190 protein-coding genes and 3 pseudogenes (2 of these 193 running past the window's edge) are annotated in these 230,686 nt (G+C 73.5%); 95 read left to right on the top strand and 98 right to left on the bottom strand.

All coding sequences use genetic code 11. The annotated features are described in order from the left end of the window. Positions 1 to 1,163, top strand: partial view of an nSTAND1 domain-containing NTPase gene (locus FHX81_RS05540; protein WP_141975682.1) — the 3' portion only. It extends 1,525 nt beyond the left edge of the window; 1,163 of the gene's 2,688 nt are visible here — the last part of the coding sequence; the start codon falls outside the window, past its left edge; it ends in the stop codon at positions 1,161 to 1,163. Between the two features lie 45 nt (positions 1,164 to 1,208). Here the strand turns inward: FHX81_RS05540 and FHX81_RS05535 are convergent, their stop codons facing one another. Continuing rightward, complete coding sequence (locus FHX81_RS05535) at positions 1,209 to 1,910, bottom strand: hypothetical protein (protein WP_141975680.1); 702 nt, start codon at positions 1,908 to 1,910, stop codon at positions 1,209 to 1,211. Positions 1,911 to 2,511: 601 nt separating this feature from the next. Next, entirely contained in the window at positions 2,512 to 4,140 is a 1,629-nt protein-coding gene (locus FHX81_RS05525) for an ABC-F family ATP-binding cassette domain-containing protein (RefSeq protein ID WP_141975667.1), read from the bottom strand. Between the two features lie 279 nt (positions 4,141 to 4,419). Between FHX81_RS05525 and FHX81_RS05520 the strand changes: the two genes are divergently transcribed. Next, on the top strand, positions 4,420 to 5,103 hold the full coding sequence (locus FHX81_RS05520) for an alpha/beta fold hydrolase (RefSeq protein WP_141975665.1): 684 nt from the start codon (positions 4,420 to 4,422) through the stop codon (positions 5,101 to 5,103). Positions 5,104 to 5,176: 73 nt separating this feature from the next. Here the strand turns inward: FHX81_RS05520 and FHX81_RS05515 are convergent, their stop codons facing one another. Next, positions 5,177 to 6,088, bottom strand: a complete 912-nt coding sequence (locus FHX81_RS05515; RefSeq protein WP_141975663.1) for a LysR family transcriptional regulator — start codon at positions 6,086 to 6,088, stop codon at positions 5,177 to 5,179. A 73-nt stretch (positions 6,089 to 6,161) separates the two neighbouring features. Here FHX81_RS05515 and FHX81_RS05510 point away from each other — a divergent pair, with 73 nt between their 5' ends. Then, a complete protein-coding gene (locus FHX81_RS05510) occupies positions 6,162 to 7,067 on the top strand; it encodes a DMT family transporter (RefSeq protein WP_246107645.1) in 906 nt (301 codons plus the stop codon). Between the two features lie 60 nt (positions 7,068 to 7,127). After that, a complete protein-coding gene (locus FHX81_RS05505) occupies positions 7,128 to 7,469 on the top strand; it encodes a helix-turn-helix domain-containing protein (RefSeq protein WP_141975659.1) in 342 nt (113 codons plus the stop codon). A gap of 4 nt (positions 7,470 to 7,473) precedes the next feature. Here the strand turns inward: FHX81_RS05505 and FHX81_RS05500 are convergent, their stop codons facing one another. The 5 genes from FHX81_RS05500 to FHX81_RS05480 all read right to left on the bottom strand — a co-directional run bounded on the left by FHX81_RS05500 (position 7,474) and on the right by FHX81_RS05480 (position 12,605). Then, positions 7,474 to 8,064 (bottom strand): ClpP family protease, encoded by a 591-nt coding sequence (locus FHX81_RS05500; RefSeq protein WP_141975657.1) that lies wholly within the window; start codon positions 8,062 to 8,064, stop codon positions 7,474 to 7,476. Beyond that, positions 8,061 to 8,687, bottom strand: coding sequence for a ClpP family protease (locus FHX81_RS05495; RefSeq protein WP_141975655.1), 627 nt, complete (start codon positions 8,685 to 8,687; stop codon positions 8,061 to 8,063). Before FHX81_RS05495 ends, FHX81_RS05500 begins: the two co-directional genes overlap by 4 nt. Positions 8,688 to 9,098: 411 nt before the next feature. Next, positions 9,099 to 9,770 carry an AIM24 family protein gene (locus FHX81_RS05490; protein WP_141975654.1) on the bottom strand — a complete coding sequence of 224 codons (672 nt, stop codon included), beginning with the start codon at positions 9,768 to 9,770 and terminating at the stop codon, positions 9,099 to 9,101. 108 nt (positions 9,771 to 9,878) lie between these two features. Continuing rightward, positions 9,879 to 12,155, bottom strand: coding sequence for a catalase/peroxidase HPI (gene katG, locus FHX81_RS05485; RefSeq protein WP_141975652.1), 2,277 nt, complete (start codon positions 12,153 to 12,155; stop codon positions 9,879 to 9,881). Further along, on the bottom strand, positions 12,156 to 12,605 hold the full coding sequence (locus FHX81_RS05480; RefSeq protein WP_141975650.1) for a Fur family transcriptional regulator: 450 nt from the start codon (positions 12,603 to 12,605) through the stop codon (positions 12,156 to 12,158). 336 nt (positions 12,606 to 12,941) lie between these two features. Between FHX81_RS05480 and FHX81_RS05475 the strand changes: the two genes are divergently transcribed. Beyond that, positions 12,942 to 13,142 carry a type 2 periplasmic-binding domain-containing protein gene (locus FHX81_RS05475; RefSeq protein WP_211363382.1) on the top strand — a complete coding sequence of 67 codons (201 nt, stop codon included), beginning with the start codon at positions 12,942 to 12,944 and terminating at the stop codon, positions 13,140 to 13,142. Here FHX81_RS05475 and FHX81_RS05470 read toward each other — a convergent pair. Both FHX81_RS05470 and FHX81_RS05465 read right to left on the bottom strand, forming a co-directional pair. Next, positions 13,132 to 14,355: an MFS transporter gene (locus tag FHX81_RS05470; RefSeq protein WP_141975648.1), complete on the bottom strand. Its 1,224-nt coding sequence runs from the start codon at positions 14,353 to 14,355 to the stop codon at positions 13,132 to 13,134. The two genes, FHX81_RS05475 and FHX81_RS05470, sit on opposite strands and share 11 nt — an antisense overlap. Before the next feature lie 5 nt (positions 14,356 to 14,360). Continuing rightward, on the bottom strand, positions 14,361 to 15,653 hold the full coding sequence (locus FHX81_RS05465) for a GGDEF domain-containing protein (RefSeq protein WP_141975646.1): 1,293 nt from the start codon (positions 15,651 to 15,653) through the stop codon (positions 14,361 to 14,363). Positions 15,654 to 15,940: 287 nt separating this feature from the next. Here FHX81_RS05465 and sigK point away from each other — a divergent pair, with 287 nt between their 5' ends. The 4 genes from sigK (at position 15,941) to FHX81_RS05445 (ending at position 19,673) form a co-directional block, all read left to right on the top strand. Further along, complete coding sequence (sigK, locus tag FHX81_RS05460; protein ID WP_141975644.1) at positions 15,941 to 16,537, top strand: ECF RNA polymerase sigma factor SigK; 597 nt, start codon at positions 15,941 to 15,943, stop codon at positions 16,535 to 16,537. Next, positions 16,534 to 17,283: an anti-sigma factor gene (locus tag FHX81_RS05455; protein WP_170231945.1), complete on the top strand. Its 750-nt coding sequence runs from the start codon at positions 16,534 to 16,536 to the stop codon at positions 17,281 to 17,283. The genes sigK and FHX81_RS05455 overlap by 4 nt, the downstream gene beginning before the upstream one ends. Positions 17,284 to 17,323: 40 nt before the next feature. Beyond that, a complete protein-coding gene (locus tag FHX81_RS05450; protein ID WP_141975640.1) occupies positions 17,324 to 18,904 on the top strand; it encodes a molybdopterin-dependent oxidoreductase in 1,581 nt (526 codons plus the stop codon). A gap of 118 nt (positions 18,905 to 19,022) precedes the next feature. Beyond that, positions 19,023 to 19,673 carry a fasciclin domain-containing protein gene (locus tag FHX81_RS05445; protein WP_141975638.1) on the top strand — a complete coding sequence of 217 codons (651 nt, stop codon included), beginning with the start codon at positions 19,023 to 19,025 and terminating at the stop codon, positions 19,671 to 19,673. A 51-nt stretch (positions 19,674 to 19,724) separates the two neighbouring features. On the opposite strand, the gene FHX81_RS05440 is transcribed toward FHX81_RS05445, so the two are convergent. After that, positions 19,725 to 20,396 (bottom strand): DNA alkylation repair protein, encoded by a 672-nt coding sequence (locus tag FHX81_RS05440; RefSeq protein WP_246107644.1) that lies wholly within the window; start codon positions 20,394 to 20,396, stop codon positions 19,725 to 19,727. Between the two features lie 134 nt (positions 20,397 to 20,530). Here FHX81_RS05440 and FHX81_RS05435 point away from each other — a divergent pair, with 134 nt between their 5' ends. From FHX81_RS05435 to FHX81_RS05415, 5 genes are read left to right on the top strand one after another with little or no spacing between them, the layout of a single operon-like run. Continuing rightward, the gene (locus tag FHX81_RS05435) at positions 20,531 to 21,442 is read left to right on the top strand and encodes an SDR family oxidoreductase (protein ID WP_141975636.1); all 912 of its coding nucleotides are present in this window, start codon (positions 20,531 to 20,533) and stop codon (positions 21,440 to 21,442) included. Between the two features lies 1 nt (position 21,443). Further along, positions 21,444 to 22,337, top strand: a complete 894-nt coding sequence (locus FHX81_RS05430; protein WP_141975634.1) for an amidohydrolase family protein — start codon at positions 21,444 to 21,446, stop codon at positions 22,335 to 22,337. Continuing rightward, positions 22,334 to 22,789: a MaoC family dehydratase gene (locus FHX81_RS05425; RefSeq protein WP_141975632.1), complete on the top strand. Its 456-nt coding sequence runs from the start codon at positions 22,334 to 22,336 to the stop codon at positions 22,787 to 22,789. The genes FHX81_RS05430 and FHX81_RS05425 overlap by 4 nt, the downstream gene beginning before the upstream one ends. A gap of 10 nt (positions 22,790 to 22,799) precedes the next feature. Beyond that, positions 22,800 to 24,083 carry an MFS transporter gene (locus FHX81_RS05420; protein WP_141975630.1) on the top strand — a complete coding sequence of 428 codons (1,284 nt, stop codon included), beginning with the start codon at positions 22,800 to 22,802 and terminating at the stop codon, positions 24,081 to 24,083. Positions 24,084 to 24,097: 14 nt separating this feature from the next. Then, the gene (locus tag FHX81_RS05415; protein ID WP_141975628.1) at positions 24,098 to 25,549 is read left to right on the top strand and encodes an acyl-CoA synthetase; all 1,452 of its coding nucleotides are present in this window, start codon (positions 24,098 to 24,100) and stop codon (positions 25,547 to 25,549) included. 97 nt (positions 25,550 to 25,646) lie between these two features. Here the strand turns inward: FHX81_RS05415 and FHX81_RS05410 are convergent, their stop codons facing one another. Further along, positions 25,647 to 26,426, bottom strand: a complete 780-nt coding sequence (locus FHX81_RS05410) for an IclR family transcriptional regulator (protein WP_141975626.1) — start codon at positions 26,424 to 26,426, stop codon at positions 25,647 to 25,649. A gap of 156 nt (positions 26,427 to 26,582) precedes the next feature. Here FHX81_RS05410 and FHX81_RS05405 point away from each other — a divergent pair, with 156 nt between their 5' ends. Together FHX81_RS05405 and FHX81_RS05400 are read left to right on the top strand one after the other, a co-directional pair. Next, the gene (locus FHX81_RS05405) at positions 26,583 to 27,755 is read left to right on the top strand and encodes a 4-hydroxybenzoate 3-monooxygenase (RefSeq protein ID WP_141975624.1); all 1,173 of its coding nucleotides are present in this window, start codon (positions 26,583 to 26,585) and stop codon (positions 27,753 to 27,755) included. Between the two features lie 513 nt (positions 27,756 to 28,268). Next, a complete protein-coding gene (locus FHX81_RS05400; protein WP_141975622.1) occupies positions 28,269 to 29,654 on the top strand; it encodes an endo-1,4-beta-xylanase in 1,386 nt (461 codons plus the stop codon). A 65-nt stretch (positions 29,655 to 29,719) separates the two neighbouring features. Here the strand turns inward: FHX81_RS05400 and FHX81_RS05395 are convergent, their stop codons facing one another. Both FHX81_RS05395 and FHX81_RS05390 read right to left on the bottom strand, forming a co-directional pair. Continuing rightward, complete coding sequence (locus FHX81_RS05395; RefSeq protein WP_141975620.1) at positions 29,720 to 30,400, bottom strand: HD domain-containing protein; 681 nt, start codon at positions 30,398 to 30,400, stop codon at positions 29,720 to 29,722. Between the two features lie 33 nt (positions 30,401 to 30,433). Further along, the gene (locus FHX81_RS05390) at positions 30,434 to 30,853 is read right to left on the bottom strand and encodes a hypothetical protein (RefSeq protein WP_141975618.1); all 420 of its coding nucleotides are present in this window, start codon (positions 30,851 to 30,853) and stop codon (positions 30,434 to 30,436) included. An 88-nt stretch (positions 30,854 to 30,941) separates the two neighbouring features. Here FHX81_RS05390 and FHX81_RS05385 point away from each other — a divergent pair, with 88 nt between their 5' ends. From FHX81_RS05385 to FHX81_RS05365, 6 genes are all read left to right on the top strand, one after another. After that, positions 30,942 to 31,280: a PadR family transcriptional regulator gene (locus FHX81_RS05385; RefSeq protein ID WP_141975616.1), complete on the top strand. Its 339-nt coding sequence runs from the start codon at positions 30,942 to 30,944 to the stop codon at positions 31,278 to 31,280. Continuing rightward, complete coding sequence (locus FHX81_RS05380; RefSeq protein ID WP_141975614.1) at positions 31,277 to 31,921, top strand: permease prefix domain 1-containing protein; 645 nt, start codon at positions 31,277 to 31,279, stop codon at positions 31,919 to 31,921. The genes FHX81_RS05385 and FHX81_RS05380 overlap by 4 nt, the downstream gene beginning before the upstream one ends. After that, on the top strand, positions 31,918 to 32,526 hold the full coding sequence (locus FHX81_RS05375) for a DJ-1/PfpI family protein (protein ID WP_141975612.1): 609 nt from the start codon (positions 31,918 to 31,920) through the stop codon (positions 32,524 to 32,526). The genes FHX81_RS05380 and FHX81_RS05375 overlap by 4 nt, the downstream gene beginning before the upstream one ends. Before the next feature lie 638 nt (positions 32,527 to 33,164). Further along, entirely contained in the window at positions 33,165 to 33,323 is a 159-nt protein-coding gene (locus tag FHX81_RS40325; RefSeq protein ID WP_170231944.1) for a hypothetical protein, read from the top strand. 141 nt (positions 33,324 to 33,464) lie between these two features. Next, positions 33,465 to 34,862, top strand: a complete 1,398-nt coding sequence (locus FHX81_RS05370) for a cellulase family glycosylhydrolase (protein ID WP_211363381.1) — start codon at positions 33,465 to 33,467, stop codon at positions 34,860 to 34,862. Between the two features lie 163 nt (positions 34,863 to 35,025). Further along, complete coding sequence (locus FHX81_RS05365) at positions 35,026 to 35,697, top strand: hypothetical protein (RefSeq protein WP_246107643.1); 672 nt, start codon at positions 35,026 to 35,028, stop codon at positions 35,695 to 35,697. Positions 35,698 to 35,704: 7 nt separating this feature from the next. On the opposite strand, the gene FHX81_RS05360 is transcribed toward FHX81_RS05365, so the two are convergent. The 3 genes from FHX81_RS05360 to FHX81_RS05350 form a co-directional block, all read right to left on the bottom strand. Further along, entirely contained in the window at positions 35,705 to 36,007 is a 303-nt protein-coding gene (locus FHX81_RS05360; RefSeq protein WP_141975608.1) for an Rdx family protein, read from the bottom strand. A 255-nt stretch (positions 36,008 to 36,262) separates the two neighbouring features. Then, entirely contained in the window at positions 36,263 to 36,580 is a 318-nt protein-coding gene (locus FHX81_RS05355) for a hypothetical protein (RefSeq protein WP_141975606.1), read from the bottom strand. 54 nt (positions 36,581 to 36,634) lie between these two features. Further along, on the bottom strand, positions 36,635 to 39,412 hold the full coding sequence (locus FHX81_RS05350) for an AAA family ATPase (RefSeq protein ID WP_141975603.1): 2,778 nt from the start codon (positions 39,410 to 39,412) through the stop codon (positions 36,635 to 36,637). Between the two features lie 95 nt (positions 39,413 to 39,507). Here FHX81_RS05350 and FHX81_RS05345 point away from each other — a divergent pair, with 95 nt between their 5' ends. Together FHX81_RS05345 and mmuM are read left to right on the top strand one after the other, a co-directional pair. After that, on the top strand, positions 39,508 to 40,107 hold the full coding sequence (locus FHX81_RS05345) for a phosphoribosylanthranilate isomerase (RefSeq protein WP_141975600.1): 600 nt from the start codon (positions 39,508 to 39,510) through the stop codon (positions 40,105 to 40,107). Between the two features lie 20 nt (positions 40,108 to 40,127). After that, the gene (mmuM, locus tag FHX81_RS05340; protein ID WP_246107642.1) at positions 40,128 to 41,033 is read left to right on the top strand and encodes a homocysteine S-methyltransferase; all 906 of its coding nucleotides are present in this window, start codon (positions 40,128 to 40,130) and stop codon (positions 41,031 to 41,033) included. Between the two features lie 22 nt (positions 41,034 to 41,055). On the opposite strand, the pseudogene FHX81_RS05335 reads toward mmuM, so the two are convergent. From FHX81_RS05335 to FHX81_RS05295, 8 genes and pseudogenes are all read right to left on the bottom strand, one after another. Then, positions 41,056 to 41,820 (bottom strand): annotated as a pseudogene (locus FHX81_RS05335) (SDR family oxidoreductase); the annotation flags it as partial. Between the two features lie 42 nt (positions 41,821 to 41,862). Then, positions 41,863 to 43,320: a PP2C family protein-serine/threonine phosphatase gene (locus tag FHX81_RS05330; RefSeq protein ID WP_141975597.1), complete on the bottom strand. Its 1,458-nt coding sequence runs from the start codon at positions 43,318 to 43,320 to the stop codon at positions 41,863 to 41,865. Continuing rightward, positions 43,317 to 44,114, bottom strand: coding sequence for a GAF and ANTAR domain-containing protein (locus FHX81_RS05325; protein WP_246107641.1), 798 nt, complete (start codon positions 44,112 to 44,114; stop codon positions 43,317 to 43,319). Before FHX81_RS05325 ends, FHX81_RS05330 begins: the two co-directional genes overlap by 4 nt. A gap of 645 nt (positions 44,115 to 44,759) precedes the next feature. Further along, complete coding sequence (locus tag FHX81_RS05315) at positions 44,760 to 45,332, bottom strand: hypothetical protein (RefSeq protein WP_141975594.1); 573 nt, start codon at positions 45,330 to 45,332, stop codon at positions 44,760 to 44,762. A 469-nt stretch (positions 45,333 to 45,801) separates the two neighbouring features. Beyond that, complete coding sequence (locus FHX81_RS05310; protein ID WP_141975592.1) at positions 45,802 to 46,461, bottom strand: hypothetical protein; 660 nt, start codon at positions 46,459 to 46,461, stop codon at positions 45,802 to 45,804. A gap of 254 nt (positions 46,462 to 46,715) precedes the next feature. After that, complete coding sequence (locus tag FHX81_RS05305; RefSeq protein ID WP_141975589.1) at positions 46,716 to 47,786, bottom strand: zinc-dependent alcohol dehydrogenase; 1,071 nt, start codon at positions 47,784 to 47,786, stop codon at positions 46,716 to 46,718. After that, a complete protein-coding gene (locus tag FHX81_RS05300; RefSeq protein WP_211363380.1) occupies positions 47,774 to 49,105 on the bottom strand; it encodes an MGH1-like glycoside hydrolase domain-containing protein in 1,332 nt (443 codons plus the stop codon). Before FHX81_RS05300 ends, FHX81_RS05305 begins: the two co-directional genes overlap by 13 nt. A gap of 5 nt (positions 49,106 to 49,110) precedes the next feature. After that, complete coding sequence (locus tag FHX81_RS05295; protein ID WP_211363379.1) at positions 49,111 to 49,878, bottom strand: sugar phosphate isomerase/epimerase family protein; 768 nt, start codon at positions 49,876 to 49,878, stop codon at positions 49,111 to 49,113. A 206-nt stretch (positions 49,879 to 50,084) separates the two neighbouring features. Here FHX81_RS05295 and FHX81_RS05290 point away from each other — a divergent pair, with 206 nt between their 5' ends. Genes FHX81_RS05290 through FHX81_RS05265 form a run of 6 tightly spaced genes read left to right on the top strand, consistent with a single transcriptional unit; the run spans position 50,085 to position 57,619 of the window. Beyond that, positions 50,085 to 51,476 (top strand): ABC transporter substrate-binding protein, encoded by a 1,392-nt coding sequence (locus tag FHX81_RS05290; protein WP_141975585.1) that lies wholly within the window; start codon positions 50,085 to 50,087, stop codon positions 51,474 to 51,476. Beyond that, on the top strand, positions 51,477 to 52,415 hold the full coding sequence (locus tag FHX81_RS05285) for a carbohydrate ABC transporter permease (protein ID WP_141975583.1): 939 nt from the start codon (positions 51,477 to 51,479) through the stop codon (positions 52,413 to 52,415). Then, entirely contained in the window at positions 52,412 to 53,278 is an 867-nt protein-coding gene (locus tag FHX81_RS05280) for a carbohydrate ABC transporter permease (protein ID WP_170231943.1), read from the top strand. Before FHX81_RS05285 ends, FHX81_RS05280 begins: the two co-directional genes overlap by 4 nt. A gap of 50 nt (positions 53,279 to 53,328) precedes the next feature. Beyond that, on the top strand, positions 53,329 to 54,519 hold the full coding sequence (locus FHX81_RS05275) for an ROK family transcriptional regulator (protein WP_141975581.1): 1,191 nt from the start codon (positions 53,329 to 53,331) through the stop codon (positions 54,517 to 54,519). A gap of 17 nt (positions 54,520 to 54,536) precedes the next feature. Beyond that, positions 54,537 to 56,693 (top strand): alpha-galactosidase, encoded by a 2,157-nt coding sequence (locus tag FHX81_RS05270; RefSeq protein WP_141975579.1) that lies wholly within the window; start codon positions 54,537 to 54,539, stop codon positions 56,691 to 56,693. Beyond that, positions 56,690 to 57,619 (top strand): Gfo/Idh/MocA family protein, encoded by a 930-nt coding sequence (locus FHX81_RS05265; RefSeq protein ID WP_141975577.1) that lies wholly within the window; start codon positions 56,690 to 56,692, stop codon positions 57,617 to 57,619. The genes FHX81_RS05270 and FHX81_RS05265 overlap by 4 nt, the downstream gene beginning before the upstream one ends. Here the strand turns inward: FHX81_RS05265 and FHX81_RS05260 are convergent, their stop codons facing one another. The 3 genes from FHX81_RS05260 to FHX81_RS05250 all read right to left on the bottom strand — a co-directional run bounded on the left by FHX81_RS05260 (position 57,620) and on the right by FHX81_RS05250 (position 61,166). Further along, positions 57,620 to 58,147, bottom strand: a complete 528-nt coding sequence (locus FHX81_RS05260) for a DUF6630 family protein (protein ID WP_141975575.1) — start codon at positions 58,145 to 58,147, stop codon at positions 57,620 to 57,622. It abuts the gene before it with no gap. A 462-nt stretch (positions 58,148 to 58,609) separates the two neighbouring features. Continuing rightward, positions 58,610 to 60,040, bottom strand: coding sequence for an ankyrin repeat domain-containing protein (locus tag FHX81_RS05255; protein WP_141975573.1), 1,431 nt, complete (start codon positions 60,038 to 60,040; stop codon positions 58,610 to 58,612). Between the two features lie 235 nt (positions 60,041 to 60,275). Continuing rightward, complete coding sequence (locus FHX81_RS05250; protein WP_141975571.1) at positions 60,276 to 61,166, bottom strand: NAD(P)-dependent oxidoreductase; 891 nt, start codon at positions 61,164 to 61,166, stop codon at positions 60,276 to 60,278. A 58-nt stretch (positions 61,167 to 61,224) separates the two neighbouring features. On the opposite strand from FHX81_RS05250, the gene FHX81_RS05245 reads away from it, so the two are divergent. Next, positions 61,225 to 61,659, top strand: a complete 435-nt coding sequence (locus FHX81_RS05245; RefSeq protein WP_425473805.1) for a MerR family transcriptional regulator — start codon at positions 61,225 to 61,227, stop codon at positions 61,657 to 61,659. On the opposite strand, the gene FHX81_RS05240 is transcribed toward FHX81_RS05245, so the two are convergent. Continuing rightward, a complete protein-coding gene (locus FHX81_RS05240) occupies positions 61,644 to 62,591 on the bottom strand; it encodes a helix-turn-helix transcriptional regulator (RefSeq protein WP_141975569.1) in 948 nt (315 codons plus the stop codon). The two genes, FHX81_RS05245 and FHX81_RS05240, sit on opposite strands and share 16 nt — an antisense overlap. Before the next feature lie 59 nt (positions 62,592 to 62,650). On the opposite strand from FHX81_RS05240, the gene FHX81_RS05235 reads away from it, so the two are divergent. Further along, on the top strand, positions 62,651 to 63,784 hold the full coding sequence (locus FHX81_RS05235; RefSeq protein WP_141975566.1) for an epoxide hydrolase family protein: 1,134 nt from the start codon (positions 62,651 to 62,653) through the stop codon (positions 63,782 to 63,784). A 322-nt stretch (positions 63,785 to 64,106) separates the two neighbouring features. Here the strand turns inward: FHX81_RS05235 and FHX81_RS05230 are convergent, their stop codons facing one another. Then, entirely contained in the window at positions 64,107 to 64,508 is a 402-nt protein-coding gene (locus FHX81_RS05230) for an anti-sigma factor antagonist (protein ID WP_170231942.1), read from the bottom strand. Between the two features lie 235 nt (positions 64,509 to 64,743). Here FHX81_RS05230 and FHX81_RS05225 point away from each other — a divergent pair, with 235 nt between their 5' ends. Continuing rightward, the gene (locus tag FHX81_RS05225; RefSeq protein WP_141975562.1) at positions 64,744 to 65,880 is read left to right on the top strand and encodes a serine hydrolase domain-containing protein; all 1,137 of its coding nucleotides are present in this window, start codon (positions 64,744 to 64,746) and stop codon (positions 65,878 to 65,880) included. Between the two features lie 12 nt (positions 65,881 to 65,892). On the opposite strand, the gene FHX81_RS05220 is transcribed toward FHX81_RS05225, so the two are convergent. Beyond that, positions 65,893 to 66,645, bottom strand: a complete 753-nt coding sequence (locus FHX81_RS05220) for a GAF and ANTAR domain-containing protein (RefSeq protein WP_141975560.1) — start codon at positions 66,643 to 66,645, stop codon at positions 65,893 to 65,895. Between the two features lie 605 nt (positions 66,646 to 67,250). Here FHX81_RS05220 and FHX81_RS05215 point away from each other — a divergent pair. Further along, the gene (locus FHX81_RS05215; RefSeq protein ID WP_141975558.1) at positions 67,251 to 67,757 is read left to right on the top strand and encodes an AMP-binding protein; all 507 of its coding nucleotides are present in this window, start codon (positions 67,251 to 67,253) and stop codon (positions 67,755 to 67,757) included. Between the two features lie 22 nt (positions 67,758 to 67,779). Further along, positions 67,780 to 68,448, top strand: a complete 669-nt coding sequence (locus FHX81_RS05210; RefSeq protein ID WP_170231941.1) for a hypothetical protein — start codon at positions 67,780 to 67,782, stop codon at positions 68,446 to 68,448. A 38-nt stretch (positions 68,449 to 68,486) separates the two neighbouring features. Here the strand turns inward: FHX81_RS05210 and FHX81_RS05205 are convergent, their stop codons facing one another. Then, positions 68,487 to 69,344: an alpha/beta fold hydrolase gene (locus FHX81_RS05205; protein WP_141975554.1), complete on the bottom strand. Its 858-nt coding sequence runs from the start codon at positions 69,342 to 69,344 to the stop codon at positions 68,487 to 68,489. A gap of 710 nt (positions 69,345 to 70,054) precedes the next feature. Here FHX81_RS05205 and FHX81_RS05200 point away from each other — a divergent pair. Continuing rightward, positions 70,055 to 70,924, top strand: a complete 870-nt coding sequence (locus FHX81_RS05200) for a hypothetical protein (RefSeq protein WP_141975551.1) — start codon at positions 70,055 to 70,057, stop codon at positions 70,922 to 70,924. A gap of 88 nt (positions 70,925 to 71,012) precedes the next feature. After that, entirely contained in the window at positions 71,013 to 72,011 is a 999-nt protein-coding gene (locus tag FHX81_RS05195) for an L-threonylcarbamoyladenylate synthase (protein ID WP_281291715.1), read from the top strand. A gap of 28 nt (positions 72,012 to 72,039) precedes the next feature. On the opposite strand, the gene FHX81_RS05190 is transcribed toward FHX81_RS05195, so the two are convergent. Beyond that, on the bottom strand, positions 72,040 to 72,678 hold the full coding sequence (locus FHX81_RS05190; RefSeq protein ID WP_141975549.1) for a carbonic anhydrase: 639 nt from the start codon (positions 72,676 to 72,678) through the stop codon (positions 72,040 to 72,042). A gap of 295 nt (positions 72,679 to 72,973) precedes the next feature. Between FHX81_RS05190 and FHX81_RS05185 the strand changes: the two genes are divergently transcribed. From FHX81_RS05185 to FHX81_RS05175, 3 genes are all read left to right on the top strand, one after another. Next, entirely contained in the window at positions 72,974 to 73,174 is a 201-nt protein-coding gene (locus FHX81_RS05185) for a hypothetical protein (protein ID WP_141975547.1), read from the top strand. A 918-nt stretch (positions 73,175 to 74,092) separates the two neighbouring features. Further along, positions 74,093 to 75,433, top strand: a complete 1,341-nt coding sequence (locus tag FHX81_RS05180; RefSeq protein ID WP_141975545.1) for an extracellular catalytic domain type 1 short-chain-length polyhydroxyalkanoate depolymerase — start codon at positions 74,093 to 74,095, stop codon at positions 75,431 to 75,433. A gap of 48 nt (positions 75,434 to 75,481) precedes the next feature. Continuing rightward, positions 75,482 to 77,239 carry a family 43 glycosylhydrolase gene (locus FHX81_RS05175; protein ID WP_141975543.1) on the top strand — a complete coding sequence of 586 codons (1,758 nt, stop codon included), beginning with the start codon at positions 75,482 to 75,484 and terminating at the stop codon, positions 77,237 to 77,239. A gap of 264 nt (positions 77,240 to 77,503) precedes the next feature. Here the strand turns inward: FHX81_RS05175 and FHX81_RS05170 are convergent, their stop codons facing one another. Further along, a complete protein-coding gene (locus FHX81_RS05170; RefSeq protein WP_141975541.1) occupies positions 77,504 to 78,307 on the bottom strand; it encodes an FG-GAP repeat domain-containing protein in 804 nt (267 codons plus the stop codon). A gap of 790 nt (positions 78,308 to 79,097) precedes the next feature. Between FHX81_RS05170 and FHX81_RS05165 the strand changes: the two genes are divergently transcribed. Further along, positions 79,098 to 79,370, top strand: a complete 273-nt coding sequence (locus tag FHX81_RS05165) for a hypothetical protein (protein ID WP_141975539.1) — start codon at positions 79,098 to 79,100, stop codon at positions 79,368 to 79,370. A 76-nt stretch (positions 79,371 to 79,446) separates the two neighbouring features. On the opposite strand, the gene FHX81_RS05160 is transcribed toward FHX81_RS05165, so the two are convergent. Both FHX81_RS05160 and FHX81_RS05155 read right to left on the bottom strand, forming a co-directional pair. Further along, positions 79,447 to 79,998 carry an HD domain-containing protein gene (locus FHX81_RS05160; protein WP_246107639.1) on the bottom strand — a complete coding sequence of 184 codons (552 nt, stop codon included), beginning with the start codon at positions 79,996 to 79,998 and terminating at the stop codon, positions 79,447 to 79,449. A 647-nt stretch (positions 79,999 to 80,645) separates the two neighbouring features. After that, positions 80,646 to 81,332 carry a glycoside hydrolase family protein gene (locus FHX81_RS05155; RefSeq protein ID WP_246107638.1) on the bottom strand — a complete coding sequence of 229 codons (687 nt, stop codon included), beginning with the start codon at positions 81,330 to 81,332 and terminating at the stop codon, positions 80,646 to 80,648. Between the two features lie 336 nt (positions 81,333 to 81,668). On the opposite strand from FHX81_RS05155, the gene FHX81_RS05150 reads away from it, so the two are divergent. Together FHX81_RS05150 and FHX81_RS05145 are read left to right on the top strand one after the other, a co-directional pair. Next, positions 81,669 to 82,211, top strand: coding sequence for a hypothetical protein (locus FHX81_RS05150; protein ID WP_141975537.1), 543 nt, complete (start codon positions 81,669 to 81,671; stop codon positions 82,209 to 82,211). Between the two features lie 800 nt (positions 82,212 to 83,011). Further along, positions 83,012 to 84,019: a S1 family peptidase gene (locus FHX81_RS05145; RefSeq protein WP_342787169.1), complete on the top strand. Its 1,008-nt coding sequence runs from the start codon at positions 83,012 to 83,014 to the stop codon at positions 84,017 to 84,019. A gap of 66 nt (positions 84,020 to 84,085) precedes the next feature. Here FHX81_RS05145 and FHX81_RS05140 read toward each other — a convergent pair whose 3' ends face one another. Both FHX81_RS05140 and FHX81_RS05135 read right to left on the bottom strand, forming a co-directional pair. Next, complete coding sequence (locus FHX81_RS05140) at positions 84,086 to 86,371, bottom strand: effector-associated constant component EACC1 (protein ID WP_141975533.1); 2,286 nt, start codon at positions 86,369 to 86,371, stop codon at positions 84,086 to 84,088. 182 nt (positions 86,372 to 86,553) lie between these two features. Beyond that, the gene (locus FHX81_RS05135; protein ID WP_342787168.1) at positions 86,554 to 87,456 is read right to left on the bottom strand and encodes an NADP-dependent oxidoreductase; all 903 of its coding nucleotides are present in this window, start codon (positions 87,454 to 87,456) and stop codon (positions 86,554 to 86,556) included. A 177-nt stretch (positions 87,457 to 87,633) separates the two neighbouring features. Between FHX81_RS05135 and FHX81_RS05130 the strand changes: the two genes are divergently transcribed. Beyond that, positions 87,634 to 88,023 carry a winged helix-turn-helix transcriptional regulator gene (locus FHX81_RS05130; protein WP_141975531.1) on the top strand — a complete coding sequence of 130 codons (390 nt, stop codon included), beginning with the start codon at positions 87,634 to 87,636 and terminating at the stop codon, positions 88,021 to 88,023. Positions 88,024 to 88,065: 42 nt separating this feature from the next. Here FHX81_RS05130 and FHX81_RS05125 read toward each other — a convergent pair whose 3' ends face one another. Genes FHX81_RS05125 through FHX81_RS05115 form a run of 3 tightly spaced genes read right to left on the bottom strand, consistent with a single transcriptional unit; the run spans position 88,066 to position 90,371 of the window. Next, a complete protein-coding gene (locus tag FHX81_RS05125; RefSeq protein WP_141975529.1) occupies positions 88,066 to 88,662 on the bottom strand; it encodes a hypothetical protein in 597 nt (198 codons plus the stop codon). Positions 88,663 to 88,681: 19 nt separating this feature from the next. Then, positions 88,682 to 89,164, bottom strand: coding sequence for a hypothetical protein (locus tag FHX81_RS05120; protein WP_141975527.1), 483 nt, complete (start codon positions 89,162 to 89,164; stop codon positions 88,682 to 88,684). 28 nt (positions 89,165 to 89,192) lie between these two features. Then, a complete protein-coding gene (locus FHX81_RS05115) occupies positions 89,193 to 90,371 on the bottom strand; it encodes a GDSL-type esterase/lipase family protein (protein WP_141975525.1) in 1,179 nt (392 codons plus the stop codon). A 288-nt stretch (positions 90,372 to 90,659) separates the two neighbouring features. Between FHX81_RS05115 and FHX81_RS05110 the strand changes: the two genes are divergently transcribed. From FHX81_RS05110 to FHX81_RS05100, 3 genes are all read left to right on the top strand, one after another. Then, positions 90,660 to 91,043: a cupin domain-containing protein gene (locus FHX81_RS05110; RefSeq protein ID WP_170231940.1), complete on the top strand. Its 384-nt coding sequence runs from the start codon at positions 90,660 to 90,662 to the stop codon at positions 91,041 to 91,043. A gap of 24 nt (positions 91,044 to 91,067) precedes the next feature. Next, entirely contained in the window at positions 91,068 to 91,901 is an 834-nt protein-coding gene (locus FHX81_RS05105) for an NAD(P)/FAD-dependent oxidoreductase (RefSeq protein WP_141975521.1), read from the top strand. A 100-nt stretch (positions 91,902 to 92,001) separates the two neighbouring features. Beyond that, complete coding sequence (locus FHX81_RS05100) at positions 92,002 to 92,829, top strand: peptidoglycan DD-metalloendopeptidase family protein (RefSeq protein WP_141975519.1); 828 nt, start codon at positions 92,002 to 92,004, stop codon at positions 92,827 to 92,829. A gap of 308 nt (positions 92,830 to 93,137) precedes the next feature. Here the strand turns inward: FHX81_RS05100 and FHX81_RS05095 are convergent, their stop codons facing one another. The 7 genes and pseudogenes from FHX81_RS05095 to FHX81_RS05070 all read right to left on the bottom strand — a co-directional run bounded on the left by FHX81_RS05095 (position 93,138) and on the right by FHX81_RS05070 (position 101,503). Next, positions 93,138 to 93,923 carry an NPP1 family protein gene (locus tag FHX81_RS05095; protein WP_425473804.1) on the bottom strand — a complete coding sequence of 262 codons (786 nt, stop codon included), beginning with the start codon at positions 93,921 to 93,923 and terminating at the stop codon, positions 93,138 to 93,140. A 186-nt stretch (positions 93,924 to 94,109) separates the two neighbouring features. Then, complete coding sequence (locus FHX81_RS05090) at positions 94,110 to 94,574, bottom strand: hypothetical protein (protein WP_141975515.1); 465 nt, start codon at positions 94,572 to 94,574, stop codon at positions 94,110 to 94,112. Positions 94,575 to 94,862: 288 nt separating this feature from the next. Then, complete coding sequence (locus tag FHX81_RS05085) at positions 94,863 to 95,786, bottom strand: alpha/beta hydrolase family protein (RefSeq protein WP_170231939.1); 924 nt, start codon at positions 95,784 to 95,786, stop codon at positions 94,863 to 94,865. Between the two features lie 88 nt (positions 95,787 to 95,874). After that, positions 95,875 to 97,380, bottom strand: a complete 1,506-nt coding sequence (locus tag FHX81_RS40320) for a histidine kinase (RefSeq protein ID WP_170231847.1) — start codon at positions 97,378 to 97,380, stop codon at positions 95,875 to 95,877. A gap of 38 nt (positions 97,381 to 97,418) precedes the next feature. Then, positions 97,419 to 97,895 (bottom strand): annotated as a pseudogene (locus tag FHX81_RS05080) (ATP-binding cassette domain-containing protein); the annotation flags it as partial. A gap of 132 nt (positions 97,896 to 98,027) precedes the next feature. Continuing rightward, the gene (asnB, locus tag FHX81_RS05075; RefSeq protein WP_141975511.1) at positions 98,028 to 99,863 is read right to left on the bottom strand and encodes an asparagine synthase (glutamine-hydrolyzing); all 1,836 of its coding nucleotides are present in this window, start codon (positions 99,861 to 99,863) and stop codon (positions 98,028 to 98,030) included. Positions 99,864 to 100,240: 377 nt separating this feature from the next. Beyond that, on the bottom strand, positions 100,241 to 101,503 hold the full coding sequence (locus tag FHX81_RS05070; RefSeq protein WP_141975509.1) for a LacI family DNA-binding transcriptional regulator: 1,263 nt from the start codon (positions 101,501 to 101,503) through the stop codon (positions 100,241 to 100,243). Positions 101,504 to 101,611: 108 nt separating this feature from the next. Here FHX81_RS05070 and FHX81_RS05065 point away from each other — a divergent pair, with 108 nt between their 5' ends. From FHX81_RS05065 to FHX81_RS04995, 15 genes are all read left to right on the top strand, one after another. Next, positions 101,612 to 102,583, top strand: coding sequence for a magnesium transporter CorA family protein (locus FHX81_RS05065; RefSeq protein WP_246107637.1), 972 nt, complete (start codon positions 101,612 to 101,614; stop codon positions 102,581 to 102,583). Between the two features lie 41 nt (positions 102,584 to 102,624). After that, a complete protein-coding gene (locus FHX81_RS05060) occupies positions 102,625 to 103,017 on the top strand; it encodes a DUF4342 domain-containing protein (protein ID WP_141975507.1) in 393 nt (130 codons plus the stop codon). Between the two features lie 1,285 nt (positions 103,018 to 104,302). After that, a complete protein-coding gene (locus tag FHX81_RS05055; protein ID WP_141975505.1) occupies positions 104,303 to 106,993 on the top strand; it encodes an aldehyde dehydrogenase family protein in 2,691 nt (896 codons plus the stop codon). A 20-nt stretch (positions 106,994 to 107,013) separates the two neighbouring features. Next, entirely contained in the window at positions 107,014 to 108,750 is a 1,737-nt protein-coding gene (locus tag FHX81_RS05050) for a thiamine pyrophosphate-binding protein (protein ID WP_246107636.1), read from the top strand. Between the two features lie 26 nt (positions 108,751 to 108,776). Continuing rightward, complete coding sequence (gene fabF / locus FHX81_RS05045; protein ID WP_141975501.1) at positions 108,777 to 110,027, top strand: beta-ketoacyl-ACP synthase II; 1,251 nt, start codon at positions 108,777 to 108,779, stop codon at positions 110,025 to 110,027. A 27-nt stretch (positions 110,028 to 110,054) separates the two neighbouring features. Next, positions 110,055 to 121,007: a non-ribosomal peptide synthetase gene (locus FHX81_RS05040; protein WP_141975499.1), complete on the top strand. Its 10,953-nt coding sequence runs from the start codon at positions 110,055 to 110,057 to the stop codon at positions 121,005 to 121,007. Then, positions 121,004 to 131,920, top strand: coding sequence for a non-ribosomal peptide synthetase (locus FHX81_RS05035; RefSeq protein WP_141975496.1), 10,917 nt, complete (start codon positions 121,004 to 121,006; stop codon positions 131,918 to 131,920). The genes FHX81_RS05040 and FHX81_RS05035 overlap by 4 nt, the downstream gene beginning before the upstream one ends. Continuing rightward, the gene (locus tag FHX81_RS05030) at positions 131,917 to 135,819 is read left to right on the top strand and encodes a non-ribosomal peptide synthetase (RefSeq protein WP_141975494.1); all 3,903 of its coding nucleotides are present in this window, start codon (positions 131,917 to 131,919) and stop codon (positions 135,817 to 135,819) included. Before FHX81_RS05035 ends, FHX81_RS05030 begins: the two co-directional genes overlap by 4 nt. Beyond that, positions 135,816 to 136,028 (top strand): MbtH family protein, encoded by a 213-nt coding sequence (locus FHX81_RS05025; RefSeq protein WP_141975492.1) that lies wholly within the window; start codon positions 135,816 to 135,818, stop codon positions 136,026 to 136,028. Before FHX81_RS05030 ends, FHX81_RS05025 begins: the two co-directional genes overlap by 4 nt. Before the next feature lie 29 nt (positions 136,029 to 136,057). Then, positions 136,058 to 136,834, top strand: coding sequence for a thioesterase II family protein (locus tag FHX81_RS05020; RefSeq protein WP_141975490.1), 777 nt, complete (start codon positions 136,058 to 136,060; stop codon positions 136,832 to 136,834). Between the two features lie 11 nt (positions 136,835 to 136,845). Next, complete coding sequence (locus FHX81_RS05015; protein WP_141975488.1) at positions 136,846 to 137,826, top strand: TauD/TfdA family dioxygenase; 981 nt, start codon at positions 136,846 to 136,848, stop codon at positions 137,824 to 137,826. A gap of 3 nt (positions 137,827 to 137,829) precedes the next feature. Beyond that, entirely contained in the window at positions 137,830 to 138,648 is an 819-nt protein-coding gene (fabI, locus tag FHX81_RS05010; protein ID WP_141975486.1) for an enoyl-ACP reductase FabI, read from the top strand. Between the two features lie 36 nt (positions 138,649 to 138,684). After that, complete coding sequence (locus tag FHX81_RS05005) at positions 138,685 to 139,098, top strand: hypothetical protein (RefSeq protein WP_141975484.1); 414 nt, start codon at positions 138,685 to 138,687, stop codon at positions 139,096 to 139,098. Then, on the top strand, positions 139,098 to 140,048 hold the full coding sequence (locus FHX81_RS05000) for an ATP-binding cassette domain-containing protein (RefSeq protein WP_141983743.1): 951 nt from the start codon (positions 139,098 to 139,100) through the stop codon (positions 140,046 to 140,048). Before FHX81_RS05005 ends, FHX81_RS05000 begins: the two co-directional genes overlap by 1 nt. Beyond that, positions 140,045 to 140,845: an ABC transporter permease gene (locus FHX81_RS04995; protein WP_141975482.1), complete on the top strand. Its 801-nt coding sequence runs from the start codon at positions 140,045 to 140,047 to the stop codon at positions 140,843 to 140,845. The genes FHX81_RS05000 and FHX81_RS04995 overlap by 4 nt, the downstream gene beginning before the upstream one ends. Before the next feature lie 76 nt (positions 140,846 to 140,921). Here FHX81_RS04995 and FHX81_RS04990 read toward each other — a convergent pair whose 3' ends face one another. Together FHX81_RS04990 and FHX81_RS04985 are read right to left on the bottom strand one after the other, a co-directional pair. Next, positions 140,922 to 141,131 carry a hypothetical protein gene (locus FHX81_RS04990; RefSeq protein ID WP_141975480.1) on the bottom strand — a complete coding sequence of 70 codons (210 nt, stop codon included), beginning with the start codon at positions 141,129 to 141,131 and terminating at the stop codon, positions 140,922 to 140,924. Between the two features lie 30 nt (positions 141,132 to 141,161). Beyond that, a complete protein-coding gene (locus FHX81_RS04985) occupies positions 141,162 to 141,476 on the bottom strand; it encodes a hypothetical protein (RefSeq protein WP_141975478.1) in 315 nt (104 codons plus the stop codon). Between the two features lie 166 nt (positions 141,477 to 141,642). On the opposite strand from FHX81_RS04985, the gene FHX81_RS04980 reads away from it, so the two are divergent. Next, positions 141,643 to 142,842, top strand: coding sequence for a sensor histidine kinase (locus FHX81_RS04980; RefSeq protein WP_246107635.1), 1,200 nt, complete (start codon positions 141,643 to 141,645; stop codon positions 142,840 to 142,842). Continuing rightward, positions 142,839 to 143,486: a response regulator gene (locus FHX81_RS04975; protein ID WP_141975476.1), complete on the top strand. Its 648-nt coding sequence runs from the start codon at positions 142,839 to 142,841 to the stop codon at positions 143,484 to 143,486. The genes FHX81_RS04980 and FHX81_RS04975 overlap by 4 nt, the downstream gene beginning before the upstream one ends. Before the next feature lie 10 nt (positions 143,487 to 143,496). Here FHX81_RS04975 and FHX81_RS41835 read toward each other — a convergent pair whose 3' ends face one another. The 15 genes from FHX81_RS41835 to FHX81_RS04900 form a co-directional block, all read right to left on the bottom strand. Then, positions 143,497 to 143,634, bottom strand: coding sequence for a hypothetical protein (locus FHX81_RS41835; protein WP_246107634.1), 138 nt, complete (start codon positions 143,632 to 143,634; stop codon positions 143,497 to 143,499). 192 nt (positions 143,635 to 143,826) lie between these two features. Further along, entirely contained in the window at positions 143,827 to 144,528 is a 702-nt protein-coding gene (locus FHX81_RS04965; RefSeq protein ID WP_141975474.1) for an SDR family oxidoreductase, read from the bottom strand. Further along, the gene (locus FHX81_RS04960) at positions 144,525 to 144,926 is read right to left on the bottom strand and encodes a MaoC family dehydratase (protein WP_141975471.1); all 402 of its coding nucleotides are present in this window, start codon (positions 144,924 to 144,926) and stop codon (positions 144,525 to 144,527) included. The genes FHX81_RS04965 and FHX81_RS04960 overlap by 4 nt, the downstream gene beginning before the upstream one ends. Further along, complete coding sequence (locus FHX81_RS04955) at positions 144,923 to 145,369, bottom strand: FAS1-like dehydratase domain-containing protein (protein WP_141975469.1); 447 nt, start codon at positions 145,367 to 145,369, stop codon at positions 144,923 to 144,925. Before FHX81_RS04955 ends, FHX81_RS04960 begins: the two co-directional genes overlap by 4 nt. A 98-nt stretch (positions 145,370 to 145,467) precedes the next feature. Then, positions 145,468 to 146,310, bottom strand: coding sequence for a hypothetical protein (locus FHX81_RS04950; RefSeq protein WP_141975467.1), 843 nt, complete (start codon positions 146,308 to 146,310; stop codon positions 145,468 to 145,470). Positions 146,311 to 146,475: 165 nt separating this feature from the next. Beyond that, entirely contained in the window at positions 146,476 to 147,240 is a 765-nt protein-coding gene (locus FHX81_RS04945) for a DUF899 domain-containing protein (RefSeq protein WP_141975465.1), read from the bottom strand. A 53-nt stretch (positions 147,241 to 147,293) separates the two neighbouring features. Further along, the gene (locus FHX81_RS04940) at positions 147,294 to 147,656 is read right to left on the bottom strand and encodes an ArsR/SmtB family transcription factor (RefSeq protein WP_141975463.1); all 363 of its coding nucleotides are present in this window, start codon (positions 147,654 to 147,656) and stop codon (positions 147,294 to 147,296) included. A 70-nt stretch (positions 147,657 to 147,726) separates the two neighbouring features. Next, positions 147,727 to 148,245 (bottom strand): hypothetical protein, encoded by a 519-nt coding sequence (locus FHX81_RS04935; protein ID WP_141975461.1) that lies wholly within the window; start codon positions 148,243 to 148,245, stop codon positions 147,727 to 147,729. 757 nt (positions 148,246 to 149,002) lie between these two features. Beyond that, positions 149,003 to 150,535, bottom strand: coding sequence for a thiopeptide-type bacteriocin biosynthesis protein (locus FHX81_RS04925; protein ID WP_141975456.1), 1,533 nt, complete (start codon positions 150,533 to 150,535; stop codon positions 149,003 to 149,005). Beyond that, the gene (locus tag FHX81_RS04920) at positions 150,535 to 151,659 is read right to left on the bottom strand and encodes a hypothetical protein (RefSeq protein WP_141975454.1); all 1,125 of its coding nucleotides are present in this window, start codon (positions 151,657 to 151,659) and stop codon (positions 150,535 to 150,537) included. Before FHX81_RS04920 ends, FHX81_RS04925 begins: the two co-directional genes overlap by 1 nt. After that, a complete protein-coding gene (locus FHX81_RS04915) occupies positions 151,656 to 153,326 on the bottom strand; it encodes a TOMM precursor leader peptide-binding protein (protein ID WP_141975452.1) in 1,671 nt (556 codons plus the stop codon). The genes FHX81_RS04920 and FHX81_RS04915 overlap by 4 nt, the downstream gene beginning before the upstream one ends. Then, positions 153,323 to 154,879 (bottom strand): hypothetical protein, encoded by a 1,557-nt coding sequence (locus tag FHX81_RS04910; protein WP_141975450.1) that lies wholly within the window; start codon positions 154,877 to 154,879, stop codon positions 153,323 to 153,325. Before FHX81_RS04910 ends, FHX81_RS04915 begins: the two co-directional genes overlap by 4 nt. After that, positions 154,876 to 155,952: a lantibiotic dehydratase C-terminal domain-containing protein gene (locus FHX81_RS04905; RefSeq protein WP_170231938.1), complete on the bottom strand. Its 1,077-nt coding sequence runs from the start codon at positions 155,950 to 155,952 to the stop codon at positions 154,876 to 154,878. Before FHX81_RS04905 ends, FHX81_RS04910 begins: the two co-directional genes overlap by 4 nt. After that, positions 155,949 to 158,348: a lantibiotic dehydratase gene (locus FHX81_RS40315; protein ID WP_170231937.1), complete on the bottom strand. Its 2,400-nt coding sequence runs from the start codon at positions 158,346 to 158,348 to the stop codon at positions 155,949 to 155,951. The genes FHX81_RS04905 and FHX81_RS40315 overlap by 4 nt, the downstream gene beginning before the upstream one ends. 63 nt (positions 158,349 to 158,411) lie before the next feature. Next, a complete protein-coding gene (locus FHX81_RS04900) occupies positions 158,412 to 158,579 on the bottom strand; it encodes a thiazolylpeptide-type bacteriocin (RefSeq protein ID WP_141975446.1) in 168 nt (55 codons plus the stop codon). A gap of 313 nt (positions 158,580 to 158,892) precedes the next feature. Here FHX81_RS04900 and FHX81_RS04895 point away from each other — a divergent pair, with 313 nt between their 5' ends. After that, positions 158,893 to 159,678 (top strand): AfsR/SARP family transcriptional regulator, encoded by a 786-nt coding sequence (locus tag FHX81_RS04895; RefSeq protein ID WP_170231936.1) that lies wholly within the window; start codon positions 158,893 to 158,895, stop codon positions 159,676 to 159,678. Here the strand turns inward: FHX81_RS04895 and FHX81_RS04890 are convergent. Then, positions 159,582 to 160,835, bottom strand: a complete 1,254-nt coding sequence (locus tag FHX81_RS04890) for an ROK family transcriptional regulator (protein WP_246107633.1) — start codon at positions 160,833 to 160,835, stop codon at positions 159,582 to 159,584. The two genes, FHX81_RS04895 and FHX81_RS04890, sit on opposite strands and share 97 nt — an antisense overlap. A gap of 226 nt (positions 160,836 to 161,061) precedes the next feature. Here FHX81_RS04890 and FHX81_RS04885 point away from each other — a divergent pair, with 226 nt between their 5' ends. Then, positions 161,062 to 161,424 (top strand): cellulose binding domain-containing protein, encoded by a 363-nt coding sequence (locus tag FHX81_RS04885; protein WP_141975441.1) that lies wholly within the window; start codon positions 161,062 to 161,064, stop codon positions 161,422 to 161,424. Here FHX81_RS04885 and FHX81_RS04880 read toward each other — a convergent pair. Further along, positions 161,357 to 162,187, bottom strand: coding sequence for an NYN domain-containing protein (locus FHX81_RS04880; RefSeq protein WP_246107632.1), 831 nt, complete (start codon positions 162,185 to 162,187; stop codon positions 161,357 to 161,359). The two genes, FHX81_RS04885 and FHX81_RS04880, sit on opposite strands and share 68 nt — an antisense overlap. A gap of 48 nt (positions 162,188 to 162,235) precedes the next feature. On the opposite strand from FHX81_RS04880, the gene FHX81_RS40310 reads away from it, so the two are divergent. Further along, a complete protein-coding gene (locus tag FHX81_RS40310) occupies positions 162,236 to 162,412 on the top strand; it encodes a hypothetical protein (protein WP_170231935.1) in 177 nt (58 codons plus the stop codon). Positions 162,413 to 162,447: 35 nt separating this feature from the next. On the opposite strand, the gene FHX81_RS04875 is transcribed toward FHX81_RS40310, so the two are convergent. Then, positions 162,448 to 163,284, bottom strand: a complete 837-nt coding sequence (locus FHX81_RS04875; RefSeq protein ID WP_141975437.1) for a DMT family transporter — start codon at positions 163,282 to 163,284, stop codon at positions 162,448 to 162,450. A gap of 107 nt (positions 163,285 to 163,391) precedes the next feature. Here FHX81_RS04875 and FHX81_RS04870 point away from each other — a divergent pair, with 107 nt between their 5' ends. From FHX81_RS04870 to FHX81_RS04860, 3 genes are all read left to right on the top strand, one after another. Further along, complete coding sequence (locus FHX81_RS04870) at positions 163,392 to 164,261, top strand: S1 family peptidase (protein WP_141975435.1); 870 nt, start codon at positions 163,392 to 163,394, stop codon at positions 164,259 to 164,261. Between the two features lie 117 nt (positions 164,262 to 164,378). After that, positions 164,379 to 166,613 carry a WD40/YVTN/BNR-like repeat-containing protein gene (locus FHX81_RS04865; RefSeq protein ID WP_141975433.1) on the top strand — a complete coding sequence of 745 codons (2,235 nt, stop codon included), beginning with the start codon at positions 164,379 to 164,381 and terminating at the stop codon, positions 166,611 to 166,613. Positions 166,614 to 166,681: 68 nt separating this feature from the next. Next, a complete protein-coding gene (locus tag FHX81_RS04860) occupies positions 166,682 to 167,140 on the top strand; it encodes a hypothetical protein (protein ID WP_141975431.1) in 459 nt (152 codons plus the stop codon). A 61-nt stretch (positions 167,141 to 167,201) separates the two neighbouring features. On the opposite strand, the gene FHX81_RS04855 is transcribed toward FHX81_RS04860, so the two are convergent. The 4 genes from FHX81_RS04855 to FHX81_RS04840 form a co-directional block, all read right to left on the bottom strand. Then, positions 167,202 to 168,251: a cellulose binding domain-containing protein gene (locus FHX81_RS04855; protein WP_141975429.1), complete on the bottom strand. Its 1,050-nt coding sequence runs from the start codon at positions 168,249 to 168,251 to the stop codon at positions 167,202 to 167,204. A 409-nt stretch (positions 168,252 to 168,660) separates the two neighbouring features. Continuing rightward, positions 168,661 to 169,308 (bottom strand): SDR family NAD(P)-dependent oxidoreductase, encoded by a 648-nt coding sequence (locus tag FHX81_RS04850; RefSeq protein WP_141975428.1) that lies wholly within the window; start codon positions 169,306 to 169,308, stop codon positions 168,661 to 168,663. A gap of 285 nt (positions 169,309 to 169,593) precedes the next feature. Continuing rightward, a complete protein-coding gene (locus FHX81_RS04845; RefSeq protein ID WP_141975426.1) occupies positions 169,594 to 170,061 on the bottom strand; it encodes a beta-ketoacyl synthase N-terminal-like domain-containing protein in 468 nt (155 codons plus the stop codon). 94 nt (positions 170,062 to 170,155) lie between these two features. Continuing rightward, complete coding sequence (locus FHX81_RS04840; protein WP_211363377.1) at positions 170,156 to 170,695, bottom strand: flavin reductase family protein; 540 nt, start codon at positions 170,693 to 170,695, stop codon at positions 170,156 to 170,158. A 561-nt stretch (positions 170,696 to 171,256) separates the two neighbouring features. Between FHX81_RS04840 and FHX81_RS40305 the strand changes: the two genes are divergently transcribed. From FHX81_RS40305 to FHX81_RS04825, 4 genes are all read left to right on the top strand, one after another. Further along, positions 171,257 to 171,442: a hypothetical protein gene (locus tag FHX81_RS40305; protein ID WP_170231934.1), complete on the top strand. Its 186-nt coding sequence runs from the start codon at positions 171,257 to 171,259 to the stop codon at positions 171,440 to 171,442. Positions 171,443 to 171,540: 98 nt separating this feature from the next. After that, the gene (locus tag FHX81_RS04835) at positions 171,541 to 172,506 is read left to right on the top strand and encodes a thiopeptide-type bacteriocin biosynthesis protein (protein ID WP_170231933.1); all 966 of its coding nucleotides are present in this window, start codon (positions 171,541 to 171,543) and stop codon (positions 172,504 to 172,506) included. Then, positions 172,503 to 173,612 (top strand): thiopeptide maturation pyridine synthase, encoded by a 1,110-nt coding sequence (locus FHX81_RS04830; protein WP_170231932.1) that lies wholly within the window; start codon positions 172,503 to 172,505, stop codon positions 173,610 to 173,612. The genes FHX81_RS04835 and FHX81_RS04830 overlap by 4 nt, the downstream gene beginning before the upstream one ends. Before the next feature lie 51 nt (positions 173,613 to 173,663). Beyond that, positions 173,664 to 173,846 (top strand): hypothetical protein, encoded by a 183-nt coding sequence (locus FHX81_RS04825; protein WP_141975420.1) that lies wholly within the window; start codon positions 173,664 to 173,666, stop codon positions 173,844 to 173,846. Between the two features lie 134 nt (positions 173,847 to 173,980). Here FHX81_RS04825 and FHX81_RS04820 read toward each other — a convergent pair whose 3' ends face one another. Continuing rightward, positions 173,981 to 174,430 (bottom strand): helix-turn-helix domain-containing protein, encoded by a 450-nt coding sequence (locus FHX81_RS04820; RefSeq protein WP_170231931.1) that lies wholly within the window; start codon positions 174,428 to 174,430, stop codon positions 173,981 to 173,983. A gap of 467 nt (positions 174,431 to 174,897) precedes the next feature. On the opposite strand from FHX81_RS04820, the gene FHX81_RS04815 reads away from it, so the two are divergent. Both FHX81_RS04815 and FHX81_RS04810 read left to right on the top strand, forming a co-directional pair. Further along, positions 174,898 to 176,091: a hypothetical protein gene (locus FHX81_RS04815; protein ID WP_141975416.1), complete on the top strand. Its 1,194-nt coding sequence runs from the start codon at positions 174,898 to 174,900 to the stop codon at positions 176,089 to 176,091. Next, the gene (locus FHX81_RS04810; protein WP_141975414.1) at positions 176,088 to 178,157 is read left to right on the top strand and encodes a tetratricopeptide repeat protein; all 2,070 of its coding nucleotides are present in this window, start codon (positions 176,088 to 176,090) and stop codon (positions 178,155 to 178,157) included. Before FHX81_RS04815 ends, FHX81_RS04810 begins: the two co-directional genes overlap by 4 nt. A 125-nt stretch (positions 178,158 to 178,282) precedes the next feature. Here the strand turns inward: FHX81_RS04810 and FHX81_RS04805 are convergent, their stop codons facing one another. Then, complete coding sequence (locus FHX81_RS04805) at positions 178,283 to 178,759, bottom strand: carbohydrate-binding protein (RefSeq protein ID WP_141975412.1); 477 nt, start codon at positions 178,757 to 178,759, stop codon at positions 178,283 to 178,285. A gap of 318 nt (positions 178,760 to 179,077) precedes the next feature. On the opposite strand from FHX81_RS04805, the gene FHX81_RS04800 reads away from it, so the two are divergent. After that, the gene (locus FHX81_RS04800) at positions 179,078 to 180,421 is read left to right on the top strand and encodes an alpha/beta hydrolase (RefSeq protein ID WP_141975410.1); all 1,344 of its coding nucleotides are present in this window, start codon (positions 179,078 to 179,080) and stop codon (positions 180,419 to 180,421) included. A 7-nt stretch (positions 180,422 to 180,428) separates the two neighbouring features. Here the strand turns inward: FHX81_RS04800 and FHX81_RS04795 are convergent, their stop codons facing one another. The 7 genes from FHX81_RS04795 to FHX81_RS04765 form a co-directional block, all read right to left on the bottom strand. Further along, positions 180,429 to 180,902 (bottom strand): GNAT family N-acetyltransferase, encoded by a 474-nt coding sequence (locus FHX81_RS04795; protein ID WP_141975408.1) that lies wholly within the window; start codon positions 180,900 to 180,902, stop codon positions 180,429 to 180,431. 67 nt (positions 180,903 to 180,969) lie between these two features. Next, positions 180,970 to 182,133 (bottom strand): serine hydrolase domain-containing protein, encoded by a 1,164-nt coding sequence (locus FHX81_RS04790; protein ID WP_141975406.1) that lies wholly within the window; start codon positions 182,131 to 182,133, stop codon positions 180,970 to 180,972. Between the two features lie 124 nt (positions 182,134 to 182,257). After that, positions 182,258 to 182,536, bottom strand: a complete 279-nt coding sequence (locus FHX81_RS04785; RefSeq protein ID WP_141975404.1) for a hypothetical protein — start codon at positions 182,534 to 182,536, stop codon at positions 182,258 to 182,260. After that, positions 182,526 to 187,721, bottom strand: coding sequence for an NACHT domain-containing protein (locus FHX81_RS04780; RefSeq protein WP_141975402.1), 5,196 nt, complete (start codon positions 187,719 to 187,721; stop codon positions 182,526 to 182,528). The genes FHX81_RS04785 and FHX81_RS04780 overlap by 11 nt, the downstream gene beginning before the upstream one ends. Before the next feature lie 43 nt (positions 187,722 to 187,764). After that, positions 187,765 to 188,823: a DUF2332 domain-containing protein gene (locus tag FHX81_RS04775; protein WP_141975400.1), complete on the bottom strand. Its 1,059-nt coding sequence runs from the start codon at positions 188,821 to 188,823 to the stop codon at positions 187,765 to 187,767. A 151-nt stretch (positions 188,824 to 188,974) separates the two neighbouring features. Continuing rightward, positions 188,975 to 189,466: a hypothetical protein gene (locus FHX81_RS04770; protein WP_141975398.1), complete on the bottom strand. Its 492-nt coding sequence runs from the start codon at positions 189,464 to 189,466 to the stop codon at positions 188,975 to 188,977. Between the two features lie 152 nt (positions 189,467 to 189,618). Next, on the bottom strand, positions 189,619 to 190,011 hold the full coding sequence (locus FHX81_RS04765) for an OsmC family protein (protein ID WP_141975396.1): 393 nt from the start codon (positions 190,009 to 190,011) through the stop codon (positions 189,619 to 189,621). 173 nt (positions 190,012 to 190,184) lie between these two features. On the opposite strand from FHX81_RS04765, the gene FHX81_RS04760 reads away from it, so the two are divergent. Then, on the top strand, positions 190,185 to 190,853 hold the full coding sequence (locus FHX81_RS04760) for a DUF1990 family protein (protein WP_170231930.1): 669 nt from the start codon (positions 190,185 to 190,187) through the stop codon (positions 190,851 to 190,853). 68 nt (positions 190,854 to 190,921) lie between these two features. After that, the gene (locus FHX81_RS04755) at positions 190,922 to 191,971 is read left to right on the top strand and encodes an NAD-dependent epimerase/dehydratase family protein (protein ID WP_170231929.1); all 1,050 of its coding nucleotides are present in this window, start codon (positions 190,922 to 190,924) and stop codon (positions 191,969 to 191,971) included. Between the two features lie 272 nt (positions 191,972 to 192,243). On the opposite strand, the gene FHX81_RS04750 is transcribed toward FHX81_RS04755, so the two are convergent. After that, positions 192,244 to 192,660 carry a hypothetical protein gene (locus FHX81_RS04750; protein WP_141975390.1) on the bottom strand — a complete coding sequence of 139 codons (417 nt, stop codon included), beginning with the start codon at positions 192,658 to 192,660 and terminating at the stop codon, positions 192,244 to 192,246. 163 nt (positions 192,661 to 192,823) lie between these two features. Next, positions 192,824 to 193,768, bottom strand: a complete 945-nt coding sequence (locus tag FHX81_RS04745) for an acyltransferase domain-containing protein (protein ID WP_141975388.1) — start codon at positions 193,766 to 193,768, stop codon at positions 192,824 to 192,826. A gap of 353 nt (positions 193,769 to 194,121) precedes the next feature. Between FHX81_RS04745 and FHX81_RS04740 the strand changes: the two genes are divergently transcribed. After that, the gene (locus tag FHX81_RS04740; RefSeq protein ID WP_141975386.1) at positions 194,122 to 194,565 is read left to right on the top strand and encodes a hypothetical protein; all 444 of its coding nucleotides are present in this window, start codon (positions 194,122 to 194,124) and stop codon (positions 194,563 to 194,565) included. Between the two features lie 488 nt (positions 194,566 to 195,053). Further along, the gene (locus FHX81_RS04735; RefSeq protein WP_246107631.1) at positions 195,054 to 196,163 is read left to right on the top strand and encodes a carboxylate-amine ligase; all 1,110 of its coding nucleotides are present in this window, start codon (positions 195,054 to 195,056) and stop codon (positions 196,161 to 196,163) included. A 100-nt stretch (positions 196,164 to 196,263) separates the two neighbouring features. Here FHX81_RS04735 and FHX81_RS04730 read toward each other — a convergent pair whose 3' ends face one another. After that, entirely contained in the window at positions 196,264 to 197,811 is a 1,548-nt protein-coding gene (locus FHX81_RS04730; protein ID WP_141975382.1) for a carboxylesterase/lipase family protein, read from the bottom strand. Positions 197,812 to 198,836: 1,025 nt separating this feature from the next. On the opposite strand from FHX81_RS04730, the gene FHX81_RS04725 reads away from it, so the two are divergent. Continuing rightward, positions 198,837 to 199,733: a hypothetical protein gene (locus FHX81_RS04725; protein WP_141975380.1), complete on the top strand. Its 897-nt coding sequence runs from the start codon at positions 198,837 to 198,839 to the stop codon at positions 199,731 to 199,733. 302 nt (positions 199,734 to 200,035) lie between these two features. Here FHX81_RS04725 and FHX81_RS04720 read toward each other — a convergent pair whose 3' ends face one another. Beyond that, positions 200,036 to 200,956: a hypothetical protein gene (locus tag FHX81_RS04720; protein ID WP_141975378.1), complete on the bottom strand. Its 921-nt coding sequence runs from the start codon at positions 200,954 to 200,956 to the stop codon at positions 200,036 to 200,038. Next, positions 200,953 to 201,291, bottom strand: a complete 339-nt coding sequence (locus tag FHX81_RS04715; RefSeq protein ID WP_246107630.1) for a PadR family transcriptional regulator — start codon at positions 201,289 to 201,291, stop codon at positions 200,953 to 200,955. The genes FHX81_RS04720 and FHX81_RS04715 overlap by 4 nt, the downstream gene beginning before the upstream one ends. Before the next feature lie 131 nt (positions 201,292 to 201,422). Between FHX81_RS04715 and FHX81_RS04710 the strand changes: the two genes are divergently transcribed. From FHX81_RS04710 to FHX81_RS04695, 4 genes are read left to right on the top strand one after another with little or no spacing between them, the layout of a single operon-like run. After that, entirely contained in the window at positions 201,423 to 202,835 is a 1,413-nt protein-coding gene (locus FHX81_RS04710) for an extracellular solute-binding protein (protein WP_211363375.1), read from the top strand. Further along, complete coding sequence (locus tag FHX81_RS04705) at positions 202,816 to 203,703, top strand: carbohydrate ABC transporter permease (RefSeq protein WP_141975376.1); 888 nt, start codon at positions 202,816 to 202,818, stop codon at positions 203,701 to 203,703. The genes FHX81_RS04710 and FHX81_RS04705 overlap by 20 nt, the downstream gene beginning before the upstream one ends. Next, complete coding sequence (locus FHX81_RS04700; protein ID WP_141975374.1) at positions 203,700 to 204,521, top strand: carbohydrate ABC transporter permease; 822 nt, start codon at positions 203,700 to 203,702, stop codon at positions 204,519 to 204,521. Before FHX81_RS04705 ends, FHX81_RS04700 begins: the two co-directional genes overlap by 4 nt. Then, positions 204,521 to 205,576, top strand: a complete 1,056-nt coding sequence (locus FHX81_RS04695) for an ABC transporter ATP-binding protein (protein ID WP_141975373.1) — start codon at positions 204,521 to 204,523, stop codon at positions 205,574 to 205,576. The genes FHX81_RS04700 and FHX81_RS04695 overlap by 1 nt, the downstream gene beginning before the upstream one ends. An 87-nt stretch (positions 205,577 to 205,663) precedes the next feature. On the opposite strand, the gene FHX81_RS04690 is transcribed toward FHX81_RS04695, so the two are convergent. Beyond that, positions 205,664 to 206,803: a Vgb family protein gene (locus FHX81_RS04690; RefSeq protein ID WP_141975372.1), complete on the bottom strand. Its 1,140-nt coding sequence runs from the start codon at positions 206,801 to 206,803 to the stop codon at positions 205,664 to 205,666. An 850-nt stretch (positions 206,804 to 207,653) separates the two neighbouring features. Here FHX81_RS04690 and FHX81_RS04685 point away from each other — a divergent pair. Then, positions 207,654 to 209,255, top strand: a complete 1,602-nt coding sequence (locus tag FHX81_RS04685; RefSeq protein WP_141975371.1) for a glycoside hydrolase family 27 protein — start codon at positions 207,654 to 207,656, stop codon at positions 209,253 to 209,255. A 406-nt stretch (positions 209,256 to 209,661) separates the two neighbouring features. Here the strand turns inward: FHX81_RS04685 and FHX81_RS04680 are convergent, their stop codons facing one another. After that, complete coding sequence (locus tag FHX81_RS04680; protein WP_141975370.1) at positions 209,662 to 211,437, bottom strand: eCIS core domain-containing protein; 1,776 nt, start codon at positions 211,435 to 211,437, stop codon at positions 209,662 to 209,664. A gap of 109 nt (positions 211,438 to 211,546) precedes the next feature. Next, entirely contained in the window at positions 211,547 to 212,449 is a 903-nt protein-coding gene (locus FHX81_RS04675) for an SDR family oxidoreductase (RefSeq protein ID WP_141975369.1), read from the bottom strand. Between the two features lie 97 nt (positions 212,450 to 212,546). Between FHX81_RS04675 and FHX81_RS04670 the strand changes: the two genes are divergently transcribed. Further along, positions 212,547 to 213,206 (top strand): TetR/AcrR family transcriptional regulator, encoded by a 660-nt coding sequence (locus tag FHX81_RS04670; RefSeq protein ID WP_141975368.1) that lies wholly within the window; start codon positions 212,547 to 212,549, stop codon positions 213,204 to 213,206. A gap of 517 nt (positions 213,207 to 213,723) precedes the next feature. After that, on the top strand, positions 213,724 to 214,962 hold the full coding sequence (locus FHX81_RS04665; RefSeq protein WP_141975367.1) for a hypothetical protein: 1,239 nt from the start codon (positions 213,724 to 213,726) through the stop codon (positions 214,960 to 214,962). Between the two features lie 108 nt (positions 214,963 to 215,070). Here the strand turns inward: FHX81_RS04665 and FHX81_RS04660 are convergent, their stop codons facing one another. After that, on the bottom strand, positions 215,071 to 215,520 hold the full coding sequence (locus FHX81_RS04660; RefSeq protein ID WP_141975366.1) for a hypothetical protein: 450 nt from the start codon (positions 215,518 to 215,520) through the stop codon (positions 215,071 to 215,073). Between the two features lie 268 nt (positions 215,521 to 215,788). Here FHX81_RS04660 and FHX81_RS04655 point away from each other — a divergent pair, with 268 nt between their 5' ends. Beyond that, positions 215,789 to 216,613, top strand: coding sequence for a DUF4082 domain-containing protein (locus FHX81_RS04655; protein ID WP_170231928.1), 825 nt, complete (start codon positions 215,789 to 215,791; stop codon positions 216,611 to 216,613). Between the two features lie 33 nt (positions 216,614 to 216,646). On the opposite strand, the pseudogene FHX81_RS04650 reads toward FHX81_RS04655, so the two are convergent. Then, positions 216,647 to 216,844 (bottom strand): annotated as a pseudogene (locus FHX81_RS04650) (ArsR/SmtB family transcription factor); the annotation flags it as partial. Between the two features lie 113 nt (positions 216,845 to 216,957). Here FHX81_RS04650 and FHX81_RS04645 point away from each other — a divergent pair. Further along, a complete protein-coding gene (locus tag FHX81_RS04645) occupies positions 216,958 to 217,734 on the top strand; it encodes a hypothetical protein (RefSeq protein ID WP_141975364.1) in 777 nt (258 codons plus the stop codon). 7 nt (positions 217,735 to 217,741) lie between these two features. Here FHX81_RS04645 and FHX81_RS04640 read toward each other — a convergent pair whose 3' ends face one another. The 4 genes from FHX81_RS04640 to FHX81_RS04625 all read right to left on the bottom strand — a co-directional run bounded on the left by FHX81_RS04640 (position 217,742) and on the right by FHX81_RS04625 (position 221,506). Next, a complete protein-coding gene (locus FHX81_RS04640) occupies positions 217,742 to 218,323 on the bottom strand; it encodes a M15 family metallopeptidase (RefSeq protein ID WP_141975363.1) in 582 nt (193 codons plus the stop codon). 97 nt (positions 218,324 to 218,420) lie between these two features. Beyond that, a complete protein-coding gene (locus FHX81_RS04635; protein ID WP_170231927.1) occupies positions 218,421 to 219,833 on the bottom strand; it encodes a sensor histidine kinase in 1,413 nt (470 codons plus the stop codon). Continuing rightward, positions 219,830 to 220,519, bottom strand: a complete 690-nt coding sequence (locus tag FHX81_RS04630; protein ID WP_141975362.1) for a response regulator transcription factor — start codon at positions 220,517 to 220,519, stop codon at positions 219,830 to 219,832. Before FHX81_RS04630 ends, FHX81_RS04635 begins: the two co-directional genes overlap by 4 nt. Positions 220,520 to 220,681: 162 nt before the next feature. Further along, positions 220,682 to 221,506 (bottom strand): SDR family NAD(P)-dependent oxidoreductase, encoded by an 825-nt coding sequence (locus FHX81_RS04625; protein ID WP_141975361.1) that lies wholly within the window; start codon positions 221,504 to 221,506, stop codon positions 220,682 to 220,684. A 107-nt stretch (positions 221,507 to 221,613) separates the two neighbouring features. Here FHX81_RS04625 and FHX81_RS04620 point away from each other — a divergent pair, with 107 nt between their 5' ends. The 4 genes from FHX81_RS04620 to FHX81_RS04605 all read left to right on the top strand — a co-directional run bounded on the left by FHX81_RS04620 (position 221,614) and on the right by FHX81_RS04605 (position 228,745). After that, a complete protein-coding gene (locus FHX81_RS04620; RefSeq protein WP_141975360.1) occupies positions 221,614 to 222,210 on the top strand; it encodes a TetR/AcrR family transcriptional regulator in 597 nt (198 codons plus the stop codon). Positions 222,211 to 222,398: 188 nt separating this feature from the next. Beyond that, entirely contained in the window at positions 222,399 to 224,000 is a 1,602-nt protein-coding gene (locus FHX81_RS04615) for an ABC-F family ATP-binding cassette domain-containing protein (RefSeq protein WP_141975359.1), read from the top strand. A 119-nt stretch (positions 224,001 to 224,119) separates the two neighbouring features. Continuing rightward, a complete protein-coding gene (locus FHX81_RS04610; protein WP_246107629.1) occupies positions 224,120 to 225,460 on the top strand; it encodes a cytochrome P450 in 1,341 nt (446 codons plus the stop codon). Positions 225,461 to 225,484: 24 nt separating this feature from the next. After that, positions 225,485 to 228,745: an ATP-binding protein gene (locus tag FHX81_RS04605; RefSeq protein WP_141975358.1), complete on the top strand. Its 3,261-nt coding sequence runs from the start codon at positions 225,485 to 225,487 to the stop codon at positions 228,743 to 228,745. 70 nt (positions 228,746 to 228,815) lie between these two features. Here the strand turns inward: FHX81_RS04605 and FHX81_RS04600 are convergent, their stop codons facing one another. The 3 genes from FHX81_RS04600 to FHX81_RS04590 all read right to left on the bottom strand — a co-directional run. Then, positions 228,816 to 229,607 (bottom strand): ABC transporter permease, encoded by a 792-nt coding sequence (locus FHX81_RS04600; protein ID WP_141975357.1) that lies wholly within the window; start codon positions 229,605 to 229,607, stop codon positions 228,816 to 228,818. Continuing rightward, the gene (locus FHX81_RS04595) at positions 229,604 to 230,569 is read right to left on the bottom strand and encodes an ATP-binding cassette domain-containing protein (protein ID WP_141975356.1); all 966 of its coding nucleotides are present in this window, start codon (positions 230,567 to 230,569) and stop codon (positions 229,604 to 229,606) included. Before FHX81_RS04595 ends, FHX81_RS04600 begins: the two co-directional genes overlap by 4 nt. A gap of 61 nt (positions 230,570 to 230,630) precedes the next feature. Then, positions 230,631 to 230,686, bottom strand: the 3' end of a protein-coding gene (locus FHX81_RS04590) for a hypothetical protein (protein WP_141975355.1). It continues 646 nt past the right edge of the window; only the last 56 of its 702 coding nucleotides appear in the window; its start codon lies off the right edge, out of view — the gene reads right to left on this strand; its stop codon occupies positions 230,631 to 230,633.

Here is a 230,686-nt window from a genome sequence, read left to right as displayed (position 1 = left end):
CCTGCCTCGCCGCGCTCGCCCTGCTGCTCGCCTCCACCGCCGTCTACGCGGTCACGGCCCAGCGCGCCGCGACCCGCGAGCGCAACCAGGCGCTGTCGCTGCGCGCCGCCGACGCCGCGCTCGACCTGCTGACCCGTCCGCGCGAGGCGGCGGCGCTGGCCCTGGCCGCGTACCGCGTCGCACCGACGGCACAAGCCCGGGACGCGCTGCTGCTCACCCGTGCCGCGGGCACCGCCAGCACCCTGGGCCAGGGTTACACGCGCGTCCCGGGCCACGTCGCCGTGACCCACGAGATCAACTCGGACCCGGCGCTCTCGGGGCTCGACTACCGCCTCTGGGTCGGCCCGGATCGGCGGCGGGCAGGGGTGGTGACGGTGCCGCCCAACGGTTTCCTGAACCTGATCAGCGCCGACGGGAGCACCGCGGTCGCGGTCCTGCGGCCCGACGAGTTCGCCGTGTGGGACCTGCGCGACCCCGACGCGCCGCGCCGCGCCACCACCCTGACCGGCTGGCCGTTCCCCCAGGGCATCGACGCGGCGGGCACCCTGCTCACCGCGGTCGAGGACGGCGTCGCGGTCCACTGGCACCCCGGCGGGACGACCCGGACCCGACTGCCGGTCGCCGGCGTCGAGATCGCCATGCCGCTGGACGACGGCACCGGCGTGGCGCTGACGCGCCGTGACGGCGACCGGCGGCACGTGGAGGTGTGGTCGCTGGACGGACGTGCCACCCCGGTGCTCAGCCGCACCGGCCGGGTGGGGCTGACGACCGGCCCCGGAGGCCTGCTCGCGGTCTCCGACCTGGACGCCGGGCACCTCACCGTGCTGCGCGGGACCGACGTGCTGCTGGACGCGGACGCGATCCCGGAACGGGCCGTCGTCGAGTTCGCCCGCGACGGCACGGCGGTCACCGCGACGTACCGGGACTCGGTGTGGCTGTGGGACCTGCGGAGCGGGGAGGCGTTGTCGTTGCGCGCGCCGGGGGTGGAGTTCAGCTCGGTCCGCTACGAGCGGGGCGAGCTGCTGATGGTGGAGACGCGGGGATCGCTGTGGCGGCTCGCGGTCGACCTCGACCGCGTGATCCGCGACGTGTGCGCCGACCTGGTCGCGGTGGACTGGGCCGCGCACTTCCCCGGGATGCCGCAACGACCCCTGTGCTCGTGACGGCGCGGTGCCCGTGCAGGTGTCGGGGTGCCTCCCGCCGACCCGTCAGGCGAGCCGGTAGGCGCGGATCACGGTCTGGCGCAGCTCCCGGTCGCGGCCGTCGTCGGCCCGCACCCGCAGCGACACGAACGTGCCCGTCCCGGCCCGGTTGCCCACCAGCGCCGCCCGGCCGAACACCGGCAGGCTCGCCCAGCTTGCACCGTCGTCGTAGGACACGTCCACGCGGAAGTGGCGCAGCGGCGGGTTGTCCACGCCGCGCTGCCGGTCCACCACCAGCGGCACGGTCAGCGGCCGGTACGCGGGCGTGCTGCCCGTGTGGTCCAGTCCCGGGGTGAACCGCACCACCGACATCGGCAGCCGACGTTCGCGCGTGGTCGTGTCCGAGCGGAACGCCCAGTCCACCTCGATGCGCGTGCTGAAGTCCGAGACCTCCGGCGCGCGCGTCACCTCGGCCCGCGCCCGGAACAGCGCCGGACCCGGCGGCACCGCGAACACCCCGTGCCCGGTGCTGTCGTTCTCGCCCACCAGCTCGCCGTCGCGGTACAGCGCCGTGCGCGCCGACGTGGTCCTGGAGTAGCCCACGTTGCCGTCCCGGTCGCCGAACAGCGACAGCGACACCGCCACCTGGTCGCCGGTGCGGGCCAGGTTCGGGTAGGCGCCGGTGTACATCACCGGACCGATGACGGGCGCGCCGAACGACCGGTCGTACGTCCGGCCCGCGCCGTACCGCTCCTCGTTCCCGCTCATCGAAGCCCCTCCCCGCCGTCGGGAAGAGCCCGTGCCGCGGGCGGTGTGCGCGGCACGGGCTCATCGGTGCCGAGTCAAGCGGGCGAGCGGGTGTTCAGGTTCGTTCGCGGCGCACTGAACAACGAGTTGTGAACACGCGGGTCGGGTCGCCGCCCAGACGTGAGCTCGTCCGGGTTGCGCACGGCCCGGATGCGCGTGATCCGGTCGCCCACGACCTCGACCGCCTGGACCGACACGGTGACACCGTCCCGTTGGGCGATCAACCCCGGCCGGCCGTTGACCGTGCGTTCCAGGATCGTCCGGCGCGGACCCGGTCACCGCCGCACCGGGGGCCGTCCGCTGCGCATGAGCGGTCAGATCGCGACGCCGCCGGGCGCGCACGCCACCGACACCGTGCCGGGCCGCATCCTCGGCGTCGGACCGGCGGTGCTCGACGTGGCCTTCGCCGGCTCGTGCGTGGCCTCGATCGGCACGCCGGGCCGCGGCAGTTCGCCCGCGAGGACGACACCGCGGTCGAGGTCCGCTCGCCGGCCGCGCCGGAGCCGTCCACGATCCGCCGTGGAGCCCGCGGGCCCGGTTCGACGACCTGGCTCGACGGCGGTCAGCTCGTGGCCGCCTCCAGCAGCCGGCCGTGCTCCAGCCGCAGCCTGCGGTCGATGCCGATCTCGGCCAGGAAGCATTCGTCGTGGCTGACCACGACGAACGCGCCCTGGTAGGCGTTGAGCGCGCGTTCCAGCCGGGCGGTGCTGAGCAGGTCGAGGTTGTTCGTGGGCTCGTCGAGCAGCAGCAGTTGCGGTGCCGGGTCGGCGAACAGCACGCACGCCAGCGTGGCGCGCAGCCGTTCACCGCCGGACAGGACGCCGACGGGGAGGTGGGCCCGCGCGCCCCGGAACAGGAAGCGCGCGAGCAGGTTCATCCGCTCGGCGGGCGGCATCGCCGGTGCGAACTCCGCCAGGTTCCCGGCGACGGTGAGGTCGCCGTCGAGCAGGTCGAGGCGCTGCGACAGGTAGGCGATCCGGCCATCGGCCCGCTTGACCTCGCCGCTGTCGGGTTCGAGATCGCCGTGGACGATCCGCAGCAGGGTGGACTTGCCGGCGCCGTTGGGCCCCGTGAGCGCGATCCGCTCGGGGCCGCGGATCGCCAGGTCGGCGCCCTCACCCGCGAACAGCTCCCGGCCGCCGAGGGCCGCGCGCAGGCGTTCGCCCAGGAACAGCGTCCGCCCGGCGGGCACGGCGGTCTGCGGCAGCTCCAGGGCGATCTGCTGCTCGTCCCGCAACGCCCGCTCGGCCTCGTCCAGCCTGGCCTTGGCCGCGCCGACCCGTGCCGCGTGCGTGCCGCTCGCCTTGCCCGCCGACTCCTGCGCGTTGCGCTTCATGGTCCCGGCGAAGATCCTGGGCAGCCCCGCGCTGCCGAGGTTGCGCGCCGCGTTGCCCGCCCGGCGGGCGGCGCGTTCGCGGGCCTGCTGCATCTCCCGCTTCTCCCGCTTGAGCTCCTGCTCGACGGTGCGGATGTTCTTCTCGGCGACCTCGCGCGCCGCCTCGACCGCGCGTTCGTACTCGGTGAAGTTCCCGCCGTAGAAGCGGACCTCGCCGCCCTCGATCTCGGCGATGCGGTCCACGCGGTCGAGCAGCGCGCGGTCGTGGCTGACCACGAGGAGGCAGCCGTGCCAGTCGTCCAGCACGGCGTAGAGCTGGTGCCGCGCGTCGAGGTCGAGGTTGTTGGTCGGCTCGTCGAGCAGCAGCACGTCCGGCCGCTTGAGCAGTTGCGCGGCCAGGCCGAGGGAGACGACCTGGCCGCCGCTGAGCGTGTGCAGGCGGCGGTCCAGGGCGAGGTCGCCCAACCCCAGCCGGTCGAGCTGGGCGCGGGTGCGCTCCTCGACGTCCCAGTCGTTGCCGATGGTGGTGAAGTGCTCTTCGGCGACGTCGCCGGACTCGACCGCGGCCAGGGCGCGCAGGACGGGCGCCACGCCGAGGACCTCGGCGACGGTCGGCTCGCCGGTCAGCGGCAGGTCCTGGGGCAGGTAGCCGAGCACGCCGTCCACGGTGACGCTGCCCGCGGCCGGCCGCAGCACGCCCGCGATCAGCTTGAGCAGGGTCGACTTGCCGGCGCCGTTGGGCGCGACGAGCCCGGTGCGGCCGCTCGGGACGGTGAAGGACAGGCCGTCGAACACGGGGGTGTCGTCCGGCCAGGAGAAGGACAGGCCGGAAGCGACGACGCAGGTTTCGGACATGGGTGAGAGACCTCGGGTGTGGTGCGGGCGGAGTGCTGCCCGGCAGGAAGAGGTGGACGACTGGGACGGCCGCTGCGGCTGCGCCGCGGGCCGGTCACATCCGGGGCTCACCCGGAGATGTCGTCTTCACCTGCCACGTCGAGTCTCCCTCGAGACGGATTCCTGCGCTGATCTTACCAGGCCCCGTCCGTCGGGCGACATCGGCGGGGTCACCGGAAGCGGATCGTCCGGATTCGGGCATAGCGTGCCCCGACACCGACCAGACCGACCGGAGGAATCGTGGACATCCTGCTCATCGGCGGCCTGTGGCTGGACGGCTCCGCGTGGGACCACGTCGTCCCCGCGCTGGCGGCGCTCGGCCACCGCCCCGTGCCGCTGACCCTGCCCGGCCAGGGCGACGGTGACGCGTCCGCCACGCTGGACGACCAGGTGGCCGCGGTGCTCGCCGCGGTGGACGCGGCGCCGGGCGAGGTGCTGGTCGTCGGGCACTCCGCGGCGTGCACCCTGGCCTGGCTGGCCGCCGACGCCCGACCGGACCGGGTCGCCGGTGCCGTCCTCGTCGGCGGCTTCCCGGCGGGTGACGGCAAGCCGTACGCCGACTTCTTCGAGGTGCGCGACGGCGTCATGCCGTTCCCGGGCTGGGAGCCGTTCGACGGGCCGGACTCCGTCGACTTGGACGACGACGCCAAGCGGGCTTTCGCGGCGGCCGCGATCCCCGTGCCGGCGGGGGTCGCCACGGGCGTCGTGCGCCTGACCGACGAACGCCGCTTCGCGGTGCCCGTGCTGGTCGTGTGCCCGGAGTACACCGCGGACCAGGCCAAGGGGTGGATCGAGGGCGGGGACGTGCCCGAACTGGCCGGGGTGGAGCACCTCGACTACGCCGACCTGGACTCCGGCCACTGGCCGATGCTGACCCGACCGGTCGAGTTGGCCCGGGTCATCGCGGGTGCGGCCCGGGGCTGACGCGCCGTTCGTCGCGTGAGGGCGTCAGCGTGCCTCCGGTGTGCGGCGCCGGACGCCCGGGGCGTCGAGCGCGTCAGGCGAGGTTCCGGAAGCGGGTCGCGGCGGCGGCCAAGGCGTCGACGCAGGCCCTGATGGCGCCGCGGTCGTCGTCCTCGGTGCGGTTGACGGCGTAGATGGTGCGGTTCAGGGCTGGGCGCGTGGTGACGAACCGGACGCCGTCGGGTACCGAGTCGCGGCCGAGGCGGGGGATGGCGGCGGCGCCCACGTTGCCCGCGACCAGGGCCAGTTGGGTCGGGTAGCTGCCCACGGTGCAGCTGATCCTCGTGGTGACGCCTTCCTGCCGCAGCACGTGGGTCAGCCAGTCGTGGCAGCTCGAGCCCGCGCTCCAGGCGATCCACGGCAGGTCGTCCACCTCGGCCAGGTCGACGACCTTGCGGTGCGCCAGGCGGTGGCCCGCGGGCACGGCGAGGTCGGCGACGTCGGACAGCAGCGTGGTCCGCGAGGTCGACGGTGGCACGGTGGTCGGCCGGTGCTCCCAGCTCTCCAGCACCGCCACGTCCAGCCTGCCCTCGACCACCAGTGGCATGGTCTCCTCGGCCTCGCCCTCGTGCAGGGTCACCTCCAGGCCGGGGTGCTGGGCGCGCAGCGCCGCGAGCACGGGCGGCAGCAGGGCGTGCACCGTGGTCGGGATCGCACCGATGCGCAGGGGGCCGGTGACGTCCTCGCGCAGCAGCTCCAGGTCCGTGCGCGCCTTCTCCACCCGAGCCAGGATGGCCGCCGCGTGACCCGCCAGCACGTGCCCCGCGGTCGTGAGGCGGACCGTGCGGCCGTGCGGCTCCAGCAGGCGCTGACCGGCCTCCCGCTCCAGCTTGGCCAACTGCTGCGACACGCCGGACGGCGTCACGTGCAGCGCCGTCGCCGCCGCCGCGACCGTCCCGTGCGTCGCCACGGCGTGCAGGGCACGCATCCGCTCCAGACCGAACACGGTAGCGATGCTACCGGGTTCCGCTCACGACAATTCGCTTGTTCTTGATGGTCACAGGGCCGAGGGTGAACCCGTGACCGCGACCGACCTCCGTCCCACCACCGCGCCGCCGACGGGCACGAGGGTGAACCCGGCGCTGCTCGCGCTGGCGGGCAGCTTCTGCATCGCGCTGTCCTCGGTGTTCATCAAGGTGTCCGGGACCACCGGCAGCACCAGCGCGTTCTGGCGGTGCCTGTGCTCGCTGCCGGTGCTGGCCGCGCTGGTGTGGTGGGAACGGCGGCGCGGCGCGCCGCGGCGGCGCGTGCTGCTGCCGCTGCTCGCGGGCGTGGGACTCGGCGTCGACTTCGTGCTGTGGGGTGACGCCATCGCGCTGGTCGGCGCGGGCATCGCGACCGTGCTGCTGTCCGTGCAGGTGGTGATCGTGCCCGCGGTGGCGTACCTGCTGTTCCGGGAACGGCCCTCGAACCGCTTCCTGTACGCCGCTCCTGTCCTGCTCGGCGGGATCGTGCTGGCGGGCGGTCTGGCGGGCACCCCCGCGTTCGGCCCGGACCCGGTCCTCGGCGCGGTGCTCGCGCTGGGCGCGGGCGTGGGGTTCGCCGCCTACCTGGTGCTGATGCGGCGCAGCACGGGCCCCGGAGTCCGCGACCACACGTTGTTCCTGGCCACCGCGTCGGCCGGGGTGGTCGCGGTGGCCATCGGCGTGCCGACGGACCGGCTGGACCTGTCGCCGGGGTGGCCCGCGCTCGGCTGGCTGGTCGCGCTGGCGCTGATCGGGCAGATCGTGGGTTGGCTGCTGATCTCGACGGCTCTGCCCCGGTTGTCCAGCGCCACGGGCGCGACGATGATGCTGCTGCAACCGGTCGGCGCGATCCTGATGGGCATCGTGCTGCTGCACGAGCGGCCGAGCGCGCCGCAGCTCATCGGCTGCCTGGTGGTGCTCGCCGCCGTCGCCTTCGTCACCGTCGGGTCGCGCCGGTGACGGTTCCGCCCGGAGCGGAACCGCTGCCCCCGGCCGGCCTGCCTGCGTCAGGATGACGGCATGGCCGACGTCCTCGCCTTCGACCGCGCCCGCACCCCCGACCCCGAGCCGGAGCCGCTGTGGCGCGAGCTGCTGGGCCGGAGCCTGCGCGCGGCCCGCGAGGAGCGGGGCAGCCGGCTGGTCGACGTCGCCGAGCGGGCCGGCATCTCGCCCCAGTACCTGTCGGAGATCGAACGCGGGCGCAAGGAGCCGTCCAGCGAGATGATCGCCGCGGTGACCGGCGCGCTCGGCGTCGGGCTGGGCGACCTGCTCGCCGACATCGCGGGCGACGTGCGGCGACGGCGCGGCACGGGTCCCGCGGCCGGCCGTCGTCCGGCGGGACCCGTGCTCCTGGCCGCGTGAAGCCTCAGGCGCGGTGTTCCAGGACGTGGTCGGCGAGCCCGTAGGCGACCGCGCCCGCCGCGTCGAACACCCGGTCGCGGTCGGTGTCGTGCCGCAGTTGCGCGACGTCGCGACCCGTGTGCAGGGACAGGATCTCCTCGAACTGCGTGCGCACCCGGACCACCTCGTCGGCCTGGAGGATGAGGTCGGGGATGGTGCCGCGGCCCTGCGCCGCGGGCTGGTGCAGCACCACCCTCGTGTGGGGCAGCACGAAGCGGTGGCCGGCCCGTCCCGCCGCCAACAGCACCGCGCCCGCCGCGACCGCCTGCCCGACGCACGTGGTCGCCACCGGCGCCTTGATGTAGCGCATGGTGTCGTACAGGGCGAGCATCGCGGACGGGTCGCCGCCCTCGCTGTTGACGTAGAGGTTGATCTCGCGGTCCGGGTTGTCCGCCTCCAGGTGCAGCAGTTGCGCGATCAGCGCGTTGGCCACGCCGGAGTCGATGGCGGTGCCGAGGTAGACGATCCGCTCGGACAGCAGGTGCGAGTACACGTCCATGACGCGCTCGCCGTTGACGCCGCGGGTGATGACGTGGGGGATGGTGTAGGTGCTCACGCGCGCGCTCCCGTCCGCAGGCCGAGGCCGAGCTCGTGCGTCCGCACCGGCACGACCTGGTCCAGGCTCTCCACGACGTGGTCGATGAAGCCGTAGTCGAGCGCCTGCGCGGTGGTGAACCAGCGGTCGTGCAGGGAATCGGCGAAGATCCGGTCGACCGGCTGGCCGGTGTCCCGCGCGATGAGCCCGAGCACGGTGTCCCGGGTGTGCCGCAGGTCGTCGGCCTGCACCTGCACCTCGACCGCCGACCCGCCGATCCCCGCCGAGCCCTGGTGCATCAGGATGCGGGCGTGGGGGAGCGCGAAGCGCTTGCCGGGCGTGCCCGCGGACAGCAGGAACTGACCCGCGCTGCACGCGAGCCCCAGCGCGAGCGTGGCCACGTCGCACGGCACGAGCCGCATCACGTCGCGGATCGCCAGCATCGCCGGCACCGAGCCGCCCGGCGAGTGGATCCACAGCGCCACGTCCTTGCCGGGGTCCTCGGCGGCGAGGGACAGCAGTTGGGTCGCCAGCACGGTGCCGTTGTCGTCGTCCAGCGGTCCGTCGAGGACGAGCACCCGTCGGGCGAAGAACCTCTCCCGGAGCCGGTGGTCGAACAAGGGCAGCTTCTCGTTGTTGCTCATGCCTTCGACGATGCCGACCCACCGCGCCGACCCGGGTGTCGTGCTGCTGTGGGCAGATCAGCCCTCAGCAGGAGGGGCGTTCCCGGTCGGGCGGTCCGCTCCGACGCCACCCTCGCGGTAGCCAGGTTCGAGGTCGACGGCGGGGTTCATCGCCGACGCCGCACCGGACCCGCGTGCGCGGAGCCGGTTCTCCCTCGCGATGCACCAGGGTTGCCGGTTCCCGTCCTCCGACCGGGATCACCCGGGTCCGCGCCGGGGCGATGAGGAACCGGTCGTGGTGGGCGCGGCGCTCGTCGAGCACCTGTGGCGCGCGTCCGAGCTGTCGGGTTCGCGGCTGCACGGCGACCGGTACCCGTCCTGGCCGGCGCGGCGTGCCCCGGTGTGGTGCACGCCGCGCCGGCCGGGACGCGGTCACTGCGTCTGGGGCACGGGGTGGCCTTCGGAGGCCTGCACGACCACGATGCCCTGGCCCGACAGCGCGAGCTGGTAGGCCTCGCCCGAGCCGCGGCCGATGACGGCGCCCAGTTTGGCGGTCTTGCGGATGGAGGACTGCAGTGAGGTGGACCACAGGACGGCGGACTGCATGTCGACGTAGGTGGGGACGTCGACGTTCAGCACGACCGGGGTGCCGTAGGCGGTGACGGCGAGGGCGCCCGTGCCGGTGAACGTGGTGTTGAACAGGCCGCCGGTCAGCATGGAGGCGCCTTCGACGCGGTTGATGTCCCACTTCAAGGTGGATTCGAAGGCGAGGACGTTCTTGCCGTTGACGGTCACGCCCTCGTTCTCCAGGTAGAGCACGAAGATCTCGTCGGCGTCCTGGGCGAGGAACACGTCGCCGCTGCCCGACACCTTCATCAGCGACATGCCCTCGCCGGTGAACGCCTTCTTGAACAGCTTGCCGAGCCCGCCCGCCCCCTCGTACGCGAAGTCGACGTCACCCTGGTAGGCGACCATCGACCCCTGCTTGGCGAAGAAGAACCCGCCGCTGCCGGTGAGGTCCACCTTCAGCATCCGGTCGTTCTGCAACTGGAAGCTGCCGGGCTCGACGGACCGTTCGGTGTGGTTGAACAGTGAGCTGCGCATGCCCTGATAGTGCAGGTGATCACCCGGACGCGCACCACCGGGGTCACGTCCGGTGAACGGAAGGGGCGGGCCCGGCGCTCGGCCGGACCCGCCCCTGACCACCTCGGATCAGACGAGGTCGAACCGGTCCAGTTCCATGACCTTGGTCCACGCGGCCACGAAGTCGACCACGAACTTCTCGCGGGCGTCGTCGCTCGCGTAGACCTCGGACAGGGCCCGCAGCTGGGAGTTCGAGCCGAACACGAGGTCGACCGCGGTGGCGGTCCACTTCAGCTCGTCGGTGGCCGCGTCCCGGATCTCGTAGACGTGCTCCTCGGACTGCGACGCCTGCCACCGGGTGCCCGGCGAGAGCAGGTTGGTGAAGAAGTCGTTGGTCAGCACGCCCGGCCGGTCGGTGAGCACGCCGTGCCGCGCGCCGGCGTAGTTGGCGCCGAGCGAGCGCAGACCGCCGACCAGCACGGTCATCTCGGGCGCGGTCAGGTCCAGCATGTACGCGCGGTCCACCAGCAGCACCTCGGGCTGCAGCTTCTCGCCGGGGCGCACGTAGTTGCGGAACCCGTCCGCCCGCGGCTCCAGGACCTTGAACGACTCGACGTCGGTCTGCTCCTGCGCGGCGTCGGTGCGTCCCGGCCGGAACGGCACGGTCACCTCGACGCCCGCCTCGCGCGCCGCCTGCTCGACCGCGGCGGAGCCGGCCAGCACGATCAGGTCGGCCAGCGAGATCTTCGCGCCGCCCGCGTCGTTGAACTCGCGCTGGACGCCTTCCAGGATCTCCAGCACCTTCGCGAGCTGCTCGGGCTGGTTGACCTCCCAGTTGCGCTGGGGCTCCAGGCGGATGCGCGCGCCGTTGGCGCCACCGCGCTTGTCGGTGGACCGGAAGCTCGCGGCCGACGCCCACGCGGTGCCGACCAGCTCGGCGGTCGTGAGGCCGGAGTCGAGGACCTTCGCCTTGAGCGCGGCGATGTCGGCCTCACCCACCAGCTCGTGGTCGACGGCGGGCACCGGGTCCTGCCACAGCTGCGCCTCGGGCACCCACGGGCCCAGGAAGCGGTTGACCGGGCCCATGTCCCGGTGCAGCAGCTTGTACCAGGCCTTGGCGAACGCCAGGGCGAACTCCTCGGGGTGCTCGAGGAACCGGCGGGAGATCTTCTCGTACGCCGGGTCGACGCGCAGCGACAGGTCCGTCGTCAGCATGGTCGGCAGGTGCTTCTTGGCCGGGTCGTGCGCGTCCGGGATGATCGCCTCGGCGTCCTTGGCGACCCACTGCTTCGCGCCACCGGGGCTGGTGGTGAGCTCCCACTCGTAGCCGAACAGGATCTCGAAGAAGCGGTTGCTCCACTGCGTCGGCTTGTCGGTCCACGTCACCTCGAGCCCGCTGGTGATCGTGTCACCGCCCTTGCCGCTGCCGTGGGTGCTCAGCCAGCCCAGGCCCTGCGCCTCCAGCGGCGCGCCCTCGGGCTCCGCGCCCACGTGCGCGTCGGCGGGGCCGGCGCCGTGCGTCTTGCCGAAGGTGTGCCCGCCGGCGATGAGGGCGACGGTCTCCTCGTCGTTCATCGCCATCCGGCCGAAGGTCTCCCGGATGAAGTGCGCCGCCGCCAACGGGTCCGCGTTGCCGCGCGGGCCCTCGGGGTTGACGTAGATGAGACCCATCTCGGTCGCACCGACCTCGGGGGCCATCTCCGACTCGCTGACGTAGCGCTCGTCACCCAGCCAGGCGTCCTCGGGGCCCCAGAAGATCTCCTCCGGCTCCCAGACGTCCACGCGGCCGAAGCCGAAGCCGAAGGTCTTGAAGCCCATCGACTCCAGGGCCACGTTGCCGGCGAGCACGAGCAGGTCGGCCCACGAGACCTTCTGGCCGTACTTCTGCTTGACCGGCCACAGCAGCCGGCGCGCCTTGTCCAGGTTGGCGTTGTCGGGCCAGCTGTTCAGCGGCGCGAACCGCTGACCGCCGTCACCCGCGCCACCGCGGCCGTCGTGGATGCGGTAGGTGCCCGCGGCGTGCCAGCTCAGCCGGATCATCAGGCCGCCGTAGTGGCCGAAGTCGGCGGGCCACCAGCTCTGCGAGGTGGTGAGCACCTCGACGATGTCGCGCTTGAGCGCCTCGACGTCGAGCTTGGCGAACTCGCGGGCGTAGTCGAAGTTCTCCCCCAGCGGGTTGCCCTTCGACGAGTGGGCGTGCAGCACCGACAGGTCGAGCTGGTTGGGCCACCAGTCGCGGTTGGTGCGCGGACGGCCGCCCGTCTTGGGGGTCGGCGAGTCGATCGCCGGGTTCTCGCTCTCGCTGCCGTGCGCGGTCACGGAATCGTGCGCGACCGGGCAGCCGACCGCGGCCTTCTGGTCCACGCCCTGCGCGCTCGACTCGGGCGTTGCCTTGGGGTCGGTCATCTACTTCCTTCCAACTGGCGGTTCATTGGCGGTGTGGTCGGCCGCGCAGTCGGGGCACGTGCCCCAAAAGACGACCTCCGCCTCGTCCACCGCGAAGCCGCGGTCGTCGGAGGCGGTGAGACAAGGGCTGTGACCGACGACGCAGTCGACGTCCGCGATGACGCCGCAGGAGCGGCACACGACGTGGTGGTGGTTGTCCCCGACCCGGGACTCGTAGCGGGCGGTGACGCCGGCGGGCTCGATGCGCCGCACCAGGCCGGCGTTGGTCAACGCCCGCAGCACGTCGTAAACCGCCTGGTGGGACACGGTGGGGTGGTCCCGGCGCACCAAGGAGATCACGGTCTCGGTGTCGACGTGCGGGTGGTCGCGCAGCGCGGCGAGCACCGCCAACCGGGGTCGGGTCACGCGCAACGAGACGGCACGCAGCTGCGTCTCGAAGTCGGATGTCACGCCCTGAACCCTAGTGGACTTATCTGGAACAAATCAAAATTACCTCGGTCACAGCCACACCACAGGGGACACTCGCCCGTCGGTCCGGTTGGGAGCGGAGCGTTCGTCAGTGGACGATCGAGACGGCGAACGGACGGAACCCGGCGGACCGGATCACGTGCGGCGCGAACAGGATCGCGGCCTCGGTCCGGTGCCGCCGAGGTCGGTGACCCACTCCGCGCGCCGGCCCAGCTCCGTGCGCAACCCGCGCGTGACCTGCTCGGCCTCCGCGACCTCGCCGGACAGGAACGCGGTGGGCGCCCGGCCGCGCCCACGGAAGCCGCCGCCTTCGCGTTCGTGCGCCGCACGGACCTCGTCGTCACGGTCCCGGAGTCCACCGCCCGCCCGGCCGCCGCCGACCTCGGCCTGGCGCTGCTCCCGCTGCCGGTCGAGCTGCCGCCCGCCCCGGTCCACCTGTCGTGGCACCAGCGCTACGACACCGACCGCGCGCACGTCCGGTTGCGCGATCCCACCCGGGCCGCGCTGGTCAGCCCCTGACCAGGCGGTGGTCGCCGCTGCGCCGCCACAGCACGCAGACGCCCAGGCCGGCGAGCACCCCGAGCACGCCGCCCGCCGCGACGACCTGGTGCGGCGGCACCTGTTCGGCGGCCAGCCCGGCGGCGGCGACACCGAGCCCCTGGGCGATCTTGAGCACGGTCACGGCCAGGCCGTAGACCTGACCCCTGGCCTCGTCGGGCGTCCACAGCGCGAACGTCGGCGAGGCGATGGCGTGGTAGCTCGACGCCGCCCCGGACGCCACGAACAGCAGCACCAGCACCGGCAGGCCGGGGTCCAGGGCGCAGGCGAGCAGCGGAGCGCTGGTGGCGACCGCCAGCACGGGCAGCGCGCGCAGCTGGACGGCCTCCGGACGGGTGGCCACGACCAGGCTCGCCACCGCGCACCCGGCCGGGTAGGCGGCGAACAGCAGCCCGGCCGCGACCGGCCCGCCGCCGAGCCCGTCGGCCAGCGGCACGGCCAGCGCCTCCCCGCTGATGTGGAACGCCGACAGCGCCGCGAAGCCGACCAGCGCGAGGAGCCGCCGGTCCCGCCACACCAGCACCGCGCCCGCCGTCACCGCACGCCACCACGCCGGCCGCGCCACCCCGTCGCCACCCGGCCTGGGCCGCGGCTTCACCCGCCACGCCACGAGGGCGGCCGACACGGCGAACGACGCGGCGTCCAGCAGCAGCACACCGCCGGTGCCGACCGCGATGACCAGCACGCCGCCGGCGGCGAACCCGACGACCTGCGCGGCCTGGCTCACGGTGGACAGCGCGGCGGCGCCGGCGCGGAACGCGGGACCGGGCAGCACCTGCGGCAGCAGCGCCGTCCGGGCCGGGACGGCCGGCGCGCCCGCCAGTTGCAGCAGCACGAGCAGCCCGCACACCACCGGCCACGGCAGTGCGGGCACGGCCATCACCGCGACCAGCGCGGTCCGCGCCACGTCCGAGCACACCATCACCGCGCGCCGGGGGTAGCGGTCGGCCAGGCCCGCCAGCAGGGGACCGCCGACCAGGTCCGGCAGGAACGTCAACGCGTAGGTGATCGCCGCCCACGCCGGGGAGCCGGTGTCGCGGAACACCAGCACGGTGAGCGCGACCCGGGCGAACTGGTCGCCCACCGTGGACGCGGTGTGCGCCACGAACAGCGCCCGGAACTCGGCCGACGCGAACACCTCGCGGTACCGCGCCCGCCCGGTCGGCGCCGCCATCGCGGTCAGCCGACCGGTGCGGTCTCGACCCGGTCCCGACCGTTGTTCTTCGCCCGGTACAGGGCGGTGTCGGCGGCGAGCAGCAGCTCGTCGACCGTGGCGCCGTGCACGGGGTACGCGGCCACGCCCAGCGACGCGGTGACCCGCATGGCGTCGCCGACCCCGCCGGTCGCGGGCACGTCGGTCAGCGGCGCGCGGACGGCGGCGCGGATGCGCTCGGCGACCTGCCGGGCGGCGTCGGGGTCCGCGCCCGGCAGCAGCACGACGAACTCCTCGCCGCCCCACCGGCCCACCAGGTCGTGGTCGCGGACCTGGCGGCGCAGCTCGGCGGCCACCGCCCGCAGCGCGTGGTCACCGGCCAGGTGCCCGCGCGTGTTGTTGATGGCGCTGAAGTGGTCCAGGTCGAGCAGCAGCACGGCCAGCGGCGCGCCGGTCGCGGCGGCGCGGGTCAGCTCGGCGGCGGCGCGCTCGCTCCAGGCCACCGAGGTCAGCGTGCCGGTCTTGCCGTCCACCCGGGCGGCCGTGCGGTAGACCGGCAGCAGCAGGCCGAGGTGCATCCCCAGCATGGTCACCACCAGCACCGGCACCACCCACGGCGCCGTCACCAGCACCACGGCCAGGCCCGTGCCCAGGCCGATGGACGCCGCGATGACCAACTGCTGGCTCAGCGGCCCCAGCACGTCGCGGCCCGGCCGGGCGGGCGTGGACAGCAGGATCGCGCCCACCACCAGGGCCAGGTTGACCAGCCAGTACGCCACCCCGGCCGCCACCAGCGCACCCAGGTCGACCGGCCCGGTGAGCTGCGCGGCGTGCGGCAGGGCCCGGTCCGGGTGGGCGACGAGCAGGATCGCGCCCGCCGACCAGCAGCCCAGCACCACGGTGGCGGCGGAGAAGACCTTGCGGTGCAGCGGGCTGCGCCGGTAGATCCGCAGCCACCCGTAGCCGTAGCTCACCGCGACCAGCGCGGCCACCAGCGGCGGGGGCAGCACCAGCACCCCGGCGAACAGCCAGATCGACTGCGGGTGCGCGTACGGGCTGCCCTCGGCCGCCACCTCGCGGACCCGTTCCAGCCCGCGCGCGGCCTCGAAGTGCACCACGGCCGCGCCCGCCAGCACGGCGAACCACCCCCAGTGGCGGCCCGTCACCGGCGTCGACCCCGCCACGGCCGCCACCGCGACCACCGCGACGACCTCCACTCCGAGCACGTACGCCAGCACGGCGCGCGGCAGCCGCCACAGCGACCAACCGCGGCACCACGCCAAAGGGGACGCGCGCCCTCGTCGTTCCCCCGCGACCATGGGGTGTCACCGCCTCCCGACAGGTGATGACACCGTAACCAAGCCCTCACACACAGTCGAGCACCCCAGGAGAGCAGCATGAGCACCATCACGGTCACCACCGGCACCACCCGTCCCAACGACTGGCGCCTCGGCCGCCCGAACGACTGGCGGCGCTGACCACCCGCCGGCCCGGCCGCCACCCCCGCTCGTGCGGCCGGGCCGGTCAACCCCCGGATCCCGTCCGGGACCGAACCGCGGGGCCCCCGGCACCGAACACCTGCCGAGGGCGAGTGGAAAGGGACACGATGGCAGGTCGTGAGCGCGAGCTCCGGGCGGTACCCGCGGGTCACGCGGACGACGCCTCGGCGGAGGAGCTGCTGCGCCTGGTGGCGCGCGGCGACGAACGGGCGTTCGAGCGGCTGTACGACGTGGTGGCGGGCAGGGTGCTGAGCCTGGTCCGCCGCGTCCTGCGCGACCACGCGCAGTCCGAGGAGGTCACGCAGGAGGTGCTGGTGGAGGTGTGGCGCACCGCCGCCCGCTTCGACCCGGGCCGGGGCAGCGCGCTGGCCTGGGTGATGACGATGGCGCACCGCCGCGCCGTCGACCGGGTCCGCTCCGCCCAGGCCGCGACCCGGCGTGAGGACATCGCCGCCCGGCGCGACGTCGAGACGCCGTTCGACGCGGTCAGCGAGCAGGTGGCCGCGCGCATCGAGCAGCGGCAGGTGCGGCGGTGCCTGTCGACGCTGACCGAGCTCCAGCGGGAGTCGATCCTGCTCGGCTACTTCAAGGGCTACACCTACCCGGAGACCGCTTCCGTGCTCGGCATCCCGCTGGGCACGGTGAAGACCCGGATGCGGGACGGGCTGATCCGGCTCCGCGACTGCCTGGGGGTGACCCGGTGACCGGTGACACGACGCGCCACGACGCGCACACGTTGATCGGCGCCTACGTGCTCGACGCCGTCTCCGACGCCGAGCGGCGGCTGTTCGAGGAGCACCTCGCGGGCTGCCCGACCTGTGCGCAGGAGACCGCCGAACTGCTGGAGACCACCGCGGTGCTGGCCGGTGAGACCGCGGTCGAGCCACCCGCCCACCTGCGCGACAAGGTGCTGGCCTCGGTCGCCGCGACGCCCCAGCTCCCGCCGGCGACCACGCCGACGGGTCGGACGCCGTGGGTGCGGCGCACGGCGGCGCTGGCCGCCGCGGCGGGCATCGTGGTCGCCGTGGTGCTCGGTGTGCAGGCCGTGGACGACAACCGCAGGCTGGAACGCGACCTGCGGGCGCTGGCCCAGGTCGAGGACCGCAACCGGCAGGTCGCCGAGCTGCTGGCCGCGCCGGACGCCGAGCTCGTCCGCGGCGACGTGACCGGCGGCGGCACGGGCACCGTCGTGGCGTCCGCGGCCCGGGGCCAGGTGCTGTTCCTCGGCCACGGCCTCGCTCGGCTGCCCGAGGACCGCGACTACCAGCTGTGGCTGATCGGGCCCGACGGACCGCGCCCGGCCGGGCTGCTCAGGCCGTCCGGCGAGGCGGAAACCCCGGTCCTGGCCAGTGGTTTCACCGGCCGGGAAGCCGTGGGGCTGACCGTGGAGCCGCGCGGCGGGTCACCCCGGCCCACGAGTCCGACCGTGGTGGTCCTCCCGCTGGTGTGAGCGGGGCAATCCGCGGGGCTCGCGGCCACGAACACCGGGTGTGAACGCAACCGCGCACCACCAGGAACCGGGTACCGGGGAGTCGTGGCCGCCGCTGTGGGCGGCGGCCGCGACGGGACTCGTCGCAGTGGCGGCGGCGTTGGCCTCCGGGCACCTCGTCGCCGCGCTCGTCGACCCGTTCGCCTCGCCGTTCCTGGCCGTCGGCAACACCGCCATCGACCTGACACCGCACCCGGTGAAGGACTTCGCGATCCGCACGTTCGGCGAGGACGACAAGACCGCCCTGCTGGCGGGCATGGCGTTCGTCATCACCGCCACCGCGGCCGTCGCCGGGCTGCTGTCCCGTCGCAGCCCGCTGCCCGGCACGGTCCTGGCGGCCGGGCTCGGCGCGGTCGGCGTCGCCGCCGTGCTGGCCCGCCCCACGCTGGGCGTGACCGCCGTGCCGGCGCCGGTGACGAGCCTCGTCGTCGGCGTCGTGGTTTTCCGGTGGCTGCACCGGCTCTCCTCGGTGGACAGCCGGCGCGGCCGTCCGGTGGACTGGCGGGTGCCCGGGTTGGGCCGCCGCCGCTTCCTGATCACCTCCACGGCCGTGGCCGCCGCGGCGGGGGCGGGTGCGGTGGTCGGGCAGCTCGTCGGCGGCCGGGTGGACGTGGAGGCCTCCCGCCGGGCGATCCGGTTGACCCCGGACGTGGCCGCGCCGCCCATCCCGGCGGGCGCGGACTTCACCGGCGACGGCACGCCCCCGTTCATCACGCCCAACGCCGACTTCTACCGGGTGGACACCGCGTTGTCGGTGCCCAGGCTGCGCGCGCAGGACTGGCGCCTGCGCGTGCACGGCATGGTGGACCGCGAACTCGTGCTCACCTATGACGACCTGCTGAGCCGGCCGTTGGTGGAGCGGACGATCAGCCTCTGCTGCGTGTCCAACGAGGTCGGCGGCCCCTACATCTCCACCGCCGACTTCATCGGTGTCTCCCTGAGCGACGTCCTCGCCGAGGCGGGCGTCCGACCCGGCGCGGACCAGCTCGCGACCCGCAGCGCGGACGGCTGGACCTGCGGCACACCGGTCGAGGACATCATGGCGCCCGGCAGCAACGCGTTGTTGGCGCTCGGCATGAACGGCGAACCGCTGCCCGCCGAGCACGGCTTCCCCGTGCGGATGGTCGTGCCCGGCCTCTACGGGTTCGTCTCGGCGACGAAGTGGCTGGTGGACGCCGAGCTGACCACCTTCGCCGACTTCGACGCCTACTGGGTCGAGCGGGACTGGGCGCAGCGCGCGCCGATCAAGACGATGTCCCGCGTGGACCGGCCCAAGCCCTTCGAGCAGGTGCCCGCCGGCCGGTTCGTCGCCGCTGGCGTCGCCTGGGCGCAGCACCGGGGTGTGGACCGGGTGGAGGTCCGCGTCGACGGCGGGCCGTGGCAGGTCGCGACCCTCGGCACGGAGGTCAACGCCGACACCTGGCGGATGTGGCGCGTCGAACTCGACCTGCCCGCCGGCTCGCACACCCTGGAGGCGCGGGCCACCGACCGGACCGGGCGGGCCCAGACCCCCGACCGCGCCGAGCCGATCCCCGACGGCGCCAGCGGGTGGCACACGATCGTGTTCACCGCGCGGCCGTGACCAGCGGCGGAGAAATTTCTTCCGCACCAACCAATCCGAACCGACCGCGGCGTCGAACCACTCGTGACAAGCCCGGAGCGACCACCTCCGCGGGACAGTCCACAAAGGAGCACCTCTCATGCGCACCACCCGGCTCGCGTCCACGATCGGCGTCCTCGCCGCGGCCCTGATCTCCGTCACCGCCTGTGGCAGCGGCCAGCAGGCCGCCTCCGACGCCACCACGTCGGCACCGGCCACCACCACGACCACGTCCACCACCAAGGCGATGAGCGACGGCGTCACCAAGACCGGTGACGTGTTCGGCCCGGGTTGTACCGCCCTGCCCAAGGACACCGAGGGCTCGCTCGACGGCATGGTCGACGACCCGGTCGCCACCGCCGCGAGCAACAACCCGCTGCTCAAGACCCTGGTGGCCGCCGTCAAGGAAGCCGGCCTCGTGGACACGCTCAACAAGGCGGACGCCGAGTACACCGTCTTCGCGCCCTACGACCCCGCGTTCGAGGCCCTCGGCCAGGACGCGCTCAACGCCGTGCTCGCCGACAAGGCCAAGCTGACGAGCATCCTGACCTACCACGTCGTGCCGCAGCGCATGGACAAGGACGGCATCCTGTCGTCGGCGAACCTGCCGACCGTCCAGGGTGGCACGCTGAAGGTCGAGGGCTCGGGCGACAACGTGACCGTCAACGGCGCGAAGGTGTTGTGCGGCAACATCCCCACCGCGAACGCCACCGTGTTCGTCATCGACAAGGTCATGACGCCGGCTGCCTGACCCGACGCGACCCGAGGGATCGCGGCCACCTCCCGGGGCCGCGATCCCTCGTCACGCGTCCTGCTGCCGGCGCACCACCTCGTCGATCCAGACCGGCGCGTACGGCGACGTGCAGTTCGGGGAAGTCGGGTAGTCCTTCAGCACCTCCAAGCGCTCACCGATGTCCAGCGCTCGGGCGCGTCGGCCGGGGTGGTCGATCCCGATCTGGGCCAGGCAGTGGTTCATCGCCCACTGCAAGCGGTCCGGGGCGTCCTTCATCTCCGCCTCGATGACGTCGAGCAGCCCGTCGAGGTCGAGGCCTTCGGGCTTCCTGGCCACCCGTTCGGTGGTCAACGCCCAGCCCGCGCTCGCGACCACCGGATCGGGGTCGTCCGACCACGCCAGGCGCAGCTCCTCGGCGTGCGGGCTCTTCTTCACCACGTAGTTCACCAGCCAGTCGTGCACCTTGGGCTTGCGCGCACCGCGCAGCATGGCATCCAGCTCGTCGCGCCCGAACGCCTTCGGGCGGCAGACCAGGAGCGCCAGCAGCCGCGCCGCCGTGTCACCCGTCGCCCACAGCTCGCGCGCGAGGTCCTGCTGGGTCTTCAGCCGCTTGGCCAGCGCGCGCAGCTTGCCCAGGTTCACGCCGTGGTCGTCGCCGTGCCGCTCGTTCACCTCGCGCGCGCGTGGGTCCTCCAGCGCGGCCAGCTCGGCCATCACCTCGGCCACCGTCGTCTCCACCACCGGGCCCTCCCGTCCGTCGCCGGCGCGATCCGGCGCCGAGGAAACCACAGTGGACCAGGGGTCCGACAACCGCGCCCCGTCGATATTGGGCAGACTATGGACTGCCGTCACGAAACTGCCGTATGTTCGCCGTCATGGACTTGCGAGGGAAGGTCGCGGTGGTCACCGGCAGTGGCCGGGGGTTGGGCCGGGCGTACGCGGAAGCCCTGGCCCGGGCGGGTGCCGCGGTCGTGGTCAACGACGTGGACGCCGAGGCGGCGAGCGCGGTGGTGAAGTCGGTCGTGGCCGAGGGTGGACGGGCGGTCGCGGTGGTCGCGCCCGTCGGGCCCGCCGACACCGCCGACCGGCTCGTCACGGCCGCCGTCGAGGAGTTCGGCGGGCTCGACGTGCTGGTCACCAACGCGGGCATCCTGCGCGACAAGGTGCTCTGGAAGATGTCCGACGACGACTTCGACGCGGTGGTCGACGTGCACCTGAGGGGCACGTTCACCTGCGCCCGCGCGGCGGCGGTCCGGATGCGGGAGCAGGGCCGGGGCGGCAGCCTGGTGCTGATCTCGTCGCCGGCGGGTCAGCGCGGCAACTTCGGGCAGACCAACTACGCGGCGGCGAAGGCGGGCATCGTGGCCATGGCCCGCACGTGGGCGCTGGAACTGGCCCGCGCGGACATCGCGGTCAACGCGGTGGTGCCGGTCGCGGCGACGGAGATGACCCGCACCATCCCGGCGTTCGCGCCCGTCATCGAGGAGGCCGAGCGCACCGGCGCGCCGTTGCCCGACTGGCTGCGCAAGGACGAGGGCCTGGGCACGGTCGAGGACGTCGCGTCGCTGATCGTGTTCCTGGCCTCCGACGCGGCGCGGCACGTCACCGGCCAGGCCATCGGCATCGGCGGCGACCGGCTGGCCCTGTGGGCGCACCCCCGCGAGAAGGCGGTGGCGCTCGCCGACGGCGGGTGGACCGCCGAGGCCATCGCGCGGTCGTGGGCGAGTGGCGTCGGCGCCGAGCCGGAGACCTTCGGCATCCCCGCGCCCAACCCGCCGGTGGCGTGACGTGGTGCTCCCGCTGGACGACCTGGTGGCCATCGACGTCCACACCCACGCCGAGGTGTCCCGGGACGGTCACCCGTCGCTGAGCCCCGAGCTGCTGGCCGCCTCCGAGAAGTACTTCGGCGCGCACGGCCACCGCCAACCGACCGTCGACGAACTGGCCGCGCACTACCGGGAGCGGCGGATGGCGGCGGTCGTCTTCACCGTCGACGCCGAGCACGCCACCGGCCACCCGCCCATCCGCAACGAGGAGGTCGCGGCGAACTGCGCCGAGCACGCCGACGTGCTGATCCCGTTCGCGAGCGTGGACCCGTGGAAGGGGCGTGCGGCCGCACGGGAGGCGCGCCTGCTCGTCGAGCGGCACGGCGTGCGCGGTTTCAAGTTCCACCCGAGCCTGCAGGGCTTCGCGCCGAACGACCCGATGGCCTACCCGCTGTACGAGGTGATCGAGGAGCTCGGCGTGCCCGCGCTGTTCCACACCGGGCAGACCGGGATCGGCGCGGGCGTGCCCGGTGGCGGCGGCATCCGGCTCAAGTACTCGAACCCCATGCTGGTGGACGACGTCGCGGTCGACTTCCCGGAGCTGCGGATCGTGCTCGCCCACCCGTCGTTCCCCTGGCAGGACGAGGCGTTGGCGGTGGCCACGCACAAACCGCACGTGCACATCGACCTGTCGGGGTGGTCGCCCAAGTACTTCCCGCCGCAGCTCGTCCGCTACGCGAACACGCTGTTGCAGGACAAGGTGCTGTTCGGGTCCGACTACCCGGTGATCACCCCGGACCGCTGGCTGGCCGACTTCGCCGCGCTGGAGATCAAGCCCGCCGTCCGACCCAAGATCCTCAAGCACAACGCGGCCAGGCTGCTCGGCCTCGGCCCCGCGGAGACGGAGCGCGCATGACCACCGTGAACGGCAAGGCGGAACTCCTCGCGCTGGCCGGGCAGGACCTCGGCCACACCGCGTGGCGCGAGATCACCCAGGACCGCGTCGACACGTTCGCCGACGCCACCGACGACCACCAGTGGATCCACGTGGACCCCGCGCGGGCGGCCTCCGGGCCGTTCGGCGGCACCATCGCGCACGGCTACCTCACGCTGGCGCTGATCATCCCGCTGTTCGGGGAGCTGCTGGCGATCGGCGGCGTGCGGATGAGCGTCAACTACGGCCTGGACAAGGTGCGCTTCCCGAGTCCCGTGCGCGTCGGCGACAAGATCAGGCTCGCGGGCCGCGTCGTCTCGGTGGACGAGGTCGAGGGCGACGGCGTGCAGATGGCGCTGGACTTCACCGTCGAGATCGACGGCTCGGACAAGCCGGCGTGCGTCGCGCGCGCCGTGTACCGGCACTACAGCTGAGGGACCCGCCATGCCGAACGTCCGACTCCGCCGCGCCGTCGCGTCGAGCTTCCTCGGCAGCGTGATCGAGTACTACGACTTCCTGCTCTACGCCACCGCGTCCGCCGTGGTGTTCAACAAGGTCTTCTTCTCCTCCCTCGACCCGCTCGTGGCCACCGTCGCGAGCTTCGGCACGTTCGCCACCGGCTACCTGGCCCGGCCGCTCGGTGGCGTCCTGTTCGGCCACTTCGGCGACCTGCTCGGCCGCAAGCGGATGCTCGTGCTGACGATGGTGCTGATGGGCGTGGCGAGTTCCCTGATCGGCCTGCTCCCGACCTACGCGCAGGTGGGGTGGATCGCGCCGGTCGGCTTGGTGGTGCTGCGCGTGGTGCAGGGCATCGCGGTCGGCGGCGAGTGGGGCGGTGCGGTGCTGATGTCCGCCGAGCACGCCACGCGCAGGCGCGGGTTGTGGGCCGGGTTCACCAACGCCGGCGCGCCGTGCGGGCTGGTGCTGTCGACGGTGGCGCTGACGGCGACCGCCGCGGCGGTGGGGGAGCGGGCGTTCCTGGACTGGGGCTGGCGCATCCCGTTCCTGGTCAGCGTGGTGCTGCTCGGGGTCGGGCTGTTCGTGCGGCACCGGGTCGAGGAGACGCCCGCGTTCCAGGCGGCGGCGCGGGAGACGGGCGGCAGGCGGCGCGTGCCGGTGGTGGAGGTGCTGCGCGATCACCGGCGCGTGCTGCTGCTGGGCATCGGGGTGGGGCTGGCCGCGTTCGTCGCGCAGTCGACGCTGACCACGTTCGTCGTGGCGCACGGTGTCGCGGCCGGGCACGCGCGGCAGACCGTGCTGAACGCGCTCACGGTGTCGTCCGCCTGCGCGGTGGTGGGCATCCTCGGCTGGTCGGCGGCCTCGGACCGGTTCGGCCGGCGCCCGGTCGTGGTGGCCGGCGCGGTGGCGATGGCGGTCTTCGCGTTCGTGCTGTTCCCGATGGTGGACAGCGGTGACACGGCGTTGCTGACCCTCGCGCTGGTGCTGGGCCAGGGCGTGATCCACCCGATGATGTACGGGCCGCTGGCGGCCCTCTACAGCGAGCTGTTCAGCACGGAGAACCGGTACACCGGCGCGTCGCTGGGCTACCAGGTCGCCGGGTTGGGCGCGGGCCTCGCGCCGCTGCTGTTCGCCGAGCTCCAACGGGTGAGCGGAGGCCGGGGCACGACCCTGATCTCGGTCGCCGTCGCGGGGTTCTGCCTGCTCACCGTCGTGTGCGTGCTGGCGTTGAAGGAGACCGGCACGCGTGATCTCCACCCGGTTCCCTGACAGGAGGGCCGAAAGTGCGCAACTCGGGGCTCGGGAGCTGGCCGTGCCGGCGCGCGCGGATGTCGCCCGACCGCGTCGCGATCGTCCACTCCGGACAGGAGCTGACCTACGCGGAACTGGCCGAGCGCGTGACGCGCCTGGCCCACCGCCTGCGGGCGGACGGCGTGCGGCGGGGTGACCGGGTCGCCTACCGGGGGCCCAACCACCCCTCGTTCGTGGAGACGATGTTCGCCGCGCACGTGCTCGGCGCGATCTTCGTGCCGGTGAACTTCCGCCTCGCCCCACCGGAGGTCGACCACGTGCTGGCGGACTCGTCGCCGTCGGTGGTGGTCGACGTGGGGACACCGGAGGCGGCGCGGGAGTACGAACGCGGGCTGGCCGACAGCCCCGCCGACCCGATCGACGAACCGGTGGACCCCGACGACGTCGCCCTGATCCTCTACACGTCGGGCACGACCGGTCGCCCGAAGGGCGCGATGCTCACCCACGCCAACCTGATCTGGAACACCTACAACCTCCTGGTGTCGATGGACATCACCGGTTCGGAGCGCACGTTGGTGTCCGCGCCGCTGTTCCACGTCGCCGCGCTCGCGCAGACGTTGCTGCCCACCTTCCTCAAGGGCGGCACGGCGGTGATCACCTCGTCGTGGGACGTCGACCGGGTGTACGACCTCATCGAGCGGGAGCGGATCACGTACGCGTTCGGCGTCGCCACGATGTACGCGGACCTGGTCGCCTCACCCCGCTGGGCGACGGCCGACCTGTCGTCGTTGCGGCACCTGCTGTGCGGCGGCGCGGCCGTGCCCGACTCGCTGATCCGCGCCTACCAGGAGCGCGGGCTGACGTTCTGCCAGGGTTACGGGCTCACCGAGACCGCGCCGGGTGCGACGGCGCTGGAAGCGGCGGAGAGCGTGCGCAAGGTCGGGTCGGCGGGCGTGCCGGTGTTCTTCGGCGAGGTCCGGGTCGTGCGGGCGGACGGGGTCGACGCGCGGGTCGACGAGCCGGGCGAGGTGCTGGTCCGGGGCCCGAACGTGACGCCCGGCTACTGGCGGGACCCCGCCGCTTCCGCGGCCGCGTTCCTGCCGGACGGGTGGTTCCGCACGGGTGACGTCGGCCGGTTCGACGCCGACGGCCACCTGCACGTGGTGGACCGGCTCAAGGACATGTTCATCTCCGGCGGGGAGAACGTCTACCCGGCCGAGGTGGAGAACGCCCTGGTCGAGCACCCGGACGTGGTCGAGGCCGCGGTGGTCGGCGTGCCCGATCCGAGGTGGGGCGAGGTCGGCCGGGCGTTCGTGCGCCCCGCCTCGGGCCGCGGTCCCACCCGGGACGAACTGCGCGCCTTCCTGCTGCCCCGGCTCGCCAAGTACAAGGTGCCCGTCCACTTCGACCTCGTGGACCACCTGCCCCGCACCGCTTCGGGCAAGGTCCGCAAAGCGGCCCTCCGCCACCACCCCCTCCCGTGAGTCGAACACCCAGGTCCCGAGAGTCGAACACTCGGGCCCCGAGAGTCGAACACCCAGGTCCCGAGAGTCCTACGTTCAGGTACCCCGAGTTCAACGCTCACGTCACGTGGACGGCTCGGTGCGCCGCTTCCAGCCGTCGGGCGATCCCCTCGGCGGCCGCACGCAGGTCGGGCACGAGGCGGTGCAGGTCCGTGCGCACCGAGTGCACCACGATGCCCAGCGCCCCGGCCGGCTCGTACCCGTCGGCCGGGATCGCGACGGCGACCGAGCACGAGCCGAGCGTCATCTCCTCGTTCGTCAGCGCGTACCCGCGTTCGGCCGTCGCACGCAGCTCACGGGCCAACCGCGCCCGCTCGGTGATCGTGTACCGGGTGACCCGGGGCAGGGGACGGGCCAGGTAGCGGCGCACGAACTCCGGGTCGGCGCGGGCGAGCAGCGCCTTGCCGACCCCCGTCGCGTGCATCGGCAACCGCGCCCCGATCCGCGAGATGACCGGCACCGACCGGTGCCCGGACAGCTTCTCCACGTACAACGCGTCGAAACCGTCGTGCACGGCCAGGTGGATGTTCTCGCGCGTCGTCTCGTACAGGTCCTGCATGAACGGCAGGGCGATCTCCCGCAGCCGACCGGCCACCGGCGCCAGCGTCGCCGCCTCCCACAGCCGCAGCCCGATGCTGAAGTACCCGTCCGCGTCACGTTCCAGCGCACCCCACGACACCAGCTCGCCGGCCAGCCGGTGCACGGTGGCCAGCGGCAGGTCCGCGCGCCGCGCCAGCTCGGTCAGCTTGAGCCGGGGGTGGGCGGTGTCGAACACGCCGAGCAACGCCAGCGCCCGTCCCGCCATCGACCGCCGGGGCGCGTCGCGGTTGACCACCATGCCGCCTCCTTCGCACGCCGAACGCCAACCGCCCACGGCCCGCCACCGACAGCCGGGCACCGAACGTAACCACGCGGCCGTCCCGAAGTCGCGGCCTCTTCCACCCAGTGGAAGTCGATCCTGGCGAACGGCCGCACGTCACCCTTGGCTTGACCCATGCGAACGAGAGTCGGAATCGTCGGCGCCGGCCCGGCCGGCCTGGTGCTGTCCCACTTGCTGGCCGAACGCGGCATCGACTCCGTGGTGGTCGAGACGCGCAGCCGCGAGGCGATCGAGCGGACCATCCGCGCCGGCGTCCTGGAGCAGGGCACGGTGGAGCTGCTGACCGCGATGGGCGTCGGCGCGCGGGCGGTGGCCGAAGGCGCGCGGCACGAGGGCATCGAGCTGCGGTTCGGTGGTCGGGGCCACCGGATCGACTTCACCGGGCTCACCGGCCGGGCGGTCTGGCTCTACCCGCAGCACGAGGTGCTCAAGGACCTCATCGCGGCACGGCTGGCGAGCGGCGCGGACCTCCGCTTCGGTGCGACCGACGTGGAGCTGCGCGGCATCACCTCGGACGAACCGGTCCTCTCGTTCACCGACGCCGACGGCACGCCCGTCCACCTGCGCTGCGACGTGATCGCCGGCTGTGACGGCTCGTCGGGCATCAGCAGGCGCGCCATCCCCGACGCCGTGCGCACCGACTACTTCCGCGCCTACCCGTTCGGGTGGTTCGGCATCCTGGCCGAGGCGCCGCCGTCGGCGAAGGAGCTCGTCTACGCGCACTCCGAACGCGGGTTCGCGCTGATCAGCACCCGCACGCCCCAGGTGCAGCGGATGTACTTCCAGTGCGACCCCCACGAGCGCGCGGAGGACTGGAGCGACGACCGGATCTGGGCCGAGCTGAACGCCCGGGTCGCGGGCGACGGCTTCAGCCTGGCCGAGGGCCGCATCTTCGACCGGGGCGTGATCCCCATGCGCAGCTACGTGTGCGAGCCGATGCGGCACGGCCGCCTGTTCCTGGCCGGCGACGCCGCCCACGTCGTGCCGCCGACCGGTGCGAAGGGCCTGAACCTCGCGGTGGCCGACGTGGTGGTGCTGGCCCGCGCGCTGGAGGAGCACTTCGCGACCGGGGCCACCGAACCGCTGGACGCCTACGGCCCGACCGCGTCCCGCCGGGTGTGGCGGGCGCAGCACTTCTCGTGGTGGATGACGTCGATGCTGCACACCGACCCGGCCGGCACGCCGTTCGACCTCAAGCGGCAGCTCGGCGAGCTCGAACTGGTCACGTCCGGCACGGCCGCCGCCACCCACCTCGCCGAGGCCTACACGGGCTGGCCGCTCGGCTGAGCGCGACCCCGTTCGACAGGTGCGTTCGGCCTAATCCACTGCCGGTAACCGGAGCACGTGCCGCTTAAAAGTTGCGAATCTTCTTTCGAATACTTTCGAAGCCCCTCGAATATGGCGCAAGTGGACACAAGGGCGCGCTTCAGAGTTCTGACCGGTTGTTTCGGGTACGACTGCCTTGCCGCAGGCCAGGTGGGCAGTCGTACCCGAGTGCGGACAAGCCCGCAAGGCCGGACTGTTTCGGTGCTTGCCAGACCTATCTGTTTCGGTTAATACTTCTAAAAGTTTCAGGCTGGACGTGGTCGGGTGCCGCCCCCGACGGTGTCCGCCTGCGCTGCGCACGCTCTGGAGGACCTACTCGAAGGACTTGTCGCGTTGGCGAGGAGGAATTCCGCGGCACCGGGTCCTCCTCGGCCAAGTGTTCGGATCCGGACCACGCCGCCCCGCGGGTTCGGGTCGCCCGAGCAACCAACCCACCACCTGCCGAACCCGCAGGTGCTCCCAGAAGGTGCAAACATGAAGCTGACATCGAGGTCAGTGGTGCGAGCGGCACTCGTGTCGACGTTGGTGACCGCCACCACGGGCGCCGCGGTGCTCCTGGCCACGTCGGCCAGCGCCGGCACCACGCTCGGCGCCTCGGCGGCCGAGTCGGGCCGCTACTTCGGCACGGCCGTGGCCGGGAACAGGCTCAGCGACTCCACGTACGTCGGGATCCTGAACCGCGAGTTCAACATGGTCACGGCCGAGAACGAGATGAAGATCGACGCGACGGAGCCGAACCAGAACCAGTTCAGCTACGCCAGCGCGGACCGGATCGTCAACCACGCCCGGGCGCAGGGCATGCGGGTGCGCGGGCACACGTTGGCGTGGCACTCGCAGCAGCCGGGTTGGATGCAGAACATGTCCGGCACCGCGCTGCGCAACGCGATGCTGAACCACGTGACGCAGGTGGCCACGTACTACCGGGGCAAGATCTACGCGTGGGACGTGGTGAACGAGGCGTTCCAGGACGGCAGTTCGGGCGCGCGTCGTGACTCCAACCTCCAGCGGACCGGCAACGACTGGATCGAGGCCGCGTTCCGCGCCGCGCGGGCGGCGGACCCGGGTGCGAAGCTCTGCTACAACGACTACAACACCGACGACTGGACCCACGCCAAGACCCAGGCCGTCTACCGGTTGGTGCAGGACTTCAAGCAGCGGGGCGTGCCGATCGACTGCGTCGGTCTCCAGTCGCACTTCAACCCCCAGAGCCCGGTGCCGTCGAACTACCAGACGACGCTGCAGAACTTCGCCAACCTCGGCGTGGACGTGCAGATCACCGAGCTCGACATCGAGGGTTCCGGCTCGGCGCAGGCGGCCAACTACGAGCGCGTCGTGAAGGCGTGCATGGCGGTCACGCGCTGCACCGGCATCACCGTGTGGGGCATCCGCGACACCGACTCGTGGCGTGCCTCGGGCACCCCGCTGCTGTTCGACGGCTCGGGCAACAAGAAGGCCGCCTACACCTCGACCCTCAACGCCCTCAACAGCGGCGGCTCCAGCGTGACCACGACGACCACCACGGGCACGACGACCACCACCACGACCACGACGACCACGACCAACGGCCCGGGCGGCTGCACCGCCACGGTGTCGCTGAACTCGTGGACCGGCGGCTTCGTCGCCACGGTCAAGGTCACCGCGGGGTCGGCGGCGATCAACGGGTGGACGGTGACCACGAACCTGCCGTCCGGCGTGTCGGTCACCAACGCGTGGAGCGCCGATCGCTCCGGCAACAGCGGCACCGTGCAGTGGCGCAACGTCAGCTACAACGGCCGCCTGGCGGCGGGGATGTCGACCGAGTTCGGCTTCCAGGGCACCGGTTCGGCGTCGGGCATCACGCCGACCTGCGCCGCGAGCTGAATCAGTCGTGCGGCCCGGTGCGGGAACGCGTTCCCGCACCGGGCCGCACTGTGTCGTGTGGACGGTCAGCCGGCCGGTGGCCCGTAGTCGCCCCAGCTCGGCTCCGCGTCGACCAACTCCCGCCAGGTCGGCCACACCTGACCGGTCCGCTGCCGGACCAGTTCACCGGGCAGGGTGAACACCGGCGCTTTGTGCGGCTTGGCGAGGGCTTGGCGGACGATGGCGTCGTGCAACGCGGCCGCACCGCCCAGCCGGGGCAGCGCCGCGTGGACGCGGTCGGCGTACCCGGCGGGCAGTGCGGGCCCGTGCGGCCGGATGTCGTACCCCGTGCCCGCCGCCATCAACGCGACCTCCGGCCGCTTGCGCAACGCGATGGCACCGGTCAGGTGCAGCGCGACCGCGTCCCACACCACCTCGACGCGGTCGGCCGGCACGCCTTGCGCGGTCAGGTGGCGTGCGGCCAGGTCGGCGCCGTCGAGGTCGAAGGTCTGGTCCCCGTCGCCCTCCTCGGTCAACCCGACGTCGTGCAGGACGCAGCCCAGGAACAGCAGCTCGTCGTCGTAGTCCTCATCGGGTCGCAGACCCTTCTGCCCGCCCAGGAAACGCCCGAAGAAGTAGGCGCGCACGGCGTGGTTGAAGATGGCGGGCGCGGAGATGCCCCGCACGTACCGAACGGTGTTCAGCGCGACCTCGGTCCGCGGGAACGGCAGATCCGGTAGATCCGGTAGATCCGGCAACGGTGTCATGGTCCTTCCAGGTGGTCGGGGGGACTGCCCACGTCACGCTCCCGTGGTGGAGCCGGGTCGCACGATCATCAGCACCACGACGACGGCCCACAGCAGGTTGAACACGCCGGTCGTCATGGCCAGCCGCTTCGCCACGCCGGTCGCGCCGTCGAGCGCCCGCCGCTGCGCGGGCAGGATCGACAGCGCCAGCAGACCCGCGGCGACCGCCGTCAGCACCACCGACGCGAGCAGCCACGTGTCGCCGAGGACGCCCAGGCTCGCGCCCGTGGCGACGCCGAAGACGGGCACGGCCACGCCGATCGCGGTGTACGTCCGGCACGTCCGGTGCAGGAACGCGGCGACCGGGGACGTGGGCTCGCGCGCGAAGCGGGGGAACAGCGACGCGGCCACGGCGATCGGCCCGACGGCCAGGATCGCGGCGATCACGTGGACCGACAGCAGCAGCTTGGTCACCAGGGCTCCCTTTTTGCGTAGACAGCCAACATATATCGGCTGCCAATAGGTACCACATCTACCTAAGGGTTGTGTAGGCTGCCAACCCATGAGGGCGGACGCGGTGCGCGGGCACCTGGACGCGATGTTGCTGTCGGTGCTCGAACCGGGCCCGCGGCACGGTTATGCGATCATCACGGCGGTGCAGCGGCGCAGCGGCGGCGCGCTCGAACTGCGCACCGGCACCGTCTACCCGGCGTTGAACCGGTTGGAGCGGCTGGGTCTGCTGCGCAGCCGCTGGCAACCCGTGGCCGACCGGCCGCGCCGGTGCTACGAGCTCACCGAGGCGGGTCGGCGCAGCCTGGCCGACGCGCGCTCGACGTGGCAGGAGTTCACCGCCACCGTCGGCGCGGTGCTCGACCTGGCCCCGAAGGGGCACGCCACGTGAACGCCGATCCGGTCGAGGACTACCTGGCGGAGCTGACCTCGTCCCTGCACGGCCCGGCGCGGGCGAAGGCGGCCATGCTGCGCGAAGTGCGGGACGGCCTGGTCGACGCGGTCGAGGCGCAGACCCGCTTCGGCGTGCCGCCCGACCAGGCCGCCCGCCGCGCGGTGCGCGACTTCGGGACGGCGGACGAGATCGCGCCGTCGTTCCAGCGGGAGCTGACCATCGCCCAGACCCGGCGCACGGCCCGTGCCGCCGCGGTCACTGTGCCCGTCCTCGTGGTGTGCCAACTCCTGGTGCACGTCGCCGCCGGCGACCCGGACTGGCGGCTGGGCGCGCTCGCCGCGCACCTGGCCGCCGTGGCGACCGCGTCCGGCCTGCTGGCGGTGACGGCGTTGCTGGCCACCGGTCCGCTGACCCGCCTGCTGCCCACGCCGCACCGCCTGCCGTCGGTCGTGGCGTGGACGGCGTCCGCCGCCGCGGTGGGCATGGCGCTCGCCGCCGTCGTCCTGGGTGTCACCTCGGCGTTGTCCACCGACTGGCCGCTGACCGGGTTCGCGGGCGTGTTGGCCATCGCGGCGCACGGGGTGGTCGCCGCGTCGGCCCGCGACTGCCGCGAGTGCGCGCGGGCAGGGGAGCGATGACCGGGCGCGTCGGGTTGCTGCTGTTCGACGAGGTCGAGGTGCTGGACGCGGGTGGACCGTTCGAGGTGTTCTCGGTGGCCAACCGGGTCGCGGTCCGCCGCGGTGCGGCCGTGCCGTTCGAGGTCGTGACGATCGGTGTCACCGGGACGGCACCGATCCGCGCCCGGGGCGGCCTGCGAGTGGTCCCCGACGTCGGGCTCGGTGACGCGCCCGCGTGTGACGTGGTACTCGTGCCCGGCGGCGACGTGGACGAGGTCGAGGCGATGCCGGACGTGCTGTCGTGGCTGCGGCGGGCCCGCGGTCACGCGAAAGTGGTCGCGTCCGTCTGCACGGGTGTGTTCGTGCTGGCCGCCGCCGGACTGCTGGACCACCGCCCGGTCACCACGCACTGGGAGGACGTCGCCGACCTGCGCCGCCGGTGGCCGGACCTGGACGTGCGCGACGACGTCCGCTTCCTCGACCACGGCGACCTGGCCACGAGCGCCGGGATCAGCGCCGGCTTGGACCTGTCCCTGCACCTGGTCGGCCGGCTCGCCTCGCCGGACCTCGCCGTCGCCACGGCACGCCAGATGGACTACCGCTGGGAGCCGCCCGGCCGACCATGATCCCGATCACCCCTGCCACTCCCGGGGACGGTCGGTGAGGTGCCATACCCGGCCGGCCGGGTGAGCGTGCCGATGGAGCGCGTGATGCGGAAGCGGCGGGCAAGGTCCGATGCACCGTCTCGCGTGGCCGGTGCGCCGAGCAGTTCCGGGTCGGCGACTCGTCGGGGCGCATCGCCGATCCGCGTGACGTCGCCGAAGCCGCCCTGTTCCCGGTCTTGGACCGAGCGGCACATCACCATGCAGGCCCTGTTCGTGAACGGCGGCGCCACGCTCCGCGCGTGAGTCGAAAACGCTCCACCGTGGACTGGACACGGCGCCTCCGGTGCGGTTCGGTCGTCGCTGCCGCGGGGTCTTCCGGCGGTCGACGCGATCCGCGCCGCGGGCCTGCCGCACGCGTTCCCCGCGTGGCGCCGGACGGACGGCTGACCACGTTCCCCGCAGCACCGGGAACGGTGACGCGCACCTGGTCCTTCGGGGCGGTCCGAAGCCGAACCACACCGCCGCCGACGTCGCCGAGGCGCTCGGGCCCTGAACGCGGTGGGCCTGTCCCTGCGCGTCGTCGTGGACGCCTCGCACGGCAACAGCGGCAAGGACCGCGCGCGCCAACCCGCGGGGGCAGTCGGGCGCTGGTCGGCGTGGTGATCGAGTCCCACCTCGCCGACGGCAGGCAGGACCCGGCTTCGTCGCCGTGGAGGCCGGACGTGAGCCTGACCGGCGCCTGCCTGGGCCGGGACCGCGCGGTGCCGCTGCCGGAGGTCCTCGCGCGAGCCTCGCGGAGGCGTGCCGCGGCACCGTGACCGGGCTCCGGGTGGACACGGAACGTCACCGCGATGTGTCACTGTGCGAGACGGGCCCTGTACTTGCCCGCACTTTGCGGTGTACGTTCCCGACGGGTCTGGGAGCGCTCCCAGACATAAGTCGAGATGAGGAGGGGCTCAGTGAAGCGCTCCACCGCAGTTCTTGCGGCTTGCGCGGTGGCCCTCGGTTCCGCGGCGACGATGTTGCCGAACGCCGTGGCCGCCGCCCAAGGTTGCAAGGTTGACTACACCGTCACCAGCCAGTGGTCGGGCGGGTTCCAGGCCGGCGTCAAGGTCACCAACCTCGGTGACGCGATCACCGGGTGGACGCTCGGCGTCACCTTCCCGACCACCTCGCAGCGGGTGACCCAGGGTTGGAACGCCACGTGGACCCAGTCGGGCTCCACCGCCACGGCGACCAACGTCGACTGGAACCGGACGCTGGGCACCGGTGGGTCCACGGACCTCGGGTTCGTCGGCTCGTACTCGGGCAGCAACCCGACGCCCACGTCTTTCACGCTCAACGGCGTGCTCTGCACGGGTTCCACGACGTCGACCAGCACGACGACCACGACGACCACCACGAACCCGCCGGTCGGCCGCAACCCGGTCGAGATCAACGGCCAGCTCCGGGTGTGCGGTGTCAACCTGTGCAACCAGTACAACCGCCCGATCCAGCTGCGCGGCATGAGCACGCACGGCATCCAGTGGTTCGACAAGTGCTACAACAACAACTCGTTGGACGCGCTGGCGAACGACTGGAAGTCCGACCTGTTCCGCATCGCGATGTACGTGCAGGAGCAGGGCTACGAGACCAACCCGTCCGGGTTCACCAACCGCGTCAACAGCCTGGTCGACATGGCCGAGGCGCGCGGCATGTACGCGATGATCGACTTCCACATCCTCACGCCGGGCGACCCGAACTACAACATCGACCGGGCGAAGACGTTCTTCGCGGCCGTGGCGCAGCGCAACGCGAACAAGAAGAACGTGATCTACGAGATCGCCAACGAGCCGAACGGCGTGAGCTGGGCGTCGATCAAGAGCTACGCCGAGCAGGTCATCCCGGTGATCCGCGCGGCCGACCCGGACGCCGTGGTCATCGTCGGCACGCGGGCGTGGTCGTCGCTGGGCGTGTCGGAGGGTTCGAGCGAGACCGAGGTCATCAACAACCCGGTCAACGCCACGAACATCATGTACGCGTTCCACTTCTACGCCGCGTCCCACAAGGACAACTACCGCGCCGCGGTCAGCCGGGCGGCCTCGCGGCTGCCGCTGTTCGTGACCGAGTTCGGCACGGTGCTGGCCACGGGCGGCGGCACGTTCGACCGGTCGAGCACGATCGCCTGGCTGGACCTGCTGGACCAGCTCAAGATCGGCTACGCGAACTGGACGTACTCGGACGCGAACGAGAGCAGTGCCGCGTTGCGGCCGGGCACGTGCAACGGCGGCGACTACTCGAGCAGCGGTGTGCTGACCGAGTCGGGTGCGCTGCTCAAGAGCCGGATCAGCACCGCGGACAACTTCCCGACCAGCTGATCTCCGCTCCACTCTCGAACGGGGTCCCGCGCCGACGCGCGCGGGACCCCGTTCCTCGTTGGTCGCTCGATCGGGTGACCAGGGGGAAGAAGGGTCCGACATCGTCGGTGCCCGTCACTAGCTTGCGATCGGGGACGAGGAACACCGATCAAGGGGGCGAGTCGTGGCGACGGAGTTCATCACGAAGGACGGGCGGGTCGTACCGATCAACGGCCGCAAGCGGAGTGGGGGAGCCGTGCTGGCGGCCGGGGCGCTGGTGCTGGGCCTGGTCGGTGCCGGGGGTGCGGCCGGCGGGGGAGGGGTGCTCGGGTCGAGCGCGGGCGGTTCGGCGGGGTCGTCGAGCGTGACGGCGCGCAAGCTGGACGGGCAGAAGGCGGCGAGGCGGGGTGATCGCGACGGCGCGTGGCAGCGGATGGGTGTGCGGAGGCTGGACGACGCGCTGCGGCGGCAGGTGGAGTGCCTGTCGGCGTCGCACGGCGAGGTCCGGGCGTTCTTCGCGCACACACCCTGCACGTCGCTGGACCGGATGGTGATCGCGGTCGGGGACGGTTCGGGCAACAACGCCGTGGTGTCCGTGGCGTGGGTGGGTTTCCGCACCAGCCGGGACCTGCGCGCGTTCAAGCGGATCGAGGACCGCCACGGCAGCGGCGACATCCACCCGCTCGGCGCGCCGCTGCTGGGGCTCGCCGACATCGCGTTCACCGGCCACCACTACGGCACCGACGTGGACGGCACCACCATCACGATCGCCGAGACCGAGACCGCCGCCGGCCACGTCGACCCCGAGACGCTGGACGCCCTGGCCGAGGTCGCCGCCGCCCTGCCCCGCCCCTGACCGGCGTTCAGCCGTCCGAGGGCTTGCGGTGCCGGTCGGAGTGCCCGAGGTCGCGGTCCGGTGCGATCCGGTCGCGCACGAGCTGCTTCAAGGCCGCCAGCTCGGGGAACCCGCCCTGCTCCTGGCGCGACCACAGCGTTTCGCCGCCGAGCCGGACGTCGAACACCCCACCCGTCCCGGGCACGAGCGCCACCTCGCCCAACTCCGCGGTGAACGTGGTCAACAGCTCCTGCGCCGTCCACCCGGCACGCAGCAGCCACCGGCACTGCGTGCAGTACTCGATCTCCAGGCGGGGCTGTTTCGCGGTCACGCGACCAGTATCGCGACCGGGACGGCGTTCCGGCGACCGCGGTGGCAGCCGTCACGGCGGGCACCACGCCCCCGGTCGGAGAACCCGCGCCGCGCGACCCCGTCGCCCTGGAGCGGTGTCGGGGGTGGAGCACGGGGCCGGTGCCAGCCCCCAGGTGTGACACCGGCCCCTTCCGGCGGCGGCGTGTGGGATGCGCTGCGCCGGGCATGGTGGCGGTGAGCACCGGGCACGCGGCCCGGTCACCGCCGGTTCGGTTCAGGCGAGCCCGGCGGATTCGAGCTCGGTCACGCGGTCCAGCGGCACGGTGGCGGCTTCGACGATCCGCTCGAAGATCACGCCTGCCCGGTCGAAGACCCCTTCCAGCGCGGAGACGTCGGCCGCGGTGAAGACGCCGAAGTAGCTGTCGTCGCCCGGCACGGCGAGGCAGCACCTCATCGTGACGGGTGGCGCGCACAGGTCGGCTGCGGCGCGGACGGCGGTCATCGCGGCGGCGACCTCACGCGGGGTCGCCGCGTGCAGGTAGCACTCGACCAGGAACAGCCTGGGCGGCCGCCGGCCTCCGGGTGCGGTCATGCCGACACCCTGCCCCCCGCGGCCGGGTCGACGAATCGGGGAGCGACCCCACAGTTACCCGCGCAGGAAGTCCAGGCGGGCCAGCTCGCGGCGCGTGCGCACCCCGGTCTTGCGGTAGATGCGGGTCAGGTGCGCCTCGACGGTCTTCTCCGACACGTACGCCGCCCCCGCCACCTCGCGGTTGCTCAGCCCGGCCGCCACCAGCCGCGCGATCCGCAGTTCCGTGGCGGTCAGCTCGTGCTCGTCACCGCGCCGCAGCCCCAGCCGGGCCAGCTCCGCGTCGACCTGCGCCACCCACGACGGCGCGCCCACCCGGTCGAACGCCCGCCGTGCCGCCAGCAACGCCTCCCGCGCCGCGAGCTTCGTCCGGCGACGGCGCGCCACCCGCCCGCGCACCAGGTCGGTGCGGGCCCGCTCGAACGGCATCGGCAGCCGGTCCAACGCCTCGGTCGCCGCCGCCAACGCTTCCTCCGCTCCCTCCGAGTCGCCCCACGCCATCCGCACCAGCGCCCGGGACCTGGCCGCGACGACCGCGATCCACGGCCTGGGCGCGCGGTCGCGCCGGTCCTCCAGCTCCGCCAGCAGCCGGGCGGCCTCGGCGTGCTCACCCAGCTCGACCACCGCCTCGACCAGGTCGCCGTACAGCGTGGGGATGGGGAAGTCGGCCATGCCCACCTCCGCGCACCGCGCCACCGCCGCCGCCAGGTGCACGCGCGCCGCACCCGGATCGTGCCGCGACAGCTCCACGAACCCGAGCACGGCCCGCTGGTGCACCGCGACCCACGGGTCACCCAGCTCCGTGGCGACCGCGAGCCCTTGGGACGCCGCGGCGTGCGCTTCCTCCCACCGGCCGCGGTGCGCGTCCACGAGCGCGCGGGTGTAGAGCGCGTAGGCGAACCACGGCCGCTGCCCGGTCTGTTCCGCCACCTCCACGGCCTCGTCCGCCCGCGACCCGGCCCGCGCCCAGTCGCCGAGCCACACGTCCAACTCGGCCAGGTGGACCAGCTCGTGCACGGCCACCGCCTCGTCCTCGCGCGCGGCCTCGTCCCGGTGCGCCGCCTCGATCAACGCCCGCGCCCGCACCGGGTCCAGGTACTTCGACAGCACGCGCAGGGTGCTGCGCGCCATCCGCGCCTCGCGCGTCTGGTTGGTCGGCGACACCAGAGCCGCGCCGCGCTCGACGTCCTCGGCGGCCGGCCCGACGCCGGCCAGCAGCCCGTAGTACGCGCCGCAGATCAGGATGCACGCCACCAGGTCGGCGGGCACCTCGTCCTCGTGACCCGCGATCGCCGCACGCGCCTGCTCGATGTCGCGGCACCTGAGCCGGGTGTCGTGCTGGCAGAACAACGACCGCCGCAGGAACGCGGTGGCCCGCAGCACCGGGTCGGCGCCGACCTGCGCCAGCGCCCGGTCGGTCAACGCCGTCGCCTCGACCGGGCCGTCCTCGAAGAACACCACGATGGCCAGGTCCAGCAGCACGGCCGCCCGCTCCGGCCCCGCCGGGACGTCGTCGACGTCGACCGCGTCCACGAGCCTGCGCGCGCCCGAGGCGTCCCCGGCGAAGTACCGGCACACCACGGACGACGCCAGCGCCACCGCCCGACCCCGCCGGTCCGGCGCGTGCGCGGAGGCCAGCTCCCACAGCCGGGCGGCGGCGTCGGGCGCGCCGCGGGACTGGGCGCTGCGGGCGGCCTCGCCCAGCGCGTCGGCGACCGAGGGGTCCGGGCCGTCGGTGCCCGACGCCAGGTGCAGCGCGCGGGTCTCCGGGTCGTCCGCGACCTCGGCCAGCCTGCGGTGCACGCGGCGTCGCCTGCTGCCGGACGCGGCGGACAGCACGGTGGAGCTGAGCAGCGGGTGGGTGAACCGGATCGCGCCCGACACGATCTCGATCACGCCGCGGTCCTCGGCGTCGACCAGCGCGTCCTCGACGCGCCCGGGGTCGGGCGACGCCCGGCGCACCAGGTCCACGGTCGGGTGCGACAACGCCGCCGCGCACAGCAGGGCGTCCCGGCCGTGGTCGGGCAGCGCGGCCAGCCGGTCGGCGAGCAGCTCCTCGACCGCCCGGGTGGTGGGCAGCGGCACGCCGAACGCGCCCAACGCGCCCGGCTCGGGCAGCGCGCGGGCGATCTCCAAGGCGTAGAACGGGTTGCCGCCGCTGGCCCGCTGGAGGCGGATCAACGTCGGCCGCGGCAACGGCGTGCCGAGGTGGGCGCGGACCAACCGGTGCAGCGCGCCGATGCTCAACCCCGCCGGGCGCAGGTGCGCCAGGTCGGCCCGCCCGGCCAGGCCGAGGGGGACGTCGCCGCCGGCCGACCGGACCGTGACGACCACGGCCACGCGTTCGTCGGTCAGCCGGCGCGCCACGTACTCCAGGACACCGGCAGTCGGCTCGTCCAGCCACTGGGCGTCGTCCACGGCCAGCACCACCGGAGAGGCCGCGGCCATCGCCCGCACCACGGTGAGCACGGCCACCCGCACCGCTCGCGGGTCGCCCGGCCCGTCCTCGGCGTCACGGCGCAGCAGCGCGACGTCCAGCGCGGTGCGCTGCGGGCCCGGCAGCCGGGCGATCAGGTCGTCGTCCACCCGTTCGGCCAGGTCGATCAGCCCGCCGTAGGACAGCCGCGCCTCCGGCTGCGCGGGACGGCACGACAGCACGGCGTACCCGCGCCGTTCCGCGTCCCGCAGCACGTGCTCCCACAACGAGGTCTTGCCGATGCCCGCTTCACCGGACACGACCAGGCACGCGGTGCCCGTCCGCGCCCGGTCGAGCACCCCGGCCGCCACCGCGACCTCGGGCTCCCGCCCGACCAGCTCCCGACCCGCCTGCCGCACGCGCGCGCCACCTCCCCGCCGCGGAGGGCGCAGCGCCGCACCCCACTATCACGGCACGGTCCGGGCACGGGAAGGCCGGCGCTAGGGTCTGGGACATGTACGTGAAGTTGTGCGGGCTGCGGACCCCGGCCGACGTCGCCGCAGCAGTGGACGCGGGCGCCGACGCGGTGGGTTTCGTGCTGAGCGCGAGCGTGCGCCAGGTGGACGTGGACACCGCGCGGCGGCTGGTCGGCGACGTGCCGCCGCACGTGCTGTCCATCGGTGTGGTCAGCGGGGTGGCGGCGGCGGACGTGCGGCGGCTGGCCGAGGAGTCCGGTATCGGCGCGGTCCAGCTGCACGGCGACTACCCGCGGGCCGCGTTCGACGAGGTCGCGGCGGCGGGCCTGCCGCTGGTGCGCGCGGTCTCCCTGACGGCCGACACCGACGTGCGGGTCGGCGCGTACGGCGAGCGGATGCTCCTGCTCGACTCGCCGCAGGCCGGCTCGGGGCACCGGTGGGACCTCGCCGCCCTCGACGGGGCACGGCCCGAGGGCCGGTGGCTGCTCGCGGGCGGCCTGGGCGTGGACAACGTGGCCGAGGCGGTCACGCGCGCCCGGCCGTGGGGCGTGGACGTGTCGAGCGGCATCGAGTCCAGTCGCGGGGTCAAGGACCACGGCCTGATGCGGGCGTTCGTCGCCGCCGCGCGGGCCGCCTGACCGCCGGTAGAGTCGCGGGCGTGTCCGGGGAACCGCTGTCCGACGTGCCGGCCCGGCGCGTGGTGGTGCTGGACGGCGGCCTGTCGACGGCCCTTGCGGCCGCCGGGCACGACCTGTCCGACTCGCTGTGGTCGGCCCGCCTGCTGCTGACGGAACCGGACGCGATCCGGACCGCCCACCTGGCCTACTACCGGGCGGGCGCGGAGGTCGCGATCACGTCCAGCTACCAGGCCACGTTCGAGGGCTTCGCCCGGCGCGGGCTCGGGGCGGCCGAGACAGCCGGGCTGCTGCGCGACAGCGTGGCCCTGGCCCGCAGTGCGGCGGCCGAGGTGGACGGGCCGCGGTGGGTGGCGGCGTCGGTCGGCCCGTACGGCGCGATGCTCGCCGACGGCTCGGAGTACCGCGGGCGGTACGGGTTGTCGCCGCACGCGCTGGAGTCGTTCCACCGGCCCCGGATCGAGGTGCTGGCGGAAGCGGGGGCGGACGTGCTCGCGGTCGAGACGATCCCCGACGTGCAGGAGGCGGAGGCCGTGCTCCGGGTGGTCGCCGGATCGGGCGTGCCGATGTGGTTGTCCTACAGCGCGCGGGGCACGCGCACGTGCGCCGGCCAGCCGTTGAGCGAGGCGTTCGAGGCCGTGCGCGGCGTGGCCGAGGTGGTCGCGGTGGGCGTCAACTGCTGCGACCCGGTCGACGTGGACGAGGCCGTGTCGATCGCGCGGAGCGTGACCGGCAAACCCGTCGTGGTGTACCCGAACAGCGGCGAGCACTGGGACGCGGACGCTCGGAGCTGGACCGGCGCACCGGCGTTCGAGCCCGCGCGCGTGGCCGGGTGGGTCGCGGGTGGGGCGCGGTTGGTCGGCGGCTGCTGCCAGGTCGGTCCGGCGACGATCGCGGAGCTGGCCGCGGCCGTCGGGAGCGGTCGGTGAGCGGCCCGGTCGGGTGGGGCCAGCCCCGGCCGATGAACGGCATGGTGGTCGCCATGACGGTCATGAACTGCACGTGCGCGCTCAGGGGCAGCGCGGCCAGGTAGCGGACCGCGTCGGCGACGTGCGCGACGTCCATGGTCGGCTCGGGGGCGGTGGTGCCGTCGGCCTGCCGGACGCCCTCGCCCATGCGCTCGGTCAACGGCGTCGCGGCGTTGCCGATGTCGATCTGGCCGCAGGCGATGCCGTGGCGGCGGCCCTCCAGCGAGATCGACTTCGTCAGCCCGGTGATGGCGTGCTTGCTCGCGTTGTAGGCGACGGCGTCCGGTCGCGGCACGTGCGCGGAGATCGAGCCGTTGTCGATGATCCGCCCGCCCCGCGGGTCCTGCTCGCGCATCACCCGGAACGCGGCGCGGGCGCACAGGAACGCGCCGGTCAGGTTGGTGTCGACGACCTTCGACCACTGGGCGAGGGTGAAGTCCTCCAGCGGGGTCGCGGCGACGTTCGTGCCCGCGTTGTCGAACAGCACGTCGACCCGTCCCCAGCGCTCCCGCACGGTGTCGAACAACGCGTCGACCGACTCCTCGGAGGTGACGTCGGTCGGCACGACCAGGACCTTCCCGGCGGGGGCCCGGTCGGCGGCCTCGACCAGCCGGTCCGCGCGTCGCCCGGCGAACGCGACCCGGTGGCCCGCGTCGAGCAGCGCGCGGGCGACCGCCCGCCCGATGCCCGAACCCGCGCCCGTCACGACGGAAACCGGGGCCGCGTCGGGGGAGTGGTCCGGCTGCACGACGACCGGGCTGACCGGCCGCGCCGCGCCGGGACGGGATCGTCACGGGATGATCGTGCGCGGGGTGGTCCAGCGGGCCAGCACGACGCCGGCGTCGTCGCGCAGGACACCGCCCTGGTGGGCGAGGACGGCTCGGACGAGCCGCCGGACGGTTTCCGGCGGCGGGCTGTCCTCGGCCGCTTCCCGGCGCAGGAAGTCCGCCAGCACCGTGTCGCCGAAGGACTCGCCGCGGTCGTTGCGCGCCCCGGTGATGCCGTCGGTGTGCAGGACGAGCCAGTCGTCGGGTCGCAGCACGGCTTCGGCGACGGTGCGGCGGGCGACACCCGTGCCCAGTGGTGGCGAGAGGCCCGCGTCGAGCGCCGTGACGACCCGGCCCTCGCGCAGGACCAGCGGCGCGGGGTGTCCCGCGTTGAGGTAGCGCAGCCGACCGCCGGCCAGGTCCACCTCCGCCAGGACCGCCGTCGCGGACGCGCCCGGGCCGAACTGGCCGGTGATCGTCTCGTCGATGGCGCGCGCCTGCCCGAGCAGGTCCCGGCCGGCCCGGCGGGCGTGGCGGTGCGCGGCCAGGGCGGTGGCGGCGATCAGGCCGCTGCGCAGGTCGTGCCCGGCCGCGTCGAGCACGATCAGGGTGGCGGTGGTCTCGGAGAGCGCGTAGTCGAAGGCGTCACCGCCGGCACCGTGGCGCGGCTCGACCACGCCGGTCACCACGAAGTCGTCCACGCCCGCGGTGAGCGGCGGCAGCATGGACCGGATCAGCTCGCCGGTGACCGTGCTCGGCTCCGGCAGCCGCACGAGGTCCACCGCGTCCCCGTACCGGGTCAGCAGCGTGACCAGGTGCCCGAGCAGCATCGACAGCCACCGGCACTGCGTGCGCAGGCCGGGGTCGTGCAGGTCGGTGACGTCCGCCACCCGCACCTCCAGCACGCCCAACCGCTCCGCGCCGTCCAGCAGCGGCACCCACAGGACGGGGCGGTCGTCGACGGTCGTCGGGAGGATCCGCACCTCCCGGAACGCCTGCCCGGCCCGCGTGCCGTCCACGCCCAGCGGCGGGCCGTCGGGTGTGCCGTCGGCCGACCACGGGCACAGGTGGCGTTCCCCGTAGTCGACCAGGTACATCGCCAGGCTCACGTCCAGCGCCCGGCCGGCGGCCTCGACCAGCACGCGCAGGCGGTCGGGTGGGGCCAGCTCGGCGCCTTCGAGGAGTTCCACCAGGGCGGTCAGCGAGCGGCCGCGCGGCCTGATCTCCCGGGTCGGCCGGCTGTAGTCGGCGCGGCGGGGCGGGGTCAGCTCGTCCAGCCGCTCGTTGATCGCGTGGGCGAGGATGTCGCGTTGCAGCGGCGGCAGGCCGCCCAGCCCGTGCACGTACGCGTCGATCTCGATCATCCCGGCGTCGCCGCCGAGGGCGAAGTAGCGGATCCAGAGTTCGTCGGTGCTGAGCCCGGCGTGTCCCAGCGCTGCCGCGATGCTGTGCTGCTGCTGTTCGGCGCGGTGATCGGTCATGGCGTTCGGGTGGGTCGGTCGACGGTTGATCGCACGAGGTCCTCCGCGGCTTCCCGCAGTGTGGTGCCGCGGCGTTGCGCCAGGTCGGTCAACGCCAGGAACGCGGCGCGCTCGTCGGCGCCGTCACGCGCGATGACGATGCCCTTGGCCAGCGCGATCACCTCCCGTCCCCGCAAGGCGTCCTTGAGGCGGTCGCTGATGTGGCGGGCGTCGTCGGCGGTGCGCGTGTTGGCCAGCAGCACGGCCGCCTGCGTGGCGAAGTTCTCCAGCAGCCGCTCCTCCCGCTCACCGTAGACGCCGGGCTCGGCCGCGTAGACCTTCATCGCGCCCAACGTCTCCGCGCCGGCCACGACGGGCGCGCTGAGCACCGCGCGCGGTCCCGTCCCGCGCACCGCCTCGACCCACCGGGGCCAGCGGTCCTCTCGGTCCACGTCGTCGATCCGCACCACGACGCGCTGCTCGTACGCGGTCAGGCACGGTCCCTCGCCCAGCTCGTACTGGAGCGCGTCGGCGCGCGCCACCACGTCGTCGGTCGCCGCCGCGGTCACCCGGCGTCCGTCCCGGTCGACCAGCGTGAGGCCCGCGCCGACCGCGCCGGGGAACACCTCCTCGGCCGTCGAGGTGATCAGCAGCAACGCGGTGCTCACCGCCTCGGCGGACAGCAGCAGCCCGGACGCCCGGACGAACACGCCGGCCAGTTCGTCGCCCGTCGGCGAGTCCGACGTCATGTCCACCACCTCCACCCGCCACGGGTCGGTCGAGCGCGAGTCCGTCCGGTGCGAGTCGGCCCCCACCGTCGCGGCATACCCGTGGCCGGCGGGATCTAACCGGCCGCCCGGCCGGCGTCGGGTGGGTACGGTGTGGACCGCGGTGGCGGACGTCGGCAGGACTCCCGGGGCCGAGCGGGTCGGGGCGACGAGCAGCAGATCCTGATCACGGCGGAGCGGTCGTCCGCCGAGCGGGGTCTGCACGCGGTGTCCAACCGGCGGATCGGCGCCGCCGCCGGGCAGGGCGACAACGCGGCGGTCGGCTGCCACTTCGGCGCGGCAGGACGCGGTCGACGGGTCACCCGACGTGCGGGACCGGGTGTCGTGCCTGGTGCACCCGGTGACCACGCACCTGGCGTCGCTGGGCGACCCGACCTGGTTCGCGCGGGTCAGCGCGCAGGTGGTGACCGACCCGGCGTTGCGCGTGATCATGGCGGAGGAGGCGCTGGCAAAGGCCTCGTCGCGGCACGTGGTGGAGACCCTCCTGCGGCTCCTGCCCGACATGCCCGCCGACGTGCGCCAGGACCGCGCGGCGATGGTCCGCCACCTGATCGTGCACGTTTGCGCCGAGCGGGAGCGGGCGGTGGCCGAGGGCACGGCGACGCCGCCGGCCACCCGGGACGAGGCGGCGACGGGCCTGATCGACGCGATCACCGGCCTGTGGACGGCTCCTCACACGGCGTGGGCCGCGACCGACCGCCGCCCGTCGAGCAGGCCGGCCACGACCGTCGCCCACAGCACGGCCGCGCCGCCGAAGCCGGGCACCAGCCGCCACGCCCACTCCGATCCGGCCGCGCCGGGGACCGCGGCGAGCACGGCCGTGCCGCAGAGCGCGGCGGCCGGCACCAGGTAGCGGGCGGAGCCGAAGAGCTTGGCGAAGGGCGCGAAGTGCGCGCCGACGGCGACCAGCACCCACGCCGGGGTCGCTTCGGCCAGGTCGAGGGTCGCCGGCAGGCGTGAGCCGGCGACGATCGCGACCAGCATGACCAGCACCGCGATGCCGTAACCCGGGCCGAACGGGCTGTCGGACCGGCGGCCGCCGGGTGGCAGGGCTCGGCCGGAGCGGCCGAAGCGGACCACCCAGCCGGTCAGGACCAGGGCGATGACGATGCCCGGCGCGGCCAAGGCGGTGGACCCCGCCACCACGGCCGCCACGCCGGAGAACCACCAGCCGACGCCGATGCCGATCAGCGATGTGATCGTCGACGTGATCACGTGACCTCTGGTGAACCGCTCGTCGCTCAAGCCCACCCCCGCGTCGTGGTGGTCGCCCTGACGCTTCCACGGCCGTGAGCAGCCGATTCCACGCGGGGTGGACTGGCTCGCAGTCGATTGCCCGACCCGAGCTCCGGGGCGGTCGCGGTGGTGCTCGGTGACACCGACGAGGTGCCGGCCCACCTGCCACCGCCACGTCCGGCTGCCCCGCGGTGACCCGGCGACGTTGCCGACCCGGTACGACGACATCGCCGTGACCAGGGCGAACCCGGGCGAGGACCTGGTCGGCGAGCTGATCACCGCGGCGGCGGGCGCCGGGTCCCCGTCCCGGACCGACGATGACCAACGCCACCGAACCGGTCGGGTTCCCCCCGCCCCCAGGCGGGGGGAACCCGACCGGCCAGGCGGCGTGACGTCCACCGGGACCTGGCCGGAGCACCCGCGCCGGGCAACGCGGGCCCGGGCGTCCACGAGCTGCCCGTGACCCGGCGACCGCGCGTCACGAGGTCCAGGTGACCGGCGACTTCTCGTATCCGTCGGCCTTGTCGAAGGTCGCGCCCGCGACCTTCGCGCCTTCGCGGGCGCCCTGGAGCACGCACGTCTCGTACTTCGCGCCCGCCGTGGTGAAGTCCTTCTTCGCCGACTCCGACTCGCACTGCGCGGTGTCGCCGCTGATGATCACGCCGGTGCCCTTGCCGTCGGGGCCGACCGCGCGCAGGCTCACCGAGCTGTACGACAGGTCGGTGCCGCCGACGTTCTCCACGGTCACCCGGATGTAGAACGGCGTGATGCCCTTGGCCTTCTCGCCGAAGGCGGCCAGGTCGGCGTTGCTGCCCTGCTCGATCGCGGTGACGGTGATGGCGATCGTGCCGTTCTTGTCGGTGCCGTACTTGAACGGCACCACCGCGCGTTCACCGACCTTGAGCTTCGCGCCGGGCGCGGTGACGTCGCCTACCGGTGCGTCCTTCGCGGTGGACTTGGTCGAGCTCTTCGGCGCGGCGCTGGAGGTGGTCTCCGCCGGCGCCTCGGACGTCGCCTCGGTGGTGGCGGCGGGCGCCGCGGTGCCCGTGGTCGCGTCACCGCAGGCGGACAGCAGGAGCGCGAGCGCGCCCACGGATGCGGCGACCAGCGTGCGGTTGACGTGCGTGAACGACAGCATGGCCGGCACCGTAGCCGCGAACGGGCCGGCGCACTGTGGTCCGTTCGCACCACAGCCTGCTGTGCCGCTCGCCACGGTGGGCGGCACAGCAGGCCGCAGTTCGGGCCGATGGGCGGCTTGACGCCGGCCGGCAGGGTGGTGCGACGTGGTCCGGGATCCGGCGCACCACACCGGCCCGCGGCCGGCGACGGGGCCGGGGGACCGGCGGAACCGCCGATGTCCCCGCCGCCGACACCCGCGAGGGGCCGCGACCGCTACTCGTCGCCGTGCCGGTGGTCGTGCCCATCCGTGCCGCTGAACCCGAGCACGACCTGCAACGCCTGGTCCGGGCGGGTGTCGAGCAGCTCGTAGGCCCAGGCGGCGTCGGTGAACGGCACGACGTGCGAGACCAGCGGCCGGAGCCGGAGGTGCCCGGCCACGGCGAGGTCGATGACGGTGGCGTTGAGCCGCGCGCGGTCCCAGCGGTGCGCGTGCCGCGGCGCGACACCCGAGATCTGCGAGCACACCAGGTCGACCCGGTTGTGGTGGAACTCCTCGCCGAGGAACAGCCCGCGCGCCTCGCCCTGGTAGAAGCCGCCCGTGACGACACGCGCGTTGTAGGCGACGGTGCGCACGGCCTCGTGCAGCGCCTTGGGATTGCCGCTGACCTCCAGGGCGACATCGGCGCCCCGGCCGCCGGTCAACCGCCGGACCCGCTCGGCGACGCCGCCCTCACCGGCGTGCAGCGCCACGTCCGCGCCGAGCCGCCCGGCCAGCTCCAGGCGGTCCGCGAGGGCGTCGACGGCGACGACCCGCGCGCCGTTGCGCCGCGCGAGCTGGGCGACGATCTGCCCGAGCACACCCAGGCCGAACACCACGGCGGTCTCGCCGACGTGCAGGTCGGCGTCCAGCACGACGTTGAGCGCGACCGCGCCGATGTGGCTGAAGATGCCGAGCACGGGGTCCGCCGCCGGGTCGAGCACCCGCGCCGCCGCGTAGTCCTGCTCGACCACGGTCGTCGCGCGGTGGCCCCACACACCCCACACGACCTGGCCGGGGCGCACCGCGGTGACGTCGTCGCCGACCTCGACCACCTCACCGACCTCCTCGTACCCGACCACCGCCGGGTAGGCGAACTCCGGCCGGCCGGCGGTGAACAGGCGCGTGCCGGGGTCCCAGGTCTTGACGACGTGCGCGTTGGTGCCGCGGTACTGGGTCAGCTCGGTGCCCGCCGAGATGCCGGAGAACAGGGTGCGCAGCCGCACACCGGTCGCGTGCAGCGGCGGGTCGGGCTCCTCGGTGATCGTGACGCACCCCGGCGCGTCCAGCCGCACTACCGCTGCCATCGCTGGTCCTCCGGTTCCCGCGCGAGGACGTCGAGCAGCAGCGCCGCCGTCCAGCTGAAGTGGTCGGAGCCGAGCCCTTCACCGGTCACCGGGTGGAAGTACTCCCGGAACCCGGCGTCCGCGACCAGGCACACCACGTCGGCGGCGAGCCGTTCGGCGTGCTCGGTCTCGCCGTGCGCCAGCAACGCCCGCCACAGCAGCCAGGTGGTGTTCACCCACGTCGGCCCGCGCCAGTACCGGCGCAGGTCGGCGTCGGCCGCGGTCAGGTCGTAGCTGGGCACGCCCCGCACACCGGGAGCCGCGAACGACGGCCCGGCGAGGGTGTCCAGCAGCACCGGCCGGTGCCCGCCGGGCAGCAGCAGCGGCGCGAGACCCGCGACCGTGCGCTTGGCGACGGCCCGGCCGGTGCGCACGTCCAGCGCCACGTAACAACCCAGCGCCGGGTCGAACAGGCGGGTGTGCACCTGGTGGGTCAACTCGCGCGCCCGCTCGACGTGCCGCCCGGGGTCCGCGCCGACGCGGCGGGCGAGCGCCGCCAGCGCCTGCTCCGACCAGGCCAGCACGGCGCAGAACAGCGGGTCCACGACGCAGAACGGCAGGCTCGGCAGGTCGTCGTCGGCGTAGCCCCGGTCGCGGTAGGCGGCGACGACGGCCATGTACCGCGCGTAATCGGCGTCGGTGGGCCGGTGACCGGCGTCGGCGTGGCGCAGGTCCCGCCGCAGTCCCGTGATGCCGTGGGCCGGGCCGGGGTCGACCGCGTCGAGCGGTCCGTCCCACGCCGGGCTGTTGTCCAGGCCCGACTCCCACGGGTGCACGATGCCGACCAGCCCGGACGCGACCCGTCGCCGGTCGAACAGGTAGTCGTGGAAGCGGGCCAGCTCGGGGTACAGGCGGCGGACGGCCGCGTCGGTCGCCTCACCGGGGTGGCGTTCGGCGATGGTCAGCACGGCGGCGGCGTGCACCGGGGGCTGGACGAGGCCGGTGGTCGACACCCCCGGTGGTGGCCCGCCGCGGCGCGGCAGCGGCCGCCAGAACGCCGGACCGGGGAAGTAGGCGTCCTCGGGCACGGCCGGGTTGAAGACGATCTGCGGCACGCGACCGTCGCCCCACTGCGCGTCGAGCAACGCGGTCAGCTCCGCGAACGCCCGCCGCGGGTGCAGGTGCGCCTGGCCGATGGCGATGAACGCCGAGTCCCAGCTCCACTGGTGCGGGTAGAGCGCGGCCGTGGGCACGGTGGCCTTCCCGCGCCAGTTCCGCCGCAGCGTCGCGGCGGCCCGGCGCCGCAGGTCGGCGAGGTCCGGCCCGGTGTCGGAGCGCACCGGCGTCACCCGGCCCGCCGCAGCACGCCGACCGCCGCCGGCAGGCACGACCCGGCCGGCCCGGACAGCCGGCAGGCGACGCTCGCCCACCCGTCGTACCCGACGGTCGCGAGCGCCGCGAACACCGCCGGCCAGTCGAGGTGGCCCGCGCCGGGTTCGAACCCGGTGGAGTCGGCCAGCTCGACGTGACCCAGCCACGGCCCGGCGGCCCGCAGCGCGCCGGCGGGATCGGCCTCCTCGATGTTCATGTGGAACGTCGCCGCGGCCACCCGCGCGGACGGCGACCCGACCGCGCGGCACAGTCGCGCCGCTTGGTCGAGCGTGTTCACGGGCCGGCCCTCGTACCGGTTGACCGGCTGCACGCACAGCGCCACGCCTTCCCGCGCGGCCCGCCCGGCCAGGTGGCGCAGGCCGTCGACGGTCGTGCCGCGGTCCGGTGTGGACGATCGTTGCCGCGGCACCCGGCGCGGGTCGGACATCGGCACCACGACGGTTCTCGCGCCCAGCGCCGCGACCGCCGCCACCTGCCGCACACCCGGCTCGGGATCGCCCACCAGCGGCACCGCGTCCAGGCACACGGAGGGCAGCACGACACCGCGTCCGGCCGCGCGCTCGAGCACGCCGAGCCTCGCCTCGAACGCCTCGCCGCCGCCGGCACGCAGTTCGATGCCGTCGAACCCGGCCGACTGCGCGAACTCCCACTTCTGCTCGATCGAGGCGCCCGGGAGCAACTGCTCCCGACAGGCGATCTTCCACTGCGGCATGGTCGACATTAATCCCGTGATCGGTCAAAACGACAATGCGGCATCCCGATCTCGCGGTGCTCCCACCGGCGAACTCCTTGCCACGGGCCGATGCGGGCCCGAAGTGACGTCCGGATTGGCGGTTGTCACGGGACAAAACGGGGGTGTTCAGTGACGCCACCGAACACCCGGCCCCGGCCCGCGCGCACCGCGCGGACCACCGGAAGGGAGCAACCATGACCCGACGAGGACTGCGTTCGCTCGCCGCCGCCGTGCCGGTCGCGCTCGCCCTGTCGGCCTGTGGCGGCGGTGATCCCGGTGGTGGCGCGGACGGGCCGCTCGTCTTCTGGACCATCGAGGACACAGCCGACCGCGTGCGTGCCCAGGAGCGCCTGCTGGCCGCGTTCACCGAGCGGACCGGCATCGGGACGGAGCTCGTCGCGGTCGCCGAGAACCAGCTCACGACCGTGCTCACGTCGGCCGCCGCGTCCGGCGAGCTGCCCGACGTGATCGGGTCCATCTCGTTGCCGATCATGAGCCAGTTGCGCACCGACGACCTGCTCGACACCGACGCGGCCCGGCAGGTCGTGGACGCCCTCGGCGTGGACACGTTCGCGCCCCAGTCGCTGGAGCTGACCCGCGAGGGTGGAGCGCAGCTCGTCGTACCCAGCGACGGCTGGGCCCAGCTCCTGTTCTACCGCAAGGACCTGTTCGCGCAGGCCGGGTTGCGGCCCCCGACCACGTACGACGCGATCCGGCAGGCCGCGGAACGGCTCGACGGGGGCGACGTGGCCGGCATCGCCGCGAGCACCACCCCCGCCGACGTGTTCACCCACCAGACGTTCGAGCACCTGGCGCTGGCCAACGGCTGCCGCCTCGTCGGCGACGACGGGCAGGTGGCGTTGCACAGCCCGGAGTGCGTCGGCGCGTTCCGGTTCTACACCGACCTCGTCGCCCGGCACTCCCCGGCGGGCAACCAGGACGTCGACACCACCCGGGCCACCTACTTCGCGGGCCGGTCGGCGATGGTGGTCTGGTCGTCCTACCTGCTCGACGAGCTGGCCGGCCTGCGCGCCGACGCGCTGCCGACGTGCCCGCAGTGCCAGGGCGACCCGGCGTTCCTGGCGAAGAACACCGGCGTCGTCGCCGCGCTGAGCGGGCCCGACGGCGGCGAACCGACCACGTTCGGCGAGACGGCGTCGTTCGCCGTGCTCAAGGACTCCGCCACGGACGACGCGAAGAAGCTGGTCGAGTACCTGATGACCGACGGGTACCGGGACTGGCTCGCCATCGCGCCGGAGGGCAAGGTTCCGGTGCGCTCCGGCACCAAGGACAACCCGCAGGAGTACGCCGACGCGTGGCGCGCGCTCGACGTCGGCGTGGACACCAAGGCACCGCTGTCGGAGTTCTACGACGCCGAGACTCTGAAGGTCGTGCAGGACAGCCCGCGCAGCTTCAGCCGGTGGGGCTTCGCCCAGGGCAAGGGGGAGCTCGCGGGCGCGGTCGCCGGGCAGCTCGTCGTGCCCAAGGCGCTGGCCGAGGCGGTCAACGGCGGCGGTGATCCCGAGGCCGCGGCGCGCGGGGCGAGCGAGCAGGCCGCCACCATCGCGCGGGAACTCGGTGAGTAGGTGGCGCGAACGCTGAGGCAGCACGACGCCCGCACCGGGTTGCTGCTGCTCACCCCGACGCTGGTGATCGTGCTCGCGGTCGTGCTGGTTCCGCTGGCGTGGTCGGTGCTCATCGCGTTCCAGCGCGTGCGGCTGATCGACGTCGGCCGCGCGGGTCTGTTCGACGAGCTGACGTCGGACAACTTCGCCCGCGTGCTCGGCTCCGACGTGCTGTGGCGGAGCCTGCGCACGACGGTCGCGTACACGGCCGGGTCGACGGTCCTCGCCATCGCGCTCGGCCTGGTCGCCGCGCTCGCCCTGCGGCGGCCGTTCCCGGGCCGGTCGTTCGTGCGCGCCGCGATGCTCATCCCGTACGTGGCGCCGGTGGTCGCGGTCACGTTCGTGTGGCGGGTGCTGCTCAACCCGGAGTTCGGCATCGTCAACGACTGGGGGAGACGGCTGTTCGGGTGGGACGACCCCATCGCGTTCCTGTCCCAGGCACGCGGCGAGGTCACGCTGTTCGGCCTCGACGTCCCGGTGCCCACCGCGCTGCTGACCGTGATCGCGTTCGAGGGCTGGCGGTACTTCCCGTTCGCCTTCCTGTTCCTGCTCGCCCGCCTGTCGGCCCTGCCGGGCGACGTGGAGGAGGCCGCGACCGTGGACGGCGCGACGCCCGCGCAGCGGTTCCGGCACATCGTGCTGCCGCAGCTCATGCCGGTGATCGCGGTGCTCGTGGTGCTGCGCACGATCTGGACGTTCAACGAGTTCGACGACGTCTTCCTGCTCACCGGCGGCGCGGCGGGCACGGAGGTGGTGAGCGTGCGGGTGTACGAGCTGCTGACCGTGCAGCGCAACGTCGGCGCGGCGGCCGCCCAGTCCGTGCTGCTCGCCGCGGTGCTGGTCGTGCTGCTGGGCGCCTACCTGTGGTTGCTGCGGCGGCGCGAGGGGGTGAGGTCGTGAGCCGGGACCGGGTGGAACGCGCGGTGTTCGCGGTGCTCAGGCCGGTGGTGATCGTCGGCTTCCTGATCGCCACGCTGCTGCCGTTCTACGCCATGCTGGTGCTGTCGCTGCGGCCGATCGAAGACCTGTTGCGGCGGCCGGGCTCGTTGGCCGTGGACCTCAGCCGGCTCACCCTGGACACGTACGTCGACGTGCTGCGGCCGGTCGCCGAGGGCGGCCAGGGATTCCTGGGCCTGGTGGGCAACAGCGCCGTCGTGGCGACCGCGTCCGTGGTGGTGGCGTTGCTGATCGCCGTTCCCGGCGCGTACGCGGTGAGCAGGCTGGACTTCTTCGGCAGGCGGCACGTCAGCTCGCTGTTCCTGGTCGTGTACCTGTTCCCGGCCATCGTGCTCGCCATCCCGCTGTTCGTCCTGCTCACCCAGATGCAGCTGCGCGGCTCGCTGGTCGGGCTGGTGCTGGTCTACATCGCGCAGACCGTGCCGGTGGCGATCTACATGCTGAAGAACTACTTCGCGACGATCCCGGCGAGCGTCGAGGAAGCCGGTCTGGTGGACGGGTTGGGCCGGGTCGGCGTCATCCGGCGGATCAGCCTCCCGCTCGCCCTGCCCTCCGTCGTCGCGACCGGCACCTTCGTGTTCATGATCGCCTGGAACGAGTTCCTGTTCGCCCTGCTCTTCCTGGTCGAACGCCGCGACCGCTGGACCGTCTCGCTCGGGCTCGCCCAGCTGTCCGGCAGCATCGAGGTGCCCACGACCGTGCTCATGGCCGGCTCGGTCGTGATCACCCTGCCCGTGGTGCTGCTGTTCTTCCTGACCGAACGACTACTCTCCCAAGGGCTGACCAGCGGCGCGGAGAAGGGCTGAGCGCGGTGGTGGCAGCGGGTCCGACGCCGGTGGCGAGAAGGGAAACCTCGGTGGCGCGCAACGGGTTCACGGCGTCACCGGGCGAGATCCTCGCGCTGGTGCGGTCCGGCCGCGTGAAGACCCGGCGGGACCTGCAGGAACTCACCGGGCTGTCCCGCTCGACCGTGGCCCTGCGGCTCAGCCGGCTCATCTCCGCCGGGTACGTCCGCGCGGTCGAGCAGCGGCGCGGCACGGCCGGGCGACCGGCCGAGGTGCTGTCGTTCGAGGAGACCGACAAGCTGGTGCTCGCCGCCGACCTCGGCGCCACGCACGCCCGGTTCGCGCTGACCGACGCCGGCGGGCGGATGCTCGGCGAGCGCACCGAGGACCTGCCCATCGACCAGGACCCCGACGTGGTGCTCAAACTCGTGCTGCGGCGGTTCCGGGAACTGCTCAAGGCCGCCGGCCGGGACCGGACCCGGCTCGCCGGGGTGGGCGTGGGGCTGCCCGCGCCGGTCGACTTCCGCACCGGGCGACCCGTGCAGCCCCCGGTCATGCCAGGCTGGCACGGCACCGCGGTCGCCGAGACGCTGTCGGACGCGCTGGGGTGCCCGGCGTTCGTGGACAACGACGCCAACCTGCTCGGCCTCGGCGAGGTGCGCGAGCGGTACCCCGGCGTGGACAACCTGCTGTTCGTGAAGGTCGGCACCGGCATCGGCGCGGGCGTCATCCTCGGTGGCCGGCCCGAACGCGGTGCCACCGGCCAGGGCGGGGACATCGGCCACATCCGCATCGCCCGACCGGTCGACGGCGCGCGGTGCCGGTGCGGCGCCACCGGCTGCCTGGCCGCGCACGCGAGCGGCGCGGCGCTGGCCCGCCGGCTCACCGAACGCGGGATCGAGGCTCGGACCAGCCGCGACGTCGTGCGGCTGGTCGCCGGGGGCAACGCCGACGCGATCGCGCTGGTCCGGGACGCGGGCCGGCTGCTCGGCGAGGTGCTGGCGACCGCGGTGGCGCTGCTCAACCCCACCGTCGTGGTGATCGGCGGCGACCTCGCGCTCACCCGCGAGCACCTGCTCGTCGGGGTGCGCGAGCGGCTGTACGAGCGGACCGTGTCGGCGTTGACCAGCAGCCTGGCCGTGGTGGAGAGCCGGCTCGGCGACCGGGCGGGCGTCCACGGCGCCCGGCACATGGTGATCGACCAGGTGTTCTCGGCCGAGGCGGTCGACGCCCGCCTCGCACCCGAACCGCTCGCGAGGTAGCACCCCGGAGGAGGGCGATGTCGTTGGACGGCCCGGTCATCACCCGGACCACGTGTGCCGGACGACCGGCGTGGCTGCTGCGGTCCGCGGGTCACGCGATGCTGCTGTCCGCGGCGGACGGTGGCGCGGTGGTGCTCGACCACTGGGGCGGCGACGGCGGCCCGCTCGGCGGCGACTCGTACCTGCCGCACACGCCGTGGAACCGGCCCTCGCAGGCGCACTTCCTCGACGGCGTGCCGCTCGCGCACTCGGTGCACGGCGACCGGTCGTTCAAGGAACCGGGGCTGGTGGTGGTCCGCGAGGACGGCTCGTCGATCACCCGGTTGTCGTTGCGCGAAGACCACGTCGAGGACGACGTGCTGCGGCTCGTGTTCGAGGACGCCGCTTCCGGTCTCGTGGTCGAGCACCGGTTCGCGGTGTCGGTCGGGCACGGCATCGTGGTGCGTGACGTCCAGGTGGAGAACCGGGGCGTCCTGCCGTTGCGGGTGGAGCGCGTCGCCAGCGCCGTGCTCGGCCTGCCACCGGCGCGGTACGAGTCGTGGACCCTGCACGGCCGGTGGGGCGACGAGTACCGGCTGACCCGGCGCGACCTGCCGCCCGGCAAGGTGGTGCTGGACAGCAGGCGCGGGTTCACCAGCCACGAGGCCAACCCCTGGTTCGCCGTCGGCCGGGTGGGCGAGCACGGACCCGTCTGGTTCGGCGCGCTGGCGTGGAGCGGCAACTGGTCCATCGTGCTGGAGACCGAGCGCAACGAGGCACTGCACGTGGTGGCGGGCGTCAACCCGTTCGACTCCGCCTGGCACCTGGAGCCGGGGGAGGACTTCCGCACGCCGCCCCTGGTCTGCGGGTACGCCGAGGACGGGCTGGACGGCGCGGCCCGCCTGCTGCACCGCTACCAACGCGACCGCGTGCTGCCCGCGCGGCACCGCGACACGCCGCCGCCGGTGCACTACAACACCTGGCTGGCCACCTCGTTCGACGTGGAGGTGGGTCACCAGGTCGAGCTCGCCGCGCGTGCCGCCGAACTGGGCGTGGAGCTGTTCGTCGTGGACGACGGGTGGTTCGCCGCGCGGACCGACGACCACGCCGGGCTCGGCGACTGGGTGGTCGACCCGGCCAAGTTCCCCCGCGGCCTCGGCGAACTCGTCGACGAGGTGCACCGGCTCGGGATGGGGTTCGGGATCTGGCTGGAACCCGAGATGGTCAACCCCGACAGCGACCTGCACCGGGCACACCCCGACTGGGTCCTGCACCTGCCGGACCGCGAGACCACGTTGTCCCGCAACCAGCTCGTGCTCAACTTCGCCCGCGAGGACGTGCGCGAAGGCGTGTTCACGCGATTGCGCGCGCTGCTGGCCGAACACCGGATCGACTTCGTCAAGTGGGACCACAACCGCCCCTACACCGAGGTCGGCTGGCCGCAGGCGCCCCGGGAACGACGACGTGAGGTGTGGGTGCGGCACGTCCGGGGCGTCTACGAGGTGATCGGGAGGCTGCGCGCCGAGTTCCCCGACCTGATGATCGAGACCTGCGCGGGCGGCGGCGGTCGCGCGGACCTCGGCATCCTCGGCCTGGCCGACCTGGCGCAGGTCAGCGACAACACCGACCCGTCGGACCGGCTGCGCATCCAGCACGGGTTCAGCCGCGCCTACGCGCCGCGGGCGATGGTCGGCTGGGTCGCCGACGCGCCGGAGCCGACCACCGGCCGCACCAGCCCGCTGGAGTTCCGCTTCCACGTCGCCATGCAGGGCGTGCTGGGGATCTCCGGTGACATCCTGTCCTGGAGCGAGGACGAGCGGGCGCGGGCGTCGGCGTTGATCGCGGAGTACAAGCGCGTGCGGCCGACCGTCCAGGACGGCGACCAGCACTGGCTCGTGCCGCCGACCGCCGACGAGCCGTGCGCGGTGCAGTACGTGTCCCGTGACCGGCGGGAGGTCGTGGTGTTCGTCTACCAGGTGCGCGGGGTGCCGGGCGAGGGGCCGCGCCGGATCCGGTTGCGCGGGCTGGTTCCCGAGCGGCGCTACCGGCGTTCGGGCGACGGTCTCGTCACCACCGGGGCCGCGTTGATGGCCGCGGGCGTGCCGTCGGCGTTCCCACCTCCGGTCGCTCCGGGGCACACCGAGGACTGGCGGAGCCGGATCGAGGTCTGGCAGGCGGTGGAGGTGACGGGGTGAAGGTGGCGTTGATCGGCACCGGGTACATCGCCGGGCGGCACGCGGCGGCGTTGACCGGGCTCGGCGCGGAGGTCGTGGGTCACGTCGGCCGGTCCGGCGTGGAGGGAGCCGCCGCGCGGTGGGGCGGTCGGGCGTACCGGGACACGGCCGAGCTCGTGGCGAACGAGGACGTGGACGCGGCTTGGGTGTGCGTACCGCCCGGTGCTCACGGCGGGATCGAGCTGGCGCTGATCGAGGGCGGCATCCCGTTCTACGCGGAGAAGCCGATCGGCGTGGACGTGGACGTGCCGCGCCGCATCGCCGCCGCGCTGCGGGAACGGGGGGTGATGGCCGGCGCGGGTTACTACTGGCGTGGCGTGGAGGTGATCGGGGAGCTGCGCCGGATGCTCGCCGAGACGCCGCCGGTGCTGGTGCGCGCCGCCTGGCACGGCCTCGTCCCGCCCGTGCCGTGGTGGCGGGTCGAGGCGGAGAGCGGGGGACAGGTCGTGGAGCAGGCCACCCACCTGGTCGACCTGGCCCGGTTCCTGCTCGGCGAGGCGGAAGTCGTCCACGCCGCCGCGCGGCACGTGCCGCTCGCCGACCACCCGGACCTGGACGTGGCCGTCGTCAGCGCCGCCACGCTCGCGTTCGACTCGGGCCCGCTGGGGGTGTTCACCGCGACGTGCGTCCTGCACGCCACCGTGGACGCCGAGGTGGAGTTCCACTGCGAGGGGCGGAAGGTGACGCTGACGAACAAGGTCCTTCGGCGCGAGGACGCCGACGGCACCCACGAGACCCCGATCGGCCGCGACCCGCTGGTGATCGCCGACGAACGCTTCCTGGCCGCCGTGCGGGAGCAGGACCCCCGCCTCCTGGTGTGCGACTACGCCGACGCGTTGCGCACGCAGGAACTCTGCTGCCGGGTGCGGGACGCGGCGACCGGGTGATCAGGAGCCGGTCGCGGGCGCGCCGAGGACGCTCGCGGTGAAGGGCGTCGCCCCGGCGAGGTCGACCAGCGCGTCCACGCGGCCGGCGGGGAGCAGGACGAGCGGGTAGCAGTCCGACTCGATGTCGAGCACCGCGAGCGCGGTGCCGGTCGCCCGCAGCTCGGCGCCCGCGCGGTCGAGGAAGTCGTAGGCGGGCACATCGCCGTCGGCCCGGTCGAACCACGCCCACGCATCGGCCCGGGGTGGGCTGGAGCGCAACGCGCGCAGCCGGCCGACGATCTCGTCGGCCGCTTCCTTCCAGTCGACCTCGGCGAGCAGGTCGTGGTCGGTCAGCGCGTCGACCAGCGCGATCCACGCCAGCTCCGGGATCGGGTCGTCGATGCCGCGCTCGTCCAGCCGGTCGGCGTGGGTGCGCAGGTAGCCGTCCGGGTCGTCGTGGGCCTCGGTGACGCGGACGGCGACGTCCGGCACGTCCGGGGCCAGCAGGGCGGCCAGCCCGACCAGGGCGTTCCGGACCGTTGACGACACGTGCGCCTCCTCGTTCGAGCGGGCCGTGATCCTAGCAACGGCGATGCGGACCATGGTGCTTAACCGATTCATTACCTGATTCGACGGTGGTGTCCTCTTGATCGGCATCCGGTGAGACTTGCTCATCAATCAACCGGTTAACTGAATGCGTTCGCGTTCGGACCGGTGTACGTGCCGTAGACGTTGCCCGGAAGACCCGGGAAGAGGTTCGTCCAAGGGTGCCCGCCGCCACGACGTGCCGTCCGGGGCGAAACGGAACCGCACCGTCGACCCCCGGACCGCGAGGAAAACGGCGTGCATCGCCCACCCGCCGGCCCTTCCGCTGTGCTTCCTCCTGTTCGACGGCGAGTGCTCTCGCCTTGTTGCCGCGATTCCGCCGATGCCCCATGCGCGACAGGACAACGATGTCGTCCCACCCGAACCGCTGATCCGCGCAACTGCGACCGGGGACGGGTAGAGCGGTCAGGCGGTCAGGGGTTCGAGCAGGTCCACGGTGGCCGCCCGGTCGAAGTGCCGGGCCCAGTCGAGCGGGGTCGCGTCGAAGCGCCGGTCGCGCAGGTCGGGGTCGGCACCCAGGTCCAGCAGCCGGCGCGTGAGCTCGACGTCGCCCGCCATCGCGCTGTGGTGCAACGCCGTCTCCCACGCCTCTTCGACCGGGGCGTCACCGCGACCGTAGGCGTTCACGTCGAAGCCGAGTTCCACCAGCAGCGCCACCGCCTCGCCGCCTGCCCGAGCCGCCGCCCACACGACGAGGCCGGGCCGACCGCGGCGGGCCCGCGCCACGACATCGGGGTGGTCGGAGCGGAGTCGGTCGACCGCGGACCGGTCGGCTCGGAACGCGGCGGCGATCAGCTCGCGCACCGGATCGGGGCCGGGCGGCGTGGCACCTCGGGCGAGGAGGTGGTCGGCGATCTCCCGGTCACCGCCGAGCTGGGCCAGCTCGACCGGCGTCCTGCCGTCGCCGGGGCTCCACGCGGGCCCGTCCCCCTCGAACGGGGAGTGGAAGTCGACGCCGTGCTCCACCAGCAGCCGCACGCGGGCGGCCTGGTGGTGCTCGACCGCCCAGCGGAGCTGGACGCGCAGCAACCGCGCCGGCGAGTCCAGCTCCGCGATGCGCGTCCGCCACGGGCCGCCGTCCCCGGTGCCGAGCCCGTGGTCGAACAGCAACTCCAAGTGCGAGTCGTCCGGCTCGAACATCCTGTTGTACAGGGCCTGCGCGTCATTCGGATCCGCGCCCGCCTCCAGCAGCAACCGGCCCAACGCCCGCCACCGCGGGTGCGGCGGCTGACGGCGACTGCCCAGCTCCCCGTGCCCGAACACCCCGGTCAGCACCGTGAAGGGCGACGGCAGGCCGTCGAAGAGGTAGCCGTCGTTCGGGTCCGCACCGGCGTCGAGCAGCCGCCGCGCGACCGCGAGGACCCGCTCCACCGGCACGGCCGGGTCGAACCGCGAGTAGGCGAGGTAGAACAGCGGCCGCCACCGGAACGGGCCACCTCGTTCGGCCGCCAACCCCGGCTGCCCGTCCAGCAGCCGCCCGACGTCCTCCGGCCGGGCAGCCGCCGCGGCCGCCCAGATGTCCGACGAGGTCAGCTCGGGACGCTCGGCCAGCAACCGCCGTGCTCGCGCCCACCGCTCCGGTCCGTCCTCGCGGCTGTAGGTCAGGCAGGCGAGCCGGCTGAACTCGTCCGCCGGGTCGGCCGACGGCACCGTGCCGACCCTGGTGTCGCTGGAGTGCTCGGCCGCGGTCTCGAGGTACCGCCCGAGCCGGGGCCAACTTGGCGAACCCGTGCTCGCGCGCGACGACGAACTGCGCCGTGCCGAGCGGGAACGCGCCGACCCGGTCGAGCGCACGGGGAAGGTGGCGGGCCACTCGCCCGACCGCGTCGGGGTCACCGGCCCGGACGGCGCGCTGCAAGGCGCGGGCCTGCCGGCGGAAGCGGTCGAGGTGCGGACGTTCGGGCATGCCCAGGGGCACGACGATCTCCTCTCGTCTGCCTGCTGCCCGCTCGGTCAGGCCGAAAGGAGAACGGTGGTGACACGTGGCGCACCGACCAGGTGGGCTGAGCCCATTCCCGCGGACCGGTGGCTCCCTGGCAGCCGACGCCATCGTAACCCGGCCACCGGCCCGTCACCCCGTGGCTCGCCCGGGCGGTCCTGAGGGCGTGCGGAACAGTTCGATCATCGCGGCGTACCCGTCACCGCCCCGGCCGCCGGCGACGGCGCGCTCGGCCAGTCCCGCGATGAACCTCGGCAACTCGGCGTTGACCCCGCTCGCCTCGCTCTCCCGGACCAGGTACTCCATCGCGGTCAGGTGGGAGGCGATGGTCGCGTCCACCCCGGGGTAAGCGCCCTCGTCGACCTGGTCCGCGTACCCGGCCAACCAGCCGGCCGCCGTCGCGATGCTGCGCCGCGCGAACGGGACGAAGGCCGAAGCCCCCGCGCCCGCCGCTCCCAGCAGGGCCGCGCCGTGCAGGAAGCCGTTGAGCACGCTCCACATGAGGCTGACCCCGGCCCCCGCGTACAACGACGACAGCCCGTGGTCGGCTCCCAGGTGCACCGGCTCGCCGAGGACGCGCAGGACCTCCTCGTGCGCCTCGAACGCCGAACGCGGCCCGCTGTACAGGACCGACGACCCGGCCGTGCCGATGTCCTGCGGCATCCCCATGATCGCGCCCGCCAGGTAGCCGTCCACTCCCGCCACCCCGGCGACCTCCCGCATCTCCACCGACGTGGCCGAGGTGAGGTTCACCAGCAGCTTGCCGTCGAGCCCACCGCCCACCGGCCGCAGCAGCCCTCGCACCACGTCGTGATCGGCGACGCAGACGACCACCACCGACCCGGCCGCCACGGCTTCCTCGACCGAATCGACGCGCACCGCCCCCTCGGCGACCAACCGCGCGGCCTTCCCGGGCGTCCGGTTCCACACCGTCGTAGGAAACCCGGCCCGCACGAACGCTCCCGCCAACGCCCGCCCCATCGAGCCGAGCCCGACCACCGCCACAGACTTCTCCACACCCATCGTCGTCTCCCTCGACCCACGCGGAACCCGTACCGGCATCCTGAACGTTCACACCGGTATGAAGGTCAAGGGCAAGCCGGGGATGCTGATCGGGGAACTCAGCCGCCGCACCGGCGTCCGCACCCACCAACTCCGCTACTACGAGGCACAGGGCCTGCTCGAACCCGACCGCGGCGCGGGCGGCTACCGCGAGTACACCGACGACGCGGTCCTGACCGTCAACCAGATCACGAAACTGCTGGGCGCCGGCCTCTCGACCGAGGAGATCGCCCACGTGCTCCCGTGCACCACCGGCCCGACCCCGACCCTGGCGCCCTGCCCGGAACTCCTCGAAGGCCTCCGCGCCCGCCTCCAGGCGCTGGACGACCGCCTCGCCACCCTCACCCGGTCCCGCGAGGCCCTCGCCGACTACATCGCCGTCACGGAACGCACTGCTGCCCGTCGGTCGCCCGGACCGCCGACGACGCCCCGGGGTGGTCAGGCGCGGGCGTAGCGTTCGGCGAGGGCGTGCAGCAGTGGCCTCAGCTCGTCGGGTGACTCGACGGTGAAGTCCATGTTCAGCATGCCGATGTAGGCGGCGATCGTGTCCAGTGAGTCGGCGCCGGTGACGAGGATCGAGGTGGTGTCGGTGACCGTCTCGACCACGCCGACGGCCGGGTGGATCCGGTCGAGGACGGCTTGGGCCGGTGCGTCGACCCGCAGGCGCGCGTGGACCTGCCAGCCGGTGGCCGCGACGCGGCGCATGGTGAAGCTGGTGTAGTCCTCGTCGGGGAGGTCGGTGGGGGCGAACCGGCGGTGGGTGCGCATGCGTGGCGTGACCCAGTCCGCCCGGTAGACGTCCCACTCGCCGCTGGACGGGTCGCGGGCCACGAGGTACCAGCGTCGTTTCCAGGCGAGCAGGCGGTAGGGCTCGACGAGCAGCGGGGTGTCGCGGTAGTCGAAGCGGAACCACTCGACGTCGTGGATCGCGGTCGCGATGGCGCGCAGCACGGCCGGGTCGACCTCGGGGTCCGGGGCGTCGGTGTCGGTGTTCTCCGGCGCGTGGTCGACGACCGAGGCCAGCGCCTCCACCGTCGGTCGCAGGCGGGGCGGCAGGACCTGTTCGAGCTTGGCCAGCGCGCGGGCGCTGGAGGTCTCGAGCCCGGCGATGCCCCGGCCGGCGCGCAGCCCGATCGCCACGGCCACCGCCTCCTCGTCGTCCAGCAGCAGCGGGGGGAGCTTGCCGCCCGCTCCGAGCCGGTAGCCGCCCGTCGCGCCGCGGGTGGCTTCGACGGGGTAGTCGAGCGTGCGGAGGCGCTCCACGTCGTTGCGGATGGTGCGGGTCGTGACGCCCAGCCGGTCGGCGAGCTCGGCGCCGCTCCACGACGGGCGCGACTGGAACAGGCCCAGGAGCGCGAGGAGTCGTGCCGATGTGTCCGCGGTCATGGCCACGACCTCCGTCTTTAGGAACGAGGCTTTCCTATAGGCACTCTAGCGTCTGTGCCATGACGAACACGGAGATCCGCCCCTTCCGCATCCAGGTCACGCAGGCCGAGCTGGACGACCTCACCGGTCGCCTCGACCGCACCCGCCTGCCACAACCGGCGCCGGGCGACACCTGGGAACACGGCACCCCCAACCACTACCTGCGGGAAGCCGTGACGGCATGGCGCGCGTTCGACTGGCGCGCCGCCGAGCGGCGCATCAACGCCCACCCGCACCACGTCACCCGGATCCAGGACCAACCGATCCACTTCATCCACGCCCGGTCACCGCACGAGGACGCGACACCGCTGCTGCTCGCGCACACCTACCCCGGCTCGTCGGTCGACTACCTCGACATGATCGGCACGCTCACCGACCCCGTCGCCCACGGCGGGCGCGCCGAGGACGCCTTCCACGTCGTCGTGCCGGACGCACCCGGCTTCGGCTTCTCCACCCCGGTCACCGAACCGGGCTGGACCACCGCCCGCGTGGCCCGCGCCTACGACACCCTCATGCGCCGCCTCGGCTACCAGCGCTACGGCGTCCACGGCTCCGACCACGGCGCGATGGTCGCCCGCGAACTCGGCGTCCTGGCCCCGCGGGGCTTCCTCGGCCTGCACGTGCTGCAACTGTTCTCCTTCCCCTCCGGCGACCCCGCCGAGTTCGAACGACTCCAACCCCACGACCACGCCGGCCTGGAGCACATGCGGTGGTTCCAGAAGGTCGGCGGCTACACCACCATGAACGCCGGCAGGCCCCAGACGATCGCGGCCGGGCTCAGCGACTCGCCGATCGGGCTGCTGGCCTACAGCGAGCTGTTCAACTCCTTCGGCAACGGCACGTCCCTGGTGCCCCTGGACACCATCCTCACCGAGGTGTCGGTCAACTGGTTCGCGAACGCCGCCGCCGGCATGGCCCGCTCCTACCACGACAACGCCGCCGCCCCCACCGGGCAGCCCGCCCCGATCAACGCCGCCCCGACCGGCGTGGCCGTGTTCGCCGACGACTTCCAGACCATCAAGACCTTCGCGGAACGCGACAACCCGACCATCGTGCACTGGAGCCGCTTCGACAAAGGCGGCCACTTCGCCGCACTCGAAGTCCCCGAAATCCTGGCCGACGACATCCGGGCGTTCTTCACCGCCCTGCGATGACCTCCCGGGAACGACCTCCCGACCCCCGGTCCGCGACAGGCGGAGCGGGGGCGGGTTTTCAGCGGGCGCGCCTCCACGAAGCGGTTCGTCCGCCGGGCAGCGAAGGGTGTGCTGGTGCTGCGATGCGGAACCGGCCGGCGGTCGGCACCGGGTCCGGCGAGTCGATCCGCGCCCGGCTCGGTCCCTCCGGCCACCGAACCGATGGCCGGGCAAGCGCCATCCCCGTTCTGATCATCGACGCGACCCTCCCCGTCGACGTCGACGACTCCAGAGCGCCCCCGCGGGCACGCGCCGTTCGACACCGAGCACCGCAGGACCGGCGTCAAGCGTCTTGCGGGTCGGCCTCCGACGGGTGCGCCCCGAACCGGGTGGCGGCGACGGCCCGGTCCACGTCCGGGTACAGGTCGAACACCTGACCCAGGTTGGTGGCCTCGAAGGGGCGCAGCACGGCGCGGTGATCGGCCACCAGGACGAACCGCACGCCACCCCGGTCGGCGTGCCCGGCGGCCTCGACCAGCAGCGCCAAGCCGCTGGAGCCGATGAACGTCACCCCGGTCAGGTCGACCACCACCTGTTCGGGGGCGCGGTCCAGCCAGGCCAGGAGCTCGGGCCGCACCGCGTCCACGGCGTTCACGTCGATCTCGCCCGCGATGCGCAGCACCGGCACGCCGTCCACCGTGACGGCCCGCACCGCTGCCGCGGCCGCGTTGTCGTCGTCCGCCACCGCAATTCCCCCCAGCTCTCGTCGTCAGGTGCCCGGGCTGCGCCTCAATCCTGATCGAGCCGGTCCGAGCACCGCAACAGCAGGCACTGACACCGGCCACGTCCGCCGGCGCGGTCGGTGTCAGGGCCGTGTCAGCCCCGTGTCCGGCTCATCGCGAACGGTGGTGTCGACAACCGAACGACCAGGTCGGTGATCCACGCCGATCACCCCCTCCCGACCCGAGGAGTGCACGACCATGTCCACCACCGCAGCAGACCGGAACGAGCCGACGCCCCGCCCGAGTCACGACCGACCGGAACTGCACCGGGCCCTTGAGCACATCGTCGCCTCCGGCATCACCGGGATCACGATGCGCGTGCACGACGAGCGGGGTGAATGGGTCGGTGCCGCCGGTGTGGGAGAGCTGGGCGGCACCTCGAAGCCCCCGGTCGACGGGCACGTCCGCATCGGCAGCAACACCAAGACGTTCATCGCGACCCTGGTCCTGCTACTGGTGGCGGAAGGCCGGGTGGGACTGGACGCACCGGTGGCCGACCACCTGCGCGGGTTCGGGATCGACGAGCGGGTCACCGCGCGGATGCTGTTGCAGCACACCAGCGGGATCTTCAACTTCACGGGCGAGTACTACGCCGACGGGACGGTCGCGCCCGGCATCGCCGCCACCACCGCGGGCAGGGAGTGGGTGGACAACCGGTTCAGGACCTACCGGCCGGAAGAACTCGTGCGACTGGCGCTGGCCAAGCCGGCGCGGTTCGAGCCGGGGACGGACTGGAGCTACTCGAACACCAACTACGTCCTGGCCCGGCTGCTGGTCGAGGAGGTCACCGGCAGGTCGGTGGCCGACGAGGCGCAGCGGCTGATCGTGGGGCCCCTCGGCCTGACGGGTACCGCGGTGCCGACCACACCGGAGATCCCCGAGCCGCACGCCCACGCCTACTACCGGTACGAGGACGACGGCCGGGAGACGACGGTCGACGTCACCCGCCAGAACCCCTCCTGGATCTCCAGCGGCGGCGACATGATCTCCACCAGCGCGGACCTGCACACGTTCATCTCCGCGTTGACGGGTGGCGGGCTCCTGCCCGCCGAACTGCTCGCCGAGATGTGCGAGCCGCACCCGACGCCCATCCCGAACATGGGTTACGGCCTGGGCGTGTTCGTGCAGGACACCGGACCGGGCGGCACCGTCGTCACGCACAACGGCGGCGCGGCCGGCCACGCGGCGCTGATGTACAGCACGCCCGACGGCCGCAAGACCCTCACCGCCACGCTGAACTACGTGGACGACGCCGCGCTGTCACTGGCCGTGCCGTTCCAGCAGGCGACGCGGAGGCTCGTCGACGAGGTGTTCGGCGGCGGTCGGGCGCGGTAGGTCTCCGCCGGGTCAGGGCAGGGCGACAGCGGTGATGCGGTGCCGGGTCAGCGCTTGGGCGAAGTCTCCGCGCTCGTGCGCGGCCACGAGGTCGTGGGCGATGTCGCGCAGCTTGCGGTTGGTGTGCTGGGACGCCTGCCGCAGCAGCGTGAAGCTCTGGTCGGTGTCGTGGGAGAAGTGGCGCATCAGCAGGCCCTGGGCCACGCCGATGGTGTGGCGGGTGTCGAGCGCCGTGGTCAGGTGCCGCACCATCTGCTTGCTGTGGTGCACCAGGTCGATGTTGTCCATGGCGATGCCGGCGTGCAGGGCGATCAGCATGATGATGTCGTAGGAGTGGTCGTTGAACCGGTGGGACTCCCTCGACAGCAGCACCGCCGCGGCGGTGGGGGAGTGCTCGGTGGGCAGGGGCAGCACGAGGCAGCTGCGGTGGCCGTGCTCGGCCAGGCGTGCGGCGAACAGCGGCCAGCGGTGGTCCTGCGTGGTGTCGCCCAGGCGGCGCGGTTCGCGGTAGCGCAGCACCTCGCGGACCGGATCGGCCCCGTCCGCGGCGAGGTCGGGCGGCGCGTGACCGGTGGACGCGGCGATGTCGATCCCACCCCGGCGGTCGACCGCGAGGAACGCCGTGTCGCAGCCCGGGACGGTGCGGACCAGGTGCTCGGTGAACCGGCGTCCGACGGCCTCGTGCTCCTCGTCCTCGACCAACCGGCCCATCCGGGCCAGCTCGGCGGCCAGAACGCGGACGGAGACATCCTGGTCACGTGTCATCGATGCACCCCTCGATCAGCCGCGCTCCGCGTGACGGCCGCGAGACCGGGCGGAGCTGGGAACCCGGGATGCTGCTTTGCTGAACACCCTCCGGTCGGACAACCTAGTGCATCCGGGCCGGGCCTCCTCCAGGCAGACCGCGGCGGGGCAGCCGTGCCCGGTACCGCGGCGCGGGGCCGCACCGGTCGGATCTTTCAGTCCACCCGTCAGCGCAGCGGCGTCGGAGCGCGTTCCGGTGTCACCGGTGGAATCGCCGCATGACAGGCGGTCGCGGGATCGACGGGAATCGCTTTCCGCATTTGTCGACCCCTGGTCGTGTTATTGCTTCGGTCGGCGGCGTCCTCCGCTCAGGGGGGCGATGTGTTCGCGGGGTTGACGGGTTTGGACGACCTGATCACCTTCCCTCAGGGCCAGGACGGGGTTGCGCCGAATCCCGACTCGACCAGTGGCCTCGTTTCACGGAACGTCGCCGTGTGATCCGGCTCGGCGCCCTGTTCCGGCGTTCCCGGACACGCCATCCGCTCACGACGAATGCGTGAACCGGTGGTCTCGCACGAAAGAATGAAAGAACGGGATGAACGGCATCGAACGTGGGGCCCTGACCCGTGCCGCGCGGACACGGCCGGACGCCGGGGTGGTCGTGGTCGACGCGGCCGGCCGGGCCGATTCACCCGCGGCTCCTGGACCGGGCACGGCGCATCCTCGGCGGACTCCGGGCCCGTGGTGCGAGGCCGGGTGACGCCGTCCTGCTCTGCGGGCTGCCGCTCGACGACCTCTTCCCGTCGTTCTGGGCATGCGCGCTCGGCGGCCTCCGACCCGCCATGATCGCCGACCACGTCGAAGAGGGCTCGCCCACCGCGGAGCGGTTCTCGCACACCTGGAGCGCGGTGCAGGAGCCGGTGGTGCTCGCCGGCCCCTCGACGGCGCGGTCGCTGGCGGGGTTCGCCCAGGACGTCCGGGCTCTCACGGCGGACGAGTGCACGCGGCACGAACCCGCCCGTGCCCACGAGGGCGAGCGGCAGGACGACATCGTGCTGTCCTCCGGCAGCACGGGCGCGCCGAAGGCGATCCCCCTCACCGAACGGGCGCTGGTGCTGTTCGCGGCCAGTTAGAGGCGGGTCCTGGACGTGTGCCGTGCGCTTCCACGTAGGAGAGCGATCCACCCGACACCCCGGCACGGCGCAGTGCGCGCCGCACCACGTCGACCCGGCCCGCCACACCGGGCTGTGGCAGCGGCACCACGAGCGGGCGGACCCCTCGGTCTACAACGTCGTCCAGCGGGTCGACATCGACGGGGACCTGGATCCCGCCGCGCCGGCGCGGGCGTTCCGGGACCTGGTGCGCCGGCACGCCGCGCTGCGCACCAGGGCGGTGCGACGCGACGGCGACCTCCTGGTCGAAGTGCTCGACACCGTGCGGGTCGACCTGCCGGTCACCGACCTCGCGGGTACGCCGCGGGAGGTCGACCGGTGGTGCCGGGCGCACGAAGTCGTCGGCCTGCACGACCGGGCCGCGGCGGACTCGCTCTTCCCGACCACCCTGTTCACCGTCGTCACCACCCCACCACCGACCTTCTCCCTGGCCGACGCGACCGCGGTGGTGATGACGCCGACGCGACCGGGGTCGGCGCGCAACGAGCCGTACGTCGTGCTGGTGCCCTCGGCCGACGGGATCCACGTGGTGATGGAGTACTCGACCGACCTGTTCGACAACGCGACCGTCGTGTCGATGGGTGCCGAGTTCAGCCGAACACCGGCATCACTCGTCGACGCCCCCCGCCAACCGCTGAGGTCGGGCCTGTGACGCAGCCACCGGCCCGACCCCTGTTCGTCGCCGGATGGTCAGGACCGGGCGCGGCGGGCGTTCTCGACGATCGCGTCGATGATGGTCGGCCACGCTCCGGGCGGGAGGTCGTGCCCCAGGTCGGGGACGAGCACGAGCCGCGCACCGCCGATCGCGGCCGCGGTCGCCTCGCCGCCGGAGTGGTGGCACATGCGGTCCGCGGTTCCGTGGATGACGACCGTCGGAGTCGTGACCAGTGCGAGCTGGTCGGTTCGATCGCCCGCCGCGCGCACGGCCCGGTACTGCCTGCGTCGACCTGCGCGGTGGTCGGGGTCGCGGCGGAACGAGAGCGCGGTCGCCCGCCTGATCTCGTCGAGGTCCTGCTCGAAGCCGGGGGAGCCGATGGTCTCGAACAGCCGCACGCGCCGCTCGACGGCCTGCTGTTCGGTGCGGGCAGACCGGGAGAACAGGTGGCGGAGCAGCCGCACCGAGGTGCGTCCCTTGCCTCGGCGGCCGGTGGTGGACATGAGCGACGCCAGGCTGAGCACCCGTGACGGGTGGCGCGCGGCCACGACCTGGGCGATCATCCCACCCATCGACGCGCCCACCAGGTGGGCGCGCTCGACGCCGAGCGCGTCGAGGAGCCCGACGGTGTCGGCGGCCATGTCGGCCAGCGCGTACTCGGCTCCGGGCAGGTGCGTCGAGCGGCCGGCGTCGCGGTTGTCGAAGCGGACGACGTGGAAGCCGCACTCGGCGAGCCGTCGGCAGAACCCGTCGGGCCAGTGCACGAGCTGGAACCCCAGGCCCATGATCAGCAGCAGCACGGGCTGCCGCTCGTCGCCGAAGGTCTCGTAGCAGAGCTCGACGTCGTTGGCGGTGGCGACTCGTTCCGCCGCGCCGGCCGTGTGGTCGTGCATGACTGTTCCGCCGTTCAGGATGAGGTCGACTGCGGCGCTCGACGCCCCGGGTCGCGCCGCACCGCGCGGGGGACGGGGTCTCGAACCCGGTTCGTGCCGGCTCACGGTGTACCACTCGGTGCCGGCGGAGGTCGACCGAGTTGTCCGAGGCGACCACACCCGCGCCGCCCTGACGGGCTTGGCCCGCGCGATCGTTGACGGCCGTCGCCGGGGCCGCCGGCACCGGTCGCTGCTCGACAACCGCGGGTGGGGGTCGTGGCGGCCGACGTCCGGCCCGGTGTCGGTCGACCGCGAGACCTTCGCCCGAGCGGTCGAGCCGAGCGCGCGTTGGTACGGCGAGGTCGCGCGCACCGGAGTGCGCTGACGCCGGTGGAAGTGGAGAACTGACGGGATGCGCATTCCGCACGGCACCGACGGCGTGCGATCCGGTCGCACCGGGGGTGGGACACCGAGCCGGTGATCGGGTGCCCGGCCGGGCAACGGGGTGTCCGGCCCGGCACACCGCCCGGCCGAACCCGCTGCCATCCCGAATTCACTCATCCGATCGGGATGACAACCGACCCGGGTCACCGGTGCGGCCCTGACGACGTCGGCACGATATTCGCATTACCCGGATTGTCCCAACCACGACCGTGCCACCTCATCGAGTGATTATTCGGCTCATTCACTGCGTTACGCTCGATCGAGGGGAGTCGAGGCCGTTCCACCGGATGGCTACGTCGCACTGGGCGATGGAATTCGGCGACAAGCTCCTGTCGACAGGCGCGTCCTACGCGGCGTTCCTGGTCGTCAAGCCGCCGCTGTACCCGGTCGACGACACCGATGAGCACCTCGACCTGCCCACTGGGGCGTTCACCTACGCCCGCCTCGACGGAGGCTCCGATCCCGGCCCGACCCCGGTCACCTACGTGCTGGACCTGCCGGCGGTGCCGACCAAGAGCCCAGGGCCCGACAAGCCGGAGTCGACCTCCTACCAGGAGCCCGCCGACCAGCCCGTGGTGACCGACCGCGCCTTCACCGTGCCCTACGTCATGGTCGAGGACGACGACCGGTCGGAGAAGTGGAAGGTCGACAAGTCGCCCTTCCGCACCCTCACCCGTCAGCGCACCTACCACCGGATCTTCCGGCACGACAACCGGCAGGGCTCCGTAGCACAGCACGACGGCCGGCAGGTCACCACCGGCGTCACGAAGGACAGCAGCCGGACCTTCGGCACCAGGACCGGGGTGACTGTCGGTCAGCGCCTCCCTCGAACTCGGCTACGAACGCCGCTACGGGGTGTCGGTCATGGAGGAGGTCACCAAGACCGTGACCTGTACACCGCGCCGCACAGTTGCGGCGCGCTGTGGCTGGAGCAGCACAAGCTCTTCCCCGCCCGCGGCGACGGCAGCCTCGTCGGCGGCGACGCCGTCCTCGACTTCGACGTCGACAACGCCGTGACCGGCGAATACCCGCCCGAAGCGGGCGTGCGCCACACCGAACGGCTGGTCACCACCGACGCGGCCGACGTGGAGGTGCCGGTCAGTCGGCCGTCTCCGACCGACTCCCCGGCCGGAGCGGCCCCGCGTCCACCGTCCTGATCGGGCTTCCGGCAGCGAACGCCGTACTCGTCGGCCTCCGAGCCACCTGGCCGGTCGCCTCTGCGCCACTCGCAGTACGTTGTCGCGGGTGGCGGAGAGGATTGCGAGTCCAGTGGCAACGAGCGGTGATCTGGAGAAGGCGGCCGGTGTGCTCCGAGCCGGAGGGCTGGTGGCCTTCCCGACGGAGACCGTCTACGGCCTGGGCGCCAACGCCGAGGATCCCGCCGCGGTCGCGCGTGTCTTCCAGGCCAAGGGCCGCCCGTCGGACCACCCGTTGATCGTGCACATCGGCGGGCCGGAGCAGTTGGGTGACTGGGTGGAGGACGTGCCCGCGACGGCGCGCCTGTTGGCCGGGAGGTTCTGGCCCGGGGCGTTGACGTTGGTCCTGCGGCGCGGTACGCGGGTGCCCCGGGAAGCGACCGGTGGGCTGGAGACGGTGGCGGTGCGGGTGCCCGACCACCCCGTCGCGCTCGCGCTGCTGTCGGCGTTCGGCGGTGGCGTCGCGGCTCCGTCGGCTAACCGCTTCGGTTCGGTCAGCCCCACGACGGCGGACCACGTGCGCGCCGAGCTGGGTGACGCCGTCGACTTCGTGCTGGACGGCGGCCCCTGCGAGGTGGGGGTCGAGTCGACCATCGTCGACGTCACCGGCGACGTCCCGAGCGTCCTGCGGCCCGGTGGGGTGACGCGCGAAGACCTCGAAGCGGTGCTGGGTCGCCCGCTCGCGGTGCACTCGACGAGCCGGGTCCGGGTGCCGGGCCAGCACCCGTCGCACTACGCGCCACGAGCGCGGGTCGTCCTGGTCGAGCCGGAGCAGGTCGTCGCCGAAGCGCGGCTCGCGCAGGAATCGGGACACCGGGTGGGCGTTCTCCTGCCGTCCGCTTTCGCCGGTGTTCCGGTGCGGGCGCACGCCGTGGTGGAGGTCCCCAGGTCGATGGACGCCTACGCCCGGGAGCTCTACGGGTCCCTCCGCGAGCTCGACCGGCGGGGATGCGACCTCGTCGTCGCGTCCCTGCCGGAGGAGGAAGGGCTGGGACTGGCGATCGCCAACCGGCTCCGCCGCGCCGCCGGGCCCCGACGCTCCGGATGACCGGCGTCGAGCCCCGCCGCCCGCACGCTCAGGTCGTGGGAACGGGGACGTCCAAGCCGCGGGCCGCGACCAACTGGGTGTTGCCGTCGGCCAGGCGGTAGGTCAGGCCGACGACGGCGACCTGACCGGCGTCCACCCGTTCGGCGAGCAGCCGGGAGCGGTCGAGCATCAGGTCGACGGTGCGGCTGACGTGCTCGGCGAGGATCTCGTCGGCCTGCGCGCGTCCGGCGGCCCGGGACGCGATGACGCTGGGGGTGACGCGCTCGACGACGTCCCCGATGTACCCGGACGGCACCGTGCCCTCGTCGAGCGCCGCGCACGCCGCGGCGACCGCGCCGCAGGCGTCGTGGCCCAGGACCACCACCAGTGGGCTGTCCAGCACGCCCACCCCGTACTCGACGCTGCCCAGCACCTCCGAGCCCACGACGTGGCCCGCGGTGCGCACCACGAACAAGTCGCCCAGCCCGCGGTCGAAGATGATCTCGGCGGCCAGGCGTGAGTCCGAACACCCGAACAGCACGGCGAACGGGCGCTGGGCCGGTGCCACCTCGGTGCGGCGGGCCGCGTCCTGGTTGGGGTGCTCCGGCGTCCCGGCGACGAAGCGCTGGTTGCCGGACAGCAGCAGGTCGAAGGCTTCGCGCGGAGTCGAGTACTTGATCTCGGCCATAACCGCAGCTTAGGCGAAGTCCGGGCCGGTGCGCTGCCCCGCCGGATGGCGACGCCGGCCACTCCGGGGACGTGCTCCCGCCGGCTGGGATGGCGGACACGGCTGGTCGCGCCGCGGAGTGGTGGCGGGGGTGCTGAACCGGGAGGTCGCCGGCGTCGACAGCCGGTGTCCGCGGAATAGCACCCATACCGGGTTGCGCGTCGTTTCCGCGATGGCATCGATTCGCGGTCCGGGAATAGTGGCGGCGCCGTTTTTCGGCTTGGTGCCGTCATGACAGGTCCGCACGATCACCGGCGTGTCGTTCGCGGTGGCGCTCTCCGGGGCGGGAACGCTCGCCGAGGTGGCGCCCGCGGTCGGGAGGTGGTCGTCGGTGGAGCCGCCTGTTCAGCACGGCCACCGCCAGGTCCCCGCCGGCCAACCGCGCGGCGAGCACGCGCCGGGATTCGTGGAACGTGCCATGCGCCGATCGCGCGGGTTCGGAGCGCTGACCAAGTGACCGAGCGTGTTAGCGCTAACAAATTGCCGTTTTGCGCAGGAGTTCTCCGGCCGGGTGCCCGGCTGTCGATGACGCGTCGGGTCGCCGTCTCGGCAGGTGGCCGCCGGAGACCGCTCGGCGCCGTTTGAAGTCCACTGAGGACAGTCTTTTTCAGGTCAGCAAACACGCGCTGGCATGGTGTGTGCGTGGGTGACCTGCTGTCTCAAATGGGGGTCCAACTGGGGTAAACCCGCGACTTACCCCGTTTGGGTCATTGGCTTCGAATGGATTCGAGAGCCATGATGTGAACGCGAACATCGGGGGTAAGACCTCCCCAGTGCCCAGGGTGAACCCGCACGGCGACCCCGCGCGAGCCGCCGAACCGAAACCCCCGGCGATGCCGAAACCGGCGGCGCCGGCACCGGTTCGCCGATCGACCCGCCCGCCGGGGCGCCACCTTCCGCGGCTCCGCGGAACGCGGGCCGTCGGTCGAGCCACCGAACCGCGGCAGCGTCGCCATGGAGGTCGCAGTGAGAACAGCTCCGGATACCGGCCGATCACGCCGGGGTCGTGCGGGTGGCGAACGACTGGTGCGACGACGAGCGGCGGTCCCGCCTCCACCCCATCAGCGGGGACCGCGGTGCTGATCGGCACGCTGGGACGCGGCTCGCCGATCGACGGGCCGGCGGCCGCGGGGAAGCTCGACGCGCAGCTGATCCGGGGCAACCGGGAGGCCTCGCTCCAGCAGGTGCTGGAGAACCCACTACCGGAGGTGGCCGGCGACGCACGCTGTGCCCCTCGCACCTGTTCACCACCGGCTAGCACCGCGAGTCACCCAACGCGTCGAACCGATGAGCAGGGCCGCGCCGTCCGCGCCCTGCCCTTCTCATCCGGAGCGGTCGACTGCGCAGCCGGCCACGGTCCACCGAGGAGCGACACATGAGACGAATGTCCACCACCTTGTTGACGATGGCGTCACTGCTGTCGCTCGTCCTGGGCGCCGCGCTGATGTCCGCGGGACCCGCGGCGGCCGCCACGCTGACCCGCGTCACCGACTTCGGCGCCAACCCCTCGAACCTGGGCATGTACGTCTACGTGCCCGACAACGTCGCACCTCGTCCCGCCCTGCTGGTCCTCGTGCACTACTGCGGCGGGTCGGCCGGGGGGATCTTCAACGGCAACGGGCGGGACTTCGCGACCGCCGCGGACCGGTACGGGTACGTCGTCGTGGTGCCCGAGGCGACCCGGGAGGGGCGCTGCTTCGACGTGTCCACCCGCGCCGGGCTGACCCGCGACGGCGGCAGCGACTCCACGGGCATCATGTCCATGGTCGGCTGGGTCCGCCAGCGCTACGACGTGGACCCGGCCCGCATCGTCGTCAGCGGCTTCTCGTCCGGGGCCATGATGACCACCGTGCTGGCGGCCCAGTACCCGGACGTCTTCGCCGCGGCCTCCGCGTTCTCCGGGGTGCCGGCCGGGTGCTTCGCCACGACCAACGGCTCGCTGTGGAACAGCCAGTGCTCCAGCGGGAACGTCGTCAAGACCCCGCAGGAGTGGGGCGACCTGGCCCGGTCGATGTACCCCGGCTACACCGGTTCCTACCCGCGCATGCAGCTGTGGCACGGCGACCAGGACACCACCCTGGCCTACCGCAACTTCGGCGAGGAGGTCAAGCAGTGGACCAACCTCCGCGGCTTGAGCCAGACCCCCTCCTCGACCGACCGCCCGCAGTCGAGCTGGACGCGGACCCGCTACGGCGGCACCGGCACCAGGGCCGCGGTGGAAGGCATCAGCATCACCGGCACCGGCCACACCCTGCCGCAAGCGGGCATGCTCGCCTACGCCATCGCCTTCCTCGGCCTCGACGGCGGCAGCAGTGGCGGCACCACCGGTCCACTGCGCTCGGTGGGCGCGGGGAAGTGCCTGGACGTGCCCAACCAGTCCACCACCGCCGGCACCCGGCTCCAGGTGTGGGACTGCTGGAACGGCCCCCACCAGCAGTGGACGTCCACCACGACGCAGGAGCTGTCCGTCTACAGCGGTGACTCGCGGCGTTGCCTCGACGCCGAGAACGCCGGCACGACCGCAGGCACCCTGGTGATCATCTGGACCTGCCACGGCGGCGCCAACCAGAAGTGGCGGCTCAACGCCGACGGCTCGATCGCCGGCGTGCAGTCGGGGTTGTGCCTGGAAGTCGCCGGCGGTGCGACCGCCAACGGCACGCCCGCGCGGCTGTGGACCTGCAACGGGCAGGCCAACCAGCGGTGGTCCCGCACGTGACGCGGTGACGAGCCGGAGGCCGCCGAACCCCTAGTGAAGGAGACAACCGTGCAACGTCGAAGGCGCCTGCTAGCCTGGGCCGTCGGTGTCATCTCGGCCCTGGCCCTGCTCCCGGCCACGGCCAGGGCCGACAACCCGATCGTCCAGCACATCTACACCGCCGACCCGGCCCCGATGGTCCACAACGGACGCATGTACGTCTACAGCGGACGTGACGAGGACGGCTCGACCACGTTCACCATGCGCGAGTGGCGGGTGTTCTCCTCCGCCGACATGGTGAACTGGACCGACCACGGCGTGCCGATGAACCTCGGCACGTTCGCGTGGGCGGACGCCAACGCCTGGGCGGGGCACGTCATCGCCCGCAACAGCAAGTTCTACTGGTACGTCCCGGTCCGCCGCCGCGGTGGTGGCATGGCCATCGGCGTGGGTGTCTCGGACAGCCCCACCGGCCCGTTCCGCGACGCCCTCGGGCGGCCGCTGGTGGAGAACGGCGAGATCGACCCGCACGCCTTCATCGACGACAACGGCGACGCCTACCTCTACTGGGGCAACCCCAACCTGTGGTACGTGCGGCTCAACGCCGACATGATCTCCTTCTCCGGCAGCGCGACGAATATCCCGCTCACCACCGCCGGGTTCGGCACCCGCACCGGTCACGCGACCAGGACCACGCTGTACGAGGAAGCGCCCTGGGTCTACAAGCGCAACGGCCTCTACTACATGATCTTCGCGGCGCAGTGCTGCTCGGAGTTCATCGCCTACTCCACCGCGCCCGGTCCCACCGGGCCGTGGACCTACCGCGGCACGGTCATGCCGACCCAGGGCTCCAGCTTCACCAACCACCCGGGCATCGTGGACTACAAGGGAGGCTCCTACTTCGTCTACCACAACGGCGCGCTGCCCGGCGGGAGCGGCTACACCCGCTCGGTGGCGATCGAGAAGTTCACCTACAACAGCGACGGCACCATTCCCCGGATGACCATGACCGCCGGGCCCGGTCCGGCGGACACGCTCAACCCCTACGTCCGCCAGGAGGCCGAGACCATCGCCTGGGGCTCGGGCATCGAAACCGAACCCTCCGCCGAGGGCGGCATGAACATCGGCTCCCTCCACAACGGCGACTACACCAAGGTCCGCAACGTCGCCTTCGGCACGGGTGCGTCGTCGTTCACCGCCCGGGTCGCCTCCGCCACCAGCGGCGGCACGATCGAGGTGCGCCTGGGCAGCGCCACCGGCACGGTCGTGGGCCGCTGCACCGTCCCCGCCACCGGCGGCTGGCAGACGTGGCGATCGGTGACGTGCCCCGTCAGCGGCGCCTCCGGCAACCAGGACGTGTTCCTGCGCTACACCGGTGGGAGCGGTTTCCTGTTCAACGTGGACTGGTGGCAGTTCGCCACCGGTGGTGCGCCCGGTGACGTCACGTCGAGGCTGCGCGGTGTGGGGTCCAACCGGTGCGTGGACGTCGAGAACGCCTCCACGGCGCCGGGCACGACCGTGCTGCTGTGGGATTGCGGTACCGCCGCCAACCAGCAGTGGACGAGCACCGCGAGCGGCGAGTTCCGGGTGTTCGGCGACAGGTGCCTGGACGCCTACAACAGCGGCACCGCCAACGGCACCAGGGTGGTGATCTGGTCGTGCAACGGTCAGGACAACCAGAAGTGGACCTCGGGCCCGGACGGGTCGATCCGCAACGTGCGCGCCGGGCTGTGCCTGGACGCCGACGGAGCGGCCACGGCCAACGGCACGCGGTTGATCCTGTGGACCTGCAACGGCCAGGACAACCAGAAGTGGAACCGCGCGTGACGACGCCGGGCCGACGATGACGCGGTGCCGCGCGCCCGTCCTCACCGACGACGCGCGGCACTCGCGGTCAGGCGCCCGCTCGCCGACCGCGCTGGGAGACGTGCCGCGCGTTCGCCGCGTTGCCGTTGAGCTGCTGCCCCGGAAGGTCGACGATCACGGCTACGTCGTCACCCGCGACGAACCGCCGGACCCCAAGTGGGCGCTCCCGCACGACCGCGGTGGTCCGCCGTGCCCCGGCGGGCTCCCGGGTCGGTGCGGCGTGCGTCAGCCGGAGTGGGGGTGAGGCCGGTCGTCGCCCGTGAGGTCGGCGAACTGGATGCTCACCGGGTCGCCGACCCAGCCCTTGCCGATCATCACCGAGGAGTGCCACGGGTCGTCGGGGTAGGTGCGGCTGTTCCACCACGCCGAGGTCGTGCCGTCCTCGTTGATCGAGATCAGCTCGTCGAAGCCGTCGCCGTCGAGGTCCGCGAAGCGGAGGCGCTCGGGGTCGGCGTGGCTCGGGCCGAGGTCCACGGCCGTGCTCCACGGCCGAGCGGGGAAGGCACCGGTGTTGCGCCCGGCCCGGATCGGGTCGCCGGCGGCGGCACCCAGGTCGATCAGCTCAGCCTTCCCGTCGGCGTCGAGGTCGGCGAACCGCGTGTGCCCGGAAGGCGCCTCGCCCAGCTCCACCGGCTCGCGCCACGGCCACTCCGGGAAGGCACCGGTGTTGGGCCAGGCGCGGACCACGCCCTCCTCGATGGTGATCAGCTCGTCCCTTCCGTCGCCGTCCAGGTCGGCGAAGTGGATGCCGGCCGGCTCCGCCATCGCCCCCTTGGCGACGATCACCGAGGAGTGCCACGGCCGGTCGGGGAAGCCCTGGTCGTTCCACCACGCCGTGGTCGTCCCGTCGGCGGCGATCCGGACCAGTTCGTCGAACCCGTCGCCGTCCAGGTCGGCGAAGCGGGTCAGAGCCGGGTCGACCTGGCCCAGCACCATGCCGACGGGGTCGCTCCACGGCCATCCCGGGAAGCCGCCCGTGTTCGTCCAGGCCCGGACCGTGCCGTCGGCGGCGGTGTGGATGTCGACCATTTCCGCTTTTCCGGCCGGAGTCCTCCGACTTCGCGGTGTTTCGGTTCCCGCGGTGAGCACGACCGCCGCCGTCGTGCCCGCCAGCAGAAGCAACGCGGTGAGCACCACGACCGCTCGGCCGGGACGAATTCGGAAACGGCCGGCATTTGTCGCCCCCGCCCGTGCCACCGGCTCTTCCGGTGGCACGGGCGGACGCTGATCCGGTTCTGCGCGCGTCTCCGGTGCCACGGCCGCGGCGACTTCACGCCATCGGCTTTCCCATTGCTCTTCGTCGCCCTCGCAGGCCCTCACGTACGCCAAGGTCACCGCGAGACTCGGCAACTCCCGACCTCCCGCCGCCCGCGCCAACGTCGCCGGTGCGTAATGGGCCCGCAGCGCCAACGCCCGGTACGGCGGGGAGCCCGCCTTCTCCCGCAGCAGGCGCAGGTCGTGGGCGAAGAGCTGCACAACCCCCGCGTGCGGGTCCAACCGGCTCTCAGGCCGCGGCATGTCCGTCCCCTCCGTCCGACCGGGCCGGTCGGGTTGTCTCCTGCTTTCCGCGTTGTCTCACGTTGATTGTCTCGACACTTCAGCGCGCGGAAACAATTCCCCGATGCGGTAGAACTGGATCGCGGGGACGGGCACGGTCTGTCGCCCGCTCCGCACGATCAGGTGAACGACTGCTCAAGCAAGGGAATCGGTCATGTTCAGTGCGCGTTTGCTTTTGGTCGCTCTCGGCGCGTCCGCCACCCTCGCCACCGGCACCGCTTCGGCGGCCGGCGGGGAAAGGGTGCTGAATACGACGGAGTGCGTGAAGTACCTCTGCATCAACATCGTCCACAACGACCGGTTCGTGAACAAGGTGGAGGTCTACCAGAACGGTCGCGGGCCGAACTGGTACGGCCACGTGGGGTTCACGTCGAACACCCTGCCGCACCAGGTCGGCCAGGACGGCAACCCCGTTCCCTGGGTGATCGTCGAGCCGCTCCAAACGGTCCGCGAGGGCACGGACCTGTGCGGTGAGGCGTGGGAGAGGTACGGCGCCGGCTACCGGGACGTCGGCCACGTCTGCGTGCGCCTCTGACCGTCACGCCCGCGGTGGCGCCCCGCTGGGGGTGGGGCGCCACCGCGACCGGACGACCGCCCTGGTCCGGGTCGTCTCAAGGACCGGCGAGTCGCGCTTCGACCCTGGCGGCGACGGCGAGCAGGTGCGGTGCGCGCAGGTGGTGCACGCGGGCGTTGGGGGAGCGGGGACCGTGGCGGTGCAGCATGTCGGCCCACCGGTCCCGGAGTGGGACGCGGTCACCTCGGTGGTCGACGGTCTGGTCGGCGAGGGCCAGCGCGTCGGCGACCGGTCCCTCTTCGCGCGGGTAGGCGTCGAGCTGCTCGCCGACGTCGAGGACCTCGGCGACGAAGCGGGCTCCCGAGTGGTGCGCGACGAGGGCCGCGATCCGCCGCGGCCAGCCGAGCCGGTCGAGGTGGCGGGCGCCGTCGAGCGGGTGGAACCCGGTGTCCGCCACCGGCGGCGCGTAGCCGATGTCGTGCAGCCACGCGGCGGCCACGAGCAGGTCCCGGTCGGTCTCGGCGACCGTCGTGGCGAGTTCGGCGGCCCGGGCCGCGACGCCGGCCGTGTGCCGCCACCGGTCCGCCATCGAACCGAGCAGGTCGGCGGCCAGCTCACGCGCGTGCTCGGCATCGTGCTCGTTGATCACCGCGGCGGGATTCCCCGGGTTGTTCAACGCGCGGTGAACGTGGGATTAACGTGCGGGGTGGCAGCGGCCCGCGGGACACCACCCCCCGACGTCACGGCCCGTAGCCGGTGGACTCGTCGAGAGGTGACCGGGTTCGGGCGACCGGGTGGAAGGTGACCGTGCAGCCGGGGCCTTCGGGCAGCGGGACGACGAGGCGTCGCTGTAGGCGGTCCGGGCGTCGCGGTTCGGGTTGGTGCAACAGCATCGGCCTGCCGTCGGCCCACCGGGTCGGGTTCTCCGCCGGGCAGTGCGGCAGCAGGTTCTCCGGGCAGCCGACCGCGGCGCACTCGGCGGAGCCCGGCGGCGGAACGTGCTGCCGGGCGTGCCGGTGCGGTCCTGGCGGGCGAGGAACTTGCCGCGCCGGTGGCAGGGCGTGCTCGACTCCGGGATGGTGGGGGTCGCCGACCGGCCGTTCCGCACCACCGGCAGGCCGGTCGGCGCGCGCGAGCCGTCGGCGTTGACCGCGCTGCCGATCCACACCGGACGGTCGGACCGGTCGACGAAGGTGACCGTGTGGTCGGCGGCGGTGGAAACCGGTGTGAGGACGGTGAACGCGGCGATCAGCGCGAACGCGACGGCCAGGACCCCGCGCATCGCTCCGCCGAGGATCAGGGGACGGCTCGGTAAGTTACGCCGGTGGCGTTGGGCGTGGTCCCGTCGTAGAGGCCGGTCGGGGTGGTGCGGGTCGACAGCGAGAACCACGCGAACCGCTCCACGAACGACAGGCCGTTCAGCATCGCGCCGGAACGCCGGGCGAAGTCGGACTGCTGCGCCTGGCTCGGGTACCTCGGCTGGGCGCCGGTGAAGTCGATCAGGCCGTACTCGGTGACCCAGATCGGCTTGCGGTACCGGTTGTGGACCGCCTGCACGTAGCTCTGCAGGTGCCCGGTGGCGGCGGTCGAGAAGTCGCTGCCGTACCAGTGCAGCGGGATGAAGTCGACCCGGTACCCGCGGGCGGCGGCGCCGCTCAGGAACCGGTCCAGCCAGCCGCCCGCCCGGTCACCGCCGAACGCGACGGCCGGCGCGCCGAGCCGCATCCCGGTGGCCTGCAACCGCGGCCACAGCGACAACGCCTGCTCGACCGTCAGGTCGGCCTGCCCGGCCATGTCCGGCTCGTTGAACCCGAGCAGGGTCGAGCCGAGCGACCTTGCCCGGGCCAACTCGGTGTCGTTCACCGCGCCCGCACCCCAGATCATCGGCACGAACTCCACACCGGCCGGGGTGGCGACGCCCTGCGTGTCGGACGCCCAGGTGTAGTACCAGCCCGCTCGCACGTCGGTGAGCGCGGCCGTCACCCGGGTGGTCGTTGACGCTGACGCCCTTCTTCGTCGCGACCGCCGCGGCCGGTGCGGTGAGCAGTCCCAGGGCGGTGAGCACCGCCAAGGCGAGGGCGAACGGTCGTCTCATGCGCCTGCTTCCTCCGCGGTCAACCGGAACAGCAACGTGAGAGCGCTCCCACTGAGCCTGGCGGTGGTCAGGGCCGCCGTCAATCGGCCGGCCGGGCTACCGGGGTCGGAGGCGTCGCCTCGGTGCGGAGGCGGGTAACGAAGCCTTCCGGTACGCGATAGGAGAATGCCGACACCGCCGAATCCGCATTTGTGCGGAAACCGTGTCGGGAAAGGGGAACCGTCATGTCCCGTATCGTCTCCGCCCTCGTCGCGGTCCTGGCCACGGTCGCGTCCGCCCTGCTGTCCACGCCCGGCACGGCCGCCGCCGCGGGTGCCGACATCACGTGCACACCGCCGAGCAGCGCGAGCCTGCTGTTCGACCCGCCCGCGACCAACTACCCGCAGGACATGACGCTCACGGTGTCCCGGCAGTACGGCCCGTGCGTCTCGGCCACCCGCCCGGACATCACGTCCGGCCACTCGACCGCCACCGGCACCGCCTCGGGCAAGACCTGCCTGAGCCTGCTCGGCGCGAACGCGCTCACCATCCCCATCACCTGGAACACCGGTGAGACGTCCGTCCTGTCCGGCAACAACGTGTCGAGCCTGGCCGGTGCCGGCCTGACCGTCGTCACGACCGGCACGGTCACGTCGGGCGTGTTCGCGGGAGCGACGTTCGTGCACACCATCGTCTACCCCAGCACGAACGTCCTGTTGTGCAACGTGGGCTTGGGCACCTTGTCCGGTCTGTACGGCCAGGTCGTTCTGGAGATCATCACCCCGTGAGCCGGCCGGAGGGGCGGAGCTCTCCTCCGCCGATCAGCCACCTCCGATCACGCCGCGGTGCTCTGTCGGACCGGGTCGGATCGACCGGCGGAGCGAGGCGGTGGCGGTTGGGCGATTCGTCGACTGGTCCCTCGGCGGGATGGCACGTGTCCTTCCTCCGGGTGGCAAACGGTGCCGGGGCGTTGGTCCACCGGCCGGCCGGCGTGGCCGCGTAGGTGCCCACCACCGCCTGCACCGCACCGCACGGCCCGTTCCCCCGCGCGCCGGCCGACCCTGCCCGTGTCGCGGGCGGACCGGGTCGTGCCGGTCGGGTCCCGGATGACCGCGCCCGCCGGCACCGCCGAGCCTGGCGGCGCGAGAACGCCTCCACGTCGAGCACGCCGGATCATGCCCGCGACGGTGCGAGCGGCCGGAGGACGCCACCGTCGACCGGGAAGCGCAACACCTGTCTTCCGATTGCCGTGAATTGGTCGAATGACGAGGGGAAGAGCCACCGTCTCGGCGGTATGGGCGCATCGATCGGGAAAGTATCGTTTCGAATCCGTCGGTTCTCACCGGCGAACATCAGCGGTTCCGGGGTCTCCGCGTGCACATCCCCGAAACCGACTGGTGCACTTCCCTGCCCATTTGTGCGAAAGGCTGCCCAAGTGACTCGTACTCGTGCTGCCCGATTAACCGGCGCGGTCGTCCTGGCGATCGGTCTCGCCATTCCTTCCCTGCCCGCAGCCGCCGCGCCCGTTGGCGTGGCGACCGTTTCGCCCACCGCCGCGCCGCGTGTGTCACTCGGCATGGCGGAGGCGATGAAGCGCGACTTCGGCCTGAGCGCCGAAGGCGTCGAGACCCGTTTGGCCCAGGAGGAACGGGCTCGCGGGGCCGAGGTCGTCGCCCGCAAGCTGTACGGCTCCGCGTACGCCGGGAGCTGGTTCGACCCGGCGACCGGCAAGCTCGCCGTCGCGGTCGCCGGCGCGGCCGCGGCCGACCGGACCGGCCTCGACGTCACCGTCGTGCCCGTCGCGCACAGCTACGCGCAGCTCGACGCCGCCAAGACCGCCATCGACCGGCAGGCCGGCCGGGCCGCGCCCGAGGGCGTGAACGGCTGGTACGTCGACGTGCGGACCAACGCGGTGGTCGTGACCGTCAACCGGAACAAGGTCGACACCGCGGTGAAGGCGTTCCTCGAGCAGGCCGAGGCCGTGCACGAGGCCGTCCGCGTGGTCGAGGAAGACCACTCGCCGGTGCCGTACGCCGATGTCGTCGGCGGCTGGCCGTACTGGATCAACAACGCGGGTCGGTGTTCCATCGGGTTCGCCGTGTACGGCGGGTTCGTGACCGCCGGCCACTGCGGCACCACCGGCTCCCAGGCCACCGACCAGAACGGCGCGCTCTACGGCTACTTCGCCGGCTCCACGTTCCCCTACTACGACTACGCGTGGGTGCGGACCGTCGCGGGCGTGAACCTGTGGGGCTACATGGAGGGCTACGACGGCTACTGGTACTACGTCCGCGGTTCCGCGCAGGTCCCGGTCGGCTCCGGCGTGTGCCGCTCGGGCTCGACCACCGGCATGTGGTGCAACTACATCCAGGCCCGGGGCCAGACCGTGAACTACCCGCAGGGTGTCGTCTACAACCTGACCCGCACCAACGTCTGTGCCCAACCCGGCGACTCCGGCGGCTCGTGGCTCAGCTCCAACCAGGCCCAGGGCGTCACGTCGGGAGGCTCGGGCAACTGCTCGACCGGTGGAACCACGTACTACCAGGAGGTCAACCCGATCCTGTCGGCCTACGGCCTGTCGCTGATCCTGAGCTAGCGACCCGCGGCTGACGACCTGACCGGCCGTACCCGCGGCCGGTCAGGTCCGCTGCGACGCCGGGGCTCAGTCGGGGAGCGTGATGCGGAAGGCGTACAGGCGCGTGGTCTGCACGCTGTTCGAGTTGTCGTCGCTGACCAGGTACAGCAGGCGCGTTCCCCGGTGCGGGCCCGAGGTCTCCTCCGGACCGACGGCCATGCCCTCGACGTTGCCCAGCAGGGGGTTGGACTGGGGTTCCTCGGCGGTGACCTTGCCGCGGCCGCCCGCCGGGCAGGCGGCGAGGTCGAACAGCAGGGTGCTGGGCACGAACACGTCGGCGGTGGCGTTGGCCAGGCTCGCCTGGCCGGTCACGTCCTCGGCGTCGGCGAGGTCGACGTCGTAGACCCGGATGGCGTTGCCGAGCCCTTCGACGTACTGCCGTTCGAGGGCGAGCAGCCGATCCGGCTCGACCACCGCGAGCTCGGTCAGGTAGAGCCCGGCGTCGGTCTCGTAGGCGTACTGGCGATCCGGCTCGTAGTCCCCGCCCGGTTCGCCGTGGTAGCGCTGGATCCTCAGCCGGTGTCGCCCCCGCTGGTCGCCGTCCCCGCTGAGCGGCGCCTCCCAGCCCGCGTAGAGGTAGTCGCCCTCGGGTGTCGCGGTCAGGGATTCGATGGTGCGCCCGGTGTGCGCGGAGCCGTCCGGTGGGTCCCGCAGCGCGGCCGGCACGGGCAGCTCGCCGATCTCACGGCTGTCGCTGATCCGGAAGCGGCGGATGGACGGGCCGTGCTCGGAGCTCACGAGCATCGTCCCGGTGCCGTTCTCGATCACCAGCCCTTCTCCGTCGATGCCCTGCCTGTACGGCTCGTTGTCCTGGTCGCGCAGGGTTTGACCGGTGCGGGCGGTGACGGTCAGGTGCTCGGGGTCGCCCATCGCCAGGGGGAAGACCCGGCCGGGTTCGTTGTCGGCGAGGGCGAGCAGCTTCGATCCGCCGTCGAGCGCGATGGCCGAGAGCCCGGTCACCTGCTCGCCGTTGACGTCGAGCTTGTCGAGCTCGTCGGTGTAGCTGAGCAGGGTGGCGTGCGGCGAGCACCGGCCGCCGGGCTCGCGCCACCAGTCGATCCCCGGCCGGACGGCGGCACCGGCGGCCGCGGCGGCGATGATCGCCGCGGTGACCGTCAGCCCGCGCCGGACGCGATGGCGACGCGTCTCCCGCGCCGGGACCGCCGCGTCCGGTGTCTGCTTGGTCCGGAGTGCGACGTTGTGCGCGAAGCGCAGGTCGCCGACCTGGTTCTGGTCCTGTTCCTGTGGTTGCGGCCGGTTGTCCCTGCGCAGCCGTCTTCGCACCTCGCGGAAGACCGCACCGAGGCTGAGCGTGAGCCCGGAACTCTCGGGGATGCCGTGGCGCAGGACGTCCACCAGCTCCCCGGTGAACACCGTGCACACGTCGGCGCTCGGTGCGAGTGCCTTGCGGTTGGGTGCCGCGGAGCACATGAGGTAGGAGCCGCGGACGTCGTCGACGCCGGCGTCGGCGCGGATGTCGTCGGTGGCGGTCGACATCGCGCCGTCCATCGCGACACCGCTGTAGCAGCAGTCCAGGATCACGACCACGCGTTGCGCCTGCCGGCTCTGCGTGATGGCCTGCTTGACGGCTTTGTAGCGGACCGCGCTCTCCGGCTGCCCCGGGACGGAGGTCGGCAGGGACAGGTAGAGCTCGTCCTCCAGGAGATCCTTCAGGCCGTGCCCCGCGTAGTAGACGATCAGGGTGTCGGTGGCCAGGTCGGACATCTCCCGGATCGGCTGGACCAGGTCCGTCGCGGTCCGCGGGTTGTGCACCTTCCGGATGCGGCCGGGTTTGACCCCCCAGACGTCCTCGTCGGTCAGCACGTCGTAGAGCTGCTCGACGTTGTTGTAGACCGCGCGCAGCGAGGGGAGTTCCTGGTCGTAGTAGCGGTCCACGCCGATCAGCACGCAGGCGGAGTTGTCCGGGTCGATCCGCCCGATGACGCCGACCGCCTTCTCTTCTCCGGTTTCGCGGCGCGGGTCCCCGGACCCGCGCAACGCGTCGTCGACCGGTCGGGTGACGTCCCGGTGTTCCGCCGGGACGACGAGCCGGACGTTCGTCGGCCGCTTCACCGCGTCCCGCCAAGACCGGACGGCCACCGCCAACTGCCCCACGCCCGCGGCCGTCGCCACCACGGCCAGCACCACCTCCGCGGTGCCCAGCTCACCCGGCCGCACCGGCTCCCGCCGGATCAGGACGCGGGCACCTTCGGGGAGCTCGGGGTGGTCGGCCAGGTGCCGGTAGAGCGTCCGCAGGTCGTCGGGGGAGCCACCGGTGCCCTCGTCGACCTCGAACCGCAACTCGATGTCCATCTTCTCCCCAGGCAATGCCGAACAAGGACAGACGCAACGAGACCTCGGGTCGACGCCCACTATGGCACAGGCCGCCGAACCGATTGCTCGTGGTGGGCCGCACGGCCCTTTCCTGTTCTTCGTCCGCACTATTGCGGTTGGGAATTCTTATGGGACTCCGTGTTACCGGACCCGCATCGGCCTCAAGGGGTGACGCGCAGGACGAGCTTGCCGCGGGTGCGGTGGGACTCGCCGTGCCGGTGGGCTGCGCCGGCCTGGTCGAGGGGGAAGGTCTTCTCGACCTCCACCACCACCGCGCCGGAGTCGATGAGTGCGCCGATGGTGGCGAGCGCGTGACCGTCCGGCTCGACCAGGAACGACGTCGCCCGCCTGCCCTTCGCCTCGGCCGCGGCGGCCAGGTCGGGGGACGCGCCGGACGGGACGGCGATGAGCAGTCCGCCGGGGCGCAGCACGTCCAGTGACCGCGTGCTGGTGTTGTCGCGGTCGCCGACCAGGTCGATCACGACGTCGACGTCGGACGCGGCCTCCTCGAAGCGGACCGCGGTGTAGTCGATGAGCTCGTCCGCGCCCAGCTCGGTGAGCCAGTCGTGGTTGTTCGCCCGCGCGGTGCCCAGCACGTGGGCACCGAGGTGCTTGGCGAACTGGACGGCGAAGTGGCCGACGCCGCCCGCCGCCGCGTGGACCAGCACGCGGTGGCCCGGTTCGACGTGCGCGGTGTCCACCAAGGCCTGCCAGGCGGTCAGGGCGGCCAGGGGTACGGCCGCCGCCTGCTCGTGGCTGGTGGTCGAGGGCTTGCGGGCGAACTGCCGGGCCGGGGCGGTGACGTACTCGGCGTAGCCGCCCGCGGCGCGCGGGAACCACGGCATGCCGTAGACCTCGTCGCCTTCCCGCAGGGTCGTGACGCCGAAGCCCACCTGCTCGACCACGCCGGAGACGTCCCAGCCCAGGATGAACGGCGGGTCGCCGAGCACACCGGCCATGCCGTTCCCGGCCCGCGTCTTCCAGTCCACCGGGTTGACGCCGGCCGCGTGCACCTTCACCCGGACCTCGGTCGGCAGCGGTTCGGGTCGGGGCACCTGCCGCACGGCGAGCACCTCCGGACCGCCGAAGGTGCTGGGTGACGGCGCGCATGGATGTGTCGGACACGGTTCCCTCTCCAGGGGGTGATCTTCCTGTGGACGTGGCGAACGTATCCGCGGGGATATGGTTACCCGCAAGGGACAGAACTTCCCAAAGGGAAGTGTCGAGGTGAGAGGCTTGCCATGGCCACTGTGTGCCTGACCGGACAGCACGCCGACCACGACGTCTACGCCGCGCAGTGCCCGTGTCGGGCGATGCTGGACCTGCTGGCGAACAAGTGGTCGGCGTTGGCCATCGGCGCGCTCGAGGACGGGCCGCGGCGGTTCGGCGAACTCCAGCGGCACCTGCAGGGCGTCAGCCCGAAGGTGCTGACCCAGACCCTGCGGCGGCTGGAGGAGTTCGGCCTCGTCGACCGGACCGTCTTCCCCGAGGTGCCGCTGCGCGTCGAGTACTCGCTCACCGAACTCGGGCGCGGCGCGGCCGTGCCGCTGCGGATGCTGCGCGTCTGGGTCGAGGACAACCTCGACACGGCCGCGCGCGCCGGAGCGCCGTCGGCGTCCTGCGCGACCTGAAGCGCGGCGAACCGCCGACACCGCCACGGGCACGCCGACCGTCTACTGTGGACTTGGCGAGTCGGGTGACCGGCTGCCCGCCTCCGCGAGACCGCCCAACGTGTAGCTGTCGAACGCGTCGTACGGGTCCTCGTCGTCGGGGAGCGCGCCGGTGACGGAGGCCGGTGCGGCGGTGGCGAGCAGCGCGGTGAGCCGGGCCAGCGCGGGGTGGTGCGCCTCGGCGTCGACGTGCACGGCTTCGGCGTCGACCAGCAGGGGCGCGGTCGGGTCGGGCACGGGGTGGCCGGTCAGGTGGACGGTGTGCGGTCGGTGCGCCACGGCGGCGAGGGAGCTGTTGGTCGCGAGGTCCGCGAGGCAGGCGCGCAGGCACACCCACGCACCGGCCCGCGGCCGGTCGTGCTCGACGTGGTCGACGGCGACGTGCGGCACCTCCCGGACCCGGTCGACCACCTGGCGGCGGACGGCGGGCTCGACGTCCGGCCAGGCCACGCCCGGCGGCAGCACGGCGAGCGCCGAGGCGGCCCGCTGCTCGGCCTCGCCGAGGCGGCCGGACGGGATGGTCAGCGACGTCAGGGAAAACGTCGGCATCCGCTGCGCGGTCCGGTCGGTGACCGCCAGGAAGACGGCGTAGTCGCTCACTCGACCTCCCGGGGACGAGTCACCGGCGCGTCGCCGCCAGGCGGCCCGAGTCCGGGTCGGGCTGGGGCGGGCAGTTGTCGCCGATGCAGACCTGCCTCGTCCGGCTCTCCAGCCTCAGCACGAAGATCTCGCTGCCTTCCGAGATGGAGAACTCGGCCGCCGCCTGGTAGGCGAACCACACGTTCTCCTGAGGCGCCATGTTGGCGACTACGCGGGCCTTGCGCTTGTTCAGGCCGGAGACTTCGTCCCTCGCCACCTCCACGCCGTCCTGGTACAGCCAGAGATCGATCTGGAACTCGGGCATCGATCTGGTGCAGCTCTTGAAGTCCGCGTGCACGTTCACGCGTTGGGCGTTCGTGTGCGACTGGTGCGGGTCGTCCACCGACGCGACGCAGTTCCAGAGAGCTTTCGCAACCCGTGGTTCCGCCGCGGCGGCGGTGGACGCGGAGGCGGCCACCAGCGTGATCACGGCGGCGATCGTGGTCAGGACACGTGATCTCATGGGTGGGCCTTCCGGTCGGGCGGACGGGTCAGTGGTCGAGCGAGCCGCCGAGCGCGGACAACGTCATCCGGCCGGGGCCGGCGCCGGGCGTGTTGTGGCACGCGAAGTCACCGGTGGTCTTCTCGTGCATCAGGCGCAGGCACGCGCCCAGCGCGCGTTGCCCGTAGTGGTTGGGGTGCATGCTCTCCTGGCGGTCGCCCTGCGACGAGTAGCCGGTGACGACCCAGCGCACCCACTCCGCGACCGTGCCCGGCAGCGGGTTGGCGGCGCTGTTGGCCGCCGTCGCCTGGCTCGAGTCGGTCGCGCACACCTCGCGGCCGTCGAAGGCGTCACGCAGGTCGAGGAACCGCACGTGGCGGTCGGCGGCGACCTGCTCGAGCTGCGCCGCGATCGTGGGCACCAGCTCGTTGCGCGCCCAGTTCGCGTCGCTGTCCCACACCGGGCACCCGCCCTCCGACCACCGCGGCCCGCTCTCGGGGATGCGGAAGCCGGCGGCGGCGGGCATCGGCGACGGGTACGACTGGAGGACGAACTGGTAGCTGCCGGGGCCCTGGGCCGCGTTGAGCACCTCCTTGATCGCCCTGACGGTCGCGCCGACGTCCGCCCGGACCTGGTCGAGCTGACCCGAGATGGCCGAGTCCCACTTCGGGCCGCACCGGTAGTGCGTGAGGTAGCCCTGCACGCAGTCGGCGATGATGTCGCCGAACCGGAGGTCGTTGCCGCCGATCGACAGGACCACCAGCTTCACGTGGTAGTCGGCCGTCTTCGCGCGCAGCCGCTCGACCTGGTTGGGCTGGTTGCGCGCCGGGTCGCCGTTGCGCACGTCGGACGTGGTCGCGCCGGAGCACGCCAGGTTGATCGCCGTGGCGTCGGGGATGGCGGCGCTGACGATCTCCGCGGACGTCGAGCGGTGGCACATGTTCGTGCTGGTGTGGGTGTTGCCGTAGACCAGCTGCGGATCCGTGGCGCAGCCGCTCGCGTCGCACTCGGTCGCGAGGTCGGTGCCCCACTTGTCACCGGAGTTCTCCAGCGCGTTGCCGCGCCACCGGCCCGCCTCACCGGAGATGTAGCTGTCGCCCAGCGACACGACCGCGGCGGGCTTGGCGAGCGCGGGTGCGGCGGCGGCGTGGGCGGTCGTCAGGGCCGTTGTCAGGGCCAAGGCGGCGGTGACGGCGACGGCAGGGCGGCGGCGGAAGGCACCGGACATCGGCCTCAACTCCTTGGTGCGATCAGGCCACGGTAGGAGCGGAGGCCCGTGCGGGAGAACGGCGCGGGGACGGGAGCACTCGATAGTGCGGTGAGGTAGCCCTGGCCAGGTGACCCGCCTCGCGGACGGTGACGGGTGCGGCGGGCGTCCACCCCTGCGGCGGGTCGGGGTGCCGCCTTGTCGTCCGTGAGTGGACCCGCGGCCGTTCCCCGGGCTGAAGACGGCGGCCGGCCGCGTCCTTGGGGTCGGTTCCCGACTGGCCTCGGACGCGGATGTGGAGGGCTACCGGTGGACGTTCTTTCCTGGGGCGAGGGCGACCTGGTCTTCGAGCCCGACCACAACGTGCACGGCAAGCGGCTGTTCCCGTGGGCCGGGGTGGACCGGCCGGGCTGGGAGGCGGCGTGGGTCGTGCTCTCGCCGCACGCGGTGTCGACGCCGCACGCCCACCACGAGAACGAGGTGTTCTTCATCGTCGAGGGCAAGGGCACGATGCGGATCGACGACGAGGTGCGCCCGGTCGGCTTCGGCGACACGATCTTCGTCACCCGCGGCTCCGAGCACGAGCTGACCAACGACGCCGACACCCGGCTGGTGTACCTGTCGGTGTGGTGGGACCCGGCGGCGGACGGTGGGCGAGCGGAGGCCGCCGAGCGCGGCGTGGCCGGTCGATGACGCGGACCACGGCGGTCGTCGGCGGTGGCGGTCGTCGGCGGTGGCGTGATCGGCGCGGCCGTCGCCTGGCACCTCGCGCGCCGCGGCCACGACGTGGTGGTGTTCGACCAGCGGCGGGGCGGCGTGGCCGCGACGGCGCAATCCGGTGGCCTGCTGCGCCTGCACCACACGGCCGACTGCGACATCGCGCTGGCCGCCCGCGCGCTGCCGACCTTCCAGCGGTTCGGCGAGCTGGTCGGCGGCGACTGCGGTCACCGGCCCACCGGCTTCGCCCTGCTGGTCGGCGCGGAGCACGGGGAAGCGCTGCGGCACAACGTGGACAAGGTCCGCGCCGCGGGAGGCAAGGCCGAGGTCGCCGAACCGGACGCGCTGGCCGCGCGGTACCCGGGGCTGCGGCTGGACGGCGTGGCCGCGGCGGCGCACGAACCGGACGGTGGCTACGCCGACCCGGCCGCGACGGCACGGCCGCTCTTCGACGCCGCACGGGCGCGGGGCGCGCGGGTGCTGGACGACGTGCCCGCGGAGCACCTGTTGGTGCGCGATGACCGGGTCGTCGGCGTGCGGTGCGCCATCGGTGAGGTCGACGTCGACGCGGTCGTGCTGGCCGCCGGGGTGTGGAGCGCCGGTCTGGCCGAGGAAGTCGGCGTGGACCTGCGCATCGGCCCGCGGTGGATCGCGATCGCCCTGGCCCACGCGGAAGCCGACGTGCCCGCGTGCATCGACGACACCACCGGCAACCACTTCCGGCCCAACGGCGGCCAGGGCGTGTACTTCGGTGTCGACCTCGACCCCGGGGACGAGCCGGTCGGCACCTACTTCCCGGTGCGCCCGGAACTGGTCACCGCGGCCCGCGCTTGATTGGAAGGCGACCGGCCGTGGCCGGGTCAACGATGTACCGCCAATGGCCGTCGGTCGAACGCACCCTGTCGCCGTGGCGCGCCGCCCCTAAGTTCGAACCATGACCGACGACCGGATCAGCAGGCGGACGCTCGTGCGCGGGACGGTGGCGGCCGGTGTGGTCACCGCGTTCGGCGCGGGCCGGGCGGGGGCCGCCGTCCCGGGCTTCCACCACCCCTTCACCGCCTACCCGATCACCGGCACGTGGCAGGACCACCTGAACCGGGGCTCGCTCGGCGGCATCGACTTCGGCATGGCCGTCGGCACCCGGCTGCCCGCGGCGGGCGGCGGCGTGGTGACCAACACCCCGTACAACGGCACGGGCGGGCACACCGTCACCATCCAGCACGACAACGGTTACCGCACCCAGTACATGCACCTGTCCCGGTTCCTGACGGCGAACGGCACGCGGGTCGGCATGGGCGGCGTGGTGGGCCTGTCGGGTGGCGCGGCCGGGGCGCCGGGCTCGGGCTCGTCCACCGGGCCGCACCTGCACTGGCACATGATCACCCCGAGCGGCACGCGCATCAACCCGCTGACCTACCTGGGCAGCGGCACGGGTCTGCCGAAGACCTCGACCGAGCAGGACGGCGTCCCCGGCCCGATCCTGTGGCAGCGGGCGCAGAACTGGCTGCGACTCGAGCACGGGTACACCGGCCCGGTCGACGGCGCGCCGGGGACGAACACCTACGCGGCGCTGCAACGGGCCATGCGCGCGTACGGCTACACGGGACCGGTCGACGGCGTGCCCGGCGCGAACACGTGGGCGGCGGTGCAACGGCTGGCCGCGCGGTGGGGCTACACCGGGCCGATCGACGGCGTGATGGGGCCGAACTCGTGGCGCGGCTTCGCCCGTTTCCTCAACCAGGACAGGTACGACCAGCTCTGAGATCGACAGAGGCTGGTGACAGTGCGGGCTCCTGATCACTGGTCAGGCGTGCGAACCGGCGCGGAACGCCACTGCCACGCGCGGTCCGGCGAGGTGTTCCACGTGCTCGACGGCGTGCCGGAAATCCGGCACGAACGCACGACCACAGTGGACCGCGGCGGCCCGGTCGGCGTGCCGTCCGGCGTTCCGCACGCGTTCGGCGCGGCCTCGGGACACCGCGGACGCCCTGCGGCCCCGGCAGGACCGCTGCGACGTCCACTCCACCGGGTGAGGGTGCGGGAACCCCGCGCCGGGGTTCCCGCACCACGTCAGGCGTTCGGGTCGAACGGGATGCCGCTCGGCTTGGCCTGGGCAAGGTTGTAGGCGAAGGCGCTGTCCTTGATCGCCAGGCTCGCGCTGCCGAAGTTCGCGTTCACCAGGATGTCCCGGATGCCCGCGGGGAACCGGTTCCAGCTCACCAGGTCCGGGTACTGCCAGGCGCCGTGGTGGTTCTCCGGCTGCTCGCTCGCGCTCGCGAGGCGGAAGCAGTGCGTGCTCAGGCCGTCCTTGTGGTAGACGATCTTGGGGTGAGTGCCCTCCCAGGCGACCTGGGACCGCGGGTAGGTCGAGTACTTGCCGTGCGCGGACGTGGAGACGTACTGCGCCTGGTCGCCGCTGACCCACACGATGACGTGCTCGATGTCGTGCCGGTGGCCGCAGCAGTCGATGCCCGGCACGGCCTGGTCCTTCTCGAAGTACAGGTCGTACAGGTAGGCGCACCAGTTGTTGTTGCACTTGGAGCGCGAGTAGGAGTTGGTGTTGTCCAGGTCGGACTGGTCGCGGCACTGGCCGTTGAGCGCGCCGGAGTTCTTCAGGCCGGTGGCGACGGCCCCGGTCGGCGAGATCGCCGGGGTCGGGTAGCAGCCGTCGGTGTCGTAGTCGAACGCGGGCTGCCACTTGCCGTCGGCGGCCTCGTGATTCGCGGGCAGGGCCTGCGGCGGCTCGGCCCACGCGGCTCCGGGCACGAGCACGGCGAGCACGATCGCGCCCACCAGCGCGCTGAGCAGTCGCACGGTGCGGGTCGGGTAGGTCTTCTGGGCGGTCACGACGACCACGCCCTCCATCCGGTGTCGAGTGGCACGGCGGCGGGATCGGCCGGTGACGCGGAGATCATCGGCCGGCACCGAGGTTCCCGGCCGGGGCACGACGTCGTCAACCCGCCGATGGTCGCGCCGGGGCGAACAGGCGGCGAACACCGGAGGACCGGGCGGCGGAGGTCCCGCCACCCGGTCGGTGCGCCGTCAGTTGAACGGGTTGTCGTAGAACGCGCTGCGGGAGACCGGCGTGGCGGTCGAACCCGAGAAGTGCAGTCCTTCGTAGACCAGCCCGACGTTCTGCACGACACCGGCGTAGGGCACGTCCACGTTGACCACGCCGGACAGGCCGTGCCCGCCGCCGCAGGCCGCCGGCCGGTAGCCGTCCTCGCGGGAGTACCACTGGTGGGCGGCGCCGTTGACGGTGACCGTGAGCTTGGTGCTCGTGTAGCTGGACTGGCGGCACAGCGTCAGGTCGAGCCGGTAGAGCGAGTTGCCGTCGTCGAACCGGACCGAGCCGACCAGGCGGCCCACGAGCGTCGTGTAGCCGCCGGAGTAGCCGCGGAGCTGGATGTCGACCGGTTGCGCCGGCCCGTAGGCCGCCTGCGCGGGTGCGGCCGCCAGCGACGCGCCGAGGAGCACGGCGAGCGTGGCGGCGGAGAGGGCGGTCAAGCGTCTGCGTAAGCCGTTGAGGGGCATGGGACTCCTCGTGTGAACGGGATCGGCGCGTCCACGCCTCGGCGAACGCGGCGGATCGTGGTGCGAGCAGGGTGGACGCCGGTTGCGCCCGCCCACCAGCCGCTGTCCAGGCGCAACCGGGAGTTCAGCCTGTTCGCCGCCCGCGGTGTTCACCCGCCGGGAGCCGGTGGCGTTCGCACGACCGGACCGGGTTGCGCAACGCTGCGCAGGGTCCGGGCCGTCCCAGGCGGGGTGACCGTCCCCGGGGTGTGCGCGGAAGGGTCAGGCGTGGTCACCGGTCCGGCCGAGGATCCACCGGGTCAGGGCGTCGAGGTAGCCGGGCGCCGGGCGGGTGCCGCCGTCGGTGCGGACGCGGTGGTCGGCGCCGGGGAAGACCTCGACGGTCAGCGTCGCCCGGTGGTGGCGCTCGCGGTGGCAGGCGGCCTCGGTGAACAGGCGGACGCTCTCGGCGACCGGGACCAGCTCGTCGTCGGCGCCGAACACCGCCAGGTGCGGGCAGCGCAGGCGCACCGCGTCCGGCACCGGGTCGTGGTCCTGCTTGCGCTTGAGGAACTCCCAGTAGTGCTCGTCCACCTCGGCCGCGTGCGCGGTGAACGCGGTCGGCGGGTGCTGGGCGAGGCGGGACGCTTCGGCGAGGTCGGCGTCGCGCCGGCCGGCCTCGACGACCCGGTCGTAGGCGGCCAGCGCGGCGTCGACCTCCTCGTCGGTGATCCCCCCGGTCCGCCGCAGGAGGGTGGACAGCGCATAGCGGTCCTGCACGGCCGGGGTCGTGCCGGGGCCGCCGTTGGTGACGACCCACGGCACGTCGTCGCGCAGCGCGGTGGCCCGCAGGACGACCCAGCCGCCCTCGCTGTGGCCGAACAGCCCGGCGGCCTCGCCGCGCACCTCCGGCCGGGCGCGCAGGAGGTCCAGCGCCGCGGCCGCGTCGGACGCCAGGTCGTCCAGCGTCGCGTCGAGCCAGTCGCCGGAGGACCCGCCGACGCCGCGCTTGTCGTAGGACAGCACGGCGATCCCGGCGTCCACCAGGTGCCTCCGGATCGGCGGGAAGTGCGTGTCGTTGTCCCGGTCCGACGGCCCCGACCCGCCGACCATGACCACGCCCGGGACCGGTGTGCCGCGGTCGGGCAGGGTCAGCGAACCGGCCAGCACCACGTCGGCGTTGGTGATGGTGACGTTCTCCGACAAGACTCCCCCTGGATCTCCGACGGCCACGGCGCGGCGCCACGCCCAGTCTCTCCCGCCGGTCAACCGGAATCGGGGAGCCGTCCGCCGGCTACCCGGCGCGCTCGCCGAGGATCGGCGCGGCCACCGCGTCGAGCACGTGCCAGGCGTTGCGCCACGCGGTGCGCACGTCGGCGGGCGTGGTGTGGTCGGCCAGGACCGCCGCCACGTAGGGGTGCAGGTCGCCCATCGCGTACTGCATGAACACCTCGGCGCAGAACTCGCCGAAGTTGCCCGCCTGGTACCCGCGGCGCTGGTCGGGGGAGAGTCGGTTGCCGGCCGGGTCCTGCCACAGGTCCAGCCCGAGCAGGTGCCGCCCCCGGTCGGCGCGCAACGTCAGCCAGGCCCGGTAGAAGGTCCTGGCCGGGTCGGACATGGCGTCCCAGTAGCCCCGGACCTGCCGCGCGAGGCGGCCGGTGCCGGGGTCGGTCCTGCCGACCAGCCGCCGGACCTGGTCGGTGTCCAGCTCGTAGGGCATCCGGTGGCCATCCAGGAGGATGGCCTCGAACGTCGCGTGCCCGGTCTCGTGGACCAGCAGGCGGACGTAGGCGCCGGGCGGGGTGGCGCGCAGCTTGGACAGGTAGATCACGCGGTCGTCCTGGAGGTTGAACAGCCCGCCGCCGCGGCCGTCCGCGGTGCGGGACTCGAACCTGATCGCCGTGATCCTCGGGACCAGGGCCGCCCAGAACCGCGGGTAGGCGTCGAGGAACCGGATCACCGCGCCCGCCTGCGGCAACGGGACGTCCAGGTCCGGATCGCCGACCAGGTGACGCAGGCGGGTCAGCGCGGGTCTGTCCGCGAGCAGGTCCCGCACCACCTGGTGGTGCGGGTCGGCGGGATCGACCGGGTGGCCCGCGTCGGCCTCGACGTACCGGGCCCGGATCGCGCCGACCGGTTCGGCCAGGCGGCCGGCGTCGAGGCCGAGGCCGCCGCGTCGCAGGACGTCCTGGACGATGGCGGCGTCGAGGCTGTCGTCGATCACGGCTCGCACCCGGCCCGGGTCGAACGCGTCGAAGAACGCGCCGTCGGCGTCGATGCCGTGCGCGACCACGGGTAACGGTGCCGGGCCCCGCGGTGCGCTACCCCGGTCCACGTCCGCTCCGGCGGTGATGGCGTCGACCAGCGCCCGGACGCGGTCGTCGACGACCTGCGGCGACTCGACCTGGCCGGCGCCGAGTTCGGCCAGCAGGTCGTCCAGTTCGGCCATCGTCCCGGCGTTCGCCGCGGAGCCGTCGCCGTCGGGTGTGGTGGGGTGCATCGAAGTCTCCCTTGCGCCGTGTGCGGGCCGTTCAGGGGACGGTAGACCCCGTCGCGGTTCCTGCCTCCGCACCTCGCGTGGTGCCACGGGTGCGCGGTGCTCTTCGGCGAGGGGCAGGGTGAGGCGGAACCGCGCGCCCCGGCCGAGGGCCGGGCCCGGACCCGCGTTGGCGCTGCCCGTGCGGTTGCGGGAGTGGTCGGTGCGGTAGGAGCGGTCGACGACGCGGGTCGCCTGCTCGGCCGTCAGCCCGGGGCCCTCGTCGGCCACGTCCAGCACGGCGCGGCCGTTCCCCGTGCCCACCCCGATGCGCACCCCGCTGCCGGGCGGGGTGTAGGTGGCGGCGTTGCCGACCAGGTCGGCTCGTCGAAGATCAGCGCGCGGGTCGCCGAGCAGCGCCGCCGCGACGCCAGCCGTTGCCGCGTGCCGAGCGAGAACCCGCCCGCCCGCTTGCCCGCCACGCCGTCGAGCCCGGTCCGGGCCGGCACCTCGTCCACCCGCCGCCGGGGCAGGCCGTTGCCCACCGCGAGCGCCGGCAGGTGGCCACGGGCCTTCCGGCCGCCGTGCACCGCGCCGGCGTCCGGCAGCGCGCCCACCTCGGTCAGCGGCACGGGCAGGTCGCGGTAGCGGCGCCCGCCGACGGCGACCGAGCCGCCGGTGAGCGAGGCCGGCCCGAGATCACCCGCGTGGTGGTGGACTTGCCCGCGCCGTTCGGTCCCGGGGAACCCGGTCACCCGACCGGCCTCGACGGTGGACGACAGGTCGTCCACCACGGTGTCGGGGCCGTACCGCTTGGTCAGCCCGCGCACGGCGATCATCGTCATGGGGCCGAGCCTGACCGCCCGGCCCGGCCGATCCCCGGGAGTTCCCGGGAGAACCCCGGGAACCAGGCGGTCCCGCGGGTGCGCCGCCCGGGGGACCGGCGGCGCACCCACAGGGAACACCCGCGGCTACGCCAGCGTCAGGTCCGGGCGGTAGAGGTCCAGCCACACGCCGAAGTCGAGCGCCCGTTCCAGGCCGAGCCGGGTCACCCGGTCCACCGCCGCCGGTTCCAGGTCGCTCGTGGCCCGCAACCAGCCCCGGTCGACCAGCTCGAACACGCCGTGGCCCGGGTCGGCCAGCAGCTCCTTGGCCTGCACCTGCAACTGCCGCACGTAGTACGGGTCCTGAGTGGACGGATAAGGGCTCTTCACCCGCCACGCCACGGACTCCGGCAGCACGTCCTTCACCGCGCCGCGCAGCAGGCTCTTCTCCCGGCCGTCGTAGTGCTTGAACGACCACGGCGCGTTGTAGACGTACTCGACCAGCCGGTGGTCGCAGAACGGCACCCGCACCTCCAGCCCGACCGCCATGCTCAACCGGTCCTTGCGGTCGAGCAGGAACCGCAGGAACCGGGTGAGGTGCAGGTTGATCATGATCCGCATCCGGTGCTCGTGGTCGTCCTCGGCGTCACCCCGCTTGATGTCGGCGACCGCGCTCCCGTACTCCTCGCGCCGGAACTCCTCCAGCGCCAGCCGGTCCAGCAACGACCGGTCCAGCCCGTGCCCGTCCTTGTCCAGCGGGCCGACGTTGAAGGCGATCCACGGGAACGCGCGGGCCTGCTGCACCTCGGGCGTGTGGATGTGGCGGTAGCCGCCGAACAGCTCGTCGGCGGACTCGCCGGACAGCGCCACGGTCGACCGCTTCCGGATCTCCTTGAACAGCAGGTACAGCGACAGGTCCATGTCGCCGAGGGTCGTCGGCACGTCCCGGGCGGTCAGCACGGCCCGGCGGACCTCCGGGTCGGCCAGGGTCTTCGGGTCCAGCACGATGTCGACGTGCTCGGAGCCGACGTGGTCCACGACGTCGCGCACGAACGGGGTGTCCGGGGTGTCGCGCAGGTCGTCGGGCCGGAAGTTCTCCGCCTGTCCCATGAAGTCCACCGCGAACGTCCGCACGCGCTCGTCACCCAGGTGGGCCGCGGCCAGCGCGGTGAGCGTGCCCGAGTCCAGGCCGCCCGACAGCAGCAGGCAGCGCGGCACGTCCGCGACGAGCTGCCGCCGCACGGTGTCGTCCAGCAGTTCGCGGACCCGGCCGACGGTGGTCTCCAGGTCGTCCTCGTGCGCCCGGGTCTCCAACCGCCAGTAGGTGCGCTCGCGCACGCCGTCGACGTCGACCGTGACCACCGTGCCGGGCTCGACCTGCCGCATGCCCGCCCAGATCGCGTGGCCGGGCGTGAAGGTGAACGCCAGCGACTCGCGCAACCCGTCCAGGTCGACCGCCCGTTCGGCCAGCGGGTTGGCCAGGATCGCCTTCGGCTCCGAGCCGAACAGGATCCCGTCGCGCGTGCGGTAGTAGTAGAGCGGCTTGATGCCGAGCCGGTCGCGGACCATGACCAGCTTGCGGTCCCGCTCGTCCCAGATCGCGAACGCGTACATGCCGTTGAGCCGGTCGGCCAGCGCCGCGCCCCACCGCAGGTAACCCCGCAGCACCACCTCGGTGTCGCTGACCGTCGTGAACCGCTCGCCGGCCGCGATCAGCTCGTCGCGCAGTTCCGCGAAGTTGTACGCCTCACCGCTGTAGACCAGCGCCACCTCGCCGTTCGGCGTGCGGACCGACATCGGCTGGGCCCCGCCGGGCAGGTCGATCACGGCCAACCGGCGGTGGCCCAGCGCGGCGTGCCGCTCGAACCACGTGTCGTGGGCGTCCGGGCCGCGGCAGGCCATCGTCCGCGTCATCGCTTCGAGCGCTTCCCTCTCCCGGGTGAGATCGCGGTCGAACGAGACCCAGCCGGTGATTCCGCACATCGTCGTGCCTCCTGTGGCGTTCGGAAGAGAGAGTCGGCCTCCCCTCCGGCCACCCCGACCGGCCACGGCTCCCGGACCACCGCGGCACCGCGGACTCCGCGCCGGGGCATCCGTCGGTCGACCTGCTCGTCAGCGGTCCGGCACTGCTCCCGACCCCGGGCGAGCCAGTGCCCGACACTACTCAGCCCGGCGCACCGAGGCCGTCGTCCGCGGTGGGACCCATCGGGTTCGCCGGAACGGCACTTCGGTCGTTCGCCCGGCGGATCACCCGTGATGTCCGGCTTCGTGGTCGGCGTGCGGACCGAAAGGTTTCGATAAAAGTCGGAAACAATTCGCACTTCACATGATCGGCGCAGCCGGTGTTCCGCCGCGTGGACTCACCGCGGCGGCGCGGTGCTGTCCCGGACGAGGAGCGTGGTCGGCAGCTCCACCCTGGTCTGGTCGGGCGTCCGGCCCGCGGCCAGGGCCAGCACCAGCTCGGCCGCGGCGGCGCCCATCTCGACCATCGGCTGCCGCACCGTGGTCAGCGGCGGGCCGCACCAGCGCACGGCCGGGATGTCGTCGAAGCCGACGACGCTGAGGTCGTCCGGGACGCGCACCCCCGCCTGCCGTGCGGCCTCGTAGACGCCCAGCGCCTGGAGGTCGTTGCCGCACAGCACGGCGGTGGGCGGGTCGGGCAGCCGCAGCAGCTCGCGGGCGTGGTCGTGCCCGTCCTCGAACGAGAAGCGCCCGATGCGCACCAGGCGGTCGTCCAGGGGCACGCCGAGCTCGTCCATCGCCGCCCGGATGCCGCCGAGCCTGGCCCTGGCGCACATCCGCTCGGCCGGACCGGCGATCACCGCGACCCGCTGGTGGCCCAGCGACAGCACGTGCCGGGCGGCGGCGATGCCCCCGCTCCAGTTGGTCGCGCCGACCGACGGCACCGAGTGGTCCGGCTCGCCCGTCGGGTCCAGCGCCACGAGCGGGATGCCGCTGGAGGCCAGCAGGCCGAGCTGCTCGGTCGCGAAGCCCAGGTGCACGGCCACCACGCCGTACGGTTGGCGGGACAGCAGGTCGCGCGCCCAGGACCCGCCGGTCGCCTGCCGGCGCTCCGCGTCGGTGAACCCGACGGCCAGCCGGTGCGCGCCCGCGACCCGTTCCACGCCGTGCATGACCTCGACCGCCAGGTAGCTCTGCATGCCGAAGAACACGACCTCCACGTTCGGCGCCCGCACCACCGCCTCCGGTCGCCGGTAGCCGTGCTCGCGCAGCGTCGCCTCGACCCGCCGCCGGGTCGTCGCCGCCACGCCGGGCCGCCCGTTGAGCACCTTCGACACCGTCGGCGCGGACACGCCGGCCAGCCGCGCGACCGCCGCCACGGTCACCTCGCCCCTCTTGCGCCCGCGTCGGCGCACCTCGGCCGGCGGGGCGGACCGCTGCTCGGCCCCGGGGTCGCGCAGCGCCTCCACCTCGCCCAGCAGGCGCACCCGGACGGTCTCCGCCTCGCGTCGCGCCGCGGGCCCGGCCGGCACCGTCTCGGTGAGGTACCGCCGCTTGCCGGTGCCGGGGTCGACGCCCGCGTACACCCTGACCCGCAACGACCCGCTCGGCAGCTGTTCGACCTCGCCACGCGCCTGCCGTCGTGCACCGGGGTTCGCCATGGAGCAACCGTACCGGAAAAATAGCTCCACATCGAGTGATCGGATAGCTCCACGGATGACCGGGTGTCGCGCCCGCGACCGAGGCGGTCCGTCGCTACTGTTGGCCAGGTGCCACGAAACCGCCTGTACCGCGACGGCGCGCTCGCGGAGGAGGACGTCCCGGACGCCGACGTGCCCCGGTGGCTCCGGGACGACCGTGCGATCGTCTGGCTCGACCTGTGCGGCCCGTCCGAGTCCGACCTGGCGGTCCTGGTGGAGGAGCTGGGCCTGCACGAGACGTCCGTCGAGGACGCCCTGGAGAACCACGAGCGGCCCAAGCTGCACCAGTACGACACGCACCTGCTGCTCAACGCGTACGCGGTGAGCCTGGACGAGGCGTCGGGCCGGTTGACGACCGCGGAGCTGTCGGCGTTCGTGACACCGCGGGCGTTGATCACGGTCCGCAACGACGACCGGTTCGACATGGCCGCCGTGACGCGGCGGTGGGACGAGTCGTCGAGCCTGGCCGCGAGCGGGGTCGGGTTCCTGCTGCACGGGCTGCTGGACGTGGTGGTGGACAGCCACTTCGACGCCGTGCAGGCGTTGGACGACCACATCGAGGGCTTGGAGGAGCTGGTGTTCACCGAGCGCCCCGACGACCCCGACGTGCAGCGGCGGTCGTTGGCGATGCGCAAGTCCCTGGTGACCCTGCGGCGGGTCGTGCTGCCGATGCGCGACGTGCTCAGCGGCCTGATGCGCCGCGACCACGCCGTGGTGGACAGCCGGATGACGCCTTACTACCAGGACGTCCACGACCACGTGCTGCGCGCCTCGGAGTGGACGGAGTCGTTGCGGGACATGGTGGCGACGATCCGCGACATCCAGCTCAACCTCCAGGGCAACCGGTTGAACCTCATCATGAAGAAGGTGACCGGCTGGGCGGCGATCATCGCCGTGCCGACCGCCGTGACCGGCTTCTACGGCCAGAACGTGCCGTACCCGGGTTCCGACCAGGTGTGGGGGTTCTGGACGTCCACGGTCGCGATGCTGCTGCTGTCGGCCGGCCTGTACGGGCTGTTCAAGCGGCGTGACTGGATCTGACCGACCGGCTCCGGGCAGGATGGTCGGCGAAGGGGGTCGACATGGCGGAGCAGGGTGGTCGTCAGGCGCCGGGGGTCGAGGCGTTGGCGGACAAGGTCAAGCAGCTCGTGCACGAGGGCAACACGCGCCGGGTCGTGGTGCGCAACGCCGAGGGCGAGCCGGTGCTGGACATCCCGGTGACGGCGGGCGTGGTGGCCGCGGTCGCCGCGCCGGTGGTGACCGCCGTGGCGGCTCTCGCGGCGCTCGCGGGCCCGTGGTCGCTGGGTGTCGAGCGCTCCCCGGAGGCCGGGACGGCGGAGGCCGGGACAGCGGAGGCTGACTCGTCGGACGTCGAGCCGACCGCCGCCGAGCCGACCGACGGCGGTGCGTCAGCGGCGGAGGCCGGTGGGACCACGCCTCCCCCCGAGGGCCGAGGTGCCGCCCCGCGTTCGTGACGACGTGACCGGGCGGCCCTCGACCTCGGGTGGCTGCCCGGCGAAGGTTTGAGCCCGCCGCCGTAGAACGCCCACGACCGCCGATGAGCCGTGCCACGGCGGTCGTCGCCGCGCGTTCGTCCGATGTGGAGGTCCACGACGGACGGTGCCGCGGTCGTCGCGCCGATGTCGCCTCGTGACGGCGACGGTCGATCTTACCGTGCAAACCGGACAAGTCTGGCGGGCTTCGCCACGCTGCGTCAACCGGCGTGATGTGCGGGCCGATGTTCGTCACCCATTTCTAGGGGTTGTGCTTCGGATACGCGCAGGTGGGTTCCGGGCCGATCGGCGAGTGCGTCTCGATCGGTGCGCCGGGTGGTGCGCGACCCCCGGTGCGGAACCTGTCGACCGAGTTAACGTGAAGATCGTCTTGTCCGGCTTCGGCAGGCCCCTCTATACGCGTCCTATATCGCCATGTTACGGCGGCACTGGGGTGTCTCGGAACTCCGAAGGTCGTCCGAAGGCCTGTTTCGCTCGATTTGACACTTCTTCCGGTGATCGCTAGTTTGCCGCGTCCAACAATGCGAACGGCGCTCTGGTTCGCCGTTTTGGCGCGATTTTTCCGGCCTGCTGCGCCAATCGGCTGATTGTGATCCCCCGTCCCCGTTGCCAAGGTTGGCGGTGCCGATGAACGGGAACTGCTCGCTACCTGTTAGAAGTTGACGAGCCCGTTCGTCGATCGGCCACCCCCCAGTCTGCGCAGATCAGAGGGGTGCAGCACGCCTACCGGTACTCCGGAGGCGTGCGCAGTACCCGTGACGCGTGGTCCGCCGGCCGCGCGCGAACTTCCATCAAGGACTACGGCAGTGAATACGATCTCCTGTCCCAGGGGCCCGTACACCGCTGTTCCGGATTTATTCGGGAACGCGGTGTGCGGTGCGGACAAACGTGAGGCGAGCACTTCCGGTGGTCACTCGGGTGACGTGGTCGCGACCGCGCCGCCGGGTGTTCCACCGACTCGTGGGCAGTGGTCGCGCCCGTGGCACCCACCGCGTCCGACGCGTGCGCCACGTGCGGCGCGGCCCTCCTCCTAGCGCTCACGCGCCCATTCCGGCACCCCGCGTGCGGTCGCGGGTGAATTGTGTCCGAAAGCCTCGGCTCACGTTCGGTTCGTGAGCCGCCCACGCCTGTCCGGGCGGTCCCGGTCACCGCGGCCCACCTCGGGTTCTCGCGTGCCGCCGGACCGGGTCCACACCGCCTCCACGCCCCGGTGGGTGTCCGAAGAACGAGGAACGAGGGCAGAGCCATGCTTGTCAACGAACACGGCGGGGAAACACCCCTGGCGCACGTCGCCGAACGCAGCCACGCGCTCGTCGGTGTCCTGCGCGAACGCGGCGTCGGCGACACCGACCGGGTCGTGCTGTCCGCGCGCAACTCCGACGACTTCGTCGTGGTCCTGTTCGCGCTGATGGAACTGGGCGTCTCCGTCGGCGTGGTGGACCCCGGCCTGCCACCCGCGCAGGCCGCCGAGCACGTCGTCGACTCCGGCGCCCGCTGGTTCGTCACCGACGCCGACCAGGCCGACCCGGCGTTCGACCGCATCGCGGCGGGCCTGCTCGACCTGCACGCCCTGGTGAAGACCGCGCTCGACGTGCCCGTGACCGGGACGCCCGGGCTGACCTTCGACCGGTGGGCGCAGCGGCGCGACGCGCTGGTGGTGTGGAGCTCCGGCAGTTCCGGCAAGCCCAAGGGCATCGTGCGCTCCGGCGCGTCCGTGCTGCGCAACGTCGAGCGCACCCAGCGGCGCATGGGGTACGTCGAGTCCGACGTGCTGCTGCCCCTGCTCCCGTTCACCCACCAGTACGGCCTGTCGATGCTGCTGCTGTGGTGGAACGCCCGTGCCACCCTCGTCATCGCCCCCAGCCGGCGCGTCGACCAGGCGCTGGACGTGATCGCGCGGCAGCGCGTGACGGTCGTGGACGCCGTGCCCGCCACCTACGACACGATGCTGCGCGTCGTCACCCGCCGCGACACCCGCGACCTGGGTTCGGTGCGCATGTGGTGCGTGGGCGGCGAACCGCTGCGCGACGAGCTGCGCGCCCGTTTCGAGACCCGCTTCGCCACCACGCTGCTCGACGGCTACGGCAGCAGCGAAGCGGGCAACATCGCCCTGTCCTCGACGCAGGACCCGACGTACTGCGGCACGCCGCTGGACGGCGTCACCGTGGAGGTGCGCGACCCGGTCGGCAACGCGGTGCCGCCCGGCGAGGTCGGCGAGGTCGTGGTCCGCACGCCGGACATCATGGTGGGCCTGCTCGAACCGGGCGGTCGCGTGCGCGAGGTCGAGCGCCGCGAGTTCCACACCCGCGACATCGGCTACCTCACGCCCGACGGGCAGCTCCGCGTGCTCGGCCGCAAGTCGGCCGTGCACCGCTTCGGCCACACGCTCTACCCCGACGCCATCGCGGAGAAGGCGGGCGCGTGTGGCGCGCCGGTGCGGGTGATCCCGGTCGAGGACGAGCAGCGCGGAACCCAGCTCGTCTTCGTCATCACCGACCCGGCCGAGCAGCCCGTGGCGCACTGGAAGCGCACCGTGTCCCGCTTCGTCGCCGCGCACGAGCAGCCCAACCGCGTGGTCGTGCTCAAGGAACTGCCCCTCAACGGCAACGGCAAGGTCGACCTGCGGGCATTGCACGACATCGCCGCCTCGACCGTGGCCCTCGAAGGCGTCAAGGGCGTGTTCCCCCGTGCCCACGGCGACGCGGACCCGTCGGCCATCCCGTTCCCGGACCGCCTGGCCCGGCTCACCGACCTCGCCCGGCTGCTGCGCGAGCGCCGGCCCGAGGTGATGTCCCTGCTCACGCAGGTGATGAGCTACAAGACCGCGTACGGCGAGATCGACGCCTCGATCGCCGCCCTGGAGGGCGCCGCGGCCGAGATGGCCCGGTACCGGCCGCCCGCGATCGGCCAGATCGGCGTGCTGATGCCGTCGAACATCCCGCTCTACAGCTACGTGCTGTACCTGGCGATCCCCAGCCTCTACAGCGAACGCGTCGTGTTCCGGCCGTCGCGGCGCATCTCCGACCAGTTGCTCAAGCTGCACGAGCTGCTGTCCGGGGTGCACCACCTGCCGATCGTCATGGACGACAGCGACCAGCGCGAGTTCATGGAAGGCGAGGGCGCGCGCTCGGACGTGCTGGTGTTCACCGGCACGTTCAAGAACGCCGAGAAGATCCGCGCCGGCCTGCGCCGCGACCAGCTCTTCCTGTACTTCGGCCAGGGCGTGAACCCGTTCGTGGTCGGTGCGGACGCCGACATCCCCAAGGCCGTGGACGGCCTGCTGCGGGTGCGGATGCTCAACTCCGGGCAGGACTGCTTCGGCCCGGACGTGGTGTTCGTGCACACGTCGATCAGCGCCCAGTTCTGCAACCTGCTGTGCCGCCGCGTGGACAACCTGCGCTACGGCCGGTTCGACGACCCGAACGCCGACTACAGCCACATGTTCTACCTCGACGCGTTCGACGCCTCGCTGGACTACCTGCGGTCGGGCCGCGAGCACCTGGCGGCGGGCGGCGAGGTCAACTTCGTGGACGACCACCTCAGCCCGACCGTGCTGATCCGGCCCGCCGACACGAAGATCACGCCGCCGGAGCTGTTCGCGCCGATCTTCAACGTGGTGCCGTTCACCTCGACCGACTGGCTGCACCCGATGCTCGACCACCAGTACTTCCAGGAGCGGGCCATGGCCGCCACGGTCTACGGCGACCTGCCCGGCACCGTCGAGCTGCTGCGCCGGCGGCACACCGTCAGCGTGAACGAGACCGTGATCGACATCGAGGACGGCAACGCGCCGTTCGGCGGCACGGGCATCCGCGCCAACTACGCCGCGCTGGGTCGCAAGCGCCACGCCGAGCCGCTGCTGATCTCGAAGGCCGTCGCCGACCACCTCGGCGCGGACCGCCTGGCCGCGTCCGACACCACCGGCCGCACGGCCTGACGGGCGGGGAGGAGATGGGGGTGATCGACGTGGAACCGCTGTCCGTGCCGCTTTCCCCGGGCAACCACGTCCGGGGCGCCTGGCACGCGGTGGCCCGGTTGCTGGCCGAGGCGGGCGTGCAGGTCGTGTTCGGCCTGCCCGACGACGACCTGCACGCACTCGACGCGCTGCACGCCGCCGGTGTGCGGCTGGTCGTGTGCCGGGACCAGCGCAACGCCGTGTTCATGGCCACGGGGTACGCGCTGCGGTCCGGCGCGCTGGGCGTCGCGCTCGTCGGCAAGGGCCCGGCGGTGACGAACACCGTCACCGGCCTGCTGGAGGCGTCGTCGTCCGGCGCGCCCGTGCTGCTGCTGTCCGGCGGCACGGCGGCCGAGCGGCGCGGGAGCGGCGCGTTCCAGGAGCTCGACCAGCAGGCCGTGGTCGCACCCCTGGTGAAATCCGCGACCCGGGTCGAGCACCCCGACCGGGTGGCGCCCGCCGTGCGGCGGGCCGTGCTCGTGGCCACGTCCGGCGCTACCGGCCCGGTGTACGTGGAGGTGCCCGACCACCTGCTGGCGGTGGACGTGCCCGTGCCGCCGCCCGCGCCGCCCGTCGAACGGCCCACCTCCGCCTCGGTGGCGGCCGACTCGGCGGCGCTGCACGTGCTGCGCAACGCCCAGCGCCCGATCGTGCTGGTGGGCGGCGGCATGCGGCACCGCAACGCGGACGGCGTGGTCGAGCGGTTCGCCGAACGCGTCGGCGCGGCCCTGTCCTGCACGGCCAGCGGGCGCGGTGTGGTGGACGAGTCGTCGGTGCGGTTCATCGGGCTCGCGGGCCTGTACGCCCCGGACCGCGCCAAGGCGTTGTGGGCCGACGCGGACTGCGTGGTGGTGCTCGGCAGCAGGCTGGAGGAGACCGCGACCTACGGCTGGGCGGACGAGCTCGGCACGACCGTGCCCGTGGTGCAGGTGAACGTGGACGCGGCGGGCGTGGCCACCCGGTACGCCGGGCCGGTCGTGCTCGGCGACGGCGCGGACGTGTGCGCGGCCTGGCTGGAGCAGGTCGTGGACAGCGCGCCGGTGGAGTGGTCCAAGCGGGTGAACGAGGTGCACCACGGGCTGCGCACCGACCACCGTCGCGAGCTGGCCGCCCTCGCCGCGAAGCCCGAGCTGCACGTGGTGGAGGTGCTGGCCGCGCTGGACGCCGAACTGCCCGCGGACCGCGTCCTGGTGCAGGAGAACGGCTTGCAGGACATGTGGTCCTACAGCTTCCCCCGGTTCGAGTGCGCGCACGGCGCGGGCTCGGTCGTGCCGTCCGAGCAGACCAGCCTCGGGTTCGGCGCGGCGGCGGCGATCGGCGTGCGGGCCGCGGCGGGCGACCGGCCGGTGGTGGCGTTCGTCGGCGACGGCGCGTTCGCCCTGTTCGACGCCGACCTGCCGACGGCCGTCGCGCTCGGTTCCGGGTCGCCCGGCCCCGGGCTGCTGTACGTGGTGCTGCGCAACGGCGGCTACGGCTGGTTGCACTCCCAGCTCGGCCCGCACAACCGCGACCTCGCGGGCACGGCGCTCGTCGACCCGGACGCCGTCACCGCGCAAGCCCCGGCGTTGCGCGGCGTGCACCAGGTGGCCGTCACCAAGGGGTCGTTGCGCGCCGACGTCGCCGACGCCTGGCGGCGCGCGCAGGACGGCGGAGTCGTCGTCCTCAACGTCCCCACGCGCCTGGAGGACGCGCTGTTCGCCGACCACCAGCTCGGCGGCGCGTTCCCGACCGCCGACTGACCCCCGACTGGAGCGAGGAGCAGCACATGGCTGAACGACACGGCAGGCGGGTCGTCATCACCGGCTGGGGCGTGGTGTCCCCGGTCGGCCTCACCGCCGACGAGACGTGGGACGCGCTGGTCGCCGGGCGCAGCGGCATCGGCAACGTCACCGTCATCGACGCCTCCGACCTGCCCACCGACCTGGCGGGCGAGGTCAAGGGCTTCGAGCCGAAGAAGTACCTCAACCACAAGCAGGTCCGGCGGATGGACCCGTACGCGCAGTACGCGTTCGCCGCCGCGTCCGAGGCGGTCGGCACGGCGAAGCTGGAGATCACCGACGACAACGCGCACCGCGTGGGCGCGCTCATCGGCAGCGGTTACGGGCCCATGCAGTCCCTCGGGGAGCACGTGGTGGTGCTGGGCGCGAAGGGCCCGCGCGCGGTCAGCCCGTTCGCGCCCGTCACCGGGGCCATCGACAGCGCGGCGGGCGAGATCAGCCTGGCGTTCGGCGTCACCGGGCCGACCCGGGCGCTGAGCAGCGCGTGCGCGTCCGGCACCGACGCGATCGGCGAGGCGGCCCGCTGGGTGCGCTACGGCGTGGTGGACGCGGTGATCGCGGGCGGCGCGGAGAACATCCTCACCCGCGTGGACATGGCGGGCAGCGGCAACGCCAAGGCGCTGTCCACCCGCACCGACGCGCCGACCGAGGCGTGCCGGCCGTTCGACGAGGACCGCGACGGGTTCGTGATGGCCTCCGGGTCCGGCATCGTGGTGATGGAGTCCGCCGAGCACGCGCTGGCCCGCGGTGCGACGATCCTGGCCGAGGTCGCCGGGTACGCCGCCACGTCCGACGCGCACCACTGGACCGCGCCGCACCCCGAGGGCCGGGGAGCGCGGGCCGCGATGCGCGGCGCGCTGGAGGACGCGTGCCTCACACCCGAGGACGTCGGCTACATCAACGCGCACGGCACCAGCACCGTGTTCAACGACCAGTCCGAACTGGACTCGATCCGCGCCGTGTTCGGCGAGCACGCCGAGCGCGTGCCGATCAGCTCCACGAAGTCCATGACCGGTCACATGATCGGCGCGGCCGGCGCGGTGGAGGCGATCGTCGGCGCGATGGCGATCAACCGCGGCCTCGTGCCGCCGACGGTCAACTGCCACAAGCCGATCGACCGCGCCGTCAACTTCGTCGCCCACGAGGCGCAGGCGCACGACGTGGACGTGGTGATGAGCAATTCCTTCGGCTTCGGCGGCCACAACGCCGTGGTCGTGCTGCGCCGGTGGCAGGGCTAGGTCGCGCGGGTTAGGGAGAACAGGGACATGAGCGAGGACAGGCGGCGGTGGCCGCTCTCCCCGGGACAGCTGGGGATCTGGTACGGCCAGCGGTTGAACCCCGACAACGTGTTCGTCATGTCGGAGTACCTGGAGATCCACGGCCCGGTGGACGTGGCGCTGTTCGAGGAGGCGCTGCGCCGCACCGTGCTGGAGGCCGAGACCGTCCAGGTCCGGTTCACCGAGGACGCCGACGGCGTGTGGCAGTTCCTCGCTCCCGACCCGCACCTGCACTTCTTCGACCACACCGACCGCGCCGACCCGGTCGGTGACGCGGTGGCGTGGATGGACGCCGACGTGTACCGGCCGATGGACCTGGAGAACGGGCCGCTGTCGGTGGACGCGCTGTTCAAGGTCGCGCCGGACCGGTTCCTGTACTACCAGCGCAACCACCACGTGATCGCCGACGGCGTGAGCGGGCGCATCTTCACCGACCGCCTGGCCACGGTGTACTCGGCCCTGGTGGCGGGTGAGGAGCCGCCGCCCGGCGCGTTCGCCACGCTCCAGCAGTACCTGGACGACGACGCCGCCTACCGCGCGTCCGCGGCCTACCTGCGCGACCAGGAGCACTGGCGCGCCCGCCTGGCCGACCGGCCCGCGCCCGTCGGCCTCACCTCCGGCACCGCGCCCGCCAGCGCCCGCCCGGCCCGCGCCACCGCGCACGTCGAGCCCGCGCTGATGGACCGGATGAAGGAGCTGACCCGGGCCCACGCGTCCACCTGGCCGATGGCGCTGACCGCCGCGACCGCCGTCTACCTGCACCTGGTCACGGGCGCGCGCACGACGCCGGTCGGGTTCCCGGTGATGGCGCGCAAGAGCAAGCTGCTGCGCGAGACGCCCGGCATGGTGAGCAACATCCTCGCGCTGTTCGTGGACGTCGACCCGTCGGTCACGTTCGTCGACGTGCTGCGGCGGACGACCGCGGAAGCGCGCAACACGCTCAAGCACCAGCGGTACCGGCAGGAGGACGTGCTGCGGGACCTGGGGCTGGTGCGCGGCGCGGGCCAGTTGGCGAACGTCGTGGTCAACATCATGCCGTTCGACTACAACGTCACCTTCGGCGGGCACGGTGTCACCGCGCACAACCTGTCCAACGGCGTGATCGACGACGTGGAGATCACCGCGTACGACCGGTCGGACGGCAAGCCCGTGCGGATCGACCTGGACGGCAACGAGTTCCTGTACCGCGAGCCGGAGGTGGCCGCGCACCTGGACCGGTTGCTGCGGCTGCTCGACCGGCTCGTGGCGGACCCGGACGCGCCGCTGGCGTCGTTCGACCTGCTGGCGGACGCGGAACGCGAGCTGGCGCTGGACGGGTGGAACCGGACCGACGCGCCGTTGAGCGACGAGGACGGCGTGGTGCGGCGGGTGCGGGAGCACGCCCGGAGCACGCCCGACGCGGTCGCCGTGGTGGACGACGAAGGGTCGACGAGCTACGCCGAGCTGGCCGGTCGTGCCGCCGCGCTGACCCGACGGCTGGGGGAGGCGGGCGTCGGGCGCGGTGACGTGGTCGCGCTGCCCACCGCGCCGGGCCGCGACTTCGTGGTGTCCGTGCTGGCGGTGTTCGGGGCGGGCGCGGCGTACGTGCCGGTGGACTCGGACTCGCCGATCGCCCGCGGTCGCGCGCTGCTGGCCGACAGCGGGGCACGCCTGGTGCTCGCGTCACCGGCCGTGGCGTCCTTCGCCGCCGACCTGGCCGGGGACGTGGACCTGCTGCTGGTCTCCGACGAGGTGGCCGGATCCTGGCCCGAGCCCGTCGGCGCGGGTGACGACCTGGCGTACGTGCTGTTCACGTCCGGGTCGACCGGCAAGCCCAAGGGCGCCATGGTCACGCACCGGGGCATGGTGAACCACCTGCTGACCAAGGTCGAGGACTGTCGGCTGTCCGATGTGGACACGGTGGTGCAGAACGCGCCGCTGACGTTCGACATCAGCATCTGGCAGATGCTGGCCCCGCTGATGGTGGGCGGCACCACGCGCGTCGTCACCCGTGAGCTCGCGGCCGACCCGCGCGCCCTGTTCGACCGGACCGACGCCGAGCGCGTCGCCGTCCTCGAAGTGGTGCCGTCACTGCTGCGCGCGGCCCTGGAGTCGTGGGAAGCCGACGGCGACCGGCCGGGGTTGGCGTCGCTGCGCCTGCTCGTCGCCACCGGTGAGGCGCTGCCCGCCGACCTGTGCGTCCGCTGGCTCGAAGCGTTCCCCGCCATCCCGCTCATGAACGCCTACGGTCCCACCGAGTGCGCCGACGACGTCACGCACGCGTTCATCACCTCGCCCGACGACGTCGCCGACGGCGTCCCCATCGGCAGCGCCCTGCGCAACACCCGGCTCTACGTGCTGGACGACCGGTTGCGGCCGGTGCCCGTCGGCACGCCCGGTGAGCTGTACGTCGGCGGTGAGGGCGTGGGCCGGGGCTACCTCGGCGACCCGGGCCGCACCGGCGCGGTGTTCGTGCCCGACCCGTTCACGCCGCGCGCCGGCCGCCGCATGTACCGCACCGGCGACTACGTGGTGCGCCGCCCCGACGGGTCGCTGGTGTTCCTGGAACGCCGGGACCACCAGGTGAAGGTCCGCGGTCACCGCATCGAGCTGGGCGAGGTCGAGGCCGCGCTCGCCGGGCACGCCGACGTCGGCGCGCTCGCGGTCGTGGTGCGGGAGGACCGGCCCGGCGACAAGCGGCTCGTCGCGTACGTGACGCCCGCCGACGTCGACACCGCCGCGCTGCGGGCGTCGGCCGAGGCCGGGTTGCCGGGGTACATGGTGCCGTCGGCGTTCGTCGCCCTGGACGCGCTGCCGTTGACGCCCAACGGGAAGCTCGACCGGCACGCGCTGCCCGCGCCCGACTCCGGTGCGGCCGGCCGTGCGCCGCGCACGCCGCTGGAAGAGTTGCTGGTCGCGGTGTTCGCCGACGTGCTCGGTGTCGAACGGGTCGGCGTGGACGAGGGGTTCTTCGACCTCGGCGGCCACTCGCTGCTCGCCACCCGGCTGATCAGCAAGGTGCGGGCCGCGCTGGGCGTGGAGCTGTCGCTGCGGTCGGTGTTCGACCACCCGACGCCCGCCGGGCTGGCGCTCGTCGTGGACGGTGCGTCCGCCGCCCGCTCGCGCCCCACCGCACGGCCGCGCCCGGACGTGCTGCCCCTGTCGTCCGCCCAACGCCGCCTGTGGTTCCTGCACGGCCTGGACGAGGCGGGCGGCACCTACAACGTGCCGCTGCCGTTGCGCCTCACGGGTCCGCTCGACCGCGATGCGCTGCTGGCCGCGCTCGGTGACGTCGTCACCCGCCACGAGCCGCTGCGCACCCGTTACCCGGAGGTCGACGGCGAGCCCGTCCAGCAGGTCCTCGACGCCGCCGAGGCGCTGCGCGCGCTGCCCGACCACGTGGAGACGGCGGCCGTCGCGGACCCGGCGGAGCGGATGACCGCCGCCACCGGACACCGCTTCGACCTCACCCACGGCCTGCCGTGGCGGCTGTGGCTGTTCGAGACCGGGCCGGACGAGCACGTCCTGCTGCTGGTCGTGCACCACATCGCCGCGGACGGCTGGTCGCTGGCACCCCTGCTGCGCGACCTCGGCACGGCTTACCGCGCCCGCCACGCGGCCACCACCCCCGAGTTCACGCCGCTGCCGTTGCAGTACGCGGACTACGCGCTGTGGCAACGCGAAGCGCTCGGCGACGAGGACGACCCGGACGGCGCGCTCAGCCGCCAGGTCCGGTTCTGGCGCGACCGGCTCGCCGGGCTGCCCGAGGTGCTGGAGCTGCCCACCGACCGGCCCCGCCCGGACGTGCCGTCGCACCGGGGCGCACGCGTGCCGCTGACCGTGGACGGCGAGCTGTACGCGCGGCTGACCGACATCGCTCGGGAGACGCGCACCAGCGTTTTCATGGTCCTGCACGCCGCCGTGGCCGCCTTGCTGACGCGGTTGGGCGCGGGTACGGACATCCCGTTGGGCACGGCGGTGGCCGGTCGGTCCGACGAGGTGCTGGACGACCTGGTCGGGTTCTTCGTGAACACGGTGGTGCTGCGCACCGACACCTCCGGTGACCCGTCGTTCGAGGAACTGTTGGAGCGGGTGCGGCAGACCGACCTGGCGGCGTTGGCGCACCAGGACGTGCCGTTCGAACGGCTGGTGGAGGAGCTGAACCCGCGCCGGTCGCTGGCGCGGCACCCGCTGTTCCAGGTGATGCTCGTGCTGCAGAACACCCCGGACCCGGACGTCGACCTGCCCGGCCTGAACGTCGCGGTGGCCGACCTGCGCACCGCCGTGGCCAAGTTCAACCTGTGGTTCGACCTGTACGAGACCCGCGACGACAGCGGCGCGGTGACCGGTGTCGCCGGTGCCCTGGAGTACGCGCTCGACCTGTTCGACGACGCGGGTGCGCGGCACCTGGTGACGCGCCTGGGCACGCTGCTCGCCGCCGTCGCCGCCGATCCCGCGACGCCGCTCGCGCGCCTGGGCCTGCTCACCCCCGAAGAGCGGCACGCCGAGCTGGTCACCTGGAACGACACCGCCCGCCGCGTCGGGTCCACGTCCCTGGCCGCGCGGTTCGAGGCGCAGGCCGCCGCCACGCCCGACGCGCCCGCCGTGGCGTCGGACGCGGGCACCCTCACGTACGGGCAGCTCGACGCCGAGGCCGACCGGTGGGCGCACCGGCTCGCCGCCGCCGGCGTCGGCACCGAGACGCCCGTCGCGCTTCTCGTGGACCGGTCGCCCGCGCTGGTGGTGATGATCCTCGCGGTGCTCAAGGCCGGCGGGTACTACGTGCCGCTGCACGAGTCGTACCCGGTGGAGCGCCTGGACTTCGTGCTCGCCGACCTCGGCGCGCCCGTCCTGGTCACCGACCGGGCCGCGCTGCCCGAGGGGCTCACCGCGCCCGCGCACGTCCTGCGCACCGACGAGCGGCCGCCCGCCGCCGGCCCGCTGAACCGGCGTTCGCACCCCGACCAGCTGGCGTACGTCATGCACACGTCCGGCTCGACGGGCGTGCCCAAGGGCGTCGCGGTCACCCACGCCAACGTCGTGGAGCTGGCCACCGACCGCCTGTTCACCACACCCGCGCACGCCCGCGTGCTGCTGCACTCGTCGCACGCCTTCGACGCCTCCACCTACGAGCTGTGGGCGCCGCTGCTGTCCGGCGGCACGGTCGTGGTGGCACCGCCCGGCGTGCTGGACATCGCCACCCTCGGCCGGGTCGTCACCGAGCACCGCGTCACGGCCCTGTGGCTCACCGCCGGCCTGTTCCGGCTGGTCGCCGAGGAAGCGCCGACGTGCCTGGCCGGTGTGCGGGAGGTGTGGACCGGCGGTGACGTCGTGCCCGCCGGCGCGGTGGCCCGGGTGCGCGCGCACTGCCCGGAGCTGACCGTGGTCGACGGCTACGGCCCCACCGAGACCACCACGTTCGCCACCCGGTTCGCGCTGCGGCCCGGCGAGCCGGACCCCGAGGCGATGCCGATCGGCCTGCCGATGGACAACACGCGCGTGCACGTGCTCGACGCCGACCTGGGGCTCACGCCGCCGGGCGCGGTGGGTGAGCTGTACGTGGCGGGCACCGGCCTCGCGCGCGGCTATTTGGGGCGCGCCGGTCTGACCGCGGAGCGGTTCGTGCCCAACCCGTACGGGCCGCCCGGCGACCGCATGTACCGCACCGGCGACCTCGTGCGCCGCCGGCCCGACGGGCGGTTGGCGTTCCACGGGCGCGCGGACGACCAGGTCAAGCTGCGGGGTTTCCGGATCGAGCCGGGCGAGGTCGAGGCCGTGCTGGCCCGGCACCCGGACGTGGCGCACGCGGTGATCGCCGTCCGCGCCGACCACCGCGGCGAACGCCGCCTCGTGGCCTACGTGGTGCCCGCCGAGGGCGCGGCCCCGGACCAGGCGGCGTTGCGCGAGCACGTCGGCGACGCGCTGCCCGCGTACATGGTGCCGTCGGTGTTCGTGGAGCTGGAGGCGTTGCCCCTCAACGGCAACGGCAAGGTCGACCGGCACGCCCTGCCCGCGCCGACGACCACCGCCGCGTCCGCGTCCCGTGCGGCGCACGGCGTGGAGCAGACGTTGTGCGCGCTGTTCGCCGACGTGCTCGGCGTGCCCGAGGTGGGGGTGGACGACGGGTTCTTCGACCTCGGCGGCCACTCGCTGCTGGCGATGCGGCTGATCAGCCGGGTCCGGGCGGTGCTGGGCGTGGAAGCGCCGATCCGCGCGGTGTTCGAGCACCCGACGCCCGCCGGGCTGGCCCGCGCCCTGCACGACGCCGCGCCCGCCCGTGCCCGCGTCACGGCCCGGCCGCGGCCCGACGTGGTGCCGCTGTCGGCCGCGCAGCAGCGCCTGTGGTTCCTCGACCGGCTGGACGAGGCGGGCGGCCTGTACTCCGTGCCGCTGGCCGTGCGGCTGACCGGCGCGCTGGACGACGCCGCGCTGCTCGCGGCCGTGGCCGACGTCGTGGTCCGGCACGAGGTGCTGCGCACGGTGTTCCCCGAGGTCGACGGCGCGCCGCGGCAGGCGGTGCTGGACCCGGCGGCGGCGACCGCCCTGCTCAGCGCCGCCACCCGGCGGGTCGGCACCACCGAGGACGCGCTGCCCGCCGACCTGGCCGACGCCGTGCGGCACAAGTTCGACCTCGCCGACGACCTGCCCGTGGCCGTGCGGCTGTACCGGCTCGCCGCCGACCACCACGTGCTGCTCCTGCTGCTGCACCACGTGGCCGCGGACGGGTGGTCCCTCGCGCCGCTGCTGCGGGACCTCGGCGTCGCCTACCGCGCCCGGCACGAAGGCGTCGCGCCGGAGTTCACGCCGCTGCCCGTGCAGTACGCGGACTACACGTTGTGGCAGCACGACGTGCTCGGCTCCGACGAGGACGAGCGCAGTGCGTTGCGCGCCCAGCTCGACCACTGGCGCGCCCGGCTGGCCGACCTGCCCGACACGCTCGACCTGCCGACGGACCGGCCACGCCCGAGCCGGCCGGAGCACGACGGCGGCTCGGTGCCGTTGCGCCTGGACGCCGACGTGCACGCCCGCGTGGCACGCCTGGCCGCCGCTCACGGTGCGAGCACGTTCATGGTGCTGCACGCGGCGCTGTCGGCGTTGCTGACGCGGCTCGGCGCGGGCACGGACATCCCGGTGGGCACGCCGGTCGCCGGTCGCCGCGACGAGGCGCTGGACGACCTGGTCGGCTTCTTCGTCAACACGCTCGTGCTGCGGGTCGACACGTCGGGCGAACCCGCGTTCGGCGAGCTGCTGGACCGGGTCCGCGACACCGACCTGGCCGCGTTCGCGCACCAGGACGTGCCGTTCGACCGGCTGGTGGAGGAGCTGGCGCCGCCGCGGTCGCTGGCCAGGCACCCGCTGTTCCAGGTGCTGCTGGCGCTGCAGAACAACGCCGACCCCGACCTGGACCTGCCGGGCGTCACGCCCGAGGTGGTGGACCTGCCCGCCGGGCCGGCCAAGTTCGACCTGTCGTTCACCCTGGCCGAGCGGCACGAGGACGGCGAGCCCGCGGGCCTGCACGGCGAACTGGAGTTCAGCCGGGACCTGTTCGACACCGACACCGCGCACCGGGTGGCGACCTGGTTCGCCCGGCTGCTCGATCGGGCCACGGCCGAGCCGGCGCGCCGCATCGGCGAGCTGGACCTGCTCGCGCCCGGCGAGGCCGACCACCTGGCCCGCGGTGCGGCCGGACCGGTCGGGCCCGTCCCCGACGCGACGGTCCTCGCCGCGTTCGAGCGGTTCGCGGCGGCCGGCGGCGACCGGACGGCGGTGGTGGCCGACGACGTGCGGCTCACCGCGGCCGAGGTGGAGCGGCGCGCCAACCGGCTCGCGCACTCGTTGCTGCGCCGCGGCACGGCGGTCGGCGACGTGGTCGCGGTGGTGCTGCCCCGCTCGGTCGACACCGTCGTGGCGCTGCTGGCCGTGCTGAAGGCGGGCGCGGTCTACCTGCCGCTGGACCCGGACCACCCGGCGGAACGGCGGCGCGCCACGCTCGCCGACGCCCGCCCGGCCCTGGTCGTCGAGGGCTCGGTCGCCGACCACGCGCTGCCCGACGTGCCGGACACGGCTCCCACCGACGCCGACCGCACCCGGCCGCTGACCGCGCGCGACGCCGCGTACGTGATCTACACCTCAGGGTCGACCGGCCGGCCCAAGGGCGTCGTCGTGGAGCACGGTTCCCTGGCGAACCTGCTGCGCCACCACGAAGAGCACGTGTTCACGCCCGTCGCCCGCCGCCTCGGCCGGGACCGGCTCCGGTCCGCGCTCACCGCGCCCGTGGCGTTCGACGCGTCGTGGGACCCGGTGCTGTGGCTGTTCGCCGGCCACGAGCTGCACGTCATCGGCGACGACGCCCGCCGCGACCCGGCCGCCCTGGTCGCCCACCTGCGCCGCGAGCGGATCGACGTCATCGAGACCACGCCGTCCTACGTGGACCACCTGGTGGCGCACGGACTGCTGGACGGCCCCGAGCGGTTCCCGTCCGTCGTGCTGCTGGGCGGCGAGGCGGTGCCCGCGCACCTGTGGGAAACCCTGCGCGGCACGCCCGGGCTGGTGGCGCTCAACTTCTACGGGCCCACCGAGTCCACGGTGGACTCGATGATCGCCGACCTGGCCGACCACGCCGCGCCGGTCATCGGCACGCCCGTGCTCAACAGCCGGGCCCACGTCCTCGACGCGTGGCTGCGGCCCGTGCCGGTGGGCGTGCCCGGCGAGCTGTACCTGTCCGGCCCGAACGTCGCCCGCGGCTACCTCGACCGGCCCGCCCTGACGTCGCACCGGTTCGTCGCGGACCCGTTCGCGGCAGGCGGTGCGCGCATGTACCGCACGGGCGACCTCGCGCGCCGCCTGCCCGACGGTGCCGTGGAGTTCCTCGGCCGCGTCGACAGCCAGGTCAAGGTGCGGGGCTTCCGGGTCGAGCCGGGCGAGGTGGAGGCCGCGCTGCGCCGCCACGGCGGCGTGGACGCGTGCGCCGTGCTGTTGCGCCCCGACCACGGCGGCACGCCGCGGCTCGTCGCCTACGTCACCGCGGCACCCGGCCGGGAGCTGGACACCGCGGCGCTGAGGTCGGCGGTGCGCGCCGAACTGCCGGACTACATGGTGCCGGCGGCGGTGGTGGTGCTGGACGAGTTGCCGTTGAGCCGCAACGGCAAGCTCGACCACGCCGTGCTGCCCGCGCCCGCCGCCCCCGAGCCGGCGCCGCGGACCGACGGCACGCGCACCGCGCGGGAGGAGGCGCTGTGCGCGGTGTTCGCCGACGTGCTCGGCCTGCCCGACGTGGGCGTGGACGACAGCTTCTTCGACCTCGGCGGCGACAGCATCGGCTCCATCCAGCTCGTCAGCCGCGCGCGGCGCGCGGGCCTGGTGTTCACCCCGCGGGACGTGTTCGAGCGCAAGACCGTCGCCGAACTGGCCCTGGTCGCCGTCGAGCCCGCCGACGCGCGGCTCGTGCCCGACACCACCGGCAGCGGACCCGCCGTGCTCACGCCGGTCGTGCGCTGGTTCCTCGACAGCGGCGGCACGCTCGACGGCTTCAACCAGGCCCAGCTCGTCGCGGTGCCGGCCGGACTGGGCCGGGAGCGGCTGCTGGGCGCGCTGGACGCGCTGCTGGACCACCACGACGCGCTGCGGTCCCGCCTGGCCCGCGACGACGAGGGGGAGTGGGTCTACGGGATCGCCGACCCGGGCGCGGTCCGCGCGGCCGACGTCACCCGCCGGGTGGACGTGACGGGGCTGGACGACACCGCCCGCGCCGCCGCGGTCCGGGCCGAGGCGGACACCGCGTGGCGACGCCTGGACCCGGCACGCGGCCGGCTCGTGCAGGCGGTGTGGTTCGACGCGGGCCCCGCGCACCCCGGCGACCTGCTGCTGGTCGTGCACCACCTCGCGGTGGACGGCGTGTCGTGGCGCATCCTGCTGCCCGACCTCGCCCGGGCGTGGCACGCCCTGGCGGCCGGCCGCGAGCCGGAGCTGGAACCGGTGTGGACGTCGTGGCGGCGCTGGTCGCACCTGCTGCACGACGCCGCGCACGACCCGGCGCGCGCCGACCAGCTCCCGTACTGGACCGCCGTCCTCGACGGCCCGGACCCGCTGCTCGGCGCCCGCCCGCTCGACCCGGCCCGCGACACCGTCGGCACGGCCCGCACCAGCGAGGTCCGGCTGACCGTCGAGGAGACCGCGCCGCTGCTCACGGAGGTGCCCGCCGCGTTCCACGCGGGCGTGGACGACGTGCTGCTGACCGCGCTCGCGCTGGCCGTCGGCCGGTGGCGGGAACGGCGTGGCCGCGGCGCGGGGACCTCCGTGCTGCTCCAGGTCGAGGGCCACGGCCGGGAGGACGTGGTGCCGGACGTGGAGCTGTCCCGCACGGTCGGCTGGTTCACCAGCGTGCACCCGGTGCGGCTGGACCCCGGCCGGGTCGGCTGGCCCGAGCTGCTGGCCGGCGGACCGGCCGCGGGCACGGCCCTCAAGCGGGTCAAGGAACAACTGCGCGAGCTGCCGGAGAAGGGCGTCGGCTACGGCCTGCTGCGCCACCTCAACGCCGACACGGCGGGCAAGCTCGCCGGCCTGGGCGCGCCGCAGGTCGCGTTCAACTACCTGGGCCGCGTCGACACCGCCGCGCCGGGCGGCGACCGACTGTGGCTGCCCGCGCCGGGTTTCACCGCCCCCGTCGGGCACGACGACCTGCCGTTCGTGCACGCGATCGAGGTCACGGCCGTCACCGAGGACACCCCCGTCGGCCCGCGCCTGGCCGCCACCCTCGCCTGGCCCGCCGACCTGCTCGCCGACACCGAGGCCGCCGACCTCGCCGCGGCGTGGCGGCAGGCGCTGGGCGGGCTGGTCGAGCACGTCCGGGGCACCGCGGCGGGCGGCCTCACGCCGTCGGACCTGGACCTGGTGCCGCTCAGCCAGGACGAGCTGGACCTGCTGGAAGACGACGAAGACGAGAGCGAGGACTTGGACCGATGAGCAAGAAGTCCGCAGTCGAGGACGTCCTGCCGCTGTCGTCGTTGCAGGAGGGGTTCCTCTTCCACGCCCTGTACGACCGCGACGGCCTGGACGTCTACACCGTGCAGATGGCCACCGAGCTGACCGGCCCGGTGGACGTGCCCGCGCTGCGCGCCGCCGCCGACGCGCTGCTGCGCCGGCACGCCAACCTGCGCGTCGGGTTCCGGCACAAGGGGCTCGACCGGCCCGTGCAGGTGGTGCGCCGCGAGGTGCGCGCGCCGTGGCGGGAGGTCGACCTGACCGGCGGTGCCGACCCCGAGGCCGGGTACGCCGAGCTGGTCGACGAGGAGCGCGCCCGCCGCTTCGACATGGCCCGCGCGCCGCTGCTGAGGTTCGTGCTGGTCGTGCTGCCCGGCGGGGTGCACCGGCTGCTGCTGACCATGCACCACATCCTGATGGACGGCTGGTCCACGCCGGTGTTCCTGGACGAGCTGTTCACCCTCTACGAGCACGCGGGCGACGACTCGTCCATGCCCCGCGTCACGCCCTACCGCGACTACCTCGGCTGGCTCAAGCGCCAGGACGTCGACGGCGCGCTGGCCGCCTACGACGACGTGCTGGCCGGGCTCGACGGGCCGACGCTGGTCGGCTCGGCCGCGACCAACGCCCCCGTGGTGCCCGACGGGGTGCTGGTCGAGCTGGACGACGAGCTGACCGACGCGCTCACCCGCACCACCAGGGCCCGCGGCTGGACGATGAACACGCTCGCCCAGGGCGCCTGGGGCGTGGTGCTGGGCCGTTACCTCGGCCGCCGCGACGTGGTGTTCGGCGGCACGGTGTCCGGCCGGCCCGCCGAGCTGCCGGGCGTGGAGACGATGCTCGGCCTGTTCATCAACACGTTGCCCGTGCGCGTCACCTGGACCGCCGGGCAGTCCCTGGGCGAGCTGCTGACCGCCGTGCAGGACCGGCAGGCCGGGCTGATCGCGCACCAGCACGTCGGGCTGGCGGACGTGCAGCGGCGCACCGGCCACGGCGAGCTGTTCGACACCACGATGGTGTTCGAGAACTACCCGGTCGACGTGGACACCGCGCCCGTGCTGGGCGGCGGCGTGCGGATCACCGACTTCCAGGCCCGCGACGCCACGCACTACCCGATCAGCCTGGTCGGCCTGCCCGGAGAGCGGCTGGCGTTCCGCCTCGACCACCGGCCCGACGTGCTGGGCCGGGCGACCGTGGCGCGGATGGGGGAGTGGCTGCGGCTGGTGCTGCGCGCCATCGCCGCCGACCCGGACCGGCCGGTCGACGCGGTGGACCTGCTCGACGCGGCCGACCGCGACCGCATCCTGGTCGACTGGAACGCCACCGACCACGCCGTCGAGCCGCTGCACCTGACCGCGCTGCTGGACCGACAGGCGGCGGCCACCCCCGACGCGACCGCCGTCGTCCACGGCTCCGACGTCCGCACCTACGCCGGGCTGCACGCCGACGCCAACCGCCTCGCCCGCCTGCTGGTCGAGCACGGCGCCGGGCCGGAAAGCCTGGTGGCGGTGGCGCTTCCGCGCGGCGCGAGGCTGGTCACGACGCTGCTGGCGGTGCTCAAGACCGGTGCGGGCTACCTGCCGCTCGACCCCGACCAGCCGACCGAGCGGCTGGCCGACATGCTGGGCGAGACCCGGCCCGTGCGGCTGGTCACCGACGCCGCCCTCGCGCCTCGGCTGGCAGCGTTGGACGTGCCGGCGCTGATCGTGGACGAACTCGACTGCGCGTCCCGGTCCGCCGAGCCGCTGTCCGACGCGGACCGGCGTTCGCCGCTGCGGCTGGAGCACGCCGCCTACGTCATCTACACCTCCGGCTCCACGGGCCGGCCCAAGGGCACGCTGGTCGAGCACCGGGCGGCGGTGAACTACCTCCAGTGGTCGGTCGACGCCTACCCGTCCGTGCGGTCGGGCGTGTTCCTGCACTCGCCGGTCACGTTCGACCTCACGGTCACCGGCCTGTACGCGCCGCTGATCTCCGGCGGCGCGGTGCACCTGGGTGACCTGGCCGACGACGGCATCGACCCGGCGAGCCCCACGGCGGCCGGTTTCGCGTTCCTCAAGGGCACGCCGAGCCACCTGTCCGTGCTGGACGTGCTGCCGGACACCTACTCGCCGACCGCCGAACTCGTCCTCGGCGGCGAGCCCCTGCCCGGCGCGCAGCTCGACGTGTGGCGCAAGCGCCACCCCGGCGCCCGCGTGGTCAACGAGTACGGCCCCACGGAGACCACGGTCGGCTGCACGTCGCTGGTGGTCGAGCCGGACGACGAGATCCCCGCCGAGGTGCTGTCGCTGGGCCGTCCACTGTGGAACACGCAGGCGTACGTGCTGGACGACGCGCTGCGCCCGGTGCCGCCCGGTGTCGTGGGCGAGCTCTACATCGCGGGCGGGAACCTGGCCCGCGGCTACGTCGCCCGGCCCGGCCTCACCTCCGGCCGGTTCGTGGCCAACCCCTACGGCCCGGCCGGCTCCCGCATGTACCGCACCGGCGACCTGGCGCGGTGGGGCGAGCACGGCGACCTGCTGTTCGCGGGCCGCGCCGACGACCAGGTGAAGATCCGCGGCTACCGGGTCGAGCTGGGCGAGATCGAGTCCGTGCTGTCGCGGCACCCGGCGGTCGGCCCGGTCGGTGTGGTCGTGCGCGAGGACCAGCCCGGCGACCAGCGGCTCGTCGCCTACGTCGTGCCCGCCGAGGGCCGCGACTTCGACCCGACCGCCCTGCACGCGCACGTCACCGCCGCCGTGCCGGACTACATGGTGCCATCGGCGTTCGTGCGGCTGGACGCGTTGCCGTTGACGACCAACGGCAAGCTGGACCGCCGCGCCCTGCCCGCGCCGGACGTGGTCGGCGGCACCGCCGCGACCGGCCGCGCGCCGCGCAACTTCACCGAGGAAGTGCTGGTCGGCGTGTTCGCCACGGTCCTCAACCTGCCTTCGGTGGGCGTCGAGGACAGCTTCTTCGACCTCGGCGGCCACTCCCTGCTGGCCACCCGGCTCGTCAGCCGGGTCCGGTCCGTGCTGGACGTGGAGCTGTCCATCCGGTCGGTGTTCGAGGCGCCCACGCCCGCCGCGCTGGCGGCGCTGGCCGAACGCGCCCGCGGCACCCGCCAGGACGTGGAGGTGCTGCCGCGCCCGGACGTGCTGCCCCTGTCGCACGCCCAGCGCCGGCTGTGGTTCCTGGACCGGCTGGAGGAGGCGGCCGGCATGTACAACGTGCCGCTGCCGCTGCGCCTGACCGGGCGGCTGGACCGGGACGCGCTCGTGGCGGCGTTCGGCGACGTGGTGGCGCGGCACGAGTCGCTGCGCACCACGTTCCCGGAGGTCGACGGCGAACCGCGCCAGCACGTGCTCACCGCGCCCAGCCTGCCGGTCGTGCACGTCGAGGTGGACGAGGACGACCTGCCCGACGCCGTCGCCGCCGCGCTGGGCCACCGGTTCGACCTGGCCGCCGATCTGCCGTGCCGGGTGTGGTTGTTCGAGCTCGCGCCCGACGAGCACGTGGTGCTGTTCCTGGTGCACCACATCGCGGGCGACGGCTGGTCGTTGACGCCGATGCTGCGCGACCTGGGCACGGCCTACCGCGCCCGGCTCGCCGGCGAGGCACCGGACCTGCCGCCGCTGCCGTTGCAGTACGCGGACTACACGTTGTGGCAGCGGCGGGTGCTCGGGTCGGACGAGGAGGAGGGCAGCGCGCTCGCGGCGCAGGTCGAGTTCTGGCGCTCCCGGCTGGCCGGGCTGCCCGAGGTGCTGGAACTGCCCGCGGACCGGCCGCGCCCGGCCGTGGCGTCGTACCGGGGCGGGCGGGTGCCGTTCCGGCTGGACGCCGACACGCACACCCGGCTCGTCGCCCTGGCCCGGCAGACCCGCACGACGGTGTTCATGGTGCTCCAGGCCGCGGTGGCGGCGTTGTTGACGCGGTTGGGCGCGGGTACCGACATCCCGCTGGGGACGGCGGTGGCCGGTCGTTCCGACGAGGCGTTGGACGACCTGGTCGGGTTCTTCGTGAACACGTTGGTCCTGCGGACCGACACGTCCGGCGACCCGACGTTCAAGGAGCTGCTGGAGCGGGTCCGGCAGACGGACCTGGCGGCGTTGGCGCACCAGGACGTGCCGTTCGAGCGGCTGGTGGAGGTGCTCAACCCGCGCCGGTCGCTGGCCAGGCACCCGCTGTTCCAGGTGATGCTCGTGCTCCAGAACACGCCCGAGGCCGACCTGGACCTGCCCGACCTCGCCATCGACCTCGAAGAGGTGCCCGGCGGCGCGGCCAAGTTCGACCTGCTGCTGGACCTGCGCGAGACCCACGACCAGGCGGGCCGGCCGGCGGGCGTGGAAGGCGACCTGGAACACGCGCTGGACCTGTTCGACGCGTCCACCGCCCGCACGCTCGTGCGGCGGCTCGTGCGGCTGCTGGAGACCGTCGTCGCGGACCCGGCGATCCGCCTCGGGGACGTGGACGTGCTCGACCCCGCCGAACGCGACCGCGTGCTGCACCGGTGGAACGACACCGCGCGGCCCGTGCCGGACGTGTTCGTGGAACAGCTCATCGCCCGGCAGGCGAGCCGCACCCCTGACGCGATCGCCGTCGTCGGCCCCGACCGCACGCTCACCTACGCCCAGCTGGACGCCCGCGCCGACCGGATCGCCGCCCTGCTGGCGGAACGCGGCGTGCGGCCGGAGACGGCGGTCGCGGTCTCGTTGCCGCGCACGTCCGACGCCGTGGTGGCGCTGCTGGCGGTGCTGCGGGCGGGCGGCGCGTACGTGCCGCTGGACCCGGGCCACCCGGCCGAGCGGATCGCGTACGTGCTGGAGGACACGCGCCCGGTGTGCGTGATCGCCGACGCCACCACCGCGCCCCGGTTGGACGTGGCTTCCGAGCTGCTCCTGCGGCTGGACGACCCGGCCGTGGCCGAACGCCTCACCTGGCCGGCCGCGCCGCCTACCACCTCCGCCCACGGTGGGTCGTCGGCCTACGTCATCCACACCTCCGGCTCCACCGGCCGGCCCAAGGGCGTGGCCGTGACGCGGCGCGGCATGGCGAACCTCGTCGGCTGGGCCGCCGACCACTTCACCGCCGAGGAGCTGTCCTCGGTGCTGCTGTCCACCTCGCTGAACTTCGACGTGTCGGTGTTCGAGCTGTTCACGCCGCTCGTCGTCGGCGGGCGGGTGGAGGTGGTGGAGAACCTGACCGCCCTGGTGGAGCGCGGCGGCTGGGCCGGTGGCCTGGTCAGCGGTGTGCCGTCGGTGTTCGCGCAGGTGTTGGCGGCCGGCGTCGAGCTGGACGCGCGGGCCGTCGTGCTCGCCGGGGAGGGCCTGCCCGCGAGCGTCTACAACGACGTGCGCGCCGCCCTGCCCGGCGCCCGGATCGAGAACATCTACGGCCCCACCGAGGCCACCGTCTACACGCTCCGGTGGGGCACGACGGCACCCGAACCGCTCGACGGGCCCGCGCCGACCGGCCGTCCGCTGTGGAACACCCGCGCGTACGTGCTGGACGCCGCGCTGCGGCCCGTGCCGCCCGGCACACCCGGCGAGCTGTACCTGGCGGGCGAGGGCCTGGCCCGCGGTTACGTCGGCCGGCCCGCGCTGACCGCCGAGCGGTTCGTGGCCGACCCGTTCGGCCGGGGCGGGCGGCTGTACCGCACCGGCGACCTCGTGCGCTGGGGCGTGGACGGCCGACTGGAGTACCTGGGCCGCTCGGACGACCAGGTGAAGCTGCGCGGCTTCCGCATCGAGCTGGGCGAGGTCGAGTCCGCGCTGACCCGGCACGCCGCCGTGGACCGCGCCGCCGTGGTGGTCCGCGAGGACCGGCCGGGGGACAAGCGGCTCGTCGGCTACGTCGTCGGCCGCGCCGTCGACCCGGACGCCGTGCTCGACACCGTCCGCGCGGTCCTGCCGGCGTACATGGTGCCCGCCGCGCTGGTCGTGCTGGACGAGTTCCCGTTGAACGCCAACGGCAAGCTCGACCGCCGCGCCCTGCCCGCCCCGGACGCCGCCGAGGTCGGCGACGCCGCACCGCGCACCCCCGCCGAGGAGGTGCTGTGCGCGGTGTTCGCCGACGTGCTCGGGCTGGAGCGGGTCGGCGTGGACGACGGGTTCTTCGACCTCGGCGGCCACTCGCTGCTCGCCACCCGCCTGATCAGCCGGGTGCGTGCGGCGATGGGCGTGGAACTACCGCTGCGCGCGGTGTTCGAAGCGCCCACGCCCGCGATGCTCGCCGCCCGCGCCACCACGGCGGGCGCGGCGCGCAAGGGCGTCACCCCCGTCGAACGGCCCGAGGCGGTGCCGCTGTCGTTCGCCCAGCGCCGCCTGTGGTTCCTGGACCGGCTGGAGCAGGCGGGCGGGATGTACAACATCCCGATCGCGCTGCGGTTGTCCGGCGACCTGGACGTGACCGCGCTGCGCGCCGCCCTCGGCGACGTCCTGGCCCGGCACGAGTCGCTGCGCACGGTCTTCCCCGACTCCGAGGGCACGCCGCGCCAGCTCGTGATCCCGGCCGCCGAGGCGGACGGGATGCTGACCCGGTCGTTCAGCGTGCGCACCACCGACGCGACCGTGCTCCGGGAGCGGCTGGACGACGCGGCGGCGTGCACCTTCGACCTGTCCCGCGAGCTGCCGCTCAAGGTGTGGCTGTTCGAGCTGTCGCCGTCGGAGCACGTGCTGCTGCTGGTGCTGCACCACATCGCGGGCGACGGCTGGTCGTTCACGCCGCTGACCCGCGACCTCGGCCACGCCTACCGGGCCCGCCTCGCCGGGCGCGCGCCCGAGCTGCCGGACCTGCCCGTGCAGTACGCGGACTACGCGTTGTGGCAGGCCGAGGTGCTCGGCGCGGACGGTGACGCGGACTCGGCGGGCGCGGCGCAGCTCGAGTTCTGGCGGCGACAGCTCGACGGCATCCCCGACGCGCTGGAGCTGCCCACCGACCGGCGCCGACCCGCCGCGGCCTCCCACCGGGGCGGTCTGGTGCCCTGGCGCGTGGACGCCGACCTGCACGCGGACCTGCTGGCGCTGGCCCGCCGCAGCGGCACCAGCCTGTTCATGGTGGTCCAAGCCGCGATCTCGGCATTGCTGACCCGGCTGGGCGCGGGGGAGGACGTGGTGCTCGGCACCGCCGTCGCGGGCCGCACGGACGCCGCGCTGGAGGACCTGGTCGGGTTCTTCGTCAACACGCTGGTGCTGCGCGCCGACACGTCCGGCGACCCGACCTTCGAGGAGCTGCTGGGCCGCGTGCGGCGGACCGACCTGGCCGCGTTCGCGCACCAGGACCTGCCGTTCGACCGGCTCGTGGACGCGCTCAACCCGGAGCGGTCCGTGGCGCGGCACCCGCTGTTCCAGGTGATGCTCGTGCTGCAGAACGTGCCCGAGCCCGACCTGGACCTGCCGGGACTGCGCCTGGACCTCGTGGACCTCGGCGAGGGACCGGCGAAGTTCGACCTGTCGTTCGACCTGGGTGAGACCGAGGCGGGCCTGGAAGGCACCATCCAGTTCGCCACCGACCTGTTCGACCGCGCCACCGTCGAAGCCCTCGGCGCGCGGCTCACCCGCGTGCTGCGGGCCGTCGCCGCCGACGCCACCACACCGGTCAGCGCCCTGCCCGTCCTCGGCGACGGCGAACGCGCCGTCGTGCTGGACGTCTGGGGCCGCAGCGCCTCGCACCGGGAACGCGGCACCATCGTGGGCCGGTTCCGCGCGCAGGTCGCCAGGGCACCGCGGGCCGTGGCCCTGGTGGACGGCGACCGCGAGCTGACCTACGCCGAGGTGGACGCCCGCGCCCGGGCGCTCGCCCACCACCTGGTCGCGGTCGGCGTGCGGCCCGAGACGCGGGTGGCCGTGCTCGCCCGCCGCACCGCCGAACGGACCGTCGCGAGCCTCGCCGTGCTGTACGCGGGCGGCGCGTACGTGCCGCTGCACGACGGCAACCCGGCCGAGCGGCACAACCTCATCCTCGCCGACACGTCCGCGGCGGTCCTGCTCACCGACCGCGCCGACCTGCCCGCCGGTCTCGACGCCCCGGCGCGCGTGGTGGACCTGACGGCACCGCTGCCGCCGGCGTCCGACGCCGCACTGCCCGCGCCGCACCCCGAGCAGCTGGCCTACGTCATCCACACCTCCGGCTCCACGGGTGTGCCGAAGGGCGCGGCCGTCACCCACGGCGACGTGGCCGAGCTGGTCACCGACCCGGTCTTCACCACGGGCGCGCACCACCGCGTCCTCGTGCACTCCTCCTACGCCTTCGACGCGAGCACCTACGAGATGTGGGTGCCGCTGCTCAACGGCGGCACGTCGATCGTCGACTCGCCCGACGAGGTGGACATCGCCGGCCTGGCCGCCGCGATCCGCCGCCACGGCGTGACCGCGCTGTGGGTGACCGCCGGCTTGTTCCGGGTCGTCGCGGAGGAGGCGCCGGAGGCCCTGGCGCCGCTGCGCGAGGTGTGGACGGGTGGTGACGTGGTGTCCGAGCACGCGGTGGCCGCTGTGCGGCGGGCGTGCCCGGACCTGGTGGTGGTCAACGGCTACGGTCCCACCGAGACCACGGTGTTCGCCTCGCGCCACGTGCTGCTGCCCGGTGACGTGGCACCGAGCCCGCTGCCGATCGGCGTCCCGATGGCGGGCACCGCGCTGCGCGTCCTGGACGGCCGGCTCCAGCCCGTGCCGCCGGGCGTGACCGGCGAGGTGTTCGTCGCGGGCGGCAAGCTCGCCCGCGGCTACCTGGCCCGGCCGGGGCTCACCGCCGAGCGGTTCGTCGCCGACCCGCACGGCGCGCCCGGCGACCGCATGTACCGCACCGGCGACCTGGCCCGCTGGTCCCGCGAGGGCGGGCTGGAGTTCGTCGGCCGCACCGACGGCCAGGTGAAGCTGCGCGGCTTCCGCATCGAGCTCGGCGAGGTCGAGGCCGCGCTGACCGGTCGGGCGGGCGTCACGGGCGCGGCGGTCGTGGTCCGCGAGGACCGGCCCGGTGAACGCCGCCTCGTCGCCTACCTGGTCGGCGAGGCCGTGGACGTGGCCGGTGCGCGGGCCGCCGCCGCGGCCGCCCTGCCGGACTACTCGGTGCCGTCGGCGTTCGTGGTGCTCCCGGAGTTGCCGCTGACCGTCAACGGCAAGCTCGACCGCCGCGCACTGCCGGCGCCGCGGCGGGAGGCGGCGCCGGTCACCGTGCCGCGCACCGCGGTGGAGGAGGCGCTGGCGGGCGTGTTCGCCGACGTGCTCGGCGTCGAGCGGGTCGGCGTGGACGACGGGTTCTTCGACCTCGGCGGCGACAGCATCATGTCGATCCAGCTCGTCAGCCGCGCCCGCACGGCCGGCTGGGTGTTCACCCCGCGTGACGTGTTCGAGCTGAAGACCGTCCGCCGCCTGGCCGACGTCGCCGTGCCGCTGGCCGAGCGGGACGACGACGTGGCCGACGGCGACGGTGTCGGCGAGGTGCCGCTGCTGCCGATCGTGGAGTGGCTGCGGGCGGGCGGCGGTCCGGTCGACGGGTTCAACCAGTCGCACCTGGTCGCCACGCCCGCAGGCCTCGGCCGACAGCACCTGGTGGAGGCCTTGGCCGCCGTGCTGGACCACCACGACGCCCTGCGTGCCCGGCTGCGCCGCGACGACGACCGGTGGGCGCTGGAAGTGCTGCCGCACGGCGCGGTGAGGGCCGAGGAGCACGTGGCCCGCGTGGACGTCGCCGGGCTCGCCGAGGACGGGCTGGCGGCCGTGATCGCGGAGCACACCGAGTCCGCCCGCCGCGCCCTGCGGCCCGACGACGCGGTGATGGCGCGCCTGGTGTGGTTCGACGCCGGGCCCGACGCGCCCGGCCGGCTGCTGGTCATGGCGCACCACCTGGTCGTGGACGGCGTGTCGTGGCGGATCCTGCTGCCCGACCTCGCCACCGCCGCGACGGCCGCCCGGCTGGGTGTGGAGCCGCAACTGCCGCCGGTGCGCACGTCGTGGCGGCGGTGGGCGACCCGCCTGGCGGAAGCGGCGACCGAACCGCGGTGGGCCGAGCAGGTGCCGCACTGGCTGGCCACCGCCGACACCGCCCAGCCGTCCCTCGCCGCACGTCCCCTCGACCCGCGCCGCGACACCCTCGCCACCGCGCGCACCGCGGTGGTCGAGGTGGACCCGGACGTCACCACGGCGCTGCTGACGACCGCGCCCGCCGCGTTCCGGGTCAGCGTGGACGACGTGCTGCTCACCGGCTTCGGGCTGGCCGTGCGCGAGTGGCTGGCCCGGCGCGGCGAGCGGCTGCCCGACGCGCTGCTGGTGGACCGCGAGGGCCACGGCCGGCACGAGGACGCGGTCGCGCCCGGCCTGGACCTGTCCCGCACGGTCGGCTGGTTCACCAACCTCTACCCGGTGCGGGTCGACGTACCGCCGCTGCGGTGGGACGACGTGCTCGCGGCCGGCGACCCCGTCGGAACGGCGCTCAAGCAGGTCAAGGAGGGCCTGCGCGCGGTGCCCGACCACGGCCTGGGCTACGGCCTGCTGCGCCACCTCAACCCGGACACCGCGGGCAAGCTCGCCGCCTGCCCCGCGCCGCAGATCGGCTTCAACTACCTGGGCCGCACGAGCGTCGGCGCGACCGGCCGCGACTGGACCCCGTTGACCGGGGCGGGCGGCGCGGTCGGCGACGACGGCCTGCCGTTCGCGCACGTGCTGGAGGTCAACGCCTTCACCGAGGACGGCGTGGACGGGCCCCGCCTGGTCGCGGCCCTGTCGTGGCCCGCCGCCCTGCTGGACGAACCGGACGTGGTCGAGCTGGGCCGGCTGTGGCGCGACGCCCTGGCCGCGCTCGCCGCGCACGCCCGCGACCCGCGCGCCGGCGGCCTCACGCCCTCCGACGTGGCGCTGGTCCCCCTGTCGCAGAAGAACATCGACCGCCTGGAGGCCATGATGAGGAAGGCCCGCCGATCATGACTGGACAGCTCATGAGCGCGCCGCGCATCGAGGACATCCTTCCGCTGGCCCCGTTGCAGCAGGGCCTGCTGTTCCACGCCCTGCACGACACCGACGGCCTCGACTTCTACACCGTCCAGGTGGCCGTCGACCTGTACGGCGAGCTCGGCGTGGACGCGCTGCACGACGCCGTGCGGGCGCTCGTGCGGCGGCACGCCGGGCTGCGGTCGGTGTTCGTGCACGAAGGGCTCGACCAGCCGGTGCAGGTCGTGCTCGACCACGTCGAGGTGCCGTGGGAGGTGGTGGACTGCTCGACGCTGTCCGTCGCCGAGGCGGAGGCGCGGTTCGAGGAGCGCTACGACGCCGACCGGCTGCGCCGCTTCGCGCTGCACGAGGACGTGCCGCTGCGGTGCGTGCTGTTCCGCATGCCGTTCAAGGACTTCCGGCTCGCCCTCACCCTGCACCACATCGTGGTCGACGGCTGGTCGATGCCCGTGCTGCTGGACGAGCTGTTCGAGCTGTACGACCGGCACGGCGACGAGCGGGGCATGCCGCCCGTCGCCCCCTACCGCGACTACCTGGCCTGGCTGGACGCCCGCGACCACGAGGTGTCCCGCAAGGCGTGGGACGAGGTGCTGCACGGCGTCACCGGACCGACGTTGGTCGGCGGCCCCGGCCGGCCCGGTGAGCAGGCGCCGCCCGCGCAGCTGAAGGTGAAGCTCGGCGAGGAGCTGACCGGGCGGCTGGCCGAGCTGGCGCGGGAGCGCGGCTGGACGGTCAACACCGCCGTGCAGGCCGCGTGGGGCCTCACCCTCGGCCTGCACACCGGCCGCACCGACGTGGTGTTCGGCGGCACGGTGTCCGGACGCCCGCCGGAGCTGCCCGGCGTGGAGCGGATGATCGGCCTGTTCATCAACACGCTGCCGGTGCGGGTGGCCTGGTCGCCCGACGACACCGCCGCGGACCTGCTCGACGCGGTGCAGTCGCAGCAGACCGGGCTGATGGAGCACCAGCACGTCGGGCTCGCCGAGCTCCAGGGCCGGATCGGGCGCGGCCCGCTGTTCGACACGACCCTGGTGTTCGAGAACTACCCGGCGGGCGACGAGGACAACACCGAGCTGGCCGGCGGCGCGTTCCTGATCGACGTGGAAGCCCGGGACGCGACGCACTACCCGGTGACGCTGATCGGCGTGCCGGGGCCGGACCTGGCGTTCCGGCTGGACCACCGGCCGGACCTGGTGGACGCCGCCACCGCCCGCCGGCTGCTCACCTGGCTGCTGCGCACCCTGGCGGACCTGGTCGAGCACCCGGACCGGCCGCTGAGCGCGTCGTCGCCGCTGGACGACGCCGACCGCGACCGCGTGCTGCGCGAGTGGAACGACACCGCCACGCCGGTCGAGGACGTCACGCTCACCGACCTGCTGGACCGGCAGGCTACCTCCGCGCCGGACGCGACCGCCGTCATCGACCACGACCGCGTGCTGGACTACGCCGCGCTGCACGCGTCCGCCGACCGCCTGGCCCGCCGGCTCGTCGCGGTGGGCGCGGGACCGGACGCGCTGGTGGCCGTGTCGCTGCCGCGCTCGGCCGACCTGGTCGTGACCCTGCTGGCGGTGCTGAAGTCCGGTGCGGCCTACCTGCCGCTGGACACCGACCTGCCCGCGCGGCGGCGTGCCGTGCTGCTGGCCGAAGCGCGGCCGGTGTGCGTGGTGACGGACGACCCGGCGGCGTTCGACGGCCTGCCGGTGGTGGCGGTCGAGGGCGACGGACCGGACGTGGCGGTGGACCGCGCGAAGCCGGACGACCTGGCGTACGTCATCCACACCTCCGGCTCCACCGGCACTCCCAAGGGTGTCGGCGTGCCGCACCGGGGCATCGTGAACCGCCTGCTGTGGATGCAGGACCGCTACCGGCTCGCCCCGGACGACCGGGTGCTGCTCAAGACGCCGTACACGTTCGACGTGTCGGTGTGGGAGTTCTTCTGGCCCCTGATCGCGGGCGCGGCGATCGTGGTCACCAAGCCGGACGGCCACCGCGACCCGGCGCACCTGGCGCGGGTGATCAACGACCACGGCGTCACGACCGCCCACTTCGTACCGTCCATGTTGGACGCGTTCCTGGTCGAGCCGGTGCCGTGCCCGACGTTGCGGCGGGTGGTGTGCAGCGGCGAAGCGCTCCTGCCCGCCACCCGGGACCGGTTCCTGGCGGCGTACCCCGCCGAGCTGCACAACCTCTACGGCCCCACCGAGGCGTCGGTGGACGTCACGTCGTGGCAGTGCGACACCGAGGACCCGCGCGTGCCGATCGGCCGGCCCGTCTGGAACACCCGCGCGCACGTGCTGGACGCGCGGCTCGCGCCCGTGCCGCCCGGCGCACCGGGTGAGCTGTACCTGGCGGGCGTGCAACTGGCCCGCGGCTACCTCGGCCGCCCCGGCGTCACCGCGACGCGGTTCGTGGCCGACCCGTACGGCCCGGCCGGCTCGCGCCTGTACCGCACCGGCGACCTGGCCCGCTGGGACGACGACGGCGCGCTCGTCTACCTGGGCCGGGCCGACGACCAGGTGAAGCTGCGGGGCGTCCGGGTGGAGCCGGGCGAGGTGGAGGCCGCCGTGGCGCGGTGCGCCGGGGTGGCGCACGCGGCCGTCGCGGTGCGCGAGGACGTGCCGGGCGACCAGCGGCTGGCCGCGTACTACGTGCCCGAGCCCGGCGCCGCGCCGGACCCGGACGAGGTGCGCGACCAGCTGGCCGCCGAGCTGCCCGCGCACCTCGTGCCCGGCACGGTCACCGAGCTGGACGCCCTGCCGCTCAACGCCAACGGCAAGCTCGACCGCCGCGCCCTGCCCGCGCCCCGGTCCGCCGCGACCGCCGGACGCGCGCCGCGCACGCTCACCGAGGACCTGCTGTGCCGCATGTTCGCCGAGGTGCTGCGGGTGGACGGGTTCGACCCGGACCGGGGGTTCTTCGCGGCGGGCGGCCACTCGCTGCTCGCCGTGACCCTGGCCGACCGGGTGCGGTCCCGCTTCGACGCCGACGTGACCGTGCGGACGTTGTTCGAGTCGCCCAGCCCGGCCGAACTGGCCCGCCGCCTGGACGGCGACCCGGCCGCGACGGGCGTGGACGCGCTGGGCCCGCTGCTGCCGCTGCGGGTGGGCGGCGACGCGCCGCCGCTGTTCTGCCTGCACCCGGCCTCCGGCCTGAGCTGGTGCTACACCGGGCTGCTCGGCGCGCTCGACCCGGACGTGCCGCTGTACGGCCTCCAGGCCGACCTGACAGGGCCGGACCTCGCCGGGACCGGTCCCGGCACGATCGGCGACCAGGCCGCCCGGTTCGTCGAGCACATCCGCTCGGTCGCCCCGCACGGGCCGTACCGGCTGCTCGGCTGGTCCATGGGCGGCCACCTGGCCCACGAGGTCGCCGTCCGGCTCCAGGAGGACGGCGGGACCGTCGACCTGCTCGCCGTCCTCGACTCCTACCCCCGCGCGGTCACGACCGCGATGACCACCGACGAGGTCTTCGCCGACGCGTTCGCCGGCACCGGCCTGACCCCCGCCGACCTGGCCACGCCCGAGGGCCGTGCCCGTGCCGTCGCCGTGGTGCGCACCGAGCTCGGCGGCTACGAGCAGACCTCCGAGGACGTCGCCCGCGCCGTGCTCGACGCGTACCTGGCCAACGGCCGCGCCCTGTCCGCACACACGCCCCGCCGCTTCGACGGCGACCTGCTGTTCTTCCGCGCCGCCGACGCCGCCGACCACCCGGACCGCGACCCGGGTCGGTGGGCGCCGCACGTCACCGGCGCGATCCACGTGCACGACGTACCCGCACCCCACGAAGAGATGACTCGTCAAGACGTCCTTGACGAGGTCGCCGAGGCGGTCGACGCCGCCGTGGCGACGCCGCGACCCGAAGGAGACCCGCGATGAGCACCAACCCGTTCGAGGACGAGAACGGCACCTACTTCGTGCTGGTCAACGACGAGAACCAGCACTCGCTGTGGCCGCACTTCATCCCGGTGCCCGACGGCTGGCGCGTGGTGTTCGGCGAGGCGGGCCGCCAGGCGTGCCTGGACCACGTGGAGGCGAACTGGACCGACATGCGCCCCCAGAGCCTCGTCGACGCCATGGGCGCCTGAGCGGACCCGTCCGAGACAAGGAGGTGCGCATGGCGGCCACGACCACCGCCGACCGCTGGCTGCGCACGCGCACGCCCCGGCCGTCGGCCGAGCTGACCCTCGTGTGCCTGCCGCACGCGGGCGGCTCGGCGAGCTACTACCGCGACTGGGGCGCGCGGCTGCCCGCGTCGGTCGAGACGCGCGTCGTGCAGTACCCCGGCCGGGAGGAACGCCTGGTCGACGCGCCGGTGGACGACATGGCGGCGATGGCCGACGTGCTCGCCGACGTGCTCGCGCCGCTGCTCGACCGGCCCGTGGTGCTGTTCGGGCACAGCATGGGCGCGGCCATCGCCTACGAGGTCACCCGGCGGTGCGAGGAACGAGGCCGGCCGCCCGCGCTGCTGGTGGCCTCCGGGTTCGCCGCACCGCACCGCCGCACGCCACGGGACCTGCACACCCGTGACGACGACGCGCTGGTCGCCGAGATCACCCGCGTGTCCGGCGACGACGCCGCCGCGCTGGCCGACCCCGACCTGCGCGAGCTGCTGCTGCCCACGATCCGCGCCGACTACCGGCTCATCGAGCGGTACGCGCCCACCGCACCACCGGCCGCGGTGCGCACACCGCTCGTGATCTACCGCGGCGACGCCGACCCCGACGTCGACCACGAGCGCGGCGAGGCGTGGCGCGAGCTGACCGCGTCCGGCGGGCTGCGCGAGCACCGCGCGTTCCCCGGCGGGCACTTCTACTTCCGGCACGACCCGACCGCCCTGCTCGGGGCGATCTCCGCACACCTCGGGCGGGTCCGCCCGGTGACGACTCACTAAGGGTGAGGGAAATGTTGTTGGACAACCAGGACACGCTGACCACCGCCACGCTGGACGCCGACGAGCACGCGTGGCTCGACCGGATCGCCCGGGACCTGCTGGGCGTGGCGGGCGGTCGGCTCGACAGCCCCGAGTGGGTCGCCGCCGCGCGCCGGGCGTGGGAGGACGCGCCCGCGACGCTGCGGCACACCCTCAAGGAGTTCCGTCGCGACTCGGGCGCGGGCGGCGCGCTGCTGCTGCGCAACCTGCCCGTGGACGAGGGCAACCTCCCGCCCACGCCGAAGGCCGACGGCTCGGTGGTGCGCGAGGCAACCGTGTCCGCCGCCGTGCTGCTGCTCGTGGCGCACGGCCTGGGCGACCCGGGCGCGTTCCGCGCGGAGAAGTCCGGCGCGCTGGTGCAGAACGTGGTGCCGGTGCCGGGCAAGGAGGAGGTGCAGGGCAACGTCGGGTCGGCGCACCTGACCTTCCACACCGAGAACGCGTTCCACCAGCACCGGCCCGACTTCGTGCTGCTGGTGTGCGTGCGGCCGGACCACGAGCGGGTCGCCGAGCTGCGGCTGGTCTGCTCCCGGCAGGTGCTGCCCAAGCTGGGCGAGCAGGCCCGCGCGGCGCTGTCGTCGGCCGAGTTCGTCACCGCGCCGCCGCCCTCGTTCGGCGCGACGTCCGGCGAGGTGCCGCCCCGGGCCGTGCTGCACGGCGACCCCGACGACCCGGACCTGTGCGTCGACCAGGCGGCCACCCGGCCGGTGACCGAACGGGCCGCCGCGGCGATGGACGAGCTGGGCGAGCTGTTCGACAACTCGTTCAACGGGCTGCGGCTGGCCGCGGGCGACCTGGCCATCGTGGACAACCGGGTCACCGTGCACGGCCGGTCGGCGTTCACCCCGCGCTACGACGGCGCGGACCGCTGGTTGCAGCGCACGTTCGTGTTCGCCGACCTGCGCCGCTCCCGGGGTCACCGCCTCGGCGACGGCTACGTGCTGGAGAGCTGAGCCGTGGACCTGCTCAAGGGCAAGACCCTGCTCGTCACGGGCGTGTTGACGCCGAACTCCATCGCCTACCACGTGGCACGGCTGGCGCAGGAGGAAGGCGCGGCCGTCGTGCTCACCGCGTACGGCCGGGTGCGCCTGGTGGAACGGCTCGCGCAACGCCTGCCGTCACCCGCGCCGGTGGTGGAGCTCGACGTCACCGACGCCGACCACCTCGCGTCCCTGCCGGAGCGGATCGGCGCGCACGCCGACCGGATCGACGGCGTGCTGCACTCCGTCGCCTACGCGCCGCCCGAGGCGCTCGGCGGCAACTTCCTCACCGCGCGCTGGGACGACGTCGCGCCCGCGTTCCACGTGTCCGCGTACTCGTTGCAGGCGCTCGTGCGGGCCGTGCGGCCGATGCTGGGTCCGGGCAGTTCCGTGGTGGGGCTGGACTTCGACGCCTCGCAGGCCTACGCCGAGTACGACTGGATGGGCGTGGCCAAGGCCGCGCTGGAGTCCTGCGCCCGGTACCTGGCGTCCTACCTGGGCCGGGACGGCATCCGGGTCAACCTCGTCGCCGCCGGCCCGCTGCGCACCACCGCGGCCGTCGCGATCGGACCGGGCGGTGACGAGGCGGCCCGCCGGGAAGGGCAGCGGTGGCACGGCAAGTCGCCGCTCGGCTGGGACGACCAGGAGTTCACGCCCGTGGCGCGGGCGTGCGTGGCCCTGCTGTCGGACTGGTTCCCCGCGACGACCGGCGAGATCGTCCACGTGGACGGTGGCGCGCACGTGGTCGGGGACCGGCCCGGCGTGCCGGTCGCGACGCCGCCGGTGGAGTCGTGACCGTGGGTGATGGCGCAGGCTGGGTAGGACCCGTTCGTGCTGTACCTGATCGTGGCGTGCGAGGTCGCGTTCTGGGTGGTGCCGGCCTCGGGGCTGCTCGCCCGGTACGCGCTGCGCAGGCCCCGGGTGGGCGGCGCGCTGCTGGTGGGCGTGCCGGTGGTCGACCTGGTGCTGGTGGTGGCGTGCGCCGTCGACCTGCGCACGGGCGGCACGCCGGGCATGACGCACAGCCTCGCCGCGGCCTACCCGGGCATCAGCGTGGCGTTCGGTCCGTACCTGGTGGCGCGGGCGGCCGCGTGGTTCGCGCACCGCTTCGCCGGTGGCCCGCGACCGGCCCGACCACCGCTGGGCGTCTCGTCGGCGGTGACCGCGATCTGGCTCGTCGGCCGGCCGCTGCGCCTGACGTCGTTCCCGCCCGAGCCGGACTACCAGATGGAGGAGGAGCGGTGATCGCAGCCGTCGAGGCGCGAGGCGTCGTCAAGTCCTACAAGGCGCACCGCGCCCTCGACGGCGTGGACCTGACCGTCCCCACCGGGACGGTGCTGGGCCTGCTGGGCCCCAACGGGGCCGGCAAGACCACGATGGTGCGGGTGCTGACGACGTTGCTGCGGCCCGACGCGGGCGACGTCCGCGTGGCCGGCTACGACGTCGTCTCGCAGTCCGCGGACGTGCGGCGGTCCATCGGCCTGTCCGGGCAGTACGCGGCCGTGGACGAGAGCCTGACCGGGTACGAGAACCTGTACCTGGTCGGCAGGCTGTACGGCTTCAAGGCCGCCGCGGCGCGGGAGCGCGCCCGGGAGCTGCTGGCGCTGTTCCGGCTGGAGCAGGCCGCGTCCCGGCTGCTGCGCACCTACTCCGGCGGCATGCGGCGGCGGCTGGACCTGGCGGGCGCGCTCGTCGCCCGGCCACCGGTCGTCGTGCTGGACGAGCCGACCACGGGTCTGGACCCGCGGTCCCGCCTGGACACCTGGGAGATGGTGCGGCGGCTGGTGGACGACGGCGCGTCCGTGCTGCTGACCACCCAGTACCTGGAGGAGGCCGACCAGCTCGCCGACTCGATCGTGGTGATCGACCGCGGCCGGGTGGTCGAGCGGGGCACGTCGGACGAGCTGAAGGCGCGCGTGGGCAGCGAACGGTTGGAGATCGTCGTCGCCGACGCGGCCGACCTGCCCGCGTTGACGCGCGTGCTGGCGGAGGTCGGCGCGGCCGAACCCGTGGTGGACGACCACTTGCGGCGGGCGCACGTGCTCGTGCACGTCGGCCCCAAGACGTTGGTGGAGGCGTTGAAGCGGCTCGACGCGCAGGACGTGCGGGTGCTCGACGTGTCGCTGCACCGGCCCAAGCTGGACGACGTGTTCCTGATGCTGACCGACCGCGCCGACGACGGGGAGGACTCGTGACCGCAGTGGCCAAGGTCGCGGTCGACGGGTGGATGATCGCCTGGCGCAACCTGCTGCACGTGCGGCGCAGCGTGGACTGGGCGTTCGCCGCGGTGGTGCAGCCGGTGATGTTCGTGCTGCTGTTCGGGTTCGTGTTCGGCGGCCTGCTCGGCGGTGCGGCCTACCGCGAGTACCTGCTGGCGGGCATCCTGGTGCAGACGCTGGCGTTCAACTCCGCGTTCACCGTCATCGGGCTGTCGACCGATCTGCGCAAGGGGTTCATCGACCGGCTGCGGTCGCTGCCGATGTCCGGCGTGTCGGTGATGGTCGGCCGCACGCTGTCCGACCTGGCGGTGAGCGTGGTGGCGATGCTGGTGACGTGCCTGTGCGGCCTGCTCATCGGCTGGCGGGTGCGCGGCAGCGTCCTCGACGCCGTGCTGGCGTTCCTGGTGCTGCTGGTGTTCGCGTTCGCCATGTCGTGGATCGGGGCGCTCATCGGGCTGGTCTCGCCGAGCCCGGAGGCGGCGCAGAGCGCGGGGCTGATCTGGCTGACGCCGCTGACGTTCGTGTCGTCCGGGTTCGTGCCGGAGGAGTCGATGCCCGGCCCGCTGCGCGTGATCGCCGAGTGGAACCCGCTGACAGCCGTGATCAACGCGGTGCGCGGGCTGTTCGGCAACACCGTGCCGGGGCTGGACGTGGTGTCCGGTTCCTGGCCGGACGACCACGCGCTGGCCTACGCCTGGCTGTCGTCGCTGCTGATCGTGGCGGTGTTCGTGCCGTTGAGCATGCGTGCCTACCGCCGCGTGGCGGCCCGGTGAACAGCGGTAGGTGGGACGGGCGCCCGTCCCACCTACCGGTCGGCGGCCAGGGGAGGCCGCCGCGTCCCGGTCGACGTCACCGCCGCCGGGTGGCGACCATCGACCGGTACACCGCCGTGATGACGAAGATCAGCGCGCCGACCATCGCCACCGTGATCGCGACGTTGGCCACGTCGGACACCTTGCCGCCGATGAAGTACTGCTTGATCAGGTTGCACCCGACGATCAGGACGACGTACACCCACCACGGGGCCCACCGACCGTCGTTCACCTTGCCGTCAGCCACTTGTCCTCCTCAGCGGGCGCGGGCACACCCTCAGCACAGTTCCTCGATCTTCGCGGCGCCGTCGGCGATGTCCTCCGACCTGTCCGACAACAACTGGCGGGCCGCGGCCAACACCTTGGCAGCCCGCGACGATTCGTCCATGTTCCCGGCGATGTCGTCGATTACCGAACCCAATGTCCTCGCGGCTTCGCTCTTGCCGTCCGGACTCGCGGAAACCCACCCGTTCGCCACGTGGCACAGCAAAGTCGTGCGACCGTCATCGGTGTTGTCCGGCGAAGACCGGTCGGCGGCCGGGTCGCAGGCGCTCAGCGCGAAAGCCGACACCACCGCCAGTGCTACCGCCACGCTTTTCATGGTGACATCCGCTCCTCCCGGTGTGGTCGACGGGCGGTGCGCCTGCCGTGACACCATCATCGCCAAGCGCGCGGGCGCGCGGCATCGGCGGTCGGAGCGATCACGGGTCATCACTTCGGCCGATGCGAGCCGGGTGGGTGTGTGCTGTGATCGCGCGGTGCACGCCGGAATAAGTCGGGTCGTCTCCGGGCTGCGGAAGTTGCCGGAGTGGCAGCACGACGCGCTCATCGTGATCAGCTCGTTGCTGGTCGGCTCGGTGTTGTTCGCCACCGGCCTGTACCCGTTGTTCAACCTCGACGACCCCATTCCGCTGTGGGTGCGGGTGCTGTTGTTCGGCGGCGTCTGCGCGGTGGAGGCGTTCCGCCGGATCGCGCCGGGCACGGCCCTGGCGGTCGGCACGGCGTTCCTGCTCGTGGACTGCGTGATCGGGGTCAGCACGCCGACGCTCGTCGTGTACGCCGACCTGCTCTACGCGGCCACGCTGTACGGCCCGCGCCGGCTCAGCCGCGACATGGTGCCGATCGCGGTGCTCACCTCGATCAGCACGATCACCGCCACCGTCCTGCTGGTGCCGGGCTGGCGGGCGACCGTGCTGGCGGCGTTCGCGGTGCTGCCGTTCCTGCTGATCCCGGTGTGGTGGGCGACGAACGTGCGGCAGCACCAGCGGATGGCCGAGGTGGAACGCGCGAACGCCCGCCAGTTGGCCAAGATCGCCGAGCTGGACCGCACGGCCGCGGTCGCCGCCGAACGCGCCCACATGGCCCGTGACCTGCACGACGTGATCGCCGGGCACCTGTCCGCGATAGCCATCCAGGCCGAGGCCGCGTTGTCGTTGAAGGACGAGGACCCGATGACGCGAGTGGTCCTCAAGTCCGTGCGCGAGAACAGCGTGAGCGCGTTGGAGGAGATGCGCGCCATGATCAACCTGCTGCGCGCCGACGTGACGGCCCCGGACGAGCCGACCGCGCCCGCCCGGCTGGCGCAGCTCGGTCGGCTGATCGAGTCGGCGCAGGCGGGTGGGATGAGGCTGGACGTGCGGGTCGACTACGACGACACCGAGCCGTTGCCCGCCGCGGTGGACCTGACCGCGTACCGGATCGCCCAGGAGGCGCTGACCAACGCCATGAAGCACGCACCGCGCACGAACGTCGTCCTCGAACTGCGCCGCACCGACACCGGGATGGTGCTGGAAGTGGTCAACGACCTGCGGGAGGGCGGTGACGGGGGAGGGCTGGGCACCGGGCTGCTGAACATGCGGGAACGCACCGCGGCGGTGGGCGGCTCGCTCACCGCCGGTCCGACCGACGGCACGTGGAAGGTCCGCGCGGTGCTGCCCCTGCCCGAGGTGGAGCGGTGAGCGTCCGGGTGCTGGTGGTGGACGACCACGCGGCCGTGCGCGCGGGCCTGGTGCTGATCCTGGGCAACGCCGAGGGGATCGAGGTGGTCGGTGAGGCCGGTGACGGCGCGGCGGCGGTCCGGCAGGCGAAGGCGCTGCGGCCGGACGTCGTGCTGATGGACATCCGCATGCCCGGCCTGGACGGCATCGCCGCGACCAGGGCGTTGCACGGTGAGAGCGTGGCGCAGGTGCTCGTGCTGACCACGTTCGACCTGGACGAGTACGTGTTCGCGGCGCTGCGGGCGGGCGCGGCGGGCTTCCTGCTGAAGTCCGTCGACGCGCCGCGGCTGGTGGAGGCGGTGCGGCTGGTCGCGGCGGGCGAGAACGTGCTGGGCCCGGAGATCACCCGCAAGCTGATCAAGGCCTACGCCGAGTCCCCGGTGAAGGCCCAGCCGGCCGCCGACAGCCGCCTCGACCAGCTGACCGAGCGCGAGCTGGACGTGCTGCGGTGCCTCGGGCGTGGCCTGTCGAACGCCCAGATCGCCCACGAGCTGTTCATCAGCGGCGCGACGGCGAAGACCCACGTCTCCCGCATCCTGACCAAGCTGGACCTGCGCTCCCGGGTCCAGGCCGCGATCTACGCCCAGGAGAACGACCTGGTGTGACGCCACGCGCTCACGGGTCGGCCACCAGCACGACCCGGTCCTGGTCGACGTCGTACCGCAGCACCACGACCGCGTCCGTGCCCTCGGGCGTCATCAGGACCGGTTCGCGCAGGCGGCGACCGGTGGCGCGGATGAACGAGCACAGCACCCCACCCCGTCGACCGCACGAGGTCCACGACCGACTGCCAGTCCTCGGCGGTGGGGTCGGGGACGTGCGGGTCCGGCAGCGCGCCGCTCCACTCGGGGTGGAACCGGCTCGCGACGTCGTCCCGGCGCGGATCGGGCACGAGCGCATGGTGCCCGGTCGGGGGCGTTCCCGGCTCGTGCGTTCCGCCGGACCTCACCAGCCGAGCGCGCCGCCGCCCGTGACGGGGATCGTCGCGCCGGTCACGTAGGTGGAGCCGGCGACCCAGCGCACCACCTCGGCGATCTCCTCCGGTCGGGCCAGGCGGCCCAGGGGCACCTGGTCCACCAGCGCCTGCCGCTGCTTCTCCGTCAGCACGGCGACCATGTCGGTGTCCACGGGGCCCGGTGCGACGACGTTGACCCGCACCCCGCGCCGCCCGTACTCCAGCGCCACGGACCGGGCGAACCCCTCCAGCGCCGCCTTGGCCGCCGCGTAGTTCGCCTGGCCGGGTGAGCCCGCGCGTGCGGAGGCGGAGGAGATCAGGACGACCGACCCGGTGCGCGCCTTCGCCATGGCCGGCAGCACCTGTTGCAGCACGCGGAACGCGCCGAGCTGGGTGACCTCGATGATCTCCCGGTAGTGCGCCTCCGGCATCCGGGCGAGCAGCCCGTCGCGGGTCAGGCCCGCGTTCAGCACGACGACCTCCGGCGCCCCCTGGTGGGCGGTGACCTCGGCGACCGCGGTGGCCACCCGGTCGCCGTCGGCCAGGTCCAGCGCCACCCCGAACACCCCGTCGACCGGCACGCCCGATCCCCGGTGCGTGCCCGCCACCCGGTCACCGGCCCGCGCGAACTCGCGCGCCACCGCCTCGCCGATGCCCCGGCTCGCGCCCACGACCAGCACGGACCGGCTCACCGCGCCAGCTCCACCACGGCCTCGCCGCGCGCGACCGCCACGCCGTCGTCCCGCACCGCGCTCACCTGCACCCTGGCGGTCCCGGCGGCGACGTCGACGGAGGCGACCTTCCCGCCGCACGTCAGCCGTGACCCGACCGGCGTCGGCGCGGTGAACCTGGCCTTGAACGACCGCACCGCGCCCGCCGCCGGCCACGACGTGACCAGACGGCCGAGGTGCGCCATCACGAGCATCCCGTGGACCACGACCCCGTCCAGCCCACCCTGCCGCGCGGCGGCGTCGTCGAGGTGCACGGGGTTGTCGTCGCCCGACGCGGCTGCGAACTCCCGAAGTTCGTCCCGCGTGATCGCGGGCACTTCCCGGGAAGGCAACCGGTCACCGACCGCGGGCGCGCTCACGCCGCACCCTTTTCCTCGACGACGAGCACCTGGCGCAAATCCACCACGTGCTCACCACCCCGGTGCACGGCGCTCTCCTGCACGATGAACTCCAATCGACCGCCCATCCGCCGGTAAACGTCGGCGACCACGCTCTCGAACCGCAACTCCGCACCGGCGTGCACGCTCCGGTGGTAGGTGAACGATTGCTCGGCGTGCAGCACGCGCAACGGGTCGAGGCCCATGTCGACCAACAGCCCCTCGCCCCGGGCCTCGAGTTCCAGGCCGAACAGCATCGTCGGTGGCAATACCACGTCCGGATGTCCGGCGGCTCTCGCCGCGTCGACGTCGACGTGCACGGCGGCGTCCTCGCCGATGGCCCGGGCGAATGCGACGACCCGTTCCCGCGGTACTCGCAGCACCACGGGATCGAGCTTTTTCCCGACGAACTCCGCAGCGATCACCGGTGAACCGTACCGGCGCGCGCCACCCGTCGGCGAGAGCGCGCGCGAATACCGCGACGGTTTACCGAAATCTATATTTCCGCTCTATTCCCGGCGTTTCACCGGTCGACGCACACGACCCGCCCGATCGCGTACCACTCGTGCGCGAAACCGTCGTCGTCCTCCCACACGTCCAGCTCGAACCAGGACGTGCCGGTGGCCCAGATGTTCGGCAGCACCTGCCCGGCGGGCGTCACGCCGGCCGTGCCGATGAACGACCAGCCCGCCGACAGCCGCCGCTGGTCCGATCCGCACCGCACGTCGAACCACTTGTCCCCCTGGTCCACCACCGACGTCGCGGTGCGCAACCCCTGGCCGGGCAAGGGGTCCGAGCACACCGCGTAGGTCGTCAGCCGCCAGTCGCCGCCGTAGCCGTCGGGGTCCTCCATGCCGGTCACGGCGACGCTCGTCAGGTCCGGTGTCGGCGCGATCTGGTTGACGTGCACCTGGCCCGCGCCCCGCGTGTTCCAGCCGGACGCCAACAGCTTCCGGCCGCTCGGGCAGGTCGCGCGCACCTGCTTGTTCGACGACGTGGCGTCCGATGAGGACTGCACCACGGTGTGGCCCGGCACCGGGAAGGCGCACATCGCCTCCACGGTCAGGCTCCACTCGGCTTCGGTGCCGTCCTGGTCCTCCTGGGCGAGTGCGACGACGGAGGTGGCCGACGGGATGAGCGCGGTGACCAGCACGTCGCGCCTGGCCCCGCGGGCGTAGGCGAACGCGCCGACCACCTGCTTGCCCGCCGGGCACGACACCGAGGCGATCCGGCTCGCGTAGGACGACGGGCCGGCGTGGGACAGGACCTGTTCGTCGCCGGGTATCGCGGCGGACGCCGGTGACGGGACGAGCAGGACGGCGGCGACCGCGGTCGACAGCGCGGTCAGGGTGCGGCGGAACGGCATGGCGACCTCACGGGAGAAGCGGGTTTACCGTGCCGGACGCCCGACCGCGCCCGGGGTTGCCGTGCCGGACGCGCGGAACGATCCGGTACGAGCGCCCCGGACCGTTCCGCGCGGGCCGGGGGACCACCGGCGCGCGGTCCGGACCCGTTCCGCGAAGTCCGTGGGTCAGTGGCAGCAGTCGTCGTGCGTCGGCTTCGACCGCACGGACGTCAGCGTGCCCTCCGCCTCGGCGACCTTCTCCAGCCAGCCCTCGGCGGGACCGGCGTCGCTGTACTCGTCGTGCCAGTTCCACCACACGTACGGCGGGGTCTGCGGGTAGCCCTCCGGCGAGTCCTCCCAGTCCTCCTGGCGGCCCAGCGCGGTGATGTCCAGGTAGCTGAACGTGCTGCCCAACGCCTCGTCACCGCGTCCGTTGACGAAGTACGTGCGGAACACGCGGTCGCCTTCGCGGATGAACGCGTTGGTGCCGTGCCACTCGTCCACGCCGAAGTCGGCGTCGAAGTCGTCCAGCATGGTGACCCAGGGCATCCGCCACCCCATCCGCGCCTTCAACCGCTCGATGTCGGCCTGCGGCGCGCGTGACGCGAACACCAGCGTGGTGTCCCGGGCGTGCAGGTGGGCGACGTGCCCGATCTGGTCGGCGGTCACCAGCGAGCAGCCGCGGCACGCGTGGTCCGGCCAGCCGTACACGCCGGGCTCGTAGAAGGCGCGGTAGACGACCAGTTGGCGGCGGCCCTCGAACAGGTCCGGCAGGCTCATCCGGCCGCGCGGCGTGTCGAAGGCGTACTCCTTCTCCACCGCCAGCCACGGCATCCGCCGGCGCGCCGCGGCCATGGCGTCCCTCGCCCGGGTCAACTCCTTCTCCCGCACCAGCAGGTCCTGCCGGGCCGCTTCCCAGTCCGCCGGGGAAACGATCGGAGGGGTCTTCATCGTGGTCGTCCACCTTCCCGAGTTCCGATGCGCGCGCACGGTCCACCCGCCGCTCAGGTCCCTTCCGGTGGGTCCGCGGTGGGTGCCGTGCGGTCGAGGTGGTTCTTCAAGGCGCTGAGCGGGCCGTCCCAGTCGCGGGCCAGCGACGCCAGGTACTGCTGTGCCACCCGCATCGGGACGGAGCGGAGCCGGAACCGGATCCGGCGCCGTTCGCCGGGTTCCGCCGTCACCAGGCCCACGTCGGTGAGCAGGGCGAGGTGCTTCGCGATCGCCTGCCGGGTGATCGGCAGCCGATCGGCCAGGTCGGTCGCCGTGGCCGGGCCGCCCGACGCCAGCGCGGCCAGGATGGCGCGTCGGGTCGGGTCGGCCAGGGCGGCGAAGACCTGTTCGGCGACCGCTTCGGCGTCGGGCGGCATCAGCCGACGGTATAGCAACCGTTCGGTTGCGTCAATGTGCGCGGTTACGGGGGTGCGGTGTGCCTTCGGGTCACAGGCCCACGGTCAGGGCGCCGAAGAGGCTCAGGTGGGACACGCCCGTGGTGGCGCAGCTGATCGGGTCCGGGTTCAGCGCGGTCAGCTGCATCTTGGTCGGTTCGGTGGCGAAGGTGCCGGAGCCGATGGACCCGAGCAGCACGATCACGATGTTCGCGCCGACCCGGCTGGACGTCCGGTTGTACGAGTACGCGCTCGGCGCGGCGGCCGGGTCGGTCCACGTGAAGACCCGCGTGCCGCTGCCCTGGTAGAACAGCGACGTGCACGTGTAGTCCGGCAGCGTGGCGGTCTCGGTGTACGACCCGGTGGCGGCGGAGCCGTTGGTGCAGTTGAAGAGCTGGCCGTTGACGGTGACGCCGACCGTCTTCGGGGTGTTGGTCACCGGTTCGCTGAACGTCACCACCTCGTTGACCAGGCACGTCTGCTCGACGACCGCGTGCGCGGTCGGGGTGACGGCGGTCGACGCCAGGCCCAGGCAGAGGCAGAGGGCCGCGGCGGCTCTGTGCGCGTTCATCCGGTGAACCTCCGGTGTCGGTGGGGGGAATGCCCGTGCGCAGCAGTCTCGCGGCGCCGCACGACCCACTCGCCGAATGTCACCCGGATGGGGGGCCGGGTCGCGTGGACCCGGCCCGCGTCGCCCGTCGGGTCGGCACACGCGGTGCGGCCGGCCGTCCACGTCCGGCACGCGGCCGTGCCGCAGGCGAACACCTCGGTGATCTCACCCGCCGCGCTCGGCCCTCCACCGGTCCACCGACACCGGCCGCTCGGCCGCGGAATAGCCCGGGCGCGCGGCCCCGCGCAGCAATGAGTCCCGCGTCAAGCCTGGCAGCAGCGTGCCGGTCAGCGGCGTGGTGAACACCTCTTCCGCGACTCCTACGTGCGCCGGGGGGCGGGTGCACCGCACGCGGTGCTCAGGCCCCGGCGGGGCCGCTTCGGGTGGGGCGTGCTGTTCATCGACGACTTCACCACGGTCCGCGACGTCGTCGGCTACATGGACGCGGAGTCCACCGAGGGGCGGGTGCGCGGCGTCACCCTCGTGGGGGAGGAGGTCGTGTACGGGGTCCGCAAGGGCCGCCGGCGTGTCCGGCGACCTCGGCGAGCGCGACCACGGCGGCCCCCTGGTTTCCGGGCCGTCCACCTTCACCGGTGTGGGCAGGAGTCCGCGCCCGACCGCGGGACCGGCGGTCAGCGGAACTGTCGCGGAACGAGCCGACCAGGGCGGCGATCGACGGCGAAGCGAATGGTGACCAAGTGGTCGGGAAGTGCTCCGGTCACCCCGTCGCCGCCAGCGGCATGAGGTAGACCAGCGCGTCGTCCACGCCGTCCAGGCAGAGCACGTCGTGCGCCACGTCGTCGTAGAAACCGCCGAGCACGCCCAGTGCCAGGCCCGTCGACGCCGCGACCAGCGCGAGGTTCTGCGCCAGGTGCCCCGCTTCGGTGAACGCCAACCGCAACGCCCGCAGGCCGTACGCCTTCCGCAGCGCGCCGACCCGCGCGTAGAGGCCCAGCACCGCGGGCGTCGTGGCCGGGTCGACCCGACCCTCGCCGTCGCCGAACCACATCGAAGCGGCGCGCACGTCGTCCACCGGCGGCGCGGCGGCGACGCGGACCAGCGTCCGGCGCGCCTCGTCCACCTCGTACACGCCCGGCTCCAGGCCGGTCACCCGCCACGCCACCACCCGCAGCCGCGCGCTGTGCCGCGCACCGGCGCTCGGGTACGGCCGTCTCCCGTCCGGGAGAGCGCCCTGCGCGGTCCACAGCAGCGTCGCCAACTGCCCGGCGTCCAGCGGACCGGCCAGTTCGGCGCCGCGTGCGGTGTGCCGGGTGGCGAGCGCGTCGACCAGGGCGCCCGGCACGGGGGCGGGCTCCGGCAGCGGCACGTCCGGCCACCACGGCAGGGTCGGCGACGTGACGCCGGCGCTGCGCGGCCCCTGGTCCGGCACACCGGGGTGGAACCTGCTGGCCGCCAGGTAACGCCGGTCGGGCGCGGTCGCGCCGTCCTCGTGGAACGGCGTCGGCCCGTCGGGCGCTTCGGCCGTCATCGCCACCAGCCGGCAGGCGGTGCGCTCCTCCTCGGGGCTCAGACCGAGCCGGTTGCACAGCATGTGCAGTTGTGACGCCCAGACGTGCCGGGGCAGGTCCGCCGCCCGCACCCGGTCCACCCAGTACCCGACCGCGCCCGTCGCCCCCGCTTCGAGCCGGTCCCACCGCGCGGCGAGGTGGGCGGCGCGGGCCTCGTGGACGGCGCGGGCGGCGGTGTGGGAGCCGACGCCGGGCGGCGCGACGGGCTCGTGCGCCTGCCGCCACCCCGTCGCGAGGGCCCGCAGCCACGACGCCGCCTCCACCCGGTCCATCTTCAACGCGACCGCGGTGGCCATCATCAGCTCCACGGCCGCGGTGAACCTCGACCCCGCCGACCGCAGCACGGCCACCGCCACCTCCGTGCTGCGGCAGAACACCTCCTCGGCCGCGGGCAACGCCTCCGGGCCGCCGTACCGCGCCACTTCCGGCTCGTACGGCGTCTCGCGGACGTCACCGTGCGGCAGCCCGCCCACCGAGTGGTCGCGCACCGGGTGATCGGCCTGCGCGACCAGCGCGCGCAACCGACCGACCAGGTCCGCGGTCACGTCCCGCGCCCGGACGCGCAGGTGCGGTCCGGTTTCCCAGTAGCGCACGAAGAACCAGTCCGAGAGGCGGCCCGCCGCGCGGTGGCCGTCCAGCTCCGGCGCGAGGACGTCGGTGATGAACGCGTCGACGTCCGCCACCGACCACGACAGCCGCACGTGCACGCTGGTCCACGTCATCACGTCTCCAGTGGGGTGAGGTCGTAGCGGAAACCCGTGCCGCGCGGTCGGCCCACGAGCAGCAGGTAGAGCAACGCGTGCGACGCGGGCGCGCCGACCAGCGCCTCCAGCGGACCGTCGTCGGTGCTGCGCGCGGGCCGGCAGAACGCCCCGGCCCCGGCCGTCGCCGTTCCCACGTGCTGCGCGACCGCCCCGGCCGCCCGCAACAGGGCCCGGTAACCGTCCGGCCCGTCAGCCGCCACCGCCGCGGCCGGGTCGCCGGTGGTGACCAGGGCCAGGTTCATCGAGGCGACGTGGATGGTCTTGGGCGGGTGGCCGAACACGGGCGACAGCGCGGCCACCGCCGCCCCCGCCGACACCGACCGCAGCCCGCCGTCCACGGCGTACCACCCGTCGGCGACGCCTTCGACGTTCCGCACGGCCAACCGGTGCCGCAGGTCGCCGCGCACGGGCGACCCGACCGGCGGGTGGTTGACGGCGTGCACCACGGCGTCCAGGACGTGCGCGGGCAGCGGCCGCGGATCCGCCGCGATGCCGCGCGGGCCGACGCCCGAACTGCGCACCGGAACCGGGCTCGGGGAGTCGCCGACTCCGGATGCCGTGGCAGCCGCCGCAGCCCCGCCCCCGAACGTCACGGTCACCGCCGGCCCGGACGCCCGCGCGCGCAGCCCCAGCCTGGCCGAGTGCTCGACCAGCGCCGCCGCGACGTGCCCCACCTCCAGTTCCGTCAGCACGTCGCCGAACTCGCGGTACCCGGCCGACAAGCGGTCGCGGCGGCGGACCAGGTCGATCCGCACCGGGCCGTCGACCACCGGCGTCCCGTCGCCCACCAGCGCCCGCCGCACCGGGTCGAGCACCCACCGCCCCGCCACCACCAGGTCGACCGTCGCCGCGGCCCGCGCGGACGGGTAGGCCCGGTGGTCGTTGTACTGGTTCCACGGTTCCCACCGCAGCGGTGTCGCCACGTCGGTCAGCAGGCGCGCCAACGCCGGCCCGAACCGCCCGCCCAACGCCGTCAGCGGCACGCGCGGGCCCGGAGCGGCCGGAACCCGCGGTGACGCACCGGGCTCCACGACCCGCCCCGGCCCGTGCGCATAGGCCGCGCGCAACGCGTCGGCGTTCACGGGAACGGGTGGGGCAGTGGGGTACCGGCGAGGCGCAGCCGAGGTATGCCGTGCGTGCGCCGGTTCAGCTCGCCGAACGTCATCGGCGCGGTGCCGGGCACGATCACCTTGGCCGAGTGCAGGCCGAGCCGGTCCCGCACCACCGGGTCGCTCTGGTCGACCGCGATCACCTCCAGGTCCAACGCCTCCCACTTGCGCACGTAGTGCTCCAGCACGGCGTCCAGGTCGTCCCGCGGCACGTCCGGCACCGGCAGCGCCACCTCCGGGCCGGGCACGAGGAAGTCGTACCGCTCGGCGGCCTCCGCCAGCCCGTTGACGTTCACGTGGTCGTCCATGCTCCGGACCAGCCGGGGTTCCCGCAGCAACCGCCGCAGCCGTTCCGGGTCGTAGTCGTCGGGCTCGACGCGGTAGCGCTTCGCACCCGCCTCCACGTCCATCGCCACCTCGGCCGCCGCCGACCGCATCGCCGCGTCCGGGTCCAGCCCCGCCCCGGCGGCGAAGAACGCGTGCGGACGGCGAGGCGAGCGCGCCAACGACAGCACCGACGGCACGCCCAGGTCGTTGGTGGCGTCGTACAGCTCCAGCCGGTAGCCGAGTTGCTCCAGCCGGTCCGCCAGGTGCGCGGTGACGTCGTCGCGCACGCGCAGGCTCCGCAGCGGCACCCGGCCGTACCAGGCCGTGAGGAACGCGTCCCGCTCGGCGACCTCGAACAGCCCGTACAGCACCGCTTCCGTGAGGCTGTTGCCGGTGCCGCACCCGTTGGACGTCTCGTCCACGAACCGCGCGCCCTCGCCGTGACCCCAGTACGCCACGTGCTCGGGCACGGCGACCGGCCGTCCCCGCGTGTACGACCAGCCGTGCACCCACCGGGTCCGCACGTCCGGGTGGTACGGCACGACGTGCGGCGACTCGTGATCCGGCAGGCCGAGCCGCACGGGGTCCAGCGCACGGTCGCCCAGCTCGGCGTAGGACGCCTCCAAAACCGTGGTGACGCGCCGCGGCCGCATGCCCGCGTGCCGTTCCACGGCTTCGTACAGCGCGACCCGTTCGGCCTCGGCGTAGTCGCCGGTGCGGCCGAACCCGGCCTGCCCGCCGCCCAGCTCCGCGCTCACCGCGGCCACGGTCAGGTCGCCGATGCGGTGCATCCCGCCGACCGGGCCGTGCCGGAGGTCGAACAGCTCCCGCTTGAGCGCGTCGCCGCCGGTGAGCGGGTTGGGGCCGCGCAACGTCCCCGGCACCACCGGGACGTGCTCGCGCACGACGGCCTCCGGTCCGTCGTCCGGCAACGGCCCGCACCTCGGGCAGCCACCGGGCCGCGGCCGGACCCGGTGCTCGCCCACCGTGCCCAGGTCGGTCCGCACCGCCAGCACCTTGTCGCGGTACGCCGCCGGGTCTCCGGACACCCGTTCGACCAGCGCCGCGAGCAACGGCCGCAACGCCGGGGAAGCCAGGCCGCCCAACCGCATCCGCCGGTCACCGCGGGGCGCGGACGGGCCGAGCGCGGCGAGTCGCGCGTCCTCGGCGCACCCCGCGCACACCCCGTCCGACACCGGTCCGATCAACGCCAGCGCGCCGTCGAACCGCACCGGCAGCACCGGACCGTCCGCGCCGACGCCGTCCAGCTCGCCGAGCGAGTACTCGGCCAGTTCCACCACCCGCACGGTCACCGGCCGTCCTCCGCGAACGCGACCAGCCCCGCCGCCTCCAGCACCGGGCCGAGGTCCACCGGCTTGACCTCGCCCGCGAGCGCGCGCAGGTCTTCCTGGAACGCCTCCTCGCCATCACGGAGCCCGTGCGGCCAGTGCCAGTCCCGGTTCGTCCACGGCGCGGCGGCCCCGTCGGGCTCGGCGAACGGCGCCGCCCCGCACAGCACGACGGTCCCGCGCACGCCGGTCCCGCCGACGCCTGCCTGCGCCCGCCCGGCGGCGGCCATCGCGGCGAACGCGACGGCGTCCGCCGGTTCGGCCTCGACCGCCCACGACAGCTCCTCGCCGTCCGCCCGCACGACCGCCCGCGTCACGCCCGGACCGAGCCTGGTCACCTCGACCGAGGCGGGCAGCGCGAACCGCAGCGCCACGGCCTTCCACCACCGCCGGGCGGTCGGGTCGGCGGCCCACTCGACTTCGGCGACCGGTGTGCCGGGCAGCCGCCGGACGGCCGTGCGCAACGCCAACCCGAGGGCGTGCACCCGGTCGGCGCCCACCAGCGCACCGGCCGGTGCGAGCTCGCCCGCGGCGCGCAGCAGGGCGTCGAGCCGGGCCGCGTGCTCGGTGGTGCCGAAGCCGACCACGTCACCGGACGCGGCCAGCTTGACCGGCAACTGCGGCAGGTCACCGGGCAGCGGGGTGGGCACCGGCCCGAGCTCCCGATCGCCCAGCACGTCCAGCAGCGCGCCGTTCGGCTCCCGCGGCCGCACCGCCGACAACCAGGGGTGGTACTCGGCGTGCAGCGGGTCGAGCCGGGCGACCAGGACGGCCTGGTGCGGCGGGCCGGTCGGCGGCACGTCGCTCCACATGTCGACCACCTCGGTGGACGGGTCGGGCAGCCCGCCCACCGCGCACACCAGCCGGTGCGCCGCGGCCGACCCGACCAGCGCGGCCAACACCTCGGGCGCGGTCCCCGGCGCGCCCGCCAACCGTCGCGCCACCGCCGCCGCGTCGGCCTCCACGTCCGAGAGCGGGCCCGGCGCGACCACGAACCCGACGTCGGTCGCGCACCCGGCCGCGACCGCGTGCGTCCCGGCCACCAGGACCACACCGGGACCGGACCGGACGGCCGCGACCTCCAGCCCGGCGGCGACCAGGGCGCGCCGGGCGTACGCGGCCAGGACACCCTCGCCGGTGACGGTCACCGTCGCCGACCGGAGTCGACGCCAGGTCTCGACCGGTGCCGGCGCGACGGACTCCAGCCAGCTCGCGATGTCCTCCGGCGGCGCGTCCCCACCCCACTCGGCGGGCACCTCCACGAGCATGTCGTGCTCGTGGAGCTGGCCGATGAGCAGCTCCAACGCCCGCGCCACGGCCGGTGGCGCGTGCTCGGGCACGACCAGCCGCCCCGGCGGCACGCCGTCGGCCAGCGGACCGGCCAGCCGTTCCCAGATCGTCCACAGCCCCTTGCCGCCGTCGAGGGTGAAGCTGGACCGCCACCCCCGCACGTGCAGGCCGGTCGGGGTGGGCGTCGCGTGCACGATCGGCCGCAGCCGCACCAGCACCCCGCTCATCGCGCCACCTTCACCATCTGCGCCACGTGCTCGTCCCACCCGATGCCGGTGATCCGCTGCACCGCCCGCACGACCAGGCTCGCGGCGAGGTAGCGCTCGACCGGCGTCACGTCGCACACCGCCAGCAATTGGTAGAGCATGTTCGTGCCGAACCGGTACACCGTGACCGGCCGCTGGTAGTCCGGGTGGTCGAAGTCCACCTCCCGCAACCGGGCGTGGTAGTCGCTGATCCGGTCGGCGTGGTCGCGGTGCCAGCGCCGGATCGCCTCCTCCTCGCCCAGCTCCACCGCGCGCTCACCGAGGTGGGCCGAGTACGCGGTGGGCAGCTCGCCGCGGTCGAACACCTCCTCGATGGCCGCGCGCGTGCCGTCCGTCCAGGCGACCCACGGCGTGGTGAGCGTGCCGTCGGCGACACCGCGCACGGTTTCCACCACCTGCTCGGCGTTGCGCTCCCACACGGCCGCGAACCGGTCGCGCAGCACGCCGTCGGGATCGCTGTGCAGCAGGAAACCCTCCAGGTGCGACAGGAACGAGTGGTAGCCGTTGACCAGGCCCGCCGGGAACCGGCTCGCGTGCGCCGTCATCGCGATCAGGGCGAGCCGCACGCGCGCCGGGCCGGCGCCGGTCACGGCCACGGCGTCCCGGACCGCGGGCACGCCCATCCGCAGGCACCGGGCGCGCAGGTCGACCAGCACGTCCGACCGCAGCAACCGCCGCAGCGCAGCGAGGTCCGTCGGTTCGACGACCACGGTGTTGTCGGGGTGGATCGGCTCGTACGGCGGCGGCACGAGCTCGGCGATCCCGTTCTGCCTCGCCCGCGCCAACAGCACCTCGCGTCCGAAGTCCACGGTGGACGGATGTGTCGCCAGGTGCGCGCGCAGCCGTGCCGCGACCCGTTCCGCGACCTCGTCCGGCCCGTCCAACCGGACCCGCACGTGCGGTCCGTGCAACCAGTGCCGCTCCACGTGCCCGGTGGCGCCGGCGCGTTCGGCTTCCGCGAGCGCGGGCAGCACGGCGTCGCGGAGCAACGGCGCCTTCACCGGGTCGTGGTAGTAGCAGACGACGTCGGTCACGTGGCCCTCCAGTACGTTTCCGCGATCAGTTCGACCACCCGCCCGGCGCCGGGCACGGGCAGCGCCTCGGTCAGCCGCACGCCGTCCGGGAACCTCGCCAACAGCCGGGGCAGGCAGCGCAGGTGCAGCGGGTCGCCCAGGTCCGCGTACTGCGGCTTGCCCGCCGTGAGCGCGCGTTGGTAGGCGTCGGCCGTCGCCGGTCCCCGGTCCGGGCCGACGAAGACGTGCTCCGGCACCCCGTGCCGGGCGCGCAACCGGGCCACGTCCAGCGCGGCCCGTTCCTCCGCGCCGACCGTCGGCGGCGCGGCGAAGTCCCAGCAACGACGGGCCAGCACGACATCACCGCAGGTCAGGCGACCCCGCGTGGTCACACCACCCTCGGTGGTGGCGGTGCGCAGCCGGTCGAGGTCCACCCACCCGCAGGCCAGGTCGGAGTACAGCGCCACCTGCCGGTCCGGCAGCGCCAGCGGGATCAGGAAACCCAGGTACAGCACGTCGAGCGGGACGCCGCGGTGCGTCACCCGCACCTCGTCGGCCACGGGGTCGTGCCGCACCTCCAGCTCGTCGGCCGCGAGGTCGGCCCACCGGGCGTCCTCGCCCACCTCGCGCGCCCCCAGCAACGGGTGCAGGTTGGCGTTGAAGCCCCGCACCGGGCGGAACTGCACCGGGTCGGCGGTGTGGCGGCGCACCTGGCGCGTCACCGCGTCACGCGCGCCGGGCAGCAGGTCGAGGAAGCGGCTGGTGAACTTGCCGAACCCGGCGTAGACCCGGTTGACCACGAGCCGCCCGTCCTCGGTCGGCTGGGCGAAGAAGCCGTACGAGCCGGGGCGGCGGGTCGCCCACGGCGGCAGCAGGTCGGCGGCGGAGCGCAGCACGTCGTCGGTGACCACGCCGTCGTGCACCTGCCCGGCCAGCTTCTCGCGCGCCTCGACGACCGCGCGGACGTCCGGGTCGGCCACCGCGTCGGTGTCCATCGACTCCTGCCACGCCCGGGACAGCGGCCCGGAGGAGTCGGCGAGCGTTGCGGCACCGCCCCGGCCGAACCGCTCGACGAACCTGGTCCGGATCAGCCGGCGCAGCAGCACGTGCTGGTCGAACGCCACCAGCAACGGGGTGAGGCGGGTCAGCGCGGGCGCGGCCCCCGGTGGCACGGGCACCGGCTGGGGCAGCACGACGTCCTCGACCACCGGCGTCACGCCGGTCAGGTCCGCCCCGACCCGCTCCCCGAGGTCGCGCCAGCCGGCGGAGAGCTGCGCCAGCACGGCCGCGCGGGTCGGCGGGTCGGCGCGGCCGAACGCGGCGGTGGTCGTGGCCAGCGCGGTCAGCCGGCGGGCGGTGTCGCCGTCGGTCGGCGCCAACCAGGACGCCAGCGAGCCCACCGCGTCGGGGTCCTGCGGGTGGATCGGGGACACCGGCACCAGCAGCCCCAGGTCCAGGACCCGCGCCACGAACGCCGCCGCCGCGTCCGGACGGGCCAGCTTCGCCGCCAGCGCCGCGGTGACCCGGTCGAGCGGCAGCCCGTCCGGCCCGGCCTCCCGCACGACGTCGAGCACGAACCGCAGGGGCCGGGTCGCCGCGACGTCCACCTCTTCCTCACGGGCCACCGCGGCCCGACCGACGCCCTCGACCGGCACGTCCCGGCGGAACAGCAGGCGGCCGTCGCGTTCCCGCAGCCCCGGCGCGAGCCGGTGCGGCAGCCGCGGCCCCAGGGCGTCCACGAGCCTCGTCACCAGCAGCCGGTGCACCGCCGGGTGCGACACCGGCTCGGCGCCCGGCCACGGCCCGTCGCCCCACACGCCCCAACCGACGTGGGTGTACCAGGACAGGGGGCTGGTCTTGGCCGTCGCGCGCAGCGCGTACCGCAGCACGGTCGGCTCGGCCTTGCGCGCCTTGCGGTCCGGCTCGCCGCGGCCCCGCGCGGTGCGGTCCAGGCCGTGCAACAGGTCCGGTCCGGTCAGCACGCTCGCGCGGCGCAGCTCATCGGTGGCACACACCTCCGCGAGCCACCGGCGTGACGCCGCGAGTCCGCCCGGCCACGCGGCCAGCACCGCGTCCACCGCGCGTGCCAACTCCTCGTGCGCCGCCAACCACCGCGCCAACAACGGCACCCGTTGCGGCAACGTGCCCCACGCCGCCGGTCGCGGGACACGGCCGTTGTGCACGTCACGGCGCAACGGCAGCACGACGTTCCGGTGGAACGCGGGGGAGTGGCCGCGGGCGCTGTCGTGCAGGGCGTCGGCGAGGTCGGGCGCGAGCGCCGCGATCCGGGACTCGGCGGCGACCACCGCGGCCAGACCCGCCCGGAAGTCCGACCCGGCCGGTCGTGGGTGCGCGAGCGCGGCCACCCGGACCAGCGCGTACGGCGCCAGTTCGGTGGTGGTGCGGTCGTCGGCCATCCCCGTGCTCCCTCCGCTGCGGGCCGGGAGCGCCCGTGCGGACGCCCCCGGCTCCGGCTCGACTCAGCCCTGCGCGGGCAGCTCCGGCTGCTGGCAGCAACAGCACGAGGTGCCGCTGCACGAGCACGCCGCCGCCGAGGCGCCGGTCTCCGGCAGGGCCACCGCGTCACGCATCGCGGTGACGGCCAGGTCGCCGAGGTCGAGCTCCGAGTCGTCGAAGGTCAGGTCCATCGGTCACGTCCTTTCTCCGGTGGGCGCGGCGGACCGGTCGGCCGCCGCGTCGGGTGGTGCTGGTCGGCCCGTCCGGGTCGGGCCCGGCGACCGGATCGCACCCCGTTGCGGTTCTCCGAATCAGGTGCGGTGCGGTCACCGGGGGCGCCGGTCCGCGGCTCGGGCGTCGGGCCGCACGCTTCCACCTGGCGGTATACGTCCGGTATGCGTTGCGCCGTCCGGTGCTCCCCGGCGTTCGGCGTCCCGCAGCACACCTCGGACCACGACCTACCGTGTGCGGTGGATGATCGGGTTCGACGTGGGGAGATCCGGGGTGTCGATCTGTTCGACGTCGCGCGTGCAACGGGACATCGACGTCCGGCTGTTAGGCGGGCCCGCCGTGAGCGGGCCGAGGGCGGCCGACGTGGTGCCCGGAGGGGTGAAGTCGCGGACGTTGTTGACCGCGCTGGCGCTGGACGCGGGGTCGGCCGTGTCCACAGAGCGCCTGATGGACTACTTGTGGGAGAAGGAACCGCCGCGCAGCGCGCTCAAGAACCTCCAGCTGTACGCGTCACGGCTGCGTCGCTGCCTGGACACCGCGAACGCCGGCTTCTCCCGGCTGCTGGTCCACGTCGGCCACGGCTACCGGCTCGACGTGCCCGCCGAGGCCGTGGACGTGCTGTGCGCGGGCGGGTTGCTGCGCCGCGGTGTGACGTGCCTGCGGCAGGGCGATCCCTGCGGCGCGGCCACCGCGCTGACGGCTGCCCTGGGGTGCTGGCCGGTGGACGGCCTGGTCGGGTTGGTGCCCTCCGGTCCGGCCACGGCGGTGGCGGCGTTGTGGCGGGAACGCCGGATCGCCGCCGTGGAGCACCTGGCGACGGCGAAGGTCGCGCTGGGCGCGTGGGAGGACGCCGTCGACCTCCTCGCACCGCACGCGTCCGCCCACCCGACCCGGGAGTCGTTGCAGGTGCTGCTGATGCGCGCCCTGGTGCACCTGGGCGACCGGGTGGGCGCGATCGACGTCTACCACCGGCTGTGGCGGGTGCTGGACGCGGACCTCGGCATCCGGCCCGGCGGTGAGGCGCGTGCGGTGTTCGAAGGGCTGCTGAGCAACGCTTGACGTGGTGCGGCACGCGGGCGGTCGGTGATGGATCCGGTGATGGTGGCCTTGATCGCGAGCGCGGCGCCGGAGCGGGCCCACTCGCTGAAGTCGAACGGCCGCACGTCCAGGTCGATCAGGTCCGGGTCGTCCTCGTAGGTGTCCTCGATGCCGTCGTGCACGAGCGGTGCCGACACCTCGTAGAGCGGCAGGCCGTCACCGGTCAGGAGGACCTTCTGCGGGTCGATGACGTTGGCCACCGTGCCGATGAGCACGCCGAGCGCGTAGCCGGCCTCGTCGAACACCTGCCGGGCGTGCGGTTCGCCGGCGCGGACCCGGTCCAAGGCCTCGGCGTACGTCGGCCGGCCCGGCAGCCGGCGCAGCATCACGTGCGTCATCAGGTAGCTGGAGACGCAGCCGCGCCGGCCGCAGCCGCACTGCGGGCCGGCGGCGTCGACCAGGGTGTGGCTGAAGTGGGGCGGCAGGCCGTGCGAGCCCGCGACGAGCCCGCCGGACACGATCAGCCCGGTGCCGACGCCCGCGCCGACGGTGATCACCGCCAGCGACGTCAGACCCGCGCCGGGACCGAACCAGTGCTCGGCGGCGGTCAGCGCCTGCACGTCGTTGTCCACCGCGGTGGGCACGCGGGTCGCCCCGGTCACCGCCGCCTTCAGCGGCACGTCGGTCCAGCGCAGGAGCTCGTCCCGCGCCACCAGCCCGTCCAGCACCACCCCGCCGAGCGTCACGCCGATGCCCGTGAGACCGGGGAACCGGCGCGCGACGTCCGCGATCCGGGCGACGACGTCGTCCGGCGCGGCCGAGCGCAGCGGCTCCTCGACCGTCGTCAGCGAGGTGGCGGTCAGGTCGGTGACGGCGGCGAACAGCCGGTCCGCGGTCAGCTTCACGCCGAGGAAGCGGTGGGCCGGTCCGCGCACGTGCAGCATCTCGGACGGGCGGCCGGCCGACGCGCGTGGTCGCGTGTCGCCCTCGACCAGCAACCCCTGTGCCACCAGCGCCTTGGTCACGCGGGTGAGGGTCGGTCGGGACAGGCGCAGCCGGGTGGCGATCTCGGCCCGGGACAGCGGGCCGTGGATCAGCACCTCCAGCAGCACGCCCCGCGCGACCTCGGGCAGCTCCGGCCAGGAGGAGGTGGCGGTGGCGTCCGCTTCGGAGATCACGGCTCGAACATAGCGGGATTCTGGGATCGCTCCCAGTCGTCGGTCCATCGGATGGTCACCCACTGCGACCTTTGCGCAACTCGACCTCGACGTCGGAAGTGCGGCGACCGGGGCGTGAACCGCCTAAGTTCCCTCCGATCACCAATGGCGTCCTTCTCGGGTGTCACGGAGCGACAACATCGCTGGGAGCGCTCCCAGGCCTGGGAGCGGGACGGACGTCGACTCAATGAGGTGTCGAACAGCCATGAGAAGCAGGATCGCCCTGATCGGAGCCGCGCTGCTGGTCGTCGGGGCCGACGGGCAGCCGTTCGCAATGCGCGCCTGGAACGCCGCGATCGCCAGCAACGGGTCCACGGTGACGGCACGCGACGCGAGCTACGACGGCACCCTCGCCGCCGGCGGCAGCACCTCGTTCGGCTTCACGGCGTCGTCGCGGACCGCGGACACCGCCCCGGCGGTGTCCGCGGTCCGCGAGCTGACCGGTCCCACCGGTGCGCGGAGCCGTCCCCGCGCACCGGTGGTCACTCGAACCGGATGGACTCCGCCCGCGGGTACTTGCGGCCCGGCGCGGGCACCGGTGACCCGGTGAACGACACGGGCGTGCCCGTGGGCAGCATCGCGACCCCCACGGGCAGGTCGTCGCGCGAGGCGTACCAGGAGTTGCCGCGGCTGTCGGTGATGAACCCGTGCGGCTGCCCGGCCTTCCAACCGGTCACCGTCCCCCGCCGACGGCCGCGCGGCGCGCCGGCGGGGGAGGCGACCACCTCGCCGGACCGCACGAACGGCCGGCGCAACGGGTAGCCGGCGCGGTCGCCGGGCGCGAACAGGTCGTCGAACGTCGGGGTGAGGGTGGCCGCCGCCCGCAGCGGCGCGGCGGTGCGCGGCACCCGCTCGGGCACCTGATCGGTGGACCGGTCGTCCACCACCGGCACCACCACGCCCACGCCGCGCCCGGTCAGCCGGGTGGCCAGCGGCGTGAAGTCGGCGTCACCGGTGATCAGCACGACCCACCGCAGCGGCACGGTGGTCGCGAGCTCCCACGCCTCGAGTGCGAAGTGGACGTCGACGCCCTTCTCCTTGCCGCCGTGCAGCGGCAGGTCGTGCCGGGTGACGCCGGCGGCGGCCAGGGCCGCGTCGAACGACGCCGCGGGCGTCTCGATGCGGCCGCGGACGTAGTGCGCCTCGTGCACCAGGCAGTCCTCGAACGCGGTCCCGGTCTCGGTGTGCAGGTACCAGCGCAACGCGTCGTGCAGGCCGTCCAGCGCGATCCGCGCCGCCCGCGGATGGGCGGTGGCGTAGTAGTCGCTCAGGTAGGCGAACCACGTCCCGTCGTAGAACACCCCGATGCGCACGATCTCCCCTGCTGGTTTGGGCCGTCAGCGAAGGGATACACCATGGCGATGAGCACACCGGAACCCGACCCCGTCACCGCGGCCGCGATGGAGGAAGAGCCGGACTTCGCCGACGAGCACTCGCGGCCCACCTACGCCGACGAGCAGGCGGACTCCGCCAACACCACACCGGACGAGTCGACCCCCGAGGGCACGGCCGGCGCCGGTGGGATGGACCCGGAGTAGCCGACGGTCCCGCGCGAACGCCCCGCTCGTGATCATCACGGGTGACCGGTGGTCGCCTGCCCGGCCGGCCGGCGCCGGTGGAAGCGGGCGATGGCGGCGATACCCGTCAGCGACACGGCGGCGCTCGTGACCAAGGCGATCAGCGTGCCGCGGCCCGCGTCCGGGGTCTCGTCCAGCAGCACCATGCCGATCCAGGCGGCGACGATCGGGTTCACCACGGTCTGCCCGGCGACCACGAGGTCGGCCGGGCCGCTCGCGTAACCGAGTTGCACCAGCGACGCGCCGACCAGGAACGCCAGCGCCAACCCGACGAACGACACCCACGGCACTCGCGGCAGCGAGGTGGCCACGTCCCGCACCAGCACGGCGACCAGGCCGTACGCCGCACCCGCACCGGCGGCCAGCGCCAGGGCACGGGCCGTCCCGCTGCGCAGGGCCGCGACGAGGACGAACACGCCGACCGCACCGGCGACGACCTGCCCGGCCCGCAGCGCCACCGCGGGCGGCACATCCGTCGCCACGGCCGACCGGGCGGCGAGCGCGACGAACGTGGCCACGCCGCCCGTCGCCGCCATCACGGCCACCGCGAACCCCCGCGTCACCCGGCGCACGCCGATCGCCGCGATGATCGGCAGCGACAGCACGGCGAGCGGAGCCACGACCGTCACCGGCGCCAACGCGAGCGCCAGGATCTGCAGCGCCGCGGCGACGAACAGCACCGCGAACCCGAGCAGCCACCGACGGCTGCCCGCCAGCCGGGTGAACCTGCGCACGGTGAGGTCGCCGACGTCCCGGACGCCGCGGAACTGCAACGCGGCGCCCACCGCGCTCAGCACGGCCCCGGTCAGCGCGCACAGGATCGCGATCCCCACCCGACCAGGGTAGGTCCGGTCGGGGCCCGGTGGCCGACGTCCACGAACGGTCGCTACCCGGCGGCTCCCGTCGTGGCTACCGTCGCGTCCCGGGAGGGAGTGCAGCCATGACCTTCGCACGTCGAGTGGGTGCGGCCGTGCTGGCGGCCGGTCTCGTGCTCGCCTCGGCCGGGCCGGTGTCGAGCGCACCCGCCACCGGGGAACGGCTGGAGCGGGGCGCGGCGTCCCGGCCCGCCGCCGTCACCGGTTGGTACGCCGACCCGGCCACCGAGGCGCTGGTGGTGTCGGTGCACGGCGACGCGACGGGCGTCGCCGAGTGGGCGCGCGGCCTCGGCGTCGGCGCCGTCACCGTCGAGCACGTCGCGGAAGCTCCGCGCCCGGTGTGGGACCTGATCGGCGGGCAGCCGATCACCAGCGGCGGCACCCGGTGCACGTTGGGCTTCAACGCCCGGTCCGGTGCGAACCGCTTCATCCTGTCCGCCGGGCACTGCGTCGCCACGGGCAGCGAGTGGCACGGGGTCGGCGGCTACATCGGCCCGGCGGTCGGCTCCTCGTTCCCGGCCGATGACTACGGCCTGATCCGGGTGGCGTCGACCGCCGCGGTGTCCACGCCGCTGATCGACCGACACGCCAGTGGCCCCGACGTCACGATCACCGGCTCCACGACCCCGCCGGTCGGCTCGTCGGTCTGCTACTCCAGCCCGGTCGTGGGCTGGCGGTGCGGCGGCGTGACCGGGCTCAACCAGACCGTCTGCTACCCGCAGGGCTGCGTCAGCGGGCTCATCCGGACGTCGATGTGCCCGGAGGCCGGCGCGTCCGGCGCGCCCGTGGTGACCAACCCCGGCTCCGGCTCGGTGGTCCGCGCGGTGGGCCTGGTGTCGGGCGGGTCCGGCAGCTGCACGTCCGGCGGGACGACGTGGGTCCAGCCGATCTCCGAACCGCTGGCGGTGTACGGGCTGACGCTCCACACCGGGTGAACCGGTGATCGGGGTCAACGGTCAAGAACCACCCACGATCATCGGTGTCGTGCGCACCGTCGAGTCCCCTAGCGTCCGCCACGGCCTTGCCGTGGTCCACCGCCCTGGGGGTTCCCGATGCGAGTTCGCCGCCTGCTGGTCGTCGCCGGCGCGTTGACGCTGCTCTTACCCGCACCCGCACTGGCCGACCCGCCGGGCACCGGTCAGCCCGGCGAGTACCGGCCCGTGCGCGGCCCGTCGGCACCGGCCGAGCACCGGTTCCTGCAGAAAGCCGTCCGAGGCGACACCATCCCGCGGCACGCGCACGACCTGGCCGCCGCCGAGGCCGACCGGATCCCCGCGGCCGGTGCGCCGTGGCGTTCGATCGGCCCGACGAACATCGGCGGCCGGATCGTGAGCCTCGCCCTGGACCCGCGGCGGCCCGACACCGTCTACGCCGCCGCGGCCAGCGGCGGGCTGTGGCGGTCCACCGACGCCGGGAGCACGTTCGCGCCCGCGTGGCCGGACAACGCCACGCAGGCCATGGGCGCGGTCGCCGCCGCCGGCGACGGCACGCTCTACGTCGGCACCGGCGAGCCGAACCCGGGCGGCGGCAGCGTGACCTACGAGGGCACCGGTGTCTACCGTTCCCCGGACGGCGGCACGACGTGGCGCAACGTCGGCCTGCGCGACTCCGGCGCCGTCGGCGGCATCGCGATCGACCCGACCGACCCGAAGCGCCTGTTCGTGGCTGCCAACGGCTCGCTCTACAACCCGGGTGGCGACCGCGGCGTGTACCTGTCCACCGACGGCGGGGACGGGTGGCGGCGCGTGCTCGACGTGCCGAACGAGTTCACCGGCGCGGTCGACGTGCAGCTCGACCCGACCGACCCGCAACGCGTGTACGCGGTGCTGTGGGACCACCGGCGCACCCCGGTCGAGCGGACCTACGGCGGCGAGGGCTCCGGCGTGTACCGCTCCGTCGACGGCGGCCTGACCTGGCAGCGGCTCGCCGGCGGCCTGCCGCCCGCCGGGCCCGACGTCGGCCGCATCGGCCTCGGCGTCTCGGCGTCCGAGCCGGGCAGGCTGTACGTGATCGTCAACAGCACCGCGGGCCCGTTCGCGAGCTTCCACACCTCGGCCGACGCGGGCGACAGCTGGACCCGCCTGCCCGAACCGGACGTGCTCAGGTCCTCGCAGTCGAGCTTCGGCTGGTGGTTCGGCAAGGTCTGGGTCGACCCGGACGACGCGCGGCACGTGCACGTCGCCGGTGTCCCGCTGCTGACCACCAAGGACGGCGGTGCGACGTGGACCGCGGACGACACCTCGATCCACGTCGACCACCACGCGATGGTCTGGGACCCCCGCTACCCGGCCCGGGCGTACCTGGGCAACGACGGCGGCGTGTACCGGTCCGACGCCGACGGCGACGGCGGCTGGGTGAAGGCCGTGCACGAGCCGTGGACCCAGTTCTACAGCCTGGCGATCAGCCCGCAGGACGTCACGCGCGTCTCCGGCGGCACGCAGGACAACGGTTCGCTGCGCTCGTGGGGCGGCCCGGCGTTCAACGAGTACCTCGGCGGTGACGGCGAGGAGAACATCATCAACCCGCGCGACAAGGACAACGTCTTCGCCTGCTACCAGTACGGCAACTGCTTCCGCTCCACCGACGGCGGGTCCACCATGGCCTACTTCACCCCGGCGACCACCGCGGACCGCCGCAACTGGTTCACGCCGGTGCAGTTCGACCCGTCCGACCCGAACGTCCTGTACTACGGCGGGAACCGGCTCAACCGGTCGGTCGACAACGGCGTGACGTGGACCGCGATCAGCCCCGACCTGACCGGCGGACCGGGCCGGGACACCTACCCGTACGGCACCATCACGACCGTCGCCGCCGCGCCGTCCGACCCGCGCACGATCTGGGCCGGCACCGACGACGGCCGCGTGTGGTTGACCCGCGACCTGGGCGCGACCTGGGCGAAGGTGCTCGACGGCCAACCGTGGGTGACCCGGATCGCGGTGTCCGAGCGCGACCCGGCCACGGCGTACGTGACGCTGTCCGGCTACCGGTCCGGCTCCGACCAGGCCCACGTGCTGCTGACCCGTTCGGCGGGCGCGCGCTGGTCCGACATCTCCGGCAACCTCCCGTCCGCGCCGGTCAACGACGTCGTGCTCGGCCGCCTGGGGCAGCTCTACCTCGCCACCGACCAGGGCGTCTTCGTCGGCAACGCGCTCGCGGCCGGGCACTGGCTGCGACTGGGGCACGGCCTGCCGAGGGTCGCGGTGGACGACATCGAGTACGACGGCCGACACCACCGACTCGTGGCGGCCACCTTCGGTCGTGGCATCTACGCGACCGTCGTCCCCTGATCCCCGCGGAAGAGTTTCGGCATGTGGACGATGGAGGGGCAATGGCGGGAGACGTGCGACGACCGCTCATGTACCTGCTCGCGGTCGCGGTTCCGATGCTGACTTCGGCGGCACCGGCCGCGAGGTCATCGCAGCCGGAGGGGCCGGTTCGGGTGATGGCGACTCCCGGAGACGTGTTCGCCGGGTACAAGACCGAATTCCTGCTCTCGACCGGGGCCAACCAGCAGGTCGTCGTGGGGAGGCTGAACGTTCCGGCAGGGGCGTTCACGACCGTGGACAACAGCGGTTACGCCAGAACGATCCGCTGCGTGCTGGACTCCCAGGGCGACTGGGACCGCTCGATCGTCACATTCGACGGCGTGACGCCCAACATGCCCATAGTGCTCACCGTGAACCACGTCTTCCCCGCGCCGGGGACGGTCACGCTCAGCTGCGGCTTCGACTTCCAGTCGGGTCGAACACTGCTCCAGTTCATCAAGATCGACGCGATCGCTGCCGCAGGATGGTCCAACACAACGCTGACCTGAGGCCCGACGACCGGCGATCGGGGTCGGTCCGGGCACCCGTGCGGTGCCCGGACCGGTTCCGTCACGGGCTGGTGCAGGTCACCTCGCTCGGCGCGGTGGAGTTCGGGCCGTTGGCGACGTAGCCGAACGTGGTCGACGCCGCGCTGCCGAGGGATCCGTTGTACGGCGCGTTCTTCACCGACACGGCCCCGCTGGTGCCGGTGTTCACGCCGCCCCACAGGTTGCTGACCGCGTGGCCGGACGCCAGCGTCATGCGGACCGTCCAGCCGTTGAGGGACGTGGTGCCGGCGTTGGTCACCTTCACCTCGGCCTGGTAACCGCCGCCCCACGCGTTGACCACGCGGTACGTCGCCGTGCACGCCGCACCACCAGGCTGAGTGGTCGTCGTCGTGGTGGTGGAAGTGGTGGTGGTCGTGGTCGGATCGCCGACACTGCCCGGCACGGACAGCAGGGCGTTGTACCAGACCGTGGCCATCTTCGAGTAACCACCGGCGTTCGGGTGCACGCCGTCCGCGAGGTCCGCGGTGGTCAACGCGCGGTACATGTCGACCAGGTGCACCTTCTTCCCCGCGTTCACCTTGCTCTGCACCATGGAGGGGATGGTGGAGTTGAACGCCCGCACGGTCGCGTCACCCGAGGACAGCGGCACGATCGTGGCGACGAACAGGTCCGCGTCCGGTGCCAGCGTGGTGATGCGGTCGACCAGGTTCGACAGGCGTTGGGGCGCGCCGCCCGGGTCGCCGCCGTACATGTCGTTCGTGCCGATGTGCAGCAGGATCGTGCGCGGGGTGTAGGTGCGCAGCCAGTTGGTGACGTTGTTGTCGATCTGGGCGATGGTCCAGCCCGAGTGGCCTTCGTGGTTGCGGTCGCCGAGGCTGGTGGGGCCGTTGGTCATCGACCCGACGAAGTCGACCGTGCGGCCGCCCGCGACGAGCTTGCGCCACAGGTCGACGCGGTAGCCGCCGGGCACGTTGAAGCCGTCGGTGATCGAGTCGCCCAGCGGCATGACCTTCACGCCGCTGTCGGCCTGGGCGGTGCCGACGGCGACCACGGCGGCGGCGACCAGGGTCAGCGCGGCGGCCGCGCTCGCGAGCATCTGCCTTCGTTTCATGGACCGGACCTCCGGGGAACTGAAGAACGCGGTGGTGGCGGTGTCGGTGGGCGGCGGTTCCAGCCGTCGGGGTTGTCCCACCGGGCACTTCCACCCGGTGACCGGCTTGAAACGTTCAGCAGTGTGCTTCGCACCGATTCCGTTGGCAAGGCAATCGAGACGCGTCGCCGACCGGTGGCGCCGCGCGGCGTGCGGCCGTTCGCCGGTGCCGCGACGGCGGCCGGGCACGTCCGTCGGCCCGCGCGCGAACGGCCGGGCGTGCTGGTGAAGTGCGCGATCGGCCCGCGGTCCGCGTGGCGGAACCGCGGCGGCGCGCGCACCGCGCCACGGTCGCGTTGCGCTGTTCAGCCCAGCCGCGGCGGCTCGGTCGGCCCCCCGAAATCGACGTCTCGTTTCGCGGGCGTTCCGCTCAACGGCCGAGGCGGCTTGCGCCGGTCGTCCGGAGCCACCACGGCGCGATCTGGCGCGGCCGCAGGGTGATGGCGTCACAGATCAACGCGACCGGGTCGGCGCGGACCAGTCCGGTGTAGACGGTGGTCGTGGTCAGGTCGCGGTCGCGCGTCTTCGTGGCCAGACCGCGGAACCACGTGTCGAACGCGGCCTTCGACGCGCGGTGGCTGCCCCAGCGGCACGGCAGCGGCAGGCGGATGTGCGCGGGCAGCACGGTGATCAGGTGCGCCGGGCCGCGTGAGCGCAACGCGGGCAGCAGGCCGCGGATGAGCGTGGACGGGCCGACGTAGTGGGTGTTGATCGCGTGCTGGACGCCGCGGCACGACGCCGGCCGGGGCGGGGTGCCCGCGGCGTGGATCACGACGTCGAGCCGGTCGTGCTCGTCGAGCAGCCGTTCCGCCAGCCCGCGCATGGCGGCGGGGGCGGCCGGGTCGGCCCGGTAGACCGGAGTCGCACCGGTGGGCCGGTGCGAGGGGTGCGCGACGAGGAGGACGTGCGCGCCCGCCCGGGTCAGGTGCCGGGTCACGGCGTCGGTGACACCGCGCGCCGTCCCGGTGAGCAGGACCGTCTTGCCGGACACCGCCTGCCGGAGCCGGGAGTCGTTCATGCGGAGCCTTCCGTCGAGGGCGCGGCGCGGTCGGGCACCCAGGACGGCGCGAGCGCGCCGCCGGTGACCGCGAGCAGGAAGCCGAGCAGGGAACCGCCGAGGTTCGAACAGCAGGGTCGCGTCCGCGACGACGAGCACGCCGGCGAGCAGCCACGTGGCCGGCACCCGCGAACCGCAACGAGCCCGGCGCCGTGCCGACCACGAGCACCAGTTCTCCGCCCGCGGCCGCGGTGAGCACCCCGGCGGCGAACGGGCACGAGCGCCGCCGGCGGGTGAAGCCGCCGCTCACCCGCCGGACATCATGTACGCGTCGATCCCGCGCGGGTCCATCATCCGCAGGCCGCCGTAGGCGTTGTCGGAGATGCCGACGAACACGGCCGTGTCGCTGCCCGCCAGGGACTCCCGCGCGAGACCGGCGTCGTCCAGCGCCTCGGCGGCCGGCTCCAGCAGCAACCGGTGCTGCGGGTCCATCTGCCCGGCCTCCATCGGCGAGATGCCGGAGTGCGCCGCGTCGAAGGAGGCCAGGTCGTCCGGGTAGCCGCCGGCCGTGGTGCAGCCCTCGCCGGGCCGCGGCAGCTCCCGGTCGGTGAACCGCTCGAGGTCGAACCGGTCGGAGGGCGCCTCGCCCACCAGGTCACGGCCGTCGACCAACGCCTGCCACAGCGCGTCCGGCCCGTCGATCCCGCCGGGCGGCCGACAGGCGACGCCGACGAGGGCGACGGCGTGGTCCTCGTTCCAGTGCGCACGGCTCACCCTTCGGCTCGGTCCGTGCCCAGCGTCGCCGGCGACGACGGGACCCCGCCAACGCAGACCGTCAGGTTCACCCGGACCGGTGGACTGGCCGTCCTCAGCGCCGTTCGCCGTGCAGGGAGTGGTAGCGGCCGTCGTGGTAGAGCAGGGGAGGGGTGGCGTCACGCAGGTCGGTCGCCGTGACGCGGACCAGCACGAGGTGGTGATCGCCCACCGGCACGAGCGCCTCCACCTCGGCCCGCAGCCAGCCCGCCGTGCCGTCCAGGACCGGCTCGCCGCCGGCGAGGCGACGCCAGCGGGTCGGCGCGGCGAACCGGTCGACACCGCGGGTGGCGAACCGCCGGGCAACGTCCTCCTGGTGCGCGCCCAGGAAGTTGACGACGACGCTCGCCGCGTCGCGCACGTGCGGCCAGCTGGAGGATCCCGCCGAGATGCCGAAGCAGACCAGCGGCGGCTCGGCGGACACCGAGGTCAGCGACGTCGCGGTGAACCCGGCCGGGCCGCGCTCGGCGTCGACCGTGACGACCACGACGCCGGCCGGGTGCCGGCGGAACACCCGCCGGAACTCCGGCACGTCGACCCCGGGCTCCCGGTCGGGCGAGGTCGTCTGTCCGATGTGGAGCGAGGTTGGTGGCACGCACCGATGCCGGCACCCGGCCCCGCGCCCCGACCAGGGCGGTTCACCATGTGGGAGGTCTTCACCGACGCGTGCCGACGTGCCGGCCGCGGCCGACGATCACCGCCGTCACCCGCCGCCACGCCGTGGACGGTGATCGACCGAGCGGCACACGGCGACCGCGCCGGCGGGATGCGCCGGTTCCGGCGGGCCCGGTGGAGTTCCGCGCGGAGTCCTCCCGCGCCGCCGGGAGCCCGGCGGTGGTCGACTGTGCGGACCCCACCCGACCTGGGCGTTCCGCGCGCACCCCAGCGGGACCGGCCGTCGTTCCCGCTTCCGGGGACTCCCCGACCCGGTAGCCCGGTCCGGGGCGGCGTGGCTGACTGCCCGTGACCTGCCGGGGCCCGGCACACCACCCCGGCCAGGTGACGGACAGCGCGGTGGTGAGACCCGGCGACCACGGGGCGTGCGGGTCGCGAGATCCGCTGCGGTGACCCGCACGAGTGGTTTCCGCGCTGGTCCGGATGGGGTCGTGCTGCACTGGGAGGTGTCCGCGATCCGACATCCCGGAAGTGGTCCGCCATGACCGTCCCGACGCCCGTGCCGTGGGCCGACGACCCCGACTCGCTCGGCGCGGTGCCCGCCGTCGGTCCGGAGGAGCTGACCCAGGGGCACGGGCTCACCGAGCTGGGCGCGTCCAGCGGCGGGTTGTGCCTGGGCCCCGAAGACTGCGACGACCACTGCGGCGGCTGCGCGGCCGTGGCCTGACCGGAGCGCCTGGAGGGAACCGTTGCCGCCCACCGCCGTCCCCGAACGCCCACGCCGCGGCACCGGGTCCGCCGCCGAGCCGTCGGTGGCGTGCCGGCATGGCTGAGCCGGACCGCGAGTGGGTCGGCGCGCACGTCTTCCACCGCGGCGACCAGGACCTCCTCGTCACGCGCGCGGTCGCGCCGCTGTGCGAGGAGCTGTCCCGCAGCGGGAAGGTCCGCGACTGGTTCTTCCTGCGCTGCTGGGAGGGCGGGCCGCACGTGCGGCTGCGGTTGCTGGCCCGGGCCGACCCTGGTCTGGTCCGGGCCGCGGTCTCGCGGGCGTGCGCGCGGCACCTGGCGGAGCACCCGTCGCCGCCCGACGACCTCTCCCAGCGCGAGTACGAGACCGCCGCCCGCCGCCGCGCCGAGGACGAGCGCCTGACCCGGTGGGACCGGCGGCTGCGGCCGGTCGACACGGTCGAGTTCACCGCCTACGAGCCCGAGCACCACGCCTACGGGGACGGCCGGGCCTTGCACGCCGTCGAACGGCACTTCACCGAGTCCAGCCGCCTGGCCGCGCGCCTGCTGGCCGCGCCGCCCGACCGCCGGGCCGGTGCGGCGCTGGCCATGCTCACCCTCGCCCTCGGGGCGTGCGAACCCGACCTGGAACGGGCCGCCGCACGCTTCGCCGCGGTGCGGGCCGCCACCCGGCGGCCCTCCGCGCCGCACCCGCGGCGCCGGGACGACCTGCTGGACCAGACCCGGCGGCTGTGGACGCACCCGCCGGACGACCCCGCGCCGGCCGCCCCGCTCGCGGCCTGGTGGCTGTCCGTCCGAACCCTGCACGTGACGTTGACCGGGCTGCGGGCCCGCGGCGACTTCACGCCCGTGGACGCACTGTCGCCGTTCGCGGGCCTGGCGCGCGCCCTGCGCCCCGAGGACCCGGTGGTCCCGTACGTCGTCCTGCGCTGCGCGCACCTGCTGTGCAACCGGCTCGGCCTCGCCGGGGCCACCGAGACCCGTCTGGCGTCGCTCACCGCCCGCACCCTCTCCGAGCTGCACGACGAGGTGGCCCCGCTGTGACCGTTCCGACGCGACGCCCCGACCAGGACACCCGCGCTGCTTGGCACTGCGTGCACGTCTACTACTACGAGCCGGACAAGGACCGCCTCATCCTCGACGGGATCCGCCCACTCTTCCAGCAGATCCGCTCCCGGGTGGACGCCGTCTACCTCACCCGGCACTGGCGCCAGGGTCCGCACGTGCGCCTGTTCGCCAAGACCGACCCGCGGACGTGGTCGGACGTCGTGCGGCCCCGCGTGGACGCCGTCATCGGCGACTACCTGGCGGCGCACCCGTCCACGGCCGAGCCGGACCTGGAGCACGACCTGGCCCAGCACCGCCTGCTGGCCCGGCGGGAGCGGGAACCCGGGCCGCTCCTCCCGTGGTTCCCCGACAACAGCATCCACGAGCACCCCTACGACACCCGCGCGCACGTGATCCGCAGCGCGGAGACCGGCGAGCTGATGGCCTCCTTCGCCGCCGACGGCACGCACCTGCTGTTCCGGATGCTCGACCGGGCCCGCGCGGGCCTCGACGTCAAGGAACTCATCGCGCTGGAGCTGGTGCTGGCCACCGCGGTGGCCGCCGACGCCCCCGTCGCCGCCGGTTTCGCGTCCTACCGCGCGCACGCCGAGGGTTTCCTGTCCTCGTGCGGCGACCCGGACGCGGTCCGCGCGGCGTTCGACGCGCACTGCGAAGCCCGCCACGACGCCCTGCTGGCCCGCGCCGGCGCCGTGTTGGCGGGCTCGGACCGCGCCGCGCCGTACGCCCGCCGATGGGTGGCCCTGTGCCGGGAGTACGACCGCCGCGTCGCCCCGCTCGTCGAGCGGGGCCTGGTCTTCCGCCCGCTGCCCGCCGAACCGCCCGCCACCCTGCCGACCGCCCCGGTGCACGCGCTGGTGGTCGGCGACCGCGCCTACCGCGCGGCTGTGCTCAACGACCCGGCGCTGCTGCGCCACCGGTTCCTGCTCAACTGCACCTACCTCCAGATCAGCCGCCTCGGCCTGACCCCGTTCCAGCGCTTCCGCACGTGCCACGCGGCGGCGAACGCGGTGGAGGAGGTGCACGGCGTCTCCGCCGTGGACGCCATCCGGGAGTACGTCGGCCCGCACCCGGGCACGACCTGACCCGGGCCGACCGGCGGAACGCGATCACCCGACCCCGGGTTGCAGGTGTGGGTGGTCCAGGGGGACCAGCAGGTGGCGATCGGCACGAACGCGGCCACAGGCGAAGCGCTGCGCCGCAGAACCGACAACGCTCCCGGCGGCCGGTGCCGCGATGTTCCTCGCCGGTACGTCCTGTTCCACCCCGGCACCACGTCGACCGGGTTCGTCGGCGAGTTCGACCCCGTGATCGTCTGACACCGGTGTCCTCGAGTGTCGCCAGGCGGAACGCGGGCGCGACCATCGTGACGAACTTCCGGTTCGTGCGATCCGTGCAGCATTCCGGTGTGCGAAGCCGCGGAAGTCGGATTTCCGGTGAATGGGAATCGACGTCACGAACCGGTTCCCTCGACGACGTCGGTGGTGGGAGCGAACCCGGCGGCCAGGGCGCGCAGTTGGTCGGCCACGTTCTCCAGCGCCTGGGCCAGACCGGTGAGCACGTGGTGCTGGGCCAGGTGGTCCGCCCGGCTCGGCGACGGCACGGGCGTCAGCGGCAGCACGGCGGCCACCCGGCGGGCGGCCCGGCTGTCCAGCGCCGCGCGGTAGATCGCGAGCAGCCCGTCGTCCTGCGGTGACAGCACGCGGACGTAGGCCGACATCAGATCGCGGGGCGGGATGCGCAGGCCGCGCTCGTAGTCGACCAGGCCGCTGTGCGCGGTCATGCCCAGGAGCCTGGCCAGGCGGCGGAGGGACAGTCCGCGGGCGGTGCGCAGTCGCAGCAGTTCGCGGCCGAGCAGGGTCGCGGGGTCGCTGCCCGCGCTCGGTCTGTCGTGGTCCGGCACGAGGGTGCCTCCATTCACCGGCGGCAGGAGGGAATGAATCCTGACACGGGGACACGGGTGGGACATCGGCTGAACGGGTGTCCGCCGGAAAAGCGCTTCGGCGAACGGAGGAATGCGTTCGGACGGGGTGTGAGCCGTTCAGTCGTGTGGTCGTCCGGCTGGCGTACGGACAATTTGCCGAACGGTCGTCACCGCTGTTCTGCGGTTGTTCCGGAGTCGTTCTGAACACCGCGAAACGATCTCGCCGGGTGTTAGGAATTCCGTGCCGCGCCAGCCGGGCGGTGCCACCTAGGCCGAGGAGGATCCCATGAAGACGACCACGAAGATGAAGAAGATCACCGTCCGGCGGACGGGCGACGTGCGCCTCACCACGGCCACCTGCAAGTGCCCGTACAGCGTCGAGGTCTGACGGACCGGGGCCGCGCGCCGCGTGCGCGCGGCCCTTCCCGCGTCGGGAGGGGTGCCACATGGGCGGGACACCGGTGCTGTTCCACGACCTGAGCTTCGTCCCCGAGGGCGAGGACGTCGTGGTCGGCCGGCTCGACACCGGCGCGTACGCGGTGCTGCCCGCGGACGGCGCGGCGTTGCTGCGGCGGATGACCGAGGGACACAGCCCCGAGGCGGCGGCGCGGTGGTACGAGGCCGAGTTCGGCGAGGCCGTGGACGTCGACGACTTCCTCGAAGCCGTGCGGGAACTGGGTTTCGTGCGCGAGGGCGGCGACGCCGTCGTGACCGGACCCGTGCGCTTCGGGTGGCTCGGCCGGGCGGTGTTCTCGCCGGCGGCGTGGCTGCTCTACGCGGCCGTCACGGCGGCCTGGCTGGTGGTGGGCGCGGAGCACGCCGACGTGGTGCCCGATCCCGGCCAGTTCTTCTTCACCGGCTCGACCCTGGTGGTGCAGCTGGTGATCACGTTCGGCCAGTTGCCGCTGATCTTCCTGCACGAGGGCTACCACACCCTCGCCGGGCGCAGGCTGGGGCTGCCCAGCAGGCTCGGCATGAGCAACCGGTACCTGTACGTGGTCTTCGAGACCAGCATGAACGGCCTGTTCAGCGTGCCCGCGGCCAAGCGCTACCTGCCGTTCCTGTCCGGCATGGCGATCGACGTGGTGGTCCTGGCCGCGCTCGGCCTGCTGGCCCACGTCACCCGTGCCGCGAGCGGGGGACTGTCGTGGTTCGGCGCGATGTGCGTGGCCCTCGGCTTCACCGTGGTGATGCGGCTGGTCTGGCAGTTCCAGCTCTACCTGCGCACCGACCTGTACTACGTGTTCGCGACCGCCCTGCGCTGCCACGACCTGCACGACGCGAGCGTGGCCCTGCTGCGCAACCGGCTGTGGCGGCTGCTGGGCCGGCCCGACCGGCTGGTGGACGAGGACCGCTGGACCGGGCACGACCGCCGGGCGGGCCGCTGGTACGGGCCGTTCGTCGTGCTGGGCGTGGCCGTCATGCTCGCCCTCACCGTCTTCGGCTCGCTGCCGATCGTCCTGACCTACGCGGAGATCATCGGCCGCAACCTCACCGCCGGCCACTACGACCTGTACTTCTGGGACGCGGTGGTCTCGTTGGCGATCAACGTCGGCCAGCTCGTGCTGGTGGCGCACCTGGCCCGGCGCAAGCGGCGCACCGCGTCCCCGGCGCCGATCCCGGAAGGAGAACGGGTATGACCACGCACCTGCTCGTCCGCGGCGGTCGGCGGGCCGACCGGCGGCGGCTCCTGACCGGTGTCCTCGCCGGCGCGCACCCGGTCGTGGTGGGCTGCCACCGACGGCTGCGCGGCCCGTACACCGGGGTGGACGACCTGCTGCGCGCCGTCCTGCCGCACGCCTCGACCGAACTGGTGGAGGCGCACCGGGGCGAACTGCTCCACGGCATCCCGGAACTGGCAGGGCTGATCGGGCCACCGCCGCCGACGCTGGCCGACGAGGCGCCGTTCGACCAGCGCACCCGGTTCTACGGTGCGCAGATGGTGCGCTGCATGAGCCAGGGCGTGGTGACGTTCCTGGTGGCGCACGCCCGCGCCCGGGCTCGGGCCGGGCTGCCCGCGCTGTGCCTGGTGTTCGAGGACGTCAACGCCGCCGAGCCGACGACGGTCGAGTTCATCGCGCTGCTGGCCCGCCGCTGCCCGCCCGAGCTGGCCCGCGTGGTGGTGTCCGCCGCCGACGGCGACCTGGCCGGCGAGCTGACCGACGTGCTCGCGGAAACGCTGACGTGCCAGGTGAGTCCGGTCGGACCGGACTCGCGCGCGCCGGAGGAGCTGACGCGGGCGTACGTGCGCTCCGACGGCACGAGCGACGACCCGGCCGAGATCGCCGCCTACCGCGACGCCGACCCCGCCCTGGTGCGCCGGCTGCACGACGAGCGCGCCGACCAGCTCGAACCGGGTGCGGGACAAGGGGTGGTGATCGGCGCGCTGACGTTCCACCGGGAACGCGGCGGTGACCCGGGCGGCGCGGGCCGCGAGGCGTTGGACCGGGCGTTCCGCGCGTGCGTCGGGACCGGGTTCTCCGCCGCCGTGGTGGACCTCGGCGAACGGGGCCGTGCGGTCACCGACCCGCGAGCGCACCCGAGGCAGTACCTGCGGTTCGCGCAGCACGCGGCGTCGGCGCTGGTGGCGCTCGACCGTCACGACGAGTCCCTGGCCCTGTACCTGGACCTGCGGGCCCGCTTCCTGGACCCCAAGGTGCACATGATCGCGAGCTACAGCATCGCCATGCTCTACACGAGGTTCTTCGAGCCGCGTGACCACGAGGCCGCGATCGGCTGGCAGAACAACGCCCACGCGCTCGCCTCGCTCCTGCCCGACCCCGCCGAGCGCCGCACGTACGAGGTGTTCCAGGCCAACGGGTTGGCGTTGGTGGAGATGCACCGGGGCAACCTCGACCGCGCGTTGCGCCTGGTCGAGGACGGCATGGCGCGGCTGGACGAGGAGCTCGGCGAGGGCGACTGGGCGCTGCACCGCTCCCAGCTGCTCTACAACCGCACCCGCCTGCTGGCCGCGCTGGGCCGGGTGGACGAGGCGCTCGAGGGCTTCACCCGCCTGATCGAGCTGGACCCGCGCTACACCGACTACCTCAGCGAACGCGCCAAGCTGCACCGCAGGCGCGGCGACTTCGAGGCGGCGCTGGCCGACTACGACCGGGCGGTGCGCCTGGGCCCGCCGTTCCCCGAGCTGTACTACAACCGCGGCACGGCGCGGCTGGAGGTCGGTGACGTGGCGGGCGCGCTGGCCGACTTCGACCACGTGCTGGAGATGGAGCCCGACGACGTGGACACCCGGCTCAGCCGGGCCGAGCTCGCGCTGGCGATGGACGACCCGGACGCCGCCGACGCGGACGCCGAAGCCGGGCTGCGGCTGCGCCCCGACGAACCACGCCTGCTCGCCCTGCGCGGCACCGCGGCCCTGGAACGCGACCGCGTGGCCGAGGCCTTGGCGCACCTCGACGCCGCGCTCGCCGTCGACCCCCGCTTCCCCGCGGCGCTCGTGAACCGCGCCGTCGCCCACTTCCGCGCCGGGCGGCCGGACGCCGCCGCGGACGACCTGACCCGCACCCTGGAACTCGTCGGCGACGACCCGGACGTCCTGCTCAACCGCGGCATCGCCCACGCCGCCCGGCACGACCCCGACGCGGCGATCCGGGACTTCGACCGCGCCCTGGCCCTGCCCGACGCCGACGTGACCGAGCTGCGCCGCCAACGCGCCCTGTGCCTGGCCCGCGTCCCGACCCCGTAGCACCACGGCGAAGGCGGTGGCCGGTCGTGCCGGTCGCCGCCGACCTCCCCGCGGATGTTCAGGTCCTGGATGATCACGTTGGCCGGGCTCGCGTCACGCCTGCGTGCGGAAGTCGGCGTACGTGCTCACGGTGACCGTCGTGCCGCCCGTCGTGCCACCCGCCCGCGCGGCCCAGCCGACGAGCCCGCCGGGCGGCTGCGGCTGCCGGCGTCGGCGGCCACCGGCACGCTGAACGTCCTGGTCACCCAGGTCGACCACGTGCCCGTGCCCTCGAACGACGGCGACCGGACCGTCGAGCCGTTGACCGCCAAGGTGGCCGGTCGGGCCGTGGTGGCCCCGTTGGCGAACCGGACGCCCGGGGTCGCCGTGCCCGCCGCCGTCGCGGTCACGGTGAACTCGGCGTAGCCGCCGGTGGAGTCGGTGCCGTTGCAGGACCCGCTGCCGGTGTACCCGGTCCAGTCCGAGTCGGTCGAGCCGGAGCGGACCGCGGGCGAGCTCTCCGCCTCGTACCGGGCGGTCGCGGCCCGTGCGGTGGACGACGCCACCGCCACCACCGCGCCGGCCAACAGGCCGACGCAGGCAATCATGGGTTTCACGCGCATAAGGGCCTCCGTGGCGTAGGTAGAACAATTCCGCCGCAGTGGAAGACACGGTGGTCCCTGGCGCTTCATTGCGCCGTAGGACGAAAAAACCATTTCCCCTTCGGGTGCTATGAGCCGCGTAACGCCCGGTCAACGGGCCGCGCTGGGAATCGCGGGCCGGTCCTGGACGTGAACGAAGTGGTCACGGACGTGAACCGGCGGCGTGCGTTGGTCCGCCCGGTGTGCGGACATGTGGATTCGACCGGTGGGAACCAGGGGTTGCGTCCGGCGCGCCGACCTCGCCAGACTGCACGCCTCCGCTCACGGTTGGGGGACTCCATGCGGACGTTGCTCGTCACCGCGCTGACCGCGAGCCTGCTCGTGGTCGCGCCCGAGGCGCACGCCGCCACGATCGCCTGGCAGCCGTGCCCGGACCAGCCCGCCGCCGAGTGCGGCACGGTGGCCGTGCCGCTGGACTGGGCCGACCCGCGCGGCCCGGCGGTGGACCTGGCCGTCTCCCGGGTCCGCGCCACCGACCCGTCGCGCCGGATCGGCGTGCTGTTCGTCGACGCGGGCGGCCCCGGCGGTTCCGGCGCCGAGTTCGCCCGAGCCCCCTACTTGAGCGAGCGGGTCCGCGCCCGGTTCGACGTCGTCGGCTTCGACCAGCTGGGCACCAACGCCAGCTCGGCGATCCGCTGCTCGTCCGAGCTCATGGCGCGACAGCCCGACGACGACCCGGCGGACGAGGCGGCGTTCGCGGCGCTGGCCGAGCACAACCGCGCGGTGCGCGACGACTGCCGGGCCCGCCACCCGGTGTTCGACCACGTCGACACGGCCCGGTCGGCGCGGGACCTGGACGCGGTCCGCAGGGCGTTGGGGGAGCGGCGGATCAGCTTCTACGGCATCTCCTACGGCACGCTGCTCGGCCAGCAGTACGCGGAGCTGTTCGGCGCACGGGTGCGCTCGATGGTGCTGGACGGCGTGATCGACCACAGCGTCGACCTGCGCCGGTTCGTGGTGGACCGGGCGCGGGCGGTGGAGGAGGCGTTCGGCGTGTTCGTCACGTGGTGCGCGGAGAACACCACGTGCGCGCTGCACGGCCAGGACGTCCACGCGGCCTGGGAACAGGCCCTGGACCGGGCCGACGCCATCGGCCTCGGCCGGCGTGAGCTGATCGCGTGGGCGTACTACGAGATCCGCGACGGGGCGTGGGAGAGCCTCGCCTCGCTCATCGCGGACGTCGGCGGGGCGCGCCTGGCGTTCGAACCGAACTACGACTCGCTGCGCTACGCCGTGGTGTGCCAGGACTTCGCGCTGCGGTTCGCGGACTTCGGCGAGTACCGGGCGTTGCGCCGGGCCGAACTGCGCGCCGCGCCGACGACGCGCGGCACACTGCTCGGCCACCAGGAGGCCACCACGTGCCTCGGCTTCACCGACCGCCCGTCGAACCCGCCGCACCGCCTCGACGTCGACGACGCGCCACCGCTGCTCCTGCTGACCAGCCGCTACGACGTGGCCACGCCCTACGCGTGGGCGCGCAACGTGCAGCGGCAGGCGAGGGGTGCGCACGTGGTCACGTTCGACGGTCCGGGCCACGGCGTCTACCACGCCAACGACTGCACCCGGACCGCCGCCGACCACCACCTGCTCGGCACGGCGACGGCGCGGGACGTGACCTGTTGACCGCGTCCTAGTCGAGGCGCAGGATCGCTTCCTCGACGTCGGCGGCCCGGCCGGCCGCGTAGGAGACCTCGGTGCCGGTGACCTCGAACCCCGCCCGGCGCAGGACGCCGAGCGAGCCGACGTTGTCGCCGGCGGCGCGGGCGTGCAACGGCCGGACCTTCACCTGATCGAGGAACAGGGCCAGGGCCCGACCGGCGATCCCGCGCCCCCACACCGCGCGGTCGACCCAGAAGGTGATCTCGGTGTCGCCCTCGACGACGAAGCAGCCGATGCTGCCGACGAGCTGACCGTCCAGCGTGATCGCCCGCAGGGTGATGTCGTCCGCGGTCCTCGACTTCGCCATGTGGGCGTCGAACGCGACCCGGTCGTCGGGGTCCTTGGCGGTGAACGCGGCCATCCGGACCGACTCCGGGTCACGCATCTGGTCGAACAAGGCGTCGAGGTCGGCGTCCTCGACCGACCGCAGTGCCACCTCTGCCACGGGTGCTCCCCTCACGTCGCCTGAGCTCGCGGCGCAAGGTAGCAGCGGGGTACGACAACCGGCGGCGTCAGCCGGGCAGGCCCGCTCCCGGCAACGACGTGGCGGTCGTGCCGCAGAACCCGGCGAACACCACCTGCAGCGCGGCGTCCTGGGCGGCCGTCGAGGTCAGGTTGGTCGTGACGGCGACGGTGACCTGCCGTGCCGCGTCGGGGGAGTGCATGGTCCACGTGTGGTAGCCGGGCACGGAGCCGTTGAAGCCCCAGATCTCCGGCGCGGCGCAGCCCGGCGGCAGCGGGATCCGCATCAGGCCCAGGCCGAACTCCAGGCCGGGGATCCCGCTCGGCACGGTCGTGCGCATCTCGGCCCACTGCGCCGCGCCCACCAGCCTGCCGGTGAGCAGGGCGCGGAAGAAGCGGTTCAGGTCGTCCGCGGTGGACACCAGGTTGCCGGAACCCCAGAACCGGGACATCTCGTAGTCGGTGACGTCGGTCGGCGCCGCGTCGGGGCCGTGCAGCCGTTCGTAACCGCGACCGGCCGGCCGGTCGACGTGCGGGTAGCGGTACGGCAGGTAGCTGTCCCGCATGCCCGCCCGGTCCAGCACCCGCCGTTGCAGCTCGTGGTGCAGCGGCCGGCCGGTGACCCGCTCCACGAGCTTGCCGAGGATCGCGTAGTTCGTGTTGGCGTACTCGACGCCCTGGCCGGGCGGGAAGGACAGCGGCCTGCCCTCGGTGCCGAGCCGGATGGTCTCGCCGGGCGACCGGTGGTCCCACCGCGTCGTGTCGATCTCGGGCAGGCTCCGCCAGCGCGCGGTCTGCGGTATCCCGCTGGTGTGCTGGAGCAACTGGCGCACGGTGATCGGCTCGGCGTAGGGCAGCAGGCCGGGGAGCCGGTCCTGGACGCGGTCGGACAGCCCGACCCTGCCCTCGCCGACCAACTGGAGCACGGCGGTCGCCACCACGGTCTTGGTGACGCTGCCGGCCCGGAACCGACCGCGCGGATCGGGCACACCGCCGGTGCCGAGGTCGGCGACCCCGCTGTGCCCGTGCCACCGCCCGTCGCCGTCGACCACCCCGGCGAACGCACCGGGCGCACCGACCGCGACGACGACGTCCAGCGCCGCCTGCAACCCGGCCCGCGTGGGCAGGGCCGCAGCCGCCCCGCCGCCGACCGCCGCGGTGAACAGGAGGGTTCCGGCGGCGAGGACGGCCACCCGGTGCGACGCGCGATTCATCCGAGATCCCCCAGGATCCGTCGAGGTCGTCAACCGACCCTGGGCACCCTAGGCACTCGCGACCCACCGGTCACCCCGTTCGGACCGACCCGGTACGGGGTCGCGCGCAGCCGTTCCGCCGCGGCTAGGCGTCGCCGCGCATCGAGCGGCGGATCTCCTCGAGCCGGTCCAGGCCGGCCTGCCGGCGCGCCTCGAACCGGTCCTCGACCGCCTGGGCCTCGGGGATGGCGTCGGCGAGTTCGGCCGAGCCCGTGCTGGTGGCGACCCGGTTCTCGATCCGGTCCCGGACGTGCTCGAACGTCGGCACGCCGTCCTCGGTGTACCCGGTGGACGGCACCACCGGCGGCGGCTCCTCGTACGCCACGATCTCGGCGTCGATCACCGGTTCCCGCTCACCGCTCATGGCCCCTGCTCCGTTCGCCGTGCCGATGCCCGAGGCTACCCCGCGAGCACGGACCGGGCTTCCTCCCGGCACAGCTCGCTCCAGCGGGCCAGGTTCGCGGCGGCGTGCCGGCGCACGTGCCGGGGCACGGCCTCGTCGCGCGCCACCGCCCGTGCCGCCCCGCCGCCCTCTCCCGGGCGTCCGGCGACAGACCGACCGCCGTTTCCGCGCACCGCGTCCGCGCCACCGCCGATGCACTGCCGTCCTGCGCCAGGGCGAGGAGCCCGAGCGCCGCTTCGGTCGGTTCCAGCAACCCGATCGCCTTCAGTGCCTTCCGGCGCAGCAGGGGGTTCGGCGTGCCGAGCAACCCGCGCAGGGCCGCCAACGCCGCACGCCGGGCCACCGGCGCGTGCTCGATCAGCGTCCGCGCCGACCGGATGCGCACGGAGGTCGGCACGGTCTCGTCGACCATCAGGGAGCGCAACACCTCGGTGGCACGTTCCCGGCCCGGCGCCCCGAGCCGCGCCAGCTCGTACGCCGCACGCCGGCGCAGCACCGGGCGTTGCGCCGGGTCGGTCGCGATCGCGTGCGCGATGCGTGCGGCGGCGGCCCGGTCGTCCACGTCGTGCGGCACGAGCCTGGCGGCTGCCTGCAACCGAACCGCGGACGGCAGCCGCTCGTCCTCCCGCATCGCTCTCAGAGGCGCGAGGCCGTCGTGGTGCCGCAACGCGTACCGGAACCCGACCAGGTCCCGCCCGGAGGTGCGCGGGTCGCGGACCACCGCGCGCAGGAACTCCGCCACCGGCTCCGGCAGCGCCGTGGTGAGGTCGACGACGAGCCGAGCCGCCCGCACCCGGTCCCGGCTCGGGAGCGCGTCGTCCACCACCTCACCGACAGCCTCGTCCACCACCCGCCGCCACGACCCGGGCGTCAACCGCGCGAGGGATTCCCGCGCCCGGGGTGACGCCGCCATGGCCTCCAACGCCCGCCCGGCTTCCGGCAGCAGGTCGGTCGACAACCCGCCCAACGCGACCGCCGCCGCCACCCGATCCCCGAACGACGTCTCCGGCGCGGCGAGCGCGTCCCGGACCTCCGCCTCCGCCTCCGCCGCCAACGGCAGGTCGTCCCAGAAGTCGGCTGACGGCACGCGCTGCTCCACGGGCAGCGACCGATCCCCGAGCAACACGCGCTCCACCTCCGTCCGCGCCCGCCTGGGCAGGAGGGCTACCAGGCGCGGCACCCGCTCTGCCTGCGACTGCCGGATCAGCGCGCCGATCACATGGGTGACCTCGTCACCGGCCGAACGCCGCGCCCACACCAACCACTCCACACCGCACGCGCGCTCGTCCGCCGTCATCGACAGGTCGTCGGCGCACCGGCGCAGGAACCCGAGCGCGGCGCCCGCGAGTTCGCGATCGGCCGTGGCGAGCCGGCCCGCGGCGAGGTGGCGCCGCCAGGGCAACTCCTCGTGCGACCCGATCACCCGCCGGTACAACGCCACGGCCCGCTCCACCGCGCCGGTGTCGCACGCGGACCAGCTCTGGTGGGCGTCACAGCGGGCGGCGACGTCCAGGAACTCGTCGTCGGCACGGCGTCGGATCACGTCGAGCGCCCGTTCCCGGTCGGTGACGACGAGGTCGTGGAGCAGGACGGCGGCGGACTCCCGGTCCACGCCGAGCGCGTCGCGGTCCGCCACGACCTCCCGGAGCCGGGGCAGGACGTCGGTCCCGCCACGTGCCAGGCCCAGGACCGCCTCGCGGGTCAGGGGCATCCCGGCGACGATGCGCTCGCGGTCGCCGGGGACGAGCCGGGCCAGCATGACGGCCGCTTCACCGCGGACGTGCGCGTCGGCCGTGCCGCCGAAGACGATGGACCGCAGTGCGGCCACCACGTCCTCACCGTCGCCGGAGCCGAGCCGGTCCAGCGCTTTCACCACGCGCAACGTCCCGGCCGCCGTGCGCCACTTCCGCGACAGCACCTCGCGCAGCGTTCCGGCGAGTGCGGCGCGATGGGCTACGCCGAGGTCACGTGCGCCCATCACCATGTGGGGGAAGTCGAAGTCCACGACGGTGGCTGAGCGGATCAGCTCGCAGAGGCCCTCCACCGCCGCACGGTGGAACGGTCGACCCAGTTTGACCAAGCCTTCGGCGGCCGAAGGCCGGGTCCGGTAGCTGTGGGCGGCGTCGACCAGGACGGGCAGCAGGGCCCGTGCGATCCGCTCGTGGTCGGCGTCCGAGGTCGCGAACGTCGAGGCGCTGTCGAACAAGCCGGTCACGTGCTCGTCCACCGATCGCGCGGCGTTCAGGAACGCGTCCAGCGCCTCGACCTGGTGTCCCGCGTCGAGGTCGAGCAGCGAGTGCCAAGCGCGCAACGCCACCCCGGTGTCGGTCGGCGTCCGGGCCACCGCGAGCATGACGGCCTTGGCCTCGGTGTGGAACCGCGGTCCTGACCGCGCCAGCCGATCGGCCAACACCCGGCGGTCCTCCGGCGTCAGGCTCGGGTCCAGGAGCCGCTGCCGCTGCAGCTCCACGGCCCGCGCCCGGTGCGGCTCGTCCAGTTCCGCGAGGGTGGACAGCGCCATCGTGCGGTCCAGCTCGGAGTTGTACGACTTCCCGACCACCCGCCACAGCTCGTGCGCGGCCTCCTCGCGGTGCCGCGGGTCGAGCTCGGCCAGCGCTTCGGCGCACCACGTGGCGACGTTCGCCTTCGTGCGGTGGTCGGCGATCACCAGTCGCAGGTGCGTGGCGGCGGTCTCGGCGGCTTCCGGCCCGAGGTCACCCAGCTTGGTGGCGCAGTGCCAGCGTTCCCCGGGGTCGATGCCGGGCTGCTCCAGCATCGCCACCAGCAGCGTGGCGGCGGCGCTGCGGTGTTGCGGCCCGAGTTCGCCGAGGGCGTGGGCCACCGTGGCCCGGTCGTAGAGGGAACGGCGCTGCTCGGTGACGAGGGCGGTGAGGTGCTCGGCGGCTTCGGTGGCGTGGTCCGGGCCGAGCGAGGCCAGGCCCAGTGCGGCGTCACGGCGGCCGGTGGTGCTGTCGACGGGGTCGCGCAGCACGGCGCGGAACACGTCGGCACCGTGCTCGTGGAACTCCGCCCCGATCTCGACCAGGCCGGTGGCGGCTTCGACCAGGTCGGCCGGCGGGGTCTCGTCATCGGTGGTGAGCCGGGTCAGCGCGTCGACCGCGAACGCCCGTTCCGCCGGGCCGAAGGCGGCCAGCACGACGGCGGCGGTGCGGCAGGCGTAGCCGGAGGCCAGTGGGGTGGCCAGCACGGCGCGCAGGCCGCGGGCGGAGGCTCGGCGTTCCGCCGCACCGCACTCGGCCAGCGCCTCCGCGGCGGCGAGGCGTTCGGACACCGACGCGGACGGGTCGTCCACCATCGCGGTCAGGTGGCCGACGGCCTCCGCGCTGTGCCCACCGCGCAGCCGGGTCGCCAGCGCCGAGGCGGCCTCGGTGCGCGAGTGGGCGGGCGCGGTGCCCGTGCGCATGAGCGCGACCAGCCAGTCCGCCAGGCCCGGGTGGTGGGTGGCGCGGCCGGCGTGGGCGAGGATGTCGGAGCCGGGGTGCTGCGCGGTCATCGCCCAGCCCCACACCGTGGTCAGGAACCCGTCGACCACCTCCCGGCCGGCCGGAACGCGCTTGGCGAGCAGCCGCGCGGCCAGCAGGTGGGCTTCGGCGTCACCGCCGTGCAGCCACCGGACCAGCGGGTCGGCCTCGGTCGGGCGCAGGCGGGTGTAGTGCAGCAGCACCGACCGGGCGAACCGGCCGCGTTCCTTCGGCCGGGCCGCGTGCACGGTGCGCACGACCCCGTCGTCCTCGGGCGTGAACCGCTCGGGGAACTCACGGGCCAGCGACGTCGCGGCCAGGTGCTCGGCGAAGCTGTGGTGCAGGAACCGCAGGTCCTCGCCCCGGATCACCAGCGGACCGACCGACACCAGGAACGTCGTCAACGCCTCGTGCCAGTCGTCCGGCAGCGCGACGGCGGGCACGTGCCCGGCGACCCACGTCCGGGCCGCCGACACCAGCGACGTGTCGGTCTCCGACCGCGTGCGGCCCAGGTGCTCGAGCAGACCGTCGCGGACACCCTCGAACGGGCCGGTCGACGTCCGCGCCGACCGCAGGAACGCCAGGTACGCCTCGTACAGCTCGTACTGGTTGTCCGGCAGCGGCAGGTCGCCCCGGCGGGCGAAGACGATCGCCGCGATGGTCGCCAGCAGCGGCACGCGGACCAGCTCGTCCAGGTGCGCCGCGCGGATCTGGCGCAGGAACCGGTCCGCGGTCTCCTCGCCCTCCTCGGCGAACCAGTGGCGCGCGAACGACCGCAGCGCCTCGGCGTCGAACGGCAGCAGCTCGTAGCGCGCCGCTCCGATCCGGTGCAACGGGGCCAGCGCCGTGCCCTCCACCGGCCGGGTGGTGACCACGATCCGGTACGGCCCGGCGGACGCCCACGCGGCCAGCACGGACGCCAGCCGGTCCCGGTCCGCCGCCGCCGCGACCTCGTCCAGCGCGTCCACCAGCAGCAGCCACCGCCGACCCGCCACCCGGTCACCGAGCACGTCCGCGGTGACCGGGCCCCGCAACAGCGCCCCGTACTCGGCCTGCGCGCTGTCCGCCAACGCCTGCGAGAACGGCAGGTCCAACCGGGCGGCCAGCTCGCGCGCGGTCAACCGCAGGGGCACCACCGGCTCCCGCACGGTGAGGCCGCCCGCCTCGCCGCACCACCCGGCCGCGAGGTCCGCCGCGAGCCGCAGCGACAACGTCGACTTGCCCTGGCCGGCACCGCCCGTGATCAGCAGGTGGTCGTCACCGTCCAGCGCCTGCTCCACGGCCCGCGCCGGTGGCCGCACCGCCACCCGTGGCGCGGGCGGGCGCGGCGCCTCCACCAGCCGCCCGTGCCCGTCCAGGATCGGCGTGGGCCGGGACGCCTCGGCGTGCGCCTCCTCCGCGCCCGTGCTCAAGTCCTGCCGCACGTACACCGTCGCCAACGACGGTCGCCGCGCCCCGGGCAGCCGGTACGGCAGCTCGTGCGCCGCCCGCACCTGGGCGCTCATCAACGACACCACGCCGCCCGGCAGCCCACCGGGGTCGGCGACCGGCGGCGGGCCGACGTGGATGTGGACGCCGCCCTCGATCACCCCGGCCTGCACGCTCGGCCCGAGGACGTCACCGCCGACCTGGTTGGCGGCCACCGGCCGGTCGTCCCGTCCCACCCGCGACTCCCCGTCCCGTCAAGGAAAACCGGCGGGACCGAGACTAGGAGTCCGCCAACCACGCCAGCAAGCGGCCCTGCGACCAGCAGCGGCCGACCGCCTCGACGTGCGCGGTCGAGTGGCCGAACACCGCGACGCCGAGGATGCTGTGCCCGGACGCGCGCCGGTCGCCGAACGTCGGCACGGCCGGTGCGACGCCGACCCCTTCCGCGGACACCCACGCCACCGGTCGCCCGGTCGCCGCTTCGTCCAGCCGGTGCAGGAAGCGCAGCCGGTGCTCCGGCGACAAGCCCGACAACGCCCACGTCGTGATGACGACGGGCAGCGCGTCCTCGGGCACCCGGGCGAGGGCGTCCGGCAGCACCTCGACGGCGTCACCCCGCAGCAGCAGGGGAGGGGCGGACGCCGCCAGCGCCAGCTCCGCGTCCAGCGCCGCCCGGCGCTCCGGCCGGTCCGGCGGCACGCAGGCGCGCAACCACCGGGCGTCGTCCGCGTCGGCCACGTCGATCGGGTCGGCGTCGATCCCGATCCTGGCCACGACCCCGGGCATCGGCCACGTCGGTACCGACCGACCGCCCACCACCCGGCCCGACACCCGCACGGGAGACGCCGGGTCGCCCAACGTGCGCCCGTCGCTGTAGGAGATGCCGACGCGGTCGACGGTGAGGTTGAACCCGGCCGAGCAGCCGACGTCGACCAACCCGACCGAGGTCGCGCCCACCCGGCGGGCCGCCTCGGCGATGGCCGGGTACAGCACGGCGGAACGCCCGGTCTCGTCGGGGCGCGGTCGCCGGCGCGCGGCGATGTCCACGACCGCGTCGGTCAGGCGCGACAGGGCGTCGACCGCCGCGGCGGCAGCCGCGTCACCATCCCCGGCGGCGTAGGCCGCGGCCAGCGCGGGCGCGCGTCCGGCGAGCGCGAGGTCGTGCAACGCGGCCAGGACCAGGGCGGGCTTCCGCTTGCGCGCGGGTGAGGCCTCGACGGCGCGCAACGCCTCCCGGGACTCGCTCAACGCGACGGCGACGCGCTCGTACAGCGTTCCGGCGGCGTCGACCTCGCCGAAGTGCCGGTAGGTCTCGGCGAGCGTGCGGGCCGTCGGCATTCCGGAAATCCTAGCCATCCGAGTGACCGGGCTCACCCGGGGAACCGCTCGCCGCCCCGACCGGCACCGTGCGTCGCCGGCCCTCCGCGAGGGACCGGCCCCCTCGGCAACCCGGTCCGCCGGCACTACGGGCGGTCGCCTCGGGTGGGTGTCAGCTCAGGTGGGGTTTCAGGGCGTCGGCGATGCGAGCCGCCGGCACCCACCGGTCCGCGTCGGCGGTCACCGTGATCTCGGCCAGGGGCTCGCCGGTCAGTTCGGTGCCCTCCACCGGTGGCCAGATCGTCACCGTGGTGCCGCCGGGCCGTAGCGGCACCACCTTGTCCCCTGCCCGCAACGCCATGACCTGCACCGGGCCGCGTCCGTCGGCCGTGAGGTCGTCGTGGACCCGGGGGTTCGCGCGCACCCGGTCCACCTCGGCGTCCACGCCGGCGGCGGCCAGGTGCGCGACCACCGCCTCGCACAGCGAGTCGGAGGCGGCGATCAGCCGGACGCGTCGCAGGATCGGCGCGAGCAGCTCGCCGGGGGCGATGTCCAGCCGACGGCCGTCGCTGTCCTGGCCGGTCCAGACCGCCGGCTCGAGCGATCCCCAGCGAGCACGCGCGTCGGCTTCCAACGTGACGGGATCGGGGGACCTGGACGGCATGAGCATTCCTCACTTTGGCGGTGGCCGGGAGATCCTACGTCCCCGTTCCCCCGGCCGGCACTGCGCGCGGGATTCGCGTCACGCGTGCGACCGCGAAGATCCGAGCCGGGCGATCGGACCTCGGCTCCGCCGTGCGGTGAGCGTCCCTGAGGTCAGGTGACGGACATCTCCCAACCGTTGGCCAGGGGGCAGTGCCGGGCGACCCGGTCCACCAGGGTGCGCCGCTGTTCGTGGTCGGTGATGTTGGGTAGTTCCACGACCAGGCGGGCGGCGAGGTCGTACTGCTGCGCGTCGTGCCCGCTCAGCGTCACCTCCGCGCGCACGGTGCTGCCTTCGGTGTCGTGCCCTGCGGACGAGGCGAGGAGGACCAGGCTCTGGTGCACGCACGTGGCCAGGGCCGCGGCGAACAGGTGCTCGGGGTTCCAGCCGCCACCGCTGCCGCCCAGTTCGACCGGCTGGATGACGGGCAGCGCGGTGGGCTCGGCGCCGTCGACCTCCACGCGACCGTTCCGGGACACCGCCGCGGTGTTGTAGAGCTTCGCCATGTCCGCCGTCCCCCGCTCGTGGTCGCTCGTCGCCGGACGGGTAGCCCGTCACGGATCCGCCAACCGTCGACCCCGCCCCATCACACTGCCGTGTCATGAGGGCGGTCGGCACCGGCGTGTCCGCGGCGCGTGTGCGGGTAGTCCACGGGATGTCCCCGGAGGTTGGAGTCGTCGTGCGGGTGGTCCGGTCGGGTCAGGTGGACGTCGGGGTGTTGCTGCGGGCGCTCCGGGATCGCGGGCTCAACTACGACCCGGCGGAGGTCCGGCGTCCTGCGTGGACGTTCGACGTGCACCGGCACGAGCTGGGACGCGAGGCGGTGGGGCCGCCGGTGGAGGGTGGGCTGTGGTGGCGCGCCCGGTCGTTGGTGGCCGGGTACGAGTTCAGTCCACCCGAGATCGTGCGCGCCTACTACGAGCCCGGTTCGCAGTTGCCGGGGCGGGACATGCTGCTGCAGGCGCGGTTGCCCGGGTTGCGGTTCCTGATGGGTGTGCGGGTGACCGGTGTGCGGGACGAGACGTCCGCGGAACGGACGACCTGGGGTTGGGGCTACCAGACCCTGGAGGGGCACCTGGAGCGGGGGCGGGTCGACTACGCGCTGGTCAAGCACCACGCCACCGGTCGAGTCGAGTTCGTCGCGCGCAGTCACTCGCAACTGCACCCGCGGGCGCCGTGGTGGATGCGGTGGGGGTGGCGGTGGTTCGGGCGGCGCGTGCAGCTGCGGTTCTACCGGCGGGCTGGACAGCGGTTGCACCGCCTGGTCCACGACCCGGTGGCCGTGGCGCCGACGACCCTCGAACGGGCGGTCGGTTGGGGCGTGAGCGTCCCCGATCCGGTGACGTGAGCTTGCGGCGCGGTCCGACGGGTAGCCGCGATCGACGGCAATCGACCCGATCGGACAGGTGCTGTGTCGTGAAAGTCGTGATCACCGGGGCTTCGGGCAACGTGGGCATCGGCGTGCTGCGCGCCCTGGCCGCGGACGGACCGGACCACCGGATCGTGGGCCTGTGCCGCCGCCCGCCCGCGGACGGCGTCTTCGACGGGGTGGTGTGGCAGGCGTGCGACTTGGGGGACGAGGGTGCCCGCGACGTGCTCGACCGGGTCATGGCCGACGCGGACGCCGTGGTCCACCTGGCCTGGATGTTCCAGCCCGTCCGGCACGGCGAGCGGCTGCACCGCACCAACTACAAGGGCACCGCGGCGGTCCTGGCGGCCGCGCGGCGGGCCGGGGTGCCGCACCTCGTGCACGCCTCCTCCATCGCCGCCTACCAGCCCGCGGCCGATCGGCCGGTGCCCGAGACGTGGCCGACGACCGGCGTGCCCGGCTCGGTCTACGGGACCGGGAAGGCGGAGGTCGAGGCAGCCGTGGACCGGTTCGCACGGGAGAACCCGGACATCGTCGTCACCGTGGTGCGCCCGACCCTGGTCGCGCAGAGCGCCGCCTCGGCGAGCTTCCTGGCCCTGTTCTTCGACCCCTTGGTGCCGCAGTGGCTCATCCGGCTGCTGCGCGCCGGCCGGGTGCCACTGCTCCCGCTGCCCGCGGCGCTGCTGGTGCAGCTCGTGCACGCCGACGACGTGGGTGACGCGATCGTGCGAATCCTGCACCGTCGCGCCACGGGCGCGTTCAACCTCGCAGCGGACACACTGACCGCGGCCGACCTGGCACGGGTGGTGAGCGCCCGCGCCGTACCGGTGCCGGGGCGCGTGATGCGAACGGCCGTGGAACTGCTGTGGCGGCTGCGGGCGATCGGCATGTCACCGGGGTGGTTCGACGTGGGCACCCGCTCCCCGCTGATCGACACCACGCGGGCGCGCACGGAACTCGCCTGGACGCCGCGCGTGAGCAGCGTCGACTGCGCCCGCGAACAACTCACCGGCCTCGCCGACGCCACACCCGGCCCCACCCCCGCCCTGCACCGCGACCGGCTCCGCGACGACCGGCGAGCCGATGCGCTGACGTGACGACCGGAACCGGCCCCTCGCTCGCGTCGGCGACCGACGGCCCGGCGAGGCGACCCGAAGTCACCCACCGCGATCGACGACACCACCGCGGCGAAGACCACGGCCTCGCCCGGGTCGGTCCTCGCCCCTCTGCGGTGTCGCACGAGCCGCCGTCGGCACTCGCGCGCCTGGTGTCGGCGTGGTCGTCAGGTCCTTGCCCTGCGCACCACGTCATCCACCCGGCATACCGCGACGACCGGGAACGAGCCACCTCACGGCTCGCGCGTCGGAGTTCAGGTGCTCGACGCCGTCAGGCCGCGTGGCCGCACCGAGGTCAGCTCCGCGATCCCGAACACCAGCGCGGGCAGCACGAAGGAGAAGCCGGGACCGAGGCCGAGCACCAGTCCCCAGACCGCCACCACCAGTGCCGCGACCGTCGTGACGAACCCGACCGCGCGGCCGGTGAGGTCCGCGACCGCGACCGCCACCGCGGCGACCAGCGGCACCCCGAGCAGGTAGGCCGTGGCGCTGCCGCTGTCGGCCGACGTCACGGGCAGCAACGCGACCGCGATCCCGACCGTCGCCGCGATCCCGGTCCACCGCAGCACCCGGCCGATCGTCCCGGGAACCGGCCACCGGCCGCGCAGCCGGACGAGCGCGGCGACCGTCAGGAACAGGGCGAGGCACGCGCCCGCGATGGCGGCGATCATCCCGAAACCTCCCCACACGACGGGTCCGGCAGGGCCCTGACCCGGATCCCACCACCAAAGGTACGGCACCGCGGCGCGGGATCGCCCTGGATCGGCGGCGTTGGGGGCACCCACCACGGTGCACGACCGCGACACCCGCAGGCCGCCCGAGCAGGTGAACCGGCTAGATCGGGAAGTGGCCGCGACGCCACTGCCAGTGGCGGCCGGCCTTCAGGTGGTCGACGGCGGCACGTTGGAGTGCGGTGCGGCGGGGTAGTCGGTCCAGTGGGGTGGTCAGGGTGCGGAACACAAACCGCAGCACCTCGACGTCGGCGTCGATCCCTTCGGGCTGCTCGTAGGGTTCCAGCTCGAACCGCTGTTGGAACCGGACGATGTTGGCGTCCTCGGGCAGGTAGTGCAGCAGTTGGGGGTCGAGCAGCCACGAGCCGCAGGAGAACGTCGTGTGGTGCTCGTCGGGGAAGTGGCGTGGGAAGAACGCGCGGGCCTGGTCCAGCGATGCCTCGACCGCCTGCGGGGTCAGCGGTCCTGCTTCGGGGATGTGCAGGCCGAGGGTGGTGTCACCGCGCTGGTACTGCAACCGGCCCAGTTCGTAGACGCCGCCGCGCGCGTGCAGGGTCAGCCAGCTCCGCATGACCGGCCAGCCCTCGCCGCGCATCCTCCGGTCGACCGCGAGGTTGCGGCCCAGGTCGGCCAGGGTCGCGTACGACACCGCCTCGGCGATGCCGTGGTCGCGGTGGTACTCCAGGACGACCTCGACCAGGGCCAGGTAGGCGTACACGTACAGGTGCCGCCAGGCGGTGCCCCGGTCGCGCGGCAGCTCCGGACCGGGTACCAGCCAGCCGGGGCCCCCGAGGTCGGCGCGGACCAAGGCGGTGGAGCGGTCCAGCAGCCACCGCAGGTCGGGGGTCCACGCCGGAGATCCGGGATCGGGCCAACCGGCCATGATCTCGGCGGCGTCGTCGGGCCGCACCGCGAGCCGTGCGAGGATCGCGGGCGCGTCGGCCTTGGCGGGCAGCGGAGCCGAGGGCAGGTCGCCCGCGAGCCGGTGCACGCGCTCGACGTCCTCGACGGGCACCCCGAGCCGGGCAGCCATGCCGACCAGATCCACGCCCACGACCCTATCAGCCGACCCGGTCGACACCCCCGGATCCGGGTGGACGACCGGACGACTCCGGTGGCCGACTCGCTGGGCGGATGACGTCCGCTTCTCGGGCGTTCGTGCGAGCAGGGTACCGACGACGGTGTGGGACCGGACGCACGGGAGAGCCGAGCGGTTGGTTGCCGAGAACGGGGTGCTCGTCGGTTCGGTCGAGGCCGCGGCAGCCGGGCGCGGCCATGGCGACGCCGCCCCACGCGCTCGCCGCGGTCGACGGCATGCTTGTCTTCTCGGAACCGGACGGGTGCGCGTCTTCAGGGTCGCGAACGACACCGTGGACAGCCGAGCAGACGAGAGCGAACCGAATGATCGAGGACAACAGCCCCGAGCTGGTCGCCGAGCTGGACCGCCTCTACGCGGCGGTCGAGGCGGCGCCCGCGGGGGACACGACGGCGCAGATCGCGTTGTGGCGTCAGGTGACCGCGTTGAAGCACTGGTTCTTCATCGCGCGCGGCTCGGCCGACCAACCCCGCCCCTATGCCGCGGCCGCCGAGCAAGGGCCGATGATCTGCCTCTACAGCAGCGCCGTGCGAGCAGGTGACGCCGCTCGCACCCTCGGGCTGGTCGACTCGGAGAGCGGATCGGCGCCGCTGTTCAGCGTGCCGGTGCCGGCCGCGATCGACTACGTCGCCTCGTTCGGCCAGGCCGGCGTCTTCGGCGTGACGCTGGACCACCCGCGACTCGGCCACTACATCCCGCTGGCGAACCTGGGTCTGCTCAAGAGCTGGATCGACGGGGCCGGTGGGTGAACGGCGCCGACCCGGGCGACAGCTTCATCGGGTGACGACCTGTCACCCGTGAGGATCGGGTGCGCGGTGTTCGGGGGCGCCTCGGGGCCCGGTGTGCGGCCAGGACACCGCACCCGGCGCCTGCCCGGCGGCGGAGCCAGGGTGCGATCCCCGCGCGCCCGGCTCCCGCGGCGACGACGGGAAGACGGCGTTGCGGTCGAACTCCATGGCTCACTCCGTGGTGCGCGCGCATCGGTCGTGCCGCTCGACGAACCGGGGTCTCACCGGCGCGGACGGCGGCGGCAGGAGTACGCCGCCGTCGGGCGCAGTCGGCCCAGCCGCCGGAGATGGACAGCGGGACGGTCCCTGGTCCGAACGGACCATCGGTTTGCGCAACGTGATCGCGGGTAATTCCCGGTGCCGACCGGCGATGATCAAACGTGTGAGCGAGGCAGGCGATGGCGTCGTTTTCCCCTGTGCTGTGGTCCGCGGACCCGGATGCGCCCGGCGTGCCGACAGTCGGCGTGGAGGAGGAGTTCCTGCTGGCGGACCCGTCCACCGGGCACCTGCTCCCGATCAGCGCCCACGTCGTCGAGGTGGCCGGCGATCTGGGCGGTGCGCTGGAGCTGGAGCTGACCAGGGCGCAGGTGGAGATCAACACGCCGGTGTGCCGGACCATGGCGGAGGTGCGCGAGCGGTTGGCGTTCCTGCGCTCCACCGCCGCCGAGGCGGCGTCGCGGTGCGGTGGCACCCTGCTCGCCGTGGGCACCGCCCCGGCCGATGACGCGCCGGGACCGCCGATCACCGACGACCCGCGCTACCACACGATCAACAAGGCGTACGGGCAGCTCGCGCCCGAGAACGTCGTGTGCGGGTGCCACGTCCACGTCGAGGTGCCCGACCGGGAGGCCGCGGTCCAGGTCTGCAACCACGTCCGGCCGTGGCTCCCCGTGCTGCTGGCGCTCACCGCGAACTCACCGATCCACCACGGCGTCGACACCGACTACGCCAGCTGGAGGTCGGTGATCGTCGGCCGCTGGCCGTGCGCCGGTGCCCCGCCGTACTTCGAGTCGCTCGCGCACTACGAGTCCGCCGTGGACACGGCCGTCGGCTCCGGCAGCGTGCTCGACGAGAAGATGGTCTACTGGGACATCCGTCCCTCTTCCCACCTGCCCACCGTCGAGGTGCGGGTGAGCGACGTGCAGTCCACCGTGGATGAGTCCGTCCTGTTCGCCGCGCTGGTCCGGGCGCTGGTCATGACCTCGTTGCAGTCCATCCGGGACGGCGTCGCGGCACCTCGGACCGGTGACGACGCGCTGCGCATGGCGTACTGGCGCGCCTCGCGCGACGGCCTGGACGGCATGGGCGTCGACCTGGACACGATGCGGCCCGTTCCGGCCGTCGACCTGCTGCACCGCCTGCTGCGCCACGTCGAACCCGCACTCGCCGCAACGGGTGACCTGCAGGCCGTGCAGACCCTCGTGGGCGAGTTGATCAGCGACGGCAACGGCGCGAGCAGGCAGCGACGAGCCTTCCGCCACGACCACGCGGTGACCGACATCGTGGCACTGGTCGCCCAGCACGCCGAGCAGGACCGCTCACCGGACAACGTCGCCTGAGCACGTCGGGGGAGGAGCGCTTCCCGTTCCTCCCCCGACGTGTGTTTCCGTCACCCGCCCGCGGCCGGTCGGGCACGCCGATGTCCGGGATCCGGTCTGATCACCGGTGTGCGAGCGCGTCCCAGAAGGCCAGGTCGTGTTCCGTCGCCCGGTCGAACGGTCCGATCCGGCCGAGGTCGAGGCCTTGTACGTACGGCGTGGTGTCCGCCGGGTCGACGCGGGGCCACGCCGGTAGGCCTGGCCGGTTGGGGTTGCCGGTGGTCGCGAAGCGGGCCCAGTAGTCGATCATCCGGTCGCCGAGGAGGCGCTGTGCGGTTGTCAGCGCCACGTCGTCGGAGCGCAGGTCGAACAGGTACCGCAGCTCGGAGCCGTGTGCGGCGAGTGGCTCGACACCGGGAGGGAACTCGGGGATCGCCGGTGCCGTGCGGTCGAGGAACTCATAGGCGTACACCGGGATCTCGGTCGCGAACCGGCGATCCGCGGCGCGTTGCAGCCACGCCCAGTCGAGGTCGGTCATGATCGCGGCCACCGCCCGCACCGCGGAGCCGGCGTGCTGTTCGAGCGGGTACCGCTGTGCGATTGCCTCGGCGTGCGGTCCGAAGTGCTCGGTCAACGCGGTCAGGTAGTCATCGGGGTCGAGATCCGGGAGCAGCAGCGGTGCGAAGAACGTGCCCTCGTCGCGGGTGATGCCGGTCAGCAGCGGCACGTGGTTGAACCGCCCGGCCGGTACCGCCACCGCGGGGTCCTCCGGCAGCACCGTGTTCCCGAACGCGGGCAGGGGGAACACCGGCGCGGCGAGCAGGTCCGGTACCGGCTTGCCCCGCAGGCACTCGAGTGTCGTGCAGCCCAGGTGGGTGGCGACGTTCTGGCCATGTCCCTGGTGCCACTCGTGCGGTACGAACAGCGGCACGTCCAGTACCGGCCGCAGGTCGGCGCCCGCGGAGAGGCCCGGTGCACAGGGCGTGCTCTGGGCGATCGCCCGCTGGAACAACCCGGCCGCGCCCGGCGAGGCGAGTTGTGCGCACACCGAGTGCGCCCCGGCGGACTCCCCGGCCAGGGTGACGTTGTCCGGGTCGCCACCGAACCGCGCGATGTTGCGCCGCACCCAGCGCAGCGCCGCCTGTTGGTCCTCGACACCGAACGCGCCGCCGTTCGCGAGCCCGGGGAACCCGAGGAAACCGAGGTTCCCCAGCCGGTAGTTGACGGTCACCACGACCAGACCGCCTTGCTCGACCAGCCGGGTCGGCAGGTAGTCGCTACCAGCGCCGTTCATGAGCCCGCCACCGTGCAGCCACACCAGCACCGGTGCCTTCCTGGCCGCACGGGGTGTGGTGACGTCGAGGTAGAGGCAGTCCTCGGTGACACTGGCCGGTCGGCCGCCGGTACTGGCCTGAGGACAGCGAGCGCCGGGCCGGGTCGCGTCCCGCACACCGGACCACGGCGCCGGCGGCACCGGCGAGTGCCAGCGCAGGTCGCCGACCGGTGGCGCGGCGTAGGGGATCCCCTCGAAAGAACGGACATCCGCGTTCGTGGTGCCCCGTACCAAGCCGGTATCGGTCCGCACCGCGGCGTTGTCGCCCGCCACGGCCGGCGCGGCACCCAACACCAGCGCACCGACGGCGACCGCCGCCCCCAGGAGTCGTCTCATGATCCAGACAGTGGCAGCCGGGCTCACCGGAGACATCAACCGATCGATTGAAGATCACGCTCTGGTCGGTTGTCGGCCGATGACCGGTCAGCGTGTGGGTTTCGACGCCGCAGGCCAGGGGCAGGTTCGCCGGGAAGCGGACGTCGTGCCCCGCGTCGTCGATCGGCACTCGGCACTTCTGCGGTCTGCGACGAGCGGAGTCGTGGTCGCATTGCGGACGGGCCGATCCGCTCCATGGAGGCAGTCGGCGGCCAGGCTCCCGCGCACCCGGTCACGAAGGGAGTCGGCATCCGTGGACGAGCCACCGGACAGCCGCGCGGTCCACCGCGTCCTGCGCCCGCGGTGGACGTGGCCGTGGCCGGACCAGGAGGCCGCGATCGCGTCGGTGCGGAGCCGGCGCGAAGCGGGTGTCGACGTGGAAGGGCGGCTGCGCCGCCTGACGTGGCCGGTGATCCGCCGGTGGAACGCGGGATTCGTAGCGGCCCTGATCAGCCGCGGTGTCCCCGTTCCCCCCTGGCGTCGTGGCGGCGGCGCGCGAGGCGCTGCGCGCACTGGTGAAGGGGCACGCCCCGGACGCCGCGTGGTACCGGTACGCCGGGTGGTACGCGGAGGTCGACCGCGATGAGGCCGTCGAATCCTTGACCGCCCTCGCGCGGACGTTGAAATACGGAACCGGACGGTACCGGGCCTTCGTCGCGTTGCACGGCATCCACCCTGAACGCGCGGTCCCCGTCGGCGAGCACCTGGTGGTCGACCCCCGCGTGCGCTGCTCGGTCCGCCACTGGGTACTCGTGGTGCTGGCCGGACGTGACCTGCCCACCGCGCTGGGCGTGGCTGGACGGGCCGCTGCCCGACCGCACCACGGCCGGTCCGCATCGAGGCGACCGGGTTCGTCCGGCTCCACGATCCCCGCAAGGCGTTCGACCTGTACACGGCGATTGCCTCCGACCCGGAACCCACCCACTCCGATCGCCGAGCGGCATCGCTGATCGCCCACGACATCGACCCGGTCGAGGGGGGAAGCGTTGACCGGCGTCATCGGGAGCGCGCCGGGCACAGCCGAACGCATCGAGGCGATGGACGACCTGTACAGCCGGAATCCGGGCCACCTCGGCGAGTACCTGGACGACCACCGCTGGACCGCGACGCCCGAGGTGCGGGTGGACTTCACGTGGTACCTGGTCAAGCGCTTCGGCCGAGGTCCGGATGTGGTGGTCGACCTGGCGTCCGACCGGACCGTGCCGGCGGAAACCCGGCTCCGGGACCTGGATGTCGACCGGAGGGCGGCCACGCCGCACGTCCTCGAGAGCATCATCGAGGACGCCCGTGGGCACCTCCGGATCATGGAGCGCGCCATCGCCCTGCTGGTGCCGGTGTCACCCGACTCTGCCTTCGGCCACCTCCACGGCATCGCGACCAACCGGGGATACTCGTTCGACGAGCGGGTAGGAGCGGTGAAGGCGGCGGTCGAGCACTTCGAGCCGCAGCAGAGGACCGCGCTGTACCGGGCCGTGGTCACGGGTGACGGAGTCACCACGGCGGAGTTGAGAGCTGCGGCGAGCGCGTTGAAATGGGCCCACGATCGTGAGGGCAGGGCGCTCTGCGCGGAAATCGCCCGGCGCGACACCCTGTCGGTCGATGACCGCCTGTGGTTCGTGGGGAAAACCCGGCACGGTGAAGCCCTCGACCTCCTGCGCGAGTTCGCGCGCGAGCCCGCCGAGGATCCCGTCATGCGGGTCGAGGCGGCGCACCAGGCGGCCACGAAGGGTGACAGCGACGACCGCCGCTACCTCCTGGCACCGGCGGCCGACCACACCGTGCCCTACCCGCTCCGGAACAACATCATCACGAACCTGGCCGATGCGGACCGGGCCGAGGTGCTGCGGGCGATCGCCCACGGGTTGCACGACAACCCCGGGTGAAACCGGAGGCCATGATCGCGCTGGGCGAGCTGGAACCGTTGCTCGCGGCCGAGGAACTCGACAGGTGGGCGGACGACGGTCGCCTGCCCGGCCCGATCAGGAGCCGGGCACGCGACGCCGCACTGCACCTTCGATCGCCCTGACGCGGTGGAAACACGACCACCGCAGTCGAAGGGGTCGTCCTCATGACCACGGCGCGGAGCGGGCGGCCCGTGCGGTCCGATCAGCGGGCCGCCCGTGCCCGTTGGTCGATCCGCGGTCGACCCTGCACACGGACCGTCCCGAACGGGTGAATCCGCATGTCACCGGTGGCGGGATCCCGCACGCCGGATCCGGCGGGGCAGGCCGCCCAACGCCAGCAGCACCACGACCGGCAGGCCGTAGAACACCGCGACCTCCGCCGCCACCGGGATCCGGCCCAGCACCGACCACTGCGCGAGGCCCAGCAGCGCGGTCACGCTCGGCAGCAGCAGGATCAGCGCGGCGCGGCGGCCGATGCGCGACCCGCTGCCGCACGCCGCCAGCGTGCCGCCGACCAGCAGGGCGAGCCGCAGCAGCTCGGCCACCGGCTGGTTGTGCCCGAGCACGCCCACCACCCCGGCCACGACGACCGTCACCGCCATCACGACGATCCCGCGGCCGCCCACGAGTGCCCGGCCACGCGCCGGTCCCGGCGACCACGTCAGCGCCACCGCGGTCAGCAGACCCGTCAGCAGCCACCCGGAATCCATCCCGATCCACCAGCGCTGGAACGGGACGAACGCCGCCAGCAGCACGCAAACCGCTACGGCCGACCACGCGAAGGACGCGGCCGTGCGCCGCAACCCCCGCAGCACCAGCACGGCCACCACGCCCCACAGGACCCACACCGGCGCGTCCGGGAACTGCTCCAGCCACGGCATCTGCGCCAGCGCGTCGGCCCTCACCCACCAGCCGATCTCGTGCACGCCGTTCGTCGCGCCCGTCAGCAGCGCCACCGGGCCGAGCAGCGCGACGATCGCCAGCACGTCCCGCGGGTCGACGCCGCCGTCGGCCGCCACCACCCGCCGCAGGTGCAGCCGCACCGCGCCCCACACCAGGTCCAGCGACTCCCGCGGGGTCGGCCGGCTCCGGTCGCGCGCCCCCGACATCAGCACGACCAGCATCTCCTCGCCGTGGCGTTCGCGGTGGTCACGCGGGTACCACGACAGCAGCCGGCGGTAACGCCGTTCCAGCCCGCTCACGCCACACCCCCGGCCGGCCTCAACCGCAAGCGGCGCTCCGCCGCCCGGGTGTGCGCCCGCAACCTCTGCACCTCGGTCTCCAACCTGGCCGCCCCCTCATCGGTCAGCCGGTAGTAGCGACGGAGCCGGCCGTCCACGACCTGCTCCCGGTCGACCGCCACCCAGCCGTCCGCCGACAACCGGTCCAGCGCGGTGTAGAGGGTGCCGGCGCGCAGCTTCACGCGGCCGCCGGAGATCTCCTCGACGTCGAGCAGGATCCCGTAGCCGTGCTGCGGACGGGCGGCCAACGCCGTGAGGATCAGGAACGTCGGTTCCCGCAACGCCGTGTCGGTCATGCGTTCGGTATATACCGATCACTTGACTATGGCAAGTGGGCGCGCGTCCGGCGGCCGTCAAACGGGTGACGTCGACCGGACGTGTCGCGGCCGGGCGCTCCGAGTGCCATGTTGAGAGGCGACGTGGTGGCGTGCACTCGGGCGGGGGCGCGATGCGGCGGACAACGATCGTCCTGCTGTCGGTGACGGGTCTGCTGGCGGGGTGCCTCGGGCAGACCCGGGACACCGACCCGGCGCGCAACGCCGACGCCGAGGACATCACCTTGACGATCACGGCCAACGCGGTGGCCGGCGGCAAGAACGCGCGGGGTGCGGACTGGATCACCAACTGGGTGATCCCGCGGTTCACCGAGGCGCAGAAGGCCAAGGGCGTCACCGCCACGGTCCGGTTCGAGCAGAACGGCGCGGGCGACGAGGACTTCAAGACGAAGGTCGCGCTGGACCTCAAGACCGGCGGTGGCGGCGACGTCGTGGAACTGGACGGCATCTGGCTCGGCGAGTTCGCCCAGGCCGGCCACGTCAGGCCGTTGGCCGAGGTGGTCGGCGACGCCGAGGTCGACGCCTGGGACGGCTGGCGGCAGATCCCGGAAGCCGTGCAGCGGCTCGGCGAGTTCGAGGGCAAGCGCTACGGCGTGCCGATGGGCACCGACGGCCGGGTGCTGTTCTACAACAAGGTGCTGTTCGCGCGCGCCGGCCTGCCCACCGACTGGCAGCCGCGCAGCTGGGCCGACGTCCTCGACACCGCCGCGAAGCTCAAGGCGCTGCCCGGCGTCACGCCCGTCCAGCTGAACGCGGGCACCGCCATGGGCGAGGCCACCACCATGCAGGGCGTGCTGCCCCTGCTGGCGGGGACCGGTGCGACCGTGCACGAGAACGGCAAGTGGCAGGGCGCGACGGCCGGCGTCCAGGAAGTCCTCTCGCTCTACCGGCGCATCTACCGCGACGGGCTCGGTGACCCCGTCCTCCAGCAGGAGGCGAAGGGCCGGGACCGGTCGTTCGCGCTGTTCGCGGAGAACCGGATCGGCATCCTGCTGGAGAGCGACTACTTCTGGCGTTCGGTGGTGGAGCCGCGCAACGGCGTCGCCAAGATGGCCGACCGGGACACGGCGGTGGGCTGGGCGCTGATCCCGGCGCGCGTGCCGGGCGCCGGCGTCGGCGGCCAGGACTTCGTCAGCACGTCCGGCGGCGGCGTGCGCGTGATCAACCCGAACACGCGGTACCCGCGCCAGGCGTGGGAGCTGGTGGAGTTCCTCAACTCGGCCGAGGCGGTCAAGTCCGCCCTGGCCGGCGGCGCCCAGCTCACCCAGCGCACCGACGTGAACGACGAGGTGCTGGCGGGCGACCCGGTGCTGAGCTTCGTCGCCGACCGCGTGCTGCCGATCACCCGGTACCGGCCGGGCCTCGCCGACTACCCCAAGGTGTCGGCCGCCTTGCAGCAGGCGACCGCCGACGTGGTGTCCGGCCGCAGCCCGGACGAGGCCGCGCGCTCCTACCACGAAGCGCTGGTCGAGGCGGTCGGCGACGATGCCGTCGCGGGCGGCTGAGCGCGACCCGGCCGGGATCGGCGCGGCGCGGGCGATCGGGTTCGTCGCGCCGGCGCTGCTGCTGATCGGGCTCTTCCTGGTCTTCCCGGCGCTGTGGACGCTCTACATCGGGATCACCGACTACCAGCTCACCGGACCGGCCGCGGCCGAGCCGAGCGTGGTCGGCCTCGACAACTTCACCACCGCCCTGACCGACCCGCTGTTCGGCAACTCGCTGTGGCTGACCGGCCTGTTCGTGCTCGGCTCCGCGGTCGTCGGGCAGAACGCGTTGGGCTTCGGGCTCGCCTGGCTGCTGCGCGCGGCCCGGCCCGGGCTGCGGCGCACCGTCGAGGCGTTCGTGCTGCTGGCGTGGATCCTGCCCGGCCCGGTCGTGGCCTACCTGTGGTTCGCGGTGCTGAGCCGGGACGGCGGCACGCTCGGCCTGCTCGTCGGCCGACCCGGGACGGCGTGGCTGGTCGAGTACCCGATGGTGAGCCTGATCGTGTTCAACACGTGGCGCGGCACGGCGTTCTCCCTGCTGCTCTACAGCTCCGCGCTGGCCGCCGTGCCGCCGTCGCACCTGGAGACCGCCCGGCTCGCCGGCGCGAGCGGGTGGCAGACCGTCCGGGACGCGGTGTTCCCGCACATCCGGGGGCACGTGCTGACCAACACGCTGCTCATCAGCCTGTGGACGGCCAACGACTTCACCCCGTTCCTGCTCACCGCGGGCGGGCCGAACCACGAGTCGGAGGTGCTGCCCGTGCTGATCTACCGGCAGGCGCTGGAGAGCGGGCAGCTCGGGTACGCGTCGGCGATGTCGTCGCTGCTGCTGCTCGGCAACCTGGTGGTGGCGCTGGTGTACCTGCGGCTGCTGCGCGGGCGCACGTGACGCCGGGGTGGGTGGTGCGCCGGATCGGCTCCTACGTGCTGGTCGCCGTGGTGCTGGCGTTCTTCGCGGTGCCGATGCTGTGGCTGGCGGCCGCGCCGTTCGACGCCCGGCCCGGCTTCGGCATCCGCTGGCCGGAGTGGACGTCGTCGAACGTGCACGCGACGTTCCGCCACCCGTTCGCGGTGCGGTCGCTGCTCAACTCGTTGGTGCTGTGCGTGGTCGCGACCGCGGTGACCACGACCTTCGCCGCGACGGCCGCGTACGCGTTGTCCCGGGTGCGCATCCCCGGCCGGGACGCGCTGCTGTACGTGCTGCTGCTGCTGTCGAGCGTGGTGACGGGCACCGCGGCCATGGTGCCGCTGTTCGTGCTGATGCTCCAGCTCGGGCTCATCGACTCGCGGTTCGGCACGGCGCTGGTCATCGCCGGCGGGATGCTGCCCGCCGCGATCTTCATCCTCAAGGACTTCGTGGACTCCGTGCCGCGCTCGTACGAGGAGTCCGCACGGGTCTTCGGCGCCACACCGCGGCAAGTGCTGGGGCACGTCGTGCTGCCGATCGCCCGGCCGGGCATCGCGACGATCCTGGTGTGGTCGTTCGTCAACGCCTGGGGCAACTTCCTCCTGCCGTTCCTGCTCCTGCGTGACGTGGGCAAGCAACCCGCCGCGGTGCTGGTGCGGACGTTGCAGGACGAGGGCGGCAGCGCCGACCTGACCGTGATCCCGGTGTTCTCGCTGCTGTACTCGATCCCGGTCGTCCTGCTCTACCTGGTCGTCAGCCGGCGGTACGGGTTCCGATTCCACGGGGGCATCAAGAGCTGATGGCGGGCATCGGGATCGGCGGGCTGTCCACCGTGTACCCGAACGGGGTGCGCGCGGTGGACGCGCTGGACCTGACTGTGACCGACGGCGAGCTGTTCGCGCTGCTCGGGCCGTCCGGGTGCGGCAAGACCACGTTGCTGCGCACGATCGCCGGGTTGGAGCTGCCCACGGCCGGCACCGTGGCGATCGGGTCACGTGACGTCACGCGACTGCCGCCCGGGCAGCGCGGAGTGGCGATGGTGTTCCAGGACTACGCGCTGTTCCCGCACATGACCGTGGCCGAGAACATCGCCTACCCCCTGCGGGTGCGCCGTGAAACCAAGGCACGCCAACGGGACGCGGCGGCCGACGTGGCACGCGACCTGAGCCTGTCGTCCCTGCTGGACCGCAGACCGGGTCAGTTGTCCGGTGGTCAGCAACAACGCGCCGCGCTGGGCCGTGCCGTCGCGGCCGGCGCCGACGTGCTGCTGCTCGACGAACCACTGTCCAACCTGGACGCGCGACTGCGGCTGGAAGCCAGGACGTTCCTCAAGCGGTTGCAGCACGACCTGGCCCTCACCACCGTGTTCGTGACCCACGACCAAGCCGAGGCACTGGCGTTGGCCGACCGGATCGCCGTGATGGAAGCCGGGCGGATCCGGCAACTCGGCACGCCCCGTGAGGTCTTCCAACGGCCCGCGGACACGTTCGTCGCCAACTTCATCGGCTCCACCCCGATGAACTTGCTCCCGGGCGAGGTGCGCGGCGCTCACGTCGAGTGCGCCGGAGCGCGACTGCCGGCCCCACCGGCACTGCCCGACGGCACACCCGTCGTAGTGGGCGTCCGACCGGAGTACCTCGCGGTGGCCGACCACGGCATCACCGGTCGAGTGGCCACGGTCGAGAACCTGGGCGTGTCCTCCCTGGTCGCCCTCGACTGCCCGAACGGCACGCTGCTCAGCCTCACCGTGCCGGAACACGACGAACCGGACCTCGACCGACCGCTGACCGTCAACGCCCCACCCGGCCGGCTGTTGTTCTACGACGCCGACCACGGCCGGCTGCTCAACCCCTGACCCGGATGGGTGGCTTGCGCGGGCTCGACCCGGTCGAGCCCGCGCAGACCACCGTTCTCGGCACGCCCGGTGCCGGGACGGGCTCTGTCAGGTGGCGGCGATGTCCAGCTTCCCGATCTTGTTGGTGGTCAGGAGGCCGAACCAGACGGCGCCGGGCTGGTGGACGTTGATGTCGCAGGGGTAGGAGGCGGACGAGGGCGTGGGCCACATCCGGACCTCGTGGGTGACGGGATCGAACCGGGCGACCTGGTTGCCGAGACCGAACAGCGCCGGGAAGCTGACCGAGAAGTAGATGTTGCCGTCGCTCGCCTCGGCGATGGGGCCCGGCATCGGCAGCGGGTTGCCGATGCCACCGACGCCCGGACCGTTGACGATGCCGGTGAGCAGGCCGCCCACGCCGAGCAGCGGGTACTCGGTGACCTGCCCGGTGACGGGGTTGATGCGGGCGATCTTCATGCCGAGCGCTTCACCGACCCAGATGGTGCCGTCGGCGGCGGTGCGCACGCCGACCGGGAACGAGGCCGGCGTGGGCATCGTGTACTGGGTGAACAGGTGGGTGGCCACGTCCAGGGTGGCGATCTTGTTCAGTTGCGGCAGGTCGAACACCACGGTGCGGCCGGGGCCGGGTTTGATGATGCCGAACAGCGCACCGACCTGGCCGAGGATCTCGCCGGGCACGCGGTACTTGCTCCAAGCGCCGGTCGCCGGGTCGTAGCGACCGATGGAGTCCAGACCGCCGAGGGTGAACCACAGGGCGTTGTCGGGGCCGCGGGCGAGGTCGTTGGCCAGGCCGAGGCCGCTGTGCAGCGGGATGTCCAAGGGCTGGAGGGTGAAGGCGTTCGCCCAGGGGAGCGGGAACTCGGTCATGGAGCCGTCGGCGGTGTCGACGCGGAGCAGGCTGTTGCCGGTTACCTGGGGCATCCACAGGTCGCCGGCCGAGTCCAGGTCCATGCCGCCGGGCACGGACAGCGGCATCGGCGTGGAGAAGTTGGCGAACTGCCCGGTGGCCGGGTCGAACCGGGCGACCTGGCTGCTCAGGTACTGCTCGACCCACAGCTTCCCGCTGTGGTCGAACTCGACCTCGCACACGCCGCCGACCGGCAGGGACGAGGGGACCGGGCCGTACTCGGTGATCGGCGTCGTCGCGCCGGCGGGGACCGGGACGAGCGCGGACGCGACGAGCGCTGTGGTGGCGATCAGTGACCGTCTTAACCGTGCTGATCTCATGCTGCTCTCCCGAGGTCGGCCGTCTGGTCAGGTCAGGACTGCACATCGAGTAAAGCGGTTACGGCATAAGACGGCGCGTTCGGACACCTGAACGGCTCAGTCTTCGCTTGATCGTGGTTCGGGAGATCCGGTCGAGCCGCCCATCCGGGTGCAAGCGGCTACCAGCGGTGGCGAGGTCCGTCGCGTCGTGGTGCGGATGGCTCGGCGATGGCCGGGGGACGGACCGACCGGCCGGCTCGGACGGCACGTCCCTGGTCGTGGGCGGTGATCCGAGCCGGGCTGTCGGCGATCGCCTGTCCGTCGACATCGGCGAGGCGCTGGCGGGCCTCCGGGCGCATCATCGTCGTCAGCATCGAGTCGGGATCGGCGGCGTGGTCGACGAGATCGGACCGGTACGTCGTTCACGGCCTCGGGGTACCGCGCGTCCCGTGACCGCGGTGCCGGGGAGGAAGCGCCGGAGGACGCTGACCGGCTGCGGAGCGACGCGGTGCCACCACCGACCCCCGCACCGTTCGGTGATCGGCGCGAGACACCGAGTCTTAGCTAAAATTGTTAGCGCTCACCACACCAATGTCATACGCATACGCCTTTTACGGGCACCGTCTTGTGAGCGTGAACATCCGGTGCGACACTGTCTCCGCCGAAGCCTGCGCCGCTGACGGGAGCCGCCGCACCACAGCCGCCGGCAGATCTGTCGAACTCGAGGTTCCGGAGCACCGGGCAGCACTCCGCCCGGCCGTGCGGCAGCACGGATGGCTGTCGGAATGTCGTACGCACCGAGGAGTGGGATCAGGTGACAGCAACACGACTTCCCCGTCCACGCCGGGCGGCAACGCTGTTGGCGGCAGGCATGCTGCTGTTGTCCGCGGTGACGGCGGTGCTGTACACGCCGTCCGCGCGGGCATTGGAGAACGGAGTAGCGCGCACTCCGCCGATGGGGTGGAACTCGTGGAACACGTTCGGTTGCAACATCAACGAGACGTTGATCCGCCAGATGACCGACGCGATGGCCAACTCGGGCATGCGTGACGCCGGCTACCAGTACGTGGTCGTCGACGACTGCTGGATGAACCCCAACCGCGACTCGTCGGGCAACCTGCAGGGTGATCCGACCAGGTTCCCCAGCGGCATGAAGGCGCTCGGTGACTACATCCACTCCAAGGGCCTGAAGTTCGGCATCTACCAGGCACCGCTGGCCGAGACCTGCGCGCAGTACTTCAACTCCTACCCCGGCTCGACCGGGGCGCTGGGCCACGAGGAGCAGGACGCCCGGCAGTTCGCCGCGTGGGGCGTGGACTTCCTCAAGTACGACTGGTGCTCGCCCAGCGGGACGATCGACGACCAGGTGCGCACGTTCGCCAAGATGCGCGACGCGCTGCGGGCCACCGGCCGTCCGATCGTCTACAGCATCAACTCCAACAGCATCCACGACAAGACCGGGCCGCGACGCAACTGGAGCGACGTCGCGAACATGTGGCGCACCACCGAGGACATCACCAACAAGTGGGACACCGGGCAGACCAACGGCTACCCGATGGGCATCCAGAACATCGTCAACGTCACCGTGCCACTCGCCTCCTACGCCGCACCGGGCGGTTTCAACGACCCCGACATGATGGAGGTCGGCCGCGGTGGCATGAACGACACCGAGATGCGCAGCCACTTCGCGCTGTGGGCGGTCATGGCCTCGCCCCTGATCGCGGGCAACGACCTGCGCAACATGGACTCCGCCACGTCGACGATCCTGAAGAACACCAACCTCATCGCGATCAACCAGGACAGCCTCGGCCTGCAGGGCCGGCAGGTCTCCAACGACGGCACCCGGCGCGTCCTGGCCAAGCGGCTGGCCAACGGCAACGTCGCGGTGGCCCTGTTCAACCAGGGCGGCGGCACGACCACCGTCTCGACCACGGCGAGCGCGATCGGCCTGTCGGGCAGCTCGTTCACGCTGCGCGACGCCTGGACCAACGGCACGACCACCACGTCCGGCACCATCTCGGCCAGCGTGCCGGCGCACGGCACCGCGGTGTACATCGTCAGCGGCGGCGGAGGCCCCGTGCCCACGTCGTTCTCCCTGGTCAGCCAGAGCTCCGGCCGCTGCCTGGACCTCCCCGGCAGCACGCCGACCAACGGCGCCCTGGCCCAGATCTGGGACTGCAACAGCCAGACCAACCAGCGCTTCACCACGACCACGGCCGGTGAGCTGCGCGCCTACGACGGCGCGAAGTGCCTCGACGTCTACAACCAGGGCACGGCCAACGGCACCGCCGTGACGTTGTGGGACTGCAACGGCCAGGGCAACCAGCAGTTCCGCCTCAACTCCGACGGCAGCGTGACGGCGGTGGCGTCGGGCAAGTGCCTGGACGTCAACGGCGGCGCCACCGCCAACGGCACGAAGGTCATCATCTGGGACTGCCACGGCGGCACCAACCAGCGCTGGACCCGCACCTGACCCCCGGGTCGCGGCGGTGCGAGGACGTCGAGTCCCCGCACCGCCGCGAGCCGGTATGGGCACCGGAAGCGCGGTGCGCCGCGATGGCGTAGGCGGCGGGTACGCCGCGTACCCGTTCGACGGCACGACCGGATCGGTCGAACCCGCCGACGAGCCGGGCTTCTGCGCCCGTTGCGCGAAACACCGCGATCCTCGACGAACTCACCGGAGGACGAAACGGCCGTCCCGGCTCGAGGAGGCGCACCACGTGCTGCGCATCCTGCGCGACGAGGGTTCGATCGACTTCACCGGGGAGTTCCGACCTGCCCGGCCCGGCCACGATGCGCGAGCAGGTGCGACCGGTGCACGACCACGTGATGCCGGCACTCCGGGTTCGCCCACCCGGGCGCCGCATCGGCGTCCGGCCTCAGTCCACCTCCTCGGACGACGGGGACGAACTGCTCTGGGAGAGCTTCGCGGCGGCCAGCCGGTCGGCGACCTCGTCCGCGTCGCCGGGACCGGGCATCAGACCGCGCAGGGGGCCTTCCGCGAGGGGACGCGCGCGTTCCCGCCGCTTCTGCCGCCGCCTCTCCTGGTGGCTCTCCAGGCCTTCGGCGGCACCGTGGGGCGTCGAGACGACCGTGCCGAGCAGGCCGTACGCGGTGAACCACTCCCGGGGGATGGCCTTGCCGGTCATGGTCTTCCACACGTCGCCCGCGAAGGTCGAGCAGTTGTGCAGGGTGAGGTTGTAGTTGGCCCCGGACCTGTCATGGGCGACGAGGTAGCCGTTGACGACGTCCCTCACCGCCACGTTCTTCGACTCGTGGTGGGTGGCGCGACCCGAGACGCTGTACCCGTCGGGGCAGTGGACGCCACCTCGCACGTTGTTGAACGTCTCGTACGCCTCTTCCGGGTAGAAGCCGAAGGAGACCTGTTTGCCCCGCGATCCGGTGATCTCGATCCAGGCGTGGCCGGAGGCGACCCGGGGGTCGCGGTCGCCCGCGTCCACGCTGAACGTGACCTTCAGCTTCTTGTCGAGACCGCCCTTGCGCATCTCCCGCAGGAGCATGTCGCGCAGCGGTGTCAGGCGCGTGTTCTCGGGCAGTTCGGGAAGTGGTTCCGCGGCCGGAGCGGCCGTCGTGGCCGGTGGGTCGGACTCGTACTCGGACTCCGATTCCGAGTGGGGCACCGCCTGGTCCCGGTCCTCGTTCGGGTCGTGCACCGCCCGGATCCGGCGGAACCCGGGAACTCCCGTCGCCAGGCGATCCGCCTGTTCGGCGAGGTCGTCCAGGTTGGGGCCGCTCGCCAGCTCCTGCTCGATGCGCTCCAGCAGTTCCCGCCGCTCCGGGGTCATGTCGCCCTCCTGGCCGCGGGCCGATCGCGAGGATTCGGACCCCGAGGCGTCGGCCTCGTAGTCCTCGCTGCCCCGGCGGCCCTGCGGCGGGTTCTCCATGCGCTGCACGGGTGCGCCCGCCGTCGGCCCGGCGACCGCGGGGTCGACGTCCCGCGCGAACGCCCGCTGGGTGACGACGGACGGCGCGGTCGTCGCCCCGGCGCCGAACGAGGCACCGTCCCGCTCCGCCCGCTGCTCGGAGGCCTGGTGGGGGTCGGTGATCGTGACCCCGGCCCCGTTGTTGTCGCCGGTCTCGGGGGTTCCCTTGAGGTTCTCGTTCACGTGGCTCAGCTCGTGGATCATGACCTTCATGTCCGCGACGACCCGCGGTGGCGCGAAGATGTGGGTACCGACCGTCATGGCCTGGGCCCCCAGGGCCGCGGTGGCCCGCTGTGCCACCGGGTTGTCGTGCAGCTGAGCGGTGGCGAGGTTCGGGTTCCGGAAGAACGGCGTCGCCCGCGCGAGCAGCGGTTCGGGCAGCGAACGACTCGGTGAGGCCAGGGCCCGGTCGAGCAGGGCCTTCTGGCCGGCCGGGCTGTCGTCGGCCACCTGACCGTGCTCCCGGGCGGAACGCTGGACCTGGGCACCCTCTTCCCGGTGCCCGCACGCGGGACCGTGCTGGTGCCGGTCCCGGGCCCCGGGATGCCCGGCCTGGCGGAGCATCTGGACGACGGCGGCGTTGCCCGCGGTGGACTGGAGCGCCAGGACGCCGCCGGCCGAGGTGAGGCCAGGCTGCTGCGTCGGGACAGCGGGCCGCTTCCCGACATCGGGGGTCGACAACCCGTCCCGCTCGCGGTCGTTGGTTCGCACAGGCTCTTCCCCTCCGGTGACAACTGTTCGTGCCCATCGATACCGGGTTCCGGGCACACGACCCAGGGCCGCGGAGGCATCTCCGAGGCAAACGTGTTGCCCTCGTGCATCAGACGGACGTGCCGGTGAGGCGTTCGGTCTCGGCCCACAACCGCGCGGCGGTCTCCTTGTCCCGCGCCCGCCGCGGCACGCGAACCTGCCTGGTCGGCCCCACGAGGGCCCAGCGGGGGCCGTAGTACCCGCCCCGGACGGCACCGGGGTCGGTTGCGGCGTAGAGGAGCGGCTCGGTGCCGTGGACCACGTCCTGCGAGGGGACCACTCGGTAGCCGATGGACTCGAGCAGGCCGGGACGGCCGCCGTTGAGGTGGGGGCCGGAGGTCGTCAGGTTGGTGCGGGTGTAGCCGGGGTGGGCGCCGACCGACATCAACGGCCAGTCGCGCTCTGTCGCGAGGTCGGCCAGGTGCACCGTCAGCAACAGGTCGGCGAGCTTGGTCCGGGCGTAGGCGCGCACCGGGTGGTACCGCCGGCTCGACTGGAGGTCGGCGAAGTCGATCCGGCCGCCGGCCGCGGCGCCGCTGCTCATGGTGACGACCCTGGGCTCGGGAGCCCTGAGCAGCAACGGCAGCAGCAGGGCGGTGAGGGCGAACGGGCCGAGGAAGTTGGCGGCCAGTTGGAGCTCGAAGCCGTCCACCGTCTCCGTCCGCGCGGGCACGTTCATCACGCCTGCGTTGTTCACCAGCACGTCCACCGGCCTCCCGGCCGCCACGAGCCCGTCGGCGAACCCGCGCACCGAGGACTGGTCGGCGAGGTCGAGCCGGCGGACCTCCAGGGTGGCGCCGGGGTGCGCGGCGAGGATCTCCGCCTTCGCCTGCTCGCCCTTGGTCCCGGTGCGCACCGCGAGCACGACGTCGGCCCCGGCCCCGGCGAGCCGCTTGGCCGCCTCCTTGCCGGTGCCGCTGTTCGCCCCGGTGACGACGATGTACTTGCCGTGCTGGTCGGGAACCTCGTACACGGTGGACCTCTTTTCGTACCGACGGTCTGTTACGACCTCGAAGCTAACGGACCGACGGTCTCTTGGTAAAGTACCGGCAGTCTGTAACATGGGCCACGTGAACTTCCAGCGAGCGCGCACCGACGAGCAGCGCAACGAACGGCGGCGGCAGATCCTCGGCGCCGCGGCCGCGATGCTCGCCGAGATGCCGGTGGCCGAGCTGAGCCTCACCGCGCTGAGCCGCCGGGTGTGCCTGGCCAAGGCGAACGTGCTGCGCTACTTCGACTCGCGCGAGGCGGTCCTGCTGGAACTGCTGGAGGCGCAACTGGCCGAGTGCGTCACGGAACTCGAATCCGCTCCCGCACCGGACGGCTCCACGCGGGAGCGCGCCGACCGGCTGGCCGACCTCTTCGCCGTCTCGTTGGCCGCGCGGCCGATGCTGTGCGACCTGGTCGCCTCCCAGGCGACCGTGCTGGAGCGCAACATCTCGGTGGAGACGGCGATCCGGCACAAGCGGACGATCCGGGAGTCGCTGCGGGCCCTGGTCCGACTGGTCCGCCGACACCTGCCCGAGTTCGGCGACGAGGACGCGAGCGCCCTGGTGGAGACGGTCATGCTGACCGCGGTCGCGGCCTGGCCGGCCAGTCGCCCGCCGCGGGCGTTGCTCGCCGCCTACGAGGCGGACCCGAGCCTGGCCGCCCTGCGCGTCGACTTCGCCGACGCGGTGCGGCGAAGTGGCGAGGTGACCGCGGCCGGGCTGCTCGCCCGCCGCCGATAGCGACCACCCAGGACGACGACCGGGTCGAACGGCGTCGCGGCGCATCGCGCCGTCGGCTGACGCCGACGCGTTCCGATGGCGTCGATCTCCGCCGCGATCGCGGTCAGCGCCTCACGCCGCGGGCGAAGCCCGAACAGGTGCGCGGTGGGGCGGCCGGTGGCGCCGAGGTCGGTGCGCCGGGCTGACGCGGACCACATCCGCGCACGGGCGTCCACCCGCGGCACGCGCCAGGCCACCTCGTCCGCCAGTGCGAGCCGGCCCGCGCGCGCCCGCGAACCCGCACCGCCCTCCGGAACGCGGCGAGCGCACCGCCACACCCACCGCGCTGAACGCCGACACCGCCGTGCACCGGCTACGACCGCGCCGGAAGAGGCGACCACCACCTCGCCGGGCGGTCGGCGTGATGCCCGGCACTATTGTTTCAGTGCGAACCGAAAAGACTCCCACGCAGAAGTAACGACCGCGCCCAACAGGACGAAGGCTCCTTCGTACGGACGGATCGCTGCGGAGGTGCCGGGTGAAGATCGGGACGACTTGGAAGACGAACGTCAGGGCAGAGGACTTACCGGAGCTCCTGACCCTGATCACCAGCGGGGACCAGGAGTACGACAGCAAGACCGGGATCATGGTCGACCAGTACAAGGAGTGGACCTCCGACCTGACCCTGGAGGAGTTGGACCGGGTCATCACCCTGCTCGACGCGGGCAAGGAGATCGGGAGGTCCGACGTCCCGAAGTTGCGGAAGGAGTTGGCCGACCGGCGTGACCCCGTGCTGATCGAGGAGCGCCGCTTGGCGTTGCGGGCTCGTCAGGAGGAGCTGGCGAGCACCGAGGCGCGGCTGCTCGGGCAAGGGCTGGAAGCGCTCGGCGGCGCGGGTGACACCTGGGACGGGCGGCGCGACCAGATCGCCGCGTGGTGGCGGGCGGTGAAGGAGGCCGAGGCCGCCGAGACGTGGGCGACGGCGTTCCCCGCGAACCGGATGACCGCGCGGCAGGTCAACTCGAAGAGCGTCCTGGGCGGCAGGTTCACCATCCGCAACGCCCACCACCGCCGTGATCGTGCCTGGGACCGGGAAATCATGCTCGACCGCACGCTGGACGGGGTGCGCAGGCGGATCCAGCCGGTGAACTTCAACGACCCGGGCTCCGGTGCCAACCGCAAGAACGAGCTCGGCCTGCACGACCTCAGCGCCTCCCTGCTGGACGGCGGCCGCCGGCCGATGTCGGTCTACGCCCAGCTCAAGCCGTACGAGGACGCCACCGTGGTGTTCATGCCGGTGCCCACCGAGCGGGACGCTCAGATCTTCAACGCCATCCAGTCCCTGACACCGGTGACCACGGCCGACCGGGAGCAGATGCGTCGGATGCGCAACAGCTTCACCCGGCTCCGGTTGGCCCAGGCGACCGACATGCACACCTACCTGCTCAACGTGAACGAGGTCCGCGACGGCGACCCGATGGTCCGCTACGGCCACTCCGGCCGCGTCCGGCGGCCCGGTGAGAAGACCGAGGTGCGCGCCGACGACATCGACATCGCCACCCGTCGGACGAACGCCCTGCAGCACAACGTGATCGTGCGGACGAACACGGACCAGGTGGTGAACGAGGTGGTGGTGGTCTACCGGGAACACGCGTCCGCCCTGTTCCCGGTGCTGGCGAAGTGGAACCAGGTGCGGTCGCGGTTCGAGGTGCTGAACCGGGACACCGGCGCCCCCACCAGGGCCTACATCACCAACGAGGGCAAGTGGGTCGGCTGAGGTCGTCGCGTTGACCGACCGGGCGCACAGTCCACTGTGCCCGGTGGAGGCGTCCGAACCGGTGAGGCCGCGAAGAACTGCCCCTTCGCGGCGTCACCGGGTGCCGGCTCAGTGGCCGAGCGGCGGGAACTGCTGCACGTCCGTGATGTCCAAGGGCGGCGGCGCGGCGTGTGGCGGTGGGGGCGGCGGCGGGGCGATGTAGTGGGGGTTGGGCTGCCAGTCGTCCACGTAGAGGTGGAAGTTGAGGACCACGTCGTAGGTGCCGGCCGGTACCACGTTGGCGATGCCCATGAGGAACCTCTGCTGACCGGGCAGCGCTCGGGTGATGTTGTAGTAGTCGCGGGTGAACTGCGGCTGACCGTTCCCGCCCACCATCCCGGCCCAACGCGCGTTCGGACCTCCGGTGAACGCGAATCCGCCGGGTAAGTGGGTCGTCAGCCACACGTGGAGCGCGGGGTCGACCCAGTCGACGCCGTAGTTCCCGCCGTTGTTGATACCGCCGCAGTTGTAGAGCAGCGAGCCGTTGGCGTGGAGCTGGTACCACGCTCCGTGGACCATGTGCCGGTTCTGGGCGCGGGTGTACCAGCGGTTCAGGGCGGCGATGACCAGGCCCCGGGTGGTGCGCGTTGTTCTGGAATTGCACGAAGGCCGCCTTCGGTCGAAGTGATCCCGTGACCTGTCGATCGTTGGTCGTCCGGGCCGACCGGGTCGTTACCCGGGCGGAAGGCCGAAGATCCGTTGCCGCGCCGTTCGGGCAACCGCACGTCCCGGTAACGAACGGCCGCGGGTGGTCGATCCGGGGGAGGTGAAGCGAATCCTCGCCGTGGTGGCCACCCTTCTGCTGATCGGTTCGTCGTCGACCGGAACGGCGCAGGCCGCGCCCGTGACCGTGGTGTACACGCCCACGAGCGGCTCCACGGTCGCCGTGGGGGTGCCGGTGCTGATCGCCGGCATCGCCGTCAACGGTGAGTCCGGTGACATCACCGGGGTCGACATCAGCTTCGACGGCGGCGTGACGTGGTCGCCGACCGAGCACCACAGCGGGAGCTGGCTCCACCGGCACACCCCGGCGGAGGTCGGGCCGGTCACCTATCACCTGCGTGCGTCCAGCTCACGGGACATCAGCGGGGCGTACGGGCCGTACGAGTTCTTCGCGGGTGGCTCCGCCGCGCCACCCGCCCTGCGCTGCCCGTACTGCACGTTGTCCCTGCCGTGGCTGCCGAACCGGCCGGAGCTCGATGATCCCGACGACGCCGCGGTGGAACTGGGTCTGCGGCTCGGTTTCGACCGTGCCGGGTACGTCGCCGGTGCGGCGGTCCACCGCGGCACGTACAGCGGACCGTTGACCGTGCACCTGTGGTCGGCGGACGGGACGTTGCTCGCCGAGACGGTGTCCGCGTCGGCGACGGGGGTGAGTTATGTGAGGTTCCCGGCCCGCGTCCCGGTGGTGGCGGGGGAGGAGTACGTCGTCTCCTACTTCGCCCCGGTGGGCGGTTATGCCTCGTCGGAGGACTACTTCAGCGCTGCCGTGGTGATCGCGCCCTACGTGATGGGGCGGGGTGCCGGCGTCTACTCGTACGGCGGCGGTTTCCCCACCGAGACGTGGCATGACAGCAACTACTGGGTGCACCCGACGTTCGAGCTGAGCTGAAGGAACGTCGGCGCACGCGGTCGTGGACCAGGGCCGGTTCGCCTGCGGCGTGGCGGTGACGAGGCCGGCGCGGGCGAGGGTCTGCAGGTGCTCGGTGGTCTGGGGTTGGCGGGAGCCGGTCCGCTCGGCCGGCTCGCCGACCGAGCGCGGCCGCTCGGCGAGGAGTTCCAGGAGTCGCCACCGTGCGGCGTCCCCGAGTGCTGCTGCGATCCGGTCCGTGCGACGAAGCATCCACCTATGAGAATGTTCTTGCCGAGGAATACCTTGTCGACCGGGGACGGGGTGGTCCCCCCGGGTGGAAATACCCATGCGGCGCCGTCGCCGACGCCGATAACGTGGCCGCCATGGGCCTGTTGCCACGCGTCACGACCGTCGCCTGCCTGGGCCTGTCGCTCACCTCGTGCGGTCTCCCGGGTGAGTCGGCTCCGGGCGACGCGGACACGGACCGGCGGTCCACGACCCTGGCCGACGCGATCGGCTACCCCCGGCAGCCCGACGCGGCCGGTCTCGTCCGCGCCGCGCTGGCCACGCCGCTCGGCAAGTCGCCGAGCTTCGGCGTGCTGGTGGCCGAGGACCTGCCGCACGGGACGCCCGAAGAGCCGATGGCGCACCTGGTCTGGCGCATCCACGTCGACGCGTTCGACTCGGGCTGGAAGCGGACCCCCGCGTTCGACGCCTGCTACGACGTCGAGTTCAACTACTACGGCCCGGTGGCGCAGCCGTCCCGGATCCTCTGCCCCGACGGCGCCACGCCGATCGCGCCGCCGCCGCCCCTGCCCGACCGGAACATCCCGTCGGAGTTCGCCCCGGCCCTGGAAGCCGCCCTCGGCGCACTGCCCGCGACGCCCGGCGAAGCGGAGGTCCGGGCCGCCCTGGCCACCGGCCTGCCCACACCGCCGGTGAACCCGGAGACCGACCTCGCGGGCGTCCCGCCGCGGGTGGACGTGCGCGTCCGGGGCTCCGACGTCGGAGTGGCGCTGTTCGCGCACACCGGCGGCGACGGCAAGGACTGCATGATGGGCCGTCGCCTCGGCGGCGAGGTCCGGGTGTGGTCGCTCAACTGGCGCGACCTCGGGCCGTTGGAGAAGCCGTGCACCCCGGAGGCCGCCCTGGGCTCGTGACCACCGCTCACCCGGACGCGTCGTCGTGGGGCCGGGGGCACTGCCCGCCCGGCGTGGTCGACAGCTCGAAGTGCCACATCTCGTTGGCGTAGGTCTGGCACAGGCCGTAGTCCGAGCCGTTGCGGATGACCCAGTCGGCGGCGTCGGTCGGGCCGATGTCGACGGCCTTCCCGGTCACGTGCGCCGACTTCTCCGGCGTGCTGACCAGCCGCCGCGCCTCCGCCAGGCTGCCGTACCGGGCGACCGCCTCGTCGAGCAGGCGTTGCTGGTAGGCCTTGCTGCGCCACCCGGACGTGACCCTCAGCTCGACGCCCGCCGCCCGCGCGTCCCGTGCCGCCTCGCGGACCGCCGCCAGCAGCGCGGGGTCCAGCCTCGCGATGGCGGGGTGCCCGGAGTCGTCGGGGGAGAGGCTGGAGCCGGTCGGAATGCTGCCGTCGTCGCTCGTGGGCCCCTTGGCGTGCCCGCCCAGGCTCGTCGCGGGCTCGGCGGAGCAGGCCGACAACGCCACGACGAGCGCGCCGACCACCGCCGCCAACGCCGGGCGAGCCGACCGCCGATCGCCGCAACCACGTACCCGTTCGCAGAACATCGAGATCCTCGCTGGTAGTGCCGGACTTGACCGGTCCGACACTGCCCACGGGATGTCGTCGTGCGATGCGCGTTGTGTGCGCGTTGTGTGACAGCGGTCAGGGCGGGTCGCCTCGCGGCACGGTCAGGGTGAACACCGCGCCGCCGTCGTCGTGCACGTCCAGCCGGCCGCCGTGCAGCAGGGCGTTCTCGCGGGCGATGGCCAGCCCGAGCCCGCTGCCCTCGGTCCGGGTGCGGGCGCGGTCGCCGCGCACGAAGCGGTCGAAGACGACCGGGGCGAGGTCGGCGGGCAGGCCGGGACCGGAGTCGGCGACGACGACGCGCACCACGTCGGCCGCCGTGCCGTCCACCGTCACGGTGACGGGTGGTTCGCCGTGCCGGACCGCGTTGGTCACCAGGTTGCGCACGATCGTGTGCAGGCGGCGGGGGTCGGCGAACAGCCAGGCGTCCCCGGTGTGCCGGACGGTGACGTCGGCGTCCGGCGCGCTCAACCGGACGGCGTCCTCGACCAGCGGGCCCAGGTCCACGCCGTCAGGCCGGAGCTCGGCGGCGCCCGCGTCGAACCGCGACACCTCCAGCAGGTCGTCCACCAGCGCGCCCAGCCGGCGGGCCTGGGCGCCGAGCAGGTCCGCCGAGCGGGCGCGGTCCTCGGCGTCGGCGGCGCGCAGCCCGTCGGCGGCCGCCACCATCGACGCCAACGGCGTGCGCAGGTCGTGGGCCACGTCCGCGACGAACCGCCGTTGCTGCTCGTCCTTGCGCCGCAGCTCCTCGATGGACTCACCGAGCCGTTGCGCCATCGCGTTGAAGGACCCGGCGAGGTCGGCCAGCTCGTCGCGCCCCCGCACCGGCAGCCTGGTGTCCAGCTCGCCCGCGCCGAACCGGCGTGCCGCGTCGGCCGCGGTCCGCACCCGGCGCTGCACGCCGCGTGCCGCCAGCACACCCACCCCGCCGCCCAGCAGCGCGATGACCGCCGCCACGACGGCGAGCCGGTCGCGCAGGGTCGTCAACTCGCGGTCCAGGGCGCGCACGTCGTAGAACTCGGCGAGCAGCAGCCCCGGCTCGACCTCGCCGACGATCACGAGCCGCGGCCCGTCCGGGGTGTCGGCGGTGTGGCGCACCGAGCCGCGGTGGTGCCGGGCCCGGTCCACTTCGGACCGGGGCAACTGCCCGGTGTACGTCCCGGCCACCGGCGCGTACCGGTCGCCCTCGGCCCGGGAGACGGGCCCGGACGTGGGCGTGAAGTTGACCACGGCCCAGGTCAGGCCGAGCCGTGCGCCCATGTAGTCGGCCACACCGTCCACCTTGGACTCGTGCGCGGCGCTGCGGACGAGGAACTGGTGCGCCTGCTGGGCGTCGGAGTCGAACGCCGCCTGCGCCGACGCGGTGAAGCGCTCCCGGGCGGAACCGGCCTGGAGCTGGTAGGTCGTCAACGCCATGACCACGGTCGTGACCAGGCTGACGCCCGCGACGGTCAGCACGACGGCGGCCCGCAACCCCGGCCGCCAGGTCACGGCTTGACCAGGCGGTAGCCGAACCCCCGGACGGTCCGCAGCAGCACCGGGTTCGCCGGTTCCGGCTCGATCTTCGCCCGCAACCGGGCCACGGCGGCGTCCACCAGCCGCGAGTCGCCCGCGAAGCCGTAGTCCCACACCCGCTTCAACAACGTCTGCCGGCTCAGCACCTGGCCCGCGTGCTCCACGAACTCGATCAGCAGGCGGATCTCGGTGGAGGTGAGGTTCAGCTCGACCCCGCCCCGGGTCACCACCATGGCGACGGTGTCCAGTTCGAGGTCGCCGACGGTGTGCACGTGCTGCTTCGGCGGCTGCGCGGGCGCGGCGCGGCGCAGGATCGCCTTGACCCGCGCGTCGAGCACCCGCGGCTCCACCGGCTTCACCACGTAGTCGTCCGCGCCGCACTCCAGGCCGACCACGACGTCCACCGCGTCACCGCGCGCGGTCAGCAGGATCACCGGGACCGTGTCGGTCGCGCGGATGCGGCGGCACACCTCGAACCCGTCGACCCCGGGCAGCATCACGTCGAGCAGCACCAGGTCCGTCGACGTCCGCCGGTCGCCCAACGCCTCCAGCGCCCGTTCCCCGGTGCCCGCCACCGCGACTTCGTGCCCGAGCCCGCGCAACGCGCGCGACAGCGCCTCGGCCAGCGTCGCGTCGTCCTCCACGAGCAGCAACCGCGACACCGGTGGGTCTCTCCTCGCTCTCGGCACGACCTGCGCCGACCACCGTATACCAGCCGTTACGCCGAACGGCGCACCGCTGCGCTCTGCCCCGGTCGCGCGGGCGGGCACGACCGTCGGTGTCGTCGGTGTCGTCGGTGCGTGATCGCCTGCCCGCGCCGACGGTCACCCGGCCTGGCGGCTGAGCTGCTCCCACTCGGCGAGCTCGTCGGTCCGCGCCTGTGCCATCCGCGTGACGACGTCGTAGGCCGCGCCGCCCAGCACCAGCCGCTTCGGCGGTTCCGGCAGGTCGACCACCTGCATCAGGACGGCGGCGGCCAGGTGGGGGTCGCCGTCCTCCGACTCGGCCCACAGGCCGTTCAGCCAGGTGCGCAGCGGTGCGTAGGCCGGGTTCTCGTCGGTCATCGTCAGGCCGCGGGTGAACAGGTCGGTCCGGTAGCCGCCCGGTTGCAGGATGGTCACCTTGACGCCGAAGCGCTCCACCTCCATGGTCAGCGCCTCGGCCATGGCGTCGAGCGCGGCCTTGCCGGCGCTGTAGAGGCCGGTCGCCGCGAAACCCCCGGCCGACCCCATCGACGAGACCTGGACGATGTGGCCCGAGCCCTGGTCGCGCAGGAGCGGGACCGCGGCCTGGTTCACCCAGAGCGCGCCGAAGAAGTTGGTGTCGAGGTGGGCGCGGGCCTGGTCCTCGGTGATCTCCTCCACCATGCCCAGCACCACGCCGCCCGCGTTGTTGACCACGACGTCGAGCCGGCCGAACTCGGAGTGGGCGCGCCGCACCCCGGCGACGACCGCCTCCCGGTCGGCGACGTCGAGCGGGAAGGCGGCGAGCCTTCCCTCCGCGGCGGCCACCAGGTCTGCCAGCGGCGTGACGTCGCGGGCGACGCCGACGACCCGGTCGCCCGCCGCGAGCGCGGCCTCGGTGAACGCCCGGCCCAGGCCGCGCGAGGCGCCGGTGATGAACCAGGTGCGGGGTTCGGTGCGGGTCACGGTGTCCTCCTTGAGAGACGAGACGTCTCGTCTCGATCGACGCGAACCGTACCCAGGGGCAGGGGCAGAGTCAAGACGGACCGTCTCGTTCCCGGTACAGTGCCGCCATGGCCGCCGGCACCACGCCGAACAGCACCCGCCGCAGCGAGCGGTCCCGGGTCGCGATCCTGACCGCCACGCGCGAGCTCATCACCGAGGTCGGGTACGCGAAGCTGACGATCGAGGCCATCGCCGCGCGCGCGGGCGTCGGCAAGCAGACGATCTACCGCTGGTGGCCGTCCAAGGGCGCGGTCGTGTTCGACTCGCTGCTGGCGTTGAGCGAGTCACCCGACGGCGGCATCGAGCTGCCCGACACCGGCGACGTCGAAGCCGACCTCAAAGCGGTCCTGCGGGCGACCGCGGCCGAGTTCTCCGACCCCGCGTTCGCGGCGCCGATCCGCGCGCTGAACACCGAGATCATCAACGACCCCGAGCTGGCCGCGGTCTACCGGGAGAAGATGGAGCAGCCGATCCGCGAGGCGAAGCTGCGCCGGTTGCGCAGCGCGCGGGACGCGGGCCAGCTCGCCGCCGACGCCGACCTCGACCTGCTCCTCGACCTGCTGTACGCGCCGTTGACGCAGCGGTGGCTGCTCCGGTCCGGTCCGCTGGACGACGGGTTCGCCGACGCGCTGGTCGAGGCGGCCCTGCGGGCGTTCCGCCCCTGACCCGCGTGCGCGTCGGCGAACGCACGCGGAAATACCGGTGCGGCGGTCCGGGGTCTGCCCTACCCTGGTCGACGTGATGCCGAACCTGTTCTTCGTCTGAGGGACGACGCCTCCACCGGTACGCGCGAGCCGCGCTACCGGACTTCGTCCTCTCCAGCGCATCACTTCTCCTCGGAGGCAGTCCACCCATGGCGTCCCGGCTTTCGCCTGCGCTCGTGCGCGCGGCGCACGTCCGCCTGTCCGATGTCCACCTCTCCTTCGGCGGCCGACCCGTGCTCGCCGGCGTCGACCTGGTCGCCGCGGCCGGTGACCGCGTCGCCGTGGTCGGCGAGAACGGCCGCGGCAAGACCTCGCTGCTGCGCGTCCTCGCGGGCGACCTGCCCGCCGACCGCGGTGACGTGCGCCGCGCGGGGTCGATCGGCGTGGCCGACCAGCGGATCCCGCTCGGCGCGGCCGACACGGTCGGCGACCTGATCGACCTCGAACTGACCGCCGTGCGCACGGCCCTGGCCCGCCTGGAACGCGCCGGCGACGCGCTCGCCGACGGTCGTCCCGGCGCGGACGACGCCTACGCCGCCGCCCTGGCCGAGGCCGAGGCGCTCGACGCGTGGGACGCCGACCGGCGGGTGGAGGTGTCACTGGCCGCGCTGGACGCCGCGGCCGACCGCGACCGACCGCTCGGCACCCTCTCGGTGGGCCGGCGCCACCGGCTGCGGCTGGCGTGCCTGCTCGGGGCCGGGCACGCCGTGCTGCTGCTGGACGAGCCGACCAACCACCTCGACGCGGGCGGGCTGGCCCACCTCACCGAACGGCTGCGTGCCCACCCCGGCGTGGTCGTGCTGGTCAGCCACGACCGGGCGCTGCTCGCCGACGTGGCCACGACGGTGGTGGACCTCGACCCGTCCAGCGACGGCCGGCCGCGGGTGTACGGCGGTGGCTACCCCGCCTACGTCGAGGGGCGCCGGGCCGAACGGGCCCGGTGGGAGGCGCGGCACGCCGAGCAGGTCGCCGAACGGCAGCGGCTGGCCGACGACCTGTCCGCGGCGCAGGACCGGTTGCGCGACAACTGGCGGCCCGACAAGGGGCACGGCAAGCACACGCGTGCCACCCGCGCACCCGGTCTGGTGCGGGCCGTGCACCGACGGCAGGAGGAGCTGAGCGCGCACGTGGTGGAGGTCCCACCGCCGCCGACCCGGTTCGCCATGCCGGAGCTGCCCGGGCTCGTCGGCACGACGCTGCTGCGCGCCGAGGGGGTGACGGTGGCCGGGAGGCTCACGTGCCCGGTCGACGTGGCGCTGGACTCGGGTGACCGGCTGGTGGTCACCGGCCCGAACGGCGCCGGCAAGTCGACCCTGTTGGCGCTGCTGGGCGAAGTGCTGGCACCGGACACGGGCACGGTCCGGCGGGCGGGGTCGGCGCGGGTCGGGTGGTTGGGCCAGGAGTCGGATCACCACGGTCGGCGCACGGCGGTGGAGCTGTACGACGAACGGCTCGCGCGGTCGGGTGCGCCCGGGCCGGCGTTGAGCGAGCTGGGTCTGCTCGACGGCCACGACCGGCGTCGCCCGGTGGCGGAGCTGTCGGTCGGCACGCGCCGGCGGCTGGACCTGGCACTGGTCCTGGCCGCCCGGCCGCACGTGCTGCTGCTGGACGAGCCGACGAACCACCTCTCGGCCGCGCTGGTCGACGAGCTGACCGCCGCGCTCGACGCCACCCCGGCCGCCGTCGTGATCGCCACGCACGACCGGCAGCTGTTGCGCGACACCGCGTCCTGGCCGCGCCTGGCGCTGTGAACCGGACGCGGTCTCCGTGAACGGTTCGATCGGTCGGCCGTAGTCGACGGGTGCCGGTGAGCGGGCCACGATGGGTGCGGGGGGTACGGGAGGAGCGTCCGATGGCACCACGCACACCCATGGCACGCATACCCATGGCACGAGGTCGGCTGCCGGTCGTCGGGCACGCCTGGCCGATGATGCGCGACCCGCTCGGCTTCCTCGGCTCCCTGTCCGGCCAGGGTCCGCTGGTGCGCATCGCGTTCGGACCGGTCAAGGCGGTCGTCGTGTGCGACGTCGAGCTGGTGCAGCAGGTGTTCCGCGACGACCGCACGTTCGACAAGGGCGGGCCGTTCGCCGACCGGGTGCGGGAGGTGGTGGGCAACAACCTGTCCACCTGCCCGCACCACGAGCACCGCAGGCAGCGGCGGCTGCTCCAGCCCGCGTTCCACGTCGGCAGGTTCGACGCCTACGGGCGCACGATGGCCGCGCAGATCGCCGACCGGGTCGACTCGTGGCGCGCCGGGCAGGTGCTCGACGTGCTGGCCGAGATGACCATGCTCACGACGAACGTGCTCACCGCGACCATGTTCTCCGACACGCTGTCGGCCGCGGAGCTCAAGCGGTCGCAGGAAGACGCCGAGGTGCTCACCACGGACGTGCTGCAGCGCATGATGATGCCCCGCGCCGTGACCAGGCTGCCGCTGCCGGTGAACCGGAGGTTCGAGCGCGCCCACACCAGGATCAGGGGGACGGTCGAGGCCATTGTCACGGCGCGGCGGGCGGAGGGCGGCGACCGGGGCGACCTGCTGTCCGCGCTGCTCGCCGGGTACGACGAGGAGTCCGCCGGCGCCGACCGCACGCTGTCCGACGAGGAGGTGGTGAACCAGATGCTCACCTTCCACCTGGCCGGCAGCGAGACGACCGCCGTCACGCTCACCTGGGCGCTGCACCTGCTCGCCCGCCACCCGGAGCTCGAACGCCGCCTGCACGCCGAGGTGGACGACGTGCTGGCCGGCCGCACGGCCGGGCCCGACGACGTGGCCGCGCTGGAGTTCACCGGGCGGGTCGTCACCGAGACGCTGCGCCTGCGCTCTCCGGTCTACGTCCTCACCCGCCAGGTCACCACCGACACCGAGCTCGGCGGGCACCGGCTGCCGGCGGGCACGGTCGTGGCCTACAGCCCGTACCCCATCCACCACAACCCGGACCTCTACCCGGACCCGCACCGCTTCGACCCCGATCGCTGGGATCCGTCCCGCAAACCCGCTCGGCACGCGTTCGTGCCGTTCTCCAACGGCGCGCGCAAGTGCATCGGCGACAAGTTCAGCCTGATGGAGGCGACGCTGGCGCTCGCGTCGATCGTCGCGCGGTGGCGGCTGGCGCACCTGCCCGGGGAGGAGGACGTCCGCCCGGCCGCGGCTGCCGTGATCCGGCCGAAGCGGCTGCGGATGCGCGTTTCCCACCGCTACGTCGGCTGATCGCGGGATCGTTACGCTGACGCCGTGGTCCCCGATCTCGTCCTGTTGCCGCGGGTGGCGTTCCGCGGCCGCGAGATCACCGGCCCGCGGCTGCGGGATCTGCTCGCGCTGCTCGCCGACGACCTGCGCACGGGCTGCGGCACCGGGCGGCTGGTCGAGGGCCTGTGGCCGGACTCGCGGCCGGAGCACCCGCCGAAGGCCGTGCAGGTCCTGGTGTCACGGGCGCGGGCGCAGCTCGGCGCGGACGTCATCGCGCGCACTCGGACCGGTTACCGGTTGACGTTGGCCGAGGACCAGGTGGACAGCTCGGCGGTGCTGCTGCGGGCCGCGGTGGCCGCCCGGTGCTCGCGGGCGGGTGACCACGCCGCCGCGCTCGCGCACGCCGACGCCGGCCTGGCGCTGTGGGAGGACGCCGAGCCGGACGTGGCCGACGACGGCCCGGTCGGCGCGTTGCGGGCGCAACGGCGCGGTTCCCACCGCACGCTGGTCCGAGCCCGTGCGCTCGCGTTGGCGCGGCTCGGCCGCCCGTCCGAAGCCGTGCGGCCGCTGGTGGACCTGGCCGCCGAACGACCGCTCGACGACGAGGTGGTGGCCGAGCTGCTGCGGTGCGAGGCGGCGACGGTCGGCCCGGCCGCGGCGCTGGCGCGGTACGACGCACACCGGCGGGCCCTGCGCGACCGGCTCGGCGCCGATCCGGGGCCGACGCTGCAAGCCGTGCACCAGCGGTTGCTGCTGGGCGTGGCGCCGCAGGTCCGGTACGGCGTCGCGCACGAACCCAACCCGCTGCTCGGCCGGGACGACGACGTCGCCGCGGTCGAGGCGCTGCTGCGCACCTCCCGCGTGACCTCGGTCGTCGGGCCGGGCGGCCTGGGCAAGACCAGGCTCGCGCACGCCGTCGCCCGCCGTGCCGAGGGGCCGGTGGTCGCCGTCGTGCCGCTGGCGGGCATCGCCTCCGACGACGACGTGGCCCGTGAGGTCGCGGCGGTCCTCGGCGCGGGGGAGCACCGCGCGCACGTCGAGGTCGCCGATGACGTCGCCGCCATCGCGGCCGAGCTCGCCGGACCGTCGCTCCTGGTGCTGGACAACTGCGAGCACGTCGTCGCGGGGGCCGCCGACCTGGTCCGCGCCCTGGTGGCGACGACCGCCGAGCTGCGGGTCCTCACCACCGGCCGGACGCCGCTGGGACTGTCCTCGGAGTCGGTCCACCGGTTGCCCGAGCTGAGCCCGCGGACGTGCGTCGAGCTGTTCGAGCAGCGCGCGCGGGCGGCTCGGCCGGGTGTCGACCTGCCCGCCGCGACCGTGGCGGAGGTGTGCCGCCACCTCGACGGGCTGCCGCTCGCGGTCGAGCTGGCGGCGGCACGGGTGCGGACCATGTCGGTGGCGGAACTCGCGCGTCGGCTGGACGACCGGTTCGGCGTGCTGCGCGGCGGCGCCCGGGACGCGCCGCGGCGGCACCACACGCTGCACGCGGTGGTGGACTGGAGCTGGAACCTGCTGGACCCGGCGGGCCGGGCGGCGATGCGCGCGCTGTCGGTGTTCGCCGACGGGTTCACCGCCGACGCCGCCCGCGCGCTGCTCGACGGCCTGCCCGCGCACGACGTGGACGCGGTGCTGGAGCACCTGGTCGACCACTCGTTGCTCAAGGTGTCCGACACGCCGACGGGCAGCCGGCTGCGGATGCTGGAGACGGTGCGCGAGTTCAGCGCCACGCGCCTGAGGGGCGCTGAGGCCGAGGACGTCGTGACCGCTCTCCTGGGGTGGGCGCGTGCGTTCGGTTCGGCCCACCACGACGAGCTGTTCGAGGCGGACCCCTACGACGCGATCGACGCCGTCCACGCGGAACGCGAGAACCTGCTCCAAGCGCTCCGCCTGGCCCTGGCACGGGACGACCGGCCGGCCGTCACGGCGGTCGCCGCGGTCCTCGGCGGGCTCTGGACCGTCCGGTCCGCCGCGCCACGGCTCGCGGCACTGGTCCGGGAGACGTCCTGGACGCTGGCGCACCACCGGCCCGAGCCGGCCCAGGTCGAGGTGACCCGGACCGCGCTCACCGTGGCGGCGGGGCACGCGTTCGGCACCGGTGGGCGGCGTCCGGTGCGAGCGGTGGTCGCGTTGCGCCGACTCGGCCCGGCGCGGCCGGACACGGTGATCCGGGCGGTCGGCTGGGTCATCGGCGCGTCGGGCGATCCCGCCGAGCTGGAACGGTTGTGCGCCGGCGCCGAACCGCTCGTGGCCGGTGTCGCGAACGTGCTCGCCGGCTACCACCTGGAGACCGAGGGAGACGTCGACGCGGCACTGGCGGCGACCCGGCGTGCCCTGGAGGTGTTCACCGACCGCGACCTGCCGTGGCTGCGTTCGATCACGCACGGCCGGGTGGCGGAACTGTGCCTGCGCCTGGAACGGGGCGCGCAAGCCCGGGACCACCTGGTGGCGGCGCTGCCGGTGCTCCAGCGGCTCGGTGCGCGGGCCGACGCGGCCGGCGTCCGGTCGTGGCTCGTGCTGGCCGCCCTGCAGGTCGGCGACACCGCCGAGGCGCAGCGGTGGCTGGACGGGCTCGCGCACGTCGTGCTGGACGAGGAGGAGGCCGGGTCGGTCGGCTACGACCTGGGCATCCGGGCCGAGGTGCGGTTCGCCCGCGGCGAGGTGGACGCGGGTCTGCGGCTGTGGCGTCGAGTGGTCGGCCGGCTCCGCGACGGCCGCGCCCTGGCGTCCACCGGCGTGCCGCCCGACCTGGACCCGTGGGTGGTGGAGGCGCGGTCGGCGGCCGTCGTCGCCCACGCCCGGCACGACCGCCTCGACCTCGTCGCCGACGTCGCGGAGGCACTGCGCGAACCGCTGCGCCGCCTGCTGACCGACCCGTTGACCGACCCGCCGCCGCACGTGGTCGAGCAGTCGTTGTGCGGCACCCTGCTGCTGGCCGTCGCCGTGTCGGACCTGGCCCGGTTCCGCCGCACCGGCGACCGGTCCCTCGCGCGGTCGGCGGCGCGGATGATCGCGCTGGCCGAGCGGTTCCGGTTCCAGCACCACTTCCAGCCGACGATGTCGGGTGCGGCGGCCAGGGCGGACGCCGTGCGCGCCGATCGCGCGGCGTACGAGGAGGCGGTGCGGACCTGCGCGGACCTGGACCGGGCCGGGATGCGCGCGGCGGGACTGGCGCTGCTCGACGAGCGTCCTCCCGGTGAGGTGCGGGACCCGGCCGGCGCGAGCCAGGTCTCGGCTCATCCCGAGGCTTCGGCGGCAGCCGGTCGGGACCTGCCCGGCGGCGAGCGGTCGGGGTCGAGGTGCTGACCGCGCCCGACCGTCGCGATCCGCGAGCCGGCACCGGGTCCGCCGGAGCGGGCCCGGTGCCGCGCCCTCGTCAACGGGTGCGGTCGCGGTTGTAGAGGCGTTTCGCCCACGCGTAGCCGATCAGCACGATCACGGCGCACCAGCCGAGGGCGATGGCGGCGCGGTCGCCGATCGGCGTACCCAGCAGGAGGCCGCGCAGCGTCTCCGTGATCGGCGTGATCGGTTGGTGCTCGGCGAACCAGCGCAGGCCCGCCGGCAGCGAGTCGGTCGGCACGAAACCGCTGCCGAAGAACGGCAGCAGGGTCAGCGGCATCGGCAGGTTGCTCGCCGCCGCGACCGACTTCGTCACCAACCCCATGGCGACGGCCGTCCACACCAGGGCGAACGTCGTCGCGGTGAGGACACCGGCCGCCGCCAGCCGCCCCACCGCGGTCGCGGTGGGGCGGAAGCCGACGAGCAGGGCCACACCGAGCACGACCACGAGGCTGAACAGGGTGTGCAGCACGCTGCCCAGCACGTGCCCGGTCAGCACCGACACCCGCGCGATGGCCATGGTCCGGAACCGCGCGATGATGCCGCCCGTCATGTCGACCGCCACCGAGATCGCCGTGCCCTGGACCGCGCCGGCGATGGTGACCAGCAGGATGCCGGGCGCGACGTAGTCGACGTACGCGCCGCGACCGCCCGACCCGACGCCCAGGCCGTCACCGAGCGTCCCGCCGAGCACGTAGACGAACAGCAGCAGGAACACGATCGGCACGGCCAGCAGCATCAGCGTCACGGACCACGCCCGGGTCATGTGCCGCAATTGGCGGCGCAGCATGGTGACCGAGTCGCGAGCGGCGAGGGCGAGCGCGCTCATCGTGCGGCCACCTCCTCCGAGGCGGACCCGGCGGCCTGCCCGGTCACGGCGAAGAACACGTCGTCGAGGTCCGGTGTGCGCACGGCCAACCCCTCCACGTCGACGGCGGCGGCGTCGAGCCGGTCGAGCATGGCCTTGAGCGCACGGGTGCCGCCGTCGCCGGGTACCCGCAGGACCAGCGACTCGGCGTCCGGCACGACGTCCAGCGCCGCCGCGGCGGCGTGCAGCGCCCGGTCGTCGGCGAACCGCAGTTCGACGTGCCCGCCGGGCACCAGCCGCTTCAGCTCGGCCGGCGTGCCCTCGGCGACGAGCCGGCCGTGGTCGAGCAACGCGATCCGGTCGGCGAGCTGGTCGGCCTCCTCCAGGTACTGGGTGGTGAGCAGGACCGTCACGCCCCGGCCGGCCAGGTCCCGGACGACCTGCCAGAGGTCGCGCCGGCTGCGCGGGTCCAGCCCGGTCGTGGGTTCGTCCAGGAAGATCACCCGCGGATCGCCCATCAGCCCCATGGCGAGGTCGAGCCGACGCCGCATGCCGCCCGAGTGCACCGCGCCGGGTTTCCGCGCCGCCTCAGCCAGGCCGAACCGCTCGATCAACTCGGCCGCGCGCCGCCGACCCCCCGCGCGGCCGAGGTGGTGCAGATCGGCCATCAGCAGGAGGTTCTCCTCCCCGGTCAGGTAGTCGTCCACCGCGGCGAACTGGCCGGTGACGCCGATGGCCGCGCGCACCAGGTCGGGTTCGCGGTCCACGTCGTGACCGCCGACGCGCACTTCGCCCGCGTCGGCGCGGATCAGGGTCGACAGGACCCGGACCACGGTCGTCTTGCCCGCGCCGTTGGGGCCGAGCAACGCGCAGATCGAGCCTTCGGGCACGTGCAGGTCGATGCCGTCGAGCACCGGCCTGCCGCCGTACGACCGGCGCAGCCCGGTGACCGCGATGGCGGGTTCGGTGGGGATGTTCGTCATGACCGGGACAGTGCCGCTCCACCGGTTCACGGTGGTTTCACCGCGGTTTCAGCCGCACCCGTCAGTGCGCCCGCCGACCGCACGCGGCGGGGATCAGCACGGCCCGCGCGGGCAGGG

Source organism: Saccharothrix saharensis (assembly GCF_006716745.1).
GTDB lineage: Bacteria > Actinomycetota > Actinomycetes > Mycobacteriales > Pseudonocardiaceae > Actinosynnema > Actinosynnema saharense.
The sequence above is the reverse complement of the archived record's forward strand: the minus strand, read 5'-3'. Positions and strand labels throughout refer to the sequence as shown.

What these genes read in the sequence shown, in the direction of transcription:
- FHX81_RS05535 (WP_141975680.1), bottom strand. Translation starts at nt 1,910, where the DNA reads ATGAGCGGGAACGAGGAGCGGTACGGCGCGGGCCGGACGTACGACCGG.
- FHX81_RS05525 (WP_141975667.1), bottom strand. Translation starts at nt 4,140, where the DNA reads ATGTCCGAAACCTGCGTCGTCGCTTCCGGCCTGTCCTTCTCCTGGCCG.
- FHX81_RS05505 (WP_141975659.1), top strand. Translation starts at nt 7,128, where the DNA reads ATGGCCGACGTCCTCGCCTTCGACCGCGCCCGCACCCCCGACCCCGAG.
- FHX81_RS05495 (WP_141975655.1), bottom strand. Translation starts at nt 8,687, where the DNA reads ATGAGCAACAACGAGAAGCTGCCCTTGTTCGACCACCGGCTCCGGGAG.
- FHX81_RS05490 (WP_141975654.1), bottom strand. Translation starts at nt 9,770, where the DNA reads ATGCGCAGCTCACTGTTCAACCACACCGAACGGTCCGTCGAGCCCGGC.
- katG (WP_141975652.1), bottom strand. Translation starts at nt 12,155, where the DNA reads ATGACCGACCCCAAGGCAACGCCCGAGTCGAGCGCGCAGGGCGTGGAC.
- FHX81_RS05470 (WP_141975648.1), bottom strand. Translation starts at nt 14,355, where the DNA reads ATGGCGGCGCCGACCGGGCGGGCGCGGTACCGCGAGGTGTTCGCGTCG.
- FHX81_RS05465 (WP_141975646.1), bottom strand. Translation starts at nt 15,653, where the DNA reads ATGGTCGCGGGGGAACGACGAGGGCGCGCGTCCCCTTTGGCGTGGTGC.
- sigK (WP_141975644.1), top strand. Translation starts at nt 15,941, where the DNA reads ATGGCAGGTCGTGAGCGCGAGCTCCGGGCGGTACCCGCGGGTCACGCG.
- FHX81_RS05445 (WP_141975638.1), top strand. Translation starts at nt 19,023, where the DNA reads ATGCGCACCACCCGGCTCGCGTCCACGATCGGCGTCCTCGCCGCGGCC.
- FHX81_RS05435 (WP_141975636.1), top strand. Translation starts at nt 20,531, where the DNA reads ATGGACTTGCGAGGGAAGGTCGCGGTGGTCACCGGCAGTGGCCGGGGG.
- FHX81_RS05425 (WP_141975632.1), top strand. Translation starts at nt 22,334, where the DNA reads ATGACCACCGTGAACGGCAAGGCGGAACTCCTCGCGCTGGCCGGGCAG.
- FHX81_RS05420 (WP_141975630.1), top strand. Translation starts at nt 22,800, where the DNA reads ATGCCGAACGTCCGACTCCGCCGCGCCGTCGCGTCGAGCTTCCTCGGC.
- FHX81_RS05410 (WP_141975626.1), bottom strand. Translation starts at nt 26,426, where the DNA reads ATGGTGGTCAACCGCGACGCGCCCCGGCGGTCGATGGCGGGACGGGCG.
- FHX81_RS05405 (WP_141975624.1), top strand. Translation starts at nt 26,583, where the DNA reads ATGCGAACGAGAGTCGGAATCGTCGGCGCCGGCCCGGCCGGCCTGGTG.
- FHX81_RS05400 (WP_141975622.1), top strand. Translation starts at nt 28,269, where the DNA reads ATGAAGCTGACATCGAGGTCAGTGGTGCGAGCGGCACTCGTGTCGACG.
- FHX81_RS05395 (WP_141975620.1), bottom strand. Translation starts at nt 30,400, where the DNA reads ATGACACCGTTGCCGGATCTACCGGATCTACCGGATCTGCCGTTCCCG.
- FHX81_RS05385 (WP_141975616.1), top strand. Translation starts at nt 30,942, where the DNA reads ATGAGGGCGGACGCGGTGCGCGGGCACCTGGACGCGATGTTGCTGTCG.
- FHX81_RS05375 (WP_141975612.1), top strand. Translation starts at nt 31,918, where the DNA reads ATGACCGGGCGCGTCGGGTTGCTGCTGTTCGACGAGGTCGAGGTGCTG.
- FHX81_RS05355 (WP_141975606.1), bottom strand. Translation starts at nt 36,580, where the DNA reads ATGACCGCACCCGGAGGCCGGCGGCCGCCCAGGCTGTTCCTGGTCGAG.
- FHX81_RS05345 (WP_141975600.1), top strand. Translation starts at nt 39,508, where the DNA reads ATGTACGTGAAGTTGTGCGGGCTGCGGACCCCGGCCGACGTCGCCGCA.
- FHX81_RS05330 (WP_141975597.1), bottom strand. Translation starts at nt 43,320, where the DNA reads ATGACCGATCACCGCGCCGAACAGCAGCAGCACAGCATCGCGGCAGCG.
- FHX81_RS05310 (WP_141975592.1), bottom strand. Translation starts at nt 46,461, where the DNA reads ATGCTGTCGTTCACGCACGTCAACCGCACGCTGGTCGCCGCATCCGTG.
- FHX81_RS05305 (WP_141975589.1), bottom strand. Translation starts at nt 47,786, where the DNA reads ATGGCAGCGGTAGTGCGGCTGGACGCGCCGGGGTGCGTCACGATCACC.
- FHX81_RS05295 (WP_211363379.1), bottom strand. Translation starts at nt 49,878, where the DNA reads ATGTCGACCATGCCGCAGTGGAAGATCGCCTGTCGGGAGCAGTTGCTC.
- FHX81_RS05290 (WP_141975585.1), top strand. Translation starts at nt 50,085, where the DNA reads ATGACCCGACGAGGACTGCGTTCGCTCGCCGCCGCCGTGCCGGTCGCG.
- FHX81_RS05270 (WP_141975579.1), top strand. Translation starts at nt 54,537, where the DNA reads ATGTCGTTGGACGGCCCGGTCATCACCCGGACCACGTGTGCCGGACGA.
- FHX81_RS05250 (WP_141975571.1), bottom strand. Translation starts at nt 61,166, where the DNA reads ATGGGTGTGGAGAAGTCTGTGGCGGTGGTCGGGCTCGGCTCGATGGGG.
- FHX81_RS05245 (WP_425473805.1), top strand. Translation starts at nt 61,225, where the DNA reads ATGAAGGTCAAGGGCAAGCCGGGGATGCTGATCGGGGAACTCAGCCGC.
- FHX81_RS05240 (WP_141975569.1), bottom strand. Translation starts at nt 62,591, where the DNA reads ATGACCGCGGACACATCGGCACGACTCCTCGCGCTCCTGGGCCTGTTC.
- FHX81_RS05235 (WP_141975566.1), top strand. Translation starts at nt 62,651, where the DNA reads ATGACGAACACGGAGATCCGCCCCTTCCGCATCCAGGTCACGCAGGCC.
- FHX81_RS05225 (WP_141975562.1), top strand. Translation starts at nt 64,744, where the DNA reads ATGTCCACCACCGCAGCAGACCGGAACGAGCCGACGCCCCGCCCGAGT.
- FHX81_RS05220 (WP_141975560.1), bottom strand. Translation starts at nt 66,645, where the DNA reads ATGACACGTGACCAGGATGTCTCCGTCCGCGTTCTGGCCGCCGAGCTG.
- FHX81_RS05205 (WP_141975554.1), bottom strand. Translation starts at nt 69,344, where the DNA reads ATGCACGACCACACGGCCGGCGCGGCGGAACGAGTCGCCACCGCCAAC.
- FHX81_RS05200 (WP_141975551.1), top strand. Translation starts at nt 70,055, where the DNA reads ATGGCTACGTCGCACTGGGCGATGGAATTCGGCGACAAGCTCCTGTCG.
- FHX81_RS05190 (WP_141975549.1), bottom strand. Translation starts at nt 72,678, where the DNA reads ATGGCCGAGATCAAGTACTCGACTCCGCGCGAAGCCTTCGACCTGCTG.
- FHX81_RS05180 (WP_141975545.1), top strand. Translation starts at nt 74,093, where the DNA reads ATGAGACGAATGTCCACCACCTTGTTGACGATGGCGTCACTGCTGTCG.
- FHX81_RS05170 (WP_141975541.1), bottom strand. Translation starts at nt 78,307, where the DNA reads ATGGTCGACATCCACACCGCCGCCGACGGCACGGTCCGGGCCTGGACG.
- FHX81_RS05150 (WP_141975537.1), top strand. Translation starts at nt 81,669, where the DNA reads ATGTCCCGTATCGTCTCCGCCCTCGTCGCGGTCCTGGCCACGGTCGCG.
- FHX81_RS05145 (WP_342787169.1), top strand. Translation starts at nt 83,012, where the DNA reads ATGAAGCGCGACTTCGGCCTGAGCGCCGAAGGCGTCGAGACCCGTTTG.
- FHX81_RS05140 (WP_141975533.1), bottom strand. Translation starts at nt 86,371, where the DNA reads ATGGACATCGAGTTGCGGTTCGAGGTCGACGAGGGCACCGGTGGCTCC.
- FHX81_RS05130 (WP_141975531.1), top strand. Translation starts at nt 87,634, where the DNA reads ATGGCCACTGTGTGCCTGACCGGACAGCACGCCGACCACGACGTCTAC.
- FHX81_RS05120 (WP_141975527.1), bottom strand. Translation starts at nt 89,164, where the DNA reads ATGAGATCACGTGTCCTGACCACGATCGCCGCCGTGATCACGCTGGTG.
- FHX81_RS05115 (WP_141975525.1), bottom strand. Translation starts at nt 90,371, where the DNA reads ATGTCCGGTGCCTTCCGCCGCCGCCCTGCCGTCGCCGTCACCGCCGCC.
- FHX81_RS05100 (WP_141975519.1), top strand. Translation starts at nt 92,002, where the DNA reads ATGACCGACGACCGGATCAGCAGGCGGACGCTCGTGCGCGGGACGGTG.
- asnB (WP_141975511.1), bottom strand. Translation starts at nt 99,863, where the DNA reads ATGTGCGGAATCACCGGCTGGGTCTCGTTCGACCGCGATCTCACCCGG.
- FHX81_RS05070 (WP_141975509.1), bottom strand. Translation starts at nt 101,503, where the DNA reads ATGGCGAACCCCGGTGCACGACGGCAGGCGCGTGGCGAGGTCGAACAG.
- FHX81_RS05060 (WP_141975507.1), top strand. Translation starts at nt 102,625, where the DNA reads ATGGCGGAGCAGGGTGGTCGTCAGGCGCCGGGGGTCGAGGCGTTGGCG.
- FHX81_RS05055 (WP_141975505.1), top strand. Translation starts at nt 104,303, where the DNA reads ATGCTTGTCAACGAACACGGCGGGGAAACACCCCTGGCGCACGTCGCC.
- fabF (WP_141975501.1), top strand. Translation starts at nt 108,777, where the DNA reads ATGGCTGAACGACACGGCAGGCGGGTCGTCATCACCGGCTGGGGCGTG.
- FHX81_RS05040 (WP_141975499.1), top strand. Translation starts at nt 110,055, where the DNA reads ATGAGCGAGGACAGGCGGCGGTGGCCGCTCTCCCCGGGACAGCTGGGG.
- FHX81_RS05035 (WP_141975496.1), top strand. Translation starts at nt 121,004, where the DNA reads ATGAGCAAGAAGTCCGCAGTCGAGGACGTCCTGCCGCTGTCGTCGTTG.
- FHX81_RS05030 (WP_141975494.1), top strand. Translation starts at nt 131,917, where the DNA reads ATGACTGGACAGCTCATGAGCGCGCCGCGCATCGAGGACATCCTTCCG.
- FHX81_RS05025 (WP_141975492.1), top strand. Translation starts at nt 135,816, where the DNA reads ATGAGCACCAACCCGTTCGAGGACGAGAACGGCACCTACTTCGTGCTG.
- FHX81_RS05020 (WP_141975490.1), top strand. Translation starts at nt 136,058, where the DNA reads ATGGCGGCCACGACCACCGCCGACCGCTGGCTGCGCACGCGCACGCCC.
- FHX81_RS05015 (WP_141975488.1), top strand. Translation starts at nt 136,846, where the DNA reads ATGTTGTTGGACAACCAGGACACGCTGACCACCGCCACGCTGGACGCC.
- FHX81_RS04950 (WP_141975467.1), bottom strand. Translation starts at nt 146,310, where the DNA reads ATGCCGTTCCGCCGCACCCTGACCGCGCTGTCGACCGCGGTCGCCGCC.
- FHX81_RS04945 (WP_141975465.1), bottom strand. Translation starts at nt 147,240, where the DNA reads ATGAAGACCCCTCCGATCGTTTCCCCGGCGGACTGGGAAGCGGCCCGG.
- FHX81_RS04940 (WP_141975463.1), bottom strand. Translation starts at nt 147,656, where the DNA reads ATGCCGCCCGACGCCGAAGCGGTCGCCGAACAGGTCTTCGCCGCCCTG.
- FHX81_RS04935 (WP_141975461.1), bottom strand. Translation starts at nt 148,245, where the DNA reads ATGAACGCGCACAGAGCCGCCGCGGCCCTCTGCCTCTGCCTGGGCCTG.
- FHX81_RS04925 (WP_141975456.1), bottom strand. Translation starts at nt 150,535, where the DNA reads ATGACGTGGACCAGCGTGCACGTGCGGCTGTCGTGGTCGGTGGCGGAC.
- FHX81_RS04910 (WP_141975450.1), bottom strand. Translation starts at nt 154,879, where the DNA reads ATGAGCGGGGTGCTGGTGCGGCTGCGGCCGATCGTGCACGCGACGCCC.
- FHX81_RS40315 (WP_170231937.1), bottom strand. Translation starts at nt 158,348, where the DNA reads ATGGCCGACGACCGCACCACCACCGAACTGGCGCCGTACGCGCTGGTC.
- FHX81_RS04900 (WP_141975446.1), bottom strand. Translation starts at nt 158,579, where the DNA reads ATGGACCTGACCTTCGACGACTCGGAGCTCGACCTCGGCGACCTGGCC.
- FHX81_RS04885 (WP_141975441.1), top strand. Translation starts at nt 161,062, where the DNA reads ATGAGGTGTCGAACAGCCATGAGAAGCAGGATCGCCCTGATCGGAGCC.
- FHX81_RS40310 (WP_170231935.1), top strand. Translation starts at nt 162,236, where the DNA reads ATGAGCACACCGGAACCCGACCCCGTCACCGCGGCCGCGATGGAGGAA.
- FHX81_RS04870 (WP_141975435.1), top strand. Translation starts at nt 163,392, where the DNA reads ATGACCTTCGCACGTCGAGTGGGTGCGGCCGTGCTGGCGGCCGGTCTC.
- FHX81_RS04865 (WP_141975433.1), top strand. Translation starts at nt 164,379, where the DNA reads ATGCGAGTTCGCCGCCTGCTGGTCGTCGCCGGCGCGTTGACGCTGCTC.
- FHX81_RS04860 (WP_141975431.1), top strand. Translation starts at nt 166,682, where the DNA reads ATGTACCTGCTCGCGGTCGCGGTTCCGATGCTGACTTCGGCGGCACCG.
- FHX81_RS04855 (WP_141975429.1), bottom strand. Translation starts at nt 168,251, where the DNA reads ATGAAACGAAGGCAGATGCTCGCGAGCGCGGCCGCCGCGCTGACCCTG.
- FHX81_RS04850 (WP_141975428.1), bottom strand. Translation starts at nt 169,308, where the DNA reads ATGAACGACTCCCGGCTCCGGCAGGCGGTGTCCGGCAAGACGGTCCTG.
- FHX81_RS40305 (WP_170231934.1), top strand. Translation starts at nt 171,257, where the DNA reads ATGACCGTCCCGACGCCCGTGCCGTGGGCCGACGACCCCGACTCGCTC.
- FHX81_RS04835 (WP_170231933.1), top strand. Translation starts at nt 171,541, where the DNA reads ATGGCTGAGCCGGACCGCGAGTGGGTCGGCGCGCACGTCTTCCACCGC.
- FHX81_RS04815 (WP_141975416.1), top strand. Translation starts at nt 174,898, where the DNA reads ATGGGCGGGACACCGGTGCTGTTCCACGACCTGAGCTTCGTCCCCGAG.
- FHX81_RS04810 (WP_141975414.1), top strand. Translation starts at nt 176,088, where the DNA reads ATGACCACGCACCTGCTCGTCCGCGGCGGTCGGCGGGCCGACCGGCGG.
- FHX81_RS04805 (WP_141975412.1), bottom strand. Translation starts at nt 178,759, where the DNA reads ATGCGCGTGAAACCCATGATTGCCTGCGTCGGCCTGTTGGCCGGCGCG.
- FHX81_RS04800 (WP_141975410.1), top strand. Translation starts at nt 179,078, where the DNA reads ATGCGGACGTTGCTCGTCACCGCGCTGACCGCGAGCCTGCTCGTGGTC.
- FHX81_RS04790 (WP_141975406.1), bottom strand. Translation starts at nt 182,133, where the DNA reads ATGAATCGCGCGTCGCACCGGGTGGCCGTCCTCGCCGCCGGAACCCTC.
- FHX81_RS04785 (WP_141975404.1), bottom strand. Translation starts at nt 182,536, where the DNA reads ATGAGCGGTGAGCGGGAACCGGTGATCGACGCCGAGATCGTGGCGTAC.
- FHX81_RS04775 (WP_141975400.1), bottom strand. Translation starts at nt 188,823, where the DNA reads ATGCCGACGGCCCGCACGCTCGCCGAGACCTACCGGCACTTCGGCGAG.
- FHX81_RS04770 (WP_141975398.1), bottom strand. Translation starts at nt 189,466, where the DNA reads ATGCCGTCCAGGTCCCCCGATCCCGTCACGTTGGAAGCCGACGCGCGT.
- FHX81_RS04765 (WP_141975396.1), bottom strand. Translation starts at nt 190,011, where the DNA reads ATGGCGAAGCTCTACAACACCGCGGCGGTGTCCCGGAACGGTCGCGTG.
- FHX81_RS04750 (WP_141975390.1), bottom strand. Translation starts at nt 192,660, where the DNA reads ATGATCGCCGCCATCGCGGGCGCGTGCCTCGCCCTGTTCCTGACGGTC.
- FHX81_RS04740 (WP_141975386.1), top strand. Translation starts at nt 194,122, where the DNA reads ATGATCGAGGACAACAGCCCCGAGCTGGTCGCCGAGCTGGACCGCCTC.
- FHX81_RS04730 (WP_141975382.1), bottom strand. Translation starts at nt 197,811, where the DNA reads ATGAGACGACTCCTGGGGGCGGCGGTCGCCGTCGGTGCGCTGGTGTTG.
- FHX81_RS04715 (WP_246107630.1), bottom strand. Translation starts at nt 201,291, where the DNA reads ATGACCGACACGGCGTTGCGGGAACCGACGTTCCTGATCCTCACGGCG.
- FHX81_RS04705 (WP_141975376.1), top strand. Translation starts at nt 202,816, where the DNA reads ATGCCGTCGCGGGCGGCTGAGCGCGACCCGGCCGGGATCGGCGCGGCG.
- FHX81_RS04695 (WP_141975373.1), top strand. Translation starts at nt 204,521, where the DNA reads ATGGCGGGCATCGGGATCGGCGGGCTGTCCACCGTGTACCCGAACGGG.
- FHX81_RS04690 (WP_141975372.1), bottom strand. Translation starts at nt 206,803, where the DNA reads ATGAGATCAGCACGGTTAAGACGGTCACTGATCGCCACCACAGCGCTC.
- FHX81_RS04685 (WP_141975371.1), top strand. Translation starts at nt 207,654, where the DNA reads ATGCTGCTGTTGTCCGCGGTGACGGCGGTGCTGTACACGCCGTCCGCG.
- FHX81_RS04660 (WP_141975366.1), bottom strand. Translation starts at nt 215,520, where the DNA reads ATGGTCCACGGAGCGTGGTACCAGCTCCACGCCAACGGCTCGCTGCTC.
- FHX81_RS04645 (WP_141975364.1), top strand. Translation starts at nt 216,958, where the DNA reads ATGGGCCTGTTGCCACGCGTCACGACCGTCGCCTGCCTGGGCCTGTCG.
- FHX81_RS04640 (WP_141975363.1), bottom strand. Translation starts at nt 218,323, where the DNA reads ATGTTCTGCGAACGGGTACGTGGTTGCGGCGATCGGCGGTCGGCTCGC.
- FHX81_RS04620 (WP_141975360.1), top strand. Translation starts at nt 221,614, where the DNA reads ATGGCCGCCGGCACCACGCCGAACAGCACCCGCCGCAGCGAGCGGTCC.
- FHX81_RS04615 (WP_141975359.1), top strand. Translation starts at nt 222,399, where the DNA reads ATGGCGTCCCGGCTTTCGCCTGCGCTCGTGCGCGCGGCGCACGTCCGC.
- FHX81_RS04610 (WP_246107629.1), top strand. Translation starts at nt 224,120, where the DNA reads ATGGCACGCATACCCATGGCACGAGGTCGGCTGCCGGTCGTCGGGCAC.
- FHX81_RS04600 (WP_141975357.1), bottom strand. Translation starts at nt 229,607, where the DNA reads ATGAGCGCGCTCGCCCTCGCCGCTCGCGACTCGGTCACCATGCTGCGC.
- FHX81_RS04595 (WP_141975356.1), bottom strand. Translation starts at nt 230,569, where the DNA reads ATGACGAACATCCCCACCGAACCCGCCATCGCGGTCACCGGGCTGCGC.